The sequence below is a fragment of the Salmonella sp. GDC200615 genome (assembly GCF_050574145.1).
Lineage (GTDB): Bacteria > Pseudomonadota > Gammaproteobacteria > Enterobacterales > Enterobacteriaceae > Salmonella > Salmonella enterica.
Map to the genome: position 1 here is coordinate 230,686 of NZ_CP192247.1, position 228,231 is coordinate 458,916.

At 53.7% G+C, this 228,231-nt stretch carries 206 protein-coding genes and 11 pseudogenes (2 of these 217 cut by a window edge); 145 read left to right on the plus strand and 72 right to left on the minus strand.

Going from position 1 to position 228,231, the window contains the following annotated elements; translation table 11 throughout:
* The 7 genes from bcsA to ACQ29O_RS01130 all read left to right on the plus strand — a co-directional run.
* Positions 1-2,227, plus strand: the 3' portion of a protein-coding gene (bcsA, locus tag ACQ29O_RS01100) for a UDP-forming cellulose synthase catalytic subunit (protein ID WP_020937259.1). 398 nt of this gene lie to the left of the window's left edge; 2,227 of the gene's 2,625 nt are visible here — the last part of the coding sequence; its start codon lies beyond the left edge, outside the window; it ends in the stop codon at positions 2,225-2,227.
* Between the two features lie 10 nt (positions 2,228-2,237).
* The gene (bcsB, locus tag ACQ29O_RS01105) at positions 2,238-4,538 is read left to right on the plus strand and encodes a cellulose biosynthesis cyclic di-GMP-binding regulatory protein BcsB (RefSeq protein WP_000823812.1); all 2,301 of its coding nucleotides are present in this window, start codon (positions 2,238-2,240) and stop codon (positions 4,536-4,538) included.
* Positions 4,539-4,541: 3 nt separating this feature from the next.
* On the plus strand, positions 4,542-5,651 hold the full coding sequence (bcsZ, locus tag ACQ29O_RS01110) for a cellulose synthase complex periplasmic endoglucanase BcsZ (RefSeq protein WP_000988803.1): 1,110 nt from the start codon (positions 4,542-4,544) through the stop codon (positions 5,649-5,651).
* Entirely contained in the window at positions 5,633-9,175 is a 3,543-nt protein-coding gene (gene bcsC / locus ACQ29O_RS01115) for a cellulose synthase complex outer membrane protein BcsC (protein ID WP_001747190.1), read from the plus strand. The genes bcsZ and bcsC overlap by 19 nt, the downstream gene beginning before the upstream one ends.
* A 173-nt stretch (positions 9,176-9,348) precedes the next feature.
* Positions 9,349-11,355: a biofilm formation regulator HmsP gene (hmsP, locus tag ACQ29O_RS01120; protein ID WP_001266347.1), complete on the plus strand. Its 2,007-nt coding sequence runs from the start codon at positions 9,349-9,351 to the stop codon at positions 11,353-11,355.
* Positions 11,356-11,512: 157 nt separating this feature from the next.
* On the plus strand, positions 11,513-12,799 hold the full coding sequence (dctA, locus tag ACQ29O_RS01125) for a C4-dicarboxylate transporter DctC (protein ID WP_000858228.1): 1,287 nt from the start codon (positions 11,513-11,515) through the stop codon (positions 12,797-12,799).
* A 219-nt stretch (positions 12,800-13,018) separates the two neighbouring features.
* Positions 13,019-14,506 (plus strand): M16 family metallopeptidase, encoded by a 1,488-nt coding sequence (locus tag ACQ29O_RS01130; protein WP_001163182.1) that lies wholly within the window; start codon positions 13,019-13,021, stop codon positions 14,504-14,506.
* 53 nt (positions 14,507-14,559) lie between these two features.
* Here the strand turns inward: ACQ29O_RS01130 and ACQ29O_RS01135 are convergent, their stop codons facing one another.
* Positions 14,560-15,489 (minus strand): sugar kinase, encoded by a 930-nt coding sequence (locus tag ACQ29O_RS01135; RefSeq protein ID WP_000037586.1) that lies wholly within the window; start codon positions 15,487-15,489, stop codon positions 14,560-14,562.
* 228 nt (positions 15,490-15,717) lie between these two features.
* Between ACQ29O_RS01135 and pdeH the strand changes: the two are divergent.
* Together pdeH and ACQ29O_RS01145 are read left to right on the plus strand one after the other, a co-directional pair.
* Positions 15,718-16,485: pseudogene (gene pdeH / locus ACQ29O_RS01140) on the plus strand (cyclic-guanylate-specific phosphodiesterase).
* Positions 16,486-16,594: 109 nt separating this feature from the next.
* A complete protein-coding gene (locus ACQ29O_RS01145; protein ID WP_253336154.1) occupies positions 16,595-18,655 on the plus strand; it encodes an AsmA family protein in 2,061 nt (686 codons plus the stop codon).
* Positions 18,656-18,694: 39 nt separating this feature from the next.
* Here ACQ29O_RS01145 and ACQ29O_RS01150 read toward each other — a convergent pair whose 3' ends face one another.
* The 3 genes from ACQ29O_RS01150 to ACQ29O_RS01160 all read right to left on the minus strand — a co-directional run bounded on the left by ACQ29O_RS01150 (position 18,695) and on the right by ACQ29O_RS01160 (position 22,368).
* Complete coding sequence (locus ACQ29O_RS01150; protein ID WP_001148981.1) at positions 18,695-20,017, minus strand: MFS transporter; 1,323 nt, start codon at positions 20,015-20,017, stop codon at positions 18,695-18,697.
* Between the two features lie 350 nt (positions 20,018-20,367).
* Positions 20,368-21,396: an inner membrane protein YhjD gene (gene yhjD, locus ACQ29O_RS01155; RefSeq protein ID WP_000191231.1), complete on the minus strand. Its 1,029-nt coding sequence runs from the start codon at positions 21,394-21,396 to the stop codon at positions 20,368-20,370.
* A 72-nt stretch (positions 21,397-21,468) separates the two neighbouring features.
* Positions 21,469-22,368 carry a LysR family transcriptional regulator gene (locus ACQ29O_RS01160; protein WP_001675017.1) on the minus strand — a complete coding sequence of 300 codons (900 nt, stop codon included), beginning with the start codon at positions 22,366-22,368 and terminating at the stop codon, positions 21,469-21,471.
* A gap of 630 nt (positions 22,369-22,998) precedes the next feature.
* Here ACQ29O_RS01160 and ACQ29O_RS01165 point away from each other — a divergent pair.
* Positions 22,999-23,601, plus strand: coding sequence for a response regulator transcription factor (locus ACQ29O_RS01165; protein ID WP_001196089.1), 603 nt, complete (start codon positions 22,999-23,001; stop codon positions 23,599-23,601).
* Between the two features lie 5 nt (positions 23,602-23,606).
* Here ACQ29O_RS01165 and ACQ29O_RS01170 read toward each other — a convergent pair whose 3' ends face one another.
* Positions 23,607-23,963, minus strand: a complete 357-nt coding sequence (locus ACQ29O_RS01170) for a glycoside hydrolase family protein (protein ID WP_001120249.1) — start codon at positions 23,961-23,963, stop codon at positions 23,607-23,609.
* Positions 23,964-24,243: 280 nt separating this feature from the next.
* Here ACQ29O_RS01170 and ACQ29O_RS01175 point away from each other — a divergent pair, with 280 nt between their 5' ends.
* Complete coding sequence (locus ACQ29O_RS01175; protein ID WP_000184996.1) at positions 24,244-25,833, plus strand: STY4199 family HEPN domain-containing protein; 1,590 nt, start codon at positions 24,244-24,246, stop codon at positions 25,831-25,833.
* Positions 25,834-25,845: 12 nt separating this feature from the next.
* Here ACQ29O_RS01175 and ACQ29O_RS01180 read toward each other — a convergent pair whose 3' ends face one another.
* Positions 25,846-27,495 carry an alpha,alpha-trehalase gene (locus tag ACQ29O_RS01180; RefSeq protein ID WP_000934257.1) on the minus strand — a complete coding sequence of 550 codons (1,650 nt, stop codon included), beginning with the start codon at positions 27,493-27,495 and terminating at the stop codon, positions 25,846-25,848.
* 325 nt (positions 27,496-27,820) lie between these two features.
* Here ACQ29O_RS01180 and ACQ29O_RS01185 point away from each other — a divergent pair, with 325 nt between their 5' ends.
* The 5 genes from ACQ29O_RS01185 to fraE all read left to right on the plus strand — a co-directional run bounded on the left by ACQ29O_RS01185 (position 27,821) and on the right by fraE (position 33,077).
* A complete protein-coding gene (locus tag ACQ29O_RS01185; protein ID WP_000572566.1) occupies positions 27,821-28,540 on the plus strand; it encodes a GntR family transcriptional regulator in 720 nt (239 codons plus the stop codon).
* A gap of 175 nt (positions 28,541-28,715) precedes the next feature.
* Positions 28,716-29,693, plus strand: a complete 978-nt coding sequence (gene fraB, locus ACQ29O_RS01190; RefSeq protein WP_012539922.1) for a 6-phosphofructose-aspartate deglycase — start codon at positions 28,716-28,718, stop codon at positions 29,691-29,693.
* 63 nt (positions 29,694-29,756) lie between these two features.
* The gene (gene fraD, locus ACQ29O_RS01195) at positions 29,757-30,602 is read left to right on the plus strand and encodes a fructose-aspartate kinase (protein WP_000028433.1); all 846 of its coding nucleotides are present in this window, start codon (positions 29,757-29,759) and stop codon (positions 30,600-30,602) included.
* A gap of 53 nt (positions 30,603-30,655) precedes the next feature.
* Positions 30,656-31,975, plus strand: a complete 1,320-nt coding sequence (locus tag ACQ29O_RS01200) for an anaerobic C4-dicarboxylate transporter family protein (RefSeq protein WP_000498933.1) — start codon at positions 30,656-30,658, stop codon at positions 31,973-31,975.
* 58 nt (positions 31,976-32,033) lie between these two features.
* Entirely contained in the window at positions 32,034-33,077 is a 1,044-nt protein-coding gene (fraE, locus tag ACQ29O_RS01205; RefSeq protein ID WP_000702760.1) for a fructose-asparagine asparaginase, read from the plus strand.
* A 46-nt stretch (positions 33,078-33,123) separates the two neighbouring features.
* Here the strand turns inward: fraE and gorA are convergent, their stop codons facing one another.
* A complete protein-coding gene (gorA, locus tag ACQ29O_RS01210) occupies positions 33,124-34,476 on the minus strand; it encodes a glutathione-disulfide reductase (RefSeq protein WP_000160778.1) in 1,353 nt (450 codons plus the stop codon).
* A 104-nt stretch (positions 34,477-34,580) separates the two neighbouring features.
* Positions 34,581-35,423 carry a 23S rRNA (adenine(2030)-N(6))-methyltransferase RlmJ gene (locus ACQ29O_RS01215; RefSeq protein WP_000954238.1) on the minus strand — a complete coding sequence of 281 codons (843 nt, stop codon included), beginning with the start codon at positions 35,421-35,423 and terminating at the stop codon, positions 34,581-34,583.
* A 210-nt stretch (positions 35,424-35,633) separates the two neighbouring features.
* Here ACQ29O_RS01215 and ACQ29O_RS01220 point away from each other — a divergent pair, with 210 nt between their 5' ends.
* From ACQ29O_RS01220 to rsmJ, 3 genes are all read left to right on the plus strand, one after another.
* The gene (locus ACQ29O_RS01220) at positions 35,634-36,905 is read left to right on the plus strand and encodes an acid phosphatase (protein WP_020937263.1); all 1,272 of its coding nucleotides are present in this window, start codon (positions 35,634-35,636) and stop codon (positions 36,903-36,905) included.
* A gap of 181 nt (positions 36,906-37,086) precedes the next feature.
* On the plus strand, positions 37,087-39,129 hold the full coding sequence (prlC, locus tag ACQ29O_RS01225; RefSeq protein WP_000184178.1) for an oligopeptidase A: 2,043 nt from the start codon (positions 37,087-37,089) through the stop codon (positions 39,127-39,129).
* Positions 39,130-39,135: 6 nt separating this feature from the next.
* Entirely contained in the window at positions 39,136-39,894 is a 759-nt protein-coding gene (gene rsmJ, locus ACQ29O_RS01230) for a 16S rRNA (guanine(1516)-N(2))-methyltransferase RsmJ (RefSeq protein ID WP_001165127.1), read from the plus strand.
* 91 nt (positions 39,895-39,985) lie between these two features.
* On the opposite strand, the gene dtpB is transcribed toward rsmJ, so the two are convergent.
* Complete coding sequence (gene dtpB, locus ACQ29O_RS01235; RefSeq protein ID WP_001098273.1) at positions 39,986-41,458, minus strand: dipeptide/tripeptide permease DtpB; 1,473 nt, start codon at positions 41,456-41,458, stop codon at positions 39,986-39,988.
* Positions 41,459-41,782: 324 nt separating this feature from the next.
* Positions 41,783-42,217 (minus strand): universal stress protein UspA, encoded by a 435-nt coding sequence (gene uspA / locus ACQ29O_RS01240; RefSeq protein ID WP_000323565.1) that lies wholly within the window; start codon positions 42,215-42,217, stop codon positions 41,783-41,785.
* A 387-nt stretch (positions 42,218-42,604) separates the two neighbouring features.
* Between uspA and uspB the strand changes: the two genes are divergently transcribed.
* Entirely contained in the window at positions 42,605-42,940 is a 336-nt protein-coding gene (gene uspB, locus ACQ29O_RS01245; protein WP_000626193.1) for a universal stress protein UspB, read from the plus strand.
* A gap of 140 nt (positions 42,941-43,080) precedes the next feature.
* Here uspB and pitA read toward each other — a convergent pair whose 3' ends face one another.
* Positions 43,081-44,577: an inorganic phosphate transporter PitA gene (pitA, locus tag ACQ29O_RS01250; protein ID WP_253336155.1), complete on the minus strand. Its 1,497-nt coding sequence runs from the start codon at positions 44,575-44,577 to the stop codon at positions 43,081-43,083.
* A gap of 230 nt (positions 44,578-44,807) precedes the next feature.
* On the opposite strand from pitA, the gene ACQ29O_RS01255 reads away from it, so the two are divergent.
* The 4 genes and pseudogenes from ACQ29O_RS01255 (at position 44,808) to ACQ29O_RS01270 (ending at position 51,239) form a co-directional block, all read left to right on the plus strand.
* Positions 44,808-46,004, plus strand: a complete 1,197-nt coding sequence (locus ACQ29O_RS01255; RefSeq protein ID WP_000439239.1) for an NAD(P)/FAD-dependent oxidoreductase — start codon at positions 44,808-44,810, stop codon at positions 46,002-46,004.
* Between the two features lie 305 nt (positions 46,005-46,309).
* Complete coding sequence (locus tag ACQ29O_RS01260; RefSeq protein WP_045161957.1) at positions 46,310-47,377, plus strand: HlyD family secretion protein; 1,068 nt, start codon at positions 46,310-46,312, stop codon at positions 47,375-47,377.
* Positions 47,374-50,115: pseudogene (gene rbbA, locus ACQ29O_RS01265) on the plus strand (ribosome-associated ATPase/putative transporter RbbA). The gene ACQ29O_RS01260 and the pseudogene rbbA overlap by 4 nt, the downstream one beginning before the upstream one ends.
* The gene (locus tag ACQ29O_RS01270; RefSeq protein ID WP_001214764.1) at positions 50,115-51,239 is read left to right on the plus strand and encodes an ABC transporter permease; all 1,125 of its coding nucleotides are present in this window, start codon (positions 50,115-50,117) and stop codon (positions 51,237-51,239) included. The pseudogene rbbA and the gene ACQ29O_RS01270 overlap by 1 nt, the downstream one beginning before the upstream one ends.
* 88 nt (positions 51,240-51,327) lie before the next feature.
* Here ACQ29O_RS01270 and nikR read toward each other — a convergent pair whose 3' ends face one another.
* From nikR to ACQ29O_RS01285, 3 genes are all read right to left on the minus strand, one after another.
* Positions 51,328-51,729: a nickel-responsive transcriptional regulator NikR gene (nikR, locus tag ACQ29O_RS01275; RefSeq protein WP_001190057.1), complete on the minus strand. Its 402-nt coding sequence runs from the start codon at positions 51,727-51,729 to the stop codon at positions 51,328-51,330.
* Between the two features lie 91 nt (positions 51,730-51,820).
* Positions 51,821-52,399: a 4'-phosphopantetheinyl transferase AcpT gene (acpT, locus tag ACQ29O_RS01280; RefSeq protein ID WP_000284365.1), complete on the minus strand. Its 579-nt coding sequence runs from the start codon at positions 52,397-52,399 to the stop codon at positions 51,821-51,823.
* Between the two features lie 51 nt (positions 52,400-52,450).
* Positions 52,451-53,500, minus strand: coding sequence for an AI-2E family transporter (locus ACQ29O_RS01285; RefSeq protein WP_000179593.1), 1,050 nt, complete (start codon positions 53,498-53,500; stop codon positions 52,451-52,453).
* Between the two features lie 89 nt (positions 53,501-53,589).
* On the opposite strand from ACQ29O_RS01285, the gene ACQ29O_RS01290 reads away from it, so the two are divergent.
* Positions 53,590-54,849, plus strand: a complete 1,260-nt coding sequence (locus ACQ29O_RS01290; RefSeq protein WP_077909766.1) for an MFS transporter — start codon at positions 53,590-53,592, stop codon at positions 54,847-54,849.
* 3 nt (positions 54,850-54,852) lie between these two features.
* Here ACQ29O_RS01290 and ACQ29O_RS01295 read toward each other — a convergent pair whose 3' ends face one another.
* Together ACQ29O_RS01295 and ACQ29O_RS01300 are read right to left on the minus strand one after the other, a co-directional pair.
* On the minus strand, positions 54,853-55,410 hold the full coding sequence (locus ACQ29O_RS01295) for a DcrB family lipoprotein (RefSeq protein WP_001245277.1): 558 nt from the start codon (positions 55,408-55,410) through the stop codon (positions 54,853-54,855).
* Positions 55,411-55,482: 72 nt separating this feature from the next.
* The gene (locus ACQ29O_RS01300; protein ID WP_001746481.1) at positions 55,483-56,148 is read right to left on the minus strand and encodes a 7-cyano-7-deazaguanine/7-aminomethyl-7-deazaguanine transporter; all 666 of its coding nucleotides are present in this window, start codon (positions 56,146-56,148) and stop codon (positions 55,483-55,485) included.
* Positions 56,149-56,317: 169 nt separating this feature from the next.
* Here ACQ29O_RS01300 and tusA point away from each other — a divergent pair, with 169 nt between their 5' ends.
* Positions 56,318-56,563: a sulfurtransferase TusA gene (gene tusA / locus ACQ29O_RS01305; protein WP_001541054.1), complete on the plus strand. Its 246-nt coding sequence runs from the start codon at positions 56,318-56,320 to the stop codon at positions 56,561-56,563.
* A gap of 23 nt (positions 56,564-56,586) precedes the next feature.
* On the opposite strand, the gene tcp is transcribed toward tusA, so the two are convergent.
* The 3 genes from tcp to ACQ29O_RS01320 form a co-directional block, all read right to left on the minus strand.
* On the minus strand, positions 56,587-58,227 hold the full coding sequence (gene tcp, locus ACQ29O_RS01310) for a methyl-accepting chemotaxis citrate transducer (protein WP_020937266.1): 1,641 nt from the start codon (positions 58,225-58,227) through the stop codon (positions 56,587-56,589).
* A 199-nt stretch (positions 58,228-58,426) separates the two neighbouring features.
* Positions 58,427-60,625, minus strand: coding sequence for a Zn(II)/Cd(II)/Pb(II) translocating P-type ATPase ZntA (gene zntA / locus ACQ29O_RS01315; protein ID WP_253336156.1), 2,199 nt, complete (start codon positions 60,623-60,625; stop codon positions 58,427-58,429).
* 80 nt (positions 60,626-60,705) lie between these two features.
* Positions 60,706-61,332 carry a lysoplasmalogenase gene (locus tag ACQ29O_RS01320; protein WP_000964735.1) on the minus strand — a complete coding sequence of 209 codons (627 nt, stop codon included), beginning with the start codon at positions 61,330-61,332 and terminating at the stop codon, positions 60,706-60,708.
* 141 nt (positions 61,333-61,473) lie between these two features.
* Between ACQ29O_RS01320 and ACQ29O_RS01325 the strand changes: the two genes are divergently transcribed.
* Positions 61,474-61,845 carry a DUF2500 domain-containing protein gene (locus tag ACQ29O_RS01325; RefSeq protein WP_000042864.1) on the plus strand — a complete coding sequence of 124 codons (372 nt, stop codon included), beginning with the start codon at positions 61,474-61,476 and terminating at the stop codon, positions 61,843-61,845.
* A 21-nt stretch (positions 61,846-61,866) separates the two neighbouring features.
* Here the strand turns inward: ACQ29O_RS01325 and ACQ29O_RS01330 are convergent, their stop codons facing one another.
* A complete protein-coding gene (locus tag ACQ29O_RS01330; protein WP_000906759.1) occupies positions 61,867-62,136 on the minus strand; it encodes a DUF1145 family protein in 270 nt (89 codons plus the stop codon).
* Entirely contained in the window at positions 62,126-62,722 is a 597-nt protein-coding gene (rsmD, locus tag ACQ29O_RS01335) for a 16S rRNA (guanine(966)-N(2))-methyltransferase (RefSeq protein ID WP_000743277.1), read from the minus strand. The genes ACQ29O_RS01330 and rsmD overlap by 11 nt, the downstream gene beginning before the upstream one ends.
* A gap of 125 nt (positions 62,723-62,847) precedes the next feature.
* Between rsmD and ftsY the strand changes: the two genes are divergently transcribed.
* The 5 genes and pseudogenes from ftsY to livJ all read left to right on the plus strand — a co-directional run bounded on the left by ftsY (position 62,848) and on the right by livJ (position 68,568).
* Complete coding sequence (ftsY, locus tag ACQ29O_RS01340; RefSeq protein WP_001118683.1) at positions 62,848-64,323, plus strand: signal recognition particle-docking protein FtsY; 1,476 nt, start codon at positions 62,848-62,850, stop codon at positions 64,321-64,323.
* 2 nt (positions 64,324-64,325) lie between these two features.
* Entirely contained in the window at positions 64,326-64,994 is a 669-nt protein-coding gene (gene ftsE, locus ACQ29O_RS01345; protein ID WP_000617729.1) for a cell division ATP-binding protein FtsE, read from the plus strand.
* Positions 64,987-66,042, plus strand: a complete 1,056-nt coding sequence (gene ftsX / locus ACQ29O_RS01350) for a permease-like cell division protein FtsX (RefSeq protein ID WP_001081707.1) — start codon at positions 64,987-64,989, stop codon at positions 66,040-66,042. Before ftsE ends, ftsX begins: the two co-directional genes overlap by 8 nt.
* A 245-nt stretch (positions 66,043-66,287) precedes the next feature.
* Entirely contained in the window at positions 66,288-67,142 is an 855-nt protein-coding gene (rpoH, locus tag ACQ29O_RS01355) for an RNA polymerase sigma factor RpoH (protein ID WP_000159621.1), read from the plus strand.
* Between the two features lie 321 nt (positions 67,143-67,463).
* Positions 67,464-68,568: pseudogene (gene livJ, locus ACQ29O_RS01360) on the plus strand (branched chain amino acid ABC transporter substrate-binding protein LivJ).
* Between the two features lie 83 nt (positions 68,569-68,651).
* Here the strand turns inward: livJ and ACQ29O_RS01365 are convergent.
* A complete protein-coding gene (locus ACQ29O_RS01365) occupies positions 68,652-68,786 on the minus strand; it encodes a hypothetical protein (protein WP_001517957.1) in 135 nt (44 codons plus the stop codon).
* Positions 68,764-69,147: an aspartate 1-decarboxylase autocleavage activator PanM gene (panM, locus tag ACQ29O_RS01370; protein ID WP_000778868.1), complete on the minus strand. Its 384-nt coding sequence runs from the start codon at positions 69,145-69,147 to the stop codon at positions 68,764-68,766. Before panM ends, ACQ29O_RS01365 begins: the two co-directional genes overlap by 23 nt.
* A 420-nt stretch (positions 69,148-69,567) precedes the next feature.
* Here panM and livK point away from each other — a divergent pair, with 420 nt between their 5' ends.
* From livK to ugpQ, 12 genes are all read left to right on the plus strand, one after another.
* A complete protein-coding gene (livK, locus tag ACQ29O_RS01375; protein WP_000822976.1) occupies positions 69,568-70,677 on the plus strand; it encodes a high-affinity branched-chain amino acid ABC transporter substrate-binding protein LivK in 1,110 nt (369 codons plus the stop codon).
* A 59-nt stretch (positions 70,678-70,736) separates the two neighbouring features.
* Positions 70,737-71,663, plus strand: a complete 927-nt coding sequence (gene livH / locus ACQ29O_RS01380; RefSeq protein WP_045161962.1) for a high-affinity branched-chain amino acid ABC transporter permease LivH — start codon at positions 70,737-70,739, stop codon at positions 71,661-71,663.
* Positions 71,660-72,937 (plus strand): branched chain amino acid ABC transporter permease LivM, encoded by a 1,278-nt coding sequence (gene livM / locus ACQ29O_RS01385; protein ID WP_000803764.1) that lies wholly within the window; start codon positions 71,660-71,662, stop codon positions 72,935-72,937. Before livH ends, livM begins: the two co-directional genes overlap by 4 nt.
* Positions 72,934-73,701 carry a high-affinity branched-chain amino acid ABC transporter ATP-binding protein LivG gene (gene livG, locus ACQ29O_RS01390; RefSeq protein ID WP_000082080.1) on the plus strand — a complete coding sequence of 256 codons (768 nt, stop codon included), beginning with the start codon at positions 72,934-72,936 and terminating at the stop codon, positions 73,699-73,701. The genes livM and livG overlap by 4 nt, the downstream gene beginning before the upstream one ends.
* A 1-nt stretch (position 73,702) precedes the next feature.
* Positions 73,703-74,416 carry a high-affinity branched-chain amino acid ABC transporter ATP-binding protein LivF gene (gene livF, locus ACQ29O_RS01395; RefSeq protein WP_000416114.1) on the plus strand — a complete coding sequence of 238 codons (714 nt, stop codon included), beginning with the start codon at positions 73,703-73,705 and terminating at the stop codon, positions 74,414-74,416.
* A gap of 130 nt (positions 74,417-74,546) precedes the next feature.
* Positions 74,547-74,768, plus strand: coding sequence for a type II toxin-antitoxin system Phd/YefM family antitoxin (locus ACQ29O_RS01400; RefSeq protein ID WP_001522145.1), 222 nt, complete (start codon positions 74,547-74,549; stop codon positions 74,766-74,768).
* Positions 74,765-75,133 carry a type II toxin-antitoxin system death-on-curing family toxin gene (locus ACQ29O_RS01405; protein WP_000174964.1) on the plus strand — a complete coding sequence of 123 codons (369 nt, stop codon included), beginning with the start codon at positions 74,765-74,767 and terminating at the stop codon, positions 75,131-75,133. Before ACQ29O_RS01400 ends, ACQ29O_RS01405 begins: the two co-directional genes overlap by 4 nt.
* A 258-nt stretch (positions 75,134-75,391) precedes the next feature.
* Positions 75,392-76,708, plus strand: a complete 1,317-nt coding sequence (ugpB, locus tag ACQ29O_RS01410) for a sn-glycerol-3-phosphate ABC transporter substrate-binding protein UgpB (protein ID WP_000624755.1) — start codon at positions 75,392-75,394, stop codon at positions 76,706-76,708.
* 104 nt (positions 76,709-76,812) lie between these two features.
* Entirely contained in the window at positions 76,813-77,700 is an 888-nt protein-coding gene (gene ugpA, locus ACQ29O_RS01415) for a sn-glycerol-3-phosphate ABC transporter permease UgpA (RefSeq protein WP_000099303.1), read from the plus strand.
* Entirely contained in the window at positions 77,697-78,542 is an 846-nt protein-coding gene (ugpE, locus tag ACQ29O_RS01420) for a sn-glycerol-3-phosphate ABC transporter permease UgpE (protein WP_000572194.1), read from the plus strand. Before ugpA ends, ugpE begins: the two co-directional genes overlap by 4 nt.
* Before the next feature lies 1 nt (position 78,543).
* Entirely contained in the window at positions 78,544-79,614 is a 1,071-nt protein-coding gene (locus ACQ29O_RS01425) for a sn-glycerol-3-phosphate import ATP-binding protein UgpC (RefSeq protein ID WP_000907835.1), read from the plus strand.
* Positions 79,611-80,351, plus strand: a complete 741-nt coding sequence (ugpQ, locus tag ACQ29O_RS01430) for a glycerophosphodiester phosphodiesterase (protein WP_000073555.1) — start codon at positions 79,611-79,613, stop codon at positions 80,349-80,351. The genes ACQ29O_RS01425 and ugpQ overlap by 4 nt, the downstream gene beginning before the upstream one ends.
* A 12-nt stretch (positions 80,352-80,363) precedes the next feature.
* On the opposite strand, the gene ACQ29O_RS01435 is transcribed toward ugpQ, so the two are convergent.
* Complete coding sequence (locus tag ACQ29O_RS01435) at positions 80,364-80,780, minus strand: DUF2756 family protein (protein ID WP_000826040.1); 417 nt, start codon at positions 80,778-80,780, stop codon at positions 80,364-80,366.
* A 125-nt stretch (positions 80,781-80,905) separates the two neighbouring features.
* Between ACQ29O_RS01435 and ggt the strand changes: the two genes are divergently transcribed.
* Positions 80,906-82,648 carry a gamma-glutamyltransferase gene (ggt, locus tag ACQ29O_RS01440; RefSeq protein WP_000805107.1) on the plus strand — a complete coding sequence of 581 codons (1,743 nt, stop codon included), beginning with the start codon at positions 80,906-80,908 and terminating at the stop codon, positions 82,646-82,648.
* A gap of 44 nt (positions 82,649-82,692) precedes the next feature.
* Here ggt and ACQ29O_RS01445 read toward each other — a convergent pair.
* The 5 genes and pseudogenes from ACQ29O_RS01445 to yhhY all read right to left on the minus strand — a co-directional run bounded on the left by ACQ29O_RS01445 (position 82,693) and on the right by yhhY (position 87,487).
* A pseudogene (locus ACQ29O_RS01445) lies at positions 82,693-83,726 on the minus strand (phosphotriesterase family protein).
* Complete coding sequence (locus tag ACQ29O_RS01450; protein ID WP_020937268.1) at positions 83,723-84,694, minus strand: DMT family transporter; 972 nt, start codon at positions 84,692-84,694, stop codon at positions 83,723-83,725. Before ACQ29O_RS01450 ends, ACQ29O_RS01445 begins: the two are co-directional and overlap by 4 nt.
* A 53-nt stretch (positions 84,695-84,747) precedes the next feature.
* Entirely contained in the window at positions 84,748-85,509 is a 762-nt protein-coding gene (locus ACQ29O_RS01455; protein WP_001066509.1) for a glutamine amidotransferase, read from the minus strand.
* Complete coding sequence (locus ACQ29O_RS01460; protein ID WP_020937269.1) at positions 85,506-86,735, minus strand: PfkB family carbohydrate kinase; 1,230 nt, start codon at positions 86,733-86,735, stop codon at positions 85,506-85,508. The genes ACQ29O_RS01455 and ACQ29O_RS01460 overlap by 4 nt, the downstream gene beginning before the upstream one ends.
* Before the next feature lie 263 nt (positions 86,736-86,998).
* Positions 86,999-87,487, minus strand: a complete 489-nt coding sequence (gene yhhY, locus ACQ29O_RS01465; protein WP_001290277.1) for an N-acetyltransferase — start codon at positions 87,485-87,487, stop codon at positions 86,999-87,001.
* A gap of 466 nt (positions 87,488-87,953) precedes the next feature.
* Between yhhY and ACQ29O_RS01470 the strand changes: the two genes are divergently transcribed.
* From ACQ29O_RS01470 to gntU, 5 genes are all read left to right on the plus strand, one after another.
* Complete coding sequence (locus tag ACQ29O_RS01470; RefSeq protein WP_000172390.1) at positions 87,954-88,991, plus strand: oxidoreductase; 1,038 nt, start codon at positions 87,954-87,956, stop codon at positions 88,989-88,991.
* A 123-nt stretch (positions 88,992-89,114) separates the two neighbouring features.
* Positions 89,115-89,810: a pirin family protein gene (locus tag ACQ29O_RS01475; RefSeq protein ID WP_000639781.1), complete on the plus strand. Its 696-nt coding sequence runs from the start codon at positions 89,115-89,117 to the stop codon at positions 89,808-89,810.
* Positions 89,811-90,179: 369 nt separating this feature from the next.
* Positions 90,180-91,175: a gluconate operon transcriptional repressor GntR gene (gntR, locus tag ACQ29O_RS01480; protein ID WP_000730243.1), complete on the plus strand. Its 996-nt coding sequence runs from the start codon at positions 90,180-90,182 to the stop codon at positions 91,173-91,175.
* A gap of 138 nt (positions 91,176-91,313) precedes the next feature.
* A complete protein-coding gene (gntK, locus tag ACQ29O_RS01485; protein ID WP_000108340.1) occupies positions 91,314-91,847 on the plus strand; it encodes a gluconokinase in 534 nt (177 codons plus the stop codon).
* Complete coding sequence (gntU, locus tag ACQ29O_RS01490) at positions 91,844-93,184, plus strand: gluconate transporter (protein ID WP_000105950.1); 1,341 nt, start codon at positions 91,844-91,846, stop codon at positions 93,182-93,184. The genes gntK and gntU overlap by 4 nt, the downstream gene beginning before the upstream one ends.
* Here the strand turns inward: gntU and ACQ29O_RS01495 are convergent.
* Positions 93,107-93,481, minus strand: a pseudogene (locus tag ACQ29O_RS01495) (MarC family protein); the annotation flags it as partial. The gene gntU and the pseudogene ACQ29O_RS01495 overlap by 78 nt on opposite strands.
* A gap of 126 nt (positions 93,482-93,607) precedes the next feature.
* Between ACQ29O_RS01495 and asd the strand changes: the two are divergent.
* From asd to ACQ29O_RS01530, 7 genes and pseudogenes are all read left to right on the plus strand, one after another.
* Positions 93,608-94,714 (plus strand): aspartate-semialdehyde dehydrogenase, encoded by a 1,107-nt coding sequence (asd, locus tag ACQ29O_RS01500; protein ID WP_000799940.1) that lies wholly within the window; start codon positions 93,608-93,610, stop codon positions 94,712-94,714.
* Positions 94,715-95,060: 346 nt separating this feature from the next.
* Positions 95,061-97,246 (plus strand): annotated as a pseudogene (gene glgB / locus ACQ29O_RS01505) (1,4-alpha-glucan branching enzyme).
* A pseudogene (gene glgX, locus ACQ29O_RS01510) lies at positions 97,243-99,219 on the plus strand (glycogen debranching protein GlgX). The pseudogenes glgB and glgX overlap by 4 nt, the downstream one beginning before the upstream one ends.
* A gap of 14 nt (positions 99,220-99,233) precedes the next feature.
* Positions 99,234-100,529, plus strand: a complete 1,296-nt coding sequence (gene glgC, locus ACQ29O_RS01515; protein ID WP_000253995.1) for a glucose-1-phosphate adenylyltransferase — start codon at positions 99,234-99,236, stop codon at positions 100,527-100,529.
* Complete coding sequence (gene glgA / locus ACQ29O_RS01520; RefSeq protein ID WP_253336157.1) at positions 100,529-101,956, plus strand: glycogen synthase GlgA; 1,428 nt, start codon at positions 100,529-100,531, stop codon at positions 101,954-101,956. The genes glgC and glgA overlap by 1 nt, the downstream gene beginning before the upstream one ends.
* 19 nt (positions 101,957-101,975) lie before the next feature.
* Entirely contained in the window at positions 101,976-104,423 is a 2,448-nt protein-coding gene (gene glgP / locus ACQ29O_RS01525; protein WP_000993427.1) for a glycogen phosphorylase, read from the plus strand.
* A 177-nt stretch (positions 104,424-104,600) separates the two neighbouring features.
* A complete protein-coding gene (locus ACQ29O_RS01530) occupies positions 104,601-105,356 on the plus strand; it encodes an IclR family transcriptional regulator (RefSeq protein ID WP_000724553.1) in 756 nt (251 codons plus the stop codon).
* A gap of 43 nt (positions 105,357-105,399) precedes the next feature.
* Here the strand turns inward: ACQ29O_RS01530 and ACQ29O_RS01535 are convergent, their stop codons facing one another.
* From ACQ29O_RS01535 to ACQ29O_RS01545, 3 genes are read right to left on the minus strand one after another with little or no spacing between them, the layout of a single operon-like run.
* Positions 105,400-106,305, minus strand: coding sequence for a dihydrodipicolinate synthase family protein (locus ACQ29O_RS01535; RefSeq protein WP_000192193.1), 906 nt, complete (start codon positions 106,303-106,305; stop codon positions 105,400-105,402).
* Positions 106,306-106,348: 43 nt separating this feature from the next.
* Positions 106,349-108,064 (minus strand): dihydroxy-acid dehydratase, encoded by a 1,716-nt coding sequence (ilvD, locus tag ACQ29O_RS01540; protein WP_000078500.1) that lies wholly within the window; start codon positions 108,062-108,064, stop codon positions 106,349-106,351.
* A complete protein-coding gene (locus ACQ29O_RS01545; RefSeq protein WP_001518078.1) occupies positions 108,061-109,395 on the minus strand; it encodes an MFS transporter in 1,335 nt (444 codons plus the stop codon). Before ACQ29O_RS01545 ends, ilvD begins: the two co-directional genes overlap by 4 nt.
* Before the next feature lie 337 nt (positions 109,396-109,732).
* Here ACQ29O_RS01545 and ACQ29O_RS01550 point away from each other — a divergent pair, with 337 nt between their 5' ends.
* The 3 genes from ACQ29O_RS01550 (at position 109,733) to ACQ29O_RS01560 (ending at position 113,051) form a co-directional block, all read left to right on the plus strand.
* Positions 109,733-110,842, plus strand: coding sequence for a glycerol dehydrogenase (locus ACQ29O_RS01550; RefSeq protein WP_020937272.1), 1,110 nt, complete (start codon positions 109,733-109,735; stop codon positions 110,840-110,842).
* A gap of 157 nt (positions 110,843-110,999) precedes the next feature.
* Positions 111,000-112,496: a PstS family phosphate ABC transporter substrate-binding protein gene (locus tag ACQ29O_RS01555; protein WP_000786190.1), complete on the plus strand. Its 1,497-nt coding sequence runs from the start codon at positions 111,000-111,002 to the stop codon at positions 112,494-112,496.
* A gap of 9 nt (positions 112,497-112,505) precedes the next feature.
* Positions 112,506-113,051, plus strand: coding sequence for a hypothetical protein (locus ACQ29O_RS01560; protein WP_000393233.1), 546 nt, complete (start codon positions 112,506-112,508; stop codon positions 113,049-113,051).
* Between the two features lie 46 nt (positions 113,052-113,097).
* Here the strand turns inward: ACQ29O_RS01560 and glpD are convergent, their stop codons facing one another.
* Positions 113,098-114,606, minus strand: a complete 1,509-nt coding sequence (gene glpD, locus ACQ29O_RS01565; protein WP_000448179.1) for a glycerol-3-phosphate dehydrogenase — start codon at positions 114,604-114,606, stop codon at positions 113,098-113,100.
* 198 nt (positions 114,607-114,804) lie between these two features.
* Here glpD and glpE point away from each other — a divergent pair, with 198 nt between their 5' ends.
* From glpE to ACQ29O_RS01580, 3 genes are all read left to right on the plus strand, one after another.
* Positions 114,805-115,131: a thiosulfate sulfurtransferase GlpE gene (gene glpE, locus ACQ29O_RS01570; protein WP_000434523.1), complete on the plus strand. Its 327-nt coding sequence runs from the start codon at positions 114,805-114,807 to the stop codon at positions 115,129-115,131.
* Between the two features lie 75 nt (positions 115,132-115,206).
* The gene (gene glpG / locus ACQ29O_RS01575; protein ID WP_000928699.1) at positions 115,207-116,037 is read left to right on the plus strand and encodes a rhomboid family intramembrane serine protease GlpG; all 831 of its coding nucleotides are present in this window, start codon (positions 115,207-115,209) and stop codon (positions 116,035-116,037) included.
* A 93-nt stretch (positions 116,038-116,130) separates the two neighbouring features.
* Entirely contained in the window at positions 116,131-116,889 is a 759-nt protein-coding gene (locus ACQ29O_RS01580) for a DeoR/GlpR family transcriptional regulator (protein WP_000815085.1), read from the plus strand.
* On the opposite strand, the gene rtcR is transcribed toward ACQ29O_RS01580, so the two are convergent.
* Positions 116,886-118,469, minus strand: coding sequence for an RNA repair transcriptional activator RtcR (gene rtcR / locus ACQ29O_RS01585; RefSeq protein WP_001232863.1), 1,584 nt, complete (start codon positions 118,467-118,469; stop codon positions 116,886-116,888). The two genes, ACQ29O_RS01580 and rtcR, sit on opposite strands and share 4 nt — an antisense overlap.
* 189 nt (positions 118,470-118,658) lie before the next feature.
* On the opposite strand from rtcR, the gene ACQ29O_RS01590 reads away from it, so the two are divergent.
* From ACQ29O_RS01590 to ACQ29O_RS01610, 5 genes are all read left to right on the plus strand, one after another.
* Positions 118,659-120,212 carry a vWA domain-containing protein gene (locus ACQ29O_RS01590; RefSeq protein WP_045161971.1) on the plus strand — a complete coding sequence of 518 codons (1,554 nt, stop codon included), beginning with the start codon at positions 118,659-118,661 and terminating at the stop codon, positions 120,210-120,212.
* Between the two features lie 232 nt (positions 120,213-120,444).
* Positions 120,445-121,659 carry an RNA-splicing ligase RtcB gene (gene rtcB, locus ACQ29O_RS01595; RefSeq protein WP_001105533.1) on the plus strand — a complete coding sequence of 405 codons (1,215 nt, stop codon included), beginning with the start codon at positions 120,445-120,447 and terminating at the stop codon, positions 121,657-121,659.
* Positions 121,660-121,662: 3 nt separating this feature from the next.
* Positions 121,663-122,682 carry an RNA 3'-terminal phosphate cyclase gene (gene rtcA / locus ACQ29O_RS01600; RefSeq protein WP_000101024.1) on the plus strand — a complete coding sequence of 340 codons (1,020 nt, stop codon included), beginning with the start codon at positions 121,663-121,665 and terminating at the stop codon, positions 122,680-122,682.
* Between the two features lie 108 nt (positions 122,683-122,790).
* Positions 122,791-123,051 (plus strand): type II toxin-antitoxin system RelB/DinJ family antitoxin, encoded by a 261-nt coding sequence (locus tag ACQ29O_RS01605; protein WP_000729713.1) that lies wholly within the window; start codon positions 122,791-122,793, stop codon positions 123,049-123,051.
* Positions 123,052-123,053: 2 nt separating this feature from the next.
* Positions 123,054-123,329 carry a type II toxin-antitoxin system YafQ family toxin gene (locus ACQ29O_RS01610; RefSeq protein WP_001526148.1) on the plus strand — a complete coding sequence of 92 codons (276 nt, stop codon included), beginning with the start codon at positions 123,054-123,056 and terminating at the stop codon, positions 123,327-123,329.
* A gap of 87 nt (positions 123,330-123,416) precedes the next feature.
* Here ACQ29O_RS01610 and malT read toward each other — a convergent pair whose 3' ends face one another.
* Positions 123,417-126,122, minus strand: a complete 2,706-nt coding sequence (gene malT / locus ACQ29O_RS01615; protein WP_020937273.1) for an HTH-type transcriptional regulator MalT — start codon at positions 126,120-126,122, stop codon at positions 123,417-123,419.
* 593 nt (positions 126,123-126,715) lie between these two features.
* On the opposite strand from malT, the gene malP reads away from it, so the two are divergent.
* Both malP and malQ read left to right on the plus strand, forming a co-directional pair.
* Positions 126,716-129,109 carry a maltodextrin phosphorylase gene (malP, locus tag ACQ29O_RS01620; RefSeq protein ID WP_000082262.1) on the plus strand — a complete coding sequence of 798 codons (2,394 nt, stop codon included), beginning with the start codon at positions 126,716-126,718 and terminating at the stop codon, positions 129,107-129,109.
* A gap of 9 nt (positions 129,110-129,118) precedes the next feature.
* The gene (gene malQ, locus ACQ29O_RS01625; RefSeq protein ID WP_000428722.1) at positions 129,119-131,197 is read left to right on the plus strand and encodes a 4-alpha-glucanotransferase; all 2,079 of its coding nucleotides are present in this window, start codon (positions 129,119-129,121) and stop codon (positions 131,195-131,197) included.
* 118 nt (positions 131,198-131,315) lie between these two features.
* On the opposite strand, the gene gntT is transcribed toward malQ, so the two are convergent.
* The 3 genes from gntT to gntX form a co-directional block, all read right to left on the minus strand.
* On the minus strand, positions 131,316-132,632 hold the full coding sequence (gene gntT, locus ACQ29O_RS01630) for a gluconate transporter (RefSeq protein WP_020937274.1): 1,317 nt from the start codon (positions 132,630-132,632) through the stop codon (positions 131,316-131,318).
* 376 nt (positions 132,633-133,008) lie between these two features.
* Positions 133,009-133,584 carry a Fe-S biogenesis protein NfuA gene (gene nfuA, locus ACQ29O_RS01635; RefSeq protein WP_000619387.1) on the minus strand — a complete coding sequence of 192 codons (576 nt, stop codon included), beginning with the start codon at positions 133,582-133,584 and terminating at the stop codon, positions 133,009-133,011.
* A 58-nt stretch (positions 133,585-133,642) separates the two neighbouring features.
* A complete protein-coding gene (gntX, locus tag ACQ29O_RS01640; RefSeq protein WP_000958742.1) occupies positions 133,643-134,326 on the minus strand; it encodes a DNA utilization protein GntX in 684 nt (227 codons plus the stop codon).
* A gap of 37 nt (positions 134,327-134,363) precedes the next feature.
* Between gntX and bioH the strand changes: the two genes are divergently transcribed.
* The gene (bioH, locus tag ACQ29O_RS01645) at positions 134,364-135,134 is read left to right on the plus strand and encodes a pimeloyl-ACP methyl ester esterase BioH (protein ID WP_000998145.1); all 771 of its coding nucleotides are present in this window, start codon (positions 134,364-134,366) and stop codon (positions 135,132-135,134) included.
* Between the two features lie 35 nt (positions 135,135-135,169).
* Here the strand turns inward: bioH and ACQ29O_RS01650 are convergent, their stop codons facing one another.
* From ACQ29O_RS01650 to greB, 6 genes are all read right to left on the minus strand, one after another.
* Positions 135,170-136,096: an Rpn family recombination-promoting nuclease/putative transposase gene (locus ACQ29O_RS01650; protein ID WP_000235956.1), complete on the minus strand. Its 927-nt coding sequence runs from the start codon at positions 136,094-136,096 to the stop codon at positions 135,170-135,172.
* A gap of 234 nt (positions 136,097-136,330) precedes the next feature.
* A complete protein-coding gene (feoC, locus tag ACQ29O_RS01655; protein ID WP_000157587.1) occupies positions 136,331-136,567 on the minus strand; it encodes a [Fe-S]-dependent transcriptional repressor FeoC in 237 nt (78 codons plus the stop codon).
* A 12-nt stretch (positions 136,568-136,579) separates the two neighbouring features.
* Positions 136,580-138,898, minus strand: a complete 2,319-nt coding sequence (gene feoB, locus ACQ29O_RS01660; RefSeq protein ID WP_000736978.1) for a Fe(2+) transporter permease subunit FeoB — start codon at positions 138,896-138,898, stop codon at positions 136,580-136,582.
* Positions 138,899-138,916: 18 nt separating this feature from the next.
* Positions 138,917-139,144, minus strand: coding sequence for a ferrous iron transporter A (gene feoA / locus ACQ29O_RS01665; protein ID WP_001160955.1), 228 nt, complete (start codon positions 139,142-139,144; stop codon positions 138,917-138,919).
* Positions 139,145-139,580: 436 nt separating this feature from the next.
* Positions 139,581-141,911 (minus strand): Tex family protein, encoded by a 2,331-nt coding sequence (locus ACQ29O_RS01670; protein ID WP_000980659.1) that lies wholly within the window; start codon positions 141,909-141,911, stop codon positions 139,581-139,583.
* 98 nt (positions 141,912-142,009) lie between these two features.
* Entirely contained in the window at positions 142,010-142,483 is a 474-nt protein-coding gene (gene greB / locus ACQ29O_RS01675; RefSeq protein WP_000856691.1) for a transcription elongation factor GreB, read from the minus strand.
* Positions 142,484-142,708: 225 nt separating this feature from the next.
* Here greB and ompR point away from each other — a divergent pair, with 225 nt between their 5' ends.
* On the plus strand, positions 142,709-143,428 hold the full coding sequence (gene ompR, locus ACQ29O_RS01680; RefSeq protein WP_001157751.1) for an osmolarity response regulator transcription factor OmpR: 720 nt from the start codon (positions 142,709-142,711) through the stop codon (positions 143,426-143,428).
* Complete coding sequence (gene envZ, locus ACQ29O_RS01685) at positions 143,425-144,777, plus strand: two-component system sensor histidine kinase EnvZ (protein ID WP_001253820.1); 1,353 nt, start codon at positions 143,425-143,427, stop codon at positions 144,775-144,777. The genes ompR and envZ overlap by 4 nt, the downstream gene beginning before the upstream one ends.
* Before the next feature lie 74 nt (positions 144,778-144,851).
* Here envZ and pckA read toward each other — a convergent pair whose 3' ends face one another.
* Positions 144,852-146,471, minus strand: a complete 1,620-nt coding sequence (pckA, locus tag ACQ29O_RS01690; protein ID WP_001265689.1) for a phosphoenolpyruvate carboxykinase (ATP) — start codon at positions 146,469-146,471, stop codon at positions 144,852-144,854.
* A 379-nt stretch (positions 146,472-146,850) separates the two neighbouring features.
* Here pckA and ACQ29O_RS01695 point away from each other — a divergent pair, with 379 nt between their 5' ends.
* The gene (locus tag ACQ29O_RS01695; RefSeq protein ID WP_000446461.1) at positions 146,851-148,560 is read left to right on the plus strand and encodes a DUF4153 domain-containing protein; all 1,710 of its coding nucleotides are present in this window, start codon (positions 146,851-146,853) and stop codon (positions 148,558-148,560) included.
* A 108-nt stretch (positions 148,561-148,668) separates the two neighbouring features.
* On the opposite strand, the gene hslO is transcribed toward ACQ29O_RS01695, so the two are convergent.
* The 4 genes from hslO to igaA form a co-directional block, all read right to left on the minus strand.
* Complete coding sequence (gene hslO, locus ACQ29O_RS01700) at positions 148,669-149,547, minus strand: Hsp33 family molecular chaperone HslO (protein WP_024143631.1); 879 nt, start codon at positions 149,545-149,547, stop codon at positions 148,669-148,671.
* 24 nt (positions 149,548-149,571) lie between these two features.
* A complete protein-coding gene (gene hslR, locus ACQ29O_RS01705) occupies positions 149,572-149,973 on the minus strand; it encodes a ribosome-associated heat shock protein Hsp15 (protein ID WP_000660721.1) in 402 nt (133 codons plus the stop codon).
* A gap of 10 nt (positions 149,974-149,983) precedes the next feature.
* Positions 149,984-150,652, minus strand: a complete 669-nt coding sequence (gene yrfG, locus ACQ29O_RS01710) for a GMP/IMP nucleotidase (RefSeq protein WP_001747161.1) — start codon at positions 150,650-150,652, stop codon at positions 149,984-149,986.
* Between the two features lie 64 nt (positions 150,653-150,716).
* On the minus strand, positions 150,717-152,849 hold the full coding sequence (gene igaA, locus ACQ29O_RS01715; protein ID WP_001747162.1) for an intracellular growth attenuator protein IgaA: 2,133 nt from the start codon (positions 152,847-152,849) through the stop codon (positions 150,717-150,719).
* Positions 152,850-153,171: 322 nt separating this feature from the next.
* Here igaA and nudE point away from each other — a divergent pair, with 322 nt between their 5' ends.
* Entirely contained in the window at positions 153,172-153,735 is a 564-nt protein-coding gene (gene nudE, locus ACQ29O_RS01720) for an ADP compounds hydrolase NudE (protein WP_000045725.1), read from the plus strand.
* Positions 153,736-153,830: 95 nt separating this feature from the next.
* Here nudE and mrcA read toward each other — a convergent pair whose 3' ends face one another.
* Positions 153,831-156,383 (minus strand): peptidoglycan glycosyltransferase/peptidoglycan DD-transpeptidase MrcA, encoded by a 2,553-nt coding sequence (gene mrcA / locus ACQ29O_RS01725; RefSeq protein WP_000673828.1) that lies wholly within the window; start codon positions 156,381-156,383, stop codon positions 153,831-153,833.
* Positions 156,384-156,503: 120 nt separating this feature from the next.
* Here mrcA and ACQ29O_RS01730 point away from each other — a divergent pair, with 120 nt between their 5' ends.
* The 12 genes from ACQ29O_RS01730 to trpS all read left to right on the plus strand — a co-directional run bounded on the left by ACQ29O_RS01730 (position 156,504) and on the right by trpS (position 166,790).
* Positions 156,504-157,283, plus strand: coding sequence for a hypothetical protein (locus ACQ29O_RS01730; protein WP_000874739.1), 780 nt, complete (start codon positions 156,504-156,506; stop codon positions 157,281-157,283).
* Positions 157,283-157,822, plus strand: coding sequence for a PilN domain-containing protein (locus ACQ29O_RS01735; RefSeq protein WP_020937278.1), 540 nt, complete (start codon positions 157,283-157,285; stop codon positions 157,820-157,822). Before ACQ29O_RS01730 ends, ACQ29O_RS01735 begins: the two co-directional genes overlap by 1 nt.
* The gene (locus tag ACQ29O_RS01740; RefSeq protein ID WP_020937279.1) at positions 157,806-158,279 is read left to right on the plus strand and encodes a hypothetical protein; all 474 of its coding nucleotides are present in this window, start codon (positions 157,806-157,808) and stop codon (positions 158,277-158,279) included. The genes ACQ29O_RS01735 and ACQ29O_RS01740 overlap by 17 nt, the downstream gene beginning before the upstream one ends.
* Positions 158,269-158,670 (plus strand): DUF2531 family protein, encoded by a 402-nt coding sequence (locus ACQ29O_RS01745; protein ID WP_000648135.1) that lies wholly within the window; start codon positions 158,269-158,271, stop codon positions 158,668-158,670. The genes ACQ29O_RS01740 and ACQ29O_RS01745 overlap by 11 nt, the downstream gene beginning before the upstream one ends.
* A complete protein-coding gene (gene hofQ / locus ACQ29O_RS01750; protein ID WP_000832808.1) occupies positions 158,585-159,823 on the plus strand; it encodes a DNA uptake porin HofQ in 1,239 nt (412 codons plus the stop codon). Before ACQ29O_RS01745 ends, hofQ begins: the two co-directional genes overlap by 86 nt.
* Before the next feature lie 464 nt (positions 159,824-160,287).
* A complete protein-coding gene (gene aroK / locus ACQ29O_RS01755; RefSeq protein ID WP_000818621.1) occupies positions 160,288-160,809 on the plus strand; it encodes a shikimate kinase AroK in 522 nt (173 codons plus the stop codon).
* Positions 160,810-160,865: 56 nt separating this feature from the next.
* On the plus strand, positions 160,866-161,954 hold the full coding sequence (aroB, locus tag ACQ29O_RS01760) for a 3-dehydroquinate synthase (protein WP_253336158.1): 1,089 nt from the start codon (positions 160,866-160,868) through the stop codon (positions 161,952-161,954).
* 97 nt (positions 161,955-162,051) lie between these two features.
* A complete protein-coding gene (gene damX, locus ACQ29O_RS01765; RefSeq protein WP_000343147.1) occupies positions 162,052-163,329 on the plus strand; it encodes a cell division protein DamX in 1,278 nt (425 codons plus the stop codon).
* Positions 163,330-163,510: 181 nt separating this feature from the next.
* Positions 163,511-164,347, plus strand: coding sequence for an adenine-specific DNA-methyltransferase (gene dam, locus ACQ29O_RS01770; RefSeq protein ID WP_000742132.1), 837 nt, complete (start codon positions 163,511-163,513; stop codon positions 164,345-164,347).
* Between the two features lie 17 nt (positions 164,348-164,364).
* Positions 164,365-165,042, plus strand: coding sequence for a ribulose-phosphate 3-epimerase (gene rpe / locus ACQ29O_RS01775; RefSeq protein ID WP_000816284.1), 678 nt, complete (start codon positions 164,365-164,367; stop codon positions 165,040-165,042).
* Positions 165,035-165,793 (plus strand): phosphoglycolate phosphatase, encoded by a 759-nt coding sequence (gph, locus tag ACQ29O_RS01780; RefSeq protein WP_000359648.1) that lies wholly within the window; start codon positions 165,035-165,037, stop codon positions 165,791-165,793. The genes rpe and gph overlap by 8 nt, the downstream gene beginning before the upstream one ends.
* Complete coding sequence (gene trpS, locus ACQ29O_RS01785) at positions 165,786-166,790, plus strand: tryptophan--tRNA ligase (protein ID WP_000165562.1); 1,005 nt, start codon at positions 165,786-165,788, stop codon at positions 166,788-166,790. Before gph ends, trpS begins: the two co-directional genes overlap by 8 nt.
* Before the next feature lie 144 nt (positions 166,791-166,934).
* Here trpS and ACQ29O_RS01790 read toward each other — a convergent pair whose 3' ends face one another.
* From ACQ29O_RS01790 to tsgA, 7 genes are all read right to left on the minus strand, one after another.
* Positions 166,935-167,105 carry a YhfL family protein gene (locus ACQ29O_RS01790; protein WP_000472323.1) on the minus strand — a complete coding sequence of 57 codons (171 nt, stop codon included), beginning with the start codon at positions 167,103-167,105 and terminating at the stop codon, positions 166,935-166,937.
* A 192-nt stretch (positions 167,106-167,297) separates the two neighbouring features.
* On the minus strand, positions 167,298-173,078 hold the full coding sequence (gene bigA / locus ACQ29O_RS01795) for an autotransporter adhesin BigA (RefSeq protein WP_254486128.1): 5,781 nt from the start codon (positions 173,076-173,078) through the stop codon (positions 167,298-167,300).
* Between the two features lie 328 nt (positions 173,079-173,406).
* Positions 173,407-174,780, minus strand: a complete 1,374-nt coding sequence (cysG, locus tag ACQ29O_RS01800; RefSeq protein ID WP_000349897.1) for a siroheme synthase CysG — start codon at positions 174,778-174,780, stop codon at positions 173,407-173,409.
* An 11-nt stretch (positions 174,781-174,791) separates the two neighbouring features.
* A complete protein-coding gene (nirC, locus tag ACQ29O_RS01805) occupies positions 174,792-175,601 on the minus strand; it encodes a nitrite transporter NirC (protein WP_000493583.1) in 810 nt (269 codons plus the stop codon).
* Between the two features lie 195 nt (positions 175,602-175,796).
* Positions 175,797-176,123 (minus strand): nitrite reductase small subunit NirD, encoded by a 327-nt coding sequence (nirD, locus tag ACQ29O_RS01810; RefSeq protein ID WP_000084813.1) that lies wholly within the window; start codon positions 176,121-176,123, stop codon positions 175,797-175,799.
* The gene (nirB, locus tag ACQ29O_RS01815; RefSeq protein WP_020937285.1) at positions 176,120-178,663 is read right to left on the minus strand and encodes an NADPH-nitrite reductase large subunit; all 2,544 of its coding nucleotides are present in this window, start codon (positions 178,661-178,663) and stop codon (positions 176,120-176,122) included. The genes nirD and nirB overlap by 4 nt, the downstream gene beginning before the upstream one ends.
* Before the next feature lie 262 nt (positions 178,664-178,925).
* Positions 178,926-180,107: an MFS transporter TsgA gene (gene tsgA / locus ACQ29O_RS01820; protein ID WP_000185217.1), complete on the minus strand. Its 1,182-nt coding sequence runs from the start codon at positions 180,105-180,107 to the stop codon at positions 178,926-178,928.
* A gap of 276 nt (positions 180,108-180,383) precedes the next feature.
* Here tsgA and ppiA point away from each other — a divergent pair, with 276 nt between their 5' ends.
* From ppiA to argD, 5 genes are all read left to right on the plus strand, one after another.
* Positions 180,384-180,956: a peptidylprolyl isomerase A gene (gene ppiA / locus ACQ29O_RS01825; protein ID WP_000920481.1), complete on the plus strand. Its 573-nt coding sequence runs from the start codon at positions 180,384-180,386 to the stop codon at positions 180,954-180,956.
* Positions 180,957-181,064: 108 nt separating this feature from the next.
* Positions 181,065-181,232 carry a YhfG family protein gene (locus ACQ29O_RS01830; RefSeq protein ID WP_001519136.1) on the plus strand — a complete coding sequence of 56 codons (168 nt, stop codon included), beginning with the start codon at positions 181,065-181,067 and terminating at the stop codon, positions 181,230-181,232.
* Positions 181,222-181,824 (plus strand): putative adenosine monophosphate-protein transferase Fic, encoded by a 603-nt coding sequence (locus ACQ29O_RS01835; protein WP_001280665.1) that lies wholly within the window; start codon positions 181,222-181,224, stop codon positions 181,822-181,824. Before ACQ29O_RS01830 ends, ACQ29O_RS01835 begins: the two co-directional genes overlap by 11 nt.
* Before the next feature lie 31 nt (positions 181,825-181,855).
* Positions 181,856-182,419: an aminodeoxychorismate synthase component 2 gene (pabA, locus tag ACQ29O_RS01840; RefSeq protein WP_000601880.1), complete on the plus strand. Its 564-nt coding sequence runs from the start codon at positions 181,856-181,858 to the stop codon at positions 182,417-182,419.
* Between the two features lie 85 nt (positions 182,420-182,504).
* Positions 182,505-183,722 carry a bifunctional acetylornithine/succinyldiaminopimelate transaminase gene (gene argD / locus ACQ29O_RS01845; RefSeq protein ID WP_000190022.1) on the plus strand — a complete coding sequence of 406 codons (1,218 nt, stop codon included), beginning with the start codon at positions 182,505-182,507 and terminating at the stop codon, positions 183,720-183,722.
* A gap of 42 nt (positions 183,723-183,764) precedes the next feature.
* On the opposite strand, the gene ACQ29O_RS01850 is transcribed toward argD, so the two are convergent.
* The gene (locus tag ACQ29O_RS01850; RefSeq protein ID WP_000269312.1) at positions 183,765-185,852 is read right to left on the minus strand and encodes a YccS/YhfK family putative transporter; all 2,088 of its coding nucleotides are present in this window, start codon (positions 185,850-185,852) and stop codon (positions 183,765-183,767) included.
* A gap of 48 nt (positions 185,853-185,900) precedes the next feature.
* On the minus strand, positions 185,901-186,533 hold the full coding sequence (crp, locus tag ACQ29O_RS01855) for a cAMP-activated global transcriptional regulator CRP (protein WP_000242758.1): 633 nt from the start codon (positions 186,531-186,533) through the stop codon (positions 185,901-185,903).
* Positions 186,534-186,840: 307 nt separating this feature from the next.
* Here crp and ACQ29O_RS01860 point away from each other — a divergent pair, with 307 nt between their 5' ends.
* Positions 186,841-187,245, plus strand: a complete 405-nt coding sequence (locus tag ACQ29O_RS01860) for an OsmC family protein (protein ID WP_001148919.1) — start codon at positions 186,841-186,843, stop codon at positions 187,243-187,245.
* Positions 187,246-187,340: 95 nt separating this feature from the next.
* On the opposite strand, the gene ACQ29O_RS01865 is transcribed toward ACQ29O_RS01860, so the two are convergent.
* The 3 genes from ACQ29O_RS01865 to ACQ29O_RS01875 are packed head-to-tail and all read right to left on the minus strand — an operon-like array spanning position 187,341 to position 189,543.
* A complete protein-coding gene (locus ACQ29O_RS01865; RefSeq protein WP_001274690.1) occupies positions 187,341-188,210 on the minus strand; it encodes a phosphoribulokinase in 870 nt (289 codons plus the stop codon).
* Between the two features lie 50 nt (positions 188,211-188,260).
* Positions 188,261-188,479: a YheU family protein gene (locus ACQ29O_RS01870; RefSeq protein ID WP_000586567.1), complete on the minus strand. Its 219-nt coding sequence runs from the start codon at positions 188,477-188,479 to the stop codon at positions 188,261-188,263.
* The gene (locus tag ACQ29O_RS01875) at positions 188,476-189,543 is read right to left on the minus strand and encodes a hydrolase (protein WP_001214115.1); all 1,068 of its coding nucleotides are present in this window, start codon (positions 189,541-189,543) and stop codon (positions 188,476-188,478) included. The genes ACQ29O_RS01870 and ACQ29O_RS01875 overlap by 4 nt, the downstream gene beginning before the upstream one ends.
* Positions 189,544-189,740: 197 nt before the next feature.
* Between ACQ29O_RS01875 and ACQ29O_RS01880 the strand changes: the two genes are divergently transcribed.
* On the plus strand, positions 189,741-190,052 hold the full coding sequence (locus ACQ29O_RS01880) for a monooxygenase (RefSeq protein WP_000047691.1): 312 nt from the start codon (positions 189,741-189,743) through the stop codon (positions 190,050-190,052).
* 1 nt (position 190,053) lies between these two features.
* Here ACQ29O_RS01880 and ACQ29O_RS01885 read toward each other — a convergent pair whose 3' ends face one another.
* Positions 190,054-190,275, minus strand: a complete 222-nt coding sequence (locus ACQ29O_RS01885; protein ID WP_001054040.1) for a hypothetical protein — start codon at positions 190,273-190,275, stop codon at positions 190,054-190,056.
* A 162-nt stretch (positions 190,276-190,437) separates the two neighbouring features.
* Positions 190,438-192,345: an ABC transporter ATP-binding protein gene (locus ACQ29O_RS01890; protein WP_000634748.1), complete on the minus strand. Its 1,908-nt coding sequence runs from the start codon at positions 192,343-192,345 to the stop codon at positions 190,438-190,440.
* A 265-nt stretch (positions 192,346-192,610) separates the two neighbouring features.
* On the opposite strand from ACQ29O_RS01890, the gene kefG reads away from it, so the two are divergent.
* From kefG to slyD, 4 genes and pseudogenes are all read left to right on the plus strand, one after another.
* Positions 192,611-193,162 carry a glutathione-regulated potassium-efflux system ancillary protein KefG gene (gene kefG, locus ACQ29O_RS01895; RefSeq protein ID WP_000081820.1) on the plus strand — a complete coding sequence of 184 codons (552 nt, stop codon included), beginning with the start codon at positions 192,611-192,613 and terminating at the stop codon, positions 193,160-193,162.
* Positions 193,162-194,968: pseudogene (kefB, locus tag ACQ29O_RS01900) on the plus strand (glutathione-regulated potassium-efflux system protein KefB). Before kefG ends, kefB begins: the two are co-directional and overlap by 1 nt.
* A 9-nt stretch (positions 194,969-194,977) precedes the next feature.
* The gene (locus tag ACQ29O_RS01905) at positions 194,978-195,178 is read left to right on the plus strand and encodes a YheV family putative zinc ribbon protein (protein WP_001007735.1); all 201 of its coding nucleotides are present in this window, start codon (positions 194,978-194,980) and stop codon (positions 195,176-195,178) included.
* Positions 195,179-195,272: 94 nt separating this feature from the next.
* A complete protein-coding gene (slyD, locus tag ACQ29O_RS01910) occupies positions 195,273-195,863 on the plus strand; it encodes a peptidylprolyl isomerase (protein WP_000861341.1) in 591 nt (196 codons plus the stop codon).
* A gap of 188 nt (positions 195,864-196,051) precedes the next feature.
* On the opposite strand, the gene ACQ29O_RS01915 is transcribed toward slyD, so the two are convergent.
* Positions 196,052-196,270: a protein SlyX gene (locus tag ACQ29O_RS01915; protein ID WP_001152701.1), complete on the minus strand. Its 219-nt coding sequence runs from the start codon at positions 196,268-196,270 to the stop codon at positions 196,052-196,054.
* Between the two features lie 219 nt (positions 196,271-196,489).
* On the opposite strand from ACQ29O_RS01915, the gene fkpA reads away from it, so the two are divergent.
* The 11 genes from fkpA (at position 196,490) to bfr (ending at position 204,804) form a co-directional block, all read left to right on the plus strand.
* The gene (gene fkpA / locus ACQ29O_RS01920) at positions 196,490-197,308 is read left to right on the plus strand and encodes an FKBP-type peptidyl-prolyl cis-trans isomerase (protein ID WP_000838224.1); all 819 of its coding nucleotides are present in this window, start codon (positions 196,490-196,492) and stop codon (positions 197,306-197,308) included.
* A 275-nt stretch (positions 197,309-197,583) separates the two neighbouring features.
* The gene (locus ACQ29O_RS01925) at positions 197,584-198,306 is read left to right on the plus strand and encodes a helix-turn-helix transcriptional regulator (RefSeq protein WP_000091471.1); all 723 of its coding nucleotides are present in this window, start codon (positions 197,584-197,586) and stop codon (positions 198,304-198,306) included.
* Entirely contained in the window at positions 198,306-198,692 is a 387-nt protein-coding gene (tusD, locus tag ACQ29O_RS01930; protein ID WP_001268011.1) for a sulfurtransferase complex subunit TusD, read from the plus strand. The genes ACQ29O_RS01925 and tusD overlap by 1 nt, the downstream gene beginning before the upstream one ends.
* Positions 198,692-199,048: a sulfurtransferase complex subunit TusC gene (gene tusC / locus ACQ29O_RS01935; protein ID WP_000820705.1), complete on the plus strand. Its 357-nt coding sequence runs from the start codon at positions 198,692-198,694 to the stop codon at positions 199,046-199,048. The genes tusD and tusC overlap by 1 nt, the downstream gene beginning before the upstream one ends.
* 7 nt (positions 199,049-199,055) lie before the next feature.
* The gene (gene tusB, locus ACQ29O_RS01940) at positions 199,056-199,343 is read left to right on the plus strand and encodes a sulfurtransferase complex subunit TusB (protein ID WP_000903399.1); all 288 of its coding nucleotides are present in this window, start codon (positions 199,056-199,058) and stop codon (positions 199,341-199,343) included.
* 125 nt (positions 199,344-199,468) lie between these two features.
* A complete protein-coding gene (gene rpsL / locus ACQ29O_RS01945) occupies positions 199,469-199,843 on the plus strand; it encodes a 30S ribosomal protein S12 (protein WP_000246815.1) in 375 nt (124 codons plus the stop codon).
* 95 nt (positions 199,844-199,938) lie between these two features.
* On the plus strand, positions 199,939-200,409 hold the full coding sequence (gene rpsG, locus ACQ29O_RS01950) for a 30S ribosomal protein S7 (RefSeq protein ID WP_001138043.1): 471 nt from the start codon (positions 199,939-199,941) through the stop codon (positions 200,407-200,409).
* Between the two features lie 96 nt (positions 200,410-200,505).
* Positions 200,506-202,620, plus strand: coding sequence for an elongation factor G (gene fusA, locus ACQ29O_RS01955; RefSeq protein ID WP_000124693.1), 2,115 nt, complete (start codon positions 200,506-200,508; stop codon positions 202,618-202,620).
* 71 nt (positions 202,621-202,691) lie between these two features.
* On the plus strand, positions 202,692-203,876 hold the full coding sequence (gene tuf / locus ACQ29O_RS01960) for an elongation factor Tu (protein WP_000031748.1): 1,185 nt from the start codon (positions 202,692-202,694) through the stop codon (positions 203,874-203,876).
* A gap of 184 nt (positions 203,877-204,060) precedes the next feature.
* A complete protein-coding gene (gene bfd, locus ACQ29O_RS01965; protein WP_000289082.1) occupies positions 204,061-204,255 on the plus strand; it encodes a bacterioferritin-associated ferredoxin in 195 nt (64 codons plus the stop codon).
* Between the two features lie 72 nt (positions 204,256-204,327).
* Entirely contained in the window at positions 204,328-204,804 is a 477-nt protein-coding gene (gene bfr, locus ACQ29O_RS01970; protein ID WP_000675530.1) for a bacterioferritin, read from the plus strand.
* On the opposite strand, the gene hopD is transcribed toward bfr, so the two are convergent.
* Complete coding sequence (gene hopD, locus ACQ29O_RS01975; protein ID WP_000495848.1) at positions 204,801-205,268, minus strand: prepilin peptidase; 468 nt, start codon at positions 205,266-205,268, stop codon at positions 204,801-204,803. The two genes, bfr and hopD, sit on opposite strands and share 4 nt — an antisense overlap.
* A gap of 379 nt (positions 205,269-205,647) precedes the next feature.
* Between hopD and rpsJ the strand changes: the two genes are divergently transcribed.
* The 31 genes and pseudogenes from rpsJ to ACQ29O_RS02130 form a co-directional block, all read left to right on the plus strand.
* The gene (rpsJ, locus tag ACQ29O_RS01980) at positions 205,648-205,959 is read left to right on the plus strand and encodes a 30S ribosomal protein S10 (protein WP_001181005.1); all 312 of its coding nucleotides are present in this window, start codon (positions 205,648-205,650) and stop codon (positions 205,957-205,959) included.
* 32 nt (positions 205,960-205,991) lie between these two features.
* On the plus strand, positions 205,992-206,621 hold the full coding sequence (rplC, locus tag ACQ29O_RS01985) for a 50S ribosomal protein L3 (RefSeq protein WP_000579838.1): 630 nt from the start codon (positions 205,992-205,994) through the stop codon (positions 206,619-206,621).
* Between the two features lie 10 nt (positions 206,622-206,631).
* Positions 206,632-207,237 (plus strand): 50S ribosomal protein L4, encoded by a 606-nt coding sequence (gene rplD / locus ACQ29O_RS01990; protein ID WP_000424395.1) that lies wholly within the window; start codon positions 206,632-206,634, stop codon positions 207,235-207,237.
* On the plus strand, positions 207,234-207,536 hold the full coding sequence (rplW, locus tag ACQ29O_RS01995) for a 50S ribosomal protein L23 (RefSeq protein WP_000617546.1): 303 nt from the start codon (positions 207,234-207,236) through the stop codon (positions 207,534-207,536). The genes rplD and rplW overlap by 4 nt, the downstream gene beginning before the upstream one ends.
* A gap of 17 nt (positions 207,537-207,553) precedes the next feature.
* Positions 207,554-208,375 carry a 50S ribosomal protein L2 gene (rplB, locus tag ACQ29O_RS02000; protein WP_000301869.1) on the plus strand — a complete coding sequence of 274 codons (822 nt, stop codon included), beginning with the start codon at positions 207,554-207,556 and terminating at the stop codon, positions 208,373-208,375.
* 16 nt (positions 208,376-208,391) lie between these two features.
* Positions 208,392-208,670, plus strand: coding sequence for a 30S ribosomal protein S19 (rpsS, locus tag ACQ29O_RS02005; RefSeq protein ID WP_001138115.1), 279 nt, complete (start codon positions 208,392-208,394; stop codon positions 208,668-208,670).
* 14 nt (positions 208,671-208,684) lie between these two features.
* Positions 208,685-209,017, plus strand: a complete 333-nt coding sequence (rplV, locus tag ACQ29O_RS02010; protein WP_000447529.1) for a 50S ribosomal protein L22 — start codon at positions 208,685-208,687, stop codon at positions 209,015-209,017.
* Between the two features lie 17 nt (positions 209,018-209,034).
* Positions 209,035-209,736 carry a 30S ribosomal protein S3 gene (rpsC, locus tag ACQ29O_RS02015; RefSeq protein ID WP_000529945.1) on the plus strand — a complete coding sequence of 234 codons (702 nt, stop codon included), beginning with the start codon at positions 209,035-209,037 and terminating at the stop codon, positions 209,734-209,736.
* A gap of 12 nt (positions 209,737-209,748) precedes the next feature.
* Positions 209,749-210,159 (plus strand): 50S ribosomal protein L16, encoded by a 411-nt coding sequence (rplP, locus tag ACQ29O_RS02020; protein ID WP_000941209.1) that lies wholly within the window; start codon positions 209,749-209,751, stop codon positions 210,157-210,159.
* Positions 210,159-210,350, plus strand: a complete 192-nt coding sequence (rpmC, locus tag ACQ29O_RS02025) for a 50S ribosomal protein L29 (protein WP_000644742.1) — start codon at positions 210,159-210,161, stop codon at positions 210,348-210,350. The genes rplP and rpmC overlap by 1 nt, the downstream gene beginning before the upstream one ends.
* Complete coding sequence (gene rpsQ, locus ACQ29O_RS02030; protein ID WP_000130101.1) at positions 210,350-210,604, plus strand: 30S ribosomal protein S17; 255 nt, start codon at positions 210,350-210,352, stop codon at positions 210,602-210,604. The genes rpmC and rpsQ overlap by 1 nt, the downstream gene beginning before the upstream one ends.
* Positions 210,605-210,767: 163 nt before the next feature.
* A complete protein-coding gene (rplN, locus tag ACQ29O_RS02035; protein WP_000613954.1) occupies positions 210,768-211,139 on the plus strand; it encodes a 50S ribosomal protein L14 in 372 nt (123 codons plus the stop codon).
* Positions 211,140-211,149: 10 nt separating this feature from the next.
* Positions 211,150-211,464, plus strand: coding sequence for a 50S ribosomal protein L24 (gene rplX / locus ACQ29O_RS02040; RefSeq protein WP_000729185.1), 315 nt, complete (start codon positions 211,150-211,152; stop codon positions 211,462-211,464).
* A gap of 14 nt (positions 211,465-211,478) precedes the next feature.
* On the plus strand, positions 211,479-212,018 hold the full coding sequence (rplE, locus tag ACQ29O_RS02045; protein ID WP_001096206.1) for a 50S ribosomal protein L5: 540 nt from the start codon (positions 211,479-211,481) through the stop codon (positions 212,016-212,018).
* Between the two features lie 14 nt (positions 212,019-212,032).
* Entirely contained in the window at positions 212,033-212,338 is a 306-nt protein-coding gene (gene rpsN / locus ACQ29O_RS02050) for a 30S ribosomal protein S14 (RefSeq protein WP_001118932.1), read from the plus strand.
* A gap of 33 nt (positions 212,339-212,371) precedes the next feature.
* A complete protein-coding gene (rpsH, locus tag ACQ29O_RS02055) occupies positions 212,372-212,764 on the plus strand; it encodes a 30S ribosomal protein S8 (protein WP_000062611.1) in 393 nt (130 codons plus the stop codon).
* Between the two features lie 12 nt (positions 212,765-212,776).
* Positions 212,777-213,310 (plus strand): 50S ribosomal protein L6, encoded by a 534-nt coding sequence (rplF, locus tag ACQ29O_RS02060; protein WP_000091939.1) that lies wholly within the window; start codon positions 212,777-212,779, stop codon positions 213,308-213,310.
* A gap of 9 nt (positions 213,311-213,319) precedes the next feature.
* Positions 213,320-213,673, plus strand: a complete 354-nt coding sequence (rplR, locus tag ACQ29O_RS02065; RefSeq protein WP_000358956.1) for a 50S ribosomal protein L18 — start codon at positions 213,320-213,322, stop codon at positions 213,671-213,673.
* Positions 213,674-213,687: 14 nt separating this feature from the next.
* Complete coding sequence (rpsE, locus tag ACQ29O_RS02070) at positions 213,688-214,191, plus strand: 30S ribosomal protein S5 (protein ID WP_000940123.1); 504 nt, start codon at positions 213,688-213,690, stop codon at positions 214,189-214,191.
* A gap of 3 nt (positions 214,192-214,194) precedes the next feature.
* On the plus strand, positions 214,195-214,374 hold the full coding sequence (rpmD, locus tag ACQ29O_RS02075; protein WP_001140434.1) for a 50S ribosomal protein L30: 180 nt from the start codon (positions 214,195-214,197) through the stop codon (positions 214,372-214,374).
* 3 nt (positions 214,375-214,377) lie between these two features.
* Positions 214,378-214,812, plus strand: a complete 435-nt coding sequence (gene rplO, locus ACQ29O_RS02080) for a 50S ribosomal protein L15 (RefSeq protein ID WP_001238917.1) — start codon at positions 214,378-214,380, stop codon at positions 214,810-214,812.
* 7 nt (positions 214,813-214,819) lie between these two features.
* Positions 214,820-216,151 carry a preprotein translocase subunit SecY gene (secY, locus tag ACQ29O_RS02085; protein ID WP_001118864.1) on the plus strand — a complete coding sequence of 444 codons (1,332 nt, stop codon included), beginning with the start codon at positions 214,820-214,822 and terminating at the stop codon, positions 216,149-216,151.
* Between the two features lie 31 nt (positions 216,152-216,182).
* A complete protein-coding gene (gene rpmJ / locus ACQ29O_RS02090; RefSeq protein ID WP_000868187.1) occupies positions 216,183-216,299 on the plus strand; it encodes a 50S ribosomal protein L36 in 117 nt (38 codons plus the stop codon).
* A 146-nt stretch (positions 216,300-216,445) separates the two neighbouring features.
* On the plus strand, positions 216,446-216,802 hold the full coding sequence (rpsM, locus tag ACQ29O_RS02095) for a 30S ribosomal protein S13 (RefSeq protein ID WP_000090780.1): 357 nt from the start codon (positions 216,446-216,448) through the stop codon (positions 216,800-216,802).
* A 16-nt stretch (positions 216,803-216,818) separates the two neighbouring features.
* Positions 216,819-217,208: a 30S ribosomal protein S11 gene (gene rpsK, locus ACQ29O_RS02100; RefSeq protein WP_001029758.1), complete on the plus strand. Its 390-nt coding sequence runs from the start codon at positions 216,819-216,821 to the stop codon at positions 217,206-217,208.
* A gap of 33 nt (positions 217,209-217,241) precedes the next feature.
* A complete protein-coding gene (gene rpsD, locus ACQ29O_RS02105; RefSeq protein ID WP_000135226.1) occupies positions 217,242-217,862 on the plus strand; it encodes a 30S ribosomal protein S4 in 621 nt (206 codons plus the stop codon).
* Between the two features lie 25 nt (positions 217,863-217,887).
* Positions 217,888-218,877 carry a DNA-directed RNA polymerase subunit alpha gene (locus tag ACQ29O_RS02110; RefSeq protein ID WP_001747117.1) on the plus strand — a complete coding sequence of 330 codons (990 nt, stop codon included), beginning with the start codon at positions 217,888-217,890 and terminating at the stop codon, positions 218,875-218,877.
* A 40-nt stretch (positions 218,878-218,917) separates the two neighbouring features.
* Positions 218,918-219,301, plus strand: a complete 384-nt coding sequence (rplQ, locus tag ACQ29O_RS02115; RefSeq protein WP_001216362.1) for a 50S ribosomal protein L17 — start codon at positions 218,918-218,920, stop codon at positions 219,299-219,301.
* 107 nt (positions 219,302-219,408) lie between these two features.
* Positions 219,409-219,777 carry a DUF1992 domain-containing protein gene (locus tag ACQ29O_RS02120; RefSeq protein WP_000266515.1) on the plus strand — a complete coding sequence of 123 codons (369 nt, stop codon included), beginning with the start codon at positions 219,409-219,411 and terminating at the stop codon, positions 219,775-219,777.
* A gap of 10 nt (positions 219,778-219,787) precedes the next feature.
* A pseudogene (zntR, locus tag ACQ29O_RS02125) lies at positions 219,788-220,212 on the plus strand (Zn(2+)-responsive transcriptional regulator).
* 57 nt (positions 220,213-220,269) lie between these two features.
* Positions 220,270-220,473 (plus strand): annotated as a pseudogene (locus tag ACQ29O_RS02130) (alternative ribosome-rescue factor A); the annotation flags it as partial.
* Between the two features lies 1 nt (position 220,474).
* Here the strand turns inward: ACQ29O_RS02130 and mscL are convergent.
* From mscL to def, 5 genes are all read right to left on the minus strand, one after another.
* Positions 220,475-220,888 carry a large-conductance mechanosensitive channel protein MscL gene (gene mscL / locus ACQ29O_RS02135; protein WP_000008119.1) on the minus strand — a complete coding sequence of 138 codons (414 nt, stop codon included), beginning with the start codon at positions 220,886-220,888 and terminating at the stop codon, positions 220,475-220,477.
* A 141-nt stretch (positions 220,889-221,029) separates the two neighbouring features.
* Positions 221,030-222,406, minus strand: coding sequence for a Trk system potassium transporter TrkA (gene trkA, locus ACQ29O_RS02140; RefSeq protein WP_000691374.1), 1,377 nt, complete (start codon positions 222,404-222,406; stop codon positions 221,030-221,032).
* Positions 222,407-222,427: 21 nt separating this feature from the next.
* Positions 222,428-223,717 (minus strand): 16S rRNA (cytosine(967)-C(5))-methyltransferase RsmB, encoded by a 1,290-nt coding sequence (gene rsmB, locus ACQ29O_RS02145; protein ID WP_001747115.1) that lies wholly within the window; start codon positions 223,715-223,717, stop codon positions 222,428-222,430.
* Positions 223,718-223,768: 51 nt separating this feature from the next.
* Positions 223,769-224,716: a methionyl-tRNA formyltransferase gene (gene fmt / locus ACQ29O_RS02150; protein ID WP_001285173.1), complete on the minus strand. Its 948-nt coding sequence runs from the start codon at positions 224,714-224,716 to the stop codon at positions 223,769-223,771.
* Between the two features lie 15 nt (positions 224,717-224,731).
* Positions 224,732-225,241, minus strand: a complete 510-nt coding sequence (gene def / locus ACQ29O_RS02155) for a peptide deformylase (RefSeq protein WP_000114987.1) — start codon at positions 225,239-225,241, stop codon at positions 224,732-224,734.
* Positions 225,242-225,372: 131 nt separating this feature from the next.
* On the opposite strand from def, the pseudogene dprA reads away from it, so the two are divergent.
* From dprA to aroE, 5 genes and pseudogenes are all read left to right on the plus strand, one after another.
* Positions 225,373-226,496: pseudogene (gene dprA, locus ACQ29O_RS02160) on the plus strand (DNA-protecting protein DprA).
* The gene (smg, locus tag ACQ29O_RS02165) at positions 226,468-226,941 is read left to right on the plus strand and encodes a DUF494 family protein Smg (protein WP_000460663.1); all 474 of its coding nucleotides are present in this window, start codon (positions 226,468-226,470) and stop codon (positions 226,939-226,941) included. Before dprA ends, smg begins: the two are co-directional and overlap by 29 nt.
* 26 nt (positions 226,942-226,967) lie before the next feature.
* Positions 226,968-227,510, plus strand: coding sequence for a DNA topoisomerase family protein (locus ACQ29O_RS02170; protein ID WP_001129712.1), 543 nt, complete (start codon positions 226,968-226,970; stop codon positions 227,508-227,510).
* A 4-nt stretch (positions 227,511-227,514) separates the two neighbouring features.
* The gene (gene tsaC / locus ACQ29O_RS02175; RefSeq protein WP_001065809.1) at positions 227,515-228,087 is read left to right on the plus strand and encodes an L-threonylcarbamoyladenylate synthase type 1 TsaC; all 573 of its coding nucleotides are present in this window, start codon (positions 227,515-227,517) and stop codon (positions 228,085-228,087) included.
* Positions 228,088-228,091: 4 nt separating this feature from the next.
* Positions 228,092-228,231 carry the start of a shikimate dehydrogenase gene (gene aroE, locus ACQ29O_RS02180; protein WP_000451194.1) on the plus strand. 679 nt of this gene lie beyond the right edge of the window, so 140 of the gene's 819 nt are visible here — the first part of the coding sequence; the start codon lies at positions 228,092-228,094; the stop codon falls past the right edge of the window.

Genomic DNA, 228,231 nt, shown 5'->3' on the forward strand with positions numbered 1-228,231 from the left:
CCTGGAAAAGGAAAAAGAGCTGGGACATCTTAGCAACGGTGCCCGGCGTTTTATTCTGGGCGTTATCGTGACCTTTTCACTGATACTGGCGCTGATCTGTATTACGCAGCCATTTAACCCGCTATCGCAATTTATCTTTCTGCTGTTGCTGTGGGGCGTTGCGCTGTTGGTACGACGTATGCCGGGACGCTTTTCCGCGCTGATGCTCATCGTGCTGTCGCTAACGGTCTCCTGTCGTTATATCTGGTGGCGCTATACCTCGACGCTAAATTGGGACGACCCGGTCAGTCTGGTGTGCGGGCTGATTCTGCTGTTTGCGGAAACCTACGCCTGGATTGTGCTGGTGCTGGGGTACTTCCAGGTGGTGTGGCCGTTAAATCGTCAACCGGTGCCGTTGCCGAAAGAAATGTCGCAGTGGCCGACGGTGGATATTTTTGTACCGACCTATAACGAAGACCTTAATGTGGTCAAAAATACCATTTACGCTTCGCTTGGCATTGACTGGCCGAAGGACAAGCTGAATATCTGGATCCTTGATGACGGCGGGCGTGAATCATTTCGTCATTTTGCCCGACATGTTGGCGTGCATTACATTGCCCGCGCCACGCATGAACACGCCAAAGCCGGCAACATCAACAATGCGCTAAAACACGCGAAAGGCGAGTTTGTGGCGATCTTCGATTGCGACCATGTGCCGACACGCTCGTTTCTGCAAATGACAATGGGCTGGTTCCTGAAAGAAAAACAGCTGGCGATGATGCAGACGCCGCATCATTTCTTCTCCCCGGACCCGTTTGAGCGCAACCTGGGACGTTTTCGTAAAACGCCTAACGAAGGCACGCTGTTTTACGGACTGGTACAGGACGGTAACGATATGTGGGACGCCACTTTCTTTTGCGGATCGTGCGCGGTGATTCGCCGTAAGCCGCTGGATGAGATTGGCGGTATCGCCGTTGAGACGGTGACGGAAGATGCGCATACTTCGCTCCGGCTGCACCGGCGAGGTTATACCTCAGCGTATATGCGCATTCCGCAGGCGGTGGGGCTGGCGACGGAAAGCCTGTCGGCGCATATCGGGCAGCGTATTCGTTGGGCGCGGGGCATGGTGCAAATTTTCCGCCTCGATAACCCTCTGTTTGGTAAAGGCTTAAAACTGGCGCAGCGGCTGTGCTACCTCAACGCGATGTTCCATTTCTTGTCCGGCATTCCGCGCCTGATCTTTCTGACCGCGCCGCTGGCTTTTCTGCTGCTGCACGCCTATATCATTTATGCGCCTGCGTTGATGATTGCGCTATTTGTGATACCGCACATGGTCCACGCCAGCCTGACTAACTCGAAGATTCAGGGCAAGTATCGTCACTCTTTCTGGAGTGAAATCTATGAAACGGTACTGGCATGGTATATCGCACCGCCGACTCTGGTCGCGTTGATCAATCCGCACAAAGGGAAATTTAACGTCACGGCGAAAGGCGGGCTGGTGGAAGAGAAGTACGTCGACTGGGTAATCTCGCGTCCGTATATCTTCCTTGTCTTGCTTAACCTGCTCGGCGTGGCGGCGGGCGTATGGCGATACTATTACAGGCCGGAAAATGAAACGCTGACCGTCATCGTTAGCCTGGTGTGGGTCTTCTATAACCTGGTCATTCTCGGCGGCGCGGTTGCGGTTTCGGTAGAGAGTAAACAGGTCAGACGCGCGCATCGGGTCGAGATTGCCATGCCGGGGGCCATCGCCCGCGAAGATGGACATTTGTTCTCCTGTACCGTACATGACTTCTCCGACGGCGGGTTAGGCATCAAGATCAACGGTCAGGCGCAGGTGCTGGAAGGGCAGAAAGTGAATCTGTTGCTTAAACGCGGGCAGCAGGAATATGTCTTTCCAACGCAGGTGGTGCGCGTAACGGGCAATGAGGTCGGGCTGCAACTGATGCCGCTCACCACCAAACAACATATTGATTTTGTGCAGTGTACCTTCGCTCGCGCCGATACGTGGGCGCTTTGGCAAGATAGCTTCCCGGAAGATAAACCGCTGGAAAGCTTGCTGGATATTCTGAAGCTGGGCTTCCGCGGATATCGCCACCTCGCGGAATTCGCGCCGCCTTCAGTAAAAGTAATTTTCCGATCGTTGACGGCGTTAATTGCCTGGATTGTATCGTTTATTCCGCGTCGCCCGGAGCGGCAAGCGGCGATACAGCCGTCGGATCGGGTTATGGCTCAGGCTCAACAATGATGATAATGCGATGAAAAGAAAATTGTCCTGGATGTGTGCGGCGGTAATAGGATTAAGCGCGTTTCCTGCTTTCATGACGGCGGCGGCGCCTGCTACGCCGCCATTGATAAATGCTGAACCCACCGAGCCTGCGCCGTCGCCCGCAACTGAGGCGCCCGTCGTGGCACAGACCGCGCCTTCGCGCGAGGTCAAGCTGACCTTTGCGCAAATCGCGCCGCCGCCGGGTAGTATGGCGCTGCGTGGCGTTAACCCTAACGGCGGCATTGAATTTGGTATGCGCAGCGATGAAGTGGCGTCGAAAGCGGTGCTGAATCTGGAATATACGCCCTCGCCGTCGCTCCTGCCGGTTCAGTCGCAGCTCAAGGTTTATCTCAATGATGAACTGATGGGCGTACTGCCGGTGACAAAAGAGCAGTTGGGGAAAAAGACGCTGGCGCAGGTACCTATCAATCCGCTATTTATCACCGATTTTAACCGGGTGCGGCTGGAGTTTGTCGGCCACTATCGCGACGTGTGTGAAAATCCGGCCAGCAGTACTCTGTGGTTAGACATCGGGCGAAATAGCGCCCTGGATCTGACCTATAACATGCTGGCGGTGAATAACGATCTGTCCCACTTCCCGGTGCCGTTTTTCGATCCGCGGGATAACCGTCCGGTGACGTTGCCGATAGTGTTTGCTGACATGCCGGATCTGGCGCAGCAGCAGGCGGCTTCTATTGTCGCGTCCTGGTTTGGCTCGCGGGCGGGCTGGCGCGGTCAGCGCTTCCCGGTGTTGTATAATCACCTGCCGGATCGCAATGCGATCGTGTTCGCCACCAACGATCGACGCCCCGATTTCCTGCGCGATCATCCTGCGGTTAACGCGCCGGTTATCGAGATGATGAGCCATCCGGATAATCCGTATGTGAAGTTGCTGGTCGTGTTTGGCCGTGATGATAAAGACCTGTTGCAAGCGGCAAAAGGTATCGCGCAAGGGAATATTCTCTTCCGTGGTTCCAGCGTGGTGGTCAACGATGTAAAACCGCTGCTGGCGCGCAAACCGTATGATGCGCCGAACTGGGTGCGTACCGATCGCCCGGTCACTTTTGGCGAGCTGAAAACCTATGAAGAGCAGCTCCAGTCGAGTGGGCTGGAGCCGGCGCCCATCAATGTTTCTTTGAATCTGCCGCCGGACCTCTATTTGCTGCGTAGCAACGGTATTGATATGGATCTCAACTACCGTTATACCTCGCCGCCGACCAAAGACAGTTCACGACTGGACATCAGTCTGAATAACCAGTTCCTGCAAGCCTTTAGCCTTAACAGCACGCAGGAAACTAATCGACTCCTGTTGCGCTTGCCGGTACTTCAGGGACTGCTGGATGGTAAAACAGATGTGTCTATTCCGGCGCTCAAACTGGGGGCGATGAACCAACTACGTTTTGACTTCCGCTACATGAATCCGATGCCGGGCGGGTCGGTGGACAACTGTATTACCTTCCAGCCGGTACCGAATCATGTGGTGATAGGGGATGACTCCACTATCGATTTTTCGAAATATTACCACTTTATCGCGATGCCGGATTTACGCGCGTTCGCCAATGCGGGTTTCCCGTTCAGCCGGATGGCCGACTTGTCTGACACGCTGGCGGTGATGCCGAAGACCCCAACCGAAGCGCAAATGGAAACGCTGCTGAATACGGTCGGTGCCATTGGCGGGCAGACCGGTTTCCCGGCAATTAATCTGACCATCACCGATGATAGCGCTCAGATAGCCGACAAAGACGCCGATCTGCTGATTATTGGCGCTATTCCGGGCAAGCTAAAAGATGATAAGCGTATCGATCTGTTGGTGCAGGCGACACAAAGCTGGGTAAAAACCCCGATGCGGCAGACCGCTTTCCCGTCGATTATGCCGGATGAGGCCGATCGCGCGGCGGATGCGCAGTCCACCGTCACCGCCAGCGGCCCGATGGCGGCGGTGGTGGGCTTCCAGTCGCCGTTTAATGATCAGCGCAGCGTGATTGCTCTGCTGGCTGATAGCCCGCGCGGTTACCAGCTACTGAACGACGCTGTGAACGACAGCGGTAAACGCGCCGCGATGTTTGGTTCCGTGGCGGTGATCCGCGAGTCCGGCGTTCACAGTCTGCGCGTTGGCGATATCTATTACGTCGGACATCTGCCGTGGTTTGAGCGGCTGTGGTATGCGCTGGCGAATCACCCGGTGCTGCTGGCGGTACTGGCGGCCCTCAGTGTGGTATTACTGGCGTGGGTATTGTGGCGTCTGCTACGTATTCTCAGTCGCCGTCGTCTCGACCCTGACCATGAGTAACGCATGATGACTATGCTGCGCGGATGGATAACGATGATCGTCATGCTGACGGCAATAAATGCGCAGGCGGCCTGTAGCTGGCCTGCGTGGGAACAGTTCAAGAAAGATTACATTAGCCAGCAGGGACGCGTTATCGATCCGGGCGATGCGCGAAAAATTACCACCTCCGAAGGGCAAAGCTACGCCATGTTCTTTGCCCTGGCGGCGAACGATCGACCGGCGTTCGCGCAACTGTTTAACTGGACGCAAAACAATCTGGCGCAGGGATCGCTGCGTGAACATCTGCCCGCCTGGCTGTGGGGACAAAAAGATCCCGACACCTGGTCGGTGCTGGACAGCAACTCCGCGTCCGACGGCGATATCTGGATGGCATGGTCGCTGCTGGAGGCCGGTCGCCTGTGGAAAGAGACGCGTTATACCGAGGTGGGCACGGCGTTGCTAAAACGCATCGCCCGCGAAGAGGTCGTGAATGTGCCGGGGCTGGGCTCAATGCTGCTACCTGGCAAAATCGGCTTTGCCGAGGCGAATAGCTGGCGTTTTAACCCAAGCTATCTGCCGCCGCAGTTGGCGCAATACTTTAGCCGTTTTGGCGCGCCGTGGTCGACGCTACGGGAAACCAATTTACGGCTTTTGCTGGAAACCGCGCCGAAAGGTTTCTCGCCGGACTGGGTGCGTTATGAAAGCAAGCAAGGCTGGCAGTTGAAAGCGGAAAAGACGCTGATCAGTAGCTACGATGCGATTCGCGTCTATTTATGGACGGGAATGATGCATGATGGCGATCCGCAAAAAGCGCGTTTACTGGCGCGATTTAAACCGATGGCGACGTTAACGATGAAAAACGGCGTTCCACCGGAGAAAGTGGATGTCGTCAGCGGGAATGCGCAGGGGACGGGGCCGGTCGGGTTTTCCGCCGCTTTACTGCCTTTCCTGCAAAATCGCGACGCCCAGGCCGTGCAGCGACAGCGGGTCGCAGACCATTTTCCTGGCAGCGATGCCTATTACAACTATGTGCTGACTCTCTTTGGACAAGGCTGGGATCAGCACCGTTTTCGCTTCACCGTCAAAGGTGAATTATTACCTGACTGGGGCCAGGAATGCGTAAGTTCACGTTAAGTCTCATGCACGCTTTTTTGCCGGCTGGCGGTCGAAACGCCTTACCTGGCAAAAGGGGCGTTTCTCGGGCATTGTTGGGTTTATCGCTTGGTATGGCGCTAACACCGCTTGCCGGCGCAGCGACCTCCGCGCAGCAACAGTTGCTGGAGCAGGTTCGGCTGGGCGAGGCCACGCACCGTGAGGACTTAGTCCGTCAGTCGCTCTATCGCCTGGAGCTGATCGACCCCAATGATCCACAGGTTATCGCCGCCCGTTTCCGCTATCTGTTGCGCCAGGGGGATAGCGACGGGGCACAGAAGCTACTTGACCGGCTGGCGCAACTGGCGCCGGAGTCGACGGCGTATCAATCTTCCCGCACCGCGATGCTGCTCTCCACGCCACAAGGACGTCAGTCTTTGCAGGAGGCGCGTTTACTGGCGACGACCGGCCATACTGAACAAGCGATCGCCAGCTACGACAAGTTGTTTAAAGGTTATCCGCCGGAGGGCGAACTGGCGGTCGAATACTGGACGACCGTGGCGAAATTGCCCGCCCGCCGTCACGAAGCGATTAACCAGCTACAGAAAATCAATGCCGTCAGTCCGGGTAATAACGCTCTGCAAAATGCGCTGGCGCAACTGTTGTTCGCCAGCGGGCGGCGCGATGAGGGATTTGCGGTGCTAAAACAGATGGCGAAATCCAGTACGGGACGCAGCGCGGCCTCCGCCATCTGGTACCAGCAGATAAAAGATCTCCCGGTGAGCGACGCCAGCGTAAAAGCGTTGCAAGACTATCTGACGCAGTTTAGCGAAGGCGATAGCGTGTCTGCCGCCCGCGCCCAGCTTAGCGAGCAGCAAAAACAGTTAGCCGATCCGGCGTTCCGCGCGCGCTCGCAGGGCATCGCGGCGGTTAATGCCGGAGAAGGCGGTAAGGCCATTGCGCAATTGCAGCAGGCGGTGAGCGCCCGGCAGGACGACAGCGAGGCGGTCGGCGCGCTGGGGCAGGCATACTCACAGCGTGGCGATCGCGCCCGCGCCGTCGCGCAGTTTGAAAAAGCGCTGGCGATGGCGCCGCACAGCAGCAGCCGCGATAAGTGGGAGAGCCTGCTGAAGGTCAATCGCTACTGGCTGTTAATTCAGCAGGGCGACGCGGCCTTAAAAGCGAATAATCTGGCCCAGGCGGAGCGTTTCTATCAGCAGGCGCGAGCGGTGGATAACACCGACAGCTACGCGGTACTGGGGCTGGGGGATGTGGCGATGGCGCGCAAAGATAATGCCGCCGCCGAACGTTATTATCAGCAGACGCTGCGTATGGATAGCGGTAATACCAATGCTGTACGCGGGCTGGCGAATCTTTATCGCCAGCAGTCGCCGCAAAAAGCCGCCGCGTTTATCGCTTCTCTTTCCGCCAGCCAGCGGCGCAGTATCGACGATATCGAACGCAGTCTGGAAAATGACCGTCTGGCGCAGCAGGCGGAAACGCTGGAAAGCGAGGGCAAATGGGCGCAGGCCGCAGAACTGCACCGTCGCCGGCTGGCATTAGATCCGGGGAGCGTGTGGGTGACGTACCGACTGTCACGCGATCTGTGGCAGGCCGGGCAGCACGCCCAGGCCGATGCGCAAATGCGCTCTCTGGCGCAGCAGAAGCCAAACGATCCGGAACAGGTCTATGCTTATGGGCTTTATCTTTCCGGCAGCGATCGGGACCGGGCGGCGCTGGCGCATCTCAATACCCTACCGACCAGCCAGTGGAACAGCAATATTCAGGAACTGGCGGGCCGATTGCAAAGTAACCAGGTGCTGGAAAGCGCTAACCGCTTGCGCGATAGCGGCAAAGAACGCGAAGCGGAAGCGTTGTTACGTCAGCAGCCGCCCTCTACGCGCATTGCGTTAACGTTGGCGGACTGGGCGCAGCAGCGTGGCGATAATGCGGCGGCCCGCGCCGCTTATGACGCCGTTCTGGCGCGGGAACCGGGTAATGTCGATGCCATGCTGGGGCGGGTGGAAATCGACATCGCACAGGGCGATAACGCTGCGGCGCGCTCTCAGCTGGCGGCGCTGCCTGCGTCGCAAATCACCTCTATTAACATGCAGCGCCGCGTCGCGCTGGCGCAGCTCCAGCTTGGCGATATCACGGCGGCGGCGCGGACCTTCAACCGCATTACGCCGCAGGCAAAAGCACAGCCGCCATCAATGGAAAGCGCGATGGTATTGCGTGACGCCGCCGCTTTTCAGGCGCAAACGGGCGAGCCGCAGCGGGCGTTGGAAACCTACAAAGAGGCAATGGTCGCCGCGGCGATTACGCCGGTTCGTCCCCTGGATAACGATACCTTTACCCGCCTGACGCGCAATGATGAAAAAGATGACTGGCTAAAACGCGGCGTGCGTAGCGATGCGGCGGAGTTGTACCGTCAGCAGGATCTCAATGTCACGTTGGCGCACGATTATTGGGGGTCGAGCGGGACTGGCGGCTACTCCGATCTGAAGGCGCATACCACGATGCTTCAGGTGGATGCGCCCTGGTCGGACGGACGGGCGTTCTTTCGTACTGATATGGTGAATATGGATGTTGGCCGCTTCTCTACGGATGCGGATGGAAAATACGATAATAACTGGGGTACCTGTACGCTGGAGAAATGCAGCGGACATCGTAGCCAGGCCGATACGGGCGCGAGCGTGGCGGTCGGCTGGCAGAATGAGACCTGGCGCTGGGATATCGGCACGACGCCGATGGGCTTTAATGTCGTTGATGTGGTCGGCGGCGTCAGCTATAGCGACGATATCGGGCCGTTGGGTTATACCCTGAACGCGCATCGTCGCCCGATCTCCAGCTCGCTGCTGGCGTTTGGCGGGCAAAAGGACGCCAGCAGCAATACCGGCACCAAATGGGGCGGCGTGCGGGCCAACGGCGGCGGCGTCAGTCTCAGCTATGATAAAGGCGAAGCAAACGGTGTCTGGGCGTCGCTCAGCGGCGACCAGTTGAGCGGTAAAAATGTGGAAGATAACTGGCGCGTGCGCTGGATGACCGGTTATTACTATAAGGTGATTAACGAGAATAACCGCCGCGTTACCGTCGGGCTGAATAACATGATCTGGCATTACGACAAAGATTTGAGCGGTTATTCACTGGGTCAGGGCGGTTATTATAGCCCGCAGGAATACCTGTCGTTTGCGGTGCCGGTGATGTGGCGGCAGCGTACGGAAAACTGGTCGTGGGAGCTGGGCGGCTCGGTATCCTGGTCGCACTCCCGCAACCGTACCATGCCGCGTTATCCGCTGATGAATTTGATCCCGGCGGATTATCAGGAGGATGCGCGTGACCAGACCAACGGCGGCGGCAGCAGCCAGGGATTTGGCTATACCGCGCGGGCGCTCATTGAACGCCGGGTCACTGCCAACTGGTTTGTGGGTACGGCTGTCGATATTCAGCAGGCGAAAGATTATACCCCCAGTCATCTGCTGCTGTATGTCCGTTATTCCGCGGCGGGCTGGCAGGGGGATATGGATTTACCGCCGCAGCCTCTGGTGCCTTACGCTGACTGGTAATCATTGCGTCAGGCCTACGAATTGACAGGCGTCGTAGGCCTGAGAAGCGCAGCGCCATCAGACGCTATCATTAACCGTTATTCAGAAAAGTCCTTTTCAGATACAGCCTCTCTTAATGCCGCTGCAATCGGGTATACTCAGGCGGCAGTCCGGGATATCCAGGGAGAGTCAATTTGCGCGTCAGCCGCTCGTTAACAATTAAACAGATGGCAATGGTTGCGGCCGTTGTCATGGTGTTTGTTTTTGTCTTTTGCACCGTTTTGTTGTTCCATCTGGTACAGCAGAACCGCTACAACACGGCTACGCAACTGGAAAGCATCGCGCGATCTGTTCGGGAACCTCTTTCTTCCGCGATTTTAAAAGCGGATCTCCCCGGCGCGGAAACCATTCTGGAAAGTATTAAACCTGCGGGCGTGGTGAGTCGCGCCGATGTGGTATTGCCGAATCAGTTCCAGGCGTTGCGTAAGCGCTTCATTCCTGAACGCCCCGTCCCGGTTATGGTGACGCGTCTCTTCGAACTGCCGGTACAAATTTCTTTGCCGGTTTATTCGCTGGAGCGTCCCGCCAATCCGCAACCGCTGGCCTACCTTGTATTGCAGGCGGATTCGTACCGTATGTACAAGTTCGTCATGAGCGCGCTCTCTACGTTAGTGACCATTTACTTACTTTTATCGCTGATCCTGACGGTGGCCATCGCCTGGTGCGTAAACCGCCTGATTGTGCATCCGCTGCGCAAAATCGCCCGCGAGCTGAACGACATTCCGCAGCAGGAGCTGATCGGACATCAGCTGGCGTTGCCGCGTCTGCATCAGGATGATGAAATTGGAATGCTGGTGCGCAGCTATAACCTCAACCAGCAGCTTATGCAGCGTCAACGCGAGGAGCAAACGGACAACGCGATGCGTTTTCCGGTTTCCGAGCTGCCCAATAAAGCCTTTTTAATGGCATTGCTGGAACAGGTTATCGCCCGCCAACAGACCACCGCGCTTATCATCGTGACGTGCGAAACGTTGCGTGACACGGCAGGCGTGCTGCAAGAAACGCAGCGGGAGATTCTATTACTGACGCTGGTTGAGAAGCTGAAGTCGGTGCTGGCGCCGCGCATGGTGCTTACGCAGGTCAGCGGGTATGACTTCGCCATTATCGCCCACGGCGTTAAAGAGCCGTGGCACGCCATCACATTAGGTCAGCAAATACTCACTATCATTAATGAACGACTGCCCATCCAGGGTATTCAACTGCGCCCAAGCTGCAGTATTGGCATTGCGATGTATTATGGCGATCTGACCGCCGAAGCGCTCTATGGTCGCGCCGTTTCCGCCGCGTTTACCGCGCGCCGAAAAGGTAAAAATCAGATCCAGTTCTTTGACCCGGCGCAGATGGAGGCCGCTCAACAGCGCCTTACCGAAGAGAGCGATATCCTTACCGCGCTGGATAACCATCAGTTTGCCATTTGGTTGCAGCCGCAGGTCGAGATGCGCAGCGGCAACGTATTAAGCGCCGAAGCCTTGTTACGTATGCAACAGCCGGACGGTAGCTGGGAATTGCCGGAGGGGCTGATTGAGCGCATTGAATCCTGCGGCCTGATGGTCACGGTGGGCCATTGGGTGCTGGAAGAGTCCTGCCGCCAGCTTGCCGCCTGGCAGGAGCGCGGCGTGACATTGCCGCTCTCCGTCAATCTTTCCGCGTTACAGCTCATGCACCCTGGCATGGTGTCGGATCTGCTGGAATTGTTAAATCGCTATCGTATTCAACCGGGTACGCTGATTCTTGAGGTCACTGAAAGCCGCCGTATCGACGATCCGCACGCTGCCGTCGCTATCTTACGTCCGTTACGTAATGCTGGCGTGCGTATCGCACTGGATGATTTTGGCATGGGTTACGCGGGGCTGCGCCAGTTACAGCATATGAAGTCGCTACCGGTCGATATCCTTAAAATTGATAAAATGTTTGTCGATGGGTTACCGGATGATCACAGTATGGTGACGGCGATTATTCTGATGGCCCGCAGTCTTAATTTACAATTGATTGCCGAGGGCGTGGAGAACGAGGCGCAACGCGCGTGGCTGGAACAGGCGGGAGTCAACGTCGCGCAAGGCTTCCTGTTTGCTCGGCCCGTTCCCGCGGATATCTTTGAAGAACGGTATCTGTCGCACGAAAATTCTGATTACAAAAGTTAAAAAAGGTCGCGCTTGTGCGAGCCAGCTCAAACTTTTTAACATTTTTGTTTCAATTATGATCCTGGCGCATTTCTGTCATGTTGTGTGGGTGTTATTTTAAGGCCGCAGGTTACTCATAACCTTACAAGAGCTGTGGTTTTTACTTCAAGGACACCCTATGAAAACCTCTCTGTTCAAAAGTCTTTATTTTCAGGTCCTGACAGCAATCGCCATTGGTATTCTCCTTGGCCATTACTATCCTGAACTGGGCGCACAAATGAAACCGCTTGGCGACGCGTTCGTTAAGCTCATTAAGATGATCATCGCTCCTGTCATTTTCTGTACAGTCGTGACGGGCATCGCAGGCATGGAAAGCATGAAAGCGGTGGGGCGTACCGGCGCGGTCGCGCTGCTTTACTTTGAAATTGTCAGTACGATTGCGCTGATTATCGGTCTTATCATCGTCAACGTTGTGCAACCTGGCGCCGGGATGAACGTCGATCCGGCAACGCTGGATGCGCAGGCGGTGGCCGTTTATGCCGCACAAGCCAAGGAGCAGGGCATTATTGCCTTCCTGATGGATGTCATACCGGGCAGCGTGATCGGCGCGTTTGCCAGCGGCAACATTCTGCAGGTCTTACTGTTTGCGGTGTTGTTTGGTTTTGCGCTGCACCGTTTGGGCAGCAAAGGCCAGCTCATTTTCAATGTGATTGAGAGTTTTTCGCAGGTCATTTTCGGCATCATCAATATGATCATGCGCCTGGCGCCGATTGGCGCATTCGGCGCGATGGCCTTCACCATCGGTAAATACGGCGTCGGTTCTCTGGTGCAACTGGGGCAGCTCATTATCTGCTTCTATATCACCTGTATTCTCTTCGTGGTGGTGGTGCTGGGGACGATTGCACGGGTAACGGGCTTTAGCATTTTTAAATTTATTCGCTATATCCGGGAAGAATTACTCATTGTGCTCGGCACCTCCTCTTCCGAGTCAGCGTTGCCGCGTATGCTCGATAAGATGGAAAAACTGGGGTGCCGTAAATCGGTGGTGGGGCTGGTGATCCCGACGGGGTATTCGTTCAACCTTGATGGCACCTCTATTTACCTGACGATGGCGGCGGTGTTTATCGCCCAGGCGACCAACAGCCATATGGATATCTTCCACCAGATAACGCTGCTGGTCGTGCTGCTGCTCTCGTCAAAAGGCGCCGCGGGCGTGACCGGAAGCGGCTTTATTGTGCTGGCGGCCACTATCTCCGCCGTGGGCCATTTACCGGTTGCGGGACTGGCGTTAATCCTTGGTATCGACCGCTTTATGTCCGAAGCGCGCGCGCTGACTAACCTGGTGGGTAACGGCGTGGCGACGGTGGTGGTTGCCAAATGGGTGAAAGAGTTAGATCACCAAAAGCTAGACGATGTGCTTAATAATCGTGCGCCGGATGGCAAAACGCACGAAATTTCCTCCTAATCTCGCCACTTATGCCCGTAGTCCCTTCCAGGACTGCGGGTGTTTGCGCATAATTGACCCCTGCGCCCAAAGCATACAGCATGATGCTTCGGGATTATTTCACTTCTTCCGTGACATTTTTAGGTTCTCGCGGTCTAACACGAAGTGTTTTTACGTCATATTCAGGCATCCCTGCCGGGGCTGTCTTTTTATTACCAGGATTGTTGATCAGGGGTTCACATGCAGGGCACAAAAATTCGACTCTTAGCGGGCAGTCTGTTGATGTTGGCCTCTGCCGGCTATGTGCAGGCAGATGCGCTACAGCCCGATCCGGCATGGCAACAGGGGACGCTGGCTAATGGGTTACAGTGGCAAGTGTTGGCTACGCCTCAGCGCCCCAGCGATCGTATTGAAGTTCGTCTCCAGGTTAATACCGGTTCGCTCACCGAAAGTACGCAACAGAGCGGGTTCAGCCATGCGATTCCCCGTATCGCGCTGACGCAAAGCGGTGGTCTGGATGCCGCACAGGCACGTTCTTTATGGCAGCAAGGGTTTGATCCGAAACGTCCCATGCCGCCCGTTATTGTTTCTTATGATTCCACGCTCTATAACCTCAGTTTACCCAATAACCGTAACGATCTGCTGAAAGAAGCGCTGACCTATCTGGCTAACGTCTCCGGTAAATTAACCATTACGCCAGAGACGGTGAATCATGCGTTAAGCAGCGAAGATATGGTTGCGACGTGGCCAGCAGATACTAAAGAGGGCTGGTGGCGTTATCGGCTGAAAGGGTCGGCGTTATTGGGGCACGATCCCGCGGAACCGTTAAAGCAGCCGGTAGACGCAGCCAAAATTCAGGCTTTCTATGAAAAATGGTACACCCCGGATGCCATGACGCTGATTGTTGTCGGCAACATTGATGCGCGCTCCGTCGCCGAGCAGATCAACAAAACGTTCGGTACGCTGAAAGGTAAACGCGAAACGCCCGCCCCGGTGCCGACGCTTTCGCCGCTGCGGGCGGAATCAGTGAGCATTATGACCGATGCGGTGCGCCAGGATCGTCTCTCCATTATGTGGGATACGCCGTGGCAACCGATTCGCGAATCGGCGGCGCTGTTGCGCTACTGGCAGGCGGATCTGGCGCGCGAAGCGCTGTTCTGGCATATCCAGCAAGAGCTTACTAAAAATAACGCGAAAGATATTGGTCTGGGGTTTGACTGCCGGGTTCTGTTCCTGCGCGCGCAGTGCGCCATCAACATTGAATCACCTAATGATAAGCTCAATACCAATTTGAGCCTGGTGGCGAATGAACTGGCGAAAGTACGCGATAAAGGTTTGTCGGAAGAGGAGTTTACTGCGCTGGTGGCGCAGAAAAATCTCGAATTGCAAAAGCTGTTCGCGACCTACGCGCGTACCGATACTGACATTTTGACTGGACAGCGTATGCGCTCGCTGCAGAATCAAGTTGTGGATATCGCGCCGGAGCAGTATCAGAAGCTGCGTCAGAATTTCCTCAACAGCCTGACCGTTGATATGCTCAATCAGAATTTACGTCAGCAGCTATCGCAGGAGATGGCATTAATTTTGCTGCAACCGCAAGGCGAGCCGGAATTTAATATGAAGGCGTTAAAGGCGACGTGGGATGAAATCATGGTCCCGACAACTGCCGCCGCTGTTGAAGCAGATGAGGCGCATCCGGAAGTGACGGAGACACCGGCGGCACAGTAAGCTGCCGCCTGCCGGCCCGGTAAGCGCAGCGCCACCGGGCAAGAGCAAATGACTTACTGCGGCATCGCGTCGTGCGGAATAATGGCCCCACGGTACTGAATTACCGTGCTGGCCGTCAGGTGTCCGCGCTTCGCGGCATCCGTCGCGCTGCCGCCCGTCAAACGAACGGCCAGATAACCGGCGCTGAAGGAGTCGCCTGCGGCAGTGGTGTCGATCACTTTCTCTTTCGGCAGTTTTACTGCCGGAACGTCAATGAGCGCCTCGCCCTGAATTGAGACCAGGCAAGAGTCCGCCCCGCGTTTTACCACCACTTCCTGCACGCCTGCCGCATGGGTGCGGGCAATGACCTCTTCCACCGGTTGCTGACCCCATAGCGCGTCTTCATCGTCCAGTGTCAGGAAAGCGATATCAGTACATTCCAGCATCTTTTGATAGACCTGCTGCGTTTCTTCGCGACTTGTCCATAAACGCGGGCGATAGTTATTATCAAAAATGACTTTCCCGCCGTTGGCCCGGCATTCACGCAATAAAGACAGCAGCTTATCACGGCTGGTCGGGCTTAAAATCGCGAGGCTAATGCCGCTCAGGTAGAGATAATCGAAGGTCGCCAGCGCCTTGCAGATAGCCGCTGACTGCTCGCTCTCCAGCCAGAATTTCGCTGCCGCTTCGTTACGCCAGTAGTAGAAGGTACGCTCGCCAGTGTCATCGGTTTCGATGTAATAGAGGCCTGGTAGGCGATTTTCCATCCGCTGCGTTAGCGAGGTATCCACATTTTCATGCTGCCACGCCTCCAGCATCTGTTGGCTGAAACTGTCGGTACCCAGCGCCGTCACATAGTGAACGGCCAGAGCGGCAGAATCGACCTGACGGGCAATATAAACGGAGGTATTCAGCGTGTCGCCGCCGAAGCCGCGCTGAACATCAGCGCCTTTCTGCGACAGTTCAATCATGCATTCGCCAATCACGGCAATCTTTTTAGACATAGTCGTGAACCTGATCTGTAAAAATTAGCGTTAGTGTGCGCTGTGGATGTTTAGTGGTCAATAATATTAAAACATCGGTCCATTATTTTTTTGAGCAAGTGCGTATTTTTGACAAGTTTCGGGGGCTGTTTTTATTTTGCCAGGGACCGAGGGTAAAGTTCTCTGCCTGAACGCCGATAACCTTTGACGAGTCCGGACAGTCACATTCCCATTAACAGGACAACTGAGATGATAAAGCAGGTTATCCAGCAGCTACGCGTTCCTGATGCAGGTATAGAGAATTTGCAGGAACGGCGCTATTGGCTGCAATGCGAGCGTGCCTATACTTACCAGCCGATATACCAGACGGATGGCCGTCTGATGGCGGTTGAACTTCTCACTGTCGTCACCCATCCTGATAACCCTTCCAGACGTATTGCCCCGGATCGTTATTTCGCGGAGTTAGCGGTTCGACACCGCATTGACGTAGTGAAAGAGCAACTTCATCAGCTTGAACAAAAAGCGGATTTTTTCACTCGCCATCACTTATTGGCATCAGTCAATGTTGACGGCCCTACGCTGATTGCCATGCGACGACAGCCGGACATTCTGGCAGCGATGGAGCGTTTACCCTAGCTGCGTTTCGAATTGGTGGAACATATTCGTTTGCCGAAAGACTCCTCTTTCGCCTCGATGTGTGAGTTCGGCCCGCTGTGGCTGGATGATTTTGGTACTGGTATGGCCAATTTTTCAGCGCTGAGCGAAGTGCGTTATGACTACATTAAAGTGGCGCGCGAGCTGTTCGTCATGCTGCGTCAGTCCGCGGAGGGACGCAACCTGTTCACTCTGCTGCTGCAACTGATGAACCGCTACTGCCGCGGCGTTATTGTCGAGGGCGTGGAGACGCTGGAAGAGTGGCGTGATGTGCAGCGTTCGCCCGCCTTTGCCGCCCAGGGCTATTTTCTTTCTCGACCCGTGCCGCTGATATCGCTCGAAGAGGTGATTCTGACCCTGTAACGCCAGACTGTTCCCGTAATACGTGGTATTACGAGGCGCGGTCATCCTCCTTTTTCGTCTGGCTGAACTATCTTTAGGACAGGCAAGGGAAGAAGTGAGGAAATAACACATGACTAAAGCAGGCAAAATAACCGCCGCCATCACAGGGACTTTCTTGTTGTTGATCGCCATAGTGATTTTGTTGATCGCAACATTTGACTGGAACCTCCTCAAACCGACCATCAACCAGAAAGTCTCTACCGAATTGAACCGGCCTTTCGCTATTCGCGGCGATTTAGGCGTGGTGTGGGAACGCCAAAAACAGGAGACCGGCTGGCGAAGCTGGGTACCGTGGCCGCATGTTCACGCGGAAGACGTCATTCTCGGCAATCCGCCGGATATTCCGGAAGTTACGATGGTGCATCTGCCACGCGTTGAGGCGACGCTTGCCCCGCTGGCGCTCCTGACCAAAACCGTCTGGCTGCCGTGGATCAAACTGGTGAAACCCGACGCGCGTCTTATTCGTCTGTCCGAGAAAACCAATAACTGGACCTTTAACCTCACGCAAGACAAGAATACGGACCCCAATGCTAAACCTTCCGCCTGGTCCTTCCGGCTGGATAATATTCTCTTCGACCAGGGGCGAATCGCGATCGATGATAAGGTCAGTAAAGCGGATATCACTATTCTGGTCGATCCGTTAGGCAAACCGTTGCCGTTCAGCGAAGTGACGGGAACGAAAGGCAAAGCAGACAAATCCACCGTGGGCGACTATGTCTTCGGCCTGAAGGCGCAGGGGCGTTATAACGGGGAACCGTTGACCGGTACGGGAAAAATAGGCGGTATGCTGGCGCTACGCAGCGAAAGTACGCCTTTTCCTGTGCAGGCCGATTTCCGCTCTGGTAATACGCGGGTGGCTTTTAGCGGCGTGGTGAACGAACCGATGAAAATGGGCGGCGTCGATCTGCGGCTTAAATTCTCTGGCGATTCACTGGGCGATTTATATGATTTAACCGGCGTGCTGCTGCCGGATACGCCGCCGTTTGAGACCGATGGGCGATTGGTGGCGAAAATTGACGCCGAAAAGTCATCAGTATTTGATTATCGCGGTTTTAACGGGCGCATTGGCGACAGTGATATCCACGGCTCCCTCACTTATACCACCGGTAAACCGCGCCCTAAACTGGAAGGCGATGTCGAATCGCGCCAGTTACGCCTGGCCGATCTTGGGCCGCTGATTGGCGTGGATTCCGGGAAAGACGCTGAGCAGTCGAAACGGTCTGAACAGCGCAAAGGCGAGAAGAATGTTCAGCCGGCGGATAAAGTGTTGCCTTACGATCGCTTTGAAACCGACAAATGGGACGTTATGGACGCCGATGTCCGGTTTAAAGGCCGACGTATTGAACATGGCGGCAGTCTACCGATTAGCGATCTTTCGACCCATATCATCCTGAAAAACGCCGACTTACGTCTACAGCCGCTGAAGTTTGGTCTGGCAGGCGGCAGTATTGTCTCCAACATCCATTTGGAAGGGGATAAAAAGCCAATGCAGGGGCGGGCGGATATACAGGCGCGTCGGCTGAAGCTTAAAGAACTGATGCCGGATGTGGAGCTGATGCAGAAAACGCTGGGCGAGCTGAACGGCGATGCGGATATTCGCGGGACGGGCAACTCGGTCGCCGCGCTGCTTGGCAACAGTAACGGCAATCTCAAATTATTGATGAATGATGGATTGATTAGCCGCAACCTGATGGAAATCGTGGGGCTGAACGTCGGCAACTATATTGTCGGGCAGATTTTTGGCGATGACGAAGTGCGGGTTAACTGCGCGGCGGCGAATCTCAATATTGCGAACGGCGTGGCGCGACCGCAAATTTTTGCTTTTGATACAGAAAATGCGTTGATTAACGTGACCGGTACGGCGAGCTTCGCCTCTGAACAGCTCGATTTAACCATTGATCCGGAAAGTAAGGGGATTCGTATTATTACGCTACGATCGCCGCTGTACGTGCGTGGGACATTTAAAAATCCGCAGGCGGGCGTCAAGCCCGGCCCGCTGATTGCGCGCGGCGCGGTTGCGGCAGCGCTGGCGACGTTGGTAACGCCCGCCGCCGCGCTATTGGCGCTCATTTCGCCCTCTGAAGGCGAAGCCAATCAGTGCCGGACGATTTTAACGCAGATGAAGCAGTAACGTGAAACGTCGCGCCGGATGACGCCATCCGGCGCCCTATTACAACGCCTGATGACGCGTCTCATGGGTTAACAGCAGTGCAATCAGCGTCAGCGCCGCCATTGACGCCAGGTAAACCCCTACCGCCGCCAGCCCGTAGTGGCTTTGCAGCCATGCGGCAATATACGGCGCGACGGAAGCGCCCAGAATCGATGAGACATTGTAGGAAAACGATGCGCCGGTATAGCGCACTTCCGTCGGAAATAGCTCCGGCAGCAGCGCTCCCATTGGGCCGAAGGTCAGCCCCATCAGGCTCAGGCCTAACAACAGGAACACGAATACCAGCGCTGGATTGCCTGAACCCAGCAGCGGGGTAAAGGCGAACAACGCGAAGAGAATGATGAGCGTGGTAATGATGACCATGCTTTTCCGACGGCCAAATGCGTCCGCCAGCAGGCCGGCGACGGGCACCATCACGCCGAAACCAATCACCGCCATCATCAGCATCCACAGTATTTCATTGCGCGGCAAGCCAAGCCCCACCGGCGCGGCGGCAGTGCTGTAAGTCATGGAATAGACGGTCATGATATAGAACAGCGTGTAGGTCGCCAGCATGATAAACGTGCCGAGAATGGTTACGCGGACATGCTTCGTCAGCAACGTGCCCAGCGGTATTTTTACCTGCTTTTTCGCTGCGGCGACTTTCGCAAACACCGGCGTTTCATGCAGCGACACGCGCACATACAGGCCGATAATCACCAGCACCGCCGAGAAGATAAACGGCACGCGCCAGCCCCAGCTCATAAACTGCTCGTCGGTCAGCAGCCAGGAGAGCAACAGGAAGGTGCCATTGGCAAAAAAGAAGCCGATCGGCGCGCCCAACTGCGGGAAGGAGCCATATAGCGCGCGTTTGCGCGGCGGCGCATTCTCCGTCGCTAATAACGCCGCGCCGCCCCATTCGCCGCCCAGCCCCAGTCCCTGACCGAAACGCGCCAGCGCCAGCAGCAGCGGCGCGAAAATACCTATCGTCGCGTAGCCCGGTAACAGACCGATAATGACCGTGGAGATCCCCATCGTCAGCAGCGAAGCCACCAGCGTGACTTTGCGGCCTACCCGGTCGCCGAAGTGGCCGAATAGCGCAGAGCCAATCGGACGCGCCACAAACGCGATAGCGAAGGTGGCGAGCGATTGTAGCGTTGCCGCAGTGGGATCGCCCTGGGGGAAGAAGATAAGGGGGAACACGATCACCGCTGCGGTGGCGTAAATATAGAAGTCGAAGAACTCAATCGCGGTGCCGATAAGCGAGGCAATAACGACTTTATTGCGTGAGTTTACCGGAACATGTTCCTGTTCATGGTCGAGTGTTGTGGCGGTTGCTTGCATACTATTTTCTTATTTTTAGCGAACGAATAGCCATATTACGCACAGCAAAAGTTATATTTCAATGTGTAACAAAAGCCAAAGATGGTCAAAAAAAGCGCAAAAAGGGGATAATTTTTAAGCCTGCCATTTTGCGTCTATGAAATGCTTCACATAATTTTAGAATTGGTGGATAAAACTGGTTTCAGGTTAAATAAAAGTTAATTACTGGATTTATATGCTGAAACAATGAGATGAGGCGGAAGGACGTGCCTGATTGTACCGCCGGGTACGCTTTACATACCCGGCCTGGGTCCACACAGCAGTAGGCCGAATGACGCCGCCGTGCGTGCCATTCGGCAGCAAGCCGCAGACTAGCGTTGCGTTTTACCCGGCATTCGCGGGTCGTCCTTGTATTCGGCGGTGGCTATCCAGGCCGCGCAGAATAACGTCAGGCGGGCAAAAAAGTAGAAGAAGGCCATCAGACCGAGTACGGAGCCAAACGCCGCGCCGGAAGGCGATTTCACCAGTGACGGCAGCGTATAGGTCATAATGATTTTAATCACCTCAAAACCGATAGCGGCGATAAATGTCCCGCGAATCAACGCTTTTTTACGGGGACGATGGCGAGGCAGTCGCCAGAAAATCCAGAAAAAAAGTAGATAGTTGGCAAAAATAGAGATGGCCAGACCGATCAAATGCCAGGCCGGTTTTAACCATTCGATGCTGTCGAGATACAAGGCGGAGATGATCATCTGCTGGGCGGAACCGGCGATGGAAGTAATGGACAGCGTAATGATTAAAGCGATTAATAATCCAATCAGCGAGATAAAATCGCGCAGATATTTGAGCCAGATTTTCTCCTGATCCTGCGGCTTGCGCTCCCAGACGTCCCGTGACTGGGCGCGAATCGCTTCCCGCAGGTTGCCCATCCAGTTAACGCCGGAATAGAGCGCGATACCCAGTCCGACCAGCCCTACCGTGGTACGCTGTTGAACCGCCGTATTAATCGTATTTTTAAGCGTGGACGCCAGCGTAGGATCGCTCACATTCATCAATATCTTGCTGAAAATATCTTCCAGTAGATTAGGGTGCGAGGCGAGGATAAAACCTGCCGCGGCAAAGGACACCATCATTATCGGGATCATCGACAGAAACGAAAAGTAGGTGATAGCCGCGCCAAACTGATTACCCAGTCGATCGTTAAAACGTTCGGTCGCGCGAATGAGGTGGGCCACCATTGGTTGACGCTGAATTTTTTGCATCAGGGTGGTGACGGAATGCAACGCCTGATTTGCCTTTTCGTTTTTTTCCGGGGCGTCATGCGGCTGCGTTTCTATTTTTTGTATCGGGTCGTGCTCCAGTTCCTGAATAGGGCGTTTTACGTCATTTTCCTGCGTCATCAGGTCGGTAGTCCTTCATCATTAATAGAATATGTCAGTATAGCCTCTCCCCGGTGGATGCTGAAAATGCGGCTACTCTGCGGCCTCTTTAATGCTTTCCGTCAGCCATACCATAAACAGGTGTACCCGGCGGGAAAGATTACGGCGATGGGGATAATGCAGCGTCATCGGCAGTGGAGCGGCGCGATATTGCGGTAAAATTTCAATGAGCGTTCCGGCGCGTAACGCCTCCCGTACAGCAATGCGCGGCGTCTGAATGATTCCTAATCCTGCCAGACAGGCTGTATGCCAAGTCTCCGTACTGTTTACCGTTAGCATTCCGCCGGTTTTTACCCACTGCATACCGTAGGGAGTTTCAAAGGCAAAACCCGGTGAAGAAACTCCCGGGGTCAATGAATAATGCACCACCGCATGTGAGGCGAGATCGTCAAGGTTTTCTGGATACCCAAAGCGCGCCAGGTATTGTGGGCTGGCGCAGTTCACTCTTCTCAGTTTGCCAAGCGGGCGCGTCAGTATCCCTGGCGCATGTAGCGGCTCTGTGCGCACCACGCAGTCGAAATCTTCCCGTAGTAAATCGACCTGTCGATCGCTACTACAAAGTTCCAGCGCAATGCCGGGATACTGATGCAAAAAAGTGGGCAGGCGCGGCATGATGAGGCTGTTTGCGAGACATGGCGGTATATCTACCCGTATTTTGCCACTGATACTGGCGGGATCAGGCTGGAAAAGACCCTCCAGTTCATCCAGGTTACTCAACAGATCTTTTGCCCGTTCGTAGTAAACCATTCCGTCCTGAGTAAGTTGTACCCGCCGGGTGGTGCGGTGGAGCAGGCGGATGCCCAGTTGATGTTCTAACGCTTGTATTTGCCGTGAGACGCTGCCTTTGGGAAGGCCGATATCCTCTGCTGCGCGGGAAAAACTTTCCCGTTCCGCCACGCGTACAAACAATTTCATTGCATATATTTTATCCATCATCAGGCTCTATTATTGTTCTTATTGAAACAGTGACGCTGAAGCGGCTGGTTTTATTGATTTTCTAGCACCTAATAAGCCCTTTCGCAATCATTGCTCGCGTGACGAATACGTCTGATCGCGTTGCGCGGCGGATTTATCGCCTTCCGGCCAGGCATTTTAGCGCCAAAAAGCCGATAAACGGGACGAGAGCGGTAAAACACGCTGATAGCCGCGGGTGTAGTGGGAGAGAGAAATGCATGTACATATACGGTATTGTCATTGACCCATCGTCGCGGTTTTCAGGCGGATTGGCTATTTTTTAACAAAATGTGCTACTTTATTTTTTGTAACACATCAGGTGAAAAGCAGATATTTCCTTTGTGACGCGCCAGGCGTACTCTTCATTAAATTAATATTCAAATTAGCCTTGGCTGTTCGCGCTAATAAGATATTCCTTACTTTAAAAGGCTAATTTTAGCGAATTCTGTAATCCCGATGTTGAAGCTGTAAATATTCATAGCCTTTCCCTTCCTCAACCAATGACTATCGGTAAAATGGCCTATACCAAATGGCGACTTCTTATTTTACCCTACGGGTAATACCCTTCCTCATCTTGAGACTATTATCTTACCCAGGTGGAGAAAAGTAATGCAGGTAATCATGTTTGACAGGCAGTCAATATTTATTCATGGAATGAAAATCAGTTTGCAGCAGCACATTCCAGGAATAAGTATCCAGAGTGTCGGTCAGGCAGAAGAACTCTGGCAAAAAATAGAAAGCGCGCCGGATGCGCTGGTCATGCTGGATAGCGGCCTGGATGCTGAATTTTGCCGCGAGGTGTTACAAAGAACCGTGCAGCAATTTCCGGAGGTGAAGATTATTATCACGGCGATGGATGGCAGTCAAAAGTGGCTGCATGAAGTCATGCAATTTAACGTTCAGGCCGTGGTGCCACGCGATTCTGATGCCGAAACCTTTGTCCTTGCGCTCAATGCTGTCGCTCGCGGGATGATGTTTTTACCGGGGGATTGGTTAAATTCAACGGAGCTGGAGTCCCGTGATATAAAAGCGTTAAGCGCCCGCCAGCGGGAAATTTTGCAGATGCTTGCCGCAGGAGAATCAAATAAACAAATTGGGCGGGCGTTAAATATTAGTACCGGGACGGTTAAAGCGCATCTGGAGTCGCTTTACCGGCGGCTGGATGTAAAAAATCGTACCCAGGCCGCCATGATGTTAAATGAATCGAATTAACGACGTTAAATTCGCAGTCCGCTTATTTCTGGCTGTGAAATATCACCCGTATTGATTAATGATAAAAAACGCTGATGTCCGATGCTGAACATCAGCGCAATAAGCGTTTCGCGTTGAAACCGATCGTTAAGTTCCGGCAAACAATTCTGTAGCAGTATATCGCAGCTATTGAGGTCATCCAGCAAGAATGCCTCCGCCTGGTCGGGCGTAATGAACGTCAGCGTCTCATCCGGCGTCAACATATGCCCGTAACCAATCACCCAGTTACCCTGCCGATCGCGATACTTTTCCAGCGACAGACCCTGCCACTGTTTAATAAACGCGATGCAGGCGGAGCTAAAGCGAGATGAAATGTGCGGCATGGCATCTTTCTCATAAAAAGCGCGATTATAAAGTGTGCTGCATGCGTGGCTAGCGGTCAGACGGCCAAACGCAGGCAGGGAAAAGGTCTATGCCGTTCAGCGTCACGCCGCGTTGACAGAATGAAAAACTGATGTTTTTGGTTAGTAACCGATCTTCTTATAAATTTGCAATCATTAAGATTAAGTCACTGAAATGTGGCTAAATCTGTTATATCTATGAAAAAACATAATTAAAAGAAAACGAAGATCTCGTCGCGGGATCGTCTTTTTAGGGAAGATAATGACGAATAGCGCTTCGCAGGCGACACACGCGCCTTTTGAACATAGCCTGGGGATTATCCGCCAGGCATCAATAGAAATCCTGCTGCTGCTGGGTATTCATACCACCGAGGGAAAAGAGCCCCGGTGGTTCATGGAACAACTTGAGCAGGCGCGTCTTAACCTGGGCGGTTGGGGCGCGGTGGCGAAAAAATTGCGGATAAATGACGCGCAGTTGAGCCAGTTTATGCTGCAACTGCGTCACCTTCAGCAGCATGTTCCCCAGTATGACAGCGGGCAAGAGGTGAGCGAAAATCAACTCCTTGCCGCGTTGCGTTTTGTCACCTCGCTGGAACATCTACGTCAGCAGCAGCCGCTACTGACGTATCAAACTGAGCTGGAGGAACCCGACCAGGAGGCGCATCTTGAGGCGCAGCGTCAGCTTCGGGCGATAGAACTGACGTTAAAAGCGCTTATTGCGCGCGCATGGCCGGATCGGGCGTCCCTGAATCACTACCTCAAGCAACATTTCGGCCCGGACCGTTTGCGCCAGTGGTTAAAACAGGGAGAAGATCAACATGCGCTGGAGGGCATGTTGTTCAGCGAACTGGCGCTTATGGTGGTTGATAAAAAATTGTTTGCCCGTCATTACGTCAGAATTTTTAATGACGCCTCAGCGTTAACGCTGTTCGCCGAGTCGCGCACCACTCTGCGTATGTTTCTGGATGATTGTCGCCTCGCGCGAAACGAGGTTATCGCCAGGCAGCCGCTTACCTCAGCGCAGCTTATGCTGCTAAACGTTCAGTATCAGCAAATCGTTCGGCCCATCCAGCGCGCCTATGCCGAAAAACGTACCCGCGTGAATCCCGCTTCGTTTCTGCTGGCGGATGAACGTGAATTGCGCCAGTTCTGGGAAACCGCGCGGCTTAAAGATCGGCAGGCCGGGGGAGATAAGCATGAGATTAGCGAGAGCATAGAACCACCGCGTAAGCGGCCTCCGCGTACGCCTGAAGAGCGTGAGCAACTTATTTCCGGCGCTTTGTGGGGCGCGGTTGGCGTCATGACGCTGGCGATACTGGCGGGCGCGTTCTGGCTATTTAGTTCGTCGTCGCCAGGCTCCGATAACGGGCAAGCTCCCGCAATGGCGCAGGATGAACCGCCGCGCGAGGCGCCTTCCGCGCGGGAAACGCTCAATCATATGGGGATTACCTGGGATGCGTTTACCATGCGGGCGGCGATAGAGCGCAATGATACGCGGGTGACGGCGCTGTTCCTCCAGGGCGGAATGAACTGGCAGCTCGCGTGGACGGAGCAGGCGTTTGCGGCAGGACATACCGAGGTGCTGCAACTGTTGTTGCGTTATCCCGCGCTGATGGATGAGGTCAAACCCTGCCGACGATTTATCACAACGTTAAGTCATGACATGTCGAGCGGCGCGCCGCTGACCGCGATGCATAAAACCTATTTGCAAACGTTTTGTACCGTTCCGGCTGTTGTGACGCGCCAGCAGCACGATACGGAGCAGGCCCGACTGCGCGCTCAGGCCCGGCCCAGCGCAGACAATAAAAAATGGCTGAAAATTCAGTCAGCCATTTATGATGCGATTCACTGAGGTCGGAGCAGGTTAAGGCTCTCCGTAAAGGCCAATCAGGCGGCGCACCACGCCATTGGTCCAGCCGAACCCATCCTGTAGCGGATACTCGCCCCCGCCGCCTTCGCGGGGCGTACCGCCGGAAATATGGTATTTCTCGATCAGTTTGTGGTGCTCCTGATAAAAATGGTTCACTGTTTTTAACCAGTTATGGGCGATTTCATCGCCCAGCATATCGTCGCCATACCGTTTGAAGCCCTGGATCGCCATCCATTGCAGCGGTGCCCAGCCGTTCGGTTTATCCCACTGTTCGCCGGTTTCGTATTCGGTCGCCATAATCCCGCCGGGCGTTAACAGACGGCTACGTACCACATTTGCCAGGCGGTCGGCCTGCTCATGGTTCGCCATACCGACATACAGCGGCACGATACTGGCGGCGGAAAAGAGCGCCATTTCTTCGCGTCGCCAGTCATAGTCCCGATAACAGCCGTTTTCATCATCCCACAAATAATGGTTCACGGCGGCGCGTCGATCGCTGGCTTTCTGGCGAAATAGCGCCTCGGTGTCACGTTCGCCTTTCAGCGCTGAAATATTGGCGATAGCGCTCTCCAGTTTATACAGAAAAGCGTTCAAATCGATAGGGATAAACTGGGTCGTACGTATGCTGGCAAGCCGGCCCGCATCGCGTAGCCAGCGTGAAGAATAGTCCCAGCCGGACGCCGCCCCGGCGCGCAAATCCCGGTAGACTTCATTGGGCGGACGACCGGAGTGTTTTGCGGTTTCGACATCTTCCAGCCAGGACTCGTCGCGCGGCGTGTCGCGATCGTCCCAGTAGCGGTTCAGCAGGGAGCCGTCCGGCATCCGCACAACGTGGCGATAAGCCTGGTTGAGCGCCAGCGATTCGGCGCCGTCCATCCAGAAGGCGTATTCCATTTTGAGATGGTCGAGATAACGCCGCGCGCCGCGTACGCCATCTTCTTCGAACAGTTCAACCATCAGGGCGAAAACCGGCGGCTGCGAGCGGCTCAGATAATAGGTCCGGTTGCCGTTGGGAATATGGCCATAGTTTTCAATCATCCAGGCGAAATTATCCGCCATACATTTAAGTAAGTCTTCGCGCCCGCTTTCCGCCAGACCCAGCATGGTAAAATAAGAGTCCCAATAATAGGTTTCGCTAAAGCGGCCTCCCGGCACGATATAGGATTGCGGCAGCGCCAGCAGCGAAGACCACGGAATATGATCCTGCGGTTCGCGCGTCAGTATCGGCCAAAGCTGGTCAATATGTTCTTTGAGCGAGTTTTCGGGGTTAGAGACATACTCGCTGGATAAGGTTTCCGGTAGCCAGAAATGGTTCTCGACGAAGCGGCGTAAATCAAAATCACGGTGGCGTCTGACCTTACGGTAGCGGATCAGGATATCAAGCGGGTCCATCTTCGGCGCGCAGTCCGGGAACGTTTTACTGTCTGGAAACAGTTTTGTTGACTGTACATGCTCGAACAGTTCGAGATACCGATCGGCAGGGGTCAGGGCGTCAGAGGCGGGAAGCCCCTCGATCATCTCCGGCTCCGGTTCCGCCTCGATCATTTCATCCAGCTTTAACTCGCACGGGTCTGTTTCATAAAGCAGATCGACATCAATAGTCAGATCTTCAGAAGGCGTGGGGTTTAATTTCTGGTTGAGCATAATGACAAGGACCTCCGGCTTGCGTCGTAAAAGATACGGGTGTTGCCCGGCTGTCTATTAAGCGTAGACATTCGCTTCGATACCTGAGTGGCAAAGTGTGCGATAGATCACATTTTGCAATTTGTCTCTCAAGAAAAACACTTCATAACTTACTGAATAGTATTGCGAAAATCCTATTTTCATGACGCCCGCCCCAGACCTAAAATCAGAACATTCGTTTCATAGCGGTATCACTACGTCACCGCATGGCGTGGATTCACAAGCAAAGGTAACGTAAATAGTTATAATACAAGCTATGGCACCATGATAATACAAATGGATACAAATGATCGAGCAACCCGACAGTAAAAGCGCCAAACCGCTTTATAAGCAGCTTGAAGCCGCCTTAAAAGAGGCCATTGCGCGTGGAGAGTATAAACCAGGCCAGCAGATCCCGACGGAAAATGAACTGAGCGCGCGCTGGCAGGTGAGCAGGGTCACGGTCCGTAAGGCGTTGGATGCGCTGACGCGTGAAAATTTGCTGACCCGTGTCTCCGGCAAAGGCACCTTTGTCTCTGGTGAGAAATTTCAGCGTAGCATGACCGGCATCATGAGTTTCAGCGAGTTATGCCAGTCCCAGGGACGTCGCCCGGGGTCACGCACCATCAAATCCGTTTTTGAATCGGTAGACGATGAGACAAAAGCGTTACTGAATATGAACGATGGCGAAAAAGCGGTCGTCATTGAACGTATCCGCTATGCCGACGATGTGGCGGTATCGCTGGAAACCGTACATCTTCCCCCACGTTTTGCGTTTTTGCTGGACGAAGATCTTAATAATCACTCTTTGTATGAATGCTTACGCGAGAAATACCATTTATGGTTTACCCACTCCCGTAAGATGATCGAACTGGTTTATGCCAGCTTTGAAGTCGCCCATTATCTTGGCGTCAACGAGGGTTATCCGCTGATCCTGATAAAAAGTGAAATGATTGATAACAAAGGAGAACTCTCCTGCGTTTCGCAACAGTTGATTGTCGGCGATAAAATACGGTTTACCGTATGATGTCAGCATTACGCTAACGAAGAGCAGGCTGAATCTGGATCCAGATCGCGGATCCCGATTTTTTTTGGTTTCCATCTTGATCAAATGTCTTTAAATGTCATATAAAAATAATAATACATTATGAGTCATTTATGGCGAATCCTCGCCTGTATCATTGATGGAACCAGAGGAAAGCATGATGGGTATGAAAGAGACAGTTAGCAATATTGTGACCAGCCAGGCAGAGAAAGGAGGCATTAAACACGTCTATTATGTGGCGTGCGGCGGTTCTTATGCGGCGTTCTATCCGGCGAAAGCATTTTTAGAAAAAGAAGCGAAAGCGTTGACTGTCGGTCTGTATAACAGCGGAGAATTTATTAACAACCCGCCGGTAGCGCTGGGAGAAAATGCCGTTGTGGTTGTCGCCTCCCACAAAGGTAATACGCCAGAGACAATTAAAGCGGCTGAAATCGCCCGTCAGCACGGCGCGCCGGTCATTGGTTTAACCTGGGTAATGGATTCACCGTTGGTGGCGCATTGCGACTATGTGGAAACGTACACGTTTGGCGACGGTAAAGATATTGCCGGAGAGAAAACGATGAAAGGCCTGCTGAGTGCGGTCGAACTGCTCCAGCAGACGGAAGGGTATGCGCACTACGACGATTTTCAGGATGGCGTCAGCAAAATCAACCGTATCGTCTGGCGCGCTTGCGAGCAGGTAGCGGAGCGTGCGCAGGCGTTCGCGCAGGAATATAAAGACGATAAAGTCATTTACACCGTCGCCAGTGGCGCGGGCTATGGCGCAGCCTACCTACAGAGCATCTGTATCTTTATGGAAATGCAATGGATACATTCCGCCTGTATTCATAGCGGTGAGTTTTTCCACGGGCCGTTTGAAATTACCGATGCGAATACGCCTTTCTTATTCCAGTTTTCCGAGGGCAATACGCGGGCGGTGGATGAACGCGCGTTAAACTTCCTGAAAAAATATGGCCGCCGGATTGAAGTTGTCGATGCGAAAGAGCTGGGGCTATCGACCATTAAAACCACGGTTATTGATTACTTTAACCACTCTCTCTTTAATAACGTTTATCCCGTTTACAATCGGGCGTTAGCTGAGGCGCGTCAGCATCCGTTAACGACGCGCCGCTATATGTGGAAAGTGGAATATTAATTACATCAGGATGGATAAAAAAGCAGGGACGCTTTTTATTGTAAAGACAAACAAGGAATAATGATGAGCATCAGCGTATTGGGTATTGGCGACAACGTTGTCGATAAATACCTGCATTCCGGAATCATGTACCCCGGCGGTAATGCATTAAATTTTGCTGTCTATGCGAAATTAGCAGACATCCCCAGCGCGTTTATGGGGGCGTTTGGCAATGACGACGCCGCGCAGCACGTACAGGATGTATTACACCAGCTACAGATAGACATCTCTCACAGCCGCCATTATACCGGCGAAAATGGGTATGCCTGTATCCGTCTCTCGCATGGTGATCGACAATTTGTCGCCAGCAACAAAAACGGCGTATTGCGGGAACATCCTTTTAGTCTGTCTGACGACGATCTTCGCTATATATCACAATTTACCTTAGTCCATTCCAGTATTAACGGCCACCTGGAATCGGAACTGGAGAAAATTAAACAACAAACCGTCTTACTCTCTTTTGATTTTTCCGGGCGCGGTACAGACGACTATTTTAAAAAGGTATGCCCGTGGGTAGATTATGGATTTATCTCCTGTAGCGGGTTATCGCCAGATGAAATCAAAATAAAACTCAATAAACTTTATCGTTATGGCTGTCGGCATATTATTGCCACCTGCGGGCATGAAAAAGTTTATTATTTTTCCGGCGCGGATTATCTGGAGTGGCAACCTGCTTATATCGAACCTGTCGATACGCTGGGCGCAGGCGACGCCTTCTTAACCGGTTTTTTGCTTTCCATTTTGCAATCGGGTATGGCGGAACCCGATAAAGAAAGCGTGCTACGCGCCATGCGGCAGGGCGGGAAATCGGCGGCGCAGGTGTTATCTCATTACGGCGCATTTGGTTTTGGTAAACCGTTTGCACAATAGGTTACGTCCCTCAATGTAAAGCGACACTCACTCCAGATAACCCAGGAGGAAGTATGTTTTGGACGGAATTATGTTTTATCCTTGTGGCCCTGATGATAGGCGCCAGGATCGGCGGCGTATTTTTAGGGATGGTCGGCGGGTTAGGCGTCGGCGTGATGGTTTTTATTTTTGGCCTGACGCCTTCTACGCCACCGATTGATGTTATTCTGATTATTCTTTCTGTTGTCCTGGCGGCCGCTTCTTTACAGGCCTCCGGCGGGCTGGATTTACTGGTCAAACTGGCGGAAAAAATTCTGCGTCGCCACCCTCGTTACATTACGTTATTAGCGCCGTTTATCTGTTATATCTTCACTTTTATGTCAGGAACGGGGCATGTCGTTTATAGCTTGTTACCGGTTATTTCTGAAGTCGCACGGGATTCAGGTATTCGACCGGAACGTCCTTTATCTATTTCCGTTATCGCATCGCAGCAGGCGATCACCGCCAGTCCTATATCTGCCGCCATGGCGGCGATGATTGGTTTAATGGCGCCGTTGGGCGTCTCTATTTCAACCATTATGATGATTTGCGTGCCCGCCACGTTAATCGGCGTAGCGATGGGGGCAATAGCGACCTTTAATAAAGGAAAAGAGTTAAAAGACGATCCGGAATATCAACGTCGGCTTGCTGAAGGGTTAATTAAACCTGCGCAGAAAGAAAGTAAAAATACGGTAGTCACTTCGCGCGCCAAATTGTCGGTGGCGTTATTTCTGACCAGCGCGATCGTTATCGTTCTGTTAGGACTGATTCCGGCGCTGCGGCCCATGGTGGAAACAGCGAAAGGGCTACAACCGCTTTCGATGTCCGCCGCTATCCAGATTATGATGCTCTCTTTTGCCTGCCTGATTGTGTTGTTATGTCGGCCGCAGGTCGATCAGATTATCAGCGGTACGGTATTTCGGGCGGGCGCGCTGGCGATTGTCTGCGCCTTCGGCCTGGCCTGGATGAGTGAGACGTTCGTGAATGGTCATATCGCGTTGATTAAGGCAGAAGTGCAAACTCTATTGCAACAGCATACCTGGCTTATCGCCATTATGATGTTTTTTGTGTCCGCTATGGTCAGCAGCCAGGCGGCAACGACGTTAATTCTGTTGCCGCTGGGGCTGGCGTTAGGGGTGCCCGCTTATGCGTTAATCGGCTCCTGGCCTGCCGTTAACGGCTATTTCTTTATTCCGGTGGCGGGGCAGTGTCTGGCGGCGCTGGCGTTTGACGACACCGGTACGACGCGTATCGGCAAATATGTGCTTAACCATAGTTTTATGCGTCCGGGATTAGTTAACGTGATTGTCTCGGTCATTGTCGGGCTGTTAATAGGAAAAATGGTTCTGGCCTGATTGTTATTAAATTTTTTATAGCACACGTCACTTATTATTTTTAATTCAGAGGAAGAAAATGAAAATCAGAGTTTTCATGGCCACCGTGTTGCTGCTCATCAGCCACTGTGTATTTAGCACAACGTCACTACCGCATATTGTTATTCTCGCGACAGGCGGTACCATCGCCGGGACGGCAGCCAATAATACGCAAACCGCCGGATATAAATCCGGTGAACTTGGCGTGCAAACATTAATAAATGCCGTGCCGGAAATGAATAATATCGCTCGCGTTGACGGCGAGCAGGTGGCGAATATTGGTAGCGAAAATATGACCAGCGATATCATCCTGAAACCTTCACAGAAGGTGAATGCGTTATTGGCGCGGGACGATGTTGACGGTGTGGTTATTACTCATGGCACTGACACGCTCGATGAAACCGCCTACTTTCTTAATTTGACCGTGAAAAGCGACAAACCGGTGGTGTTTACCGCTGCAATGCGGCCCGCGTCGGCAATCAGCGCCGATGGCGCAATGAACCTGCTGGAAGCGGTCACGGTGGCTGCTGACCCGAATGCGAAGGGACGCGGTGTAATGGTCGTTTTAAACGATCGTATTGGTTCGGCGCGCTTTGTAACGAAAACCAATGCCACGACTCTGGATACCTTTAAAGCGCCGGAAGAGGGCTATCTGGGGGTCATCGTTAATGGTAAGCCACAGTTCGAAACGCGGGTGGAAAAAATTCATACCCTGCGATCTGTTTTTGACGTACGTAATATCAAAAAATTACCCAATGTGGTGATTATTTACGGCTATCAGGACGACCCGGAATATATGTATGATGCGGCGATCGCCCATCACGCGGACGGTATTATTTATGCCGGAACCGGCGCAGGTTCGGTCTCGGTACGCAGCGACGCGGGGATTAAAAAAGCGGAGAAAGCCGGGATTATCGTGGTGCGCGCTTCCCGCACCGGAAACGGCGTCGTACCGTTGGATAAAGGGCAGCCAGGGCTGGTGTCTGACTCGCTCAACCCGGCGAAGGCGCGAGTCTTGCTGATGACGGCATTAACTCAGACGCGTAATCCGGAACTGATCCAGAGTTATTTCAGTACGTATTAATCATGCAGGCTTGTGCGCCCACCCTTGAAGATGGGCGCACAAGATATTAACGCATGGTCACAAACTCTTCCGATGCGGTCGGGTGAATAGCGACGGTATTATCGAAGTCTTTCTTGGTAGCGCCCATCTTCAGCGCCACTGCGAAGCCCTGCAACATTTCATCCATGCCGAAGCCGATACCGTGGATACCCACAATTTTTTCTTCCGGCCCGACGCAGACCAGCTTCATACGGCACGGCTGGCGGTGCGTCGTCACCGCGGTATACATAGCGGTAAACGATGATTTATAGACTTTTACCTGCTCGTCGCCGTACTGCTCGCGCGCCTGCGGCTCGCTTAACCCGACGGTGCCGATAGGCGGATGGCTAAAGACCACGGTCGGGATGTTGCTGTAGTCCAGATGCTCGTCCGGCTTGTTGTTAAACAGGCGTTCGGAGAGACGGCGACCGGCGGCGACGGCGACTGGCGTTAACTCCACTGCGCCGGTGTTATCGCCAACGGCGTAAATGCCTTCAACGTTGGTATTCTGGAATTTATCGACAATGATGTAACCTTTTTCATTGGTTTTCACGCCCGCTGCCGCCAGATTAATATTGTCGGTCGACGGTTCGCGACCAATGGCCCAGATCAGGCAATCAACGGTTTCACTGCGGCCATCTTCCAGTTCCAGAGTCAGACTGCCGTCGGCGTTTTTTACCACCGCTTTCGGCACGGCGTGAGTATGCAGTTGCGGGCCTTCGGCGTTCATCACCTCAACCAGCGTTTCGCTAATCATCGGGTCAAAACTGCGCAGCGGCGCATGTTTACGGACAAACAGATGCGTTTTCGCCCCTAGCGCGTTGATAACGCCAGCCAGTTCAACAGCGATATAACCTGCGCCTACCACCGCGACGCGCTCCGGCAAGGCAGACAGCGCAAAGAAACCGTCGGAATCAATGCCGTATTCCACGCCTGGAATGCTCGGATGGCTCGGACGGCCGCCGGTAGCGATCAAAATATGGTCGGCGGTGATGGTTTCGCCGTTCACTTCAATGGTTTTGGCATCGACAAAGCGGGCAAAGCCTTTAATCACATCCACGTTATTTTTGCCCAGCACGTTGTCGTATGAAGTATGGATGCGGTCAATATACGCGGTACGGCTGGCAATCAGCTTGCTCCAGTCGAACTGATTAATCGTGGTGTCAAAACCGTAGTCCGGGCCATACAGATGAATCGCTTCACGAATCTGCGCGGCATGCCACATCACTTTCTTCGGCACGCAGCCCACGTTAACACAGGTACCGCCCAGCTCTTTGGCTTCGATGAGCGCGCATTTCTGGCCGTACATAGCGGCGCGGTTAATCGAGGCGATACCGCCGCTGCCGCCGCCGATAGCGATGTAATCATAGTGTTTGGTCATGACCGCTCCTTTATGTTCGTTGTCGGACGGATAGATTCTGCGCTACCCGCCAAAATATTCGCGATTGTATACCTGAAGGTGAAAGGTTCCACCGATGGCTGTGATTACTCCGGCACGATCCAGCTTACCGAAGTGTGTCCGTGACCGTTTGGCGCCAACCTGCTGTGCAGCCACGGTAGCACGTTGTTCATCTGCTGCTCCAGTTTCCACGGCGGGTTAACCACGATCATACCGGACGCCGTCATCCCGCGCTGATCGCTGTCCGGGCGGATCGCCAGCTCAATTTGCAGGATTTTACGGATGCCGGTGGCCTCCAGATCATGAACCATGCGCTTAATTTGCTGGCGGAGCACCACCGGATACCATAGCGCGTATGTCCCGGTGGCGAAACGTTTATAACCCTCGCTGATGCCGCTGACTACCGCCTGGTAGTCGGTTTTCATTTCATAAGGCGGGTCAATGAGGATCAGACCGCGGCGGGAAACCGGCGGTAATTTGGCTTTCAGTTGCTGATAGCCGTCAGCGCGTTCCACGCGGGCGCGGTTGTCTTTTTGAAACTCCGCGCGCAACAGTGGGAAGTCGCTGGGATGCAATTCCGTGAGTTGCAGACTGTCCTGCTCACGCAGCAACTGGCGGGCGATTAACGGGGAGCCCGGATAGTAGCGTAACTGCCCGCTGCGGTTGAAATGTTTTACGACGCTAATATACGGTTCCAGTTCGGCGGGCAGATCGTCCTGCTGCCAGATACGGGCGATGCCTTCCAGATACTCTCCGGTACGTTCAGCATGTTCGCTGCCCAATTGATAACGCCCCGCGCCCGCGTGCGTGTCCAGATAGAGAAACGGTTTTTCTTTCTCTTTTAGCGACTCGATGATCAGGCTCTGAACGGTATGTTTAAGGACGTCGGCGTGGTTGCCAGCGTGAAAGCTGTGACGATAACTGAGCATGGATGCAGATATTCCGGGAAGTAAACAAGTTAGCCGATAGTTTACCGCAGATCCGTAGAGATTACCCCAGTACCGCCATGTTGTTTCGCGCGTTGTGAAAGTATTGCAAGACGTGTTCGTATCATCAAACCGTCAACTGCGCAGGCCAGCATCGCCTGTGGGCAAGGTAGTGGTTTTGACCTGGCGTTATTTTTAATGAAAGGAACCATAATGAAACTACACATTACTGTACTGGCGTCATCTCTGGCGCTGGCGATGCCGGCACTGGCGAAAGATATTCCCCTGTCCCAGGCGGAGTCGATAGCGAAAAGCGTGACGCCCGACTCGGCGAGCGTCGCCTTTAATGACCTTGAGGCTCAATGGCTGACACAGTTGCGTAAGGCATTACAAGGCGATACCGCCGCGTTGACTCGCGACGCCATGGCTCAGATGCGACAGAATTCCATCCAGGCGGATAATGCCTGGTTACAGGCTAGCGGTTATGATTTTCATACTACTGAGAATCAACAGATGGGAATTACCCTACTTTCCGCCTTCAATACATTGCCGGAAGCAGTATTGAAAGACAATCTGGCGACGGTGACGGCGATTAATCACGATGCCGATGTTAATACCCGTCACCAGGCGCTGGCGGATGCGGAAAGCGTGGAGTATCTCTATTTCCTGAGCGACGCAATGGGGCCGCGGCTGGGGCGGGCATTTCTCGCCGCTTATGATAAAGGTGAGTTGGGCAAAGCGGCGGCGTTGATTAAAGCCTCGGAAGTCAGCACCGGCGCGGCGAAAAAATATTTTCATTACCCGCGTCCTTTCCAGGTGCCGGGTAATACTATCCATCTGACGCCGGATGATGTGGTGGTAAAAGATGGTCATCCTTATACCGCGGGTGGCGGTGCTTTCCCCAGCGGACACACGAATAGCGGTTATACGGATGCGCTGTTGATGGTGGAAATGATCCCGGAACGCTTTGATGCGCTGGTGATTCGTGGCGCGCGTTATGGCTATTCTCGCCTGGTCCTTGGCGTACACTATCCGCTGGATGTGATGGGCGCGCGGATGGTCGCGCAGCGTAATGTCGCGCATTATCTTAACGATCCGTATTACCGTACGTTATTCAACGAAGCTCGCGCTCAACTGCGTGAGGCGCTGGTGAAAGAGTGCGGTACGACGATTGTCGAATGCGCGGCATCGACCGGAAAAGACGATCCGTACCGCGATCCGGCCATGCATACCTTCTACCGCTTCACCATGACTTATAACCTGCCGCAACAGAAAGGCGAGCATCAGCCGTTGAAAATACCAAAAGGCGCCGATGTTCTGCTACAGACAGCGCTGCCGAACCTGTCGTCAGCGCAGTGTCAGGCGTTAATGGAAGAGACGGCGTTACCGGCAGGATATCCGTTGTCGGGCGAGACCGAGGATCAACAGTTCTGGCAGCGTCTGGATCTGTCCGCTGCTTACGAGATGGCGAGAAAAACGCGCTGACGTTGTCACCCGGCTTATAAAACGTAAGCCGGGATGATGTTAAAGGGGCGGCTTATTGCAGCGATACCCACGTCTGTACGCTGTCCATCATTGAAATTCCCCTTACTATCCCCCATTCTAGATCTCATCGCGAGAGCGCCAAAAGCGCGCTCCACTCACCTTCTTCTACAGGACTGCGCATATGACCAATCCATTACTAACGTCTTTTTCACTGCCGCCTTTTTCTGCAATTAAACCGGAGCATGTGGTGCCTGCGGTCACCAAAGCGTTGGCCGATTGCCGGGCGGCGGTAGAAGGCGTTGTGGCGCATGGCGCGCCGTATAGCTGGGAAAACCTCTGCCAGCCGTTGGCGGAAGCCGACGATGTTCTGGGGCGTATTTTCTCGCCAATTAGCCACTTAAACTCGGTGAAAAATAGTCCGGAGCTGCGTGAAGCCTACGAACAGACGCTGCCGCTGCTGTCGGAATACAGCACCTGGGTTGGCCAGCATGAAGGGTTGTACAACGCGTACCGCGACCTGCGCGACGGCGATCATTACGCCACTCTGAATACCGCGCAGAAGAAAGCGGTTGATAACGCGCTGCGTGATTTTGAACTGTCCGGCATCGGCCTGCCGAAAGAGAAACAGCAGCGTTACGGCGAAATCGCCACTCGCCTGTCTGAGCTGGGCAACCAGTACAGCAATAATGTGCTCGATGCCACTATGGGCTGGACGAAGCTCATCACCGATGAAGCCGAGCTGGCGGGAATGCCGGAAAGCGCTCTGGCGGCAGCTAAAGCCCAGGCGGAAGCCAAAGAGCAGGAAGGTTACCTGCTGACTCTGGATATCCCGAGCTATCTGCCAGTGATGACCTACTGCGACAACCAGGCGTTGCGTGAAGAGATGTATCGCGCCTATTCCACTCGCGCCTCCGACCAGGGGCCGAACGCCGGTAAGTGGGATAACAGCCCGGTGATGGAAGAAATTCTTGCGCTGCGCCATGAACTGGCGCAACTGCTGGGCTTCGAAAATTATGCCCATGAGTCACTGGCCACCAAGATGGCGGAAAATCCGCAGCAGGTGCTCGATTTCTTAACCGATCTGGCGAAACGCGCCCGTCCGCAGGGGGAAAAAGAGCTGGCCCAGCTGCGCGCCTTCGCCAAAGCCGAATTTGGCGTTGAGGAACTGCAACCGTGGGATATCGCGTACTACAGTGAAAAGCAAAAACAGCACCTGTACAGCATCAGCGATGAGCAGCTACGTCCGTACTTCCCGGAAAACAAAGCCGTGAATGGCCTGTTTGAAGTGGTGAAACGTATTTACGGCATCACTGCCAAAGAGCGTACTGACGTTGATGTCTGGCACCCGGAAGTGCGTTTCTTTGAACTGTATGACGAAAATAACGAGCTGCGCGGCAGCTTCTACCTTGACCTGTACGCGCGCGAACACAAACGCGGCGGGGCGTGGATGGACGACTGTGTCGGCCAGATGCGTAAGGCGGACGGCACATTGCAAAAGCCGGTCGCTTATCTGACCTGTAATTTCAACCGTCCGGTGAACGGTAAACCCGCTCTGTTTACCCATGACGAAGTGATCACCCTGTTCCACGAGTTTGGTCATGGCCTGCATCATATGCTGACCCGCATTGAGACCGCCGGGGTCTCCGGTATCAGCGGCGTGCCGTGGGACGCGGTCGAACTGCCAAGCCAGTTTATGGAAAACTGGTGCTGGGAGCCGGAAGCGCTGGCGTTTATCTCCGGCCACTATGAGACCGGCGAACCGCTGCCGAAGGAACTGCTGGATAAAATGCTGGCGGCGAAAAACTATCAGGCGGCGCTGTTTATTCTGCGTCAACTGGAGTTCGGTCTGTTTGATTTCCGTCTGCATGCGGAATTTAACCCGCAGCAAGGAGCGAAAATTCTTGAGACGCTCTTTGAAATTAAAAAACAGGTCGCCGTGGTGCCGTCACCGACATGGGGCCGCTTCCCACATGCATTCAGCCATATCTTTGCTGGCGGCTATGCGGCAGGCTACTACAGCTATCTGTGGGCCGACGTACTGGCGGCGGACGCTTATTCCCGCTTTGAGGAGGAAGGCATTTTCAACCGTGAGACCGGTCAGTCGTTCCTTGATAACATCCTGACTCGTGGTGGTTCTGAAGAGCCGATGGAACTCTTTAAACGCTTCCGTGGCCGTGAACCACAGCTGGACGCGATGCTGGAGCATTACGGGATTAAAGGCTGATTTTACGTGCAAATCTGCTTAATGGATGAAACGGGCGCCACAGACGGCGCCTTATCTGTTCTGGCTGCCCGCTGGGGACTGGAGCATGACGAAGACAACCCGATGGCGCTGGTATTGACGCCGCAACATCTGGAGCTGCGCAAGCGCGACGAACCGAAGCTCGGCGGCATTTTCGTCGATTTTGTCGGCGGGGCGATGGCGCACCGGCGTAAGTTCGGCGGCGGGCGCGGCGAAGCGGTGGCGAAGGCGGTCGGTATTAAGGGCGATTATCTGCCGGACGTGGTTGATGCCACGGCCGGACTGGGACGCGATGCGTTTGTGCTGGCGTCCGTCGGCTGCCGCGTGCGGATGCTGGAGCGTAACCCGGTGGTTGCCGCGTTGCTCGATGACGGTCTGACGCGCGGCTACGCCGATGCGGACATTGGCGGCTGGCTTCAGGAGCGTTTGCAGTTGATTCATGCTTCCAGCCTGACGGCGTTGACTGATATCACGCCGCGCCCGCAGGTGGTCTACCTCGATCCGATGTTTCCTCACCGGCAGAAAAGCGCGCTGGTGAAGAAAGAGATGCGGGTGTTTCAGTCGTTGGTGGGGCCGGATTTAGACGCCGACGGACTGCTGGAACCGGCGCGTCAGTTGGCGACCAAACGCGTGGTGGTCAAACGTCCCGATTATGCGCCGCCGCTGGCGGATGTCGCGACGCCCAACGCCATCGTCACCAAAGGGCATCGGTTTGATATTTATGCCGGAACCCCTCTGACGGAGTAACGGATTGCCCGATGGCGTTGCGCTTATCGGGCCTACGATTCTCAATTATTTGTAGGCCGGATAAGGCGTAAGCCGCATCCGGCACTGAGTATTACTGTTCGGTACCTGGCGTATTAATTATCCGGTTTAACCACGGCACCATAATGGCCATCACCACGGTGACCGCCAGTGTTACCAGACCAATTTTGCTAAAGACGCCGGTATAAATGGGCAGCGTCTGTAACGGATCGGTGATGTTTTCCGGTACGGCAGTGAAGGTCGCCACATAACCGCCGAGCAGGAAGGCGGCGGCCTGGGTCAGGAACCACATTCCCAGAATAAAGCCCATCAGATGCTGCGGCACCAGAGCGGCGACCATTGCCAGTCCCAGCGCGCTAATCAGCAACTCGCCCAGACTCTGGAACAGATACACCAGCACGATAAACCACGGCGACGTCAGTCCTTGCGCATCGGCAAACCACATCCCGGCGGCGGCGGCGGTCAGAAAACCCAGCGCGCAGAGGAACATACCGAGCGTAAACTTCATCGGCATAGTCAGATCTTTGCCTTTGCTACCCAGTCGGGTGTAAATCGCTGCCAGTACCGGACTGGCGACGACCACCCAGAATGGGTTCAGCGCCTGAAAACTCACCGGGTTAATGGCGAATCCAAGAATTTCATGATGCACGTTATTAATCGCAAAGAAGTTCAGCGAGGTAGGCATCTGCGCATACAGAATGTAAAACAGCACGGCTTCAATCATCAGAATAAACGCCACGAACATTTTATTGCGGCCGGTTTTATCCAGACGAAACGCTTCGCGAAAGAAGAAAATAGTGACGACGATAGAAAGGACGATGAGCACCAGATTGGCAATCTTAACGTTGTGCATCAGCCAGGCGCAGAGGAAAATCATGACGACGGTGCCGAGTAGTACCAGCAGCAAATTGCGAAAACGTAGCGGTTTATGATCCGGTTCAGAACCGATATTTTTCACCATGCCACGGCAGGCGAAGTACACCAGAAGCGCAACAATTAAACCAGCGCCGCACAGATTATAGGTCACCGCATAGCCAAATTTATCGGCAATCACCGGCGCCAGCGATAGCGATAACAAAGAACCGATGTTAATCGACATATAAAACAGGGTGAAAGCGCCATCCAGCCGGGGATCTTTAGGCTGATAGCATTTAGAGAGCAGGCTGGCGGGATTGGCTTTAAATAACCCGTTGCCCACGGCAATCGTACCCAGTGCGATAAAAATCAGATCGGGATTTAATAACGACATGCCGGTCATAAAATAGCCAATCGCCAGCACAATCGCGCCCAGGACCAGGGTGCGTTTAGTCCCTAACAGATGGTCGCCAACATAGCCGCCGATGGAGATCAGGCCATAAACCAGCGCCGCAAAAGCGCCAAAGGTAATAAAGGCCTGTTCCTGAGAAAAACCCAATTGTTTAACGAAAAAGACCGCCAGGATGCCCTGGACGCCGTAATAGCCAAATCGTTCCCATAATTCTACAAAAAAGATCATGAAAAATGGACGAGGTTGCTGCAGCAAGCCCGTAGGTGCAGTTGTATTCATATTCCTTCGCCTTTTAATGCCATCCCGAAACGTATGAGCGCGTATATCAAAACGCGCCGAAAAGACTTACCCTGATATAGACTGCGGTTATTAGCCTGATCAATAGGTTATTATACAAATGATACGCAAACTAATTAGTGGATCACACTAATTATGTTTGGTGTGATGGAATGATGTACTGAGTACTGCGAAGAAGGGGGGATAAACAAAACGCCCACAGAAGCGGGCGTTGTTGTTGATAACCAGAATTTGCCAGATGGTTCAGGCCAACCTGATTGACTATAGACCAGACGCGGTCTTAGCCGCCAGCCGGCACGGCAAGTATTACTCTTCTTCGTCGCGCAGCGGCACAATCAGCATGTCAACGTGAACGGTGTTGATCAGCTGGCGCGCAGAAGACATCAGTTTGCTCCAGAAGTCCTGGTGATGACCGCAAACGACCAGATCCATATCGTATTTCTTGATGGCATCAACCAGCACCTGGCCCAAATCGCCGCTACCGCTCAGGGTTTCAGTGATAGGGTAGCCAGCGTTGGTAGACAGCTCGGTCAGCGCGTGGTGGGTTTCTTCGGAGATACGTTTCTGCATATCGCCCAGATTGACGTCAATCAGACCGGTGTACAGGTCAGAATAGTTCACATCAACGTGGATGAGGGAGATTTTCGCGTTGTAGGGGCGCGCCATAGAGACCGCTTTTTCAACCAGAACTTTACTTTCCGGGGAGAGATCAACTGCGATAAGAATGTGTTTATAAGCCATAGTGTTACTCCTTCCATAAGTTGTCGATGACCACTGAGCTACTGGCGTTTCTTATGCCGCCGCGTCACCCGCGTCCTGCGAACTCTATGAGCGGGGCTAGCTCAGCCGTTTACCATAACTATCCTTACATTATAGCGACCAGGATAATCCGTCAATCTGCCTTGCTTGCCAGTTAGTTAAACAAAATTTTCAGGGAATTGCATTGATAGTGATTAACCTTCTGGTAAAAAAATTAACTGATCTCCTACAATGTGTATAAGAGCCGTTCGAATGCGGAGCGCTAATATGGACGGCTTTCGTAGTACTCTTTCACTGATTGTCTGGCAGGGTATCGGGGAGCGGTAGTCCCGGAGAGGAACTCCGTGGGCGGGTCGCCGGGGAGGAGATATGATAAGCACCGTCTCACTATTCTGGGCTTTATGTGTCGTTTGCATTGTTAATATGGCGCGCTATTTCTCATCGCTACGCGCACTGTTAGTGGTACTTCGTGGTTGCGATCCTTTGCTCTATCAATATGTCGATGGCGGCGGCTTCTTTACCACGCATGGTCAGCCCAACAAACAGGTGCGCCTGGTATGGTATATCTACGCTCAGCGCTATCGCGATCATCATGATGAAGAATTTATTCGCCGTTGTGAACGCGTGCGCCGCCAGTTTCTGCTGACCAGCGCGTTATGCGGTTTGGTGGTGGTGAGCTTGATTGCGCTCATGATTTGGCACTGAATGAAAAAAGCGGGCCAGTTTCCTGACCCGCTTGTGTTAGATAAGCCTCCCGGATGACGCCGCTTGTAGCGGCCTGTCAGGCCTGTGTCGTTTCATCCTGACAGGCCGGATTAGCGACAGCGTCCTCTGGCCCATTTGGCTTAAATAATCTCCAGGGAAAGCCAGTACAGCACGCCGGAAAGAATAATCGCCGCCGGTAACGTAAATACCCAGGCCATCAGAATGCTGGTCACGGTTTTACGCTGCAACCCGCCGCCATCAACGACCATGGTTCCCGCCACTGAAGAGGAGAGTACGTGAGTGGTAGAAACTGGCATACCGGTGTAGCTGGCAAGACCGATAGAGACTGCCGCCGTCATCTGCGCCGACATTCCCTGCGCATACGTCATGCCTTTTTTACCAATTTTCTCGCCGATAGTGGTCGCCACGCGACGCCAGCCGATCATCGTACCAATACCCAGCGCCAACGCCACTGCCATAATGATCCACACCGGCGCATACTCAATGGTGCTTAACATATCGGTCTTCAGCTTTTTCAGCAGGCGCTGGTCATCGCTGCTTACGCCAGGCAATTTCACGACTTTGTCGGTCGTGTCGGAAATGCACAGCATAATGCGACGCAACTGACTACGCTGTTCAACGCTTAACTTGTCGTAGCTTTCCACGTTTGCCAGCATCCCTTTCGCACGGTTAAGCGCGTTAATGGTGTTAGCCGGATGGCAGTGGAATTCAGTCGGTTCAGTCGCGCCCGGTTCCGGAGACGGAATCAGTTGGTCAACGCCGGTGACGGCTTTCAGCAGGTCAGGACGCTGCTCAAAGTACGTTTCGACATTGTTGATAACATCGCGCGTACGGGTGATTTCGTAGCTGGAGGCATTCATATTGACCACGAAACCCGCAGGCGCGACGCCAATCAGCACCAGCATGACCAGGCCAATGCCTTTCTGACCATCGTTCGCGCCATGCGAAAACGCCACGCCGATAGCTGAGAGGATTAGCGCGATACGCGTCCAGAACGGCGGCTTTTTCTTGCCGTCTTTCTTTTCACGTTCGGCTGGCGTCAGGTGGATACGGGCGCGTTTCTTAGTACCGCTCCAGTAGCGGCGCAGCAAGAAAATCAGACCGCCGGCGAATACCAGACCGACAATAGGGGAGATAATGAGTGAACCGAAAATATTGATAACTTTCGGGATGTTAAGCGCATCCACCACTGACGTGCCGGTCATCATCGCATTGGTTAAACCGATGCCGATAATGGCGCCAATCAGCGTGTGGGAACTGGACGCCGGCAACCCGAAATACCAGGTACCGAGGTTCCAGATAATCGCCGCCAGCAACATGGAAAAGACCATAGCGAGGCCGTGCGCGGAACCCATGTTGAGCAGGAGATCCGTCGGTAGCATATGCACAATGGCATACGCCACGCTGAGACCCCCCAGCAAAACGCCAAAAAAGTTAAACACCGCCGCCATGACAACCGCCAGCTGCGAACGCATCGCACGGGTGTAAATCACGGTTGCGACTGCATTGGCTGTGTCATGGAAGCCGTTAATCGCTTCGTAGAACAGCACAAAAGCCAGAGCAAGCAATAATAAAAGCCCGGTATGTAAATCCAGGCCAGCAAACAAATGTAGCATAGGACGTTACGCCATTTTGAGGACATGAACGCGGCGCATTATCAGTGACTTTGGCGGCGCGGGCAAAGTGAAATATAGACTTTTTTTGATGTACTTCGTGCTTTGTTTGATATCACTAAAGAATTATCTTATATATTTCAGATAAATACCATTTTCAGGCGCTTTTCGCGCTGGTGCGACCACTGAGGAAACTTTACAATTCCCGCCCGAATTTGAGAGAGGAAGGCGACGTGGAAAGGTTTGATGCCGTTATTATAGGCGCTGGCGCAGCGGGCATGTTTTGCGCCGCGCAGGCAGGACAGGCGGGTAGCCGCGTGCTGCTCATCGATAATGGCAAGAAGCCAGGACGTAAAATCCTCATGTCCGGTGGTGGACGCTGCAACTTTACTAATCTTTATGTTGAGCCTGCTGCGTATTTGAGCCAGAACCCCCATTTTTGCAAATCAGCATTAGCCCGCTATACCCAGTGGGACTTTATCGATCTGGTCGGCAGGTATGGGATAGCCTGGTATGAGAAAACGCTGGGACAGCTTTTTTGCGATGATTCCGCCCAACGCATTGTCGATATGCTGGTTGCCGAGTGCGGCAAAGGCGGCGTAACGATGCGCCTGCGTAGCGAGGTATTGAGCGTCGAGCGTGATGAGTCGGGTTTCATACTGGCGTTGAACGGCGAGACGGTGACTACGCAAAAGTTGGTGATTGCCAGCGGCGGCCTGTCGATGCCGGGGCTTGGCGCATCACCGTTTGGCTATAAAATCGCCGAACAGTTTGGTCTCAAGGTGTTGCCGACGCGCGCCGGGCTGGTGCCCTTTACGCTACATAAGCCGCTGTTAGAACAGCTCCAGACGCTGTCTGGCGTCTCTGTGCCCTGCGTGATTACCGCCCGCAATGGCACGGTATTTCGGGAAAACCTACTTTTTACCCATCGTGGGCTGTCCGGCCCCGCCGTTTTACAGATTTCCAGCTACTGGCAACCGGGCGAGTTAGTGAGCATTAACTTATTGCCGGACCTCTCGCTGGAAGATGTTCTCAATGAACAGCGTAACGCGCACCCGAACCAGAGTCTGAAGAACACGCTGGCGATGCATTTGCCGAAACGGTTGGTGGAGTGTTTACAACAGTTGGGGCAGATCCCGGATGTATCGCTCAGACAGTTGAACGTTCGTGACCAGCAGGCGTTGGTTGACACGCTTACGGCCTGGCAAGTGCAGCCTAACGGCACCGAAGGCTATCGGACAGCGGAAGTGACGCTGGGCGGCGTGGATACAAACGAACTATCATCGCGGACTATGGAAGCGCGCCGCGTGCCGGGTCTCTATTTTATCGGCGAAGTGATGGACGTCACCGGCTGGTTGGGCGGCTATAACTTCCAGTGGGCGTGGTCGAGCGCCTGGGCCTGCGCGCAGGATTTGGCGGCAAAACGCTAAGTACCATTACAAACAATAAGCGAATAGACATCCCGGACAGAGGTGTTAGTATCGATTTATAGCAGTTATGAGTATGCGTGTTTCATTTACGGCCAGGAACGCTGATGATGACAACATTACTCCCTCTTTTCCGGGTACCTACATCATTCACTCCCTTTGACGGCGAGCGCTTCATCGGCGTCTGTTCGTCGTCTGGCCCCTTTTCTTTTTTCATTCTTATCCCGAATGGAAACCCCCGCTGAGCGCACGCCCGGCGGATTTTGTGACACGCATGGTTAGACAACAGGGATTACGGCGGGTCGATTATGGACAAAATGAAGCGTCATCTGGTGTGGTGGGGAGCGGGGATTCTTGTAGCGGTGGCCGCGATAGCCTGGTGGATGCTGCGCCCTGCGGGAATACCGGAGGGATTTGCCGCCAGCAACGGCAGAATTGAAGCCACCGAAGTGGATATTGCCACTAAGATTGCCGGGCGTATTGATACCATCCTCGTTTCGGAAGGGCAGTTCGTTCGTCAGGGCGAGGTGCTGGCGAAAATGGATACCCGCGTGCTGCAGGAGCTGCGGCTGGAGGCGATTGCGCAGATTAAAGAGGCCGAGAGCGCGGTTGCCGCCGCCCGTGCTTTGCTGGAGCAACGCCAGAGTGAAATGCGCGCCGCGCAGTCGGTCGTCAAACAGCGGGAAGCTGAGCTGGACTCCGTCTCTAAACGTCACGTGCGTTCTCGTTCGCTGTCGCAGCGTGGCGCGGTATCTGTACAACAGTTAGATGACGATCGCGCGGCGGCGGAAAGCGCGCGCGCCGCCCTGGAGACCGCCAAAGCGCAGGTATCTGCGGCAAAAGCGGCGATTGAAGCGGCGCGTACCAGTATTATCCAGGCGCAAACGCGCGTGGAAGCGGCGCAGGCGACCGAGCGGCGTATTGTCGCCGACATCGACGACAGCGAATTAAAAGCGCCGCGCGATGGACGCGTGCAGTACCGCGTTGCGGAGCCGGGCGAAGTGTTATCGGCTGGCGGCCGGGTGTTGAACATGGTCGATCTCAGCGATGTTTATATGACATTTTTCCTGCCGACCGAACAGGCGGGGTTGTTGAAGATCGGCGGCGAAGCGCGACTGGTGCTGGACGCCGCGCCGGATCTGCGTATTCCGGCGACGATCAGTTTTGTCGCCAGCGTGGCGCAGTTCACGCCCAAAACCGTGGAAACCCACGATGAACGACTGAAGCTGATGTTCCGCGTCAAAGCGCGTATTCCGCCAGAGCTACTGCGACAGCATCTGGAATATGTCAAAACCGGTTTGCCGGGAATGGCCTGGGTTCGTCTGGATGAGCGCGTGCCCTGGCCTGACGCTCTAAGCGTGAGGCTGTCGCAATGACGTCGCTGAAGCTGGTGCCTGTTCCTCCCGTGGCGCAGCTTGAGGGGGTGAGCCAGCATTACGGAAAAACAGCCGCGCTGAACAATATCACGCTGGACATTCCCGCCCGTAGTATGGTCGGGCTGATTGGTCCGGACGGGGTGGGTAAGTCGAGCCTGCTGTCGCTGATTTCTGGCGCGCGGGTGATTGAGCAAGGGAACGTTATCGTCCTGGGCGGGGATATGCGCGATGCGAAACATCGCCGCGACGTCTGTCCGCGCATCGCCTGGATGCCGCAGGGGCTGGGGAAAAACCTTTATCACACGTTATCGGTTTATGAGAACGTCGATTTTTTTGCTCGTCTCTTTGGTCATGACAAAGCTGAACGTGAAGCGCGTATTACCGAGCTGCTGAACAGCACGGGCCTGGCACCGTTTCGTGACCGTCCTGCCGGGAAGCTGTCCGGTGGGATGAAACAAAAGCTGGGGCTGTGCTGTGCGCTGATTCATGACCCGGAATTGCTGATTCTTGATGAGCCTACCACCGGCGTGGACCCGCTCTCCCGCGCTCAGTTCTGGGACTTAATCGACAGTATCCGCCAGCGCCAGACCAATATGAGCGTGTTGGTCGCAACGGCCTATATGGAAGAGGCGGAGCGTTTTGACTGGCTGGTGGCGATGAATGCGGGCGAGATACTGGCAACCGGCAGCGCGCAGCAACTGCGGGCAAAAACCCATAGCGCGACGCTGGAACAGGCGTTTATCGCCCTGTTGCCAGAAGCGCAGCGCCAGGCGCATAAGCCAGTGGTGATCCCGCCGTATCACGCTGAGCAGGAAGAGATTGCCATTGAGGCGAAAGATCTGACCATGCGCTTCGGTAAGTTCGTCGCGGTTGACCATGTTAATTTCCGCATTCCGCGCGGCGAGATTTTTGGCTTCCTCGGTTCAAACGGTTGCGGCAAATCGACCACCATGAAAATGCTGACCGGTCTGCTTCCCGCCAGCGAAGGTCAGGCCTGGCTATTTGGCCAGCCGGTGGACCCGAACGACATCGATACCCGTCGCCGGGTCGGGTATATGTCGCAGGCTTTTTCGCTCTATAACGAACTCACCGTGCGGCAGAATCTGGAACTTCATGCCCGCCTGTTTCATATTCCGCCAGCGGAGATCCCGGCGCGCGTCGCGCAGATGATCGAACGCTTTATGCTAACGGAGGTGGAAGATACGCTCCCTGCTTCATTGCCGCTCGGTATCCGCCAGCGTTTATCGCTGGCGGTAGCGGTGATCCATCGCCCGGAAATGCTGATTCTTGATGAGCCAACGTCCGGCGTTGATCCGGTCGCCAGGGATATGTTCTGGCAGCTTATGGTCGATCTTTCGCGTCAGGATAAGGTGACGATTTTTATCTCGACCCATTTTATGAACGAAGCGGAACGTTGCGACCGAATGTCATTGATGCACGCCGGTAAAGTGCTCGCCAGCGGTACGCCGCAGGAATTGGTGCAACAGCGGGGCGCGGCCAATCTGGAAGCGGCGTTTATTTCCTGGCTACAGGAAGCTGCGGGAGCGGCGCCTGAAACCCCAATACCGCCATCCCAGACGCCCGCCGCGTCAGGTAAACCGTCGCGGCAGGGATTGAGCTTCCGGCGTTTGTTCAGCTACAGTCGCCGCGAAGCGCTGGAGCTACGCCGCGATCCGGTACGCTCGACGCTGGCGCTGCTGGGAACGGTAATTCTGATGCTGATTATGGGCTATGGCATCAGTATGGACGTGGAGAACCTGCGTTTTGCCGTACTCGATCGCGATCAAACCGTCAGCAGCTAGGCATGGTCGCTCAATCTGGCGGGATCGCGCTATTTTATCGAACAGCCGCCGCTCGCCAGCTATGACGAGCTTGACCGGCGGATGCGTTCGGGAGAGTTGGCGGTTGCCATTGAGATCCCGCCTAATTTTGGCCGCGATATTGCTCGCGGTACGCCAGCGCAGATTGGCGTCTGGGTGGATGGCGCCATGCCCAGCCGCGCCGAGACGGTGAAGGGGTACGTTCAGGCGATGCACCAAAGCTGGCTGCAGGAGGCGGCAAGTCGTCAGCCGAACCCGGTTAAACAGACCGGGCTGCTCAACATTGAAACGCGCTATCGCTATAACCCGGATGTGAAAAGTCTGCCCGCTATCGTTCCGGCGGTCATTCCGCTGCTGCTCATGATGATCCCGTCAATGCTTAGCGCCCTGAGCGTGGTGCGGGAGAAAGAGCTGGGGTCGATAATTAATCTGTACGTAACGCCGACGACGCGCAGCGAATTTTTGCTGGGTAAACAACTGCCGTATATCGCGCTGGGTATGCTGAACTTCTTGCTACTGTGCGCGCTGTCGGTCTTTGTGTTCGGCGTGCCGCTGAAAGGCAGCTTTCTCACGCTTACCCTCGCGGCGCTACTTTACGTCATCATCGCCACCGGTCTGGGGCTGCTGATCTCCACGTTTATGAAGAGCCAAATCGCCGCTATTTTTGGGACGTCGATTATTACCCTCATTCCGGCAACACAATTTTCCGGCATGATCGATCCGGTGGCTTCGCTGGAAGGACCGGGAAGATGGATCGGCGAGATCTACCCGACCAGCCATTTTCTGACGATCGCGCGCGGGACGTTTTCCAAAGCGTTGGATCTGTCCGATCTCTGGCCGTTATTTATGCCGTTACTGATTGCCGTCCCGGTGGTGATGGGTCTGAGCATTCTGCTGCTGAAAAAACAGGAGGGGTAATGCGCGGATTACGTAATATTTATAATCTCGGCGTTAAAGAACTGCGCAGTCTGCTGGGCGACAAAGCGATGCTGTCGCTGATCGTCTTCGCCTTTACGATTTCGGTTTACTCCTCCGCTACCGTCCTGCCCGGTTCGTTGCATCTTGCCCCTATCGCCATCGCCGATATGGATCAGTCACAGTTGTCGAACCGTATTGTGAATAGTTTTTACCGCCCGTGGTTTCTGCCGCCGGAGATGATTACGGCAACGGAAATGGATGCCGGACTGGATGCCGGACGCTATACCTTTGCGGTCAATATTCCGCCGAATTTCCAGCGTGATGTGCTGGCCGGACGTCAGCCTGATATTCAGGTTAACGTCGATGCGACGCGCATGAGCCAGGCGTTTACCGGCAACAGTTATATCCAGAATATTATTAGCGGCGAGGTCAACAGCTTTGTGGCGCGCGCGCGGGGAGATAACGTTCAGCCGGTGTCGCTGGAGATTCGGATGCGCTTTAACCCGAATCTGGACCCGGCGTGGTTTGGCGGCGTGATGGCGATTATCAACAACATTACCATGCTGGCGATAGTGCTGACCGGATCGGCGCTGATCCGCGAGCGAGAACACGGCACGGTAGAGCATCTGTTGGTGATGCCGGTCACGCCCTTTGAGATCATGATGGCGAAAGTGTGGTCGATGGGGCTGGTCGTGCTGGTGGTTTCCGGTTTGTCTTTGATGCTGATGGTGAAAGGCGTGCTTGGCGTGCCGATTGAAGGATCGATCCCATTGTTTATGTTGGGCGTGGCGCTGAGCCTGTTCGCCACCACTTCAATTGGGATCTTTATGGGCACCATCGCCCGTTCGATGCCGCAACTGGGGTTATTAATGATTCTGGTACTGTTACCGCTACAAATGCTTTCCGGCGGTTCCACGCCGCGCGAAAGTATGCCGCAGGCGGTGCAGGATATTATGCTGACCATGCCGACGACGCATTTTGTCAGCCTTGCCCAGGCTATTCTTTATCGCGGCGCAGGTTTGAGTATCGTCTGGCCGCAGTTCCTGACCCTGCTGGCGATAGGCGGCGTGTTCTTCCTGATAGCGCTGTTACGCTTCAGAAAAACGATTGGCACAATGGCGTAAACATTATTGCCGGATGGCGGCTGCGCCTCATCCGGCCTACAAACGACGACGTGCGAACGTAGGCCGGGCAAGCGAAGCGCCCCCGGCGTTAGTCTTCTTTCGGCAAACACTGCAAGTGGCCGTGGCGCACGCCGCGCTGGGCGATAACATCATCGGCAAAATGCTGTACGTCGCCCATATCGCCCTTCAGAACGGCGATCTCCAGACAGTCATCGTGGTTGATATGGACGTGCAGCGTGGCGACGGATAAATCATGATGATGATGCTGGGTGGAGACGATGCGGCTGGCTAAATCCCGTTTCTCATGTTCATAAACATATGAAAGTACCGCGAAACCCTGTGTGCCGTGTTCCTGAGTGGCCTCCTGCGCCAGAGCGCCGCGCAGAATATCACGGATCGCTTCGGAGCGATTGTTATAGCCGCGTCGCTGGCTCAGGCTGTCCAGCGTTTCCAGTAAATCGTCATCGAGGGTGATGGTGACACGTTGCATCTGACTTAAACCTTTTGGTATGGCGCGTCGGCGCATGGGAAGCTCCGCATTTTGTAACACACGTCCGCCGCCAGAGGGAAAAATTAATGTGTCATAGCGCTTTCGTTATCGTCTGCGGCGTCAGCGTAAACGGTGTGGGGGTACAGACTGCCAGACTGAGCGTATCGAGCTGACACTGGCTGACCGACAAGGCAGAGGGCAACGTGCTGTCCACGCTGACGATTTGCCAGGCGCTGCCGCCGCGTTGTTTTACGATGGCTTCTTTACGCGTCCAGATACGCCAGAATGCCGCCAGTTGTTGCTCCGGACGTTCCGCTTCCATTTCAGCATGTTCGCCGAGGCTGAATACCGCATTTGCCAGCGAACGCCAGTTATCGCGCGGGCGGATCACTTCAATATCGCAGCCGACTTCACCTTCGTCGCTAAGCAACAGAGCAATAGTGTCGCCGCTATGGCTGAGGTTAAACCACAGCGGCGTTCCGGCGGAAAAAGCCGGTTTACCCTGTTCGCCATACACCATCTCCGGTAGCGGCGAGAGCGCACGGGAAAGCAGCACGCGCCCGGCCAGCCAGCTTGCCCGGCGAACGCCCTGCGGCGCCTGAGCGATTAACGCGTCGGGCAATTGACCTGCGCTTAATGTTGACACTTTTCCCAGAACGATCTGGTACATATCAGGACCAACGTTGCCTATGAAGAAGAGGAGATTGTAGCATCTGTCGCCTCATCCCGGTAAACGGCTTTTCGGTCGGCCTGGCCCCAGTAAGATCGCCAGTTTGCTGCCGCCTTTAGTGGTTTCCATCCAGATTTTGCAGACGCTGGTCAAAGGAACGGACAAGAGCATCCCGACCGGGCCTAATAGCCATCCCCAGACCAATAACGAAAGAAATACCACCAGCGTGGACATTCCCAGACGATGGCCCATCATGCGTGGCTCCATAATGTTGCCAATCACCATATGGACCAGCAAAAAGAGCGCTCCGACCAGTACGCACTCGTAAAAACCGTTAAATAACAGCGCCTGAATCATGGGGGGAACGGCGGAAATCACCGAGCCGATATTAGGAACGTAATTGAGCAAAAAGGCCAGTACGCCCCACATTAGCGCAAACTGAATATCCATTAACGCCAGCCCCAGCCAGATAATCGCGCCCGTCCATAGACTGAGCAGCGTTTTCAGCGCCAGATAATGCGAGACGCCTTTCAGGGCGCGGTGCAGGCCGGCAATATGAATTTGTGGATTGTTTAGCGCGAAACGTAATTTATAAGGCACGTGACGCACTTCAAACAGCATAAAAACCACGGTCATTACCAGCAGCACAATGCTTGCCATCGCGCCCGATACGCCGGTCATTAATGTTGTGGTGAAGAGCATGATTTTATCGGAATCCATCCCGCGGAGCATACGTTCCGGCGACATATGTAAATTCAGGAAGGGCATTAACTCCTGAAGGTGTAAGACCTTACGCGTCAGCTCCTTGCTGTATTTAGGCAGCATAGCGATAAATTCATTAAGCGATGCGGCAAGCACACCCACCAGCGCGGTAAGCACGATCAGCATGACAACCACCACGATAGTAATCGCCAGCGGTCGCTTCACGCCCCGACGAATAAACCAGGTCACTAATGGGTTAAGAACGATGGCGAAAAAGAGCGCCAGCAAGAGTTGTACAATAATACCCGCCGCGGCATGAATCCCGGCGAGAATAATAACCAGGGAGGCCAGTTTCAGCAGAATATGCATACCCGTTTTGTCGGGTTGAGCGGTTGCCATGAAGTTTTCCTTGTTGTGTTTTTTTCTAAGTGTAGCGGCTGCCCTGATACCGATAATCTGAATCTCACTACTGATTTTCACCGCGCGCCATGATAGAAAAGAAAACATGTTGTAAAAATGCGGTGATACTCATGCCCGAACCCGTCGCTGAACCGGCGCTAAACGGATTGCGCCTCAATCTGCGTATTGTCTCCATTGTGATGTTTAACTTTGCCAGCTACCTGACCATCGGCCTGCCGCTCGCCGTCTTGCCCGGCTATGTGCATGATGCGATGGGATTCAGCGCGTTCTGGGCGGGGCTTATTATCAGCCTGCAATACTTCGCCACTCTGTTAAGCCGTCCCCATGCCGGGCGGTATGCGGATGTATTAGGGCCGAAAAAAATCGTTGTCTTTGGCTTATGCGGCTGTTTTTTAAGCGGACTCGGCTACCTGCTGGCGGATATCGCCAGCGCCTGGCCGATGATCAGTTTGTTGCTACTGGGGCTGGGTCGCGTGATTTTGGGGATTGGGCAAAGTTTTGCCGGCACCGGTTCGACACTATGGGGCGTCGGCGTCGTCGGGTCGTTGCATATTGGTCGGGTCATCTCCTGGAACGGTATCGTCACCTACGGCGCAATGGCGATGGGCGCGCCGCTGGGCGTGCTGTGTTATGCCTGGGGCGGGTTACAGGGACTGGCGCTAACGGTGATGGGCGTGGCGCTGTTGGCGGTACTGTTAGCCCTTCCACGTCCGTCGGTGAAGGCGAACAAAGGCAAGCCGCTGCCGTTTCGCGCGGTGCTGGGGCGTGTCTGGCTGTATGGTATGGCGTTGGCGCTGGCCTCGGCAGGGTTTGGCGTCATCGCGACGTTTATTACCTTATTTTATGATGCTAAAGGTTGGGATGGCGCCGCCTTTGCGCTTACGTTATTTAGCGTCGCGTTTGTCGGCACGCGTTTGCTGTTCCCTAACGGCATCAATCGTTTAGGCGGGTTGAATGTCGCCATGATCTGCTTTGGCGTGAAGATTATTGGTCTGTTACTGGTGGGGACGGCAGCCATGCCGTGGATGGCAAAAATCGGCGTTTTACTCACGGGGATGGGGTTTTCGCTGGTCTTTCCGGCGCTGGGCGTGGTGGCCGTCAAAGCCGTGCCGCCGCAGAACCAGGGCGCGGCGCTGGCGACCTATACCGTCTTTATGGATATGTCTTTGGGGGTTACCGGGCCGCTGGCGGGGCTGGTGATGACCTGGGCGGGCGTGCCGGTGATTTATCTGGCGGCGGCCGGGCTGGTAGCGATGGCGCTATTGCTGACCTGGCGCTTAAAAAAACGGCCTCCGTCTGCACTGCCGGAGGCCGCATCATCGTCGTAAAGGTTACTTAATAACCAACGTATTGATGATGTTTTCAGCCGTGGTTTGCGCTTTTTGCTGATTGTCCGCAGGCAGCGTGACCTGAATCGTCAGCAATTGGTTATCCACTTTGCCCAGCACGATGGAAGAATACGCCGTCTGGCCCTTCGCGGAGATAATGCTGTCCAGTTGTTGCAACGTATGGCCTTTGAGCTCAATAGACTTATTGGTGACCACCTGAAGCTGCGGGTCGCGGCTACGCTGTTGCTCAAGCAGGCGGTTTGCCAGCACCGGCAACGCTTCATCGGTATTATCGCCGACGATAACAATCACCGCTTTCTGGCCCGTCGGGTCAGAATAAACGTGCATATTATTCGCCTGGGTGCCCAGCTTACCGCTTTGATCGGTCATATCCGCCGGCAGCGAGAAACTGAGTTTGCCATCCATCAGGCTGATGGGCTGGCCGGAGGCCTGGCTTTCTGCGGCGGCGCTTTCTGCCGACGCTTTTGTATCGTTGTTATCACAGGCCGCAAGCCCCATAACCAGCAGGCCAATACCGGCATATTTAACCAAATTGCGCATTGACTTCTTCCTTTCGATAAACGGCCATAACGGCTCATTCGCTCATCTTATCACAACTCGGAAAACGAACCTTTAACTTGCCGGTAATGGGGAAATTTCAGATTTATCTGCCAGCTTTTTCAGCAACATATTCAGTAGAACGCCGTACATCGGCAGGAAGAAAATAATGCTGATGAGCACCTTAAAGCAATAATCCACCAGCGCAATTTCCATCCAGTGTTCGGCCATAAAGGCATCGGGGCTTCGCCAGAACGCAATGAAGAAAAAGGCAAGGGTATCGCTGATATTGCCAAACAGCGTTGAAGCGGTCGGCGCCAGCCACCAGCGACGATTTTGGCGCAGGCGGTTAAACACATGGACATCAAGGATCTGTCCCAGCGCGTAGGCCATAAAGCTGGCGGCGGCGATACGGGAGACAAACAGATTAAAGTTCGCCAACGCGGCGAAACCTTGCCAGGCGCCCATATAGAACAGCGATGACACCACATACGACACCAGCAGCGCAGGGATCATGACGGCGAAGATAATGCGGCGCGCCAGCGGTGCGCCAAAAATACGCACGGTAAGATCGGTGGCAAGAAAAATAAAAGGAAAACTAAACGCGCCCCAGGTCGTGTGGAAACCAAAAATAGTGATGGGGAGCTGCACCAGATAGTTACTGGAAATGATCACCAGTAAATGGAATAGCGATAGCCAGAACAACGCTTTTACGCGCTGTGATTGTGTAAACGGAGTCATATTGTGACCTTTTTGTTGGATGGGGTGAGGGAACCCAATAAAGAACCGCCGCATAATACTGTTTTGCGCTGGCATTGCAATGGCTAATTTTCACGCAATCGTTAACCTGCCTGGCTTACTGACGAAGATGGGCGTAAAATATCGCCGTTTTTCTACCATTGAGACGAAGATGAGCGATCTGTTTTCCTCCCCTGACCATACGCTCGACGCCCTGGGGCTGCGTTGCCCTGAACCAGTAATGATGGTGCGCAAAACGGTGCGCAACATGCAAACTGGCGAAACATTGCTGATTATCGCCGACGATCCGGCGACGACGCGTGATATTCCGGGGTTCTGTACCTTTATGGAACACGATTTGCTGGCGCAAGAGACGGAGGGTCTGCCGTACCGCTATTTATTGCGTAAAGCGCATTAACCGCACGGCAGATAGCATTCTGATTAGAAGCTTTCCCAGTTCGCCTGTTCTGCGGCGAGCTGTGGCGTTAAGCCTTTGCTTAACGGCGTCGGCGACGCCTCCCGACGAGGTTGTTTCTGGATGCGGAACGCGGCGACCGCCTGACGAAGTTCGTTAGCCTGATCTTCCAGCGCCGCTGCTGCTGCGGATTCCTCTACCAGCGAGGCGTTTTGCTGCGTCACGCTGTCCATTTCCGATACCGCCTGCGCCACCTGCTCAATGCCTTTGCTTTGCTCATCGGAGGCAGAGGCGATTTCGCCCATAATATCGGTCACGCGGGTCACGGCGTTAACGATCTCTTTCATGGTTTCTCCCGCTTCGCGTACCTGCGTAGAGCCGGTATCAATGCGCGACACGGAGTTTTCAATCAGTACTTTGATCTCTTTGGCGGCCTGCGCGCTACGGCTGGCCAACGTGCGTACCTCTCCGGCCACGACCGCGAATCCTCGCCCCTGTTCGCCGGCGCGGGCGGCCTCTACCGCGGCGTTCAGCGCCAGGATATTAGTCTGGAAGGCGATACCGTCAATCACGCTGGTGATGTCCACGATTTTTTCCGAGCTTTCGGCGATATCGTTCATGGTGTTCACTACGTTATCCACCACGCGTCCTCCTTTACGCGCGGTTTCTGATGCGGTTTTCGCCAGACCCGTCGCCTGGCGTGCGTTATCGGTGTTTTGCCGTACCGTGGCGGTTAACTGTTCCATGCTGGCGGCGGTCTCCTCCAGCGCCGAGGCCTGTTGTTCGGTACGGGAAGAGAGGTCGCTGCTGCCGGCGGAAATTTCGCCTGCGCCAGTATAGATAGAGTCCGCGTTATCGCGCACCGCGCTGACGGTACGGATTAACGACTGCTGCATCGTTTTAAGACCGGCGGCCAGTTGGCCCATTTCACTGCGTCCTTCGGCCTCTATCTCATGGGTAAGATCGCCGTCGGCGATCGTTTGAATGTGCGCCATAATCCGTTGCAGCGGGCGGAGTAGAACGCGTTGCAGCCCCAGCCAGATAAACGCCAGCACGATGAGTACGATAAGTAGAATTATCCCCAGCGTCCATTGCATCTGGGTAAAGCTGCTCTGATTCTGATCGCTGGCTAATTTTATTAATTGCGCATTTTGAGAGAGCCACTGGTCATATACCTGCTCCATGTCATCCTGCGCTTTTTGCGCGTCAAGGTTGCCATAGGCGGCGTAATTATCGGCTTTAAGATAGTGGATAGACTGCTGCAAAACGTCATACATCTGCTTAAAGCTGGCTTCGGCCTGGGCATCCAACGCCGGATCTTTGCCCGCGATCGCTTCGGAGTTCACGTAGTTGTTGAAATGTTTTTCCGCTTCGTTGAGCGACGCGCCAGCATTGGTTAACAGCGTGTTCATGGCGTCCAGCGAGGCGGGATCGCGCTGATTTTTTAACATGCGTATCGCCACGCGGTTAATGGTAACGCGGGTTTCGATCAATGTCTGAAAACTGCCGCCCAGTTCCTGTTGTTGGTAACTCAGTGCGCTCGCATTCTGGAAATTCAGCCGATCGCTGCTGACGGCGGAATAAAACAGTATTCCTGTCACCAGCAATAAGGCGCTAAATATGCCCAGCGTCGCGATAACGCCGGTGATGACTTTGATATTTTTCATAGTGCCTAACATTCCTTATTTTGTAGACGGTATGATCAATATCGGTTGGATAAAAATTAACCTTACATCAAATCACGCTATTTCTGATTAATGGTTTGATAAGTAATAGAAAATAAATAATTTTCGCGTGAATAATATGTACAAAGAAAGGAATACCGCGGGATAACCCGGCGACACGACGCCGCCGGGCGGGAGAAGATTAGTTTTTACGCAGCAAACGTAGCGCGTTGGCGGTCACCAATACCGTGGCTCCCGTATCCGCCAGGATTGCCAGCCATAGCCCGGTAAAACCAAGTAGCGTCGTCACCAGGAAAATGGCTTTCAGCCCCAGCGCAATGGTGATGTTCTGCCGGATATTCGCGTGGGTAGCGCGCGCCAGCGTAATCATCTGCGCTAACCCGCGCAGACGGTTATGAGTAAGGGCGGCGTCAGCCGTTTCAAGCGCGACGTCAGTACCGCTGCCCATCGCAATTCCGATACTGGCGGCTTTCATCGCGGGCGCATCGTTAATGCCGTCGCCCACCATCGCTAGCGGCGCTTGTTGGTTAAGGGCGGTGACTGCCCGCACCTTGTCTTCCGGCAGTAGCCCGGCTTTAAACGCCAGATCCAGCTCGCCGGCAATCGCTGCCGCCGCCCGTGGGTTATCGCCGGTCAGAATCACGCCGTTAACGCCTAACTGATGCAGGTCGCGGATGGCGTCGCGCGCATCGTCACGCAATGTATCCTGGAGGGCGAGGACGCCAAGTACGGTCTCGTTACGCAGCACCAGAACCACCGTCTGCCCGGCGTTTTCCAGTTCGCTAATTTGCCCGGCAAACGCCGCCGCAGGCTGTTTCCCCGCCGCGCAAATCAGAATACGTTCGCCGTTAACCTGCGCTTCAATTCCGGTGCCGGCCAGCGTTCGCTGCGATTCCGCCGTTGGGATCGCCAGATCGCGTGTCTGCGCTTCGCGGATAATAGCCTGTGCCAGCGGGTGCGTAGCGCCTTGTTCTACGGTTGCCGCCAGCGCCAACAGTTCAGCCTCGCTGATACCGCTTGCCGGATGAATCGCCGTCACCCGTGGTTTACCAATGGTCAACGTACCGGTTTTATCAAAGGCGACCTGCGTGATACGGCCCAGTTGCTCCAGCGCTGCGCCGCCTTTAATCAATGCGCCGCGCCGTGCCGCCGCCGCCAGCCCGGAGGTAATGGCCGCGGGCGTGGAGATCACCAGCGCGCACGGGCAACCGATTAATAGCAGCGTCAGCCCTTTATAAATCCACTCCTGCCAGCCGCCATCGAACATCAGCGGCGGAATAAGCGTCACCAGCAGCGCGATGACCATAATGACTGGCGTATAGATGCGGCTGAAACGGTCAATAAACCGCTCAATAGGCGCACGGCGCTCTTCCGCCTCTTCAATCAGCGTCAGGATACGGTCAATCGCGCTGGCGCCAGGTTCAGATAACACCTCCAGGGTGACGAGACGGTCAACGCTGGTCGCGCCTGCCGGGACTTTGTCGCCCGTTGCGCGCTCCACCGGGATAGACTCGCCGGTGAGCGCGCTTTCATCAAAGCTGGCGAAACCGGAAACCAGTTTACCGTCGGCGGGTAAACGCCCCCCGGCGGCGACTTCGATAATATCGCCCGGTCGCAGGGTATTAATCGCGACCTCTTCCCGTACGCCGTCGCGCAGACGGGTCGCCGTTTCCGGTTTAAGCGCCATTAACGCGCTGACGCCTTTACGGGCGCGGCTGGCGGCCCATCCTTCCAGGCGCTCGCCGATGAGAAACAGCAGCAATACCATTGCTGCCTCCGCCGTCGCGCCTATAAACAGCGCGCCAATGGCGGCGACGCTCATCAGCGTTTCAATAGCGAACCAACTGCCGCTTTTCATCAGCCGCAGCGCCTGGCGGGCAATAGGATACAGACCGACCAGAGTGGTGACGATAAAGGCCAGTTGGCCGAACGGGTGGTTAAATTGCTCCAGCCCCCAGCTTATCGCCATCATAATGATCAGCGTAATAAGCGGCAGGTTCTCTTTAAGACGAGATTCAGGCGCGGCGTCGCGCGAATCTTCGCTACGCAAGGTATAACCCGCCTTCTGTACGGCGCGTTCAATTTGCGCGCGGAGGTCGGCGTCGGCATCGACCACTAACTTTTCGGTGGCGAACAGCACTTGCGCCTGGTTGACGCCGCGAATTTGGCGGACCGCATTCTCCACTTTTCGGGCGCAGGCGGCGCAGTCCATGCCGGAGATTTTCCAGGTATAGCGCGTGCCTGCCACGGCAGTAGAAACAGGCGCGCTGGACGCGCAATGTTCTTCGCAGCAGCAGCTATCGGCCTTCTGTATTGCCGGGGCTAATCTGAAGGAGGTAAAGGGCGGGACTTTTTTGCCATCGGTATCAGGGGTCGACATAACGTCCTCCGGTTGATGATAATTTTCTCATTAACCGGAGGATACACTCTGGAGTCGACTCCAGAGTCAAGCGCTATTATTTACAGGTACAGCGAGCGAACAATCAGGAAGTGTCCTGCAAAGTAGCAGGCGGCGGCAATCGCGTTATCCGCCCGGAAACGGCGGCGGTAATGGCTACCCAGCCAGACGATATTGCCGATGAACAGCAGCGTCGCGCCGGTAAAGGCCGAAAGGGCTGGCGCCGTTGGGCGGAAGAACCACAGTTCGCCCGCCAGCCAGACCATGACCAGCGTCATGGCGATAAAAGTACATACCGGCCAGCGTAGCTCCTCCAGTCGCGTCCAGATAACGGCGATAAGCAACGCGCCGACTATCAGTAACGCCAGCGGCAGCGGCCAGAAGAACGACAACGTCATTTGGCTGGCAAAGTAAATGGTGTAGAGCAGATGCGATAAGAAAAATGCCCCGACGGCGTACAGCAGGCGTTGACGCGGTAAGAGCGTTAACGCATCGCCGACCAGCGAGGCGCACAGTCCGGCCAACACAAGATAACTGATGGCGTCAAACATCGGCGCTTGCCAGGCCAGTAACAGCAATAGTAATAACGTGACGGGCTTAAAAACCCAGCGTTGCCAGGCTGGCCCGCGATAGGAGGCGTCCACATACAGCCATGCGGACAGGCAGACAGCGATAAACGACCAAAGCATCTTAATTCCTTGAATTCGTTATTTTTTCGCAAACGGTATGCTTGCGGCTCTATTATTCAGTGTAGAGGCCGTGACGGTCAGATGACAACACTATAACGGGCAGGGTATGCTTATTTCCGCATTTTCTGACAGGTTAACAGTATGAGTAAGCCACCGCTTTTCTTCATTATAATCATCGCATTAATCGTAGTTGCCGCGTCGTTCCGCTTCGTTCAGCAACGGCGGGAAAAAGACGCTAATGAGGCGGCGCCGTTACAGCAAAAGCTGGTCGTGGTCAGCAGTAAACGGGAGAAGCCGGTTAACGACCGACGCTCTCGCCAGCAGGAAGTGAGCCCGGCGGGAACCAGTATGCGCTATGAGGCCAGTTTTAAGCCGCTCAATGGCGGTCTCGAAAAAACGTTCCGTTTACAAGCGCAGCAGTACCACGCTTTGACGGTGGGCGATCAAGGTACGCTGAGCTATAAGGGAACGCGGTTCGTCGGGTTTGTTAGCCGTACCCCGGATAACGAATAAACCGTCATCCGGCAGCAAACATTATTTTTTGTTCTTAAACTTCTTCTGCCAGACCAGCAGCTCAAACACGCCGAACAGGAAAATGCGGATTTTCTCTCCCGTCGTCATCTGCGGACCCTCTTTCGGTATCGTTGATTTCAGCAGCGCCAGTTGCATACCGTGCATCAGCGCCATGAACACCAACGCCACGTTGACGAAGATATTGAGCGGGCGCGGGAAGGGATGCACCAGATTAAGAATCAAAAATGCCCACACGAAGAGCATTAATAAGCGGCCCAGATTAATCAACATCATTTTCTCCTTGCGCGTCACGCTGATACAGACGATAAGCGACCTGTCCGGCCACCTTTTCTCGATACAATGCCCAGTTCGCCGGAACGGGCGGCAGACCGTTTTCCACCTCGCTTTCTACGTAGATTAGCGCGTCGTCGGCCAGCCATCCCTGGGTTTCCAGCAATTGTAACGTCTCTTCCAGCAGCCCTTTACGAAACGGCGGGTCGACAAAGACGACGTGATGCGGCGTCCCCGGCTGGCTGAGGAAGGTCAGAGTATTGGTATTGACGACGCGAGCATTGTTGGCTTTCAGCGTCGCCAGATTTTTTTGCAACTGCTGCGATACGGCGCGATCCATTTCCAGTAACGTTGCCTGGGCCGCATAACGTGATAGCGCTTCCAGACCCAGCGCGCCGCTGCCGGCAAAGCAATCCAGACAATGGGCGTCTACCATTACCGGAGCCAGCCAGTTAAATAACGTTTCGCGCACGCGATCGGTGGTGGGACGCAGACCCGGGCTGTCCGGAACCGGTAATTTACGGCCACGCCATTGCCCGCCAATAATGCGGATTTGGCCGCTGCCAGAGTGAGTCGGTTTTTTCATTTCTCTTGCTCGAACCGCCTGTTGCAAGTTATTCCAGGCGGTGATGTGAATTAAGTTAAGTGATAGACTATTTCATCATTTTTTTAGCTTCCATGTATATAGCGCCGCGAGGGGTGTAGTCGCAGATGGCAAAACAGAAAAAACGTGGCTTCTTTTCCTGGTTGGGCTTCGGTGATAAAGAGCAGAAGCAGGAACAGACCGAAGAACAGCAGATTGTTGAGGAACAACGACCGGTTGAGCCCCCTGTTGAAACGGCGGCAGACGTAGACGCGCAAACGCCCGCGCACAGCAAAGCAGAAACCGAAGCCTTTGCGGAAGAGGTGGTGGACGTTACTGAGAAAGTTCAGGAGAGCGAAAAACCGCAGCCGGTAGAGCCGGAGCCCGCGGCGGCCATTGAGATGGCAGCGCCGCAGATCGCGGTGGAACGCGAGGAATTGCCGCTGCCGGAAGAGGTCAAAGACGAGGCTATCTCGCCGGAAGAGTGGCAGGCCGAAGCGGAAACCGTAGAGGTCATTGCCGCGGTAGAAGAAGAGGGCGAAAACGCGGCGAAATTCACCGACGAAGAGCTGGAAGCGCAGGCGCTGGCCGCTCAGGCGGCGGAAGAGGCGGTGATGGTTGTTCCGCCGGCGGAAGAAGACGAGCCGGTGGAAGCGATCGTTCAGGAGCAGGAAAAACCGACTAAAGAAGGTTTCTTTGCCCGCCTGAAACGCAGTCTGCTGAAAACCAAAGAAAATCTCGGTTCCGGATTTATCAGTCTGTTCCGCGGCAAGAAAATCGACGATGATTTGTTCGAGGAGCTGGAAGAGCAGTTGCTCATCGCTGATGTCGGGGTGGAAACCACGCGTAAGATTATCGCTAATCTGACGGAAGGCGCCAGCCGCAAACAGCTTAAAGATGCCGAGGCGCTGTATGGTCTGTTGAAAGACGAGATGGGCGAGATTCTGGCGAAGGTAGACGAACCGCTTAATATTGAAGGTAAAACGCCTTTTGTTATTCTGATGGTTGGCGTGAACGGCGTGGGTAAAACCACTACTATCGGTAAACTGGCACGCCAGTTTGAGCAGCAGGGTAAATCAGTGATGCTGGCGGCGGGGGATACTTTCCGCGCGGCGGCGGTCGAACAGCTACAGGTCTGGGGACAGCGTAACAACATTCCGGTTATCGCCCAGCATACCGGCGCGGACTCCGCCTCGGTGATTTTTGACGCTATCCAGGCCGCGAAGGCGCGTAATGTGGATGTGTTAATTGCCGATACGGCAGGGCGTCTGCAGAACAAGTCGCACCTGATGGAAGAGCTGAAAAAAATCGTTCGCGTCATGAAAAAGCTGGACGAAGAAGCGCCACATGAAGTTATGCTGACCATTGACGCCAGCACCGGACAGAACGCGGTAAGCCAGGCCAAACTGTTCCATGAAGCGGTAGGCTTAACCGGTATTACCCTGACCAAGCTGGACGGTACGGCGAAAGGCGGGGTGATTTTCTCGGTAGCTGACCAGTTTGGCATTCCTATCCGTTACATTGGCGTGGGCGAACGTATCGAGGATTTGCGTCCGTTTAAGGCGGACGATTTTATTGAGGCACTTTTTGCCCGAGAGGATTAACAATGATTCGCTTTGAACATGTCAGCAAGGCCTATCTCGGCGGGAGACAAGCGCTGCAGGGAGTGACATTCCATATGCGGCCAGGCGAGATGGCGTTTCTGACCGGCCACTCCGGCGCGGGGAAAAGTACCCTGCTGAAGCTAATCTGTGGGATTGAGCGGCCCAGCGCCGGCAAAATCTTCTTCAGCGGGCATGATATTACGCGCCTGAAAAACCGCGAAGTGCCGTTTTTGCGCCGCCAGATTGGGATGATTTTCCAGGATCACCATCTGCTGATGGATCGCACGGTCTATGACAATGTGGCGATACCGTTAATCATTGCCGGCGCCAGCGGCGATGATATCCGTCGTCGTGTGTCGGCGGCGCTGGATAAGGTTGGACTACTGGACAAAGCGAGAAACTTCCCGATTCAACTCTCCGGAGGCGAACAACAGCGCGTGGGCATCGCCCGCGCGGTGGTCAATAAGCCAGCGGTATTGCTGGCGGATGAACCGACCGGGAACCTGGACGACGCGTTGTCGGAAGGGATTTTACGTCTGTTTGAAGAGTTTAACCGCGTAGGGGTGACGGTACTGATGGCGACGCACGATATTGGACTTATCTCCCGTCGTTCCTATAGGCAGCTCGTCCTGAGCGATGGACATCTGCATGGAGGCCTGGCCAATGAATAGGCGCGACGCGATTAACCAAATCAGGCAGTTCGGCGGACGGCTGGATCGACTGCGTAAGTCTCGCGGCGGAACAGGCGGCGGGCGCAACGCGCCAGGACGCCAGAAGCCGACACCGAAACCGAACTCACGTAAAACGAATGTCTTTAATGAACAGGTGCGCTATGCCTGGCACGGCGCGCTGCAAGATCTGAAAAGCAAACCGCTGGCGACGTTTCTGACGGTGATGGTGATCGCCATCTCCCTGACGCTGCCCAGCGTCTGTTACATGGTCTATAAGAACGTCAACCAGGCGGCGACTCAGTATTATCCGTCGCCGCAGATCACCGTTTATCTGCAAAAAACGCTGGATGATGACGCGGCGGCGCGGGTTGTTGGACAGCTTCAGGCCGAGCAGGGCGTTGAGAAGGTCAACTACCTGTCCCGTGAGGACGCGCTGGGAGAATTCCGCAACTGGTCGGGTTTTGGCGGCGCGCTGGACATGCTGGAAGAGAACCCGCTACCGGCGGTGGCAGTGGTGATCCCCAAGCTGGACTTCCAGAGTACCGCCTCGCTTAATACGCTGCGCGACCGTATCTCGCAGATTAACGGCATTGACGAAGTCCGCATGGATGATAGCTGGTTTGCGCGCCTGGCGGCGCTCACCGGGCTGGTGGGCCGCGTGTCGGCGATGATCGGCGTGCTGATGGTCGCGGCGGTCTTCCTCGTTATCGGCAACAGCGTGCGCCTGAGCATTTTTGCCCGTCGCGACACCATTAACGTGCAAAAGCTGATTGGCGCGACCGATGGCTTTATCCTGCGTCCGTTCCTCTACGGCGGCGCGTTGCTCGGTTTTTCCGGCGCGTTTCTTTCACTGATATTGTCTGAAATTTTGGTGATGCGTTTATCATCGGCGGTGACTGAAGTGGCGCAGGTCTTCGGCACGAAGTTTGATCTCAATGGCTTATCGTTCGATGAGTGCCTGTTGCTGCTGCTGGTCTGTTCCATGATTGGCTGGATCGCCGCCTGGTTGGCTACGGTGCAACATTTACGTCACTTTACTCCCGATTGATAAAATCGTGGTATAATCTTTCCCTGCAATGGGCTTCCGTTCGCAGGGAAAGAGTCCCTGTTGTCTCTTCCCCGCGTTTCATCTTCATGTCACATTATGTGTGTAAATTATGCACAGTGTTACATTGAACTTGTGGATAAAATCACTGTCTGATAAAAGAGTGGATGATATTCTCGTTGCTCATCGGCTTTGGCACGGTTGTTGCTCGCTGACGGTGCCAGGCAATACTGATTGAGAGGATTTGAATGACCAAAGAAATGCAAAATTTAGCTTTAGCCCCTGTTGGCAACCTGGAATCTTATATCCGGGCGGCGAACGCGTGGCCGATGTTATCGGCTGACGAGGAGCGGGCATTGGCTGAAAGGCTGCATTACCAGGGCGATCTGGAAGCAGCTAAAACGCTGATCCTGTCTCACCTGCGCTTTGTTGTTCATATTGCTCGTAACTATGCGGGCTATGGTCTGCCGCAGGCGGATTTGATCCAGGAAGGCAACATCGGCCTGATGAAAGCCGTACGTCGTTTTAACCCGGAAGTAGGCGTGCGCCTGGTTTCCTTCGCCGTACACTGGATTAAAGCAGAAATTCACGAATACGTGCTGCGTAACTGGCGTATCGTTAAAGTCGCAACCACGAAAGCGCAGCGTAAGCTGTTCTTTAATCTGCGTAAAACCAAGCAGCGTCTGGGCTGGTTTAATCAGGATGAGGTTGAAATGGTGGCGCGCGAACTGGGTGTTTCCAGTAAAGACGTGCGTGAGATGGAGTCGCGTATGGCGGCGCAGGACATGACGTTTGACATGTCTTCGGACGATGAGTCCGACAGCCAGCCAATGGCGCCGGTGCTGTATCTGCAGGATAAATCGTCTAACTTTGCCGACGGCATTGAAGACGATAACTGGGAAGAGCAGGCCGCCAACCGACTGACCGACGCGATGCAGGGGCTCGACGAGCGTAGCCAGGATATTATCCGCGCTCGCTGGCTGGACGAAGACAATAAGTCTACGTTGCAGGAGCTGGCCGATCGTTACGGCGTCTCCGCTGAGCGTGTGCGCCAGCTTGAAAAGAACGCCATGAAAAAGCTTCGCGCTGCGATCGAAGCGTAATCTTCGCGAATTGCCAATGAACCCTCGAATGTGAATTCGGGGGTTTTGTTTTTTGTAGGCCGGATAAGGCGTTTACCCTGCCATCCGGCAACACGTTTGCCCGATGGCGCTTCGCTTATCGGGCCTACGGACCCTTCCTCTCCCCCACCGACACAAATCTGTTATCTGAATGTAAATTTAGCTATTCCAAAATAATAAAAATCGGGTATGTTTTAGCGGAGTATGCTGCTAAAGCACGGGTAGCTAGCCAATAATCGAAATAAAGTGCTGAACAATAACACCACAACACACGTAACAACCAGAATAATGGGGATTATCAGGATGAATATGAAGGGTAAAACGTTATTGGCAGGATGTATCGCCCTGTCATTAAGCCATATGGCATTCGCAGAGGACATTAAAGTCGCGGTTGTCGGCGCGATGTCCGGTCCGGTGGCGCAGTATGGCGACCAGGAGTTTACCGGTGCGGAGCAGGCAATTGCCGATATCAATGCGAAAGGCGGTATTAAAGGCGATAAGCTCGTCGCGGTGAAATATGACGACGCCTGCGACCCGAAACAGGCGGTAGCTGTCGCTAACAAAGTGGTGAACGACGGCATCAGGTATGTTATCGGACACTTATGCTCCTCTTCCACACAGCCAGCCTCTGATATCTACGAAGACGAAGGCATCCTGATGATAACCCCGGCGGCGACCGCGCCGGAGCTGACCGCACGCGGCTATAAGCTGGTTTTGCGCACCACCGGTCTGGACTCTGACCAGGGGCCAACGGCGGCAAAGTATATTCTGGAGAAGGTAAAACCGCAGCGCATCGCGATTATCCACGATAAGCAGCAGTACGGCGAAGGGCTGGCGCGCGCGGTGCAGGACGGTCTGAAGAAAGGCGGCGTTAACGTCGTATTCTTTGACGGCATCACCGCCGGCGAAAAAGATTTCTCCACTCTGGTAGCGCGTCTGAAAAAAAGAGAATATCGACTTTGTCTACTACGGCGGTTATCACCCGGAAATGGGGCAGATCCTGCGCCAGTCCCGCGCCGCAGGGCTGAAAACCCAGTTTATGGGGCCGGAAGGGGTGGCGAACGTGTCGCTGTCTAACATCGCCGGAGAGTCAGCGGAAGGCTTACTGGTCACCAAACCGAAGAACTACGACCAGGTCCCGGCGAACAAACCGATTGTGGATGCTATCAAAGCCAAGAAACAAGATCCTAGCGGCGCGTTTGTCTGGACCACCTACGCCGCGCTGCAATCGTTGCAGGCGGGTCTGAACCAGTCTGACGATCCGGCGGAAATTGCCAAATACCTGAAAGGCGCCACGGTCGACACCGTAATGGGACCGCTGTCGTGGGATGAGAAAGGCGATCTGAAAGGATTTGAGTTCGGCGTGTTTGACTGGCATGCGAATGGTACGGCGACAGACGCCAAGTGATTTTCCTGGCGCCTTTCGCGCTGCAGGTGCGTTGGCTACGTTATTCAACCCCGGTCACTTACTTATGTAAGCTCCCGGGGATTTCATAACTTGCCGCCTGCCTGCAACGCGAAATTCTTGGAAAATTGCGAGGTGGTTTTTATCTTTTCTCCCGGCATGTAGGCCGGATAAGCGTCAGCGCCATCCGGCTTTCTTTTAGCGCTTCTCCCAGCCGTCATGCTGGGCGGTAAAACCTAACGCCTGCATAAACGCGGCCATCACGCTGCGGTCTTCAACACCGACATCCGCCATCCACCACGACGAGACGTTGGGATTATCGCGGATGACTTCTTCTACCAGGTATTGCCCGACGCCGCGACGACGGGTGATTTCAAGCACGCGTAAGGAATCCAGCGCGCCCTGCGTTCCGCTCAGCGTCACTCTTACGGCGCCCAACAAACGCTCGTTAAACCGCGCGGCATAAATCCGGTGCGTTTCATCTACGCTTAATGAGGAGGCGGAATATTCCGGCCAGATTTTGCCCAGATCGATCTGATCCTGAGCGCTAAAGTGTTCTAAACGAAGAATAGTCAGCTTCATCGACGGCTTGTCCCGATTTCAAAAGATGCGATCAGTGTACCGAAACAGGCAGGCCAGATGCTTTCTCTTTTTTGTGTCATTTACCAGGTTATTAATTTTTTAACAACGATAATTACAGTTTGAAGCATTAGAGAATGGAAAACAGGCAGCATAATTCCCTGAATGCTAGTGAATTATTCCACTTAATATGCCGTTATTTTATGCTGACAAGCGTGCTTTTTTTTGTTTATCTATAGCGAAAAGCAGAATATTATCTTTTCTTAATAGACTGAAAAATAGAGATTTTAATCTTATTATGCTTTAAATGCTGCGCTAACTCATTAATGAGTCAGTAAAAAGCGCACCATTTATAAAAAGTACAGTCTGCTTTTTAACCAGCAAAAACAAAACATATAACATCACGAATGGGGATACAGGCACATGAAACGGAAAGCGAAAACAATAATCGCAGGGATTGTTGCATTAGCAGTCTCGCAGGGGGCAATGGCAGATGATATTAAAGTCGCCATAGTCGGGGCGATGTCCGGCCCGGTAGCGCAATGGGGCGATATGGAATTTAACGGCGCGCGCCAGGCCATTAAAGACATCAACGCTAAAGGCGGTATTAAAGGCGATAAGCTGGTCGGCGTAGAGTACGATGATGCCTGCGATCCAAAACAGGCGGTGGCGGTGGCCAACAAAATCGTTAACGACGGTATTCAGTACGTTATTGGTCACTTGTGTTCTTCTTCTACTCAGCCAGCATCCGATATCTATGAAGATGAAGGTATTCTGATGATCTCTCCGGGGGCGACTAACCCGGAGCTGACCCAGCGCGGCTATCAGTACATTATGCGTACCGCCGGCCTGGACTCCTCCCAGGGGCCAACGGCCGCGAAATACATCCTGGAAACGGTGAAGCCGCAGCGCATCGCTATCATTCACGATAAACAGCAATACGGCGAAGGACTGGCGCGCTCCGTGCAGGATGGCCTGAAGCAGGGCAATGCCAATATTGTCTTTTTTGATGGTATTACCGCCGGTGAAAAAGATTTCTCCGCCCTGATTGCCCGCTTGCAAAAAGAGAATATCGACTTTGTGTATTACGGCGGCTACTACCCGGAAATGGGGCAGATGCTGCGCCAGGCGCGGGCTAATGGCCTGAAAACGCAATTTATGGGGCCGGAAGGCGTAGGTAACGCGTCGCTGTCCAATATTGCGGGCGGTGCGGCGGAAGGCATGTTGGTGACGATGCCAAAACGTTATGACCAGGACCCGGCGAATAAAGCGATTGTCGAAGCGCTGAAAGCCGACAAGAAAGATCCCAGCGGTCCGTACGTCTGGATCACCTACGCCGCCGTCCAGTCACTGGCGACCGCAATGACGCGTAGCGCCAGCCATGCTCCGCTGGATCTGGTGAAAGATCTTAAAGCTAACGGGGCTGATACCGTTATTGGGCCGCTGAAATGGGATGAAAAAGGCGATCTTAAGGGATTTGAATTTGGCGTCTTCCAGTGGCACGCCGACGGCTCGTCAACCGTCGCGAAGTAATGCCAGAAGATAAGTTATCCCACCGCCCGCACGCCGGGCGGGTTTAAAAAGGTTACCTTATGTCCGAGCAGTTTCTCTATTTCTTGCAGCAGATGTTTAACGGCGTCACGCTGGGGAGCACCTACGCGCTGATTGCTATCGGTTATACGATGGTGTACGGCATTATCGGCATGATCAACTTCGCTCATGGCGAGGTGTATATGATCGGCAGCTACGTCTCTTTTATGATCATCGCCGCGCTAATGATGATGGGAATAGACACCAGTTGGCTCCTGGTGGCCGCCGGATTTATCGGCGCGATTATTATTGCCAGCGCCTACGGCTGGAGTATCGAGCGAGTCGCTTACCGGCCCGTGCGCAACTCCAAGCGCCTGATTGCCCTGATTTCCGCCATCGGGATGTCCATCTTCCTGCAAAACTACGTCAGCCTGACGGAAGGTTCGCGCGACGTGGCGTTACCCAGCCTGTTTAACGACCAGTGGATTGTGGGCAGCAGCGAAAACTTTTCCGCGTCCATCACCACCATGCAGGCGGTTATCTGGATAGTCACCTTTCTGGCTATGCTGGCGCTCACCATTTTCATTCGCTACTCCCGGATGGGCCGCGCCTGCCGCGCCCGCGCGGAGGATCTAAAAATGGCCAGCCTGCTCGGCATTAATACCGACCGCGTCATTGCGCTAACGTTTGTTATCGGCGCGGCAATGGCGGCGGTGGCGGGCGTGCTACTCGGTCAGTTCTATGGCGTAATTAACCCCTACATCGGTTTTATGGCCGGGATGAAAGCGTTCACCGCGGCGGTGCTGGGCGGTATTGGCAGCATTCCGGGCGCGATGATCGGCGGTCTGATTTTGGGCGTCGCCGAAGCGCTCTCGTCTGCATATTTAAGTACCGAATATAAAGATGTCGTATCGTTCGCTCTGCTGATTCTGGTACTGCTGGTGATGCCGACCGGTATCCTGGGGCGTCCGGAGGTAGAGAAAGTATGAAACCGATGCATATTGCGATGGCTCTGTTCTCTGCGGCGATGTTCTTCGTTCTGGCTGGCGTCTTCATGGGCGTACAACTGGAGCTGGACGGCACCAAACTGGTGGTGGATACCGCCGCCGACATCCGCTGGCAGTGGATCTTTATCGGTACGGCAGTGGTTTTTTTCTTTCAGTTGCTGCGTCCGATGTTCCAGAAAGCGGTGAAGCACGTCTCCGGACCGAAGTTTATTCTGCCGGCGATCGATGGCTCTACCGTTAAGCAAAAGCTGTTTCTGATGGCGCTGTTGGTTATCGCCGTGGCGTGGCCGTTTATGGTGTCGCGCGGTAGCGTGGATATCGCCACTATGACCATGATTTATATCATCCTCGGTCTGGGGCTGAACGTGGTGGTGGGGCTGTCCGGCCTGCTGGTATTGGGCTACGGCGGCTTTTACGCCATCGGCGCTTATACCTTTGCGCTGCTCAACCACTATTATGGTTTGGGTTTCTGGACCTGCCTGCCGCTGGCGGGACTGGTCTCCGCCGCTGCTGGTTTCCTGCTCGGCTTCCCGGTACTGCGTCTGCGCGGCGACTATCTGGCGATTGTGACGCTCGGCTTCGGCGAAATCGTCCGTATCCTGCTGCTCAACAACACGGAAATTACCGGCGGCCCGAACGGTATCAGCCAGATCCCCAAACCGACGCTATTTGGTCTGGAGTTTAGCCGCAACACCCGAGAAGGCGGCTGGGATACCTTCAGCAATTTCTTTGGCGTGAAGTACGACCCATCCGACCGGGTCATTTTCCTCTATCTGGTGGCCCTGTTGCTGGTGGTCCTGTCGCTGTTTGTCATTAACCGCCTGCTGCGTATGCCGCTGGGCCGGGCGTGGGAAGCGTTGCGTGAGGATGAGATCGCCTGTCGCTCATTAGGTTTAAGCCCGACGCGCATCAAGCTGACCGCTTTTACTATCAGCGCCGCGTTTGCCGGTTTCGCCGGGACGTTGTTTGCCGCCCGCCAGGGCTTTGTCAGCCCGGAATCTTTCACCTTCGCCGAATCCGCCTTCGTGCTGGCGATTGTGGTGCTGGGCGGAATGGGCTCGCAGTTTGCGGTGATCCTGGCGGCGGTTCTGTTGGTGGTGTCGCGCGAGTTGATGCGCGATTTCAACGAATACAGCATGTTGATGCTCGGCGGTTTGATGGTGTTGATGATGATCTGGCGCCCGCAGGGATTGCTGCCGATGACGCGTCCGCAGTTGAAGCTGAAAAGTGGTCAGGCGAAAGGAGAGCAGGCATGAGTCAGCCATTATTAGCGGTTAACGGCCTGATGATGCGCTTTGGCGGTTTGCTGGCGGTCAACAATGTATCGCTGGAATTGCGTGAGCGGGAAATTGTGTCGCTGATTGGCCCTAACGGCGCGGGTAAAACGACGGTGTTTAACTGCCTGACCGGTTTTTATAAGCCGACAGGCGGTACGATCATGTTGCGCGAGCGGCATCTGGAAGGATTGCCGGGCCAGCAGATCGCCCGCATGGGCGTGGTACGTACTTTCCAGCATGTGCGTCTGTTCCGTGAAATGACGGTGATTGAAAACCTGCTGGTGGCGCAGCACCAGCAATTGAAAACGGGCCTCTTTTCCGGCCTGTTGAAAACGCCCGCTTTCCGCCGCGCGCAAAGTGAAGCGCTGGACCGCGCGGCGACTTGGCTTGAGCGTATTGGCCTGCTGGAACATGCCAATCGCCAGGCCAGTAATCTGGCCTACGGCGACCAGCGCCGGCTGGAGATTGCCCGCTGCATGGTGACGCAGCCAGAAATTCTGATGCTCGACGAACCGGCGGCCGGCCTTAACCCGAAAGAGACCAAAGAGCTGGATGAGCTGATTGCCGAACTACGTAACCATCACAACACCACTATCTTGCTGATTGAACACGATATGAAGCTGGTGATGGGCATTTCCGATCGCATTTACGTGGTGAACCAGGGCACGCCGCTGGCGAACGGCACGCCGGAAGAGATCCGCAACAACCCGGACGTCATCCGCGCTTATCTGGGTGAGGCATAAGATGGAAAAAACGATGTTAACGTTTGAAAAAGTCAGCGCCCACTACGGCAAGATTCAGGCGCTGCACGACGTCAGTCTGCACATCAACCAGGGGGAAATCGTTACCCTGATTGGCGCTAACGGCGCGGGGAAAACGACGCTGCTTGGCACCTTGTGCGGCGATCCGCGCGCCTCCAGCGGACGGGTGGTGTTTGACGGTAAAGACATAACCGACTGGCAGACGGCGAAAATCATGCGTGAAGCGGTGGCGATAGTGCCGGAAGGGCGGCGCGTCTTCTCGCGGATGACGGTAGAAGAGAACCTGGCGATGGGCGGTTTTTTTGCCGAGCGCGATCGGTTTCAGGAGCGTATCAAATGGGTGTACGAGCTGTTTCCGCGCCTGCATGAACGCCGTATCCAGCGAGCGGGCACCATGTCCGGCGGCGAACAGCAGATGCTGGCGATTGGCCGCGCGCTGATGAGCCAGCCGAGGCTATTGCTGCTGGATGAACCGTCGCTGGGGCTGGCGCCGATCATCATCCAGCAGATCTTCGACACCATTGAGCAGTTGCGCGAGCAGGGTATGACCATCTTCCTTGTCGAGCAAAACGCTAACCAGGCGCTGAAGCTCGCCGACCGCGGTTATGTGCTGGAAAACGGCCACGTGGTGCTATCCGATACCGGTGATGCACTGCTGGCGAACGAAGCGGTGCGCAGCGCCTATCTGGGCGGTTAGACTGTGCCAGGGGGAAGCGCGTGCGCCGCGCCCGGTAACGGCAAGCGGTAAAATTTTTCAAAAGAGCCTGATGGCTCTTTTTTTGTACGTGTTTGTTGTACAATAAACATGTACAACTGGGGAGATGTTTATGCGTACGGTTAACTATAGCGAAGCGCGGCAAAATCTGGCCGAAGTCCTGGAAAGCGCGGTGACGGCGGGCCCTGTCACCATCACGCGTCGTGGGCATAAGTCCGCAGTGATCATCAGCGCCGAGGAGTTTGAGCGTTATCAGACGGCGCGAATGGATGATGAGTTTGCTGCCATTATGGCGGTTCATGGCAATGAGCTCAGGGAGCTGGCGGATAAATGACCCTACAACTTATCTCAGCGGAAGAGATAATTCAGTTTCACGACAGGCTTCTCCGCGTTACGCCTGGTGTAACAGGCATGCCTGATCCTGGCCGCGCGGAAGCGCTAATGTACCGGGTACTCAATCAAATCGAATATGAAGGGGTGACCGACGTGTGGCTGCTGGCGGCAATGCATTTGCTCGCTATATCCCGTGGGCATATCTTCAATGATGGTAACAAACGTACCGCCTTATTTATTACGCTGCTGTTTTTAAAGCGTAACGGGATCTCACTCGCTGCGAATCCGGATTTTGTCGATATGACAGTCGATGCGGCGGCAGGGCGGCTTACGCTGGAGCAAATTGTCGTTCGCTTACGCGCCTGAGACGTTAATCCCGGCGACGCTCCGCCTGGTTGAGTTACGGCATGTGCGCCGCCCCCGGGAATAATGTCGTACCTATCCGTGCCGTAGCTCCCACTTTTCTTTTCCGGCGCTTTCACTGCCTTGCCATCTCTCTGTCGCCTTACTATCTTTTTTTTGTAATAAAAAAGTTATTTTTCTGTCATTCGAGCATGTCATGTTACCCCCGCGAACATAAAACGCGTGATATCGCGCATCCCGGCACAAAAAGAGAGATAACCGATGATATCGTTACGACATACAGCTTTAGGACTGGCGCTGAGTCTGGCATTTACGGGTCAGACGTTGGCCGTCACCACTATTCCATTCTGGCATTCAATGGAAGGGGAGTTAGGCAAAGAAGTTGATTCACTGGCGCAACGTTTCAACCAGGCCAATCCGGATTACAAAATCGTTCCGGTCTATAAGGGGAACTATGAACAGAACCTGAGCGCCGGGATCGCGGCATTCCGTACCGGCAACGCGCCGGCAATATTGCAGGTTTATGAGGTTGGGACAGCGACCATGATGGCCTCGAAAGCCATTAAGCCGGTTTATGAAGTGTTTAAAGACGCCGGTATTAACTTTGACGAGTCCCAGTTTGTACCGACCGTTGCAGGCTACTACACCGATGCTAAAAGCGGGCATCTGCTCTCCCAGCCCTTTAACAGCTCCACGCCGGTACTGTACTACAACAAAGACGCCTTTAAGAAAGCCGGTTTAGATCCGGAACAGCCGCCGAAAACCTGGCAGGAGCTGGCTGACTATACCGCGAAACTGAGAGCGGCAGGCATGAAATGCGGTTACGCCAGCGGCTGGCAAGGCTGGATCCAACTGGAAAACTTCAGCGCCTGGAACGGTCTCCCCTTCGCCAGTAAAAACAATGGTTTTGACGGTACAGATGCGGTGCTGGAGTTTAATAAGCCAGAGCAGGTGAAACATATCGCGCTGCTGGAAGAGATGAATAAAAAAGGCGATTTTAGCTATGTTGGGCGTAAGGACGAGTCTACCGAGAAGTTTTATAACGGTGACTGCGCGATGACAACCGCGTCCTCCGGCTCGCTCGCCAATATCCGCCAGTATGCCAAATTTAACTATGGCGTGGGTATGATGCCGTACGACGCGGATATCAAGGGCGCGCCGCAAAACGCTATTATCGGCGGAGCCAGCCTATGGGTCATGCAGGGTAAAGATAAAGAAACCTATACCGGCGTCGCCAAATTCCTCGACTTCCTGGCAAAACCGGAAAACGCTGCTGAATGGCATCAAAAAACCGGCTACCTGCCGATTACCACCGCCGCCTACGAGCTGACCCGCGAGCAGGGTTATTACGATAAAAACCCCGGTGCGGATATCGCCACTCGCCAGATGTTGAATAAGCCGCCGTTACCCTTCACCAAAGGCTTGCGTCTGGGCAATATGCCGCAGATTCGTACCATCGTGGACGAAGAGCTGGAAAGCGTCTGGACCGGGAAGAAAACCCCACAACAGGCGTTGGATACCGCGGTGGATCGCGGGAATCAGTTACTGCGTCGTTTTGAGAAAGCGAGCAAATCTTAAGTGTATAAGTGCCTGATGGCGCTGCGCTTATCAGGCCTACAGCGTTTGTAGGCCGGATAAGGTGCTTGCACCGCCATCCGGCACCTTCCAGGAAAAGAATCTTCATGTCATCATCCCGTCCGGTGTTCCGCTCGCGCTGGCTGCCGTATTTACTGGTTGCTCCGCAGTTGGTTATCACCGTTATTTTCTTTATCTGGCCTGCGGGCGAAGCGCTGTGGTATTCGCTGCAAAGCGTCGATCCGTTTGGTTTTTCCAGCCAATTTGTCGGGCTGGAGAATTTCGTCGCGCTTTTTCACGACAGTTATTATCTCGATGCCTTCTGGACGACGATTAAATTCAGCGCGCTGGTCACGTTTAGCGGCCTGCTGGTCTCGTTGTTTTTCGCCGCCCTGGTGGATTACGTGGTGCGCGGCAGCCGTTTTTATCAGACGCTGATGCTGCTGCCTTATGCCGTCGCGCCCGCCGTCGCCGCCGTATTGTGGATTTTCCTGTTTAACCCGGGGCGGGGATTAATCACCCATTTCCTCGGCGAATTCGGCTATGACTGGAACCACGCGCAAAACAGCGGTCAGGCGATGTTCCTGGTGGTATTTGCGTCAGTCTGGAAGCAGATTAGTTACAACTTTTTATTCTTCTTTGCCGCGCTGCAATCCATTCCCCGCTCGCTGGTGGAAGCGGCGGCCATTGACGGCGCCGGGCCGATTCGTCGTTTCTTCCGGCTTTCTTTGCCGCTTATTGCGCCGGTCAGTTTCTTCCTGCTGGTGGTCAACCTGGTGTACGCCTTTTTCGACACCTTCCCGGTGATTGACGCCGCGACCGCCGGCGGGCCGGTACAAGCCACCACGACGCTGATTTATAAGATCTATCGCGAAGGGTTTACCGGCCTGGATCTCTCGGCGTCCGCCGCGCAGTCGGTGGTGTTGATGTTCCTCGTCATCATTCTGACGGTGGTGCAGTTCCGCTATGTGGAAAGTAAGGTGCGTTACCAATGATAGAGAATCGTCGCGGGCTGACAATATTCAGCCATACCATGCTGATTCTGGGGATCGCGGTCATTTTGTTTCCGCTGTATGTCGCGTTTGTCGCGGCGACGCTGGACGACCGCGCGGTGTTTGAGACGCCGATGACGCTGCTTCCCGGCACGCAGTTACTGGAGAATATCAAAACTATTTGGGTCAACGGCGTCGGTGTTAATAGCGCGCCATTCTGGCTGATGATGCTTAACAGTTTCATTATGGCGTTCAGCATTACGGTAGGCAAAATCACGGTATCTATGATTTCCGCATTCGCCATCGTCTGGTTTCGTTTTCCCCTGCGTAACCTGTTCTTCTGGATGATTTTTATCACCCTGATGTTGCCGGTTGAAGTGCGTATCTTCCCGACGGTGGAAGTGATCGCCAACCTGAAAATGCTCGACAGCTATGCCGGTCTGACGCTACCGCTGATGGCGTCCGCTACCGCCACTTTCCTGTTTCGTCAGTTCGTTATGACGCTTCCGGATGAACTAGTGGAGGCGGCCCGTATTGACGGCGCGTCGCCGATGCGCTTTTTCCGCGACATCGTGTTGCCGCTGTCAAAAACCAACCTGGCGGCGTTATTCGTCATCACCTTTATCTACGGCTGGAACCAGTATCTGTGGCCGCTGTTGATTATCACCGACGTGAATCTTGGCACTGCCGTAGCGGGTATCAAAGGGATGATCGCCACCGGCGAAGGTACCACGCAATGGAACCAGGTGATGGCCGCGATGCTGCTGACTCTGATTCCCCCGGTCGTAATTGTGTTAGCCATGCAGCGCGCGTTTGTGCGTGGCTTGGTCGATAGTGAGAAATAAAATGGCTGGTTTAAAACTACAGGCAGTAACCAAAAGCTGGGACGGCAAAACCCAGGTCATTCAACCGTTAACGCTGGACGTGGCGGATGGCGAATTTATCGTGATGGTCGGGCCGTCCGGCTGCGGCAAATCAACGTTGTTGCGGATGGTGGCCGGTCTGGAACGCGTGACCAGCGGCGATATCTGGATTGATCGCAAACGTGTCACCGAGATGGAGCCCAAAGATCGCGGCATCGCGATGGTATTTCAGAACTATGCTCTCTATCCCCATATGAGCGTAGAGGAGAACATGGCGTGGGGGCTGAAAATTCGCGGTATGAGCAAAGCGCATATTGAAGAACGCGTGCGGGAGGCGGCGCGCATTCTGGAGCTGGACGGCCTGCTTAAACGCCGTCCACGCGAGCTTTCCGGCGGTCAACGGCAGCGCGTGGCAATGGGGCGCGCGATCGTCCGCGAACCGGCAGTCTTCTTATTCGACGAACCGCTCTCTAACCTCGACGCCAAGCTGCGTGTGCAGATGCGTCTGGAGTTACAACATCTGCATCGTCGTCTTCGTACCACCTCGCTCTATGTTACTCACGATCAGGTAGAGGCGATGACGCTGGCCCAGCGGGTGATGGTGATGAATAAAGGCGTCGCAGAACAGATTGGCACGCCGGTAGAGGTGTATGAAAAACTGGCCAGTCGCTTCGTGGCGAGCTTTATTGGCAGCCCGGCGATGAATCTGTTGGATGGTGTTATCAGCGCTTCCGGCGACCGTTTCGAATTGCCTGGCGGTCTGGCGTTGCCGATTGGTGCGGGCTATCGGGGTCATGCCGGACGTAAAATGACGCTGGGTATCCGCCCGGAGCATATTGCGTTAAGCTCGCAGGCGGAAGGCGGCGTGCCGCTAACGGTAGATACGCTGGAGATTCTGGGCGCGGATAATCTGGCGCATGGGCGCTGGGGCGATCAGAAACTGGTGGTGCGGTTGGCGCATCAGCAACGCCCGGCGGCGGGCAGTATGCTATGGCTGCATCTGCCGGAACATCAGCGGCATCTTTTTGATGGCGAAACAGGACAACGTGTATGAGTAACTGGCCTTATCCCCACATTGTCGCCCATCGCGGCGGCGGTAAACTGGCGCCGGAAAACACTCTGGCGGCGATTGACGTGGGCGCGCGATACGGGCACACCATGATTGAGTTTGATGCCAAGCTGTCGAAAGACGGCGAAATTTTCCTGCTGCATGACGATAACCTGGAGCGCACCAGCAACGGTTGGGGCGTGGCGGGCGAGTTGAACTGGCAGGATTTATTGCGTGTGGACGCTGGCGGTTGGTTTAGCGGCGAATTTAAAGGCGAGCCGCTGCCGTTGCTCTCGCAGGTGGCGGAGCGCTGCCGTAAACACGGCATGATGGCGAATATTGAGATCAAACCGACAACGGGGAGCGGAAGGCTAACAGGACGCGTCGTGGCGTCGGCCGCCCGCGAACTGTGGGCCGGGATGACGCCGCCGCTGCTTTCTTCCTTTGAGATAGAGGCGCTGGAAGCGGCGCAGGCGGCAGCACCTGAACTGCCGCGCGGGTTACTGCTGGATAAATGGCGTGAAGACTGGCGTGAACTGACGACCCGTCTGGGCTGTGTTTCCCTCCATCTCAACCATAAATTACTCGATGAGACGCGAGTGCAAGAGATTAAGGCCGCGGGTCTGCGGATTCTGGTGTATACCGTCAATCAGTCCCAGCGGGCGGCAGAGCTGCTGCGCTGGGGCGTGGATTGTATCTGCACCGATCGCATTGATGACATCGGCCCTCACTTTCAGTTTTAAGGGCCGTCAGTTTTAAGGGCTGATGGTTTTCAGCGGGATGTCAGGCTGCGGAGTCCCGCTGTCCTGCTGCAACATTGGCTGGGAATGGTTTAGCATCTGGTCCGGATTTCCGCTGCCGCTGAGCATTCCGCCCTGCGTATTGGGCAGCGTTTGCTGACCGAGCATACCGTTGCCCGGCTGTCCCTGCTGAACCCGCTGCGTATTGGCATTCAACTGCGACTGTAGATTTTGCTGCTGGCTGCGCGCCTGCGTTTGCATCTGTTGTTTCAACATACCCTGCTGCTGAATCTGCTGCGTTTGCATCTGCGTCTGCATACGCTGCTGGCTGGGGATCTGATAACCTGGCTGATTAGGATTATTCATAGTGTTAATTGGCTGGGCCAATACAGCAAAGGGTAACAAAGCCGTAATAAGTAGTAAGCGTTTCATTGTCGTCTCCTCCCGATGAGGCCTCTTTTTAAGTGTACCTCTATTTCGCCATGATGATGATTTTTTAAGCGTTGTGGACCAGGATTAAACGGGACATACACCCATTTATCTGGAGAAAAACAACGATGAAACCAACGTTTATGCGCTGGGTGGCGATCGCCGCTCTGCTGGCCGGGGGGACGTTTAGCGCGGTGGCCAATCCTCCCGTCGCGCCGCCAGTCTCCTATGGTGTTGAAGAAGATGTCTTTCATCCTGTGCGGGCGACGCAAGGGATGGTGGCCTCGGTGGATGCAATGGCGACGCAGGTTGGCGTGGATATCTTAAAGCAGGGCGGTAATGCCGTGGATGCCGCCGTCGCCGTGGGCTATGCGCTGGCTGTCACGCATCCGCAAGCCGGGAATCTGGGCGGCGGGGGATTTATGCTGCTGCGCACCAAAGACGGTAACACTACGGCGATTGATTTTCGTGAAATGGCGCCGGCTGGCGCGACCCGTGATATGTTCCTCGACGATCAGGGTAACGCCGATGCGAAAAAGTCGCTGACGTCGCATCTGGCATCCGGTACGCCGGGTACCGTGGCGGGGTTCTCGCTGGCGCTGGAGAAATACGGCACGATGCCGCTGAATAAAGTGGTGCGTCCGGCGATGAAGCTGGCGGAAGAGGGTTTTGTGGTTAACGATGCGCTGGCCGACGACTTAAAAACTTACGGCAGCGAAGTGATCCCCAACCATGAGAACAGCAAAGCCATTTTCTGGAAAGACGGCGAGCCGCTGAAAAAAGGCGATAAGCTGATCCAGAAGAATCTGGCGAAAAGCCTGGAAATGATTGCCGAAAACGGCCCGGATGCGTTTTATAAAGGGGCGATTGCTGACCAGATAGCCGGAGAAATGCAGAAGAACGGCGGTCTGATGACCAAAGAGGATTTAGCCAACTATAAAGCCGTTGAGCGTACGCCAATCAGCGGTGACTATCGCGGGTATCAGGTCTTCTCCATGCCGCCGCCATCCTCGGGCGGTATTCACATCGTACAGATCCTTAATATTCTTGAAAATTTCGACATGAAGAAGTACGGCTTTGGCAGCGCCGATGCCATGCAAATCATGGCGGAAGCGGAAAAATACGCCTACGCTGACCGCTCAGAGTATCTGGGCGATCCGGACTTTGTGAAAGTGCCGTGGCAGGCGCTGACCCACAAAGCCTATGCGAAAACGCTGGCCGATCAAATTGATATCAACAAGGCCAAACCTTCCAGCCAGATAAAACCGGGCAAGCTCGCCCCGTATGAAAGCAACCAGACCACCCACTTCTCGGTGGTGGATAAAGACGGCAATGCTGTGGCGGTGACCTATACCCTGAACACCACCTTCGGCACAGGAATTGTGGCGGGAAATACCGGTATTCTGCTGAATAATCAAATGGATGATTTTTCTGCTAAACCCGGTGTACCTAATGTTTATGGCCTGGTGGGCGGCGATGCTAACGCGGTCGGTCCGAAGAAGCGTCCGCTGTCGTCGATGTCGCCCACTATCGTGGTAAAAGACGGCAAAACCTGGCTGGTGACCGGCAGCCCTGGCGGGAGTCGAATCATCACTACCGTACTGCAAATGGTAGTGAACAGCATTGATTTCGGCATGAACGTCGCCGAAGCGACCAACGCGCCGCGTTTCCATCATCAATGGTTGCCGGACGAACTGCGGGTAGAAAAGGGCTTCAGTCCCGATACGCTGAAGTTGCTGGAACAGAAAGGGCAGAAAGTCGCGCTGAAAGAAGCGATGGGCAGTACCCAAAGTATTATGGTTGGCCCGGATGGCGAACTGTACGGTGCGTCTGACCCGCGTTCGGTGGATGATTTAACGGCGGGATACTGATTTTTAATTCCAGGCCCGGTGTCAGACACCGGGCTATTTGCAGATTATGCCGTGAGTAATCGGGCTGGATTATCAATACAAAGCTTGCGCAGAGTATCGTTGTCTACTCCGCGAGCAGCCAGATAGGCGAGGAAGACATTCGGGACAAACCCCCAGCCATTTCCGCCATTTTTCGCCCACATCTGTTTGAGAAAACATCATGGCTTAAAACGATTTGGTCGGCGTAACCCAGTACAATCAGATTCGCTACTGCATCTGCGGTCTCCTGAACGCCCGGCGCGACACCTTCTTTTGGGAAGGTGATGTCCAGACCAATCATGTCAAATTCAAGCCATACGCCACGGTCGAGCATTTTACGTTGATAGACGACATCTTTTCCTGAAGGGTCCGAATGCGCCAGCGAGACTTTTGCCGGAGAGACGTTCATTTCTTCCAGCACGATATCCAGCACCTCATCCCCCAGCCGCAGCCACCCCGGCATATGGATATTCATCGCCGTATGGGGGTTGTTACATTGTGCCAGAGACGCTGCCCGCAGGCTGTTACGCTCCGCTTGGGTAAACGCGGGGGATACGCCGATTTCACCGATCATGCCAGCGCGAATATCCGTCTCGCCAATACCCTGATTCAGTTCTTTATCAATGAGTGAGGCTAACAGCTCAACAGGTTTATGGATCCGGGTACTTTCAAATTTCTCCAGATAAGGTCCGGATGACGCAACGATATTCAAACCCGTTTTTAAGGCAACTTCTCGCAGCGCTGAGGCATCCCGTCCAATGGATTCTGATCCGGTGGCGTCGACAATCGTCCTGCCGCCTAAAGACATAAAATTATTGATTTCGAAGATAACATCATCAATCTCTTTGCGGTCCATGTTATCGGCGCAGCAGTATGGGTCGTGTTTCAGCCCCCACTGCAGGTCAGCACTGACTTTCTTTCCCACCAGTTGCTGTGAAAAAGCATAATGTGGCTCGTCTACGACCGAAGACAGATCGTTAAACAGATGTTCATGCGGTAGCGTCAGCCCCATATCCGTATGCGCCACCGGGCCTGTTACGGTTTGCAGGAAACCTTTCATTCTGACACCTCTATTCTTTGCGCCATTTTGGATGCTCTGTATTCAGGGATGGTGGTCACAATCGCACCGACTAACGCGAACAGCGTACCGATGATGGTGACCAGGTAGACCGTATTGCCTAATGAAGGGATCAATTCATCAATTAGCACTGAGCCAAGCAGTTGGCCTGCTGTTGACGCTACGCCCAGCATCAATAGCCCTAAGCCTCTCACCAGAATCGCCATTAGCCCGATGGACAGCAGACCCAGCGGACCACCGAGATACATCCACCATGTATCGGGTAACTGAATGGTGACATGGCCTAATGCGATACGTATCGCCAGCGCCGCGCCCAGGACACAAAAGCCGACGATGAAGTTCCATGTAATGGACACCAGCATGGAGCCCGTTGTCTCGGCGACTTTCGCATTTCCCGCAGGCTGCCAGCCAGCGAGTAACCCTGCCAAAAAGGGGAGGATAGCGAGCAGGATAAACGAGGTTGAGTGCCACTGTGGCGACACGACAAAAATGGTGGCGATAACGGCGAATAATGCGCCAGTAATGCGCCATGGCGTAAAATATTTCTTCTCCTCCACACCGATGCCAAAACGGTCGCACAGCAGGCCGGAAAGAAGCAGAGCGGAAATTAATGCCGTTTGAAAGGTGGCAACGCCCAGCGCGCTGGCGGATGCGCCTTCAGAAAATACGACCATCGCCCCGCATAATCCTGCAAACCAATTCCATAGCGGGATTTTTCTCTTTTTAATCAGAGTAGGGATTGAGGCGAATTGCTGGCGTGTTTCTTTGCGCGCAATAATAATAAAAAACATGACGACCAGACCGCTGGCAAACGAGATTACTGCGCAAGCATTACCGTCTTGTAACCAATGTCCTAACTGCCCATTAACGGCAGACTGCATCGGGGAAAGCATACCGGCTAAGATGGTGGCAAGCATCAGTAAGGGGGTTGAGTACTTATTCTTGTTCATACATCAATCCTTATATTTTATAAAAGGAGTAACTTTCGTTACTCCATTGTTTTTTATTTTCTGGCGATGAATTGAAGCGTGTTGACCCACAGGTCGGTATAAAACGGCCATGACATAAACTGCTGGGTTCCCCAGTGTGGGGAGCAGTCACTCATAAAGCAGGCGGTTTTACCCTGCTGGTATTCACCGAACACTAACAATGGGTCATTATTTATTGTTAATACGACATCGGCATCGTCTCTGGCGACGGCCTGGTTATATCCAAGAAATACCGGATAATCTGAGAACCCGTTAACAACAGGATGTTCAGGTGAGACAGCCTCAGCACAGATACCCTCGGGCTTTTCTACCCGGTCATCGCCATCAAGCATAATAACTGGCAGAACCTCAGCAAGAACGGTGTTCTTATAATTGGCTTTTGCCTCAATACCCATGAACGACAGATAGCCACCAATCATGAGTAGTCCACCGCCATTTTTGACGTACTCTTTAATGGACTCCAGAGCGTTTGGTTTTATTTTTAGCTGATAAAATGTCTCGTTTTGCAACAGGAAGGTATTACTACCAATGTCGCTAATAACAATCACATCGTAACGGTTTAATTCGTCAATACTCTCTGGAAAGGCAATTTGTACCGTGTGGGCAGGCATGTAATCAATATCAACGCCGCCTTTCCTCAAGCATTCCAGTAACCATGTAGCGCCTTCTTCATATTTACTGGAGGTGAAACTGTCATAACCTTTTGAATGAATCATATGAATATGCCAGGATTCTCCAATAAAGAGCACCTTTAGTTTTTTCTGCGTATTGTTCATAGTCTGCTCCTTGATTTAGTGAGTAGAGATAGTTTGTAATGTGAACCCTGAATACGATGAAGAACGGAGTCGTTTTCCGGCATATCAGAGGCATTAGGCGTTTCAACCGCAAGTGAGGCAAATGCGCTGGCGTAGCACAATGCGGATGCCAGTGACTTTCCTTTTGCAAGACCAGATGCGAGTGCGCCATTGAAAGCGTCACCCGCTCCCGCAGTATTTTTTACAACCGCCGGAAATGCCGGGGAATAGATGAATTGTGTGCCATCATAAGCAAGCGAACCTTTGCTACCTAACGTAATAATGGTATTTTTGACGCCTTTCTGGTGAATAATTTTGGCCGCGCATTTGGCTGATTCGATATCATTAACCGCCATATTGGCCAGCAGGCCTGCTTCCGTTTCATTTGGCGTAATATAGTCAATGTTATCAATGATGGTGTTAACCATGTCATTGTACGGCGCTGGATTGATGATGACCGGTATGTCATTTTTTTGTGCGAGACGAATTGTTTGCTGCAGCGCTTCGTAATTCGTCTCCAGTTGGACAAGAACAATATCTGAATGAACAATGGCTTCTTTCTGAATGGTGATTTCATCAGGGGAAATTGTCATGTTGGCGCCAGGGTAGATAGCGATGACGTTATCTCCGGTATCTCCATTCACCATGATGGTTGCTGTACCTGTTTGTGTTTCTTTGGTCTGGTAGATAACACTTTTATGGATTTTTGATGAGTTTATAAAATTAATGGCGTAATCACTAAAATGATCTGAGCCGACTTTAGTAATAAAATGCACATCAGAGTCGGCATAGCTTGCTGCTAATGCCTGATTACATCCCTTACCGCCGGGTGAAAAAATAAATTTATCGGCCAGCAATGATTCTCCCGTTGAGGGTAATCTCGGTAGATAACTGATGATATCAACATTGAACGAGCCAATAACACATACATTATTTTTCATGGCAGAGAGACCTTTTTTTATTTTCTGCGCTGATTCATATTTTTCCAGCACATAAGCAATTTCATTTTTTGCGACGTTATCAAGAGAATCAAGGGTAATAAATGCACCACCATGACAGCGAGTAAGATATCCCTGTCCGGCAAGTTCATTGAGATCTGAACGAATAGTTTCCTTTGTTACCTTGAGACTTTTCGCCAGATTTGAAACTTTTACAACTCCCGAAATACTGAGTTCCTTCAATATTCTATGATGGCGTTCAAATTTCATTTTTTACCTCACCGTGGTTAAATTAGTCCCGGGAGGAGTATATTGTTGTGATTGTCACCATAAAGTGATGGCAGAAACCAAAAAAAACAAAAATGTAATATTAATATTGCTAAAATTACGGAAAAAACGGTGATAAAGCTTAAAGCGGTAATAACCATGAAATTCAGGTGGTTATTGTTTTGATATAGGGGAAGTAGGTTGCAATAACTGGGATGTTGTGAAGGTTTGTGACGTTTCGCCCCACAGGGTGGGGCGGGGAAGCGCTATTTCACGCGCGCCATAAAGTACGCATCAACGTACTCACCGTTGCGCAGGCCGTATTTCTTACCGGTGCCTTCGATTTCAAAGCCGTACTTCTTATACACCGCCACCGCGGGCTCGTTATCAACAAACACCGTTAACTCAATACGCTCGACGCGCAGCCAGTTGTCGCACATGTCGATCATGGTGTGGATCAGCGCGCTGGCAATGCCACGATTGTGCCACCGGGCATCCACGCAGATACCAAAATCGGCCACGTGGCTGCGACGGGGACGTTGGGTGACCTGAATAGAAAGATGGCCAACGACAATATCGTCAATGCAGGCAACCAGTTGTTTAACCCCGGCTTGCTCGGTTAGCCGCGCCTGCCACATTTCGAGGGAAGGATGAGGAACCTGTAGCGTGTTGTGGTACACCTCCGGCTGGGCGTGGATCTGACGAATGGCGTCGTAATCTTTCGGTTCAGCGTGGCGTATCACTATTTCACTCATTCCTTATCTCCTGCAGGGGGAATTGTGTATTTACACTCGCTGAGAAAGAAAATTCCGTCAACTGCATTTTTTTGCAAAAAGAAGTAGACAAGTGCGAATGAGAATGATTATTATTGCCTTGCATTCAGGGGAACCCCTACGGAGAACCTGAAAGCACGACATTGCTCACATTGCTTCCAGTATTATTTTGGCCAGCTTTTGCTGGCTTTTTTTTGGGTTTTGTTTCAGCCTGGCTTACTTGTCATTTTGTCCCCGGGAAGTGCTCGTGCTCCTCACGTACATTTAGTACGCTCCGGGCCCTGCGCGCTTGCCGTGAACAATCTGCCTGCGCCACTTACGCCCGATCTTGAGGCATCTGCTTTTGTAGGCCCAAAAAGGCAACGCCGCATCCGGCAAAGAATCCAACATTCAGTCTCCTCACGCTTTGCGCTATGGTGTAAACAATCATCTTCAAAAGGATCGTCTCATGACCTTACACTGCGCATTTATTGGATTCGGCAAAAGTACCACCCGTTACCATCTCCCCTATGTTCTGAATCGTAAAGATACCTGGCATGTCGCGCATATTTTCCGTCGTCACGCTAAACCGGAAGAGCAGGCGCCACAGTATTCACATATTCACTTCACCAACGATCTGGATGAGGTGTTGGGCGATCCGCAGGTAAAGCTGGTGATCGTCTGTACGCATGCTGACAGCCATTTCGAATACGCCAAACGCGCGCTGGAAGCGGGTAAAAATGTGCCGGTTGAGAAACCTTTCACGCCGAAGCTGGCGGAGGCAAAAGTGTTGTTCGACCTGGCGCGAAGCAAAGGACTGACCGTTACGCCGTATCAGAATCGTCGTTTTGATTCCTGTTTTCTCACGGCTAAAAAAGCGATAGAGAGCGGCAAACTGGGCAAGATTGTCGAAATTGAAAGCCATTTCGATTATTACCGCCCGGTAGCAGAAACCAAACCGGGCCTGCCGCAGGACGGCGCATTCTATGGACTTGGCGTCCACACCATGGATCAAATTATTTCGCTATTTGGCCGCCCGGATCATGTCGCGTATGACATTCGTAGCCTGCGTAATAAAGCGAATCCGGATGACACCTTTGAAGCGCAACTGTTTTATGGCGATTTGAAGGCTATCGTTAAAACCAGCCATCTGGTGAAAATCGACTATCCGAAGTTTATTGTTCACGGCACCAAAGGTTCGTTTGTGAAATACGGTATCGATCAACAAGAAACCAGCCTGAAAGCGAACATTATGCCCGGTGAACCCGGTTTCGCCGCTGACGAATCCGTCGGCGTGCTGGAATATGTTAACGATGACGGCGTGACCGTGAAAGAAGAGGTGAAACCGGAAACGGGTGACTATGGTCGCGTCTATGATGCGCTGTACCAGACGTTGACCGTCGGTACGCCTAATTACGTCAAGGAATCTGAAGTTCTTACCAACCTGGAAATCCTCGAGCGTGCTTTCGAACAGGCATCGCCTGCGACGATAACCCTCGCTAAATAGCCCTTACAGACTCCTCTGCGCTTATTCATATTTTTTGAACAGAGGAGTCAATTTTCACCCTCTATGATCCCGGACGGAATGAGTCCACACTTATTCCATCGAAAACATCTGGGGATGAACACAATGATCTACTTACGCAAAGCAAACGACCGCGGTCATGCGAATCATGGCTGGCTTGACTCCTGGCATACTTTTTCTTTTGCCGATTATTACGATCCGAACTTTATGGGGTTCTCGGCGCTGCGTGTGATTAACGACGATGTGATCGACGCAGGCCAGGGGTTCGGCACGCATCCGCATAAAGACATGGAAATTTTGACCTATGTGCTGGAAGGTGCCGTAGAACACCAGGACAGTATGGGCAATAAAGAACAGGTTCCGGCCGGTGAATTCCAGATTATGAGCGCCGGGACCGGCGTTCGCCACTCCGAGTACAACCCGAGCAAAACGGATCGTCTGCGGCTGTACCAGATCTGGATCATTCCGCAAGAAACAGGCATCATGCCGCGCTACGAACAGCGCCGCTTCGACGCCGCGCAGGGCAAGCAACTGGTGCTTTCGCCAGATGCTCGCGATGGTTCGCTGAAGGTCCACCAGGATATGGAGCTGTACCGCTGGGCGCTGCTCAAAGATGAGCAGTCGGTGCATCAGATTGCCGCTGAGCGCCGCGTCTGGATCCAGGTGGTAAAAGGTAACGTGACCATTAACGGTACTAAAGCCACCACCAGCGACGGCCTGGCGATTTGGGATGAGCAGGCAATCTCGATTCATGCCGATAGCGACAGTGAAGTGTTGTTGTTTGACTTGCCGCCAGTCTAAAAATACACGTCATCCTTCAAGCCGCATCTGTGTTGGCTTTATTACTCGGCCCATCCATAGGCCTCGCCCCTTCGGGGCCGCTGCGAGCAGCGTTCAAATCTGCTCCCGGCAGATTTGTCGCTCACCCCGGTCGCATACTTAATGTACGCTCCCGGGGATTTACTGAGGGACATCCTTGTCCCTCACCAGAGGCAACCTTCGGTTGTTCAAATTCGTTCCTGACGAATTTGTCACTGCGTCGCCGCCTTGATGCAACTCGAATGATTTTGTGTATTTCTCACAATAAAAAAACGACTTTTTTCTCTGCGAAGGTTCACGCACGTCCGTGGTAAACTGGGCAAATCTATCCCTTTTATACCTTTCAGGACGATGAAAAAGAAAAGACCCGTACTTCAGGATGTAGCCGACCGCGTGGGCGTGACCAAAATGACGGTCAGCCGTTTTTTGCGTAATCCGGAGCAGGTCTCCGTCGCGCTGCGGGGTAAAATTGCGGCTGCGCTTGATGAGCTCGGGTACATTCCTAATCGCGCGCCTGACATTCTTTCCAACGCCACCAGCCGCGCCATTGGCGTTCTGCTGCCGTCTTTAACCAACCAGGTCTTTGCGGAAGTGTTACGCGGCATTGAGGCTGTCACCGACGCGCATGGTTATCAAACCATGCTGGCGCACTACGGCTATAAACCGGAGATGGAGCAGGAGCGCCTGGAATCGATGCTCTCCTGGAATATCGACGGCCTGATCCTCACTGAGCGTACCCATACGCCGCGCACCTTAAAAATGATCGAAGTCGCCGGGATTCCGGTGGTGGAACTGATGGACAGCCAGTCGCCGTGTCTCGATATTGCCGTCGGTTTTGACAACTTCGAGGCCGCCCGTCAGATGACCGCCGCGATTATCGCGCGTGGTCATCGTCATATCGCCTATCTGGGGGCGCGCCTCGACGAACGTACTATCATCAAGCAGAAGGGCTATGAACAGGCGATGCGGGACTCAGGCCTGGTTCCTTACAGTGTGATGATGGAGCAATCTTCATCCTACTCTTCCGGTATCGAACTCATGCGCCAGGCGCGACGCGAATACCCACAGCTTGACGGTATTTTTTGCACCAACGATGACCTGGCGGTGGGGGCGGCCTTCGAATGCCAGCGCCTGGGGCTAAAAATCCCGGACGACATGGCGATCGCCGGGTTCCACGGTCATGACATCGGCCAGGTGATGGAACCGCGTCTGGCAAGCGTCCTGACGCCGCGCGAGCGAATGGGCAGCATTGGCGCGGAACGTTTGTTAGCCCGCATTCGCGGCGAAACGGTCACGCCGAAAATGTTAGATTTAGGTTTCACCTTGTCACCGGGCGGATCTATTTAGTCTGACAACTTTGAAGTAGCTCACACTTATTCACTTTTGGCACGAATGGTCATTGCGTCGTGAATGGTGCGGTTGGACAATGTTACCGATAACAGTTACCCGTAACAAATTTTGCAACTTGTAGAGTGGGGGCCCGCTTTGAGCACGACTAATCATGATCACCACGTTTACGTTCTGATGGGCGTATCAGGCAGCGGTAAATCCGCTGTCGCAAGCGCCGTGGCGCATCAGCTTCATGCCGCGTTTCTGGACGGCGATTTTCTGCATCCGCGCTGCAATATTGAAAAAATGGCTTCCGGCGAGCCGTTGAATGATGATGACCGCAAACCGTGGTTACAGGCGCTGAACGACGCCGCTTTCGCGATGCAGCGAACCAATAAAATCTCGCTGATCGTCTGTTCCGCACTGAAAAAACATTATCGTGACCTGCTGCGCGAGGGAAACCCGAACCTCTCCTTTATCTACCTGAAAGGTGATTTCGACGTCATTGAAAGCCGTCTGAAAGCGCGCAAAGGTCATTTCTTCAAAACCCAGATGCTGGTGACGCAGTTTGAAACGCTGCAAGAGCCGGGTGCCGACGAACGCGATGTTCTGGTGGTGGATATCGACCAGCCGCTGGAAGACGTCGTGGCGAGCACCATTGAGGTCATCAATAAAGGCAGTACGCTGTGAGTACATTAACACTGGTTTTAACCGCCGTCGGTTCCGTCTTACTGCTGCTGTTTCTCGTGATGAAGGCGCGTATGCACGCCTTCGTCGCGTTAATGGTCGTCTCAATGGGCGCGGGGCTTTTTTCAGGGATGCCGCTTGATAAAATCGCCGCGACCATGGAAAAAGGGATGGGCGGCACGCTGGGCTTCCTGGCGATTGTGGTCGCGCTGGGGGCGATGTTCGGCAAGATTCTGCATGAAACCGGCGCGGTCGATCAGATAGCCGTGAAAATGCTTAAATCCTTTGGTCATAACCGCGCGCACTATGCGATTGGCCTGGCCGGGCTGATTTGTGCGCTTCCGCTGTTCTTTGAAGTGGCGATTGTGCTGCTGATAAGTGTGGCATTCTCTATGGCGCGTCATACCGGCACAAACCTGGTGAAGCTGGTCATTCCGCTGTTTGCGGGCGTGGCGGCAGCCGCGGCGTTTTTGTTGCCTGGGCCTGCGCCGATGCTGCTGGCTTCCCAGATGCATGCTGATTTCGGCTGGATGATCCTGATTGGGCTGTGCGCCGCCATTCCTGGCATGATTATCGCCGGGCCGCTGTGGGGGAATTTTATCAGCCGTTATGTTGAGCTGCGTATTCCTGACGACATTACCGAGCCGCATCTGGGTGAAGGTAAAATGCCTTCTTTCGGCTTCAGCCTGTCGCTGATTCTGCTGCCGTTGGTGCTGGTAGGGCTGAAAACGATCGCCGCGCGTTTTGTGCCGGAAGGTTCCACCGCTTACGAATGGTTTGAGTTTATCGGTCACCCCTTCACTGCGATTCTGGTCGCTTGTCTGGTAGCGATTTACGGCCTGGCGATGCGCCAGGGGATGCCGAAAGACAAAGTGATGGAAATCTGCGGCCACGCGCTACAACCGGCGGGCATTATTCTGCTGGTGATTGGCGCAGGCGGGGTATTTAAACAGGTACTGGTTGACTCCGGCGTCGGCCCGGCGCTGGGCGAAGCGTTAACCGGCATGGGACTGCCGATTGCCATTACCTGCTTTGTGCTGGCGGCGGCGGTGCGCATCATTCAGGGTTCCGCGACCGTGGCGTGTTTAACCGCGGTCGGTCTGGTGATGCCGGTCATTGAGCAACTGAATTTCTCCGGCGCGCAGATGGCGGCGCTCTCTATCTGTATCGCCGGCGGTTCAATTGTGGTTTCTCATGTTAACGACGCCGGCTTCTGGCTGTTCGGTAAATTTACCGGCGCGACCGAAGCGCAGACGCTGAAGACCTGGACGATGATGGAAACTATCCTCGGCACGGTCGGCGCGATTGTCGGGATGATTGCTTTCCAACTGCTGAGCTGAGTCTTGTTGCCCGGTGGCGCTGTGCTTACCGGGCCTGGAAACGGGCACATATCGATACCGTAAGCCGGGTAAGGCGTAATCGCTACCCGGTTTTTTTATTGAGGTGTGCATGGCAATCGCCCAACGACATTTTGCCTCGCCATGTTTCAGTACGCGCATAAAAGCAGGCAAATTTCTACGCTGATCCATAATTAGGATCAATAAAACAGCGACGGAAATGATTCCCTTCCTAACGCAAATTCCCTGATAATCGCCACTGGACTTTCTGCTTGCGCGGTAAGGCAGGATAAGTCGCATTACTGATGGCTTCGCTATCATTGATTAATTTCACTTGCGACTTTGGCTGCTTTTTGTATGGTGAAGGATGCGCCACAGGATACTGGCGCGCATACACAGCACATCTCTTTGCAGGAAAAAAACGCTATGAAAAATGTTGGTTTTATCGGCTGGCGCGGAATGGTCGGCTCTGTTCTCATGCAACGCATGGTAGAGGAGCGCGATTTCGACGCTATTCGCCCTGTTTTCTTTTCTACCTCCCAGTTTGGACAGGCGGCGCCCACCTTCGGCGACACCTCCACCGGCACGCTACAGGACGCTTTTGATCTGGATGCGCTAAAAGCGCTCGATATCATCGTGACCTGCCAGGGCGGCGATTATACCAACGAAATTTATCCAAAGCTGCGCGAAAGCGGATGGCAGGGTTACTGGATTGACGCGGCTTCTACGCTGCGCATGAAAGATGATGCCATTATTATTCTCGACCCGGTTAACCAGGACGTGATTACCGACGGCCTGAACAATGGCGTGAAGACCTTTGTGGGCGGTAACTGTACCGTTAGCCTGATGTTGATGTCGCTGGGCGGTCTCTTTGCCCATAATCTCGTTGACTGGGTATCCGTCGCGACCTATCAGGCCGCCTCCGGCGGCGGCGCGCGCCATATGCGCGAGCTGTTAACCCAGATGGGTCAGTTGTATGGCCATGTCGCCGATGAACTGGCGACGCCGTCTTCCGCAATTCTTGATATTGAACGCAAAGTTACGGCATTGACCCGCAGCGGCGAGCTGCCGGTTGATAACTTTGGCGTACCGCTGGCGGGAAGCCTGATCCCCTGGATCGACAAACAGCTCGATAACGGCCAGAGCCGCGAAGAGTGGAAAGGCCAGGCGGAAACCAACAAGATTCTCAATACTGCCTCTGTGATTCCGGTTGATGGTTTGTGCGTGCGCGTCGGCGCGCTGCGCTGTCACAGCCAGGCGTTCACCATCAAGCTGAAAAAAGAGGTATCCATTCCGACGGTGGAAGAACTGCTGGCGGCACATAATCCGTGGGCGAAAGTGGTGCCGAACGATCGTGATATCACTATGCGCGAATTAACCCCGGCGGCGGTGACCGGCACGTTGACTACGCCGGTTGGTCGTCTGCGTAAGCTGAACATGGGGCCAGAGTTCTTGTCGGCGTTTACCGTAGGCGACCAGTTGTTATGGGGCGCCGCCGAGCCGCTGCGTCGAATGCTGCGCCAGTTGGCGTAGTAGCTATTGCAGCGCTTATCGGGCCTGCGTGTGGTTCTGTAGGCCGGATAAGGCGCGTCAGCGCCGCCATCCGGCGGGGAAATTTGTGTTAAACCAGGGGTGCATCGTCACCCTTTTTTTGCGTAATACAGGAGTAAACGCAGATGTTTCATTTTTATCAGGAGTTAAGCAGAGCATTGGCTATTCTTTAAGGGTAGCTTAATCCCACGGGTATTAAGCCTAACCTGAAGGTAGGACGACGCAGATAGGATGCACAGTGTGCTGCGCCGTTCAGGTCAAAGAAGTGTCACTACCTGATGTTGAATTCAGTGAGATGGAGTGACGCCACAAAACAGGATGACAAACCATGTCCAGTCGTATCGATAGAGACGTGATTAATGCGCTAATTGCAGGACATTTTGCGGACCCTTTCTCCGTACTCGGAATGCACCAGACCCAAGCCGGACTAGAAGTCCGCGCCCTATTACCTGACGCCACCGACGTATGGGTGATTGAACCCAAAACCGGACGTAAAGTCGGCAAACTGGAATGTCTCGACGCTCGCGGTTTTTTCTGCGGCGTTTTACCCCGACGTAAAAATTTCTTTCGCTATCAGCTCGCCGTGACCTGGCACGGACAGCAGAACCTCATCGACGATCCTTACCGTTTTGGTCCATTAATACAGGAAATGGATGCCTGGCTATTGTCGGAAGGCACCCACCTGCGTCCTTATGAAACGCTGGGCGCGCACGCCGATACGATGGATGGCGTCACCGGCACCCGTTTCTCCGTTTGGGCGCCTAATGCTCGTCGCGTTTCGGTTGTCGGGCAATTCAACTATTGGGATGGGCGTCGCCACCCGATGCGTCTGCGCAAAGAGAGCGGTATTTGGGAGCTGTTTATCCCCGGCGCGCATAATGGACAACTGTATAAATTCGAGCTGCTTGATGCGAACGGTAATCTGCGCATTAAAGCCGATCCCTATGCTTTTGAGGCGCAGATGCGTCCGGAAACGGCGTCGATGATTTGCGGACTGCCGGAGAAAGTGACGCCAAGCGAAGAACGACAAAAAGCCAATCAGTTTGATGCGCCGATCTCGATTTATGAGGTGCATTTAGGTTCATGGCGCCGCCATACGGATAACAATTTCTGGCTGAGCTATCGTGAGCTGGCGGATCAGCTTGTGCCTTACGCCAAATGGATGGGCTTTACGCACCTTGAACTCTTGCCGGTCAACGAACATCCGTTTGACGGCAGTTGGGGCTACCAGCCGACCGGCCTCTACGCGCCGACCCGCCGCTTTGGTACGCGGGACGACTTCCGCTATTTCATCAATGCGGCCCATGCGGCGGGCCTTAACGTCATTCTCGACTGGGTGCCGGGCCATTTCCCGTCCGATGAATTTAGCCTCGCGGAGTTTGACGGCACCCACCTCTATGAGCACAGCGACCCGCGCGAGGGCTATCACCAGGACTGGAATACGCTGATCTACAACTATGGTCGTCGTGAAGTCAGTAATTATCTGGTGGGTAACGCCCTGTACTGGATGGAGCGTTTTGGGATTGATGCGCTGCGTGTCGATGCGGTGGCCTCTATGATCTACCGCGACTACAGCCGCAAAGAGGGCGAGTGGATACCGAACGAGTTCGGCGGTCGTGAAAACCTGGAAGCCATTGAGTTTCTGCGCAATACCAACCGCATTATTGGCGAGCAGGTGCCCGGCGCGGTCAGCATGGCGGAAGAGTCGACAGACTTCTCTGGCGTGACGCGTCCACCGGAAACGGGCGGCCTGGGGTTCTGGTACAAGTGGAACCTGGGCTGGATGCACGACACGCTGGACTACATGAAGCTGGACCCGGTGTACCGCCAGTATCATCACGACAAGCTGACCTTTGGTATGTTGTACAACCATACCGAAAACTTTGTTCTGCCGCTGTCGCACGATGAGGTGGTTCACGGCAAGAAATCCATTCTCGATCGTATGCCGGGCGATGCGTGGCAAAAATTCGCCAACCTGCGCGCCTATTATGGCTGGATGTGGGCCTTCCCCGGCAAGAAACTGCTGTTTATGGGGAATGAGTTTGCCCAGGGACGCGAGTGGAACCATGACGCCAGCCTCGACTGGCACCTGCTGGAGGGGGCGATAACTGGCACCACGGGGTTCAGCGTCTGGTGCGCGATCTCAACCACACCTATCGCCACCATAAAGCGTTGCATGAGCTGGATTTTGATGCTTACGGCTTTGAGTGGCTGGTGGTCGATGACAATGAACGCTCGGTACTGATTTTTGTACGCCGTGATAAAGCCGGTAACGAGATCATCGTCGCCAGCAACTTTACGCCCGTTCCTCGCCACGACTACCGCTTTGGCATCAACCAGCCGGGACGCTGGCGTGAAATTCTCAATACTGATTCGATGCATTATCACGGTAGCAACACCGGCAATGGCGGCGTGGTGCACAGCGATGAGATCGAAAGCCATGGCCGTCAGCACTCTCTTAACCTGACGTTACCGCCGTTGGCGACGATCTGGCTGATGCGGGAGGGGGAATGACGCAGCTTGCGATCGGCGAAGCAACGCCGCATGGCGCAACGTATGACGGTCATGGCGTGAATTTCACGCTCTTTTCCGCCCATGCGGAGCGCGTAGAGCTGTGCGTTTTTGATTCCCGAGGGAATGAGCGTCGCTATGACCTGCCAGGACGTCGCGGCGATGTCTGGCATGGTTATCTGGCCGGCGCCAGGCCAGGTTTGCGCTATGGCTATCGCGTACATGGCCCGTGGCAGCCAGCGCAGGGGCATCGGTTTAATCCGGCGAAGTTACTGCTTGATCCTTATGCGCGCCGGGTCGAGGGCGAACTAAAAGATCATCCGCTGTTGCACGGCGGACACGATGAACCGGACTACCGCGATAACGCGGCGGTGGCGCCGAAAAGTGTGGTAATCAGCGACCATTATGACTGGGAAGATGACGCCGCGCCGCGCACGCCGTGGGGAAAAACGGTCATCTATGAAGCGCATGTCAAAGGGCTTACCTATCTGCATCCGGAACTCCCCCAGGAGATACGCGGCACCTATAAAGCGCTCGGTCATCCGGTCATAGTGGCGTACTTCAAACAGCTTGGCATTACGGCGCTGGAACTGTTGCCGGTGGCGCAGTTTGCCAGCGAGCCGCGCCTGCAACGTATGGGGCTGACCAATTATTGGGGTTATAACCCGATGGCGATGTTCGCGCTGCATCCCGCCTGGGCCAGTTCGCCCGAGATGGCGCTGGACGAGTTTCGCGATGCGGTGAAAGCGCTGCATCGCGCGGGGATTGAGGTCATTCTGGACATCGTATTAAACCATAGCGCCGAGCTGGATCTGGACGGTCCAACCTTCTCCCTGCGCGGAATTGATAACCGTAGCTATTATTGGATAAGGGACGATGGCGATTATCACAACTGGACGGGGTGCGGCAACACGCTCAATTTAAGCCATCCCGGCGTGGTGGAATACGCGTGCGAGTGTTTGCGCTATTGGGTGGAAACCTGTCATGTCGATGGTTTTCGTTTTGATTTGGCGTCCGTCATGGGGCGCACGCCGACGTTTCGCCAGGATGCGCCGCTGTTTGCCGCGATTAAAGCGTGTCCTGTGTTATCAACGGTCAAGCTGATTGCTGAACCGTGGGATATTGGCGAGGGCGGCTATCAGGTCGGGAATTTTCCGCCACCGTTTGCCGAGTGGAACGATCATTTTCGCGATGCGGCCCGCCGATTCTGGTTGCCGCGTAACCTGACGACCGGGGAGTTTGCCTGTCGTTTCGCCGCTTCCAGCGATGTGTTTAAACGCAATGGCCGCGCGCCCGGCGCCTCTGTCAATCTGCTCACGGCGCATGACGGTTTTACGCTCCGGGACTGCGTCTGTTTCAATCAGAAACACAATGAGGCGAACGGTGAGGAAAATCGCGACGGCACCAACAGCAATTACAGCGACAATCATGGTAAAGAAGGATTAGGCGGTCCGCTTGATTTAATGGAGCGGCGGCGCGACAGCATTCATGCCCTGCTGGCGACGCTACTGCTCTCTCAGGGAACGCCGATGCTGCTGGCAGGCGATGAACACGGCCATAGCCAGCACGGCAACAATAACGCCTACTGTCAGGATAATGCCTTAACCTGGCTGGACTGGCAGCAGGCAAATCGTGGGTTAACCACGTTTACCGCCGCGCTGATTCGTTTGCGTCAGCAGATACCGGCTTTAACCGGCAATAGCTGGTGGGAAGAGGGCGATGGCAACGTGCGTTGGCTGAATAAAAACGCGTAACCCTTGAGTGCGGATGAGTGGCAAAACGGGCCTAAGCTGATGCAAATTCTGTTGTCGGACCGTTTTCTGATTGCGATAAATGCCACGCTTGAGGTGACAGATATAGTTTTACCCGAAGGGGAATGGCGCGCCGTTCCCCCATTCGCTGGAGAGGATAATCCGGTGATAACGGCGGTCTGGCAGGGACCTGCGCATGGACTGTGTGTGTTCCAGAGAGGATAAAAAAGGAGTTAATCATGGTGAGTTTAGAGAAGAACGATCGTGTAATGTTGGCGCGCCAGCTGCCATTGAAATCTGTTGCCCTAATCCTGGCCGGCGGCCGTGGCACGCGTCTAAAAGATTTAACGAACAAACGCGCCAAACCAGCCGTCCACTTTGGTGGGAAGTTCCGCATCATCGATTTCGCCTTATCTAATTGTCTGAACTCCGGGATTCGCCGTATCGGCGTGATCACTCAGTATCAGTCCCATACGCTGGTGCAGCATATTCAGCGCGGCTGGTCACTGTTTAGCGAAGAGATGAACGAATTTGTCGATCTGCTGCCAGCTCAACAGCGTATGAAGGGCGAAAACTGGTATCGCGGCACGGCAGACGCGGTGACCCAGAACCTGGATATTATTCGTCGCTATAAAGCGGAATATGTCGTCATCCTGGCAGGCGATCATATCTACAAGCAGGACTACTCGCGTATGTTGATCGATCACGTTGAAAAGGGCGCGCGTTGCACGGTGGCCTGTATGCCGGTGCCGATCAAAGAGGCGACGGCGTTCGGCGTGATGGCGGTCGATGAAAGCGACAAGATTATTGATTTTGTCGAAAAACCGGCGAATCCCCCCGCAATGCCTGGTGACGCCAGCAAATCGCTGGCCAGTATGGGCATTTACGTTTTTGACGCCGATTACCTGTATGAATTGCTGGCGGCAGACGATAAAGATGACGCTTCCAGCCACGATTTCGGTAAAGACATTATCCCCAAAATCACCCGCGAAGGTATGGCTTACGCGCATCCTTTCCCGCTCTCCTGCGTGCAGTCCGATCCGCAAGCCGAACCGTACTGGCGCGATGTAGGTACGCTGGAAGCTTACTGGAAGGCGAACCTGGATTTAGCCTCGGTGACGCCGGAGCTGGATATGTATGACCAGAACTGGCCTATCCGTACGCATATGGAATCGCTACCGCCTGCGAAATTCGTGCAGGACCGCTCCGGTAGCCACGGTATGACGCTGAACTCGCTGGTCTCCGGCGGCTGCATTATCTCCGGTTCGGTGGTGGTGCAATCTGTGCTCTTCCCACGGGTGAGAATAAATTCTTTTTGTAATATTGATTCGGCAGTGTTGTTACCTGAGGTTTGGGTAGGGCGCTCCTGCCGTTTACGTCGCTGTGTTATTGACCGTGCCTGTATTATCCCGGAAGGCATGGTGATTGGTGAAAATGCGGAAGAGGACGCTCGTCGTTTCTACCGTTCAGAAGAAGGTATTGTACTGGTCACGCGTGAAATGCTGCGCAAACTGCAGGTCAAACAGGAGCGATAATGCAGGTTTTACATGTATGTTCAGAGATGTTCCCCCTGCTGAAGACTGGGGGGCTGGCGGATGTGATAGGCGCGTTGCCTGCGGCACAAATTGCGGATGGTGTTGATGTTCGCGTTCTGCTTCCAGGGTTTCCCGATATCCGTCGGGGGATACCCGACGCGCATGTGGTGAGCCGCCGCGATACTTTCGCAGGTAAGATATCGCTGCTGTTCGGGCATTATAACGGCGTGGGCATTTATCTGATCGACGCGCCGCATCTGTACGAGCGTCTAGGCAGTCCCTATCACGATACGAATTTATATGCCTATACCGATAACGTGCTGCGCTTTGCCCTGTTAGGGTGGGTCGGCTGTGAAATGGCCTGCGGACTTGATCCATTCTGGCGCCCCGACGTGGTGCACGCCCATGACTGGCACGCCGGGCTGGCGCCCGCCTATCTGGCGGCGCGCGGGCGGCCGGCGAAATCGGTCTTTACCGTACACAACCTGGCCTATCAAGGCATGTTTTATGCAAAGCATATGGATGACATCGAACTGCCGTGGTCATTCTTTAATATGCATGGGCTGGAGTTCAACGGACAACTCTCCTTTTTGAAGGCCGGTTTGTACTATGCCGACCATATTACGGCGGTGAGCCCGACCTATGCGCGTGAAATTACCGAACCGCAGTTTGCTTATGGTATGGAAGGCCTGCTGCGTCAGCGTCATCTGGAAGGGCGCTTGTCCGGCATACTGAACGGCGTGGATGAGAAGATCTGGAACCCGGAATCCGATCTGCTGCTGGCGTCGCGCTACACGCGCGATACCCTGGAAGAGAAGGCGGAAAACAAACGTCAGCTACAAATTGCGATGGGGTTGAAGGTTAACGACAAAGTGCCGCTGTTCGCCGTGGTAAGCCGTCTGACCAACCAGAAAGGTCTGGATCTGGTGCTGGAGGCGTTACCGGGGCTGCTGGAGCAGGGCGGGCAGTTGGCGCTACTCGGCGCGGGCGATCCGGTGCTTCAGGAAGGGTTCCTCGCGGCGGCGGCGGAACACCCAGGGCAGGTTGGCGTACAGATCGGCTATCACGAAGCTTTCTCGCATCGCATTATGGGCGGCGCGGACGTTATTCTGGTGCCCAGTCGTTTCGAACCGTGCGGCTTAACGCAGTTATATGGCTTAAAGTATGGCACGCTGCCTCTGGTGCGGCGTACCGGGGGGTTGGCCGATACGGTCTCCGACAGTTCGTTGGAAAATCTGGCGGACGGTATCGCCAGCGGTTTTGTCTTCGAAGACAGTAATGCCTGGTCGTTGCTACGCGCGATTCGGCGTGCTTTTGTGTTGTGGTCACGGCCTTCGCTTTGGCGGTTTGTACAACGGCAGGCGATGGATTTTAGCTGGCAAGTTGCCGCGAAATCATACCGCGAGCTGTACTATCGCTTGAAATAGTCATCCAGGAATCATTTATATGAATGCTCCGTTTACTTATGCATCGCCCACACTCAGCGTTGAGGCGCTTAAGCATTCTATTGCCTATAAGCTGATGTTTACGATTGGTAAAGACCCGGTCATTGCCAATAAACACGAATGGCTGAACGCCACGTTGTTCGCGGTGCGCGATCGTCTGGTGGAGCGCTGGCTGCGTTCTAATCGAGCCCAATTATCGCAGGAAACCCGGCAGGTTTATTACCTGTCGATGGAGTTTTTGATTGGTCGTACTCTCTCTAACGCGCTGCTCTCGTTGGGCATTTATGACGACGTTAAAGGCGCGCTGGAGGCCATGGGCTTAGATCTCGAAGAGCTGATCGATGAAGAGAATGACCCAGGGCTTGGCAACGGCGGCTTAGGACGGCTGGCGGCTTGCTTCCTGGACTCGCTGGCGACGCTAGGATTACCGGGCCGCGGGTACGGCATTCGCTACGATTACGGCATGTTTAAGCAGAATATTGTCGACGGGCGGCAAAAAGAGTCTCCGGATTACTGGCTGGAATATGGCAACCCGTGGGAGTTCAAGCGCCACAATACACGCTATAAGGTGCTTTTTGGCGGGCGCATTCAGCAGGAAGGTAAAAAAGCGCGCTGGATTGAGACGGAAGAGATTCTGGCCGTCGCGTATGATCAGATCATCCCCGGTTACGACACCGACGCCACTAACACACTGCGGCTGTGGAATGCGCAGGCCAGTAGTGAAATCAACCTCGGTAAATTCAACCAGGGCGACTACTTTGCGGCGGTGGAAGATAAAAACCACTCTGAGAACGTTTCACGGGTGCTCTACCCGGACGATTCCACCTATTCCGGACGAGAGCTACGCCTGCGCCAGGAGTATTTTCTGGTCTCGGCGACGGTGCAGGATATCCTGCACCGTCATTATCAACTGCATAAAACCTATGAGAATCTGGCGGATAAAATCGCCATTCACCTCAATGATACGCATCCGGTGCTGTCAATTCCTGAGCTGATGCGCCTGCTGATTGATGAACATAAATTTAGCTGGGACGACGCGTTTGAGGTGTGCTGTCAGGTCTTCTCTTACACCAACCATACGTTGATGAGCGAGGCGCTGGAAACCTGGCCCGTCGATATGCTGGGGAAAATTCTGCCCCGTCACCTGCAGATTATCTTCGAGATTAACGACTATTTCCTTAAAACGTTGCAGGAGCAATATCCCAACGATACCAGCCTGCTTGGACGCGCGTCGATTATTGATGAGTCGAACGGCCGCCGGGTACGGATGGCCTGGCTGGCGGTGGTGGTCAGCCATAAAGTCAACGGCGTTTCTGAACTCCATTCCAACCTGATGGTGCAGTCGCTGTTCGCGGATTTTGCGAAGATTTTTCCGACCCGTTTTTGTAACGTCACTAACGGCGTTACGCCGCGCCGCTGGCTGGCGCTGGCAAACCCGTCGCTTTCTGACGTGCTGGATGAGAATATTGGTCGTACCTGGCGTACCGATCTTAGTCAGCTCAGCGAGCTGAAGCAGCATTGTGATTATCCGCTGGTCAATCATGCGGTGCGTCAGGCGAAGCTGGAAAATAAAAAACGGCTGGCGGTAGTGATAGCGCAACAACTGAATGTGGTGGTGAACCCTAAAGCGTTATTCGACGTGCAGATTAAGCGTATTCACGAATACAAGCGGCAGTTGATGAACGTACTGCATGTCATTACCCGCTATAACCGCATTAAAGAAAATCCGGAGGCCGACTGGGTGCCGCGGGTGAATATTTTTGCCGGTAAGGCGGCTTCCGCCTATTACATGGCAAAACACATTATTCATCTGATCAACGACGTGGCGAAAGTGATTAACAACGATCCGCAGATTGGCGACAAGCTGAAAGTAGTGTTTATCCCGAACTACAGCGTCAGCCTGGCGCAGGTGATCATTCCCGCTGCCGACCTGTCTGAGCAGATTTCGCTGGCAGGGACAGAAGCTTCCGGCACCAGTAATATGAAATTTGCCCTGAACGGCGCGCTCACCATTGGCACGCTGGATGGCGCGAACGTAGAGATGCAGGAGCATGTCGGCGAGGAGAATATCTTTATCTTCGGTAATACTGCAGAAGAGGTGGAAGCGTTGCGCAGGCAGGGTTATAAGCCTCGCGACTATTATGAAAAAGATGAAGAGCTACATCAGGTACTGACGCAGATTGGTAGCGGCGTCTTTAATCCGGAAGAGCCAGGCCGTTACCGCGATCTGGTAGATTCGCTGATTAACTTTGGCGATCACTATCAGGTGCTGGCGGACTACCGCAGCTACGTGGACTGCCAGGATAAGGTGGATGAGTTGTATCGTCGCCCGGAAGAATGGACGACGAAAGCGATGCTCAACATTGCCAATATGGGCTACTTCTCATCGGACAGAACCATCAAAGAGTATGCCGAAAATATCTGGCATATTGATCCGGTGCGGTTGTAGCGGTTTAACGCTTGAGAACGGGGCCAAACGGCCCCGTTTTTTATCGTGGTATATTCGGGGGGTATGCCGATATTCGTCTGCTGAATCTGTTAGCGGCACTTGGTCTCTGTCATGGAAAAAGGGTTGAGTACTGGTGTATAGTATTAGCAGAAAAATCCATAATTAATTGATAATAATATGAAAAAGATTACGACATCTATTCCGGCTCTCGATAAAATTATGCGCGTATTTGCTTACCTTCTGGAGTGCGATGGCGCAACGTTTACCCAGATCCATCAAAATTCAGGGATTGCGAAAAGCAGTACCTCATCTTTGCTCAACGGCATGGTGGAGCATGGGTTATTACGCCAGGAAAAAGACAAGTATTATCTGGGGCTACGCCTGTATGAATTAGGTAATAAAGCGGCGGAACAGTATGACATTAAAAAAATCGCGTTACCGATTCTTGAAGAGATTCGCGATAACACCGGCCTGACCTGCCATCTTGGCGTTCTGGAGGGCGATGCCCCCATTTATCTTCTGAAAGTCGAAAGCCCACAGGCTATTGTGATTCGAAGCTGGGAGGGCAAGCGCCTCTCATTACATAGCTCAGGGCTGGGGAAGGTGCTGATTGCATGGCTTAGCGGGGAAGAGCTGGAGGAGTTGCTGCCTCCAGATCAGATATTAACGCGTTTTACGGATACGACGATCACAGATGTGAATATCCTTAAGCAGGAGTTAGCAGGAATTCGCCGTCGCGGCTGGGGTTATGATAACGAAGAAGACTCCCTTGGCGTGCGCTGCATTGCGGTGCCGGTATTCAATACGCAGGGGAAAGTGATCGCCGCCCTGAGCGTATCCGGCGTTACGTTCCAGATCCCCGATGATAAACGCGAGTCGCTTGCTACGCTGATGATGGATGCCAGCCGTAGCCTGACGCGTCTGATGTGCTGAAATAAAAAGACACAGCGGGCAAGAAGCCCGCTTTCGTCATAGCTTAAAGTCCCGCACGCTGTAAGATCTGCTTCAAATTCGAAATATGTTCTTCATTTGCCGGCAAAACGGGGGGCATTACATGAGTTGAAATATCGACTCCGCTAAGCTGAATTGCCTTTTTGATTATCCCGAAGAAAGGTGAATCCAGGCTGTAAATAGTGGAAAGCGCGGACAGCCGGCGCTGTAATCCGAACATTGTCTCATACTCTTTTTCACACCACGCGCGGTAGATCCCGCAGGTTAGCTGCGGCGCAAAGTTCGCTGTCGCTGGGATCCCGCCGTTGCCGCCTAAGATAAGTGTATCCATCATATATTCATCATAGCCGGAGAAAATAACGAAGTCCGGACGCACTGGCCTGACATTATTGATGATTTCACGAATATGGCTGATATTATCAACGGTATCCTTAATGCCGATAATATTGGGGTGATCCTGCGCCAGCCGGGTAATTAAATCAACGCTAAGGTCCTGTCCCGTCAATGCTGGAAAGTTGTAGAGAATGACCGGGCTTTTTATGTTATTAGCCACGGTTTTGAAATGATGATAAATATACTCATCGGTCAATCTGGCATAGTAGGGATTGAGTACCAGCACGGCATCGACTTCGAGTCGGTCGGCATGCTGACCATACTCAATCACTTCCTGCGTGCTGGTGCTGCTAATACCTAATAGTACTGGAATACGGCGGTTAATATGACGGACGCAAAACTCTGCGGTTTCCAGACGCAGCGCATTGGTCATATGGCAAAATTCCCCCCCGCTGCCCAGCAGTAATACGCCATTGACCTTGCTTGCAATAAGATGATCCAGCAAGGTTGCCATGCCGACTTTATCTAACTCTCCCTGCGCATTAACAATGGTCGGAACTGGCGGAAATACGCCGTGAAATTTCGTAATCTGAGTCATGTATTGATCCTTAAAACAGGCGAGCCGTAGCCCGCCAGGGATATTATTTAAGCCAGGCTCCGGCCATTAATGATGTTGCATTAGCGGTGAACTGTTTAGAGACGCCGTGACGGTTTGAATAATCAGGTTTCTTCCAGCTTGCTCGACGCTCTTCAAGGCAGCGGCGTATTTCCTCTTCTGTTTTAAACACCCCGTCGATCCCTACAATATTGAGCTTGCGGCCTTTCACATCCATTTCGATTAAATCACCATCTTCCACCAGGGCAATCGGCCCGCCATCAGCGGCTTCTGGCGAGACGTGTCCGACACATGGCCCGCTGGTCGCTCCAGAGAAACGACCGTCGGTAATCAATGCGACTTTTCCGTCGAGGCGTTTGTCATACACGATGGCATCGGTGGTCATCAGCATTTCCGGTGCGCCAGAGCCTTTTGCGCCTTCGTAGCGAATGAAAATGACGTCGCCGGGTTCGATATGGTTATGGATGATGGCCTGCTGAGCGTCTTCTTCGGAGTTAAAGACCCGAGCAGGACCGGTATGGTGGTGCATATCCGGCGCACAGGCCGCGTATTTAATGACCGCTCCTTCAGGCGCGATGTTGCCTTTCAGTACCGCAATCGACCCTTTTTTGGTGGCATTTTCTGGTTTACGGATCACCTCCTCCGGACTGACTTTGTAATTGTTGAGGTAACCGTGGTTACGGGTAAAGAAGCCAGATTGATGGAGCATTTCCAGGTTGTCGCCGAGCGTACGGCCAGTCACGGTAAGAACATCAAGATCCAGATAATCGCGCAGATACCATTGCACCATTGGCACGCCGCCAGCGAACCACATCATTTCGGTAACGTATTCACCGCTGGGCTGAATATTGGTCAGATAAGGGATTTCGTTATTGATCCGATCAAACAGTTCGGGCTTCAGCTCCCATCCAAGTTCATGAGCGATGGCCGGAAGGTGGATCATCGCATTGGTGCTGCCACCAATAGCAGCATGGACTTTGATAGCATTTTCAAACGCCGCAGGAGTCAGGATCTTATGGGTGGTGATATTTTTCTCCGCCAGATACAGCGCCTGGTGGCCTGCGGTTCTGGCAACGCGGCGAATTTCCGCCAGGGTCGATGGCAGCAAAGCGCTGCCTGGCAGGGTCAGCCCCAAGGCCTCTGACATGCACTGCATGGTACTGGCCGTTCCCATAAACTGGCAGGCTCCGGCGGTGGGGCAACCGCATTGCTGCATGGCTTCTACTTGCTGAATGCCGATTTCGCCTTTCTTCAACTTAGCAGTGATCCCGCCGAGGTCAGAAGTACTCATATTCGGTGCCGGACGCATAGAACCGCCGGGAATATGCAGCAGCGGCAGGTTCAGGCGTGCGGCGGCAATCAGATGCGCCGGGATAGATTTATCGCAGCTTGAGATCAGAATACCGGCATCATAAGGCACCACTGAGGCATGAATTTCGACCATGTTGGCAATGGCTTCGCGAGATGCCAGGATGTAGTTCATCCCATCGTGGCCCTGACCCCAGCCGTCGCAGATATCCGTCACATGGTGACGGACCGCGCGCCCGCCGCTTTCATGAACACCCAGCACGGCTTCATCGCCCAGTTGGTTAAGATGGAAACTGCCCGGATGACTTTCGCCATAGCAATCATCCACCAGGACCTGCAGTTTATTGACATCTTCTTTGCTGTAATTCATTCCAAGACGCAGGGCGTCGAGCTGCGACCACAGGTCGCGAGCATGTTGACATTTTTGGCTCATTTGGCGATTCCTTCCTGTTTAAGTGACGCACCCGGCGTCGAGGTGTTAGGTGTGTTACTGCTACCTGCAGGACGAGCGGTAACAGAAGGTAAGCTGAAAAGCAGTCCAACGGCGATAAGCAGGGCGGCAACCAGTACGGTCATTCCTGCTGTTTGCGAGAACGTCACCGTTAACAGCCCGACGAGGTACGGACCGATAAAGCCGCCAATGTTGCCCAGGGCGTTGATCGTGCCGCGCACGCCGCCCAGAACGTTGGGGGCGAAGAGTAATGGCGGCAGCGTCCAGAATGGACCGGCATAGGCTTGCAGGAAGAACCCGCAAATAACCATCATGCCGTAGGCGAGCCAGACGTTATCTTTCAGTAATAAGGAGAGGGCGAGGCAGACCGCGAAACCCAGCAGAGGAATAGCCGTGTAAAGGCGGCGATTCATCGTCTTATCACACCATTTGGCGATGTAATACTGACCGATAATGCACAGAACGTAAGGCGCCGCAGTGAGTACCCCAACGATGGTCATGCCGCTGCCGGTCAGGTGTTTAATCAGATTTGGCATCCATAGCGCGAAGCCATAGAAGCCGACCTGTACGAAGAAATAGATACCGACAAGCTTCCACAGGTTGATGCTTTTTAATACGCCGCGAATGCTGCTTTGCTCTCCGCCAATACTCAACGCGCGATCGGCCAGCAATTTTTGTTCGATCCAGGCGCGCTCTTTCGGATCCAGCCACTTTGCCTGATGCGGGTGATCGGAAACCAAAGGTAGCCAGACAAAGAGCAGTCCCAGAGAGAGCAAGCCTTCGATGATAAACATCTCCCGCCAGCCGTAGGTTTCAATAAGCCAGCCGGAAAGCGGCCCGGTAATAATAGAAGCGACGGCCAGGTTCATCTGGAAATAGGCGATAGCCCTAGCGCGCTCCTCATTTGGGAACCAGTGGCCAATCAGCGCCAGAATGGCGGGATACACAGCACCTTCCGCCACGCCGAGCACAAAGCGGATAATCAACAACTGCGTCGGTGTCTGAACAAAACCGGTCAGCAGGGCAAAGCCCCCCCAGGCGACGATTGTCCAGGCAATTAACTTTTTGGCGCTTAGCCGCTCGGCTATCTGACCGCCGGGAATTTGCAGGAAGATATAACCAATAAAGAAGATCCCGGCGACCAGACCGGCAAAAGAAGCCGTCATGCCTAAATCTTCATCCATGCCGCCTGCGATCCCAATGGCGATATTGGTCCTGTCCATATAGGCCACGATATAAACGAGGATCGTGGCTGGAATAATATGCAGCCAGCGCCCTCGTGTGGTCGGTTTCTCTATTTCAATGCTCATCATTGCATCCCTTTAGTATCAAAAATGTGTTCTGTATATGGAACTACTGTTCTGTATATTGACACTATGCCGACGTATTCATACAGCGTCAATTCCATACTCTAAGGAAGGTTATATTTTGTGATTTGCTTCAAAAATGAACGGAGATAAGGTGAGAAAGAGCGGATAACCCAATGGAAACTGCTCATCGGTCTAATACATAGCCAAAATTGTGCGCTGCCTCACAGGATAAGATTATGCTCTCACCTGGTCATTGTGCGTTCAGAGTAAACAGCATTAAATTCTTTATGTGGAATTTGTGTTCTTTATATTGAACTTTAATGCTTTTTAAGGAGAAACAATGGTTACTACCGCGATCTTTCCGTCACGATATGTTCAGGGTAAAGGAGCGTTGACAACGCATCTCCCGCAGGAATTGGCCGCACTCGGTCATAAGACGCTGATTTTGCAGGATCCTGTTGTTCACAACACCTACCGGGATACAGTTGCAACAGCACTGCACGGGGTGATTGAATTTGATATCGAAGTGTTCAGTAGCGAGTGCAGTGATGAGGAAATTGCTCTCATCTCCGCACGCGCGCAGGAAATTGGCGCCGATGTGATTGTTGGTATGGGGGGCGGGAAAACCCTGGATACGGCAAAAGCAACCGGCGCCAGCCTGCGGCTGCCTATTGCCGTGGTTCCTACTCTGGCCTCAACGGATGCGCCGTGCAGTTCACTGGTTGTTATCTATACGCCAGAAGGGAAATTCAAACGCTACCTGATGATTCCACGTAACCCGACGCTTGTGCTGGTGGACAGCAGTATTATTGCTGCCGCGCCGGTACGCTTTTTGGTTTCCGGGATAGGCGATGCGCTGGCAACCTGGTTTGAAGCGGAAGATTGCCGCATCAAAGGGGCAGGCAATATGACCACTAGGCCAGGACCGATGACCGCATTTGAGCTGGCGCGCTTTTGCTACACCACCTTAATGCGCTATGGGCGCCTGGCGAAGCTTGCTTGTGAACAACATCAGGTTACTCCGGCGCTCGAACATGTTATCGAAGCGAATACGCTATTATCCGGGCTCGGTTTTGAAAGCGGTGGGCTGGCGGCGGCGCACGCCATTCATAACGGTCTGACGGTACTGCCCGCCACGCACAAATACTGGCATGGGGAAAAGGTTGCGTTTGGCACGCTGGCAATGCTTATGCTCACCGATAGAGCGCCTGAGCTTATCGAGGAGGTTTATCAATTTTGTGAAGATATAGGCTTGCCCACCACGCTGGCGGATATTGGTCTGGCTGGCGTTAGCGATGATGAACTGCTGGCCGTTGCCAGGGCGTCTTGTCAAACCGGGGAAACGATGCACAACGAGCCGTTTACCATTACGCCGGAGGCTGTGCAGGCGGCATTGCGGGCCGCCGATGCTGTTGGGCAGGCGCGGAAAAAGATCGATCTTGCAGGTTAATGTGAGCCTGTAAATAAAAAACGGCAGCCGGAACTTTCAACTTCTGTCTGCCGCTATCGTGAATGTTTTAACGTCGCTATTTCAGAAAAATGCATGGGGGGTGCTCAGGACTACCGGGTTTATACTTCCGCTATCGCAGGGATTAGCGGATAGAAAAATGAAAAATGCTAAGTGGCTTTTTTTGTCAATCATGATGGCGTTTATCGGCGTGCCGCTGCTGGTGAACATTATTACGATTATCGTGGGGGGAATGTGGGCGTACATTAGCGTTCTTGAAAATAGTATCCCCGTCGCGCAATCTATTGAGAAGGCGACCATTATCCCGGTAGCGCTTCTGGGCGCGGGGTTAATTTTTCTCTGTGGCCGAATATGGGGAAAGGGAAATGCATCAGAGGTAAATCCAGAATGGCGTGATTGCTGCCTGCTTATGCCCGCTCTGGTGGTGCTGATGGGGTGGGTCATCCTGATGTTTCTCACCGATCTTAATATTCGCGCGATAGGGCGTAAACCCATCGCCCAGGTGGTGCAAACGCTTTGGTTAGTACCCAGCGTAATATCCTTTTTCAACGGCTGGGTATGGGCAGTGTTGCTCATCCCGGTTGGCTCGCAGCTCTGTTTTGCATTGGGGTATGGCGGTGCGCGTTGGGGAGTGCTACGCGGCGGTGCGGGCTACTCTTGTCGTAATCTGCTGGTGATTTGCCTGCTGTTTTTCGGGAGCTGTGCCGTATACCAGTCACATCTTTATGCCGTGAAGTATCCCGCTCCCGAGAGCAGTGAATATCTTTATTTCCGCGATTATCAGGCGCACACATGGGGCAACAAGCTAACCGGGCTGCGCGATGAACCGACACTTTTGCTCACCCAAAATTGGCCGCGGCTCGATGGCGCAACGGCTGGCTTGCCGTTATACGCCTCGGCTTTTTATGCGCTTACGCGCTTTCCGGATGATATCTGCCCTGAAGACTACCTTGAAAACCAGGGAACCATTGAAGCCTATCAAAATATCCTTAACGGTAATGCCGATCTTATTTTTGTCGCCCAGCCTTCCACTGCTCAAAAGCAATTGGCCGAGGCCAGTGGCGTAAAACTGGTTTACACCCCCTTTGCACGTGAAGCGTTTGTGTTTATCGTCAACCAAAACAATCCCGTGTCATCGTTGAGTGATGTACAAATTCGCGGCATTTTTAGCGGAAGAATCACCCACTGGAATGAGGTGGGCGGAGAGGCAATCGACATTAAGCCCTGGCAGCGACCGGAAAACTCTGGCAGCCAAACGGCGATGCTGGCGAAGGTAATGAAAGAAACGAAGCTGATGCCAGCGCAAACAACATCAGTGGCAACCGCGATGGGGGATATGGTGGATATCGTGGCTGAGTATCGCAATACGCACAACGCCATTGGCTATACCTTTCGTTATTACGCTACGCAGATGCACAGCAATAAAGAGATTAAATTACTGGCGATAAACGATGTTGCGCCGACGGTTGAAAATATTCGTAACGGCAGTTACCCGTACACGGTTGATGTTTATATGGTCACCCGTGAACACCCCACAGCGGAAACACAAAAGCTGGTGGACTGGTTTCTAAGCCCGCAGGGACAACAGTTGGTGCAGGATGTGGGATATGTGCCGCTGTATCCGGCCGCGAAATAAAGGGACTAAATGGAAGAGGTTAAATTATATGTGGAACGGGTTGGCATAGACCCGGCCAGCGGCGCTGATATTCGTATTGCACGGCGTGAATCCACTTCGTGGCATAAAGATATTGTTGCTGAGCTGATTAATCAGGTCCTCCGGTGTGGTGCAGCATTAATCATCATCGCTGTGCTGACCGCCTGCGATGATCGCCAGGTAAGCTATTTTCCTGATTATGCCGCCATACCCGAGCAATCCGGTATCTGGACCTGGCTGCCTGTGTTCTTTCCATCGTCCGCCAGTGAAATAGAGATGACGTTTAACCTGGACAGCAATCTTTTTTATGCTGACTTTAGCGTGGCCGACGGTGATAAACGCGCGCATTTTGAAAGCGTGCTGGGGGAGGAGAGTGTGGTTCATTATGCCAACTTTTCTCATAAAAGCTGGTGTAAAACGGGGAAAACTCTCTGGAATAGCGAAGCGCGGGCAAAACCCTTCTTTATTACCCAAATAAGTGTCGATCGCTACCGTATCACTAATCATATGCCCGGCTGTACAAAACCCGGCGAGTGAATGCGGTATGTGGCGAAAAGGGCGGTATAAACCGCCCCGGATTTTATTACGACGCCATTGAAAGTTGGTGTTTCTCAACATACGCCGCCAGCCACTGGGTGATGCGGGACTGCTGTTCGGCGGTCAGCCACATGCCTTCTTTGGTGCGACGCCAGATAGCGTCTTCAGTACGGCGCACCCATTCGTGATCCACCAGGTACTTGAGTTCCGCCTCGTAAAACTCATGACCGAAATCTTCGCCTAAATCAAGCAGCGACGTGGCTTCGCCGAGAATCCACTCCGTGTTGCTGCCGTAAGTGCGCGAATAGTGGCGCGCCAGCGATTCCGTCAGGAACGGATAACGACGACGCAGCTTCGCCGCGTAATCTTCGCGGCTGCCGTCGATGTCGCCGCCGGGCAGTACGCACGTTTTGGTCCATGCCGGGCCGATGCCTGGATAATAAGACGCCAGTTTTTCCATCGCGTGTTCAGCCAGCTTACGGTAGGTCGTGAGCTTACCGCCAAACACGGAAAGCAGCGGCGCTTTGCCGTTTTCATCATGAATATCAAGGGTATAATCGCGAGTGATCGCCTGCGGTGAGTCGGACTCATCATCGCACAGCGGACGGACGCCGGAGTACGTCCAGACGATGTCATCGCGCCCCAGTTGTTTCTGGAAGTGCGCGTTATAAACCTTCAACAGGTAATTAATTTCGCTCTCTTCAATTTTTACCGCTTTCGGATCGCCTTTATATTCGACATCGGTCGTGCCAATGATCGAAAACTCTTCCATCCACGGAATGACAAAGACGATACGCTTATCTTCGTTTTGCAGAATATACGCCTGCTTCTGATTATGGACGCGCGGCACGACGATATGGCTGCCTTTGATCAGGCGGATGCCATATGGTGACGGCAGGTGCATCCCTTCGTCGAAGAACTGTTTGACCCACGGTCCGGTGGCGTTAACCAGTCCGCGCGCCTGCCAGACATATTTTTTACCGGTGTCGATATCTTCCGCTTCGACAATCCACAGGCCATTCTCCCGACGAGCGGCGGTTGCGCGAGTACGGGTAAGGACTTCGCCGCCTTTACGCACCACCATCTGTGCGTTAGCCAGCACCAGACGCGCATCGTCTACCCAGCAGTCGGAATATTCGAATCCGCGCACGATTTCCGGTTTGAGCACCGAATCTGCGCCAAACCGCACACCGGTGGAACCGGGTAAACTGGTACGTTTGCCGAGGTGATCGTACATAAACAGACCGATACGGATCATCCAGGCCGGACGTAAATGCGGGCGGTGCGGCAGACGAAAACGCATCGGGAAGGCGATGTGCGGCGCCATTTTCAACAGCACTTCACGTTCTGCCAGCGCTTCGCTGACCAGACGGAACTCGTAGTGCTCAAGGTAGCGTAAGCCGCCGTGGATAAGTTTCGAACTGGCGGAAGAGGTTGCGCAGGCCAAATCCTGCGCTTCCAGCATGAGTACGGACAAACCGCGCCCGGCGGCATCAGCCGCGATGCCTGCACCGTTAATGCCCCCGCCTATCACGATCAGATCTTTGGTTTCCATGCTGCCCTCTTGCACTTTCGTTAAAGTTCAAAAATGTTCGTTATCGAACATAATAGCAAAGAAACGCGCTATTGGTAACATCGAAAAAACATTTTAGAGTGATATGTATAACATTATGGCGCTAAGCTACTCCGTCAACGTACACTGGGCGATAAAATGCCTTAATTGGCTTCACCGGCAATAATGAAAGAGCGATTCATGGAACAATTTGAATGTATCACTGTAGAAGAGGCGTATCAGAAACTGCACCAGGGCGCGGCGGTGCTGGTCGATATTCGCGATCCGCAAAGTTATGCCATGGGTCATGCGCCGCAGGCGTTTCACTTGACTAACGATACGCTGGGCGCGTTTATGCGTGAGCATGGTTTCGATACCGCCGTGATGGTAATGTGCTATCACGGCAACAGTAGTAAAGGCGCCGCGCAGTATCTGCTCCAGCAAGGCTATGATGCGGTTTACAGCATTGACGGCGGGTTTGAGGCCTGGCATCGCCGTTTCCCTGCCGATGTCGCGAATGGCGCGTAATCCCATAAAGATGCAGCCTCCGACGAGAAGGGTATATATACTGTCTTCTTTTGTATGGACTAAGCGACAGCAATAATGTTGATGATTACTTCCTTTGCGAATCCTCGCGTGGCGCAGGCATTTGTTGATTACATGGCCACCCAGGGCGTCATTCTTACTATTCAGCAACATAATCAAAGCGATATCTGGTTGGCAGATGAATCGCAGGCCGAACGTGTGCGGGGCGAGCTGGCGCGGTTTATAGAAAATCCCGGCGATCCGCGTTATCTGGCGGCTAGCTGGCAGTCCGGGCAGACTAACAGCGGGCTACGCTATCGCCGTTTTCCCTTTCTCGCCACGCTGCGTGAACGAGCCGGCCCTGTTACCTGGATCGTGATGCTCGCCTGCGTGCTGGTCTATATCGCGATGAGTCTCATCGGCGATCAGACGGTGATGGTGTGGCTGGCGTGGCCGTTCGATCCGGTTTTAAAATTTGAAGTCTGGCGCTACTTCACCCATATCTTTATGCACTTCTCACTGATGCATATTCTTTTTAACCTGCTGTGGTGGTGGTATCTCGGCGGGGCGGTAGAGAAGCGCCTGGGCAGCGGTAAATTAATCGTCATTACGGTGATAAGCGCGCTGCTAAGCGGCTATGTACAGCAGAAATTTAGCGGCCCGTGGTTTGGCGGACTGTCTGGCGTCGTCTATGCGCTGATGGGTTACGTGTGGCTGCGTGGAGAGCGCGATCCGCAAAGCGGAATTTACCTCCAGCGCGGCTTAATTATTTTTGCATTATTGTGGATAGTCGCTGGTTGGTTTGACTGGTTTGGCATGTCTATGGCGAACGGCGCGCACATCGCCGGGCTTATCGTCGGTTTAGCGATGGCCTTTGTTGATACGCTGAATGCGCGAAAACGAACGTGAGGCGTATCCGGCCTGTGGTCGAGATATTTTTCCAGGCCGGGTAGGGCGAATGCCGCTATCCGGCGCAAGGTTGGTTACTTTCAGAGATTATTCATGAAACAAACACAACGGCATGACGCGATCATTGAACTGGTAAAAAAACAGGGGTACGTCAGTACGGAAGAGCTGGTGGAGCATTTTTCTGTCAGCCCGCAAACCATTCGTCGGGATCTTAACGATCTGGCGGAACAGAATATGATTTTGCGCCACCACGGCGGCGCGGCGTTGCCCTCCAGCTCGGTGAACACGCCGTGGCACGATCGTAAGGCGACGCAAACGGAAGAAAAAGAGCGCATCGCTCGCAAAGTCGCGGCCCAGATCCCCAATGGTTCAACGCTGTTTATTGATATCGGCACGACGCCGGAAGCCGTAGCGCACGCCCTGTTAGGGCACAGTAATTTGCGGATCGTGACCAACAATTTGAACGTAGCGAACACGCTAATGGCGAAAGAGGATTTTCGTATTATCCTCGCCGGCGGTGAACTCCGTAGCCGCGACGGCGGCATTATTGGCGAAGCGACGCAGGACTTTATCGCCCAGTTCCGTCTCGATTTCGGCATTCTCGGTATTAGCGGTATTGATAGCGACGGCTCGTTGCTGGAATTTGACTACCATGAGGTACGCACCAAGCGCGCGATTATCGAAAATTCGCGCCACGTGATGCTGGTGGTGGATCACTCTAAATTTGGCCGTAACGCGATGGTAAACATGGGCAGCATTAGTATGGTCGATGCGGTCTACACCGATACCCTGCCGCCGCCGGGCGTGATGCAGGTGTTGACGGAGAACCATATTCAACTGGAGCTGTGTTAATTCTGTAAAACGTCCCACGTCAGCCCAAAACGCGCCAGGTACTTACGCAGCCGGTCAGCGTCATTCACCGTGGCTTTCCCCTGACGGGAAACGTTGAATAGCTGCCGCCCGGCGTCGGAAAGGGTTTTCGCCTGGCGGCAGATGGCAACGACGTTTTCCAGTTGCATACGGTCAAACAGATCCAGCGCCGTTGCGTCAATGCCCGGCAATCCGTCGAGCGCGGAGGGGCGATGGTCATTCCAGCTATAGCGCAAACGCGCGATTTCATCGTCTACCGTTTCGACCGTGATTCGCCCGTTGTCCGCTAGCGTCGCCATGCGGGTGACGCTGGCGGAGAGTTCGCGGAAGTTACCGCGCCAGGCGGCCTGCGGCGAGGTGGCGAAGCTCAGCCAGGCGCGGCGCGCTTCGGTATTAAAACGCACGCTGTCGCCGGTTAGCGCCGCGTGGCGTTCCAGTTCGTAGTCAAGGTTTGGTTCAATATCTTCCTGGCGCTGACGCAGGCCCGGTAGTTCGAAGGTCCAGAGATTAATGCGCGCGTACAGGTCTTCGCGGAATGTCCCCTCCGCCACTCGCTGGCGCAGGTCGCGCACCGTGCCGGCAATCAACTGGAAATCGCTGCTGACCTGCTGGTCGCTGCCGAAAGGGTAAAAGCGTTTCTCTTCAATGGTTTTCAGCAACATGGCCTGTTCATCCGCGCCCAGTTCTCCCACTTCGTCAAGAAACAGCATGCCGCCGTCGGCGCTGCGCAGCAGTCCTGCACGCTCCTCTCTCGCACCGGTAAACGCCCCCTTAACGTGGCCGAACAGCGCCGACATCGCCGTGTCGCCGCGCAGGGTGGCGCAGTTCACTTCGACAAACGGGCCGCTGAACTGGTGGCGGGCCAGTTTTAGTTCATAGATGCGACGGGCGAGAAACGACTTGCCCGCGCCGGTCGGGCCGTTGAGCAGGATTGGCGAACGGGAGCGTATCGCGACGCGCTCAATTTGCTCAATCATCCGGTTGAAACACGGGTTGCGGGTTGCAATGCCGGACTTCAGGAAGTTGAGCGTCTCCTCCCGCTCCTGGGCGAAGCGGGTGGCGATGTCATTGTAGCGGCTGAGGTCGAGGTCAATAATCGTCACGTCGCCCGTGCTATGCGGTTTATCTTTTTTGCGCGGCGGCGAGGTCTGCGCTAATCGCGCCGGTAGATAGCGCGCCTCCGCCAGCAGGAACCAGCAGATCTGCGCGACGTGGGTGCCGGTGGTGATATGAATCAGATAGTCTTCATCTTCGGGATGAAAGGTATGGCTGCGGGCGAAATCGTGCAGGCAGGCGTAAACCTCTTCGAAGTCCCACGGGTTGCGGATCGCGATTTCTACGCCGACGACTTCCGTTTCCGGCGAGACGCTGGCGATATCCTTCTTTAATCCTTCAAACAGCGAGCGAGAGCGGGCATCGTACAGCAGTTCCAGGCGGTGAACGACCAGCGTATCCTGCTGACACAGACACAAAGTAGGGCGCCATTTTTCCCAACGCTGACTGCCGCGTCCTGCATAGTCGAGCACCGTGCCGACAAAACCAAAGGCCACCGTTTTTCGCATCTTAGATTTCCTTCTAAAAGACGAGATAATTTTATCGCTTTTTAATGGCTGCCGTGCAGGCATTTTTCTTTCACCTGAACGCTAAGGAAATAAATAACTTAAAAATCAATAGACTATAAAATAATTTATTTTCTGGCACGCTGGTTGCAATAACTCTGGCATGGAGAATAACGGAAATGGGAAAAACAAATGGCTAATCCACTTTTGTTCCGTTCGCTGTTAAGGGACGCGCCGCTGGCCAACGCCAGCAATCAGCAAGGCGCAGCGGCCTTCGCCTTCACCCCACGCCATACACTGGCGCAAATGGTGATGACCGGCTGCATGAACGAGACTTTTTATGTCAGCGGCCAGGCGCAGCTAAATGATGTTCTGGCGACAGCGAAAGATCTCGACGATCTGTTTTTAGCGCAACTGGCGATTTATGGCCGCGAACGCGGGATGATGAAGGATATGCCCGCGCTGTTGACCGCCATTCTGGCGGCGCGTGGCTCGGCGCTGCTGCCGGTAGTATTTGCGCGGGTGATCAATAATGGCCGGATGCTGCGTAACTTTGTGCAAATGTTGCGCAGCGGCGTGACCGGGCGGCGCTCGCTGGGGACGCGGCCAAAGAAGCTGGTGCAGCGTTGGTTGCAGAACGCCAGCGAAGAGCGCTTATTGCAGGCATCGGTGGGCAATATGCCGTCGCTGGCGGATATCGTCAAAATGGTGCACCCACGGCCGCAGGCGGCGTGGCAGGAAGCCTTCTTTGCCTGGCTGATTGGTAAGCCGTGCGATAAGGCGCAACTGCCGGAAAAAACGCGCGCGCTGCTGGCGTTTCGTGAAGGCAATATGGGCGCGGCCTTACCCGATGTGCCGTTTTTACTGCTGACCAACGCGCCGCTGAGTCGCGAACAATGGGCGCAACTGGCGCAGCGGATGAGCTGGCAAACGTTGCGCATGAATTTGAATACGCTGGCGCGTCATGACGTGTTTGAGAATGCAACGCTTGCCGCCAGCGTGGCGCAGCGGCTGGCGGACAGGGCGCAGGTGCGCCAGTCCTGGGTTTATCCTTATCAGCTGCTGTCGGCGTGGAGCAATCTGCAATGCAGCGTGCCGCAGGTTATTCGCGAGGCTTTAGCGCAGGCGATGGAGTACGCGCTGGAGAACATTCCGCCGTTTCGCGGCAACGTGGTGGTCTGCCCGGATGTGTCGGGGTCGATGAAGTCGTCGATAACCGGCTATCGCAAGGGGGCGACCAGTAAGATCCGCTGCGTGGACGTTGCCGGGATGATCGCCGCCGCCGTGCTGCGTAATCATCCGCAGGCCCGCGTGCTGCCGTTTGAATGCGATGTGGTCGACGTGCAGCTTGATGCGCGCCAGTCGGTTATGCACAACGCGCAAAAGCTGGCGGCGGTTGGCGGCGGCAGCACCAACTGCTCCGCGCCGCTGCGTAGGTTGTTGAACGAGCGGGCGCGGGTGGATCTGGTGATTATGGTGTCGGATAACGAATCGTGGGTTGATAAGTCGCGCCATGGCTCAACGGCCACCATGGAATGCTGGATCGAACTGAAAAAGCGCAACCCGCAGGCGCGCCTGGTGTGTATCGATCTGCTGCCTTACGGTACCACCCAGGCGGCGGAACGAAGCGATATTTTGAACGTCGGCGGCTTCAGCGACGAGGTGTTTACGGTGATAGATAACTTTGTTAACGGTCGCTATGGCAGCGCGCACTGGCTGGAAGAGATTGAAGCCGTGACGCTGTAAAGAGTATTCAGCGCGGCGCGAATGCTGGCCGGGATTACATCTTTCCCGATGCGTATCATCCCGGCTATGAATTTGTCGCGCAACGCTGAAGGCACGAATGCTGGTGGATCTACACCTTGTATGGCCAGACGCAGGTTCGAACCCTGCCGGGGCTTAGCCCTGTAGCTCAACGGTAGAGCGGTGTATTCACATAAACTTGTCGCCACCCTAATGATTAAAACGAGAAAAAATGATGAATTACGAATTGATGACCACCCAGAACGCACCGGTAAAAATGTGGACCAAAGGCGTACCGGTAGAAGACGATGCCCGTCAGCAACTGATTAATACGGCGAAAATGCCGTTTATTTTCAAACATATTGCCGTTATGCCGGATGTGCATTTGGGGAAAGGATCGACCATCGGTAGCGTGATCCCGACGAAAGGGGCGATTATTCCGGCGGCGGTGGGCGTGGATATCGGTTGTGGAATGAACGCGCTGCGTACCAGCTTAACGGCGGCCGATCTGCCGGAAAATCTGGCGGAGCTGCGTAGCGCCATAGAGGCCGCTGTGCCTCACGGGCGTACCACCGGACGCGGGCGTCGCGATGTGGGCGCATGGGGAAACCCGCCCGCCAACGTTGATGAAAAATGGGCGCAGCTGGAAGCGGGATATCAGTGGTTAACGCAAAAATATCCGCGCTTTTTGAATACCAATAGCTATAAGCACCTGGGAACATTGGGAACCGGTAACCACTTTATTGAGATCTGTCTGGATGAAACCGATCGGGTATGGATCATGCTGCACTCCGGTTCGCGCGGGATCGGTAACGCCATCGGCACCTATTTTATCGGCCTGGCGCAGCAAGAAATGCAGGAGCAGTTAGAAACGCTGCCGTCCCGCGATCTGGCGTATTTTAATGAAGGAAGCGAATATTTTGATGATTACCTGAAAGCGGTACACTGGGCGCAGCAATTCGCCAGCCTGAACCGCGAGGCGATGATGGAAAACGCGCTGGCGGCGCTCCAGCGCTGCGTGGAAAAATCGATCGTCCTCGATATGGACGAGATCAACTGCCACCATAACTATGTGCAAAAAGAACAGCACTTTGGCGAAGAGATTTATGTGACGCGTAAAGGAGCGGTTTCGGCGCGGCGCGGTGAGTTCGGTATCATTCCCGGTTCGATGGGGGCGAAAAGCTTTATCGTGCGCGGGCTGGGTAACGAAGAGTCGTTCTGTTCGTGCAGCCACGGCGCCGGGCGTGTGATGAGCCGAACGAAAGCGAAGAAACTGTTTAGCGTTGACGATCAGATTCGCGCCACCGCGCATGTCGAATGCCGTAAAGATGCGGACGTGATCGACGAGATCCCAATGGCGTATAAAGACATTGATGCGGTGATGGCGGCGCAGTCTGACCTGGTGGAAATCATGTACACCCTGCGGCAGGTGGTGTGCGTTAAAGGATAGAAAATGGCAAGGATCATCGCGCTGGATGGCGCACAGGGAGAGGGCGGCGGGCAGATTTTGCGCTCGGCGCTGAGTTTATCAATGATAACCGGCCAGCCGTTTGAAATGAGCGACATCCGCGCCGGGCGCGCCAAACCGGGGCTGCTACGCCAGCATTTAACGGCGGTGCGGGCGGCAACGGAAATCTGCGGCGCGCAGGTGAACGGCGACGAGCTGGGCTCGCAGCAGTTGCGTTTTACGCCGGGGCCGATTCGCGGCGGCGAGTACCGTTTCGCGATTGGCAGCGCGGGCAGTTGTATGCTGGTGCTGCAAACCGTCCTGCCCGCGCTGTGGTTTGCCGATGGTTCATCCCGCGTGGAGGTTCACGGCGGGACGCATAATCAGGCCGCGCCCAGCGCCGATTTTATCTGCCGCGTCTGGGAGCCGCTGTTGGCGAGGATGGGCATCAGCCAGCGCACCACGCTGATAAAACACGGCTTTTATCCGGCAGGCGGCGGCGCGGCGGCGACGGTCGTCGAACCGGCAACGTCTTTACGCGGGCTAACGCTGATATCGCGCGGCGAGACGCTGCGCACCACCGCTGAAGCTTTGCTGGCGGCGGTTCCTTACCACGTTGGCGAACGTGAAGTCGCAACGCTGGAAGCCCATTTCCCGCTGGCGGAGAAAAATGTCGTTGCGCTGGAAGGCGGCTGCGGGCCGGGCAATGCGCTGTTGCTGATGATCCAAAGCGAACAGTTGACCGAACTGTTCGCCGCGTTCGGCGTAAAAGGCACCAGCGCGGAAGCGGTAGCTAATCAGGTTGCGCATGAAGCGCGGCGCTATCTCGCAAGCCCGGCGGCGGTGGGAGAGCATCTGGCCGACCAGCTGATTTTACCGCTGGCGCTGGCGGGCGAAGGCGCGTTTACCGTGGCACGGGCTTCCGCTCACTTGCTTACCAATATTGCGGTGGTGGAACGGTTTTTGCCGGTCAGATTTTCCTGTGAAGCAACCGAAAGTGGCTATCTTGTCCGGGTAAGCGACTAAGTCATCTTTACGAGCATTGCAAGGCAAACATCCGGGCCCGGTTTGTATGTGTGTCTCAGTTGAGCTACAATTTGAACTGTATAGAGACACAGTACAGGAGACTAATCGATGGCTGCAAATGCGCTTGTTCGTGCCCGTATCGACGAAACGCTGAAGGACCAGGCGGCAGATGTCCTGGCTGAAATGGGGTTAACCATTTCTGATTTGATACGGATTACACTGACTAAAGTTGCGCGTGAAAAGGCATTGCCTTTTGATTTGCGCATACCCAATGAGTTAACGTCACGAACGATAGAAAATAGCGAAGCTGGCGTTGATATTCATAAAGCCAAAGATGCTGATGATTTGTTTGACCAGTTAGGGATCTGACTATGGGGCAAAGGGAAATTGAATATTCGGGACAGTTCCAGAAAGATGTAAAACGGGCACAAAAGCGTCATAAGGATGTCGGCAAACTTAAAACACTTATGACGCTTCTGATTCACCACCCTTTTCCCCTTCCTGCCATTTATAAAGATCACCCGTTACAAGGTTCATATAGCGGATACCGGGATGCCCATATTGAGCCTGACTGGATTCTTATTTATAAGATAACGGATGAATGCCTGCGATTTGAACGAACAGGAACGCATGCCGATTTATTTTAAAAGCGCCGTTTTTGCCCATATGTTAACCGGTGCTTTCAGGTTTTATGATTAAACAAATTTACACACCAGGACGTTGCCTGTTTTGCCTCAAACCCCGTACCCCATCATCTTCAGCAACTGTTGTGCGTGCTGTACCGCGTCCTGACGGTGCGCGACGCCGAGTTTCTGGTAGAGGTTGCGGATATGCGTCTTAATGGTGGTTGCGGCCACCGCCAGTTCGCCGGCAATCTGTTCGTTGCTGTAACCGGAATAGATAAGCCCTAACACCTGCCATTCACGCTGGGTGAGCGGGCTGGTGCGAATAAGCTCCGGGACATCCGGATGGTTAAGCAGGCGCTCGACGAAGCCTTCGTCAAAATGGGCGAATTTATGCCGGTGATGTTGGTTAATCTCTCGCAGGATGCGCTGCGCGCGATGCTGCTCCATCTCCGGCAGCGTATTGAGCTGGATAAGCTGACGCAATTGTTGCGCCATGGCTTCGCCTTCAATCACAAAATGGCTGATAAATCCGGTGCGGTTGGCGAGCTGTAAGGCATCAAGCAATACGCGCTGGGCGTCGTTTTTCCGCCCGGATTGCCAGTAAAGCTGATTGAGTAACAGCAGATTGCGGTTTAAATCGCTCATTAAGCGCAGGCTACGGGCATTCTCATTTAACTCTTCCAGCACGATTTCCGCAGGCTCGAATTCGCCCAGCAGGATCTGCGCGCGGGCGATATTCCGCCATTGCCCTTGCAGAAAATGGTTATTGGCAAACGCCGGTTTGGGCGTATGACGTAACCAGTTGGCGGCGGATTTCTTGTCGCCGGTTAACTGCCAGTAAATGACACGCACTTTATCGGCGTTAGAGATCCAGTCGCAGTGATAACGACCATTGCCTAATAAATTTTCCGGTCGGTTAAGCTGACTACGGGCATTATCCAGATCGCCGCGCGCCAGCGAGCACTGCACCAGTAACGTCAGGCACTGCAACTGTTGTTGCGGCTGGAAGGTGGACAGCACAGCGATACCGCTGCGCGCCGAGGCCTCCGCTTCGTCAAGGCGCGCCCACGCCCACAGCAATTGCGCGCGGATACGTACCAGAAACTCATGCATCGGCAGTTGTTCCAGATGTTGCTCTTTGATCAACTGGAAGGCTCTCTCCTGCGTTTCCCATGCGGCCTGCAGGAATCCCTGGGCGAACTGAATTTCACTTTGTTGAATTAAGCTCCACAGCGCGTAATGCCAGACGTCATGATGGCGCGCCATTTGTTCGGTTTGCTGCATCAGCGATAAAGACTGGCTGAGATCGCCTTTACAGTGCAGCACTTCGCCGTGAACGGAGGTCGCGACAATACGGCTATAAAACCAGGCGAGAGGAAGCTCATCCAGCGCCAGTTTCGCCAGCCGCTCAGCCTCTTCCGGATTGCCGTCGTTGATGGCGACCTGGGCGCGCAGCGCGTTAAATTCAGCATGTAGCGTGCCGTCCATGACCCCTTTGATCTCTTGCTCGGCGCGCGCCAGCAGCGTATTCACTTCGCTGTAGCGGTGTTGGCTTTGCATCAGCCAGGCCTGTAACAACACCAGCCGCGGATTTTCCAGCAGGCTTTCCCACGGCAGCGCTTTTAATGACTCTTCCAGCAGCGCCAGTTCACTGTGATTAAACAGCCCCCACGCATGGTTAAGCAGGATATCGCGCAGCATTTGCGCGTCACCCGCCGCCAGCGCATGATGAATAGCTTCGCCGGGAAAACCCTGTTCCATCCAGCTTTCCGCGGCCGCACGGTGGATCTCCGGCAGTTCCGCCGCCAGTTCCCACTGGCAACGCTGGCGCAGAAAGCTACCAAACAACGGGTGATAGCTAAACCACTCGCCCGTGTCGTCCATGCGTTGCAGGAATAACCCCTGGCGCTCAATCTCCTCCAGCCGCATCTGGCCGTTTTCTTCGCCGGTCACGCGCACAATCAACGCGTCATTCATTGAGCGTAAGATCGCGCTTTTAAGTAAAAAATGTCGGGTGCTGACATCCACGTTATCCAGTACTTCGTCCACCAGATAATCAGAAAGGTGGCTGGCATTAATCCCGGCAAGACGGCGGGCGGAGTGATGCGCAGAGGTATGGTTCTGGCGCGCGGAGAGGGCGATCAACTGTAGCGCAGTGGCCCAACCGGCCACATCGTCGCACATACGACTGCTCTCAGCGGCTTCAATGGGCGACGAAAGGCGACGGTCAAAAAATTGCTTTGCTTCCTGATGGTTAAAAGCTAACTGCTGGCTGCCGATTTCCAACAGCTGATCGCGCACGCGCAGATTAGCGATGCCCAGTTGCGGAAAATTACGCGATAACACCACCAGGGTGAAATTTTCCGGCTGATGCCGTAAGAAAAAGCGCATCGCGTCGTGAATCACCGGATTGGTAATCAAATGGTAGTCGTCAATCACCAGATAAAGCGGGCGATGCCACTGCGCCAGTTCAATAAAGAGCTGCGCGAAGAGGGACGTCAGGCTGGCGTACTGACGTTTTTGCGCCATCGCTTCGCTGGTAGAGCAGTGTCCGCCGGTGGCCTGTTGGATAGCGGCAATTAAGTAACTGGCGAATCGCTCTTGCTGGTTATCGCCTTCGTCGAGAGAGTACCAGCCTAATTCATTTTTGCCCGCCGCCCACTGTGAGACAAGCGTGGTTTTCCCATAGCCAGCAGGACTGGTTACCAGGGCGAGCCTGAAATTGTTCGCGCCGGAAAGTTTAGCCAACAGCCGCTCACGAACCACGGTATGGTCGAGACGAACCGGACGACTTAATTTAGACGGAATCAACATAGCAATCACTTCACTGTGGGAAATGGGGGGAACTGCGATTTTTTTTGCGCTTCGTAATTAATAGATATAAGGTCGGCCAGAAAGCATTTTAATGCAAGCTAAGCAGACTTTTTATGTGTCTGAATTTGCACTCTGTCACAATTCTAAATAACGGTATTAAAAAAGTATTCGGCGCGGTTGAAACGAGCGTCAGAGCTGGGCTGAGGTCATATTTCCGTTATTGTAAATAATGTCCTGGACAGGATGCGGATTTAACACAATGGCGATACCAGGCGTTTAATTAATTATGTTAAGTTAGTGAACCTCCCGCTGCTGAATATTTCAGGTAAGAAACTATTTCGGCGTTCATATAATCTTCGAAAATACCCCTTCGCGATTTACTGTTATTTCTGTTTATTCATTTGATTATGCGTAACACTGGGTGTCGTTGACAGGAATCGGCGCGTTTATACAGGGGTAAGTGGCGGCGATCACACTTTTATGCTCATCCCCGCTCCTCCTCCCTCCCTAATCATTGCCGGGAGGAGGAAGGTCAACATCGAGCCTGGCAAACTAGCGATAACGTTGTTTTATTACCCGAGGACGGATTTCCTATGTCACAGCCAACCTTCAATAAAGATCAATTCCAGGCCGCCCTGACGCGTCAGTGGCAGCGTTTCGGTTTACTGTCGGCGTCCGACATGACGCCTCGTCAGTGGTGGCAGGCCGTTAGCGGCGCGCTGGCGGAATTACTGAGCGCGCAACCGGTAGCGCAGCCGACGAAAGGCCAGCGTCATGTGAACTACATTTCGATGGAATTTTTGATTGGCCGCCTGACGGGAAATAACCTGTTAAATCTGGGGTGGTACCAGGACGTTAGCGATGTGCTGAAAGCGCACGATATTAATCTGACCAATCTGCTGGAAGAGGAAGTCGATCCGGCGCTCGGCAACGGTGGTCTGGGACGTCTGGCCGCCTGCTTCCTCGATTCGATGGCCACTGTCGGGCAGTCCGCTACCGGCTATGGTCTGAACTACCAGTATGGGCTGTTCCGTCAGTCATTTGTTGAGGGCAAGCAGGTGGAAGCGCCGGATGACTGGCATCGCGGCAGCTATCCGTGGTTCCGCCACAACGAGGCGCTGGACGTCCAGGTTGGGATCGGCGGTAAAGTCACCAAAGAAGGGCGCTGGGAGCCAGGTTTTGTGATTACAGGCCAGGCCTGGGATCTGCCGGTGTTAGGCTATCGTAACGGTGTCGCGCAACCGCTGCGTTTGTGGCAGGCGACCCACGCCCATCCGTTTGATCTGACCAAATTCAACGACGGCGCTTTCCTGCGGGCGGAACAGCAGGGTATCGATGCGGAAAAACTGACGAAGGTGCTTTATCCCAACGATAACCACACGGCGGGCAAAAAACTGCGCCTGATGCAGCAATACTTCCAGTGCGCCTGCTCGGTAGCGGATATTCTGCGTCGCCATCATCTGGCCGGACGCAAGCTGCATGAGCTGGCGGATTATGAGGTCATTCAGCTAAATGATACCCACCCGACTATTGCCATCCCTGAACTGCTGCGCGTATTGCTGGATGAACACCAGATGAGCTGGGATGACGCCTGGGCTATCACCAGCAAAACCTTCGCCTACACCAACCACACCCTGATGCCGGAAGCGCTGGAGTGCTGGGACGAGAGGTTAATCAAAGCGCTGTTGCCGCGTCATATGCAGATTATCAAGCAGATTAACGATCGCTTTAAGACGCTGGTCGATAAGACCTGGCCTGGCGATAAGCAGGTATGGGCAAAACTGGCGGTGGTGCACGACCGTCAGGTACGCATGGCCAATATGTGCGTGGTCAGCGGCTTTGCGGTCAACGGTGTGGCGGCGCTGCACTCCGATCTGGTGGTGAAAGATCTGTTCCCGGAATATCACCAGCTTTGGCCGAACAAATTCCACAATGTCACCAACGGCATTACGCCGCGTCGCTGGATCAAACAGTGCAATCCGCAGCTTGCGGCGTTGCTGGATAAAACGCTGAAAAAAGAGTGGGCTAACGATCTCGACCAGTTGATCAACCTCGAAAAATACGCTGACGATGCGAAGTTCCGTCAGCAATATCGCGACATCAAGCGGGCGAACAAAGAGCGGCTGGTGAAATTCATCAAGGCCCGTACCGGGATTGAGATTTCAAGCAACGCGATTTTTGATATTCAAATCAAACGTCTGCACGAGTACAAACGTCAGCACCTGAACCTACTGCACATTCTGGCACTGTACAAAGAGATCCGCGAAAACCCGCAGGCCGACCGCGTACCGCGCGTATTCCTGTTTGGCGCGAAGGCGGCGCCGGGCTATTACCTGGCGAAGAACATCATTTTTGCTATCAATAAGGTTGCGGAAGCCATTAATAACGACCCGGCGGTGGGTGATAAGCTGAAGGTGGTTTTCCTGCCGGATTACTGCGTCTCGGCGGCGGAAATGCTCATTCCGGCGGCGGATATTTCCGAGCAAATTTCTACCGCCGGGAAAGAGGCGTCCGGCACCGGCAACATGAAACTGGCGCTGAACGGGGCGTTGACTGTGGGAACGCTGGACGGCGCTAACGTTGAAATCGCTGAGAAGGTGGGTGAAGAGAATATCTTTATCTTTGGCCATACTGTGGAAGAGGTCAAGGCGCTCAAAGCCAAAGGCTACGATCCGGTGAAATGGCGTAAAAAAGACAAAGTGCTGGATGCGGTGCTAAAAGAGCTGGAAAGCGGTCAATACAGCGATGGCGATAAACATGCCTTTGACCAGATGCTGCATAGCCTCGGCAAACAGGGGGGCGATCCGTACCTGGTCATGGCGGACTTCGCCGCTTATGTCGAGGCGCAAAAGCAGGTGGATGCGCTGTATCGTGACCAGGAAGCGTGGACGCGCGCCGCGATCCTCAATACCGCGCGCTGCGGTATGTTCAGTTCCGATCGCTCTATTCGCGATTATCAAGCCCGTATCTGGCAGGCAAAACGCTAAGGGAGCGCGATGGAAAATAAACGTCTCGATAGTGCCGCGCTGGCGGCGGGGATCAGCCCCAGTTACATCAATGCTCATGGCAAACCGCAGTCTATTGGCGCTGAAACCAAGAGACGTTTGCTGGCGGCGATGCACGGCACGACAACAGGACCACAGGCGGTCGTGCCGAATGTGAAGGTTTATACCGCGGGTAAAAAAATGGCGTTGCCGGTAGAGGGGCGCGGTGAGTTTGCCTGGCTGCTGACTACGGAAGAGGGCGTGCATTACAAAGGGCGCGTGACGGGCGGTAAAAAACTTAACCTTCCGGCTACATTGCCGGAGGGCTACCACACCCTGACGTTGACCCAGGATGAACAGCGTACGCACTGCCGGATTATCGTCGCCCCGCCGCGATGCTATGAGCCGCAGGCGCTGCTGGAGGGGAAAAAACTGTGGGGGGCCTGCGTCCAGCTTTATACTCTGCGTTCAGAAAAAAACTGGGGTATTGGCGATTTCGGCGATTTGAAGTCGATGCTGGTCGACGTGGCGACACGCGGCGGCGCGTTTATCGGCCTGAACCCGATCCACGCGCTTTATCCGGCGAATCCGGAGAGCGCCAGTCCCTACAGCCCCTCGTCTCGTCGCTGGCTGAACGTGATATATATCGACGTCAACGCCGTCGAAGATTTCCGCCTGAGCGAAGAGGCGCAGGCATGGTGGCAAATGCCCGCCACACAGCAACAGCTGCGACAGGCGCGCGATGCGCAATGGGTCGATTACGCTACCGTTACCGCGCTGAAAATCACGGCGCTGCGGATGGCGTGGACGCGCTTTGCCGCTCGCGACGATGCGCAAATGGCGGAGTTTCGTCACTTTATCGCCCGCGAAGGCGAAAGCCTTTACTGGCAGGCGGCATTCGACGCGCTGCATGCGTATCAGGTGAAAGAGGATGAGCAGCGCTGGGGCTGGCCAGCCTGGCCGGAGGCGTACCAGTCGGTAGAGTCTCCCGCTGTAAAACAATTCTGTGAAGCGCACCGCGAAGAGGTGGAGTTTTATCTCTGGCTTCAGTGGCTGGCCTGGCGCCAATTCGCCGCCTGCTGGGATACCTGCCAGAGTTTTAAACTACCGATTGGTCTGTACCGCGATCTGGCGGTTGGCGTAGCGGAAGGCGGCGCGGAAACCTGGTGCGACCGGGAGCTGTACTGCCTGAAAGCATCTGTCGGCGCGCCGCCGGATATCCTCGGCCCGCTCGGTCAGAACTGGGGGCTGCCGCCAATGGACCCGCATATCATTGTCGCCCGGGCGTATGAGCCCTTTATCGACCTGCTGCGCGCCAATATGCAAAACTGCGGCGCGTTGCGCATTGACCATGTCATGTCGTTGCTGCGTCTGTGGTGGATACCGTATGGCGAAACAGCGGATCAGGGGGCTTACGTCCATTATCCGGTAGATGATTTGCTTTCTATTCTGGCGCTGGAGAGCCAACTTCACCGCTGTATGGTGATAGGCGAAGATCTGGGGACGGTGCCAGTTGAGATTGTCGGCAAGCTGCGCGATAGCGGGGTCTATTCTTATAAAGTGCTGTGGTTTGAAAATGACCTTGAGAAAAACTTCCGCGCGCCAGGTGCGTATCCGCAACAATCGATGGCTGTCGCCTCGACGCACGATCTCCCCACGCTGCGCGGCTATTGGGAATGCGGTGACCTGACGTTGGGTAAAGCTCTGGGGCTTTATCCGGATGAAGTGATTCTGCGCGGGCTGTATGAGGATCGCGAGCGGGCGAAACAGGGGCTATTGGACGCGCTGCATAAATATGGATGTCTGCCAAAACGCGCCGGGCATAAGGCATCGTTAATGTCGATGACGCCAACGCTAAATCGCGGACTTCAGCGCTATATCGCCGACAGTAACAGCGGTCTATTGGGGCTTCAGCCGGAGGACTGGCTGGATATGGCCGATCCGGTTAACGTACCGGGCACCAGCGATCAGTATAAAAACTGGCGGCGGAAGCTCACCGCCACGCTGGAGCAGATGTTTGCCGATGAGGGCGTAAACAAGCTGATTAAGGATTTGGATAAGCGCCGAAAAGCGGCCGCGAAGAAGAAGTAATAAAGCCGGGGATTTCCCCGGCTTTATTATGGTGAGAGCACGTAGGTCTGATAAGCGCAGCGCCATCAGGCAATCCTGGCGCACATTGCTGCCTTATCCGGCCTACAAGCTGTCTCGCTTAAACCACCATACCCAACAGCAGACAGCCGATCAGGCCGCAGACGGAGATGATCGTTTCCAGCATCGACCAGGATTTAATGGTCTCGCCGATAGTCAAATTGAAATACTCTTTGAACAGCCAGAGGCCCGGGTCGTTGACGTGAGAGAAAATCACGCTCCCGGAACCGACTGCGATAACCATCAGTTCAGGGCTAACGCCGGTAGTGGCGATCAGCGGCGCCGCAATGCCGCCTGCGGTAATCGCCGCGACAGTCGCGGAGCCCAGCGCGATACGCAGCACCGCCGCGATAGACCACGCCATTAACAGCGGAGAGACATTGGTTTCATGCATCATTGAAGCGATGTATTTATCCACGCCGCTATCTACCAGCACCTGCTTGAATGCGCCGCCGCCGCCGATGATCAGCAGCATCATGGCGATAATTTTGATGGAAGAGACCAGCGTATCGTTAATCTGATCCATGGAACGCCCGCGGTTCAGGCCAAAGGTGAACATCGCAATCAGTACGGCAATTAACGTAGCCATTACCGGGTCGCCCAGGAACTCGGCAACGGGCAGGAAAGCGTGGCCTTTTGGCAGAATCATCTCGGCAATCGCACGCATCGCCATCAGAATCACCGGAACCAGCGACGTCCAGACGCTGACGCCAAAGCCCGGCATCTCTTCTTCCGTAAAAGTTTTCGCGCTGTACAGGCCTTCCGGGATCGGCTTATCGATACCTTTCAGGAAACGGGCGTAAACCGGTCCGGCAAGGATCACGGTCGGGATTGCCAGAATCGTACCAAACAGCAGCGTCTTACCCATATCGGCATGGAAAATCGTGGCGATTGCGGTTGGGCCCGGGTGCGGCGGCAGGAAGCCGTGTGTGACGGAAAGCGCCGCGGCCATCGGCACGCCGACGTACAGTAACGGGATATTCGCTGCTGCGGCAATGGTGAATACCAGCGGCAGCATCAGAACGAAGCCCACTTCATAGAACAGAGCGAAGCCGACGGTAAAGCCGGTTAACACTACGGCCCACTGAATATGCTTTTTACCAAATTTCGCGATCAGGGTAGTGGCGATACGTTGAGCGCCGCCGCAGTCGGCAAGCATTTTGCCCAGCATGGCGCCGAACCCCATAATCAGGGCCAGACTGCCAAGCGTACCGCCGACACCGGCTTTGATGGAGCCGATGACTTTATCCAGCGGCATTCCCTGCATCAACCCGACAGCGAGCGCTACCAGGACAAGGGCGATAAATCCGTTCATTTTGAAGCGGATCATCAGAAGAAGTAACAAGATAACACCGATAGCAACGATGACTAATGGCATGATTTACCTGGCCTTTACTTTGTTATGGGTAACGTCATTGTTTCGACGACAAATTCCTGTTGTTCCCGACGGGAACAGAGTCGCAATAGCACCAATACTGATTACCGTTGAAACGAATGAGCGTAGTCAGATGTTATATGGATGTTAGGTGCCCATAAGAATGATACGGGTAACATGTGGGTGTTGAAAATGACCCTGGCAGGCAAAATTTAAATTATGAGACACAGGTCATGTTATCGGTGAAAGGAGAAGGACCATCGTTCTGAGTTGTGGCTGATAGCGCAGGATGGCGGCGTAAACGCCTTATTCGGCCTACGGTGGGGCAGACAAGGCCCGACAGGCGCAAGCGCCATCGGGCATGGATGCGGGGAAAATCTTAGTAGTAGGAGTGCTCGCCGCGCTGGTGTTCGGTCAGATCGCGAACCCCTTTCAGTTCCGGGAATTCATTCAGCAACTGTTTCTCGATCCCTTCTTTCAGCGTGACGTCAACCATCGAGCAACCGTTACAACCGCCGCCAAACTGCAGAATTGCATAGCCTTCATCGGTAATTTCCATCAGCGAGACGCGACCGCCGTGGCCCGCCAACTGCGGGTTAATCTGCGATTGCAGAGCATATTCCACGCGCTCCATCAGCGGCGCGTCATCGGCCACTTTGCGCATCTTCGCGTTTGGCGCTTTCAATGTAAGTTGAGAACCTAGCTGGTCGGTCACGAAATCAATTTCCGCGTCTTCCAGATAGGGCGCGCTCAGCTCGTCGACATAAGCGGTCAACAGGTCAAATTTCAGTGCAGTATCGGTGGCTTCTACGGCGTCGGGCGGACAATAAGAAACGCCGCACTCTGCGTTAGGAGTGCCGGGATTAATGACAAATACGCGGATTTGCGTCCCTTCTTCCTGATTTGCCAGCAGTTTGGCAAAGTGCGCTTGTGCAGCATCGGAAATACGGATCATAGTAATGGCCTAATAGTTGACTATTTTAGTTGGTTATAATACGCCCATCATCGAGGCTCTACAAGGTTCGACACAGGCACCATACCTGGACAGTCGCTGCGCCGTTGCGCAAAAGCAGTTGCGCGATTTCCGCGACGGTACTTCCGGTAGTGACGACATCATCCACAATAACCATATGGAGACCCTGTACCGGCAATTCAAGGCGAAACGCGTTTTTCAAATTGCGTTTCCGTAACCTGGCGCTGAGATGATGTTGTGTTGCGGTCGCCCGTACCCGCGTGATGGTCTGGCTGTCCCACGCGCAGCCCAGCCAGTGCGCTAACGGTTGGCATAACAGATCGCTTTGGTTAAATCCCCGCCGCCAGTGTCGGCGCGACCAGAGCGGAACGCTGACGATTCTGTCGGGAAGCTGCAAGCCAGTGCTGCGGCGCGCCATGAGGACCTCCTGCAACAGTAGACGCGCCAGAGCGGCGGCAATTTCGTTACGGCGGGTAAATTTAAGCTGATGCACCAGTAAACTCAAGGGCGGCGTATAGTTACTGACGCTCACCAGACGCTGCCAGGGCGGCGGTTTTTGCAGGCAGCGACCGCAGGGGAGCGAAGGATGCCTGGCGGGTAATCCACATTGCGGACACACGCTGACGCGCTGGCGGACGGCGCGCGCGCATACGGAACAAATCCCCCAGTGGCTTAACGCCAGCGGCATTCGGCATAGCCAGCATAATCCCGGTACTGTTAGCATAGGTGCATCCTTGTTAGACAAAAGAGAACAGTAACTGATGAATGACATCTGGTGGCAGACCTACGGCGAGGGAAATTGTCATCTTGTGCTGCTGCACGGATGGGGATTGAACGCGGAGGTATGGCATTGCATTCGCGAGGAACTCGGCTCGCATTTTACGCTGCATCTGGTCGACTTGCCGGGCTATGGTCGCAGCTCGGGGTTTGGCGCCATGACGCTTGAAGAGATGACGGCGCAGGTAGCGAAAAACGCGCCGGACCAGGCTATCTGGCTTGGCTGGAGCCTGGGCGGCCTGGTGGCGAGTCAGATGGCGCTCACCCACCCTGAACGCGTTCAGGCGCTGGTGACAGTCGCCTCTTCGCCATGCTTTAGCGCGCGTGAGGGGTGGCCGGGAATAAAACCAGAAATCCTCGGCGGATTCCAGCAGCAGCTTAGCGACGATTTTCAGCGCACGGTGGAGCGTTTTCTGGCGCTGCAAACGTTAGGGACGGAGACGGCGCGTCAGGATGCCCGCACCTTAAAAAGCGTAGTGCTGGCGCAGCCTATGCCGGATGTAGAGGTGCTCAATGGCGGACTGGAAATCTTAAAAACGGTCGATCTACGAGAAGCGCTTAAAAATGTGAACATGCCGTTTTTGCGTTTGTATGGTTATCTGGACGGTCTGGTGCCGCGTAAAATCGCGCCTTTGCTCGATACGTTATGGCCGCACAGTACATCACAGATAATGGCGAAGGCGGCCCATGCGCCGTTTATCTCGCATCCGGCGGCGTTTTGTCAGGCGCTGATGACGCTAAAATCATCGCTGTAACCAGGGCGTTGCCGGGCCCGGACCATTCTGCCAGATTAATGGTTTTCAGACGCCAGATCGGCAGGCGCCAGCCCGGTAACCCTAAGCACGGTATCGCGATCGAAACCATCGTTTAGCATCGAGCGGGCAATGCGCAATGCGGCGAGCCGTTGGCCTTCCTGCTTGCCTTGCTGTAGCCCTTTCTGTAACCCGTTACGATGTCCTTCCTGACGTAATCTTTCTGCGATAGTCATGATCTTCTCCTTATGCTGTGGGATACGCATAGCCACCTGGCGGATAAACGTATTGAAGCGCGCGGCGTCGCCAGTGTGCATCATGTAATTAAACAAACTTTGAAGCTGGGTGTCATTAGCGTATCCCTTAACCAGCAGGGCGACCAGCTGTTCGACAAGCCCCATCAGATCACGCTGGCGGATGTGTTTTTGTATGAGTTCCAGCAGCGCGACCCGTCGGTGCCGCATAATCTCGTCGTCCGGCACGACCGTAATATCGACCAGAGGAAAGGCGGTGGCGTATAGCTTACGCGCCATCACCGGGTCGGCAAATTCATCCAGCCAGCATAATGAAAACGGATACGGGCTGCGGTTTCCGTGATAAAACAGCATTGGCACCACTAACGGCAACGTCTTATGCCCGGCCTCCAGGTGCCGTTGCATTGCAGCCATTGCGTAACGCATCAGCCGAAATGCCATATGCGCGTCCGGCGTACTCTGATGTTCAATAACCACGTAAATGTAACCTTCACCTTCACTTGTTTCCAGCGACCAAAGAATATCGGAATAATGGGGGCGTAAATCCTCTTCAATAAAGCTACCGGACTCCAGCCGTAACGTATTCAGATTACAGATTTGACGTAATGTCGTCGGGAGATGAATTTCCAAAAAATCCCGTGCAGTATCGGGGTGGCATAGAAACTGTTTGAATACCGCGTCATGCGGCGTGGATGTTGTTGAGGTCGCCATATCGATCCGTCATCGGTGAAGTTCAATGGCGTGACACTACGCGCAGACCGGGCTGATTGCAGTAGAGGATTAGCGCGCTTGCGAGGCGCGTGGGGAGATAAATGCGCACGGCGGTAACGCTTTCATCTTTGTGGAAGGCATGACGCAAAATTGCCCGGCAGCGTGACGCGTACCGGGCAACATAACGCGGGATAAAGGCCGGATAAGACGCGTTACGTCGCTACCCGGCGAAGGCTAACGCAAGGCCCACCATTCGCGCAGGCAGGCTTTACCTTCTGGACAACTTTTACAGCTGCCTGAAAGGCAGCCGTCCGCTTCTTCCGGGATACGTACCGCTTTACCCATGATCTCCAGTTGATTCAGCATGGCGTCGATCATGGGCTGCGGAGCGTGCAGCGTATGGCTGATCTGCGTTGCCTCCATACGCCCCCGTAGCGCCAGTAGATCGCGAACCTGTATCAATGAAGCCATTTTTTACATCCCTTAGTGACAATTGCCCGCAGTGCCCGAACAACAGGAACTGACGTTTTTGCGGGTTGCCAGCAGTTCAATGTCTACACGGCTGCGGGCGCGGCGCAACAGGCTTAACACCACAACGTTAAAGACGATCACTGCCAGAATACAGATCAGGCTGTATGTCGGGTGTTGACTGAAGCTGGTAACCTGGTAGAACAGCGTGGCGAGCGAATAGGCGATATTCAGCCCCCACAGGATGGAGAAGCCCATCCAGCCGCGGCTGGACTCGCGGGCGATAGCGCCCATTACCGAGATACACGGTACGTAAAGCAGGACGAAAATCAGGTAACTGTACGCCGCCGCGGCGCTGCCGAATTTTTGATCCATCACGCCCATCGCGCCGGTTGCCATTTCGCCGTCGCCTTTACTCGCTTCGATCGGGTTAGCCAGTACGCTCAGGCTAAAGGTGTCTTTCAGGCTTTGCCAGGTATCGTCAACCGCGCCCAGCAGTTCATCGCCGAGGTGAAAATCGGCAGGATTAAACGCTTCGTCCTGAATATTTTCGGCGGTATAGAGTGTGTTCAGCGTACCGACGACAACTTCTTTCGCCATGGCGCCTGTAAACAGACCCACGGTCGCTTGCCAGTTATCTTCATGGACGCCGATCGGTTTAAAGACTGGCGTGATGACCCGGCTTACGGAGGCGAGGGCGGAGTCATTAATGTTATCGACGATTTTGCCGCTCAGCGAGAAACTGTTAAACGCGCTCAGGAAAATACTCACGATGATAATGACTTTACCGGCGCGTAGTACAAAACCTTTCAGGCGTTGCCAGGTCTGGATGATCAGGCTCTTGATATGCGGTACGTGGTAAACCGGTAGCTCCATCACAAACGGAGAGGCTTCGCCGCGCATAATGGTATGCTTCAGCATCAGGCCGGTTAATACCGCCATGACAATACCCAGCACGTACAGCGAGAAGACCGCCAGCGCGCCGTTTTGCCCGAAGAAGGCGGCGGCAAAGACGGCGAAAATCGCCAGGCGCGCGCCACAGGACATAAACGGCGCCATCATGATGGTCATCAGGCGTTCGCGCGGAGCGTCAAGCGTGCGGGCGCCCATCACGGAAGGTACGTTACAGCCGAAGCCGACAATCAGCGGCACGAAGGATTTACCCGGTAGTCCCAGCGCCTGCATCAGGCGATCCATGACGAAGGCCGCGCGCGCCATATAACCGGAGTCTTCAAGGAAGGAGAGGAATAGGTACATCATCCCGATTTGCGGCACCAGCGGCAGGACGGTATTGATCCCGCCGCCAAGACCTTGCGCCAGGAAGATGGTTAACCAATCCGGGAAGTGCAGCGTGTAGCCAATCCATTGAATGCCATGAATAAAGATGGCGACGGAACCGGCATCAAACAGGGGTTGCAACGCGCCGCCGATGTTAATGGCGAGCAGGAACATCAGGTACATCACGAACAAAAAAATCGGTAAGCCGAGGAAGCGGTTCAGGATAATTTTATCGACCGCCCTGGTGAAGCGGCTGGGTTCGGCTGTCAGGGTATTGCTGACCACGTCGCAAATAGCGGCGATACACTGATAACGGGCGTCGGCGATATGCAGCGCCGGGTCGTCCATTTCGTCCTTCAGACGGGCAAGGGAGGTGTCCAGGTTTTGCGCCGCCTCGTCTGCGTAAGCCCGGCTGTAGATATCGCCCTCCAGCATTTGCAGACCCAGCCAGCGGCGCTGTTGTAAAGGCATCTCCTGGGCCATCGCGTCAGCCAGGAAACCTGCTTCGCGCAGCAGCGGCTGGGCATAATGCACCAGTTCGACGTTGTCGTTAGCGTTGTGACGGTCAATGGCCAGTTTCAGCGCCTCGATACCGCGGCCGCGAGTCGATACCAGCGGTACGACAGGGCAACCCAGACGCGTGGACAGAGCGTCGACATCAATACGAACCTGCTGTTTTTCGGCGATATCCAGCATGTTGAGCGCGACAATACAGGGGATACCCAGCTCCAGCAGCTGCAGCGTCAAATAGAGGTTGCGCTCCAGATTGGAGGCGTCCACAACGTTTATCAACAGGTCGGCGTCGCCGCTCAGGATGTAGTGGCAGGCGATCTGTTCGTCGAGAGAGGTTTGTGACGAGATGGTCGTCAGAGAATAGGTGCCGGGTAAATCTACCAGCGTGACCTGGTGGTCAGTTGTCGCGAACTGGCCCTCTTTACGCTCGACGGTGACGCCCGCCCAGTTCCCCACGCGCTGACGCGCGCCGGTGAGTTGGTTAAATAAGGTGGTCTTGCCGGAATTAGGATTACCAATTAAACCAATGGTTAATTTTTTCATTTTTATAGACTCACTGTATTAACAGGAAACCGCTTCCACTTCTATTAACGCCAAATCCTTTTTACGCAAAACCAGACTCACGCGTCGTGTTTCGATATGGATCGGATCGCCTAAGGGCGCGACGCGGACAACATTAAATGAAGAGCCGGGCAACATGCCGAGCGAAAGCAGTTTTTGACGATACGCCGGGCTGATTTCACGCGCAAAGCCGGTGATTTTCCACGCAGTGTCAGGAGTGAATTGCATACGACCTACTTGTTTCTTACTAACTGGATGTATACCTCATGCGGCGCTCAGGGGGGCGGCAGGAGACCCGATGTTTAGCCAACGAAGGAAAGAGTAAATAATCAACAACACAATGATAATGAGAATGGTTTCTATCTTCAACGATTAAAATGTGACGGAATGTACAAATAAGCGATAATTTGCGCCGATGTTGATATGGCTCAACATTTATTTGTCTTTTTGCAAATACCCCTAATGTGCAAATATTCACCGTTTTTAATGTTTAATTAAGGTTTCATCTGTTAATAAAGTGATAATTAATAGTGCGGATAGCAGAAGGAAATTAATTAACAGATTCTAATGGGTAAGATTTAATTGTTAATTAAAAAAGAAAGGGTTGGACGTATTGCAAAATCGCAGGCCGGATAAGAAGTAACCCGGCCTGCGTATTACCCGATTAGCGTTTTTTTCCCATTGCCGCTGCCAGCGCGTCCATCATGGCGCTGTTACCGGCTGGCTGGGCGTCACGACCGCGCGGTTTCGCCGCTTTAGATGCAGGGCGGTTGCCCTGAGCGCGATCGGCGCCGCCGCCGCGGCGAGCGGCGGTTTCGCCGGGCTGTTCGTCCAGACGCATCGTCAGCGCAATACGCTTACGTTGCAGATCCACTTCCAGCACTTTCACCTTCACGATGTCGCCCGCTTTCACCACGGTGTGCGGATCGTCGACGAACTTATTCGAGAGCGAGGAGATATGCACCAGGCCATCCTGATGAACGCCGATATCGACAAACGCGCCGAAGTTAGTGACGTTAGTGACCGCCCCTTCCAGAATCATCCCCGGCAGCAGGTCGTTCATGGTTTCGACGCCATCGGCGAATTGCGCGGTTTTAAATTCAGGACGCGGGTCGCGGCCCGGTTTTTCCAGCTCTTTGATGATATCGCTCACGGTCGGCACGCCGAATTTATCGTCGGTAAAATCAGCGGCCTTGAGGTGACGCAATTCGTTGCTGTTGCCCATCAGATCTTTTAGCGCTTGCTGCGTCGCCGCCAGAATGCGTTCGACAACCGGATAGGCTTCCGGGTGGACGGTGGAGGCATCCAGCGGGTTATCGCCGTGGTTAATACGCAGGAAGCCCGCGCACTGCTCAAACGCTTTCGGCCCCAGACGGCTCACCTTCAACAGTTGCTGGCGGTTCTGGAACTGACCGTTCTCATCGCGCCAGGCGACGATGTTTTGCGCCATCATGCGCGTTAAGCCCGCGACGCGGGTCAGCAGCGGCACGGAGGCGGTATTCAAATCGACGCCGACGGCGTTTACGCAGTCTTCGACCACCGCATCCAGCTTACGCGCCAGCTGCGTCTGGCTGACATCGTGTTGATATTGGCCGACGCCGATCGATTTCGGATCGATTTTCACCAGTTCCGCCAGCGGATCCTGCAGACGACGCGCGATAGAGACCGCGCCACGCAGGGAGACGTCGAGATCCGGAAACTCCTGCGCCGCCAGCTCAGAAGCGGAATACACGGACGCCCCCGCTTCGCTGACGATCACTTTCTGCGCCGTCACGTTCGGGAACTGTTTCTGTACGTCGAGATAGAAGCGTTCGGTTTCACGCGAGGCCGTACCGTTGCCAATCGCGACCAGTTCGACGTGGTATTTTTCGCACAGCGCGGCGATCACGGTAGCCGCTTTGGCCGCCTGACCGGTATGCGGATAAATGGTATCCGTCGCCACCAGCTTGCCGGTGCCGTCAACGACAGCGACTTTTACGCCGGTACGCAGGCCAGGATCAAGGCCCATCGTGGCGCGCAGGCCTGCGGGGGCTGCCATCAGCAGGTCGTGCAGGTTACGCGCAAACACGTTAATCGCTTCGTCTTCCGCACGTTCGCGCACGGTGCCCATCAGTTCGGTTTCGAGGTGCATTAAGACTTTGATACGCCACGTCCAGCTCACTACGCCTTTGCGCCAGCTATCCGCCGGGGCGTTATTCAGCCGCAGGCCGAGATGGTCCATGATGATCTGCTCGCAGTAGCTCTCTTTCGGCGGCTCATCAAACTGTGGGTCGGCATTGAGCGAAAGTTGCAGAATGCCTTCGTTACGACCACGGAACATGGCCAGCGCACGGTGAGACGGGACGTTAGCAATGGGCTCATGATGGTCGAAATAGTCGCGGAATTTTGCCCCTTCTTCCTCTTTGCCGCTCACGACTGTGGCGACCAGATGGGCGTTCTTCCACAGGTAATCACGCACTTTCGCCAGCAATGCGGCGTCTTCGGCAAAGCGCTCCATCAGAATGTAGCGTGCGCCGTCGAGCGCGGCTTTCGTGTCCGCCACGCCTTTGTCGCCATCAATGTACTTTGCCGCTTCCACGTCAGGATCGTGGGACGGCTCGTTCCAGAGCAGATCGGCCAGCGGCTCAAGGCCGGCTTCAATGGCGATTTGTCCACGGGTGCGGCGTTTAGGTTTATAGGGCAGGTAGAGGTCTTCGAGCTCGGTCTTACTTAACGTAGCGTTGATGGCGCCAGCCAGCTCATCGGTCAGTTTGCCTTGTTCGGAAATGGACTTGAGGATAGCCTGACGCCTGTCTTCCAGCTCACGCAGATAGCCCAGACGCGTTTCCAGGTTACGCAACTGCGTGTCATCCAGACCGCCGGTGATTTCTTTACGATAACGTGCGATAAACGGCACGGTGTTCCCTTCGTCAAGCAGGCGAACGGCAGCTTCAACCTGCCCGGCATTTGCCTGGATTTCACCCGCAATAATGCGGCAGAAAGAATCATTCATCATGGGTTAGCTTCGTCTTCAGGATAAAAATCAGGGGATAGTTATACGGATTGGCTGGCAAAAATGCCAGCCATCAGCGGGGGCTTAGGATTCTTCTTGTCTTATTTGACGTATTCGATCGCATTGACGTACCAGTTTGCTTCGCCGACAGGGGTGTTGACCACCGCCAGATCGCCCACTTCTTTTTTCAGTAGCGCCCGCGCCATCGGCGAGTCGATAGAGATGTAATCCTTACGTCCGAAAATTTCATCGTAGCCGACAATGCGGAACTTCAGCGTATCGCCGTCATCATTTTCAATTTCCACCCAGGCGCCGAAGAAGACTTTGCCCTCCTGCTGCGGGGAATAATCCACGATTTTGAGATTTTCCATGCATTTGGTCAGATATCTGACGCGTCTGTCGATCTCACGCAGGCGCTTTTTATTATACTGATAGTCGGCATTCTCGCTGCAGTCGCCCAGACTCGCAGCCCAGGTCACTTTTTTGGTGACCTCCGGGCGCTCTTCACGCCAGAGATAATTGAGCTCTTGTTTGAGTGTTTCGTACCCTTCGCGGGTGATCAGGGGCGTTTTCATCTCGTTGATTTACCTTTGCTGTCGATATTGCGCACACGGGGTATAACGTGATCGTCCCGACAGAATAAATAATGGGGTTGCCGATTAATTGTATATTTAAGCTGCTGTTAAATATGCTTTGTAACAATTTAGCCTGAAATTCATACCAGAATTTGCTGGTGACTCACGTGAGCTTTTTTAAGAATACACACTTACATTTGTTGCGAACCTTTGGGAGTACAGACAATGCAAGAGAATTATAAGATTCTGGTGGTTGATGACGATATGCGTCTGCGGGCGCTACTGGAACGTTATCTGACCGAGCAGGGCTTCCAGGTTCGAAGCGTCGCTAACGCTGAGCAGATGGATCGTCTGCTGACCCGTGAATCTTTCCATCTCATGGTACTGGATTTAATGCTGCCAGGTGAAGATGGTCTGTCGATTTGTCGTCGCCTGCGTAGTCAAAGTAATCCAATGCCGATCATTATGGTCACGGCGAAGGGTGAAGAGGTTGACCGTATCGTCGGGCTGGAAATCGGCGCCGATGACTACATTCCTAAACCGTTTAACCCGCGCGAGCTGTTGGCGCGTATTCGCGCCGTGTTACGTCGTCAGGCAAACGAACTGCCCGGCGCGCCGTCGCAGGAAGAGGCCGTTATCGCGTTCGGTAAGTTTAAACTGAACCTCGGTACGCGCGAGATGTTCCGTGAAGATGAACCGATGCCGCTGACCAGCGGGGAGTTTGCGGTACTGAAAGCGTTAGTCAGCCATCCGCGCGAGCCGCTCTCTCGCGATAAGCTGATGAATCTGGCCCGTGGCCGCGAGTATTCCGCGATGGAACGCTCCATCGACGTCCAGATCTCCCGCCTGCGCCGTATGGTGGAAGAAGATCCGGCACATCCGCGTTATATTCAGACCGTCTGGGGCCTGGGCTACGTCTTCGTACCGGACGGTTCTAAAGCATGAGGCGAATGCGCTTCTCGCCGCGAAGTTCATTTGCCCGCACGCTGTTGCTCATCGTCACCTTGCTGTTCGTCAGCCTGGTGACGACCTACCTGGTGGTGCTGAACTTCGCGATTTTGCCGAGCCTCCAGCAGTTTAATAAGGTTCTGGCTTACGAAGTCCGTATGCTGATGACCGATAAGCTGCAACTGGAGGACGGCACGCAGTTAGTCGTGCCGCCTGCGTTTCGTCGGGAAATCTATCGCGAGCTGGGGATCTCTCTCTACACCAACGAAGCCGCTGAAGAGGCCGGGCTGCGTTGGGCGCAACACTACGAATTCTTAAGCCACCAGATGGCGCAGCAATTAGGCGGCCCGACGGAAGTGCGCGTTGAGGTCAACAAAAGCTCGCCCGTCGTGTGGCTCAAAACCTGGCTGTCGCCCAATATCTGGGTGCGCGTGCCGCTGACCGAGATTCATCAGGGCGATTTTTCTCCGCTTTTCCGTTACACGCTGGCGATCATGCTCCTGGCGATAGGCGGCGTGTGGCTGTTTATTCGTATACAGAATCGACCGTTAGTGGATCTTGAACATGCCGCCTTGCAGGTAGGGAAGGGAATTATTCCGCCGCCGCTGCGTGAATATGGCGCCTCTGAAGTGCGCTCTGTGACCCGGGCGTTTAACCATATGGCAGCCAGCGTGAAGCAATTGGCCGATGACCGTACGCTATTGATGGCGGGCGTCAGCCACGACTTGCGCACGCCGTTGACCCGTATTCGTCTGGCGACGGAGATGATGGGCGAGGAAGACGGTTATCTCGCGGAGTCGATCAATAAAGACATCGAAGAGTGTAACGCCATTATCGAACAGTTTATTGACTATCTGCGTACCGGTCAGGAAATGCCAATGGAGATGGCGGATCTCAATTCCGTGCTGGGCGAGGTGATTGCGGCGGAAAGCGGCTATGAGCGTGAGATTAACACTGCGCTTCAGGCAGGCAGCATCCAGGTGAAAATGCACCCGCTCTCGATTAAGCGCGCGGTGGCGAATATGGTGGTCAATGCTGCCCGCTATGGCAACGGCTGGATTAAGGTCAGCAGCGGCACCGAGTCGCATCGCGCCTGGTTTCAGGTAGAAGATGACGGGCCGGGCATTAAGCCGGAGCAGCGTAAACATCTGTTCCAGCCTTTTGTGCGTGGCGACAGCGCCCGTAGCACCAGCGGCACAGGGCTGGGGCTGGCGATTGTGCAGCGCATTATCGATAACCATAACGGGATGCTGGAGATTGGCACCAGCGAGCGTGGCGGATTGTCAATTCGCGCCTGGCTACCGGTTCCTGTGGCTCGCGTCCAGGGGACGACAAAAGAGGCATAAGAAAGGGAGGTATTACCCTCCCTTTCTTCTCAACGCCGGATGACGCCGTTCAAAGCCGCCATCCGGCCTGTTCCTTACAGCTTCGGTCCGGCGCTAACCAGCGCTTCGCCTGCCGGGGTATCCGTATACTTCTCGAAGTTCTCAATGAACAGTTTCGCCAGCGCGGTGGCTTTTTCCTGCCATTGTTCCGGCGACGCGTAGGTGTTACGCGGGTCGAGAATGTGGGTATCCACGCCTGGCAGTTCAGTCGGGATCGCCAGATCGAACAGCGGCAGACGGAAGGTTTCCGCGTTATCAAGAGAACCGTTCAGAATGGCGTCGATAATTGCGCGCGTATCTTTGATGGAGATACGTTTGCCGGTGCCATTCCAGCCGGTGTTAACCAGATAAGCCTGCGCGCCCGCTGCTTGCATACGTTTCACCAGCACTTCAGCATACTGCGTCGGGTGCAGCGTCAGGAACGCGGCGCCGAAGCAGGCGGAGAAGGTGGGGGTCGGTTCGGTGACGCCGCGTTCGGTGCCGGCCAGTTTAGCGGTGAAGCCTGACAGGAAGTGGTACTGCGTCTGGTTAGCGGTTAAACGGGAAACCGGCGGCAACACGCCGAAGGCGTCCGCCGTCAGGAAGATAACCTTCGTGGCGTGACCTGCTTTGGATACGGGCTTAACGATGTTATCGATATGATAGATCGGGTAAGAGACGCGGGTGTTTTCGGTTTTGGAACCATCGTCGAAATCAACGGTGCCGTCTTCGCGCACGGTGACGTTTTCCAGCAACGCATCACGGCGAATCGCATGATAAATTTCTGGCTCCGCTTCTTTCGACAGTTTGATGGTTTTGGCGTAGCAGCCGCCTTCAAAGTTGAACACGCCGTCGTCATCCCAACCGTGCTCATCATCGCCAATCAGACGACGTTTCGGGTCGGTGGACAGAGTGGTTTTTCCGGTACCGGAAAGGCCGAAGAAGACCGCGACATCGCCTTTTTCACCCACGTTGGCGGAACAGTGCATTGAGGCGATACCTTTGAGCGGCAGCAGGTAGTTCATTACCGAGAACATCCCTTTTTTCATTTCGCCGCCGTACCAGGTGCCGCCAATAAGCTGAATACGTTCAGTCAGGTTGAACGCCACGAAGTTTTCCGAGTTCAGTCCTTGCTCTTTCCACTGCGGGTTGGTGCACTTCGCGCCGTTCATGACAATAAAGTCAGGTTTGAAGCCTACCAGCTCTTCGTCCGTTGGGCGAATGAACATATTTTTAACGAAGTGGGCCTGCCAGGCGACTTCCGTAATAAAGCGCACGGAAAGACGCGTATCGGCATTTGCGCCGCAGAACGCATCAACAATGAATAAGCGTTTACCAGAAAGCTGATGCGTCACCAGACCTTTCAGGTGTTGCCAGGTTTCCTGGGAAAGCGGCTTATTATCGTTTTTACCTTTACCCTTATCGGACCACCACAGCGTATCACGCGTGGTGTCGTCGCGAACAATATACTTATCCTTAGGCGAACGACCGGTAAAAATACCGGTATCAACGGCAACAGCGCCCAGGTTAGTTAACACGCCACGCTCATAGCCTTCCAGACCAGGATTAAGTTCTTCCTGATAAAGGGTGTCGTAGCTGGGATTGTAAACGATATCCTGGACGTCGTTGATACCATAAGCCTTGAGATCTTGCGGGGTTAAATTGTTAACGCGCATATCACTGCTCCTTAGCCAATATATATTACCGAAAATAGTAAGGTTTTTTGAGGTTGGTTAACCGCGACAAGGCTCATAGATTTACGTATCTGGACAAAATCACGATTGACGAAAAACACTGTGACTCCTGTCACGCAGCGGCGGTTATTATGGCAGGAAACCTACTTTTGTTGTGGAAAATGTTCTGAAAACGTTAAAAGGAAGTGTTTTTGACCGACATAATGTGACTGTAATCGCATTCATGTAAGAAAGTTACGTAACACCAACATTAACAATATCGATTCACCTCTCTGCGTTTTTTTCTGAATTATGCATGACGACGCCTGGCGGTGAACAGATGATGCAATAATGCGACTTTCTCATCATTCTGGATAACGACATGGAAAGTGTAGCGCTTTCACGTACTACTCGCTGGGGTATGTTGCTCACCGGTTTGCTGCAGGGCGTCTTGTGCTACCTGCTGATGGCCTGGCTGGTACCACAAAATAGCGACTGGCTGTTCTATGGTATGCCTGCGACGATAGCGTTGTCGTCAATGCTATTGCTTACCGTGGTTTCTTTTAAACAGCGCGCGCTGTGGGGCTGGCTGGGGCTGACCTTTGTGGTCGTGCTGGCAATGAGCGGCTGGCTGAAATGGCAGGTTGAGACGGTGGAGAAATGGCGCCTGGCCGAGCTCCTCTGGCTGTATGGTCTCCGGCTTGTGTTGATGGCGATGCTGGTCTTACCCTGGATGCAATATCAGTTACATTCGCAAACCGGTTCGGCGCGTTATCCCCAGTTTTATATGCGGTTATGGCATAACGTACTGACATTGTTTATCGTCCTGGTCGCCAACGGACTGTTCTGGCTGGTTCTCCTGCTCTGGAGCGCGCTATTCAGGCTGGTGGGCATCCGCTTTTTCAGCACCCTTTTCTTTGAAACTGAAGCCTTTATTTATGTGACCATCGGCTTGATTACGGCGCTGGCGGTCATTCTCGCCCGCACGCAGTCACGCCTTGTGGCGGCGGTGCAAAAGCTGCTGACGCTGATCGCGACGGGTTTACTGCCGGTGGTGTCGCTGCTGGCATTGCTGTTTATTGTGACGTTACCCTTTACCGGACTGGAGGCGATTTCTGCGCGTGTTTCCGCTGCGGGGCTGCTATCCACGCTGACGCTGATGCTGCTGCTCCTAGTGGCGATTGTCAATGAACCGCAAAAGTGCGTATTACCCTATCCGCGCGTACTACGCGGCATGATTAGCGCCTCGCTGTGCGTTGCCCCGATATATATGCTGCTGGCGGGCTGGGCGTTATGGGTACGTATTCAGCAATACGGCTGGACGCCGGATCGTCTGTATGGCGCGCTGACGGCGTCTGTCTTGCTGGTATGGTCCTTCGGTTATCTGATCGGTCTGTTACGCCGCGGACGCGACCCTGGTGAGTGGCAAGGCAAGGTGATACTGAGCGTCTCTTTGTTGACGCTGGTGATATTGCTGTTGCTGGCCTCGCCTGTACTTGATGTCTGGCGTATTAGCGTCAACAGCCATATGGCGCGTTACCATAGCGGTAAAATTACTGCGGATCAGATCAGCCTGTATATGCTGGATCACAGCGGCAAACCTGGCCAGGAAGCGTTGAAATCGTTGCGGGATGACGAGGCGTTTACGCAGAACAGAAAGCGCAATCGTGAACTGATGACGTTTTTGCAGAGAAATAAGGTCTCTCCGACGGCGGACGATTTAGCGCGGGTGGTGATGATTGCGCCCGGTAGCCAGAAGCCGGATGCTGCATTTTGGGCGTTTGTCAAAGAGCAGAGTTATTCGGACGATTCCTGCCTTGAACCGGATGCCTGCGTTCTGGTGAGTCAGGATCTTAACGGCGACGGTCAGCCTGAGCAGGTGCTGTATAACTTTATTGTTGCCGAGAGCCAGGTCTACGGCTTAAAAGAGGGGAAATGGACGCAGAAAGCGTTCGCCCGATTGCCGGACGGGTTTTCTAAGACGCAACTGTTACACGCGATTGCCGGGCATCGGTTAGACTCAGCCCCCAAAGCCTGGCGCGATATCATTGTTGATGGTCAGCGGTTGGATGTGGATTACTACAACGAGTAAGCTTTTTGCCGGATGGCGGCATAAATGCCTTATCCGGCCTACGGAGCGGGATGCTGTAGGCCAGATAAGCGCCGCCATCAGGCAATGACGTTGCTGACTACGAGGCGATTAGTGAACCTGTGGATCGGCAGGAGAGGCGTTGTTACGGATCTCCGCGATATCCATCGCATTGAACAGGTAATGATTGCCGCAGTAATCGCAGTGCATATCGATTTCGCCTTCTTCCGCCAGAATGCTGTCCACTTCTTCATCCGGCAATGTTTTCAGCGCGCCCGCGCAACGTTCGCGTGAACAGGTGCATTTGAACTCAACATCTTGCGGATCGTAGAGTGTGACTTCTTCTTCGTGATACAAACGCCACAGCACGTTATTTGCCGGTAACGTCAGCAGCTCTTCGCTTTTAATGGTTTCCGTCAACATAGCCAGATGGTCGAAATCCTCCGCCTGCGCGTTCTGTGCCGGCATCACCTGAAGCAACATTCCACCTGCCGCCGGTTTACCGTCGACATCGCCGGTACGGATAAACAGGCGCGTCGGCAACTGCTCGGAGCGCAGGAAGTAATCTTCCAGGCACGCCGCCAGAGTATCGCCTTCCAGACCCACCACGCCCTGATAGCGTTCACCCTCTTCCGGCGTAATGGTGATCACCAGATAGCCGTTGCCAACCAGCGTTTTGAGATCCGCATTGTCAGGGATGTCGCCCTGAACGCGAGCCACGCCGCGCATCTGCTGCTGATTATTGCCATTGATCACCGCCAGGCTTAACGGCCCGTCGCCCTGGAGCTGTACCGTAATGTCGCCGGCAAACTTCAGCGTCGCGGTCAGCAGGCTAGTGGCGACCAGCAGTTCGGCCAGTACGGTTTTCACCGGCTGCGGGTAGGTATGATTGTCGAGGATCTGTTGCAAGGTTTCCGAAACGGTCACCAGCTCGCCGCGAACGGCAAAGTTTTCAAACAGATAACGATGTAATTGGTCATGTTGCGGCATAATCATCTCTCTTGCGGGTGACAGTTATTCGCTGTCGCCGTGTTTAAATCGTAACAGGTCGCGGCGCTCTTTCTTGTCCGGTCGCCTGTCCGGATGCGGCATGGTCAGGGCGTTAAGCTTGCGCGCCTGCGCCATTTTTTCGCGTTTTTCCACGCTTTCCGCCGTCTCTTCATACAGAGCGACGGCTTCGCTGGCCGGACGGCGCTGTTCGGTGATGGCTTTAACGATCACCGTCCGTTCGTCATTTCCCTGACGCAGGGTAAGGGTTGCGTTCAGCTCGACGATTTTGCTCGGCTTACTGCGCTGGCCGTTGTAATGCACCTTACCGCCTTCAATCATCTCGCGGGCCAGCGCGCGGGTTTTATAAAAACGCGCGGCCCACAGCCATTTATCCAGTCTGACCTCAACGGAGGACTTTTCTTTCATGGCGTCTCCTTCACATCAGCGAGGGGATCAGACGGCGGTAGTCGTTCAGGGACGGATGGCGCGTATAGTGCTTTTCCGCCAGGCCGGAATCAGGATTCGTCACGCCAAGACAGTAGCGAATACCAAACCGGGCGGCGGCGTCGAGAATCGGTTCGCTGTCATCGATAAACAGCGTTTTCTCTGCGCTTATTCCCGTTTCCTTAGTGACAGCGCGCCATAACCGCTGATCCTCTTTGGGATAACCAAATGTGTGGGTGGAAAGTAATAAATCAAGGTGTGAGGCCAGACCGGTATGCTCCAGCTTCACCGCCAGGTTATGTGGATGCGCATTGGTGAGCAGAATCCGACGTTTTCCGCTGGCTTTTAACGCATTCAGAAACGGTACGGTATCGTCGCGCAAAACGGCGCGCGGCCCTTGCGCCGTCGTCATGGCGCAAATATCCAGACCCAGACGCTCGCTCCAGTAATCCAGACAGTACCAGTTTAGCGTATGCTGTACGGCATGATACTGCTGGCGAATATATTCCTGCGCGTCCTGCGGCGAAATACCCTGCTGCGCGCCGTAGGTTTCCGGTACCAGCTTTTGCCAGAAATAGTTATCGAACGCGAGATCGAGCAGCGTGCCGTCCATATCCAGCAAAACGGTATCCACGTTTTGCCAGTCAATATCAATATGCATGGGGAACTCCAGGGTAACGCAATTTGCGCGACAGGGTAGCATACCCTGTCGCACGGCGGCGCTATCAGATGAGATTTTCCGGAGAGACGGTTAACCTGGGATTGAGACAGCTTTCATAGTATTCCTGGATGTCCGCCATACGGGTACGGTGGCGTTGATAACGTCTGAACGCCTGAATGCCGTTGTAGACCGCGCTCACTATCATTGCCAGCATCAGCAGCGTGGTGCCGAGGTAACGCCACCAGCCGGATTTATCGGGGATACGATGCAGGCTGATATGCTGCGTGCCGTTGGCATCGGTATACACGCTGGTGACAATGCCCTCGGCGCTAAATGGCGTCTGCATAAGCGTTTGCGCCAGACGCTGGAAGGCGCTCCACTGTTCCTGCGCGGGATAGTCATACAGCGGCGTTGACGGCCAGGCCTGATCAACCAGTTCGCTGCCTTCATCGCTGGCGATCAGGAATCCGCCGGGAGCGGGGCTATTCAGCGACTGGGCGGCACGCGCGGTCTCGCGAGAAATAAACGGCGCCGTTGAGGTCGTGACCAGATTTTCCAGCGACTCTGCGCTTACGGGGCGTAGCAGCACGTTGACGCCGTCCAGTTTGCCGGCGTTCGCGCGTTTCACCAGCGCGTTCCAGTCCTTACTGTTACCGAGATTAACCAGCGCATTTTTCAGGCGCACGCACTCGTCTTCCGCCGCGCACAAATCAGCGGTTTTCAGAACAATATCGCCAAAGTCATCTAATAATACCATGCCCGATTTTTGTATCGCGGAGCGTAAAGATGCGCTTACGCGCGAGTCGTCTTCGGGTTTTGGATGGAGCTGACGATTTACCGCCTGGCTTAGCGCCATCGCTTTATTCACCAGGTCTGATTCCGGCAGCGGTAGCGCAGGCGCGTCATTCCAGATGATTTGCGAGCAATCGAACGGCATAAACGGTGAGTTAGACTGGCCGCTCCAGGTCGCGCCGGAATGAATATTACACATTCCTTTACCGCTCAGGTGCAGCGTATCGCCCACTCGTACGCCAGCCTTTTCAAGCTGTTTTACCGTTGTCGCTTCAATGGTTTGCGCGCCTTTCATCCACGATAGCGTGAACTTGATTGGCATATCCAGCGGGATCCAGAACAGCAGCATAAACAACACCAGCAGCGAACCGATAGCAATAACAGTGCTGCGTAACCAGTGCTGCAACGGGAAGTTTTTCACTTCATCATGCAGGGATAAAAACCGGCCCTGGCGCGCGACATGGCGATCAAGGTAAATATCAATATCCGTTTGTTGCCCAAGATCTTGCGTAATGTAGGGTTGCCAGTGGGCAGGGTAAATAAGGTCGATGATGCCCAGCGAAATATTGTTAATCTGCTCCTGATTATTCTCCCCAAACAGTCCCCAGCGGCGGGGCGTTCCCCGCAAACAGTGAATTTCCCGCAGCGCGCTTTTCGACGGCGGCGCAAAAAGTCCCCAAAGTCCGGCTGCCAGCAGCAGGATAGCGCCGCCTATCATCCACGGTACAAAAACGTCTGGCGTTATCAGACAGAAAAAGAATAACAAAAAGGAGGCGACTATTAACAACGCTTCGCGCAAGCCAGCCGGGCGGCTGAGCGCATATTCTTCGTGGGTCTCCTGACGGATATTCAACAGCTCAATCTGCTCGCTCTCTTCGCCGCGAATCGACGCCTGCGTAGAGGCCGTATTCTGTAGCGCGTAGCCGCGCGACTCCTGCATATACTCTTGCAGCGTGTGGCCGTTTAAAGAGATCACCAGCGGCAGCGTATCCGTGAGGATCAGCTCAACGTTGTTTTCATCATTGATGTACTGTTCCCAGAAAGGCGGCAGATGGACTTCGACGGAGTCGAGATAGTAGCGCCATTTATTAGGATCGTCAGTGGTAATGCCGTAGCGGGTGATGGAGTGGGTCAGTATCACGACACTGTTGCTTTCCGCGTTCAGCGTCAGCGAGATGGGCGCAGCACTGTCGCCTGTCGGCCCCGGAACTTGCTGGATCTGGCTAAGGTTATCGAGATAGTTTTCTACCGCGCTGCGCTCTTCGGGCAACAGTTTACGCGTTTGCGCGTCCTGAAAGGCGCTGATCCACGGTAAACTCCCTCGTCTGGACTTTACCCGGAACCGCCATATTGCCAGTAGAGAGCAGGCCAGCAAAGCAGCTATAAAAATCAGAATGGTGCTCATGCTTTCCCCATCTTACTAAGTCTGTCAGGCGTGGTCAGTCGCACCCTGTCCAATAAACATTTTTCTGTGGTTGGCTATCGGCAAGCGTGGAGTTGAACTTGAGCATTGTAAAGCGCATCCCAGTGAAGGCAAATCATAGCAATACCACCAAAAACGGAATATCAGCAAATTCCTGGAGTTATTTCAACCTATTGACTTTTAATTTGAAATAAGAATTAATTTTTATTACGTTACATAAATGTAAATAAACGGCAATTCGCATTGCCGAAACCGTGCGGTATGTCGCACAATGACCACAGATTACACTGCAAAGATTCTCACAATGAGCAAATCATTACAAAAACCCACCATTCTGAAAGTGGAAACCGTCGCACAATCCCGACTGTTTAACGTAGAAAGCGTGGATCTGGAGTTCAGCAACGGCGTGCGTCGCGTGTATGAACGTATGCGACCATCAACCCGTGAGGCGGTAATGATTGTGCCGATCGTTGATGAGCATCTGATTCTTATTCGTGAGTATGCGGTGGGAACCGAATCCTATGAGCTGGGCTTCTCGAAAGGATTGATCGACCCGGGCGAGACCGTTTTTGAAGCGGCGAACCGGGAGCTCAAAGAAGAGGTCGGGTTTGGCGCGCATAACCTGACCTTCTTAAAAAAACTCAGCATGGCGCCCTCTTATTTTTCCAGCAAAATGAATATCGTGGTGGCGGAAGATCTCTATCCGGAGTCGCTGGAAGGCGACGAGCCTGAGCCATTGCCGCAGGTACGCTGGCCGCTGGCGCATTTAATGGATCTGCTGGAAGACCCCGATTTTAACGAGGCCCGCAACGTCAGCGCGCTGTTTCTGGTACGCGAGTGGTTGAAAGCGCAGGGCCGAATTGCCTGATGGCGCGGCGTTGATCAAGCCAACGGAAAGTTCGTCTCCCCGTTCGCCGTCATCCGCTAAACACAATAAAAAAGGCGCCGGAGCGCCTTTTTTGATCAGAACAGTTCGTGTGTTTCACCATTATCAATAATGGTAGTTCCCACCTCGTGTACCGCCTGTTGTGTCGGCTGCGTGCCTTCGATGAAATACTCTTCACGGCTGTTACCGCCGCTCGCCAGTTGTCCGGTACTGCGGTCGATATTCACCGTGACGATGCCCGGCGGCGGCGTTAGCGGCTGTTCCGGCACGCCTTCCAGCACGGCTTTCATATAGGCGTCCCATGCAGGTTGCGCGCTCTTCGCGCCGCCCTCATAGCCGGAGATTTGATCTTTGATCGCGCCGGAAGCGGTAGTGCGGCCTAAATCACGGCGGTGATCGTCAAAGCCGATCCATACGGAAGTGACGACGCCAGGACCATAGCCGGAGAACCATGCGTCTTTCGAGCTGTTGGTCGTACCGGTTTTGCCGCCGATATCGCGACGTTTAAGGTCACGCGCCGCACGCCAGCCGGTACCCATCCAGCCGGGTTCGCCGAAGATATTGGTGTTCAGCGCGCTTTTAATCAGAAACGCCAGCGGCGTATTGATCACATGCGGCGCGTACTCCTGCGTGCCGTTTTGCGCGACCAGCGCCTGGTTTGCCTGTTCCAGCTCAGGCATCGGTACGGCGCTGTTTTGCTGCTCTTGCGAAACCGCGACCTCTTCCACATTGGTGTTTTCCAGCACGTCGGATTTCTGCGTATTGCCGTAAATGACCGGGATATCGCACTCCGGGCAGGCGATTTTCGGTTTCGCTTCGAAGATCACGCCGCCCTGATCGTTCTCAATCTTGCTGATGAAATACGGGTCGATCAGGAAACCGCCGTTCGCCATCACCGCATAACCGCGCGCAACCTGCATCGGCGTGAAGGAGGCGGAGCCCAGCGCCAGCGATTCGGTATGCACGATATTCTGCGCCGGGAAGCCGAAGCGTTGCAGATACTCCGCCGCATAGTCGACGCCCATGGCGCGCATGGCGCGTACCATCACCACGTTTTTCGACTGCCCCAGCCCCTGGCGTAAACGAATCGGTCCGGCGTACTGCGGCGGGGAGTTTTTCGGACGCCAGTCTGAACCTGCCCCGGCGTCCCAGCGGGAAATCGGCACATCGTTGAGCATACTGGCGAGCGTTAGCCCTTTATCCATTGCGGCGGTGTAGAGGAACGGTTTGATGTTCGACCCCACCTGACGCAAAGCTTGCGTCGCGCGGTTAAATTTACTCTGATTAAAATCGAAACCGCCGACCAGCGCCAGTACCGCGCCTGTTTGCGGGTTAAGCGAAACCAGCGCGGAGTTCACTTCCGGTACCTGCGCCAGCCACCAGTCGTTATCCACCTGACGAACCCAGATTTGCTGACCTGTCTGGACGACATCGGTAACTTTACGCGGCGTCGGCCCCTGCTGCGTATCCGAGCGGTAAGGCCGCGCCCAACGCATTCCTTCCATATGTAGCGAAACGGACGTACCGTCGGCAAGCGCAGCGGTCGCCTCTTGCGGATTCGCGCTGGTGACCACGGCGGGAAGCAGCGGTCCGTAGGTCGGCAACGCTTTCAACGTATCGGTAATTTTTTTATTGTCCCACGCTGTTTCGCCCACTTTCCATAGCACATTCGCCGGGCCGCGATAACCGTGGCGCATGTCATAGTCCAGCACGTTATTACGCACCGCCTGTTGCGCGGCCTGCTGCACTTTGCGGGTGATGGTCGTGTAAATACGATAACCATCTTCGTAAGCGCTTTCGCCATAACGGTTATACATTTCCTGGCGCACCATTTCCGACAGATAAGGCGCGGAGAAGGCGATTTCCGGCGCGTGATAATTTGCGTCGATAGGTTCGCTACGGGCCTGATCGTACTGCGCCTGAGTGATATATCCCTCGCTTAACATTCGCGAAAGCACTACGTTACGGCGCGCTATCGCCCGATCCATCGAGTAGAGCGGGTTAAAGGTAGAAGGCGCTTTCGGTAGCCCGGCGATAACCGCCATTTCGCTTAGACTAAGCTGGTCGACCGTCTTACCAAAGTAGACCTGTGCCGCCGCGCCAACGCCATAGGCGCGGTAGCCGAGATAGATCTTGTTCAGATAGAGTTCGAGGATCTCATTTTTATTCAGCAACTGCTCAATACGAATCGCCAGAAACGCTTCCTTGATCTTGCGCATCAGCGTGCGTTCGGGGCTAAGGAAGAAGTTTCGCGCCAGTTGCTGGGTAATGGTACTTGCTCCCTGCGATGCGTGACCGGAGAAGAGCGCGACGCTGGCCGCACGGAAAATACCTACCGGGTCAATGCCGTGATGCTCATAAAAGCGGCTATCTTCGGTGGCGATAAAGGCGTTGATCATTTCCGGCGGAATTTGATCGAGCGTAACGGGAATACGACGTTTTTCGCCATATTGCGCGATAAGTTCGCCATCCGCGCTGTAAACCTGCATCGGAATTTGCAAACGCACATCTTTCAATGTCGCGACGTCAGGTAGCTGCGGCTCAATATAGCGATAAAGGCCATAAATCGAGCCTGCTCCCAGCAGGATGCAACATACTGCAAGGACCAATAAATACTTTACGAACTTCACTGGAGATTTCCCATTTAGTGTCATTTGGGCAGTTTATAAACAAACGCGCGGTAGTATAAAGGCAAGCCAGACGCATTGATATACCCGTTAACGCGACGGGTGATAAGGAGATCGACCGTTATGGCTTTTAAAACCTGGCAAATAGGATTGCATATTCAGCAGCATGAAGCGCTGGCCATCGCCGTTATTCGCGGCGCATCGGGCTGGTCTCTGCAACGTTGGTGGCGACTGCCGCTGATGAACGCCTCCACGGCAGAGGGTACGATTCCTGACCCGCAATCGCTGGCTCACGTACTGCGACCCTGGAGCCGTGAGCTGCCGCTACGTCACCGTATTTATCTCTCTTTTCCCGCAAATCGGACATTGCAACGCGCTTTTCCACATCCGCCGATGCGTCTGCGGGAACGTGAGCAAGTCGCATGGCTTTCACAAACGATGGCGCGTGAGCTGGATATGGATCCGGACTTATTGCGTTTCGACTTTCAGGACGATGCGCTGAGCCCCGCGTTCAACGTTACCGCCGTGCAAAGCAAAGAAATTTCAGCGCTGTTAACGCTGGCGCAAACGCTCAATGTGCGCATCGCTGCTGTAACGCCCGATGCCTGCGCGTTACAGCGTTTGCTGCCGTTTATACCTTCGGGGCGGCAATGTCTGGTCTGGCGCGATGAGAGCCAGTGGCTGTGGGCGACGCGCTATGCGTGGGGGCGTAAATCGGCGCGCGAGGCGACGACGCTGCATGACCTTGCCGCAACATTATCCGTCGTGCCGGAACATATTTCGTTATGCGCCGAGGGCGAATTCGACCCCTGGCGCGCCGTAACCGTCCGCCAACCGCCGGTTCCGCCGGACGGTTATCGCTTTGCGATTGCGCTGGGTTTAGCCATAGGGGAGATACGCTGATGGCGCATTCTGTCAATTTGCTCCCCTGGCGGCGCCAACATTACGTAGCGCGTCTGCGGCTGTGGTGCGTGGTATGGGGCGCGTCCCTGCTGCTGATAGCAAGCCTCGCGACGATCGCCCGGTTGGTTTTTTGGCAGGAGGGGAGGATTAATGAACTGCTACTGACGGCGGAAAACGGACACACGACGGCGCTTGCGGCGAACATACCGCAGTTGCAGCAGCGTCAGCGGCAGCAACAGGCGCGATTACAACGTCAGGCGCAGCGTGAACTGACGCAAGCCTGGCAATCTATCTTGACTGACCTTGCCAACCTGTTGCCAGAGCAGGCATGGCTGATAAGCCTCAATTATCAGCAAGAGACGCTAGAGCTGGAAGGGCTGGCGAGAACGTTTGACGCCCTGCTCACGCTTGAGACATCGCTTCGTCACTATGTCAGTTTTCCGCTAAACCGCACGGGCGCCACGCAGCAGGATGCGCAAGGGCGCTGGCAGTTCCATTATCAGTTAACGAGGAGCGCCGCCCGTGAACGCGCTCTTTGATATCTGGTACGGGATGTCGCGCCGTGGTCGGGTTTTTGGTTGGTGTGCAGGCGTGCTGTGCCTGACGCTGACGGTCACGTTATCTGTGGGCTATCCCGGCTGGAAGACGCTGCGTACGCAACAAACGCGGTTAAGCCAGCAGCGCGAGGCCGCCCGGCAACAGTGGCGTCATCTGCGCCGTCTGAGCGTCGCGGCTGAACCGCTGTTCGGGCGCACCGTGGAAAATCCGCGTCCTTTTTCGCCGTTAGATTTCCAGGCGCCTCCCCTGCGTTTGCTGCACTGGCAGCCATCGGCGCAGGGGGGAGAAATGGCGCTGAAAACGTCCTGGGATGCGGTGCCGTCGCTGTTTGTCCGGTTGGCCGAAAGCGAGGTGAGCGTAAGTCGGTTTTCATTGCGTAAAGAGGGGGCGGAATTATTGATGACGCTGCAACTGGAGCGCCTGGCGAATGAAGGCTAGCCGCAGTGTATTGCTCTGTTTTTGTTTGCTGATGTTGACAGGAATGCGCGATCCCTTCCGCCCGCCGGAAGATCGCTGCCGGATAGCGGAACTCTCGCAGTGGCGGTATCAGGGCGCGGTGCGTAAAGGCGAGCGATGGACAGGCATTCTTAAAGATAGTCAGCAAAAATGGCGACGAGTGGAAGAAGGGCAGACGCTGGAAAACGGTTGGACGATTGTCCGCCTGACGGCGGAAGCCTTAACGTTAACGACCGGTAAAAATTGTGCGCCGCCGCAGTGGCGGTGGCTACGTCAGGGAGCGGACAATGAAGCGATGGATAGCCATAATACTGATAGCCTTGATGCCCGCCGCGCAGGCGGGAAAAGCGGCGAAAGTGACGCTGGTGGTTGACGACGTCCCTGTGGTGCAGGTTTTGCAGACTTTAGCCGAACAGGAGCGGCAGAATCTGGTGGTGTCGCCGGACGTCAGCGGGACATTATCGCTACATCTGACGGATGTGCCGTGGAAACAGGCGCTACAGACGGTGGTCAATAGCGCTGGGCTGGTGCTGCGTCAGGAGGGGAATATTCTCCATGTTCATTCACAGGCCTGGCAGAAAGAACACAGTGCGCGGCAGGATGCCGAGCGGTTAAGGCTTCAGGCTAATTTACCGCTGGAAAACCGCAGCATTAGCCTGCAATACGCCGATGCCGCCGAACTGGCGAAAGCGGGCGAGAAACTCCTGAGCGCGAAGGGAACCATCATGGTAGATAAGCGCACCAACCGCATGCTGTTGCGCGATAACCGCGCGGCCCTTGCGGAGCTGGAAAAATGGGTATCGCAAATGGATCTGCCGGTGGCGCAGGTGGAGCTGGCGGCGCATATCGTTACCATTAACGAAAAGAGTCTACGGGAACTGGGCGTAAAGTGGACGCTGGCTGACGCGACGCAAGCGGGCTCGGTGGGTGACGTGACGACGCTTTCCAGTGATTTATCTGTCGCCGCCGCCACCTCACGCGTCGGGTTTAACATCGGGCGCATTAACGGACGCTTGCTGGATCTGGAGCTGTCAGCGCTGGAGCAAAAGCAGCAGTTGGATATTATCGCCAGCCCCCGGCTGCTGGCTTCCCATCTGCAGCCAGCCAGTATCAAGCAAGGCAGCGAAATTCCTTATCAGGTTTCCAGCGGCGAAAGCGGCGCGACCTCCGTGGAATTTAAAGAAGCGGTGCTGGGGATGGAGGTGACGCCCACCGTTTTGCAAAAAGGGCGCATCCGCCTGAAGTTACATATCAGCCAGAATGTTCCCGGTCAGGTACTACAACAGGCTGACGGCGAAGTGCTGGCGATAGATAAACAGGAAATTGAAACGCAGGTAGAGGTAAAAAGCGGCGAGACGCTGGCGCTGGGCGGTATTTTTTCGCGAAAAAATAAATCGGGTAGCGATAGCGTGCCGCTGTTGGGGGATATTCCCTGGCTTGGTCAGCTCTTCCGCCATGACGGCAAAGAGGACGAGCGACGCGAATTAGTGGTGTTTATCACCCCCAGACTGGTGGCGACAGAATAATTTATGCATAAAAAAGCGCTGTTTTTGCACTGAACGCATCTGCGGGATTTGACGTGCGGATGTATTTAGCATACAAGGAGTACCGATTTGAGAGTCGTGCTTTTCGTTGCTTACGCATTGATTAATGCGCTTTGCCTTGCCGAAGGTGTGCATAAGACCGATGATAAACGGCTGAATGTCCGCTGATGCAGACGTATTGGTTCTGCGGATTGCGCACAATTGTTTGAAAGTAGAGCAATTTGTAGGCCGGATATGTTGTTCTGGTCGCCATTCGGCAACGCTAACTCGGGTTTTGCAACAATCAGGCTTGGTGATTTATTCAGTTGCCAAACCCGCTTGAGTATTGAGATAATTTTCAGTCTGACTCTCGCAATATCTTATGAGGTTTCAGTTCATGTCCTGCTGCGCTGGGTGTCTGTGAAGCGGGTTTACCATTAACGAATAGTCTTAGTAGTACCGAAAAAATGGCAGAGAAACGCAATATCTTTCTGGTTGGGCCTATGGGTGCCGGAAAAAGCACTATTGGGCGCCAGTTAGCTCAACAACTCAATATGGAATTTTACGATTCTGATCAAGAGATTGAGAAACGAACCGGAGCTGATGTGGGCTGGGTCTTCGATGTTGAAGGTGAAGACGGCTTCCGTAATCGTGAAGAAAAAGTTATCAACGAATTGACGGAAAAACAGGGTATTGTGCTGGCAACCGGCGGTGGCTCTGTAAAATCGCGTGAAACGCGTAACCGTCTCTCCGCGCGTGGCGTCGTGGTCTACCTTGAAACGACCATCGAAAAACAACTGGCGCGCACGCAGCGTGATAAAAAACGCCCGCTGTTGCAGGTTGAAGCACCGCCTCGCGAAGTTCTGGAAGCGCTGGCTAACGAACGCAATCCGCTGTACGAAGAGATTGCCGACGTCACCATTCGCACCGACGATCAAAGCGCTAAGGTTGTGGCAAACCAGATTATTCATATGCTGGAAAGCAACTAATTCAAGCAGAATACGCTGGGTAAGCGGGCACAAGTAACTAAGGTGGATGTCGCGTCATGGAGAGGATTACAGTCACTCTCGGGGAACGTAGTTACCCGATCACCATCGCGGCTGGTTTGTTTAACGAACCAGCTTCATTCTTGCCGCTGAAATCAGGCGATCAGGTCATGTTAGTGACCAACGAAACCCTGGCGCCGCTTTATCTGGACAAGGTTCGCGGCGTACTCGAACGGGCGGGCGTTAACGTAGACAGCGTGATTCTTCCTGACGGCGAGCAGTATAAGAGCCTGACGGTGCTGGATACGGTGTTTACGGCGTTACTGAAAAAACCGCATGGTCGTGATACCACTCTGGTCGCGCTTGGCGGCGGCGTGATTGGCGATCTCACCGGTTTTGCGGCGGCCAGCTACCAGCGAGGCGTACGTTTCATCCAGGTACCAACTACCTTACTGTCGCAGGTTGATTCTTCCGTGGGCGGGAAAACCGCCGTCAACCATCCCCTTGGCAAAAACATGATTGGCGCGTTTTACCAACCCGCTTCTGTGGTTGTCGATCTTGATTGCCTGAAAACGCTTCCCGCACGCGAACTGGCATCGGGGCTGGCAGAGGTGATCAAATACGGCATTATACTCGACGCAGACTTCTTCACCTGGCTTGAGGGTAATCTGGATGCGCTATTGCGTCTGGACGGCCCGGCGATGGCGTACTGTATTCGCCGTTGTTGCGAGCTGAAAGCCGAAGTTGTTGCCGCCGACGAGCGTGAAGCGGGCTTACGTGCTTTACTGAATCTTGGACATACCTTTGGCCACGCCATTGAAGCGGAAATGGGATATGGCAATTGGTTACATGGTGAAGCCGTTGCCGCAGGTATAGTGATGGCTGCGTGCGCATCCGAGCGTTTGGGGCAGTTCAGTTCTACTGATACGCAGCGCATCATCGCTCTACTCGAACGGGCCGGGCTGCCAGTCAATGGCCCTTGCGAGATGTCCGCGCAGGACTATTTGCCGCACATGCTGCGAGATAAAAAAGTGTTAGCGGGGGAGCTGCGTTTAGTGCTTCCGCTGGCCATAGGGAAAAGTGAAGTGCGCGGTGGAGTGTCGCACGAAGTCGTTCTTAGCGCGATTGCTGACTGTCAGCAGGCGTAACAACAAGAAAGGTCAGACTGATATTGCGTAGATGTCAGTCTTTTAGCTTCAGGTTATGTGCAATGTCGTAAGCATTAACCTTTGAGTGGGGTGTTAAATGGATGAATTCAAACCAGAAGACGAGCTGAAACCCGATCCCAGCGATCGTCGTACTGGTCGTTCTCGTCAATCTTCAGAACGCGATAATGAGCCGCAGATCAACTTTGATGACGTTGATCTGGATGCCGACGATCGCCGTCCGACGCGTACGCGTAAAGCGCGTAGTGAAGAACCTGAAGTTGAAGAAGAGTACGAATCCGATGAAGACGATACGGTGGACGAAGAGCGTGTTGAACGCCGTCCACGTAAGCGTAAAAAAGCGGCCCATAAGCCAGCCTCTCGTCAATACATGATGATGGGCGTTGGCGTACTGGTGCTGCTGCTGTTGATTATCGGTATCGGCTCCGCGCTGAAAGCCCCCTCAACGTCTTCCAGCGAGCCGTCGGCCTCTGGCGAAAAGAGTATCGATCTTTCCGGTAACGCCGCCGATCAGGCGAATGCGACCCAGCCTGCGCCGGGCGCCACCTCCGCAGAACAAACCGCGGGCAATACGTCGCAGGATATTTCGTTGCCGCCGATTTCTTCAACGCCGACGCAGGGACAGTCACCTGTGGTCGCTGACGGTCAGCAGCGCGTGGAAGTACAGGGCGATCTGAATAATGCGCTGACGCAGAATCCAGAGCAGATGAACAATGTTGCGGTGAACTCTACGTTGCCGACAGAGCCTGCAACCGTCGCGCCAGTTCGCAATGGCAGCACGACGCGTCAGGCGGCGGTTAGCGAACCTACCGAGCGTCATACCACGCGTCCGGAACGTAAACAGGCCGTCATTGAACCTAAGAAACCGCAGACCACGGCGAAAACCACGACTGCGGAACCGAAGAAACCGGTCGCGCCAGTGAAACGTACGGAACCGGCAGCGCCAGCCGCGACGCCGAAAGCGACCACCACGACGGCTGCGCCGACAGCGACGGCAAGCGCTGCGCCGGTACAAACCGCGAAGCCAGCGCAAGCCTCGACGACGCCTGTCGCAGGCGGCGGGAAAAGCGCCGGCAACGTTGGCGCGTTAAAGAGCGCGCCATCCAGCCACTACACATTGCAGCTCAGTAGTTCTTCAAATTACGACAACCTGAACGGTTGGGCGAAGAAAGAGAACCTGAAAAATTATGTGGTATACGAGACGACGCGTAATGGACAACCGTGGTATGTGCTGGTAACGGGGATGTATGCTTCGAAAGAAGATGCTAAACGTGCGGTGTCCACCTTACCTGCCGATGTGCAGGCGAAAAACCCGTGGGCAAAACCGTTGCATCAGGTTCAGGCCGATCTGAAATAATCCAGGCTGTGTCCTGCAATTGCCTGTGAGTGTCGCTGACAGCTATTTTTTGTTCAGGACAGGCGCGAGGGGCGCATTTGCTACCGTCAAATGCGCCGTAAAGCAACGCGGCACAGCCTAAAGCGCAGGATGCTGTCGGAGCTTTCTCCACAGCCGGAGAAGGTGTAATTAGTTAGTCAGCATGAAAAAAAATCGCGCTTTTTTGAAGTGGGCAGGGGGAAAATACCCTCTGCTTGATGATATCAAACGACATTTGCCAAAAGGCGAGTGCCTTGTCGAACCTTTTGTGGGTGCCGGATCGGTGTTTCTTAACACCGACTTTTCTCGTTATATCCTCGCCGATATCAACAGCGACCTTATTAGCCTCTATAACATCGTGAAGTTACGTACTGACGAGTATGTACAGGCTTCGCGCGAGCTGTTTATGCCTGAAACTAACCAGGCTGAGGTCTATTACCAACTCCGCGAGGAGTTCAACACCTGCCAGGACCCCTTTCGTCGGGCGGTACTGTTTTTATATCTGAACCGCTACGGTTATAACGGACTCTGTCGCTATAACTTACGCGGGGAATTTAATGTACCGTTTGGTCGTTATAAAAGACCTTACTTCCCGGAAGCGGAGTTGTACCACTTTGCAGAAAAAGCGCAGAATGCGTTCTTTTACTGTGAGTCATACGCAGACAGTATGGCGCGTGCGGACAAGTCGTCGGTGGTCTATTGCGATCCGCCTTATGCGCCGTTGTCCGCCACGGCTAACTTCACAGCGTATCACACCAATAGTTTTAGCCTGACGCAACAAGCGCATCTGGCGGAGATCGCTGAGAATCTGGTCAGTAACCGGATACCGGTGCTCATTTCCAACCATGATACGGCGCTCACACGCGAGTGGTATCAACTCGCAAAATTGCATGTCGTCAAAGTTAGACGCAGTATAAGCAGCAACGGCGGCACACGTAAAAAGGTGGACGAACTGCTGGCTCTGTACCAACCAGGAGTTGCAACGCCTGCAAGAAAATAATTCTCAAGGAGAAGCGGATGAAACAGTATTTGATTGCCCCCTCAATTCTGTCGGCTGATTTTGCTCGCCTGGGTGAAGACACCGCCAAAGCGCTGGCTGCCGGTGCTGATGTTGTACACTTTGACGTCATGGATAATCACTATGTGCCGAACCTGACTATCGGCCCGATGGTGCTGAAATCCCTGCGTCAGTACGGTATTACCGCGCCTATTGATGTCCACCTGATGGTCAAGCCAGTCGACCGTATCGTGCCCGACTTTGCCGCCGCTGGCGCGAGCATCATTACCTTTCACCCGGAAGCCTCCGAACATGTTGACCGCACGCTACAGCTGATTAAAGAACACGGCTGTAAAGCGGGGCTGGTATTCAACCCGGCAACGCCGCTCAGTTATCTCGATTACGTCATGGACAAACTGGATGTGATCCTGCTGATGTCCGTGAACCCAGGCTTCGGCGGCCAGTCTTTTATTCCGCAGACGCTGGATAAACTGCGCGAAGTGCGTCGCCGCATTGATGCGTCCGGTTACGACATTCGCCTGGAAGTGGACGGCGGCGTGAAGGTGAACAATATCGGCGAGATCGCCGCAGCAGGTGCGGACATGTTTGTTGCGGGGTCGGCAATTTTCGATAAACCCGACTACAAAAAAGTAATTGATGAAATGCGCAGTGAGCTGGCAAAGGTAACTCATGGATAAGTTACAGAATATTCGGGGCGTCGCCTTTGATCTTGACGGTACGCTGGTGGATAGCGCGCCGGGTCTTGCCGCGGCGGTGGATATGGCGCTGTATGCGCTGGAACTGCCGGTCGCGGGCGAGGAGCGCGTGATTACCTGGATTGGTAACGGCGCAGACGTATTGATGGAACGCGCGCTGGCCTGGGCTCGCGAGGAGCGCGCCACGCTGCGTAAGACGATGGGGAAACCGCCCGTTGATGAAGATATTCCTGCCGAGGAGCAGGTACGCATTCTGCGTAAACTGTTCGACAGGTATTATGGCGAAGTGGCGGAAGAGGGCACTTTTTTATTTCCGCATGTCGCCGACACGCTGGGCGCGCTGCACGCCAGCGGATTGTCATTAGGTCTGGTGACGAATAAGCCGACGCCGTTCGTCGCGCCGTTGCTGGAATCGCTTGATATCGCCAAATACTTCAGTGTGGTTATCGGCGGCGATGATGTGCAAAATAAGAAGCCGCATCCGGAGCCGCTGTTGCTGGTGGCAAGCCGGCTGGGCATGCTGCCGGAGCAGATGCTTTTTGTCGGCGATTCGCGTAATGATATTCAGGCTGCAAAAGCGGCGGGCTGCCCTTCGGTTGGCCTGACATACGGCTACAATTATGGCGAAGCGATCGCTCTTAGCGAGCCGGACGTCATTTATGACAGTTTTAACGATCTTTTGCCCGCACTTGGGCTTCCGCATAGCGATAACCAGGAAATAAAAAATGACTAAGCCCATCGTTTTTAGTGGCGCACAGCCCTCAGGTGAATTGACCATTGGCAACTATATGGGGGCATTGCGTCAGTGGGTAAACATGCAGGATGACTATCATTGCATCTACTGCATCGTAGACCAACATGCTATTACCGTGCGTCAGGACGCGCAGCAGCTACGTAAAGCGACGCTGGATACGCTGGCGCTGTACCTGGCATGTGGTATTGATCCTGAAAAGAGCACTATTTTCGTTCAGTCCCATGTGCCGGAACATGCGCAGCTTGGCTGGGCGCTGAACTGCTATACCTATTTCGGCGAGCTGAGCCGTATGACGCAGTTTAAAGATAAATCTGCGCGCTATGCGGAAAACATTAACGCCGGCCTGTTTGATTACCCGGTGTTGATGGCGGCAGACATCCTGTTGTACCAAACCAATCTGGTGCCGGTAGGCGAAGATCAGAAGCAGCATCTGGAACTGAGCCGCGATATCGCCCAGCGTTTTAACGGGCTGTATGGCGATATTTTCAAAGTACCGGAACCGTTTATTCCAAAATCCGGCGCGCGAGTGATGTCGCTGCTGGAGCCGACAAAGAAAATGTCCAAATCGGACGATAACCGTAATAACGTGATCGGCCTGCTGGAAGATCCGAAATCGGTAGTGAAGAAAATCAAACGTGCGGTCACTGACTCCGACGAGCCGCCGGTAGTGCGTTATGATGTGAAAGAGAAAGCGGGTGTCTCTAACCTGCTGGATATCCTTTCCGCCGTGACCGGTCAGAGCATTCCTGAACTGGAAAAACAGTTTGAAGGTAAAATGTATGGCCATTTGAAAGGCGAAGTGGCGGAGGCGGTTTCCGGAATGCTGTCTGAGTTGCAGGAGCGCTATCACCGTTTCCGCAACGACGAAGCGTTCTTACAGAAGGTGATGAAAGACGGGGCGGAAAAAGCCAGCGCACGTGCGGCCGAAACGCTGAAAGCCGTTTACGAAGCCATTGGCTTTGTGGCGAAACCGTAACGGTAATTTCTTGCCCGATGGCGCTGGCTTATCGGGCCTACCAACGAGCGTAAGTTGGACAAGGCATCTGCGCAGTACCGTTTATCAGACCTGTAAAAAAACCGGGAAAATCCCGGTTTTTTTGTATCTGCGCAGTCGTTTCTATTATTGATCGGCAGCCGGGCCGCAACCGCCAATAATTTTAGAAATAGAAATTGCAGGGTGCAGCAAATAATCGTAGCTGCAGTTATTTTTTTTGTTTTCGATATGACCAGTACAAGCAGTGAGCGTCGCCAGAACCCCTGCCACAACGGCAATTTTTACAAATTTAAACATTTCAAAACCCTTGTTGATAAAACGAGCACTACTGATGGAATAAATATAAGATCTATTTAGCGTATAGTACGATAGCAATTATTAAACTATACAGGTAGTCCAAATAAGGACTTTATCTTTACCAGATGATATGATTTAAAAAGGCCGATTAATAATAAGCGGCCTTTATTAGTGTTATATAATGTCGTTTATTTAACGAAATGTTTTCTTAACGTTAAGCATAAAGCCTTTATCGCTGATACCGTCTTCCTTCCACTGGTAGGCATCCAGATGTAGCGCGGTATCATTGCTGCTGTATTTCACGCCGATGGTTGCCAGGCCATTAATGCCGCCGCCTTTTTGACCGTCATCCACGCCGAACGATTGACCCGCCGCACCCTGTAATGACGCTGTACGCTGGCTCTTGCTGTAGCTCAGGTTCGGGCCGCCTTCCAGGGTAGCTGTGGCGCTCCAGCCGTCTTTCCCGGCGTAATCCAGCTTCAGGCCGACAATAGAGTCTACCGCCGTTTCGTTGCCAGAGTTCATGGACAGGTTAAAATCTCCGGCGCTGCGCTCTTTGTAGCCATCTTCCATGGTGTGACGGAATTTCACTCCGGCATACGGCGTGACTTTCAGCGTATCACTCATCATGGTGAAAGTTTTCGCCCCTTCACTGCGAAACTCAAGGTACTGCTGACGCATGTCGGAATCGGCAATTTTATTGACATCGCCATAGGCGACAGAACGGCTGCTGTCGAGGTTATGTACGTCATAGCGCAGGCTGTTGCTCCACGCCAGACCTTCATCAAACGCCATGCTGTGCTTCAGACCAAAGAACTGACTGTAGCCGCCGGTCAGGCCGTTATCGCCCGCGGTTTTCGAACCGTCGCCATCCAGACGCGCAATACCATACTCCAGCGTCAGATTCTGGCTGGCGGTGAGATCCAACGTCTGGCGTAATGCCAGCATGTCGTACTGGGTGTCGTTGCCCAGCTCCGCGCGCGGGTCGCCTTTCGCTACGACGTTAAACGCCAGGCCATCTTTGATCTGCGGCGCGGCGTCGGCCAGCATGGTAAAGCGGTTGCTTAACACCCGGGCTTCACGGAATACCGTGGTGGCTTGAGCACCGCTCACCTGCTTCAGTGCGCTGTTCAGCTCGGCGGTAGTCCCCACATTAAGGCTGGTGTACAGCTCGTTGTTGGTGTAACCGGCGTCCAGCGCACTCGCCACGTCGCTTACCGAGCTGTCGGTGGCCACATCGGCATAGGCGTTTTTGGTCATGGTGACGTCAACGTTGCCGTCGGCATCCTGGCTACCCTGGGCGTTCCACACCACGCTGGTGGAAGTGATGTTGTCCGCGCCCTGGATATTGCTGCCGGTGAAGGCGTTATCCACCACCACGGTGGTATCCGCCGTACCGCTGGTAAAGCCGGTATCCACCTTCACGTTGTCGCCAATCACCAGGTTATTGGCTTTCAGCGTACCGGAGCTACCGTCGGCGTTGGTGCCAACAATATAGTTGGAGAGCTGCTGCGGCGCGTTGGGATCCGCTGGCGGCGTCGGGATGCTGCCCTCGGTCGGGGCGGTAGTCGCATCCGGGATGACGATGTCCGCTGTCCCGTTATGGTCGTTCTGCGTGCCCGTAGTACCCGGCGCGTAGATGTCGCAGCCGCTGTCGCACAGCAGGTTGATTTCGCCGTTGTTGATGATGGCTTTGGTCTTGCCGCCAAACGCATACGAGTCATCCGCGTAAACGTTGATCACGCCGTCTGCGGTGTTGTTTATGGTGGTGGCATTACCGTTGCCCTTGATGCCGATAAGCCCGGTGCCGTTGGTGCCGTCCTCCTTGCCCTGCTCGGTACCGACGTTGATGGTGCCGCTATTGACCAGGTTAATGACATAACTGCTGGTGCCGCCGCTAATCGCCACGGCGTTATCGCCCTGCACGTTGATAGTGCCCTGGTTGCCGAAGTTATAGCCGCGGCCCAAATTGATTAGCGGCGCATCCGGGTTAATACCGTTAATCACGCCGGTTGCGGTGTTCCAGATCCATTTGGGGTCATTGCTGCCGTTGGCCGTGGTGATGGCGCTGTAACCGTTAGTGGCGGTGATGGTGCCGCTGTTCACCTGGGTCAGCGAATCGTTGGCGCGCGTCAGATTGATGATGGTGTTCTCGCCGCCTTCCACCGCGCTGCCGCTGTTGGTAAGCGTTGCGTCCTCTTCGTTATAGAAATAGAAGCTGCCGCTGACCAGCGATTTGCCATCTTCCGCCACCGTCATATCGCCAGTATTGACGATTTCCTGCTGGTAGCTGGTGCCCGCTATGGAGCCGGTGAAATCGCCGTTATTGTAAAAAGTAACGTCGCCATTAAGGGTTAACAGATCGGTGGTGATGCTGCCGTCCGCTTCATTAAAGAGGCTGTGCCAGGTGGAAATAGCGTCCGCGTCCAGCGTCCCGTAGTTAGCCAGCGCGTTAGCCCCGCCGTTAATCGTCACGGTGCCGTTGACGGTGAGCGAGGCGCCCGCTTCGTTGTACAGCCAGCCCCCGTTAACGTCCACATCGCCGTTCAGGGTTTCAGTACCGTAGTTGGCCAGCGTACCGGCGGTGAAGAAACCTGTGTCGGAGGTCCTGGTGTCGCTGTCGCCGCTGCCGGGCAGAGACTGAATCCAGATTTTGTCCGTTGGCGTGCCGCCCATGTGTGAATCAGTATCATCCATCGGGCTGCCGTTAAGGTTGATAGAGCCGTTATTGATGATGTAGCTGGAACTGTCGCTCAGAAACGCCTGGCCGTAATCGGCGTCGATGTTAATCACGCCGCTGGTGTCGTTGATGACGACGCCGCCGTTGAGCGCCGCCATCCCGACCAGCTCGTCTGCCTGACCGGTCACGCCGTCATCGGCGGTCAGGGTGATCACGCCCTGGTTAATGGCGGTGCCGCCATTAAGCGCCATCATGCCGAACCCGGCGTTGTTGACGGTAATGTTGCCGGTGTTGATGGCGGTGGCGTCGCCATCGGCATCGGTGGAACCCGCCACCATTCCTGAGCTGGTGAGATAGAGCGATGATGGCTGCCAGTAGCTGGTGCTGGTGATGTTATTTTCATCGTCCAGCGTCGGGACAAGGCCATCCAGATAGATATCGCCTTCGTTTAGTGCTTTACCTCGGCTGGCGGTAACGCCATATACACCTGCCCCCTGCAAATGGATCGTGGCGCCCTCATCGTTAACGACATCGCCATAATCCGAAGCCATCATGGCGTAAAAGGTGTGGGTGTACCATTTCAATGGGTATACTTCAATACCGCCACTGCCCTGCGGCGTCTGATCAGAAATGAGGGTGATATCGCCGCCGGCTTTGTTATGAACAGCCGATCCCTCGCCACTAGCCCTTGTGATGGCTGCACGATCCTCACTACTGTTGCTACTGGTCGCGTAGACCAGAATATCTCCGCTGTTGCTGACTTCCGAGCCGTTATCTGCGCGAATGACGGAATACACGCCATGGCTTGTAATATCGCCTTTATTTTCAATTGATGTGCCTTCGCCATCAGCCATCAGCAACGCGTTGTAGGTGTAATAGCCTGTGGGTATATAACTGACATTAACGTCAACAACTGAGTCATCACCCAGAATCAGGGAGCCGCCGTTGTTGACCCGCGCCAGTACAACGTGCCCCCCCACTACCGTGTTGGTATCAATGGTAGAATGACCGTTTAGCGTAACGGTACTGTTACCGCTGACGCTGATGCCGGTAATGTCTGCAGAGGTTCCATCAAGTGGATCCTCGCTGTGGGTGATATTAATACCGCCGTCAATCTCAACGTCGTTATCATCACCTGTTACGCTCAGGCCAACAACGTCCAGGTATTGTCCGCTGGCGGCGGACAGATCGTTGTCATCAATATTCAGCGCGCCATTAAGGGTAACGGTATTGCCGTTGCCGCCGACGACAACGCCAGTTAACGGGGGAGCCCCGGCAGCCAGGTCATCCTGCCCGTAGTCGGCGCTGATATTTACGTTGCCGGTGATATCAACGGCGTTGCTGTCGCCGCTCACGCTCACCCCTGTCGCTGAGCTAAACACGCCTTCGCTGTCCTGGACTGAGACAACGTTAATATCGCCATCCAGCGTAACCTGCGACATATCGCCGCTCACCAGCGCGCCGGTGCCGTTAAGGCTGACGTCAATATCCCCTTTGTTTTTGAAGGTATTTTTTTCGCCTGCAACCACAAAACCCACCGAGTCCGCATCACGCACGGTGGCGTTGCCGGTATTTTTTGCTTCATTTCCGGTGCCGTAGGTGATGATGCCCATCGCGCCGTCTGTGACCAGCAGATCGCCCGCCAGGGTCAGGCTGCCGTTGTCGCCGTTGATAATCACGGCGGCAGAGCCCGCGCCATCCACCGCGATATCACCGGTATTGGTGGTATGGGCGTCGTCGCCGTCAATGCGCGTACCGACGGCGCCGCCGGAGATAGTCTGATTACCTTCGTTGATAACGAGCGCGTTGTCGCCTTCGATATACAGCGCCGTGGCGTCTGCGCCGCTGACGGTAGTGCTCCCGGCGTTATCGATAACCACGTTGTCGCCGGTAATGTGGCCGCCGGTGCCGCCGTCGGTGATGGTCATATCACCGTCATTGTTGACGCGGGCGTTATTGCCGTCAATGACGGTGCCGGTGGAGCCTGCGCCGCTGATGTTAGAGGTACCGGTATTCTTAATCGTGGCGTTGTCGCCGTCGATGATGATGGCGGTACCGCCGCCGCTCACGGCAATGTCACCGGCGAAATTGGTGGTGGTGCCGTTGCCGGAAATCAGCGCGCCGGTGGCGTTGTCCACCGTGGAGTGGCCCGAAATGGTGTTGGTGGTGCCGTCACCGGAGATAACCATGCCGGTGGCACCGTCGGTCACACTGGAGTCCCCGGTGAGCGTGTTGACGGTTCTATCGCCGGAAATAATCACGCCGGTGCGATCCTGGCCGCTGATATCCATGCCGCGATCGGAATTATGCGCCTGGTCATCGCCGCTGATAACGGTGGTGTTATCGTCGGCAATAATCAGATAGCCCCGGCTGTCGTACTTCCAGTAGAGACCGTTTTCCTGGGTGCCTTCAATCACGGCGGCATTGGCGTCGGTCACGTCCCAGCCGGTGACGTTCAGCGTTTTACCGTCCGCGGTGGTGAGCTGCCACTGGTTGTCCTGTTCTGAATAATTCCACACGGCACCCTCAAGAACGCTGCCGTTATCCAGTTTGAAGCTGTCGAAGGTCAGGGTGTCTTTGCCTTTATCGATGGTGACGCCGTTGCTGAAGGTAATAACAGAGTCATCTGGGGGCGTGTCGTCGTCATCGCCGCTATCATCGGGCGGGGTTACATCGTCATCGCCGCTATCATCGGGCGGGGTCACATCGTCATCGCCGCTATCGTCGGGCGGGGTTACATCGTCATCGCCGCTATCGTCAGGCGGGGTCACATCGTCATCGCCGCTATCGTCGGGCGGGGTCACATCGTCATCGCCGCTATCGTCGGGCGGGGTTACATCGTCATCGCCGCTATCATCAGGCGGGGTTACATCGTCATCGCCGCTATCGTCGGGCGGGGTTACATCGTCATCGCCGCTATCGTCGGGTGGGGTTACATCGTCATCGCCGCTATCGTCGAGCGGGATCACATTGTCATCGCCGCCATTATCGGGCGTAGGGGGGGTATAAGAATGATTAGAATCTCCGCCACCGTTATTTTCAACGCCAATAGCCACACCTGCGACCAGCGCAGCAACGCCGCCAGCAACCCAGCCCCAGTGATTATCATTTTCAGGTGTGGCAAGGCAGGTCGGTGAAAGTTTTGCGCGTTTTTCTTTAGGCAGGGAGGAGATATTACTGGGACATTCTTTTTCATCATCGTTATTTTCTGCGGCGATGGCCGGAATGTAATAACTTTGTAGCGTTAAAGCGATAGCGATAGAAATAAGTTTTTTCTTTTGCATAGGGTTCATCCTTAATTAATATTTTCCTTGCGTACTAAACATATGCAGAGAGCGGTACAGGCAATGATGAAATGGCCAGAAGAAAAATTATGCTTTAGTGTTTATTTTATCACCCGATAACCAGGTCAGGTCAAATTGAGTGCTTAACGGTGTTATTTATTGTATGAATGAATAAGGGGTGAATTTGACGAGTAAAAGGGTTTTTAGGCAGAATTATTACTATTTAAATTTTTCTGGTGTATTTAAAGTTGATTTCTTAATTCACTTTTAAGTAAAAATAATTTGAGATTACGAGTAGTTGTAAAATAAAGCCCTGTTATTCAGGGCGTTATTTTAATTAATAATTAGAGAACCAATTTAATTTATCGCGTAAGCCAACGACCCGGCCAACGATAATCAGCGCCGGGCTTTCAACCTGTTGCGCTAATTCACCAAGCTGCGTCAGCACACCGTGGACGACGCGTTGCTTCACGGAGGTACCGTTTTCTACCAGCGCAACCGGCATATCGGCCTGCATACCGAATGCGATCAGTTTTTCCTGGATAGTCGCTGCCTGATTCAGCCCCATGTAGAACACCAGCGTCTGTTTTTCTGCCGCCAGGTTTTCCCAGTCCAGCTCGCCGCCGGTTTTCAGGTGACCGGTGACCAGACGTACGCTCTGGGCGTAATCGCGATGGGTTAGCGGAATACCGGAGTAGGCGGAGCAGCCGGAAGCCGCGGTAATCCCTGGCACTACCGAGAAAGGAATACCGGCATGACACAGCGTTTCCAGCTCTTCGCCGCCGCGACCAAAGATAAAGGGATCGCCGCCTTTCAGGCGTACCACGCGTTTACCTTTTTGCGCTTCACGCAGCAGGATCTGGTTGATTTCTTCCTGTGGGACGCAGTGGTAACCCGCGCGTTTCCCCACAAAGACCCGATCGGCATCGCGGCGTACCAGGTTCATAATGTCGTCGGAGACGAGGCGATCGTAAACCACGATATCCGCCTGTTGGATTTGTTGTAACCCTTTCAGCGTCAGCAGTCCGGCATCGCCCGGCCCGGCGCCGACCAGCACGACTTCGCCACGGTGATCCAGCGGTTCGCTAAACAGGCGTTCGGTTGTCGCGTTAACCGCTTTCTCATCGGCATTCGCCAGCGACTGCGCCAGCCGGTCATTGACGAAAAATTTTTCCCAGAAGCGACGACGCTCGCCCATCGTGGCAAACTGCTTTTTCACCCGGGCGCGGAGTTGCCCGGCATAGCGCGCGACCTGCCCCAGATGCTGCGGCAGCAGCGATTCCAGTTTCTCGCGCAGCAGACGCGCCAGTACCGGGGAAGTGCCGCCCGAGGAGACGGCGACCATCAGCGGCGAGCGGTCAATAATGGAGGGCATGATAAAGCTGGCGGCTTTCGGCGCATCCACCACGTTGCAGAAGATACGGCGTGACTCCGCCGCGTCGCTGACGCGCTGGTTGACGGTATCGTCATCAGTGGCCGCGATCGCCAGCCAACACGAGTCGAGAAGCGTTTCGTCGAACGGACCCTCAACCAGAGTCAACATGCCTTCATTTGCCCATACGGTGAACTGTGGAATGAAGGTTAGCGCATTGACCGTTAAACGTGCGCCTGCTTCCAGCAGTAACCGTGCTTTGCGTTCTGCGACATCGCCACCGCCGACGATCAGACAGTCGCGGTCGCGTAATTGACAAAATATAGGCAAATGGTCCACGACATTACCCCTTAATGGTTGGCTGTAACCTTAATTTGGTTGGTTTTTTGCGGAACAGGACGCTCCGATTTCGGCGTAGCATACCAATAACCCAATCCCATGAACACGACGCCGGACAAAGTATTGCCCAGAGTGACCCATAACAGATTGTGTCCGATTCCGGACAGGGTATAGGCGTCGCTGTGATAACCAAACCAGGAGAGGGCAAACAGCGTCATATTCGCGACGGAGTGCTCGTAGCCGGAAGCGATAAACGCCAGCAGACACCACCAGATAGCAAGAAATTTTGCCGTGCCTTCGGTGCGAATCGCCATCCAGATTGCCAGACAAACCAGCCAGTTACACAGCGCGCCTTTGAAGAACAGTACCGTGGCGGGCGCGGTGGTTTTCGCCAGCGCGACTGAGTGAACGATACTGGTATCGACCGGCAACAAACTGCCGCCGCCCCAGCTGTAAAGCAGGGCGACAAACACGGAACCGACCAGGTTGCCGAGCCAGGTTTGCGGCAGGATAGCCCACATTTGACCGTGGCTGATGGTGCCTGCTTTGACGCCCAGCGTCAGGAACATGGTGTGGCCGGTAAACAGTTCGGAACCTGCGATGATGACCAGCGTTAAGGCGATACCGAAGGTCGCTCCCATCACCAAAGGACGCACGGACGGGTCGAGCAGATTGCCGAGGGTGAAAATAAGAATGATGCCGAGACCGACATAAGCCCCGGCCATTGCCGAACTGACCCAGAAGCCGAGCGGATTATTCGCCGACAGGCGTGCGATGCGCGCAGCGTTAGTCGCACACTTATTGATAGTGTCTGTAAACATTTGATTATCCTTTTCTCACTTCATCCTTTGCACTGCCTCTTTGTTGGCTGCCCTCGCTCACCCCAGTCACATAGTGAACTATGTTCCTGGGGATTTGCTCAGTTGCCGCCGCGATGCAGTACAAATGATTTTGTGATAACAATTAAAATGAAAAAAAATACAAAAAAGGGGAGGCGTTGCGCCTCCCAAAAATAATTAACCGCGCAACTGCACCACGCCGTCTTTTACCCGCGCGTCGTACTGTTTCACAGAGAACTGCTCATCTTCCATGCACAAACCATCGCTCAGGCGGAAGCGCTGTTTCTTCAGCGGGCTGGCGACCCACAGTTCGCCCTGGTGTTCCGCAATCAGTCCACGAGACAGCACGCTGGCCTCAAAGAACGGGTCGATGTTGCTGATCGCGAACACCTGATCGCTATGGTAAGGACGGAAAATCGCGACTTGTTCAGTACCTAACAGCGCGCAGACGCCGGTTCCCGGCAGGATGTCATCGATTTTGCAGATGTTTTGCCACTGGCTCATGCGTTTTCCTCCACCAGAGTGACCGGGATACGTTCATACGGCGTGGCCGGACGATGCTGTTCACGTTCAGGCACAACCTGGACGTTCGGGTCGCGTTTGTCGCTGTTGATAAAGTGCTTAAAGCGAACCTGTGCGGATGGGGTGTTAACGGTTTCTGTCCACTCGCAGACCACCGCTGCGCGCAGGCGCGCCATCTCTTCTTCCAGATGTTCGTTCAGGCCCAGCTTATCGTCGATGATGACCGATTTCAGGTACTCGATGCCGCCTTCCAGATTATCCAGCCACGGCGCGGTACGGGTCAGTTTGTCGGCAGTACGGATGTAGAACATCATAAAGCGGTCGAGGTACTTGATCAGCGTGTCGCGATCGAGATCGGCTGCCAGCAGATCCGCATGACGCGGTTTCATCCCGCCGTTACCGCAGACGTGCAGGTTCCAGCCTTTCTCTGTGGCGATGATACCCACATCTTTGCCCTGCGCTTCCGCACATTCACGGGTACAGCCGGAGACGCCGAATTTCATTTTGTGCGGGGTACGAATGCCTTTGTAGCGGTTTTCCAGCTCCACGCCGAAACCGACGCTGTCGCCCACGCCGTAGCGGCACCAGGTGCTGCCGACGCAGGTTTTCGCCATCCGCAGCGCTTTGGCGTACGCGTGACCGGTTTCGAAACCGGCTTCAATCAACTGACGCCAGATTTCCGGCAGATCGTCTTTTTGCGCGCCAAACAGACCGATACGCTGAGAACCGGTAATTTTGGTATAGAGGTTAAACTCGCGGGCGATACGCCCCACGGCCACCAGACCTTCCGGGGTGATTTCGCCGCCCGCCGAGCGCGGGATCACCGAGTAAGTACCGTCTTTCTGGATATTTGCCAGGAAGTTATCGTTAGTATCCTGTAGCGGCGTGTGCTGCGGCTTGAGGATGTATTCGTTCCAGCACGACGCCAGCAGCGAACCGACGGTCGGCTTACACACTTCGCAGCCGTAGCCTTTACCGTGTTTCGCCAGCAGTTCTTCAAAGGTTTTGATACCTTCCACGCGGATTAAGTGGAACAGTTCCTGACGAGAATAAGCAAAGTGCTCGCACAGGTTGTTGTTGACTTCAATACCCTGTTTCGCCAGTTCGGCGTTCAGTACCTGCGTCACCAGCGGGATGCAGCCGCCGCAGCCGGTTCCGGCTTTGGTTTCCGCTTTCAGCGCCGCCACGGTATGGCAGCCTTTATTGATAGCGGCGATCAGATCGCCTTTAGTCACATCGAAGCAGGAGCAGATCTGCGCGCTGTCCGGCAGTTTATCCACGCCGATAGCGGGTTTACCACTGCCCGCGTGCGACGGCAGGATCAGCGAATCCAGGTTTTCCGGCAGTTCGATGGCGTTCAGTACCAGTTGCAGCAAATTGCCGTAATCGCTGGTGTCGCCGACCAGTACTGCGCCGAGCAGCGTTTTGTTATCTTCGCTGACAATTAGACGTTTGTAGACTTCTTTGCTTTCATCGAGGTAAACGTAACTACGCGCGCCCGGCGTGCGGCCATGCGCGTCGCCGATGCCGCCGACGTCCACGCCCAGCAGCTTCAGCTTGGCGCTGAGATCCGCCCCTTCAAAGGCGTTTTCACTGCCGAGGATATGGTCAACGGCGACCTGGGCCATTTTATAGCCTGGTGCGACCAGACCGTAAACGCGGTTGTTCCAACTGGCGCACTCGCCGATAGCGTAGATATCTGGGTCAGACGTCTGGCAGGTGTCGTTAATCACGATCCCGCCGCGCTGCGCGACGGCCAGACCGCACTGGGTAGCCAGCTTGTCGCGGGGGCGAATACCGGTAGAGAAGACGATGAAATCGACTTCCAGCTCGCTGCCGTCGGCAAAACGCATAGTCTTACGCGCTTCGTTACCCTGCTGAACAATCTCTTGCGTGTTTTTACTGGTGTGTACACGCACGCCCATGCTTTCGATCTTGCGACGTAGCTGCTCGCCGCCCATTTGATCGAGTTGTTCCGCCATCAGCATTGGCGCAAATTCAATGACGTGCGTTTCCACGCCGAGGTTTTTCAGCGCGCCAGCGGCTTCCAGCCCCAGCAGACCGCCGCCGACCACCGCCCCGCGCTTGCTGCGACGGGCGCAGGCTTCGATAGCGTTGAGGTCTTCAATGGTACGGTAAACGAAGCAATCCTGGGTTTCGGAGCCTTTAATCGGCGGGATCCACGGATAGGAACCGGTCGCCATGATCAGCTTGTCATAATAAACGGTACGACCCGCGCTGGAGTGAATCACTTTCTCCTGACGGTTAATGGTAATTGCGCGTTCGCCAACCAGTACCTTTACGCCGTGCTTCTCGTAAAATCCTTCACGCACCAGAGAGAGCTCTTCCGCGGTGTGGTGAGAGAAGTAGGATGACAGGTGGACACGGTCATAGGCTTTACGGGGTTCTTCACAGAACACGGTAATGTCGAACAGGCTAGCGTCGGATTTATCAAGGAGATCCTCAATAAAGCGGTGGCCGACCATACCATTACCGATAATAGCGAGTCTGACTTTGCTCATTTTTGCCTCGATTTCTTTTCTATTACCGCCTACCTTAACGATTCAGCAACCCCGCTTATTGATGTAAATCAAATTCACCTTTATATACCTCTTAATGGGTATGTGGCTGATTTGTCTGGATTTTTATAAGTGGCGGAATTGTCAGGCTTTTCAGGTTTGTACAAATGACATACAAAATGAGGGGTTTTTAGGCCAACAGGCCTACCCCGTCAGGAGGGGGGATAGAGTGCCGGAGGGCGATGTCGCCATCCGGCAAGGATTATCAATGCGTAGCCGGCGCGCTATGCTGACGATGACGGGAGACAAAGCCGAGCGCAAAGCACATCACAAAGACCACTGCATACAGACCATTCGCGGTGAGTAACGCCGCCTGTGGGCCGCTGTGCGCTACAATCGGGCCGGTGACGACGAAGGTCAGCATCGTTCCGATAGTGCCGCAGGTCAGAATAAAGTTAACCAGCTTAGGCGAGGCCACTTTCGTTTGCTGCGATCCCAGCGTAATGATGGAGGTATAAATGGCGCTGGAGAAGAAGCCCAGCGTCAGAATAAACCACGGCATATGCGCCTGCGTGCCGGTAATAAACAGATACATCAGTACCGCCGCCATACCCGCCAGTACGGTCAGAATGCGTTGCAGATCGAAAAAGCGCAGGATAAAGCTGAACGCCCACATGCCAAACATATAGGACATCCAGAAATCACTCACCAGCGCCCCGGCGTCATTCAGGCTCATGCCGAGGCCTTTGGCGTATTCCGGCACCCAGGAGATAAAGCCTAATTGACCGAGGATATAGCACAGCGCGGCGACGGCCAGAAACAGTACGCCAATGCCCCATTTTTCTTTGGCGACAGGCGCCTGAGAGTGCTGCGCATGTTTACCCAGCGCCGGAAATTCACAGCCGAAGGTCAGGATGAAAATCGCCAGGTAGACCAGGCCGATGCAGGCGTAGACCCAGTACCACTCAATACTACGCGCCAGCAGGAAGGCGGCGACCATAGGAAAAATCATCCCCGCCATGCTGAAGAAGGAGTCGGTAAACAGCAGTCGGGAACCGCGCTGACGCCCTTCATACAGTTGCGTAATCAGGAAGGTGCCAATCGACATGGTGATCCCGCTGACCAGCCCCAGCACAAACATCGCCGCTGAGAACAACGCCAGGCTATGGCTGAACATCAGCCCGGCCACCGCCAGCACCATCAGGATAAAACCAAAGCGTAGCTGTGTTTTCAGCGGGACGATTTCCATCAGCCACGCGTTGAGGAAGATCGAGATCAAAATCCCGGCGTTCAGAAAAGTAAAGGTGTTACTCATGCTGGAAACGGGCAGATGAAAATAGTCTGCGATATTTCCCATCACCATCCCGGTGACAATCACCAGCGCCCCGGTCAGGGCGTAGGAAAGAAAGCTGATCCATGTGAGCTTGATGCGGTTGCTGTTAGTCATGTCTGGCCTTGAAGAGAAGTGAAGCGCGTGGAGGGCGCGTTAAGCGGGCAGATTTTAGGCGTTTTTGTGATGTATTTAAATAATTATTAGTGATAGTAATGTTCATTACATTTTTTAATGTGATGTTTGTCACATCATATTGCAAGGACAAGGCGTTGCGTCGTAACGTTACATTTGTTTCATGTACGTAAAATTAGGTAAAGGGCTGGCCTGGCCCTGGAAGGCTCTTTAGAATCATTCCACTTGCTTTATTTCTGCTCTCTTTAAGGAAATCTCATGCTCAAATCGACTCTGGCGGCTGTCGCAGCTGTTTTCGCTCTTTCTGCTCTTTCTCCCGTAGCGTTGGCAGCAAAAGGTGATCCTCATGTGCTGTTAACCACCTCCGCCGGGAATATTGAGCTGGAGCTGAACAGCCAGAAAGCGCCGATTTCTGTGAAAAACTTTGTCGATTACGTCAACAGTGGTTTCTATAACAACACTACGTTTCACCGAGTTATTCCTGGCTTTATGATTCAGGGCGGTGGTTTTAACGAGCAGATGCAGCAGAAGAAACCGAATCCGCCGATTAAGAATGAAGCCGACAACGGTCTGCGTAATACTCGCGGCACGATCGCGATGGCGCGCACCGCAGATAAAGACAGCGCCACCAGCCAGTTCTTTATTAACGTCGCGGATAACGCTTTTCTCGACCACGGCCAGCGCGACTTTGGCTATGCGGTATTTGGTAAAGTGGTAAAAGGTATGGATGTCGCCGATAAAATCTCACAGGTACCGACGCACGATGTCGGGCCTTATCAGAATGTGCCGACAAAACCAGTCGTTATCCTTTCCGCGAAAGTCCTGCCATAAAACATGCCTGCGCGGGCGCGAGCCGCCCGCGTTTTCTCCCTGTCTCAGCGTAACCTGAAATTGCTGCTTATACTTGTGGTCAAGCACAGACATATTCAGGGAGGCCCGGTGAAGAAACTTACCGATAAACAAAAGTCACGCTTTTGGGAACAGCGGCGCAACGTTAACTTCCAGCAAAGCCGCCGTCTCGAAGGTATTGAGATCCCCTTAGTAACCCTGACCGCCGATGAAGCGCTGGCACGTCTTGACGAGCTTCGGAGGCACTATGAGCGATAAATTTGGCGAAGGGCGCGATCCGTACCTCTATCCGGGGCTGAACGTGATGCGTAATCGGCTGGGGATTCATCAGGCCCAGCGACTGGCGCAAGCGGCATACGAAATGACCGCGCTCCGCGCCGCCACGATTGAACTGGGGCCGCTGATACGCGGCTTGCCTCATCTGTGCGCGATTCATCGCCAGCTCTATCAGGATATTTTCGACTGGGCAGGGCAACTGCGGGAGGTCGATATTTACCAGGGCGATACCCGTTTCTGCCACTTTGCCTATATCGAAAAAGAGGGCAATGCTCTGATGCAGGATCTGGAAGAGGAGGGCTATCTGGTCGGTCTGGCGCACGAGAAGTTTGTCGAGCGGCTGGCGCATTACTACTGTGAAATTAACGTGCTTCATCCGTTTCGTTTGGGGAGCGGGCTGGCGCAGCGCATCTTCTTTGAACAGCTGGCGTTACATGCAGGCTATGCGCTGAGTTGGCAAGGTATTGCGGTTGAAACATGGAAGCAGGCGAACCAGAGCGGCGCGATGGGCGATCTCTCCGCTTTGCAGGCGATTTTTCAGAAAGCGATAAGCGAAGCTCGCGAAACTGAGTAAAATAGTGCGGTTCTACTCACCCGGAGCCGCCATGATCCTGCTTATCGATAACTATGATTCCTTTACCTGGAACCTCTACCAGTATTTTTGTGAACTGGGCGCGGAAGTGCAGGTCCGGCGCAATGATGCGCTGACGCTGGCGCACATTGACGCTTTGAACCCGCAAAAAATCGTTATCTCTCCTGGCCCCTGTACGCCGAATGACGCTGGCATTTCACTGGCGGTCATCCGCCATTATGCCGGACGTATTCCGATGCTGGGCGTTTGCCTGGGTCATCAGGCGATGGCGCAGGCCTTTGGCGCGTCGGTGGTGCGGGCAGCGAAAGTGATGCACGGTAAAACGTCACCTGTTACGCATAATGGACAGGGCGTGTTTCGGGGATTGCCCAGCCCGTTAACCGTGACACGTTACCACTCGCTGATTGTCGACCCTGCCACGTTGCCTGAGTGTTTTGAGATCACCGCCTGGAGCGAAACGCAGGAGATTATGGGCATTCGCCACCGCGAGTGGGATCTGGAAGGCGTGCAGTTCCACCCGGAAAGTATTCTCAGCGAACAAGGACACGCTCTGCTGAAAAATTTCCTCCGGCGTTGATTTGTGGTTGCTATTGAGTGATTTTTTATTCATATTTTGTGATTATAATTTCACTGGCATTTCTACTTAACCGGGTGGTAATGATATGGCAACTGAACAAACGGCTATTACGCGCGCAACTTTTGATGAGGTGATTCTGCCTGTTTATGCACCGGCGGACTTTATTCCGGTCAAAGGTAAAGGCAGCCGCGTATGGGATCAGCAGGGCAAAGAGTATATCGATTTCGCCGGCGGGATTGCAGTGACTGCGCTGGGCCATTGCCATCCGGCACTGGTCGAGGCGCTGAAATCCCAGGGGGAAACCTTGTGGCATACCAGTAACGTTTTTACCAATGAACCGGCGTTGCGTCTGGGACGTAAACTGATCGACGCCACGTTTGCCGAGCGCGTGCTGTTTATGAATTCTGGCACCGAAGCGAACGAAACCGCTTTTAAACTGGCGCGTCATTATGCCTGCGTGCGCCATAGCCCGTTCAAAACGAAAATCATTGCCTTCCATAACGCCTTTCATGGCCGTTCCTTGTTTACCGTCTCTGTAGGCGGGCAGCCGAAATATTCCGACGGCTTTGGGCCGAAACCCGCCGATATTATTCACGTTCCCTTCAATGATCTTCATGCGGTGAAAGCGGTAATGGATGACCACACCTGCGCGGTGGTGGTCGAGCCGATTCAGGGTGAAGGCGGCGTGCAGGCGGCTACACCGGAATTCCTCAAAGGGTTACGCGACCTGTGTGACGAGCATCAGGCGTTGCTGGTGTTTGATGAAGTGCAGTGCGGGATGGGGCGCACCGGAGACCTGTTTGCCTATATGCACTACGGCGTCACGCCGGATATCCTCACCAGCGCCAAAGCGTTAGGCGGCGGTTTTCCGGTGAGCGCCATGCTGACCACGCAGGAAATAGCCTCGGCCTTCCATGTCGGTTCGCATGGTTCAACCTATGGCGGTAATCCGCTGGCCTGTGCGGTGGCTGGCGCGGCATTCGATATTATTAATACGCCAGAAGTACTACAAGGCATTCACACTAAGCGGCAACAGTTTGTGCAACATTTGCAGGCGATTGACGAGCAATTTGACATTTTCAGCGATATTCGCGGCATGGGGCTGCTGATTGGCGCGGAACTGAAGCCGAAGTACAAAGATCGGGCGCGCGATTTTCTGTACGCAGGCGCGGAGGCCGGCGTGATGGTGCTCAATGCCGGAGCCGACGTGATGCGTTTTGCCCCGTCGCTGGTGGTGGAAGATGCGGATATCAATGAAGGAATGCAGCGCTTTGCGCAGGCGGTAGGGAAGGTGGTTGCCTGATGGTAGATTGCCGGATAAGCGTAGCGCATCCGGCAGTCGGTCTTAACTTTTTGTATCCCGTAGCCGCTTACTCAGCCAGATACCGTGATGCGGACGCTGACGCCAGGCCATCGACGAAATGGTGTGCATGGTGTTCAGATGGCCAATGATGCGCTGTAAATGTTGTTCCAGAGTGCTCAATAAGCCATGTGACGGCATGTCCGGCGACTCCAGAATATTGACATCGCCGGAGCCGCCTGGCCTGTCGTACTCCAGGCGCTGCTGGCAGCGCTGAATCGCAATCTCGCAAGATTCCAGATAGCGCTGCGCCAGATCAGGCGTCAGCATGGTGTGTTCCCGCGCCAGCGTCGTCATAGCGTTGATATGCTCGACAATAAACTGGCTGTGCGTGACCCACAGTTTCATATCCGACAGATAGTGGGTATTGAATCCGGGTTCCTGCATTGCCTGATTTAACGAGTTGAATAACGTGTTATGCGCCTGGTTGACCCGCATTCTTTGATAAGCGAGCGGGGTGGCCTGCGGATCGTTACTGAGGATCAGTCGGATAGCTTCTTGATCGGCTTCCAGCGCATCATGGGCGTTTTTACGTAATAGCCCGCTTTGCCATTGCGGCCACAGCCAGACCATGCCGCCAAAGGCAATTAAACAGCCAATCAGCGTATCGATCAGCCTCGGCACAATAAACTGCTCTCCGTTTAACGTCAGTAACTGGATGGTGTATACCGCCGTCACCGTAAAGCCGACCGTCGCCCAGCCGTAGTTTTTACGAATAATCAGATAACTTGCCAGCGTTAGTACCAGCATGACCGCCAGCGTAATGCTTTCGGGAATATGTAAGTGCAGCGTGACGCCGGCAATCACCAGGCCGACCAGCGTTCCGACTGAACGGTGCAGAATACGTACGCGCGTCGCGCCATAGCCGTTTTGGGTGACAAACAGCACCGTCATGAGTATCCAGTACGGTTTAGGCAGGTGCAACGCACTGCCCATCAGACTGGCGATGCTCATCATCACGCTGATGCGTCCGGCGTTGCGTAGCGCCGGTGATTTAAGAGACATATAATTTTTCAGCGCCGGAAGTAGCGGCAAACGACGCTGTTTATCGGCCATCAGGTCGCGGGCGTACAGCGGCCGCTGAGTACGCAGCACACGGGCGATTCGACTGAAGTGCCAATAGCAGAACTGGCCTACCGGATTTTCAGGATGCTGATTGGCGATTTTCTCCAGAGCGCCAATCTGTTTTTCCATGGAGAAGCGCGTCGGCAGACGATGATAAAGAATGTCATCCGCCAGCACGCGCAGACGGGCGGCGACCGTTTGCGCATTCCAGCGAATCACCTCTTCCGCATGGCTGCGTTCTACCAGTTTCTGTACCTCTTCCGGCTGATGCAAGCTGACGGAGATGTGCTCCTGCAAATCCATCGCTTCCTGAAAAGCCCGTAACAGGCGCTTGTAATCATTATTGTTGTGCGCCGAAAGCATATGCATCTGTTGGTAACACTGGGTAATGAGATCGACCGCTTTTTGCTGGCGTATCAGCAGGGGAGGCAGCGCTTTTTCCGGATCGATATGTTGGGTGAGCAGGCTGTATTTCGCTTCGCAATAATCGGCCAGTTCACGGTATAACAAACTCAATGACTCGCGCAGCGGCTGTTCGCGCCATAGCCAGAACCAAAACCAGTTAAACACGCCGTACCATAGCGTGCCCAGCGCATAAATGAGCAGCGGCTCCCAGACGGGCATGTATCCTGCAAGACTCAGGGTAAAGATGGCGGCAATCAGCGACGCTGGCAGTAACCGCGCGTGAAGCGGGCTAATTTCCGCCGTCACGCCAAGCACCAGCGTGAGCCCGGTCAGGATCAACGGCAGGGGGATGGATTCCGCCAGCAGAAGTTGCGTTACCAGACTGCATCCGGCGAACAGCGACGCGCCGATGATCAGGCGTTTAAAAAAACGTTTGTGCGGGGTATCCAGACCTGCAATGTTGCAGCAGGCGGGAACGAGAGAGAAAAGCAAGCCCAGGTGTAGCTGGCCTATCAATAAACCGACAGCCACAGGCAGACACAGCACCAGCGTTTGCCGTAGTGCGTAATTAATCTCTGGGTGATAAATCAGTCTTCGCCACATCGATGCAAACAAAAATGGCGCATGATAAAACGCGCCATTCTGACGGAATTAACGGGTGCCGTAGACGACGATGGTCTTGCCATGCGCGGAGATCAGGTTTTGATCTTCCAGCATTTTCAAAATACGACCAACGGTTTCGCGGGAGCAGCCGACGATCTGGCCGATTTCCTGACGGGTGATTTTGATCTGCATCCCATCCGGGTGCGTCATGGCATCGGGCTGTTTCGCCAGATTCAGCAGCGTCTGAGCGATACGCCCGGTGACGTCAAGGAAGGCGAGGTTACCTACTTTTTCAGAGGTGACTTGTAAGCGACGAGCCATCTGGGAAGAGAGGCGCATCAGAATATCCGGGTTGACCTGGATTAATTGGCGAAATTTTTTGTAGGAAATTTCAGCGACCTCACATGCGGTTTTCGCACGTACCCAGGCGCTGCGTTCCTGGCCTTCTTCAAACAGGCCCAGTTCACCAATAAAATCACCCTGATTCAGATAAGAAAGGATCATTTCTTTCCCTTCTTCATCTTTGATCAGCACTGCCACGGAGCCTTTAACGATGTAGTACAGCGTTTCTGCTTTTTCACCCTGGTGAATCAGCGTGCTCTTTGACGGGTACTTATGAATGTGGCAATGAGACAAGAACCATTCAAGAGTCGGGTCTGTTTGCGGTTTGCCAAGCACCATGCGCGGTTATCCTCTGTTATAAGCTGTCTCCAGAGCCAGAAAACGGCACTGTCTCTGGGGTTGCAAAAATATACTTCCCGCTACCTGGGAAGGGGGCTACGAAAATAGATTGTAGCCTGTAATGTGATGTCCTCTGCATACATGCAGTACGTCAATGTATTACTGTAGCATCTTGTCTGTTTTAGCATAGCTTTCGCCGTGTGTCTCTTGGTGTCTCGCTTCAGCATGACCCAGGTCGCCTTCCATTGCGACTTTTGTTGTATGCGCGTAATCTTTCAGGAAAATTGAAACATTGGAGTTACGAAATATGCAAGCGCGTGTAAAGTGGGTTGAAGGGCTCACGTTCCTCGGAGAGTCCTCCTCCGGCCACCAGATTTTAATGGATGGTAACTCCGGTGACAAAGCGCCGAGTCCGATGGAGATGGTATTAATGGCGGCTGGCGGATGTAGCGCTATTGATGTGGTATCAATCCTGCAAAAGGGCCGTCAGAATGTCACCAACTGCGAAGTGAAGCTGACATCCGAGCGCCGGGAAGACGCGCCGCGCCTGTTTACGCACATTAATCTGCATTTTATCGTTACCGGCAGCGATCTGAAAGAGGCTGCCGTCGCGCGCGCTGTCGATCTCTCCGCGGAAAAATATTGCTCGGTGGCGCTAATGCTGGAAAAAGCGGTCAATATTACCCATTCGTATGAAGTGATTGCGGCGTAACATGTGATGCCGGATGGCGGCGTGGCTTTATCCGGCCTACCCGTTTTTATCTCGTAGGCCCGATAAGCGTAGCGCCATCGGGCATTTCACCACGGTTATTCGATTTTTTTGCCTTCCATTAATCGCTGCACCAGCGGCAACATAATCAGCTCCATCGCCAGCCCCATTTTGCCGCCCGGCACCACTAATGTATTAATGTGAGAAATGAACGAGCCCTGGAGCATCGCTAGGAGCCAGGGAAAATCGATCCCTTCCAGATTGCGGAAATGGATCACCACAAAACTCTCATCCAGCGAGGGAATACCCTTTGCGGCGAACGGATTGGACGTGTCGACGGTCGGTACGCGCTGGAAGTTGATATGGGTACGCGAGAACTGCGGCGTAATGTAATTGATGTAGTCGTCCATGGAACGCACCACGGAATCCATCACCGCTTCACGGGAGTGTCCGCGCTCGCTGGTGTCGCGAATCAGTTTCTGAATCCACTCGAGGTTGACGATAGGCACCACGCCAACCAACAGATCAACATGACGCGCGACATCATGTTGCGGGGTGACGACGCCGCCGTGCAGTCCTTCATAAAACAGCACATCGGTCGGTTCGGGAAGCGGCTGCCAGGGGGTAAACGTGCCGGGAACCTGATTCCACGGTACGGCTTCATCATAGGTATGCAGATATTTACGCGACTGGCCTTTACCCGTCTGCCCGTACTCAATAAAGGTATGTTCCAGTAGGCTGAAGTCATTGGCTTCAGGCCCGAAATAGCTGATATGCCGCCCGGCGTCACGCGCTTTGCGGATCGCCATATCCATTTCCGGGCGGGTGTAACGATGAAAACTGTCGCCTTCCACCTCGGCGGCGTGCAGATTTAACTGCGCGAAAATTTTACGAAACGCGAGGCTGGTGGTGGTGGTCCCCGCGCCGCTTGACCCTGTTACTGCTATCACCGGATGTTTGGCTGACATGGCAACTCCATGATTGAGCTTTAGAATAATGTATTGTCGGCAAAGGCGTTTTATTCGCGAAACTGCTTTTTCGGCATAATATTGACCGTTTCATGTAATTCAGACCATACCAGCACGGCCTCGCCGGATTGCAGTTGGAGTTTTACGTCAGCGACTTTTTGTTCAAGCGAACGTTCATGTTCACCATAATCGGTGCCTTCGCGCAACACAAAGCTTTCGATCAGGTTGTCCAGCGTGTCGGGGGCGAGCCCCTGCCAGGGAATGATCATGATGACGCCTCCAGGTACGTTGTCAGCCAGTCAGGAATTCGGCGTTCCAGCCACATTTCAGGGCGCAGCGGCGTACCGCCGATAAATCCTACGTGTCCGCCATGCTCAGTTAGCTGATACTCCACCTGCGGGGGCAGATCTTCCGCTTTAGGGATCACATGATGATCCATAAACGGATCGTCTTTAGCGTGAATAATCAGCGTCGGTTTAGCAATCTGGTTAAGCAACGGCATGGCGCTACACTGACGATAGTAGTCGATGGCGTCGGCAAAGCCGTGAATTTTCGCGGTGATCAGGTCGTCAAACTCGCGAATACGGCGCATTGATTTCAGTTGCGCCAGATTCACCGGCAGCGACCCGGGGTACGCCGCCAGCTTGCGTGACGCATTCGCTTTTAACAGATTAAGCAAATAACGCTGATAGACGCGGGAAAACCCTTTGTCCATGTGGTAGCTACAGGCTTCGAGAACGAAAGGTGCAGAAACAATTACCGCCGCCTCGATGGGAATATCGCGGCCTTCTTTCGCCAGCAGGCACGCCAGCATATTACCGCCGAGCGAATAGCCCACGGCGGCTGTCGGAACGGCGCCGAACTCCCGCTGTAGCCAGCGTAAAAACCAGGCTCCGTCCTCCGTTTCACCGGAGTGGTAAATACGATTCAGACGGTTGGGTTCGCCGCTACAGCCGCGAAAGTGCATCACCACGCCCAGCCAGCCGCGCTTTTGCGCCGCCTCAATCAGCCCGTGGGCATAGGGGCTGTTCAGGCTGCCTTCCAGACCGTGAAAGACCACCAGCCGCGGTTTATGCTTTGCCTGTTGCGGTTCTTCGCTCCATGCCAGATCGACAAAATCGCCGTCTGGTAGCTCCAGCCGCTGCCAGTGGGCGTTGAACTTCACTTTGCGGCGGATTAAGCGCGGCAGCATAGTTTGTAAATGGCGATTACGAATGCCACGCATGGGAATAAATTCATGCGAGTCATTGACAGGCGGGGTCATTTCTGTGGACGTGATCTCAACCATAGCACCAGAACAATTGATAATTGGAAACAATACTATACCGCGCATAAGGTTCACAGATTAGTCAATATGTGATTTTACGTTCAATTGGTCGTCTGGCGAAATAAAATTGCGCCTCATTTCACCAGAGGGGGCGGTATGCAAGGCGCGCGCAATACCCCACAGAAATCGCGTGAACCTCTGCATCAGCCGAATTAATCGTGGTAGTGTGGCAACACGATAGTTATGTGACTCAAGGAGAAGGCATGTCGAAGACACTTTTACAGATCCATTTTAACTTTAGCGGCCCTTTTGGCGAGGAGATGACTCAGCAACTGGTCGGGCTGGCGGAGTCTATCAATGAGGAGCCGGGCTTCATCTGGAAAATCTGGACAGAAAGCGAGAAAAACCAGCAAGCTGGCGGCATTTACTTGTTTGAATCCGAAGAAACGGCGCGGGCTTATATTAAAAAACACACTGCGCGTCTGAAAAATCTTGGCGTTGATGAGGTGACGTTTAAATTATTTGGCGTGAACGACGCGCTGACGAAAATAAATCACGGCAACCTTTGCCGCTAAATCACATAACGCAGCCTTCTGTTCCGGTGCTGCCGACCGCAACGGTAACCTTTATATCGGGACGAGTACCGAAGAGGCCTTTATGGACGAACAGCGGACAACGAACGTTCTCTTTCAGCGTGTGCAGCGCCTCGGCGGTGCGGGCGATGTTACCCTTCTCCACAAGCATCATTAAGATGGTGAGCTTGCGGAAGGTAATGTCATCGGTAATTGACAGGTTCATCGTCCGCCCCGTGCGTTAGAGCCTATCCCAGTAGGCGTAATTGTTGAAGCCAGTTTGGGGCCGGACAGCGCGCAGAAACCGGAGCGTACACATAGTACGTGAGGATTTCGAGCACTGCCCGGCCCTAAAATGGCGAATAAAATAGCCTAATGGGATAGGCTCTTAGTCGTTCTGCATCATCTGCTCAAGCTGCTCCTGCGCCTCAAGCCATGCCATTTCACACGCTTCCAGCCCGGATTTGGCGCTGGCCTGCAGTTGCAGACACTCGGTCATCTCCGCTTTACGGCTGGGGTCATACAGGCTGCTGTCGCCGAGCTTCTCTTCCGCCTGCGCTAATTGGGCGTTGAGCTTTTCCATCTCTTTTTCCAGACGGGTAATCTCTTTACGCAGCGGTTGCGTCAGAGTGCGTAGCTCGGCTTCGCGACGCTTCTGATCTTTGCGTGACTGAGCGCTGTTGGCGTTGTTTTCCTTCGGCGCGTTGTCGGCCTGGTTTTCCTGTTTCTGCACGTCGCTCAGCCATTGCTGATAATCTTCCAGGTCTCCGTCGAACGGTTCGACCTTTTTGTCGTGAACCAGATAGAGGTCGTCAGTGGTGGAGCGAATCAGGTGGCGGTCGTGCGACACGACGACCAATGCGCCTTCGAAATCAATCAGCGCTTCGGTGAGCGCCTGACGCATGTCGAGATCCAGGTGGTTGGTCGGTTCATCGAGCAACAGCAGATTTGGACGCTGCCAGACGATCAGCGCCAGTACCAGGCGCGCTTTCTCGCCGCCGGAGAAACGTTGCGTCTCTTCCGTTACTTTGTCGCCCTGGAAACCGAAGCCGCCGAGATAGTCGCGCAGCTTCTGCTCCAGTTCCTGCGGCGCCAGACGCGCCATATGCTGCAACGGGGATTCATCGGCGCGCAGGAACTCCAGTTGGTGCTGGGCGAAGTAGCCGAGCTTAATGCCTTTGGCGAGGCCGATTTCACCGTGCAACGGTTCCAGTTCGCCCGCCAGCAGCTTGATCAGCGTCGATTTCCCCGCGCCGTTGCGGCCCAGCAGGCCGATACGCGAGCCGGGCACCAGGTTCAGCTTGATGGATTCCAGAATGATGCGATCGCCATAACCTGCGCTGACTTTTTCCATTTTCAGCAGCGGGTTCGGCAGGCTTTCCGGCGCGCGGAAGCTGAAATGGAACGGGTTGTCGACATGAGCCGGCGCAATCAACTCCATACGCTCCAGCATCTTGATACGGCTTTGCGCCTGCTTGGCCTTGGTGGCCTTGGCGCGGAAACGGTCGATGTAGCTTTGCAGATGCGCCACACGCTCCTGCTGACTCTCATACATCGCCTGCTGCTGCGCCAGGCGCGTGGCGCGCTGAACTTCAAACGCGCTGTAGTTGCCGGTATACTCGAACAGAGTCTGTTGTTCGATATGGATAATTTTATCCACTATCGGGTCAAGAAAATCGCGATCGTGGGAGATCAGAATCAGGGTGCCCGGATAGCTCTTCAGCCATTTTTCCAGCCAGATAACGGCATCCAGATCGAGGTGGTTGGTCGGTTCGTCGAGCAGCAGTAAATCGGAACGGCAAATCAGCGCCTGGGCCAGGTTAAGGCGCATCCGCCAGCCGCCGGAAAAGTCGCTGACCGGACGTTCCAGCTGATCGTTAGAGAAGCCGAGACCGTGTAGCAGGCTGGCGGCGCGCGAACGAACGGTCCATGCGTCGATGGCGTCCAGCTTGCCATGTATGGAGGCGATAGCATGTCCGTCGTTATGTTCGTTGGCGTCGTTAAGCTGCGCCTCCAGCTGCCGGTATTCACGGTCGCCGTCAATGACATACTCAATCGCTGGCTGAGGCAACGCAGGTGTTTCCTGATTCACCCACGCTAATTGCCAGGTTCCGGGCAGGGTAAAACTCCCGGCATCGGCGCTGATTTCATTTTTTAGCAATGCCAGCAGGGTAGATTTACCGCAGCCGTTTTTACCCACCAGGCCGACTTTCTGGCCTGGATTAATGATAGCCGAGGCATTGTCCAGTAGGACGCGCACGCCGCGACGAATTTGTAACGAGGAGAAAACAATCATAAGGCGCCGTATGTTCAGACTATGTTAATTTATCATTATGATAATGTAATATTCGGGCGTACCGCCGCGCTGGAGCGCAATGGTAGCTCAAAACAACAACGATACACAAAATCATTCAGGCCGCCTTTGGTGAGGGACAAGAATATCTCTCATTAATCCCCAGCGGCGGACATAGAGTACGTTCCTGAGTTGAACAAACGCTGTCAACGTAGAAGCGGCCTGAAGAATGGCATGTATCGACCCAAAACAACCGGGAGGGGGATTGATGTCTCAGCCAGCGAAAGTCTTGCTGTTGTATGCCCATCCGGAATCTCAGGACTCGGTTGCTAACCGGGTACTGCTTAAACCGGCCATACAGCACAATAACGTAACCGTGCACGATCTTTATGCGCGCTATCCTGATTTTTTTATCGACACGCCCTATGAACAAGCCCTGTTACGTGAGCACGACGTCATTGTTTTTCAGCATCCCCTTTACACCTATAGCTGTCCGGCTTTACTGAAAGAATGGCTTGATCGCGTTTTGAGTCGGGGGTTCGCCAGCGGACCAGGGGGAAACCAACTGGTGGGAAAGTACTGGCGTAGCGTGATTACGACCGGCGAGCCGGAGAGCGCTTACCGGTATGACGCGCTAAACCGCTATCCAATGAGCGATGTACTCCGCCCCTTTGAACTGACCGCGGCCATGTGTCGGATGCACTGGATGCCGCCCATTATTGTGTACTGGGCGCGCCGCCAGTCGCCGCAGACGCTGGCCAGTCATGCGAAAGCCTATGGCGAGTGGCTGGCGAATCCTGTGAGCGCGGGAGGCTATTGATGGAAGGTGCTGATTTATTGACCGCGGGAGTGTTGTTCCTCTTCGCGGCGGTGGCGGCGGTGCCGTTAGCCGCCAGGCTGGGCATCGGCGCGGTGCTAGGGTATTTGCTGGCGGGAATCGCGATTGGTCCGTGGGGACTGGGCTTCATCAGCGACGTCGACGAAATTCTTCACTTCTCCGAACTGGGCGTCGTGTTTCTGATGTTTATCATTGGTCTCGAACTCAATCCGTCCCGGCTTTGGCAACTGCGGCGCTCTATCTTCGGCGTCGGCGCTGCTCAGGTGCTGTTAAGCGCGGCGGTGCTGGCGGGATTATTGATGCTTGCTGATTTCTTATGGCAGGCGGCGGTCGTCGGCGGGATTGGCCTGGCGATGTCTTCGACGGCGATGGCGCTACAACTGATGCGCGAGAAAGGCATGAATCGTAGCGAGTCCGGGCAGTTAGGGTTTTCCGTCTTACTGTTTCAGGATTTAGCGGTGATCCCCGCGCTGGCGTTGGTGCCTTTATTGGCGGGATCGGCCGACGAGCATTTCGACTGGTTTAAAGTGGCAATGAAGGTACTGGCTTTCGCGGTAATGCTGATTGGCGGTCGTTACCTGCTGCGCCCGGTATTTCGTTTTATTGCTGCGTCTGGCGTGCGGGAGGTCTTCACTGCCGCGACGCTGTTGCTGGTGTTGAGCGCCGCCTTATTTATGGATGCGCTGGGACTGTCGATGGCCCTGGGAACCTTCATTGCCGGCGTTTTACTGGCAGAGAGTGAATACCGGCATGAGCTGGAAAACGCTATCGATCCCTTTAAAGGTTTACTGCTTGGGCTGTTCTTTATCTCCGTCGGTATGTCGCTAAATCTCGGCGTACTTTCATACCCATTTACTGTGGGTGGCGGCGAGCGTTGTTATTCTGGTCGTCATAAAAATGTTGACGCTGTATCTGCTGGCGCGGCTATATGGAATAAGAAGTTCTGAACGGATGCAGTTTGCCAGCGTGCTGAGTCAGGGGGGCGAGTTCGCTTTTGTGCTCTTTTCTACCGCCTCTTCTCAGCGCCTGTTTCAGGGCGATCAGATGGCGTTATTATTGGTGACTGTCACGTTATCAATGATGACCACGCCGCTACTGATGAAAGGGATTGATAAGTGGTTATCGCGCCGCCTTAATGGCCCGGAAGAGAATGATGAAAAGCCGTGGGTTGAGGATGATAAGCCCCAGGTAATTGTCGTCGGCTTTGGCCGTTTTGGTCAGGTGATCGCTCGCTTATTGATGGCGAATAAGATGCGTATCACCGTGCTGGAACGCGATATCGGCGCCGTTAATCTGATGCGCAAATATGGTTATAAAGTGTATTACGGCGACGCTACACAAGTCGAGCTGCTGCGTTCTGCGGGCGCGGAAGCGGCGGAGTCGATAGTCATCACGTGTAATGAACCGGAAGACACGATGAAGCTGGTGGAGTTGTGTCAGCAGCATTTTCCTCATCTGCATATTCTTGCGCGAGCGCGTGGACGTGTGGAGGCCCATGAGTTATTACAGGCTGGCGTCACGCAGTTTTCCCGTGAAACGTTTTCCAGCGCGCTGGAACTGGGACGTAAAACTCTGGTGTCGTTAGGTATGCATCCGCATCAGGCGCAACGCGCGCAGTTGCATTTTCGTCGGCTGGATATGCGAATGCTGCGGGAGCTGATCCCGGAGCATAGCGACATGGTACAGATTTCGCGCGCCAGAGAGGCCCGACGCGAGCTGGAGGAGATTTTTCAGCGCGAAATGCAACAGGAGCGTCGCCAGCTGGATGGCTGGGATGAATTTGAGTAGAGGTGAACAATGGCAATCCGTAAACGTTTTATTGCAGGCGCGAAATGTCCAGCCTGTCAGGCGCAGGACACAATGGCGATGTGGCGTGAAAATAATGTCGATATTGTTGAATGCGTTAAGTGCGGGCATCAAATGCGGGAGGCGGATAAAGACGTTCGCGAGCATGTTCGCAAAGAAGAGCAAGTGATTGGGATTTTTCATCCGGACTAGCGATATGCCGCAGGTTTTTTTAAGCTAAGGGGTACACGGCTGCAGAATTCCGCTACAATCTGCGCCACTATTCTTCCCATGCTCAGGAGATATCATGAAAGTAGCAAAAGACCTGGTGGTCAGCCTGGCCTATCAGGTACGTACAGAAGACGGTGTGTTGGTTGATGAGTCTCCGGTGAGTGCGCCGCTGGATTACCTGCACGGCCACGGCTCTCTGATCTCTGGCCTGGAAACGGCGCTGGAAGGCCATGAAGTTGGCGACAAATTTGATGTCGCTGTTGGTGCGAACGACGCTTACGGCCAGTATGACGAAAATCTGGTGCAGCGTGTGCCTAAAGACGTCTTTATGGGCGTTGATGAACTGCAGGTAGGGATGCGTTTCCTGGCGGAAACCGACCAGGGCCCGGTACCGGTAGAGATTACCGAAGTGGAAGACGATCACGTTGTGGTTGATGGTAACCACATGCTGGCGGGCCAGAATCTGAAATTTAACGTAGAAGTTGTTGCGATTCGTGAAGCGACTGAAGAAGAACTGGCTCACGGTCATGTTCACGGCGCGCACGATCACCACCACGATCACGGTGAAGACGGTTGCTGTGGCGGTCATGGTCATGACCATGGTCACGAGCACGGCGGCGAAGGCTGCTGCGGCGGTGGTGGTAAAGGCGGTTGCGGTTGCCATTAATCCCTGTCGTCTTTCAAGCCACCGCGGTGTTGGCTACGCTTTCAAACCCCGGTCACATAGTTATCTATGCTCCCGGGGAATTTTCAAGCTTGCCGCCTTGCTGTGACTCGAAATCCTTAGGGTATTATCATTGGTTCGATAAATCATCGGGCACAAAAAAAGCGGGTTAACCCCGCTTTTTTTTCGTCTCAATAATGCGGCGGCGGCGTTTCTTCTGCCTGAGAGGCGATATTTGACGGCTGACTGGCTTTTAACTTTTCCGTGAGCAAACGCAGATGATCGCGCAGCTTCGCCATCTCCATTTCATGTGCGGTTACCGTCAGGTTTAGTTCTTCTATGGTAATCTCCTGGAACGCCAGACGGCTTTCCAGTTCAGCCAGACGAGCTTCCATCGTGATATCCTGCATGATGTACCTCTTTATGTTGTCTCCGTCGGCGGATTCTACTTAACTTTACCGGCTTTCACAGCAACCATTACGCGCCCTACGAAACTAATTTAAACAAAAAGAGTCTGAAAAGAAGTGATAATAGGGCGTGTTCGTATGTTGATTTGTTCTGCAACGATTTATAGTACGCTTCTTACGTAAGTTAACATGGGGCGAGATGCCCCGGCCCTGGAGATATGGATGAAATCACTGTTTAAAGCCACGCTGCTGGCAACGACGATGGCCGTTGCTATGCACGCACCGATCACTTTTGCTGCTGATGCGGCGAAACCGGCAGCTACCGCTGATAGCAAAGCAGCATTTAAAAACGACGATCAAAAAGCGGCTTATGCGCTGGGCGCCTCGCTGGGTCGTTACATGGAAAATTCGCTTAAAGAGCAGGAAAAGTTGGGCATCAAACTGGATAAAGATCAGTTGATTGCCGGCGTTCAGGATGCCTTTGCCGATAAGAGCAAACTGTCCGATCAGGAAATTGAGCAAACGCTGCAGACGTTTGAAGCACGTGTGAAGAGCGCTGCTCAGGCGAAGATGGAAAAAGACGCTGCCGATAACGAAGCAAAAGGTAAAATGTTCCGTGACGCTTTTGCTAAAGAGAAAGGCGTGAAAACCTCCTCTACCGGTCTGCTTTACAAAGTAGAGAAAGAAGGCACAGGCGAGGCGCCGAAAGATAGCGATACCGTTGTGGTGAACTACAAAGGTACGCTGATCGACGGTAAAGAGTTTGATAACTCTTACACGCGCGGCGAACCGCTCTCCTTCCGTCTGGACGGCGTTATCCCTGGCTGGACTGAAGGCCTGAAAAATATTAAGAAAGGCGGCAAGATCAAGCTGGTTATCCCACCGGCGCTGGCCTACGGTAAAACGGGCGTCCCGGGTATCCCGGCGAACTCCACCCTGGTATTCGACGTAGAGCTGCTGGATATCAAACCAGCGCCGAAAGCGGATGCTAAACCTGCCGATGCGGCTGACGCTAAAGCCGCAGATGCTGCTAAAAAATAAAAACTGAGAGCCGCCGCTTGTAATAGCGGCGGTTTTTTTATTCAGGCCGGATATATTACTCACCATAATTTGATTTGCGGATAACGGCGCTTGCGCTGGTCGTTAAGGGCGAGACCGTAGGCTGAATGACCGCCAACGCACACGTAGTCTGAAATAGACGAGCAAATTAGTACTGGAAAGATGAACCCTCACTGTATTAATTTAATCATCCGCGTAAATAATGAGCCTGCCCTGAAAACATAACGACAGGCTCCTGAAAAGGAGTGTTTTTTTTCATGTCCAGGTCGCTTTTAACCAACGAAACCAGTGAACTTGATTTGCTGGATCAGCGTCCCTTCGAGCAAACCGACTTCGATATTCTGAAATCCTACGAAGCGGTAGTGGACGGGTTAGCGATGCTTATAGGTTCCCATTGTGAAATCGTATTGCACTCTTTGCAGGATCTAAAATGTTCAGCCATTCGTATTGCCAATGGCGAACATACGGGCCGTAAAATTGGCTCGCCGATTACCGACCTGGCGTTGCGTATGTTGCACGACATGACAGGGGCGGACAGTAGCGTGTCGAAATGCTATTTCACGCGCGCGAAAAGCGGTGTCTTGATGAAGTCGTTGACGATTGCCATTCGCAACCGCGAGCAGCGCGTCATTGGTCTACTGTGCATCAACATGAATCTTGATGTGCCATTTTCACAGATTATGAATACCTTTATTCCGCCGGAAACGCCGGAAGTCGGCTCAGCGGTTAATTTTGCCTCCTCAGTCGAAGATTTAGTCACCCAGACGCTGGAGTTCACGATCGAAGAAGTGAATGCCGATCGTAATGTCTCTAACAATGCGAAAAATCGTCAGATCGTCCTTAACTTGTACGAAAAAGGCATTTTCGATATTAAAGACGCCATTAACCAGGTAGCCGATCGTCTGAATATCTCAAAACACACGGTTTACCTCTATATTCGCCAGTTCAAAAGCGGCGATTTTCAGGGGCAGGATAAATAATGCGTTATGCCATTATGGTCACCGGGCCGGCATATGGCACCCAGCAGGCCAGCAGCGCATTGCAGTTCGCCCACGCGCTGCTCAATGAGGGGCATGAGTTAGCCAGCGTCTTTTTCTATCGGGAAGGTGTCTATAACGCCAATCTCCTGACCTCGCCGGCGAGCGATGAATATGATCTGGTACGCGCCTGGCAGAAATTGAATACGCAGCATGGCGTAGCGCTGAACATCTGTGTCGCGGCGGCGCTTCGTCGCGGTATTATTGATGAAACTGAAGCCGGCAGACTGGAGTTGCCGTCCGCCAATCTTCAGCCGGGCTTTACGCTAAGCGGGCTGGGCGCGCTGGCGGAGGCATCTCTCACCTGCGATCGGGTGGTGCAGTTTTAATGAAACGTATTGCATTTGTCTTTTCCACCGCGCCGCACGGCAGCGCCTCAGGCCGTGAAGGACTGGATGCGCTGCTGGCGACGTCAGCGCTAACGGAAGCGCTGGGCGTCTTTTTTATCAGCGACGGCGTCTTTCAGTTATTACCGGGACAAAAACCAGACGCTGTGCTGGCGCGTGACTATATTGCTACTTTCAAGCTCTTTGATTTGTACGATATTGATCAATGCTGGATCTGCGCGGCATCGCTGCGCGAGCGTGGTCTGGAGAACGTTAATTTTGTGGTAGACGCCACGCCGCTGGAACCCGTGGCGTTACGCCGCGAGCTTGGCAACTATGATGTCATCCTGAGATTCTGAGGCGTTTATGCTGCATACCTTACCTCATTGCGCTTCGAGCGTTGATTTTCCCGCTTTGCTGCGCCTGCTAAAAGAGGGCGATGCGCTTTTGTTGCTCCAGGATGGCGTTACCGTCGCGATTGAAGGTAACCGCTTCCTTGAAAGTCTGCGCGATGCCCCCATAACGGTCTATGCCTTGAAAGAAGACATTGACGCCCGCGGCCTGGGTGGTCAAATTTCAGACAGTGTCGTCAGGGTTGACTATACTGATTTTGTCAGACTCACGGTTAAGTATGCCAACCAGATGGCCTGGTGATGGCGGGATCGTTGTATATTTCTTGACACCTTTTCGACACCGCCCTAAAATTCGGCGTCCTCATATTGTGTGAGGGCGTTTTATTACGTGTTTACGAAGCAAAAGCTAAAACCAGGAGCTATTTAATGGCAACAGTTAACCAGCTGGTACGCAAACCACGTGCTCGCAAAGTTGCGAAAAGCAACGTGCCTGCGCTGGAAGCATGCCCGCAAAAACGTGGCGTATGTACTCGTGTATATACTACCACTCCTAAAAAACCGAACTCCGCACTGCGTAAAGTTTGCCGTGTTCGTCTGACTAACGGTTTTGAAGTGACTTCCTACATCGGTGGTGAAGGTCACAACCTGCAGGAGCACTCCGTGATCCTGATCCGTGGCGGTCGTGTTAAAGACCTCCCGGGTGTTCGTTACCACACCGTTCGTGGCGCGCTTGACTGCTCCGGCGTTAAAGACCGTAAGCAAGCTCGTTCTAAGTACGGCGTGAAGCGTCCTAAGGCTTAATGGTTCTCCGTTAAGTAAGGCCAAACGTTTTAAATTAATGTCAAACTAAACTCGTAGAGTTTTGGACAATCCTGAATTAACAACGGAGTATTTCCATGCCACGTCGTCGCGTCATTGGTCAGCGTAAAATTCTGCCGGATCCGAAGTTCGGATCAGAACTGCTGGCTAAATTTGTCAATATCCTGATGGTAGATGGTAAAAAATCTACTGCAGAATCAATCGTATACAGCGCGCTGGAGACCCTGGCTCAGCGTTCTGGTAAATCTGAACTGGAAGCTTTCGAAGTCGCTCTCGAAAACGTTCGCCCGACTGTAGAAGTTAAATCCCGCCGTGTAGGTGGTTCTACTTATCAGGTACCAGTTGAAGTCCGTCCGGTCCGTCGTAATGCTCTGGCAATGCGTTGGATCGTAGAAGCTGCTCGTAAGCGCGGTGATAAATCCATGGCTCTGCGTCTGGCGAACGAACTTTCTGACGCTGCAGAAAACAAAGGTACTGCAGTTAAGAAACGTGAAGACGTTCACCGTATGGCAGAAGCCAACAAGGCGTTCGCACACTACCGTTGGTAATCCCTTCGGAGTCATAGTCACCAGGCGGGCGCTTCAGGTAAGTCGCCCGTTTTGGATAACTTAACTGAACGCCTAAAGATATCAACGAGGAATCAAATGGCTCGTACAACACCCATCGCACGCTACCGTAATATCGGTATCAGTGCGCACATCGACGCCGGTAAAACCACTACTACCGAACGTATTCTGTTCTACACCGGTGTAAACCACAAAATCGGTGAAGTTCATGACGGCGCAGCTACCATGGACTGGATGGAGCAGGAGCAGGAGCGTGGTATTACTATCACCTCCGCAGCGACTACTGCATTCTGGTCTGGTATGGCTAAGCAGTATGAACCGCATCGCATCAACATCATCGACACCCCGGGGCACGTTGACTTCACTATCGAAGTAGAACGTTCCATGCGTGTTCTCGATGGTGCGGTAATGGTTTACTGCGCAGTTGGTGGTGTTCAGCCGCAGTCTGAAACCGTATGGCGTCAGGCAAACAAATACAAAGTTCCGCGCATTGCGTTCGTTAACAAAATGGACCGCATGGGCGCGAACTTCCTGAAAGTTGTTGGTCAGATCAAAACCCGTCTGGGCGCGAACCCGGTTCCGCTGCAGCTGGCAATTGGTGCTGAAGAAGGTTTCACCGGCGTTGTTGACCTGGTGAAAATGAAAGCCATCAACTGGAACGATGCCGACCAGGGCGTTACCTTCGAATACGAAGATATCCCGGCTGACATGCAGGACCTGGCTAACGAATGGCACCAGAACCTGATCGAGTCCGCCGCAGAAGCTTCTGAAGAGCTGATGGAAAAATACCTGGGTGGTGAAGAACTGACTGAAGAAGAGATCAAACAAGCTCTGCGTCAGCGCGTTCTGAACAACGAAATCATCCTGGTAACCTGTGGTTCTGCATTCAAGAACAAAGGTGTTCAGGCGATGCTGGATGCGGTAATTGATTACCTGCCATCCCCGGTAGACGTACCTGCGATCAACGGTATTCTGGACGACGGTAAAGATACTCCGGCTGAGCGTCACGCAAGCGACGACGAGCCGTTCTCTGCGCTGGCGTTCAAAATCGCTACCGACCCGTTTGTGGGTAACCTGACCTTCTTCCGTGTGTACTCCGGTGTGGTTAACTCTGGTGATACCGTACTGAACTCCGTGAAAACCGCACGTGAGCGTTTCGGTCGTATCGTTCAGATGCACGCCAACAAACGTGAAGAGATCAAAGAAGTTCGCGCGGGCGACATCGCGGCTGCTATCGGCCTGAAAGACGTGACTACCGGTGACACCCTGTGTGATCCGGAAAACCCGATTATTCTGGAACGTATGGAATTCCCTGAGCCGGTAATCTCCATCGCGGTAGAACCGAAAACCAAAGCTGACCAGGAAAAAATGGGGCTGGCTCTGGGCCGTCTGGCGAAAGAAGACCCGTCATTCCGCGTATGGACTGATGAAGAATCTAACCAGACCATCATCGCTGGTATGGGTGAACTTCACCTGGATATCATCGTTGACCGTATGAAGCGTGAATTCAACGTTGAAGCTAACGTGGGTAAACCTCAGGTTGCTTACCGCGAAGCGATTCGCGCGAAAGTTACCGACATCGAAGGTAAACACGCGAAACAGTCTGGTGGTCGCGGTCAGTATGGTCATGTTGTTATCGACATGTACCCGCTGGAGCCGGGCTCTAACCCGAAAGGTTACGAGTTCATCAACGACATCAAAGGTGGTGTAATTCCTGGCGAATACATCCCGGCCGTTGATAAAGGCATCCAGGAGCAGCTGAAATCTGGCCCGCTGGCGGGTTATCCGGTAGTTGATCTCGGTGTGCGTCTGCACTTCGGTTCTTACCATGACGTTGACTCCTCTGAGCTGGCGTTTAAACTGGCTGCGTCTATCGCCTTTAAAGAAGGCTTTAAGAAAGCAAAACCAGTTCTGCTTGAGCCGATCATGAAGGTTGAAGTAGAAACACCTGAAGAGAATACCGGTGACGTTATCGGCGACCTTAGCCGCCGTCGTGGTATGCTCAAAGGTCAGGAATCTGAAGTTACAGGCGTTAAGATCCACGCTGAAGTACCGCTGTCTGAAATGTTCGGATATGCAACTCAGCTGCGTTCTCTGACCAAAGGTCGCGCATCGTACACTATGGAATTCCTGAAGTATGATGATGCGCCGAACAACGTTGCTCAGGCCGTAATCGAAGCCCGTGGTAAATAAGCCGCAGGGTTAAAAACCAAAATCCCGTGCTCTCTCCTGAAGGGGAGAGCGCTATAGTAAGGAATATAGCCGTGTCTAAAGAAAAATTTGAACGTACAAAACCGCACGTTAACGTCGGCACCATCGGCCACGTTGACCACGGTAAAACTACCCTGACCGCTGCAATCACCACCGTACTGGCTAAAACCTACGGCGGTGCTGCTCGTGCATTCGACCAGATCGATAACGCGCCGGAAGAAAAAGCGCGTGGTATCACCATCAACACTTCTCACGTTGAATACGATACCCCGACCCGCCACTACGCACACGTAGACTGCCCGGGGCACGCCGACTATGTTAAAAACATGATCACCGGTGCTGCTCAGATGGACGGCGCGATCCTGGTTGTTGCTGCGACTGACGGCCCGATGCCGCAGACCCGTGAGCACATCCTGCTGGGTCGTCAGGTAGGCGTTCCGTACATCATCGTGTTCCTGAACAAATGCGACATGGTTGATGACGAAGAGCTGCTGGAACTGGTTGAGATGGAAGTTCGCGAACTGCTGTCTCAGTACGACTTCCCGGGCGACGACACTCCGATCGTTCGTGGTTCTGCTCTGAAAGCGCTGGAAGGCGACGCAGAGTGGGAAGCGAAAATCATCGAACTGGCTGGCTTCCTGGATTCTTACATCCCGGAGCCAGAGCGTGCGATTGACAAGCCGTTCCTGCTGCCGATCGAAGACGTATTCTCCATCTCCGGTCGTGGTACCGTTGTTACCGGTCGTGTAGAACGCGGTATCATCAAAGTGGGCGAAGAAGTTGAAATCGTTGGTATCAAAGAGACTCAGAAGTCTACCTGTACTGGCGTTGAAATGTTCCGCAAACTGCTGGACGAAGGCCGTGCCGGTGAGAACGTAGGTGTTCTGCTGCGTGGTATCAAACGTGAAGAAATCGAACGTGGTCAGGTACTGGCTAAGCCGGGCACCATCAAGCCGCACACCAAGTTCGAATCTGAAGTGTACATTCTGTCCAAAGATGAAGGCGGCCGTCATACTCCGTTCTTCAAAGGCTACCGTCCGCAGTTCTACTTCCGTACTACTGACGTGACTGGCACCATCGAACTGCCGGAAGGCGTAGAGATGGTAATGCCGGGCGACAACATCAAAATGGTTGTTACCCTGATCCACCCGATCGCGATGGACGACGGTCTGCGTTTCGCAATCCGTGAAGGCGGCCGTACCGTTGGCGCGGGCGTTGTTGCTAAAGTTCTGGGCTAATTACTCGTTAATTAGTTTTGAATTGAAGAGGGCGCTTCGGCGCCCTTTTTGTTGCCTGCTATTTAGCCGCTGTTATATTTATTCACCCTTTTTAACGCTTCTCCCGTGGCGTAAATCGCTTTGTGATATTGTAATCATAACCATTCTTATTTACACTTTGTGCGGAAATTGAACGGGAGCGATCATGTACGTTTGTTTGTGTAATGGTATAAGCGATAAAAAAATCCGCCAGGCTGTACGACAATTTCATCCACAGTCATTTCAACAGTTGCGTAAATTTATTCCTGTGGGAAATCAATGTGGTAAGTGTATTCGCGCCGCGCGAGAAGTGATGCAGGATGAGTTAACGCAAATGCCGGAATTTAAAGAGATCGCCTGAGTCACACTCTTTTTTTTGACATCCCTGTAGCCCCATCTACGCTCTAGAGAGTGGAAGCGGAGGGACTATAAAATGAAAGGTGATGTTAAAATCATAAATTATCTCAATAAACTATTGGGAAATGAGCTTGTCGCAATTAATCAGTATTTTCTTCATGCCCGTATGTTCAAAAACTGGGGGCTGACCCGGCTTAATGATGTTGAGTACCATGAATCCATTGATGAGATGAAACACGCCGATAAGTATATTGAGCGTATTTTATTTCTGGAAGGCATACCGAACCTACAGGATCTGGGCAAGCTGGGCATCGGTGAAGATGTCGAAGAGATGCTACGATCGGATCTCCGGCTCGAACTGGAAGGCGCAAAAGATCTACGTGAGGCAATAGCCTATGCCGATAGCGTTCATGACTATGTTAGCCGGGATATGATGATTGAAATTCTTGCCGACGAGGAAGGCCACATCGACTGGCTGGAAACTGAGCTGGATTTGATTGCCAAACTTGGTATGCAAAATTATCTGCAATCACAAATTAAGGTTACCGATTAACCGTCTGGAAAGAAAACTTTCCAACCTGTTATGAAACCCGCCACCGCCAGCCATGGCCCAAAAGGTAGCGGGTTTATTAATGCCGATTTACCTCTCACCAGTAGCGCGACGCCAAACCCGCCACAGGCCAACATAGCGGCAAGGAAAACCAGTAACGGCAGTGTTTCCCAACAATGCCATGCCCCTAAGGCAGCGAGGTACTTGACGTCGCCATATCCAAGCCCCTCTTTCTGATAACGCAGGCGATAGCCCCAGTAAATTAACGCGAATCCGCCATAGCCGGCGATAGCACCCCAAAGCGCATCCGGTAAACGCTCCGGCAGGCAAATCTGGTGATAAAGCAGACCACCCCACAGTAATGGACAGGTAAACCGGTCAGGCAGCAGACCGGTACGCGCGTCGTATATGCCAAGTAATAAAGAGAACGACGCATAAAAAATGAGAAAGGGGAGGGCAACAAACATAAGCAAATCCTCGTCAAGGCTTGTGCTCACCTTTATAGATTTATGCGACAGCGACAACGACGTATTGCCAGGTTTGCCTGATGCCTTCCAAAGAAAAGGTGCGCGTTGCCATCCCATGCGTACCATCTGGAATCATGCTCGCATAAGAATAAAGCGCTTAATTTCTATCCGACACTTGCGTCAGGCTGAGATTTACGTATAATGCGCGGGCTTGTCGTAATTGACGGCAGGTTCGATTTGAACCTCGAATAGCCGATTTGGCTATTTAACAATGCTCCCAATCGGGGAGCTACGTAAGAACGGTTACACTCTCCCATCAATCGTAATGGGTGTGAGGAGTAATCATTTTCGTTTATAAAATAATTGGAGCTCTGGTCTCATGCAGAACCAAAGAATCCGTATCCGCCTGAAAGCGTTTGATCATCGTCTGATCGATCAATCAACCGCGGAAATCGTCGAGACTGCCAAGCGCACTGGTGCGCAGGTTCGCGGTCCGATCCCGCTGCCGACCCGCAAAGAGCGCTTTACCGTTCTGATCTCTCCGCACGTTAACAAAGATGCGCGCGATCAGTACGAAATTCGCACTCACAAGCGTCTGGTTGACATCGTTGAGCCAACCGAGAAAACCGTTGATGCTCTGATGCGTCTGGACCTGGCTGCCGGTGTAGACGTGCAGATCAGCCTGGGTTAATCAGGTCATCGAGCGATTGAGAGGTTGATACAATGATTGGTTTAGTCGGTAAAAAAGTGGGTATGACCCGCATCTTCACTGAAGATGGCGTCTCTATCCCAGTAACCGTAATCGAAGTTGAAGCAAACCGTGTTACTCAGGTTAAAGACCTGGCTAACGATGGCTACCGCGCTGTTCAGGTTACTACGGGTGCTAAAAAAGCTAACCGTGTCACCAAGCCGGAAGCGGGTCACTTTGCTAAAGCTGGCGTAGAAGCTGGCCGTGGTCTGTGGGAATTCCGTCTGGCTGAAGGCGAAGAATACACCGTAGGTCAGAGCATCAGCGTTGAACTGTTTGCTGACGTTAAAAAAGTTGACGTAACCGGTACCTCTAAAGGTAAAGGTTTCGCTGGTACCGTTAAGCGCTGGAACTTCCGTACCCAGGACGCTACTCACGGTAACTCCTTGTCTCACCGCGTTCCGGGTTCTATCGGTCAGAACCAGACTCCGGGCAAAGTGTTCAAAGGCAAGAAAATGGCAGGTCAGATGGGTAATGAGCGCGTAACCGTTCAGAGCCTTGACGTAGTACGCGTTGACGCTGAGCGCAACCTGCTGCTGGTTAAGGGGGGTGTTCCGGGTGCAACCGGTTGCGACCTGATCGTTAAACCAGCTGTGAAGGCGTAAGGGGATAGCAATGGAATTAGTATTGAAAGACGCGCAGAGCGCGCTGACTGTTTCCGAAACTACCTTCGGTCGTGATTTCAACGAAGCGCTGGTTCACCAGGTTGTTGTTGCTTATGCAGCTGGTGCTCGTCAGGGTACTCGTGCTCAGAAGACTCGTGCTGAAGTAACTGGTTCCGGTAAAAAACCGTGGCGCCAGAAAGGCACTGGCCGTGCGCGTTCAGGTTCTATCAAGAGCCCGATCTGGCGTTCCGGTGGCGTGACCTTCGCTGCTCGTCCGCAGGACCACAGTCAAAAAGTTAACAAGAAGATGTACCGCGGCGCGCTGAAAAGCATCCTGTCCGAACTGGTACGTCAGGATCGTCTGATCGTTGTCGAGAAGTTTTCTGTAGAAGCGCCGAAAACTAAGCTGCTGGCACAGAAACTGAAAGACATGGCTCTGGAAGATGTGCTGATCATCACCGGTGAGCTGGACGAGAACCTGTTCCTGGCCGCACGTAACCTGCACAAGGTTGACGTACGCGATGCGACTGGTATCGACCCGGTTAGCCTGATCGCCTTCGACAAAGTCGTAATGACTGCTGATGCTGTTAAGCAAGTTGAGGAGATGCTGGCATGATTCGTGAAGAACGTCTGCTGAAGGTGCTGCGCGCACCGCACGTTTCTGAAAAAGCGTCTACTGCGATGGAAAAAACTAACACCATCGTTCTCAAAGTTGCTAAAGACGCGACCAAAGCAGAAATCAAAGCTGCTGTGCAGAAACTGTTTGAAGTCGAAGTCGAAGTCGTTAACACCCTGGTCGTTAAAGGGAAAGTTAAACGTCACGGACAGCGTATCGGTCGTCGTAGCGACTGGAAAAAAGCTTACGTCACCCTGAAAGAAGGCCAGAATCTGGACTTCGTCGGCGGCGCTGAGTAAGTCGGAGGAGTAATACAATGGCAGTTGTTAAATGTAAACCGACATCTCCGGGTCGTCGCCACGTCGTTAAAGTGGTCAACCCAGAGCTGCACAAGGGCAAACCTTTTGCTCCGCTGGTTGAAAAAAACAGCAAATCCGGTGGTCGTAACAACAATGGCCGTATCACCACTCGTCATATCGGTGGTGGTCACAAACAGGCTTATCGTATTGTTGACTTCAAACGCAACAAAGACGGTATTCCGGCAGTTGTTGAACGTCTTGAGTACGATCCGAACCGTTCCGCGAACATCGCGCTGGTTCTGTACAAAGACGGCGAACGCCGTTACATCCTGGCCCCGAAAGGCCTGAAAGCTGGCGACCAGATTCAGTCTGGCGTTGATGCTGCAATCAAAGCAGGCAACACCCTGCCGATGCGCAATATCCCGGTTGGTTCTACCGTTCATAACGTAGAAATGAAACCAGGTAAAGGCGGTCAGCTGGCGCGTTCCGCTGGTACTTACGTTCAGATCGTTGCTCGCGATGGCGCTTATGTCACCCTGCGTCTGCGTTCTGGTGAAATGCGTAAAGTCGAAGCAGACTGCCGTGCAACCCTGGGCGAAGTTGGCAATGCTGAGCATATGCTGCGCGTTCTGGGTAAAGCAGGTGCTGCACGCTGGCGTGGCGTTCGTCCTACCGTTCGCGGTACTGCGATGAACCCAGTAGACCACCCACATGGTGGTGGTGAAGGTCGTAACTTTGGTAAGCACCCGGTAACTCCGTGGGGCGTTCAGACCAAAGGTAAGAAGACCCGCAGCAACAAGCGTACTGATAAATTCATCGTACGTCGCCGTAGCAAATAATTTTAGAGGATAAGCCATGCCACGTTCTCTCAAGAAAGGTCCTTTTATTGACCTGCACTTGCTGAAGAAGGTAGAGAAAGCGGTGGAAAGCGGAGACAAGAAGCCCCTGCGCACCTGGTCCCGTCGTTCAACGATCTTTCCTAACATGATCGGTTTGACCATCGCTGTCCATAATGGTCGTCAGCACGTTCCGGTATTTGTTTCCGACGAAATGGTCGGTCACAAACTGGGTGAATTCGCACCGACTCGTACTTATCGCGGCCACGCTGCTGATAAAAAAGCGAAGAAGAAATAAGGTAGGAGGAAGAGATGGAAACTATCGCTAAACATCGCCATGCTCGTTCTTCTGCTCAGAAGGTTCGCCTTGTTGCTGACCTGATTCGCGGTAAGAAAGTGTCGCAGGCTCTGGACATTCTGACCTACACCAACAAGAAAGCGGCTGTACTGGTCAAGAAAGTTCTGGAATCTGCCATTGCTAACGCTGAACACAACGATGGCGCTGACATTGACGATCTGAAAGTTACGAAAATTTTCGTAGACGAAGGCCCGAGCATGAAGCGCATTATGCCGCGTGCAAAAGGTCGTGCAGATCGCATCCTGAAGCGCACCAGCCACATCACTGTGGTTGTGTCCGATCGCTGAGACTCTGGAGACTAGCAATGGGTCAGAAAGTACATCCTAATGGTATTCGCCTGGGTATTGTAAAACCATGGAACTCTACCTGGTTTGCGAACACCAAAGAATTCGCTGACAACCTGGACAGCGATTTTAAAGTACGTCAGTACCTGACGAAGGAACTGGCTAAAGCGTCTGTATCTCGTATCGTTATCGAGCGTCCGGCTAAGAGCATCCGTGTGACTATTCACACCGCTCGCCCGGGTATCGTTATCGGTAAAAAAGGTGAAGACGTAGAAAAACTGCGTAAGGTCGTAGCGGATATCGCTGGCGTTCCTGCACAGATCAATATCGCCGAAGTTCGTAAACCTGAACTGGACGCTAAACTGGTTGCTGACAGCATCACTTCTCAGCTGGAACGTCGCGTGATGTTCCGTCGTGCGATGAAGCGTGCTGTACAGAACGCCATGCGTCTGGGCGCTAAAGGTATCAAAGTTGAAGTTAGCGGCCGTCTGGGTGGCGCGGAAATCGCACGTACCGAATGGTACCGCGAAGGTCGCGTACCTCTGCACACTCTGCGTGCTGACATCGACTACAACACCTCTGAAGCGCACACCACTTATGGTGTAATCGGCGTTAAAGTGTGGATCTTCAAAGGCGAGATCCTGGGTGGTATGGCTGCTGTTGAACAACCGGAAAAACCGGCTGCTCAACCGAAAAAGCAGCAGCGTAAAGGCCGTAAATAAGGAGCGTCGCTGATGTTACAACCAAAGCGTACAAAATTCCGTAAAATGCACAAAGGCCGCAACCGTGGTCTGGCTGCAGGCGCGGATGTTAGCTTCGGCAGCTTCGGCCTGAAAGCTGTTGGCCGTGGTCGTCTGACTGCCCGTCAGATCGAAGCAGCACGTCGTGCTATGACCCGTGCAGTTAAGCGTCAAGGTAAGATCTGGATCCGTGTATTCCCGGACAAACCGATCACTGAAAAGCCGCTGGCAGTGCGTATGGGTAAAGGTAAAGGTAACGTGGAGTATTGGGTTGCCTTGATTCAGCCGGGTAAAGTCCTGTATGAAATGGACGGCGTATCGGAAGAGCTGGCCCGTGAAGCATTCAAGCTGGCAGCAGCGAAACTGCCGATTAAAACCACCTTTGTAACTAAGACGGTGATGTAATGAAAGCAAAAGAGCTGCGTGAGAAGAGCGTTGAAGAGCTGAACACCGAGCTACTGAACCTGCTGCGTGAGCAGTTCAACCTGCGTATGCAGGCTGCAAGTGGCCAGCTGCAACAGTCTCACCTGTTGAAGCAAGTGCGTCGTGATGTCGCACGCGTTAAGACTTTACTGACTGAGAAGGCGGGTGCGTAATGACCGATAAAATCCGTACTCTGCAAGGTCGCGTGGTTAGCGACAAAATGGAGAAATCCATTGTTGTTGCTATCGAACGTTTTGTGAAACACCCGATCTACGGTAAATTCATCAAGCGTACGACCAAAATGCACGTACATGACGAGAACAACGAATGCGGTATCGGCGACGTGGTTGAAATCCGCGAATGCCGTCCGCTGTCCAAGACTAAATCCTGGACTCTGGTTCGCGTTGTAGAGAAAGCGGTTCTGTAATACAGTACGCATTCTCAACGAATAAACGGCTCAGCGATGGGCCGTTTATTTTTTCTACCCATATCTGATTTGCGGTGTTATAATGCCGCGCCCTCGATATGGGGTTTTTTTAACGACCTGATTTTCGGGTCTCAGTAGTAGTTGACATTAGCGGAGCACTAAAATGATCCAAGAACAGACTATGCTGAACGTCGCCGACAACTCCGGTGCACGTCGCGTAATGTGTATCAAGGTTCTGGGTGGCTCGCACCGTCGCTACGCAGGCGTAGGCGACATCATTAAGATCACCATCAAAGAAGCGATTCCGCGTGGTAAGGTCAAAAAAGGTGATGTGCTGAAGGCGGTAGTGGTGCGCACCAAGAAGGGTGTTCGTCGCCCGGACGGTTCTGTCATTCGCTTCGATGGTAATGCATGCGTTATTTTAAACAATAACAGCGAGCAGCCTATCGGTACGCGTATTTTTGGGCCGGTAACTCGTGAACTTCGTAACGAGAAGTTCATGAAAATTATCTCTCTGGCACCAGAAGTACTCTAAGGAGCGAATCATGGCAGCGAAAATCCGTCGTGATGACGAAGTTATCGTGTTAACCGGTAAAGATAAAGGTAAACGCGGTAAAGTTAAGAATGTCCTGTCTTCCGGCAAGGTCATTGTTGAAGGTATCAACCTGGTTAAGAAACACCAGAAGCCGGTTCCGGCTCTGAACCAACCGGGCGGCATCGTTGAAAAAGAAGCTGCAATTCAGGTTTCTAACGTTGCAATCTTCAATGCGGCAACCGGCAAGGCTGACCGTGTAGGCTTTAGATTCGAAGACGGCAAAAAAGTCCGTTTCTTCAAGTCTAACAGCGAAACTATCAAGTAATTTGGAGTAGTACGATGGCGAAACTGCATGATTACTACAAAGACGAAGTAGTTAACAAACTCATGACTGAGTTTAACTACAATTCTGTCATGCAAGTCCCTCGGGTCGAGAAGATCACCCTGAACATGGGTGTTGGTGAAGCGATCGCTGACAAGAAACTGCTGGATAACGCAGCAGCAGACCTGACAGCAATCTCCGGTCAAAAACCGTTGATCACCAAAGCACGCAAATCTGTTGCAGGCTTCAAAATCCGTCAGGGCTATCCGATCGGCTGTAAAGTAACTCTGCGTGGCGAACGCATGTGGGAGTTCTTTGAGCGCCTGATCACTATTGCTGTTCCTCGTATCCGTGACTTCCGTGGCTTGTCCGCTAAGTCATTCGACGGTCGTGGTAACTACAGCATGGGTGTCCGTGAGCAGATCATCTTCCCAGAAATCGACTACGATAAAGTCGACCGCGTTCGTGGTTTGGATATTACCATTACCACTACTGCGAAATCTGACGAAGAAGGCCGTGCTCTGCTGGCTGCCTTTGACTTCCCGTTCCGCAAGTAAGGTAGGGTTACTAAATGGCTAAGCAATCAATGAAAGCACGCGAAGTAAAACGCGTAGCTTTAGCTGATAAATACTTCGCGAAACGCGCTGAACTGAAAGCGATCATCTCTGATGTGAACGCAACCGACGAAGATCGTTGGAATGCGGTTCTTAAGCTGCAGACTCTGCCGCGTGATTCCAGCCCGTCACGTCAGCGTAACCGCTGCCGTCAAACTGGTCGTCCGCACGCTTTCCTGCGGAAGTTCGGGTTGAGCCGTATTAAGGTCCGTGAAGCCGCTATGCGCGGTGAAATTCCGGGTCTGAAAAAGGCTAGCTGGTAATTGTCACCAATTGAATCACGGGAGTAAAGACAGATGAGCATGCAAGATCCGATCGCGGATATGCTGACCCGTATCCGTAACGGTCAGGCCGCGAACAAAGCTGCGGTCACCATGCCTTCCTCCAAGCTGAAAGTGGCAATTGCCAACGTGCTGAAGGAAGAAGGTTTTATTGAAGATTTTAAAGTTGAAGGCGACACCAAGCCGGAACTGGAACTGACTCTTAAGTATTTCCAGGGTAAAGCTGTTGTAGAAAGCATTCAGCGTGTCAGCCGCCCAGGTCTGCGCATCTACAAACGTAAAGATGAGCTGCCGAAAGTTATGGCCGGTCTGGGTATCGCAGTTGTTTCTACCTCTAAAGGTGTTATGACTGATCGTGCAGCGCGCCAGGCTGGTCTTGGTGGCGAAATTATCTGCTACGTAGCCTAATCGGAGGAAAAAATGTCTCGTGTTGCTAAAGCACCGGTCGTTGTTCCTGCCGGCGTTGATGTCAAAATCAACGGTCAGGTTATTACGATCAAAGGTAAAAACGGCGAGCTGACTCGTACTCTCAACGATGCTGTTGAAGTTAAACATGCAGATAATGCACTGACCTTCGGTCCGCGTGATGGTTACGCAGACGGTTGGGCACAGGCTGGTACCGCGCGTGCCCTGCTGAACTCAATGGTTATCGGTGTTACCGAAGGCTTCACTAAGAAGCTGCAGCTGGTTGGTGTAGGTTATCGTGCAGCGGTTAAGGGGAATGTAGTAAACCTGTCTTTAGGTTTCTCTCACCCGGTTGACCATCAGCTGCCGGCAGGTATTACTGCTGAATGTCCGACTCAAACTGAAATCGTGCTGAAAGGCGCTGATAAGCAGGTGATCGGCCAGGTTGCAGCAGATCTGCGCGCCTACCGTCGTCCTGAGCCTTACAAAGGCAAGGGTGTTCGTTACGCCGACGAAGTCGTGCGTACCAAAGAGGCTAAGAAGAAGTAAGGTAACACTATGGATAAGAAATCTGCTCGTATCCGTCGTGCGACCCGCGCACGCCGCAAGCTCAAAGAGCTGGGCGCAACTCGCCTGGTGGTACATCGTACCCCGCGTCATATTTACGCACAGGTAATTGCACCGAACGGTTCTGAAGTTCTGGTAGCTGCTTCTACTGTAGAAAAAGCTATCGCTGAACAACTGAAGTACACCGGTAACAAAGACGCGGCTGCAGCTGTGGGTAAAGCTGTCGCTGAACGCGCTCTGGAAAAAGGCATCAAAGATGTGTCCTTTGACCGTTCCGGGTTCCAATATCATGGTCGTGTCCAGGCACTGGCAGATGCTGCCCGTGAAGCTGGCCTTCAGTTCTAAGGTAGAGGTGTAAGATGGCTCACATCGAAAAACAAGCTGGCGAACTGCAGGAAAAGCTGATCGCGGTAAACCGCGTATCTAAAACCGTTAAAGGTGGTCGTATTTTCTCCTTCACAGCTCTGACTGTAGTAGGCGATGGTAGCGGTCGCGTAGGTTTTGGTTACGGTAAAGCGCGTGAAGTTCCAGCAGCGATCCAGAAAGCGATGGAAAAAGCCCGTCGCAATATGATTAACGTCGCGCTGAACAACGGCACCCTGCAGCACCCGGTTAAAGGTGTTCACACGGGGTCTCGTGTATTCATGCAGCCAGCTTCCGAAGGTACCGGTATCATCGCCGGTGGTGCAATGCGCGCCGTTCTGGAAGTTGCTGGGGTTCATAACGTTCTGGCTAAAGCATACGGTTCCACCAACCCGATCAACGTGGTTCGTGCAACTATTGATGGCCTGGAAAATATGAATTCTCCAGAAATGGTCGCTGCCAAGCGTGGTAAATCCGTTGAAGAAATTCTGGGGAAATAAACCATGGCAAAGACTATTAAAATTACTCAAACCCGCAGTGCAATCGGTCGTCTGCCGAAACACAAGGCAACGCTGCTTGGCCTGGGTCTGCGTCGTATTGGTCACACCGTAGAGCGCGAGGATACTCCTGCTGTTCGTGGTATGGTCAACGCGGTTTCCTTCATGGTTAAAGTTGAGGAGTAAGAGATGCGTTTAAATACTCTGTCTCCGGCCGAAGGCTCCAAAAAGGCGGGTAAACGCCTGGGTCGTGGTATCGGTTCTGGCCTCGGTAAAACCGGTGGTCGTGGTCACAAAGGTCAGAAGTCTCGTTCTGGCGGTGGCGTACGTCGCGGTTTCGAGGGTGGTCAGATGCCTCTGTACCGTCGTCTGCCGAAATTCGGCTTCACTTCTCGCAAAGCAGCGATTACAGCCGAAGTTCGTCTGTCTGACTTGGCGAAAGTAGAAGGCGGCGTTGTAGACCTGAACACGCTGAAAGCGGCAAACATTATCGGTATCCAGATCGAGTTCGCGAAAGTGATCCTGGCTGGCGAAGTCACTACTCCGGTAACTGTTCGTGGCCTGCGTGTTACTAAAGGCGCTCGTGCTGCTATCGAAGCTGCTGGCGGTAAAATCGAGGAATAAGTAGCAGATGGCTAAACAACCGGGATTAGATTTTCAAAGTGCCAAAGGTGGCTTAGGTGAGCTGAAACGCAGACTGCTGTTTGTTATCGGCGCGCTGATTGTGTTCCGTATTGGCTCTTTTATTCCGATCCCTGGTATTGATGCCGCTGTACTTGCCAAACTGCTTGAGCAACAGCGAGGCACCATCATTGAAATGTTTAACATGTTCTCTGGTGGTGCTCTCAGCCGTGCTTCTATCTTTGCCCTGGGGATCATGCCGTATATTTCGGCGTCGATCATTATCCAGCTGTTGACGGTGGTTCATCCAACGCTGGCAGAAATTAAGAAAGAAGGGGAGTCTGGTCGTCGTAAGATCAGCCAGTACACCCGTTACGGTACTCTGGTGCTGGCGATATTCCAGTCGATCGGTATTGCTACCGGTTTGCCGAATATGCCTGGTATGCAGGGCCTGGTGATGAATCCAGGCTTTGCATTCTATTTCACCGCTGTTGTAAGTCTGGTTACAGGGACGATGTTCCTGATGTGGCTCGGCGAACAGATTACTGAGCGCGGTATCGGTAACGGTATCTCAATCATCATCTTCGCTGGTATCGTTGCGGGACTCCCGCCAGCCATTGCCCATACTATCGAGCAAGCGCGTCAAGGCGACCTGCACTTCCTCGTGTTGCTGTTGGTTGCAGTATTAGTATTTGCAGTGACGTTCTTTGTAGTATTCGTTGAACGTGGTCAACGCCGTATTGTGGTAAACTACGCCAAACGTCAGCAAGGTCGTCGTGTCTATGCTGCACAGAGCACACATTTACCGCTGAAAGTGAATATGGCGGGGGTAATCCCGGCAATCTTCGCTTCCAGTATTATTCTGTTCCCGGCGACCATCGCGTCATGGTTCGGGGGCGGTACTGGTTGGAACTGGCTGACAACAATTTCGCTGTATTTGCAGCCTGGGCAACCGCTTTATGTGTTACTCTATGCGTCTGCAATCATCTTCTTCTGTTTCTTCTACACGGCGTTGGTTTTCAACCCGCGTGAAACAGCAGATAACCTGAAGAAGTCCGGTGCATTTGTACCAGGAATCCGTCCGGGAGAGCAAACGGCGAAGTATATCGATAAAGTAATGACCCGCCTGACCTTGGTTGGTGCGCTGTATATTACCTTTATTTGCCTGATCCCGGAGTTCATGCGTGATGCAATGAAAGTGCCGTTCTACTTCGGTGGGACCTCACTGCTTATCGTTGTTGTCGTGATTATGGACTTTATGGCTCAAGTGCAAACTCTGATGATGTCCAGTCAGTATGAGTCTGCATTGAAGAAGGCGAACCTGAAAGGCTACGGCCGTTAATTGGTCGCCTGAGAAGTTACGGAGAGTAAAAATGAAAGTTCGTGCTTCCGTCAAGAAATTATGCCGTAACTGCAAAATCGTTAAGCGTGATGGTGTCATCCGTGTGATTTGCAGTGCCGAGCCGAAGCATAAACAGCGCCAAGGCTGATTTTTTCGCATATTTTTCTTGCAAAGTTGGGTTGAGCTGGCTAGATTAGCCAGCCAATCTTTTGTATGTCTGTACGTTTCCATTTGAGTATCCTGAAAACGGGCTTTTCAGCATGGTACGTACATATTAAATAGTAGGAGTGCATAGTGGCCCGTATAGCAGGCATTAACATTCCTGATCAGAAACACGCCGTGATCGCGTTAACTTCGATCTACGGTGTCGGCAAGACCCGTTCTAAAGCCATCCTGGCTGCAGCGGGTATCGCTGAAAATGTTAAGATCAGTGAGCTGTCTGAAGAACAAATCGACACGCTGCGTGACGAAGTTGCCAAATTTGTCGTTGAAGGTGATCTGCGCCGTGAAATCAGCATGAGCATCAAGCGCCTGATGGATCTTGGTTGCTATCGCGGTTTGCGTCATCGTCGTGGTCTCCCGGTTCGCGGTCAGCGTACCAAGACCAACGCTCGTACCCGTAAGGGTCCGCGCAAACCGATCAAGAAATAATCGGGGTGATTGAATAATGGCAAAGGCACCAGTTCGCGCACGTAAACGTGTAAGAAAACAAGTCTCTGACGGCGTGGCTCATATCCATGCTTCTTTCAACAACACCATCGTGACTATTACCGATCGTCAGGGTAATGCGCTGGGTTGGGCAACAGCCGGTGGTTCCGGTTTCCGTGGTTCTCGCAAATCCACTCCGTTTGCAGCTCAGGTTGCAGCAGAGCGTTGCGCTGACGCCGTGAAAGAATACGGTATCAAGAATCTGGAAGTTATGGTTAAAGGTCCGGGTCCAGGCCGCGAATCTACTATTCGTGCTCTGAACGCCGCTGGTTTCCGCATCACTAATATTACTGATGTGACTCCGATCCCTCATAACGGTTGTCGTCCGCCGAAAAAACGTCGCGTATAACGCTTCGTTTTCCAGGTTAGTTGGAGAAAGAAAATGGCAAGATATTTGGGTCCTAAGCTCAAGCTGAGCCGTCGTGAGGGCACCGACTTATTCCTTAAGTCTGGCGTTCGCGCGATCGATACCAAGTGTAAAATTGAACAAGCTCCTGGCCAGCACGGTGCGCGTAAGCCGCGTCTGTCTGACTATGGTGTGCAGTTGCGTGAAAAGCAAAAAGTTCGCCGCATTTACGGTGTGCTGGAGCGTCAGTTCCGTAACTACTACAAAGAAGCAGCACGTCTGAAAGGCAACACCGGTGAAAACCTGTTGGCTCTGCTGGAAGGTCGTCTGGACAACGTTGTATACCGTATGGGCTTCGGCGCCACTCGTGCAGAAGCACGTCAGCTGGTTAGCCATAAAGCAATTATGGTAAACGGTCGTGTTGTTAACATCGCTTCTTATCAGGTTAGTCCGAATGACGTTGTTAGCATTCGTGAGAAAGCGAAGAAGCAGTCTCGCGTGAAAGCCGCTCTGGAGCTGGCTGAGCAGCGTGAAAAGCCAACCTGGCTGGAAGTTGATGCTGGCAAGATGGAAGGTACGTACAAGCGTAAGCCTGAGCGTTCTGATCTGTCTGCGGACATTAACGAACACCTGATCGTCGAGCTTTACTCCAAGTAAAGCTTAGTACCAAAGAGAGGACACAATGCAGGGTTCTGTGACAGAGTTTCTAAAACCGCGCCTGGTAGATATCGAGCAAGTGAGTTCGACGCACGCCAAGGTGACCCTTGAGCCTTTAGAGCGTGGCTTCGGCCATACTCTGGGTAACGCACTGCGCCGTATTCTGCTCTCATCGATGCCGGGTTGCGCGGTGACCGAGGTTGAGATTGATGGTGTACTACATGAGTACAGCACCAAAGAAGGCGTTCAGGAAGACATCCTGGAAATCCTGCTCAACCTGAAAGGGCTGGCGGTGAGAGTTCAGGGTAAAGATGAAGTTATTCTTACCTTGAATAAATCTGGCATTGGCCCTGTGACTGCAGCCGATATCACCCATGATGGGGATGTCGAAATCGTCAAGCCGCAGCACGTGATCTGCCACCTGACCGATGAAAACGCGTCTATTAGTATGCGTATCAAAGTTCAGCGCGGTCGTGGTTATGTGCCGGCTTCTACCCGAATTCATTCGGAAGAAGATGAGCGCCCAATCGGCCGTCTGCTGGTCGACGCCTGCTACAGCCCTGTAGAGCGTATTGCCTACAATGTTGAAGCAGCGCGTGTAGAACAGCGTACCGACCTGGACAAGCTGGTCATCGAAATGGAAACCAACGGCACAATCGATCCTGAAGAGGCGATTCGTCGTGCGGCAACCATCCTGGCTGAACAACTGGAAGCTTTCGTTGATTTACGTGATGTACGTCAACCGGAAGTGAAAGAAGAGAAACCAGAATTCGATCCGATCCTGCTGCGCCCTGTTGACGATCTGGAATTGACTGTCCGCTCTGCTAACTGCCTCAAGGCAGAAGCTATCCACTATATCGGTGATCTGGTACAGCGTACCGAGGTTGAGCTTCTTAAGACGCCTAACCTGGGTAAAAAATCTCTTACCGAGATTAAAGACGTGCTGGCTTCCCGTGGACTGTCTCTGGGTATGCGCCTAGAAAACTGGCCACCGGCAAGCATCGTTGACGAGTAACCGGATCACAGGTTAAGGTTTTACTGAGAAGGATAAGGTCATGCGCCATCGTAAGAGTGGTCGTCAACTGAACCGCAACAGCAGCCATCGCCAGGCTATGTTCCGCAACATGGCAGGTTCACTGGTTCGTCATGAAATCATCAAGACGACCCTGCCTAAAGCGAAAGAGCTGCGTCGCGTAGTTGAGCCGCTGATTACTCTTGCCAAGACTGATAGCGTTGCTAATCGTCGTCTGGCATTCGCCCGTACTCGTGATAACGAGATCGTGGCAAAACTGTTTAACGATCTGGGCCCGCGTTTCGCGAGCCGCGCCGGTGGTTACACTCGCATTCTGAAGTGTGGCTTCCGTGCAGGCGACAACGCGCCGATGGCATACATCGAGCTGGTTGATCGCTCAGAGAAAACAGAAGCTGCTGCAGAGTAATCTGTAGTAACGTAAAAAAACCCGCTTCGGCGGGTTTTTTTATATCCTCCTGAACCCCACATATCTACAATAATTGTATTCTTTTCGTTCAATCCCTGGAGCGACGTATGTGGTTACTTGACCAGTGGGCAGAGCGTCATATTATCGAGGCACAGCGTAAAGGCGAGTTTGATAATTTGCCTGGCCGTGGCGAGCCGCTTATTCTGGATGATGATTCTCATGTGCCGGCGGAACTTCGTGCGGGTTATCGCTTACTCAAGAATGCGGGCTGTCTTCCCCCTGAACTGGAGCAGCGCAGAGACGCTATTCAGTTACTTGATATCCTCAACAGTATCCGGGAAGATGACCCTCGATACCATCAGGTTAGTCGCCAGCTCTCCCTGCTTGAACTAAAACTTCGGCAGGCTGGGTTGAGTACCGACTTTTTACACGGTGAGTATGCAGAAAAACTGCTGCATAAAATCAACGATAATTAACGGAGCTTGTATGTATCGCATTGGTGAGCTGGCAAAGCTGGCAGACGTAACGCCTGATACCATTCGCTACTATGAAAAACAGCAGATGATGGATCATGAGGTACGTACTGAAGGCGGGTTTCGTCTGTATACCGAAACCGATCTGCAGCGTCTCAAGTTTATTCGTTATGCGCGACAGTTGGGTTTCACGCTCGACTCGATCCGCGAGCTTTTATCGATCCGAATTGATCCTGAGCACCATACCTGTCAGGAGTCAAAAAGTATTGTGCAAGAGCGATTGCAGGAGGTTGAAGCCAGGATTGCGGAACTGCAAACGATGCAGCGTTCGTTACAAAGGCTTAATGATGCTTGTTGCGGAACGGCCCACAGTAGCGTCTATTGCTCCATTCTGGAAGCCCTGGAACAGGGGCCAGTGGAGCGAAATCAGGATGTTGATTTATTGAACCGGCGGGGCTACACTCGAGCCGTTAATTTATACAATCGGGAGACATTATGAGTCGTTATCAACATAAGAAAGGGCAGATAAAGGACAATGCCATTGAGGCATTACTGCACGATCCCCTTTTCAGGCAACGCGTTGAAAAAAATAAGAAAGGCAAAGGAAGCTATCTGCGCAAAGGTAAACACGGTAATCGAGGGAACTGGGAGGCCAGTGGCAAGAAAGTAAGTAACTTTTTTACCACTGGCCTTCTGCTTATTAAGAACGGTTATTTTGTTCTTTCAGCAGATCGCGGATTTCGCCCAATAGCACTTCCTCTTTAGAAGGCGCTGGCGGAGCTGCCGGCTCTTCTGCTTTTTTACGGTTGAGTCTGTTGATAAGCTTAATGGCAACAAAGATAGCAAAGGCCACAATCACAAAATCAAATACGTTCTGGATAAACACGCCGTAATGCATGACGACCGCCGGAATATCTCCCTGCGCTTCGCGTAACGTAAAAGCAAATTGTTTAAAGTCGATCCCGCCGATTAACAATCCCAACGGCGGCATAATGATATCGGCAACCAGTGAAGAAACAATCTTACCGAATGCCGCGCCAATAATGACACCCACTGCCAAATCCACAACATTCCCGCGCATCGCGAATTCGCGAAATTCTTTAATAAAACTCATTTTTATTCTCCCTATGCAGCTGACGTTATAAGTTTAACAAATGCTAAGGCATTTTCCATTTACGGCTTCTGTTTAGCGAAATAAATTAAACCTTGATAAATAAAGGGAATTAAAAAGGGCGCTGAATGAGCGCCCCTTAAATTAGAGGAAGAAAGGACTTGGCTGGAACAGACGTTCGACGTCGGTAATAAACTTTTTATCGGTCAAAAACATAATGACGTGATCGCCTTGTTCAATGCGCAAATTGTCATTAGCAATCATGACATCATTACCACGAACGACCGCGCCAATAATGGTGCCTGGCGGCAGTTTTATTTCGTCAATGACGCGGCCAACCACGCGGGAAGTGCTTTCATCGCCGTGCGCGACGGCTTCGATGGCTTCGGCAACTCCGCGACGTAGTGAGGAAACGCCGACGATATCCGCTTTACGCACATGGCTCAGTAATGCAGAGATGGTGGCCTGCTGCGGAGAAATCGCAATATCTATAACGCTACCCTGCACAAGATCGACATAAGCTCGACGCTGAATCAACACCATCACTTTTTTGGCGCCCATCCGCTTGGCCAACATCGCGGACATGATATTGGCTTCATCATCGTTAGTGACCGCGATAAAGAGATCGACCTGATCAATATGCTCCTCCGCCAGCAATTCCTGATCGGAGGCGTCGCCAAAAAAGACGATCGTGTTTTGCAGTTTCTCAGCCAGTTCTGCGGCGCGTTGTTGATCGCGTTCGATCAATTTAACGCTATAGTCTTTTTCCAGACGCCTTGCCAGCCCGGCGCCGATATTGCCGCCGCCCACCAGCATGATGCGCTTGTAGGGTTTTTCCAGACGCTGTAATTCGCTCATTACTGCACGGATATGCTGTGAAGCCGCAATAAAGAAGACTTCATCCCCTGCTTCCACGATAGTCGAGCCCTGAGGACGGATTGGTCTGTCATGGCGGAAAATTGCGGCAACGCGAGTATCGATATGCGGCATATGTTCTCGCATTGTCGAGAGCGCGTTACCTATTAGTGGACCGCCATAGTAGGCTTTTACTACTGCCAGACTGACTTTCCCTTCAGCAAAGTTTACAACCTGTAATGCTCCCGGATACTCGATCAGACGATAAATATTATCGATAACCAACTGCTCCGGCGCGATCAGATGATCAATCGGAACCGCTTCAGAATGAAAGAGTTTATCCGCATCGCGAACATAGTCCGGGGAGCGAATGCGGGCGATACGGTTTGGAGTGTTGAAGAGTGAATAGGCTACCTGACAGGCAACCATATTAGTTTCATCTGAACTGGTGACAGCGACCAGCATATCCGCATCGTCAGCGCCCGCTTCGCGCAACACGCGGGGATGCGAACCATGCCCCTGAACTACGCGTAGATCGAACTTATCTTGCAAACTGCGTAACCGTTCGCCGTTGGTATCAACCACCGTGATGTCGTTGTTTTCGCCGACCAGGTTTTCCGCCAGTGTTCCGCCAACTTGCCCTGCGCCCAGTATGATAATTTTCATCAGTCGTGGCCCGTTATCTCATCACTTCTTGATTAGCTTAGCGTAAAAGAACCCATCACCTTCTTCGCCGCCCGGCAGATTTTGCTGTCCTGGCTGATCAGGTGTTCCCGTTTCGCTGAGCGCGGCATCGGGAGTGCGTTGCAAAAAGGTTTTGATCTGATCGCGGTTTTCTTCCGGCAGTACGGAACAGGTGGCGTAAACCAGCGTCCCGCTAGGCTTCAGGCGCGGCCAGACGGCATCAAGAATTTCCGCCTGTAATTGCGCCAGTTCCGCGATATCGCGATCGCGACGCAGCCATTTGATATCTGGATGACGGCGAATGACGCCGGTTGCGGAGCAGGGCGCATCCAGCAGAATACGGTCAAACTGCTGCTCGCCGCACCATTGGGCGGGATAACGTCCATCCCCTTGTTTAACTGTCGCTTTCATCCCAAGACGCTTTAGGTTGTCGTAAACGCGGGAGAGTCGTTGTTCATCAATATCAACCGCCAACACGTCTGCTTCGGGGGCCACTTCGAGAATATGCGTGGTTTTACCGCCGGGCGCGGCGCACAAGTCTAAAATGTGCTCACCGTTCTGAGGAGCGAGAAAAACCGCACATCCCTGCGCAGAGGCATCCTGGACAGTTACCCAACCCTCAGCAAAACCGGGTAAAGCATGTACCGGAGCTGGCGTTTCCAGACGTACAGCGTCGGGATAATCGGGATGGGGATATCCCTTCATGCCTGCGTCTTCAAGTAAGCCAAGCCAACCGTCGCGGGTGTGGTGTGTACGATTTACACGTAGCCACATCGGTGGACGCTGGTTATTCGCTTCAATAATGTGTTGCCACTGTGTGGGGTAAGCATTTTGCAAACGCTTTACCAGCCAACCTGGATGTAAAAAGCGCGCATCGCTGGTCGCAAACTCATTAAGCAACGTTTCCTGCTGGCGCTGAAACTGGCGCAGGACGCCGTTAATTAACCCTTTCAACTGCGGACGTTTGATGGCGACCGCGCCTTCAACGGTTTCAGCCAGCGCCGCATGGGGAGGAACGCGGGTGTACAGCAACTGATAAAAGCCGACCATAATTAAGTAATGCACTGTACGCTGCTTGCCGGTCATTGGACGAGACATCAGCTTATTGATCAGCCATTCCAGCTGTGAAAGGGTGCGCAGGACGCCAAAGCACAGCTCTTGAAGTAGCGCTTTGTCTTTATCGGCGACTTTTTGTTGCAGCGGCGGGAGCACATTACTTAATGATTGTCCCTGTTCGACGACCAGTTCAACGGCCTGTGCTGCCAGACTACGTAAATTGTTTTGTTTTTTCATATGTATAAAATAAAAATGCCCGGTAACACCGGGCTTATAAAGACGTGACCGTCAGGCAAGACGGTTACCAGGAATAAACCATTCCCGGCGTGAATTTAACAGATCCTGGGCGCTCATTGCTTTTTTGCCGGCAGGCTGAAGCGAAAGCAAATTTAATATCCCCTTGCCTGTTGCAACCTGAATGCCCTGTTTCGTCGCGGCCAGAATGGTTCCCGGCAGCGACTGCGTGGCGTCCTCAATGACGGACGCCTGCCAGACTTTTACCGGCTGGCCGTCGATTTCCAGCCAGCTCATTGGCCACGGATTAAAGGCGCGAATGCAACGCTCCAGCTGTACTGCGGAGAGAGACCAGTCGATACGCGCTTCTTCTTTACTGAGCTTTTCCGCATGAGTGACCAGCGCTTCATTCTGCGCTTCAGGCGCCGCTGTGCCGTCCGCCAGTTGTTTTAGTGTGGTAATTAACCCCTGCGGGCCAAGCTCAGCCAACTTATTATACAGTGAGCCACTGGTATCTTCTGCGGTAATCGGGCACGCAAGTTTATACAGCATGTCGCCGGTATCCAGCCCTACATCCATCTGCATAATTGTGACGCCGGTTTCCGCATCGCCTGCCCAGAGTGAGCGCTGAATAGGCGCCGCGCCGCGCCAGCGTGGAAGCAGCGAACCGTGAACGTTGATACATCCGAGACGGGGCATATCCAGCACTGCCTTTGGGAGAATCAGACCATATGCTACGACAACCATGACGTCGGCATGTAAGTCAGCAACCAGTTGCTGGTTTTCCTGAGGACGAAGCGACACGGGCTGGAAAACGGGCAGGCCTTTTTCTTCCGCCAGCACTTTTACCGGGCTGGGCATCAACTTTTTGCCGCGACCTGCTGGACGATCGGGTTGGGTAAATACGCCGACAACGTTATGTCCAGAAGTTAACAGCGCGTCGAGATGACGCGCTGCAAAGTCAGGCGTACCCGCAAAAATAATACGTAGTGAATCTGACACGTTGGTTCTTGTCCTTTAAGCCCGGGCGTTCAGGCGGTCGAGTTTTTCTACTTTCTGACGAATACGTTGTTGCTTCAGCGGCGACAAATAATCGATAAACAGTTTACCGACCAGATGATCCATCTCATGCTGAATGCAAATTGCCAGCAAACCATCCGCTTCAAGCTCAAACGGGTTGCCGTCGCGATCCAGCGCGCGGATTTTCACTTTCTCGGCGCGCGGCACTAAAGCGCGCTGTTCCGGAATCGACAGACAGCCTTCTTCTATACCCGTTTCGCCACTTTTCTCCAGCAATTCCGGGTTAATGAGTACCAGGCGCTCGTCGCGGTTTTCCGAAACGTCAATCACGATGATCCGCTGGTGGATATCGACCTGCGTTGCGGCCAGACCGATACCTTCTTCCGCGTACATCGTTTCGAACATATCATCGACGATACGCTGAATTTCTGCATTCACTTCTTCAACCGGCTTTGCGACTTTGCGAAGGCGCTCGTCCGGAATATGTAACACTTGCAAAACTGACATAATTATCCAGAGTTGTGTTCAGAAGTTGAAAAGATTATTACCTCTATTCTAGACAAATCCCCACCTGATTGACAGCATCAGTGACCAATCGCAAAGATTGTTCAGACTGCTTGTGGCAGGGGAGGGAAAGGATGGCCCGTACCGAAATTTGGTTACGTTTAATGTACGTCGGCGACCTTTATGGCGAGGCGATGTTGAACATGGCGAACTCGCTTATTCGTCAGCCTCAGATAAATCGCACGCACCTTCAGGAGGCTGGTCTTACCGCGCGGCAAGCTGAACGTTTTTTACAGCTTCCAGCAGGTGTGCTTGATGAGACGTTACGCTGGCTTGAACTACCGCAGCATCATTTTCTGTGTGCGGATAGTGAGATTTATCCTCCCCAACTGCGTGCTATTGATGATTATCCCGGCGCTATTTTTATTGACGGCGATCCTGCCTGTCTGCATACCTGCCAACTTGCCGTCGTAGGGAGCCGGAGGCACTCCTGGTATGGAGAACGCTGGGGACGTCTGCTTTGCGAAAGCCTTGCGAAAAGCGGTTTGACGATCACCAGCGGCCTTGCCCGGGGAATTGATGGCGTAGCACACAACGCCGCGGTGAGTATGGGGGAAAAAGTGTAGCGGTGTTAGGGAATGGCTTGGCAAAGATTTATCCTCGCCGACATGCCATGCTGGCTGAAAACTTGATTGCTACCGGCGGCGCAGTGGTCTCAGAATTTCCGCTTTCAACGCCTCCGCTACCGCAAAATTTTCCTCGCAGAAACCGTATCATCCGCGGACTGAGCAAAGGCGTGCTGGTGATTGAGGCGGCGTTGCGCAGCGGTTCGTTGGTGACGGCGCGCTGCGCGCTTGAACAGGGGCGGGACGTTTTTGCATTACCAGGTCCTATCGGTAGTCCGGGAAGCGAAGGCACGCACTGGTTAATTAAACAAGGGGCCACGCTTGTGACGACGCCGGAGGATATTCTGGAAAATTTGCAATACGGCTTACACTGGTTGCCAACTACGGCGGAAAATTCACTTTATTCACTAAATCAGGATGAGGCGGCATTGCCATTTCCTGAGCTCCTGGCTAACGTAGGAGATGAGGTAACACCTGTTGACGTCGTCGCTGAACGTGCCGGCCAACCTGTGCCAGCGGTAGTGGCTCAGCTACTCGAACTGGAGTTAGCAGGATGGATCGCAGCTGTACCCGGCGGCTATGTCCGATTAAGGAGGGCAAGCCATGTTCGACGTACTAATGTATTTGTTTGAAACATACATCCATAACGAAGCCGAGCTGCGCGTGGATCAGGACAGACTGGAGCGTGATCTCACCGACGCTGGGTTTGATCGCGAAGACATCTACAATGCGCTGCTGTGGCTGGAAAAACTCGCTGACTATCAGGATGGCCTCGCGGAACCCATGCAACTTGCTTCCGATCCTCTTTCAATGCGCATTTATACGGTTGAAGAGTGTGAAAGGCTTGATGCCAGTTGCCGGGGGTTCCTGTTATTCCTTGAGCAGATTCAGGTGCTAAACCTCGAAACACGAGAAATGGTGATTGAGCGTGTGCTGGCGCTGGATACCGCAGAGTTTGACCTGGAAGACTTGAAATGGGTTATTTTGATGGTGTTATTCAACATTCCGGGCTGTGAAAACGCCTATCAGCAAATGGAAGAATTACTCTTTGAGGTAAATGAAGGTATGCTGCATTGATAGGTGTTAATGCTGCATGAGTGAATATGGCTAAATCAGCACTGTTTTCGGTGCGTAAAAATGAGCCCTGCCCGCAGTGCGGGGCCGAACTGGTAATTCGCTCCGGGAAACATGGTCCGTTTCTCGGCTGTTCTCGCTATCCGGAATGCGATTACGTTCGTCCGCTGAAAAGTCAGGCGGACGGACATATCGTTAAAATTCTGGAGGGGCAACCGTGCCCTGAGTGTGGCGCCGTGCTGGTGCTGCGTCAGGGGCGCTTTGGCATGTTCATCGGATGCAGTCAGTATCCGCAATGTGAACATACAGTGGTTATTGATAAACCGGATGAAACGGCGATTGCCTGTCCAGCCTGCCAGCAAGGACATTTGGTCCAGCGCCGTTCTCGTTACGGTAAAATCTTTCATTCCTGCGATCGCTACCCGGAATGTCAGTTCGTCATTAACTTCACACCGGTTGCGGGGGAATGCCCCGAGTGCCATTATCCGCTACTCATCGAAAAGAAAACCGCGCAGGGCGTGAAGCGCTTTTGCGCCAGTAAACAATGTGGAAAGCCGGTTCCGGTGGAATAAACAAGTGAATAATAGCCTGCCAACAGGATCTATCGCCGCAGCGGTAGATCTCCTGAATAAAGAAAATGTCATCGCTTATCCAACAGAAGCCGTTTTCGGCGTCGGCTGCGATCCCGATAGTGAAACAGCCGTTACGCGCCTGCTGGCGTTAAAACAACGGCCCGTCGATAAGGGACTCATTTTGATTGCCGCCAGCTTTGAGCAGTTAAAACCTTATATTGATGACAGCATACTTACCGCCGCACAGCGTAAAGCGGTATTTGATTGCTGGCCCGGGCCGGTAACGTTTGTTTTTCCTGCGCCCGCGACAACGCCGCGGTGGCTCACGGGACGTTTTGATTCCCTGGCCGTTCGTATTACCAACCACCCGCTGGTGGTCGCGCTATGCAATGCGTATGGCAAACCGCTGGTTTCCACCAGCGCCAATCTGAGCGGATTACCGCCATGTCGTACCATTGAAGAGGTGCGTGCGCAATTTGGCGATGATTTTCCGGTGGTTGAAGGCGCAACGGGTGGGCGTTTAAATCCTTCAGAAATTCGCGATGCTCTGACGGGCGAACTGTTTCGACAGGGGTAATATGATGGAAACCTATGCTGTTTTTGGAAATCCGATTGCGCACAGCAAATCGCCATTTATTCATCAGCAATTTGCTCAGCAGCTAGATATTGTTCACCCCTATGGTCGCGTGCTGGCCCCTATTAATAATTTCATTAATACGCT

What these genes read in the sequence shown, in the direction of transcription:
- ACQ29O_RS01835 (WP_001280665.1), top strand. Translation starts at nt 181,222, where the DNA reads ATGAGCGATAAATTTGGCGAAGGGCGCGATCCGTACCTCTATCCGGGG.
- ACQ29O_RS01295 (WP_001245277.1), bottom strand. Translation starts at nt 55,410, where the DNA reads ATGCGCAATTTGGTTAAATATGCCGGTATTGGCCTGCTGGTTATGGGG.
- ACQ29O_RS01535 (WP_000192193.1), bottom strand. Translation starts at nt 106,305, where the DNA reads ATGACTCAGATTACGAAATTTCACGGCGTATTTCCGCCAGTTCCGACC.
- ACQ29O_RS02110 (WP_001747117.1), top strand. Translation starts at nt 217,888, where the DNA reads ATGCAGGGTTCTGTGACAGAGTTTCTAAAACCGCGCCTGGTAGATATC.
- rpmC (WP_000644742.1), top strand. Translation starts at nt 210,159, where the DNA reads ATGAAAGCAAAAGAGCTGCGTGAGAAGAGCGTTGAAGAGCTGAACACC.
- bcsZ (WP_000988803.1), top strand. Translation starts at nt 4,542, where the DNA reads ATGATGACTATGCTGCGCGGATGGATAACGATGATCGTCATGCTGACG.
- ACQ29O_RS02170 (WP_001129712.1), top strand. Translation starts at nt 226,968, where the DNA reads ATGGCTAAATCAGCACTGTTTTCGGTGCGTAAAAATGAGCCCTGCCCG.
- bcsB (WP_000823812.1), top strand. Translation starts at nt 2,238, where the DNA reads ATGAAAAGAAAATTGTCCTGGATGTGTGCGGCGGTAATAGGATTAAGC.
- ACQ29O_RS01290 (WP_077909766.1), top strand. Translation starts at nt 53,590, where the DNA reads ATGATAGAAAAGAAAACATGTTGTAAAAATGCGGTGATACTCATGCCC.
- ugpE (WP_000572194.1), top strand. Translation starts at nt 77,697, where the DNA reads ATGATAGAGAATCGTCGCGGGCTGACAATATTCAGCCATACCATGCTG.
- ACQ29O_RS01260 (WP_045161957.1), top strand. Translation starts at nt 46,310, where the DNA reads ATGGACAAAATGAAGCGTCATCTGGTGTGGTGGGGAGCGGGGATTCTT.
- glpE (WP_000434523.1), top strand. Translation starts at nt 114,805, where the DNA reads ATGGAACAATTTGAATGTATCACTGTAGAAGAGGCGTATCAGAAACTG.
- ACQ29O_RS01610 (WP_001526148.1), top strand. Translation starts at nt 123,054, where the DNA reads ATGGGGCAAAGGGAAATTGAATATTCGGGACAGTTCCAGAAAGATGTA.
- envZ (WP_001253820.1), top strand. Translation starts at nt 143,425, where the DNA reads ATGAGGCGAATGCGCTTCTCGCCGCGAAGTTCATTTGCCCGCACGCTG.
- nikR (WP_001190057.1), bottom strand. Translation starts at nt 51,729, where the DNA reads ATGCAACGTGTCACCATCACCCTCGATGACGATTTACTGGAAACGCTG.
- ACQ29O_RS01470 (WP_000172390.1), top strand. Translation starts at nt 87,954, where the DNA reads ATGACCTTACACTGCGCATTTATTGGATTCGGCAAAAGTACCACCCGT.
- ACQ29O_RS01215 (WP_000954238.1), bottom strand. Translation starts at nt 35,423, where the DNA reads ATGCTCAGTTATCGTCACAGCTTTCACGCTGGCAACCACGCCGACGTC.
- rpsL (WP_000246815.1), top strand. Translation starts at nt 199,469, where the DNA reads ATGGCAACAGTTAACCAGCTGGTACGCAAACCACGTGCTCGCAAAGTT.
- mscL (WP_000008119.1), bottom strand. Translation starts at nt 220,888, where the DNA reads ATGAGTTTTATTAAAGAATTTCGCGAATTCGCGATGCGCGGGAATGTT.
- fusA (WP_000124693.1), top strand. Translation starts at nt 200,506, where the DNA reads ATGGCTCGTACAACACCCATCGCACGCTACCGTAATATCGGTATCAGT.
- ACQ29O_RS01695 (WP_000446461.1), top strand. Translation starts at nt 146,851, where the DNA reads ATGGAAAGTGTAGCGCTTTCACGTACTACTCGCTGGGGTATGTTGCTC.
- smg (WP_000460663.1), top strand. Translation starts at nt 226,468, where the DNA reads ATGTTCGACGTACTAATGTATTTGTTTGAAACATACATCCATAACGAA.
- rplB (WP_000301869.1), top strand. Translation starts at nt 207,554, where the DNA reads ATGGCAGTTGTTAAATGTAAACCGACATCTCCGGGTCGTCGCCACGTC.
- ACQ29O_RS01915 (WP_001152701.1), bottom strand. Translation starts at nt 196,270, where the DNA reads ATGCAGGATATCACGATGGAAGCTCGTCTGGCTGAACTGGAAAGCCGT.
- yrfG (WP_001747161.1), bottom strand. Translation starts at nt 150,652, where the DNA reads ATGCATATTGATATTGACTGGCAAAACGTGGATACCGTTTTGCTGGAT.
- fraE (WP_000702760.1), top strand. Translation starts at nt 32,034, where the DNA reads ATGAAAATCAGAGTTTTCATGGCCACCGTGTTGCTGCTCATCAGCCAC.
- yhjD (WP_000191231.1), bottom strand. Translation starts at nt 21,396, where the DNA reads ATGACGCAGGAAAATGACGTAAAACGCCCTATTCAGGAACTGGAGCAC.
- rpmJ (WP_000868187.1), top strand. Translation starts at nt 216,183, where the DNA reads ATGAAAGTTCGTGCTTCCGTCAAGAAATTATGCCGTAACTGCAAAATC.
- bfd (WP_000289082.1), top strand. Translation starts at nt 204,061, where the DNA reads ATGTACGTTTGTTTGTGTAATGGTATAAGCGATAAAAAAATCCGCCAG.
- rplE (WP_001096206.1), top strand. Translation starts at nt 211,479, where the DNA reads ATGGCGAAACTGCATGATTACTACAAAGACGAAGTAGTTAACAAACTC.
- ACQ29O_RS01425 (WP_000907835.1), top strand. Translation starts at nt 78,544, where the DNA reads ATGGCTGGTTTAAAACTACAGGCAGTAACCAAAAGCTGGGACGGCAAA.
- livF (WP_000416114.1), top strand. Translation starts at nt 73,703, where the DNA reads ATGGAAAAAACGATGTTAACGTTTGAAAAAGTCAGCGCCCACTACGGC.
- ACQ29O_RS01200 (WP_000498933.1), top strand. Translation starts at nt 30,656, where the DNA reads ATGTTTTGGACGGAATTATGTTTTATCCTTGTGGCCCTGATGATAGGC.
- dtpB (WP_001098273.1), bottom strand. Translation starts at nt 41,458, where the DNA reads ATGAATACAACTGCACCTACGGGCTTGCTGCAGCAACCTCGTCCATTT.
- tusB (WP_000903399.1), top strand. Translation starts at nt 199,056, where the DNA reads ATGCTGCATACCTTACCTCATTGCGCTTCGAGCGTTGATTTTCCCGCT.
- ACQ29O_RS01400 (WP_001522145.1), top strand. Translation starts at nt 74,547, where the DNA reads ATGCGTACGGTTAACTATAGCGAAGCGCGGCAAAATCTGGCCGAAGTC.
- ACQ29O_RS01450 (WP_020937268.1), bottom strand. Translation starts at nt 84,694, where the DNA reads ATGAACAAGAATAAGTACTCAACCCCCTTACTGATGCTTGCCACCATC.
- rpsE (WP_000940123.1), top strand. Translation starts at nt 213,688, where the DNA reads ATGGCTCACATCGAAAAACAAGCTGGCGAACTGCAGGAAAAGCTGATC.
- ACQ29O_RS01435 (WP_000826040.1), bottom strand. Translation starts at nt 80,780, where the DNA reads ATGAAACGCTTACTACTTATTACGGCTTTGTTACCCTTTGCTGTATTG.
- ACQ29O_RS01130 (WP_001163182.1), top strand. Translation starts at nt 13,019, where the DNA reads ATGCAGGGCACAAAAATTCGACTCTTAGCGGGCAGTCTGTTGATGTTG.
- hslR (WP_000660721.1), bottom strand. Translation starts at nt 149,973, where the DNA reads ATGAAAGAAAAGTCCTCCGTTGAGGTCAGACTGGATAAATGGCTGTGG.
- greB (WP_000856691.1), bottom strand. Translation starts at nt 142,483, where the DNA reads ATGAAAACGCCCCTGATCACCCGCGAAGGGTACGAAACACTCAAACAA.
- ACQ29O_RS01460 (WP_020937269.1), bottom strand. Translation starts at nt 86,735, where the DNA reads ATGAAATTTGAACGCCATCATAGAATATTGAAGGAACTCAGTATTTCG.
- aroB (WP_253336158.1), top strand. Translation starts at nt 160,866, where the DNA reads ATGGAGAGGATTACAGTCACTCTCGGGGAACGTAGTTACCCGATCACC.
- def (WP_000114987.1), bottom strand. Translation starts at nt 225,241, where the DNA reads ATGTCAGTTTTGCAAGTGTTACATATTCCGGACGAGCGCCTTCGCAAA.
- rplO (WP_001238917.1), top strand. Translation starts at nt 214,378, where the DNA reads ATGCGTTTAAATACTCTGTCTCCGGCCGAAGGCTCCAAAAAGGCGGGT.
- ACQ29O_RS01300 (WP_001746481.1), bottom strand. Translation starts at nt 56,148, where the DNA reads ATGACTCCGTTTACACAATCACAGCGCGTAAAAGCGTTGTTCTGGCTA.
- ACQ29O_RS01325 (WP_000042864.1), top strand. Translation starts at nt 61,474, where the DNA reads ATGAGTAAGCCACCGCTTTTCTTCATTATAATCATCGCATTAATCGTA.
- gntT (WP_020937274.1), bottom strand. Translation starts at nt 132,632, where the DNA reads ATGCCATTAGTCATCGTTGCTATCGGTGTTATCTTGTTACTTCTTCTG.
- ACQ29O_RS01890 (WP_000634748.1), bottom strand. Translation starts at nt 192,345, where the DNA reads ATGATTGTTTTCTCCTCGTTACAAATTCGTCGCGGCGTGCGCGTCCTA.
- ACQ29O_RS01320 (WP_000964735.1), bottom strand. Translation starts at nt 61,332, where the DNA reads ATGCTTTGGTCGTTTATCGCTGTCTGCCTGTCCGCATGGCTGTATGTG.
- rtcB (WP_001105533.1), top strand. Translation starts at nt 120,445, where the DNA reads ATGAATTACGAATTGATGACCACCCAGAACGCACCGGTAAAAATGTGG.
- livG (WP_000082080.1), top strand. Translation starts at nt 72,934, where the DNA reads ATGAGTCAGCCATTATTAGCGGTTAACGGCCTGATGATGCGCTTTGGC.
- ACQ29O_RS01160 (WP_001675017.1), bottom strand. Translation starts at nt 22,368, where the DNA reads ATGGATAAAATATATGCAATGAAATTGTTTGTACGCGTGGCGGAACGG.
- ACQ29O_RS01850 (WP_000269312.1), bottom strand. Translation starts at nt 185,852, where the DNA reads ATGTGGCGAAGACTGATTTATCACCCAGAGATTAATTACGCACTACGG.
- rplF (WP_000091939.1), top strand. Translation starts at nt 212,777, where the DNA reads ATGTCTCGTGTTGCTAAAGCACCGGTCGTTGTTCCTGCCGGCGTTGAT.
- ACQ29O_RS01165 (WP_001196089.1), top strand. Translation starts at nt 22,999, where the DNA reads ATGCAGGTAATCATGTTTGACAGGCAGTCAATATTTATTCATGGAATG.
- fkpA (WP_000838224.1), top strand. Translation starts at nt 196,490, where the DNA reads ATGAAATCACTGTTTAAAGCCACGCTGCTGGCAACGACGATGGCCGTT.
- ACQ29O_RS01270 (WP_001214764.1), top strand. Translation starts at nt 50,115, where the DNA reads ATGCGCGGATTACGTAATATTTATAATCTCGGCGTTAAAGAACTGCGC.
- ACQ29O_RS01405 (WP_000174964.1), top strand. Translation starts at nt 74,765, where the DNA reads ATGACCCTACAACTTATCTCAGCGGAAGAGATAATTCAGTTTCACGAC.
- livH (WP_045161962.1), top strand. Translation starts at nt 70,737, where the DNA reads ATGTCCGAGCAGTTTCTCTATTTCTTGCAGCAGATGTTTAACGGCGTC.
- tusA (WP_001541054.1), top strand. Translation starts at nt 56,318, where the DNA reads ATGAGCGATCTGTTTTCCTCCCCTGACCATACGCTCGACGCCCTGGGG.
- feoC (WP_000157587.1), bottom strand. Translation starts at nt 136,567, where the DNA reads ATGGCTTCATTGATACAGGTTCGCGATCTACTGGCGCTACGGGGGCGT.
- rtcA (WP_000101024.1), top strand. Translation starts at nt 121,663, where the DNA reads ATGGCAAGGATCATCGCGCTGGATGGCGCACAGGGAGAGGGCGGCGGG.
- rpsK (WP_001029758.1), top strand. Translation starts at nt 216,819, where the DNA reads ATGGCAAAGGCACCAGTTCGCGCACGTAAACGTGTAAGAAAACAAGTC.
- ACQ29O_RS01650 (WP_000235956.1), bottom strand. Translation starts at nt 136,096, where the DNA reads ATGGCGACCTCAACAACATCCACGCCGCATGACGCGGTATTCAAACAG.
- prlC (WP_000184178.1), top strand. Translation starts at nt 37,087, where the DNA reads ATGACCAATCCATTACTAACGTCTTTTTCACTGCCGCCTTTTTCTGCA.
- nudE (WP_000045725.1), top strand. Translation starts at nt 153,172, where the DNA reads ATGAGCAAATCATTACAAAAACCCACCATTCTGAAAGTGGAAACCGTC.
- rplR (WP_000358956.1), top strand. Translation starts at nt 213,320, where the DNA reads ATGGATAAGAAATCTGCTCGTATCCGTCGTGCGACCCGCGCACGCCGC.
- nirD (WP_000084813.1), bottom strand. Translation starts at nt 176,123, where the DNA reads ATGAGCCAGTGGCAAAACATCTGCAAAATCGATGACATCCTGCCGGGA.
- ACQ29O_RS01555 (WP_000786190.1), top strand. Translation starts at nt 111,000, where the DNA reads ATGAAAAATGCTAAGTGGCTTTTTTTGTCAATCATGATGGCGTTTATC.
- uspA (WP_000323565.1), bottom strand. Translation starts at nt 42,217, where the DNA reads ATGGCTTATAAACACATTCTTATCGCAGTTGATCTCTCCCCGGAAAGT.
- ftsE (WP_000617729.1), top strand. Translation starts at nt 64,326, where the DNA reads ATGATTCGCTTTGAACATGTCAGCAAGGCCTATCTCGGCGGGAGACAA.
- hofQ (WP_000832808.1), top strand. Translation starts at nt 158,585, where the DNA reads ATGAAGCGATGGATAGCCATAATACTGATAGCCTTGATGCCCGCCGCG.
- gntR (WP_000730243.1), top strand. Translation starts at nt 90,180, where the DNA reads ATGAAAAAGAAAAGACCCGTACTTCAGGATGTAGCCGACCGCGTGGGC.
- tsgA (WP_000185217.1), bottom strand. Translation starts at nt 180,107, where the DNA reads ATGACTAACAGCAACCGCATCAAGCTCACATGGATCAGCTTTCTTTCC.
- rplX (WP_000729185.1), top strand. Translation starts at nt 211,150, where the DNA reads ATGGCAGCGAAAATCCGTCGTGATGACGAAGTTATCGTGTTAACCGGT.
- ACQ29O_RS01185 (WP_000572566.1), top strand. Translation starts at nt 27,821, where the DNA reads ATGATCGAGCAACCCGACAGTAAAAGCGCCAAACCGCTTTATAAGCAG.
- ACQ29O_RS01670 (WP_000980659.1), bottom strand. Translation starts at nt 141,911, where the DNA reads ATGATGAATGATTCTTTCTGCCGCATTATTGCGGGTGAAATCCAGGCA.
- trpS (WP_000165562.1), top strand. Translation starts at nt 165,786, where the DNA reads ATGACTAAGCCCATCGTTTTTAGTGGCGCACAGCCCTCAGGTGAATTG.
- ACQ29O_RS01135 (WP_000037586.1), bottom strand. Translation starts at nt 15,489, where the DNA reads ATGTCTAAAAAGATTGCCGTGATTGGCGAATGCATGATTGAACTGTCG.
- fraB (WP_012539922.1), top strand. Translation starts at nt 28,716, where the DNA reads ATGATGGGTATGAAAGAGACAGTTAGCAATATTGTGACCAGCCAGGCA.
- hopD (WP_000495848.1), bottom strand. Translation starts at nt 205,268, where the DNA reads ATGTTTGTTGCCCTCCCCTTTCTCATTTTTTATGCGTCGTTCTCTTTA.
- rpoH (WP_000159621.1), top strand. Translation starts at nt 66,288, where the DNA reads ATGACCAAAGAAATGCAAAATTTAGCTTTAGCCCCTGTTGGCAACCTG.
- ACQ29O_RS01865 (WP_001274690.1), bottom strand. Translation starts at nt 188,210, where the DNA reads ATGTCAGCCAAACATCCGGTGATAGCAGTAACAGGGTCAAGCGGCGCG.
- bcsC (WP_001747190.1), top strand. Translation starts at nt 5,633, where the DNA reads ATGCGTAAGTTCACGTTAAGTCTCATGCACGCTTTTTTGCCGGCTGGC.
- bigA (WP_254486128.1), bottom strand. Translation starts at nt 173,078, where the DNA reads ATGAACCCTATGCAAAAGAAAAAACTTATTTCTATCGCTATCGCTTTA.
- rpsC (WP_000529945.1), top strand. Translation starts at nt 209,035, where the DNA reads ATGGGTCAGAAAGTACATCCTAATGGTATTCGCCTGGGTATTGTAAAA.
- trkA (WP_000691374.1), bottom strand. Translation starts at nt 222,406, where the DNA reads ATGAAAATTATCATACTGGGCGCAGGGCAAGTTGGCGGAACACTGGCG.
- kefG (WP_000081820.1), top strand. Translation starts at nt 192,611, where the DNA reads ATGTCTCAGCCAGCGAAAGTCTTGCTGTTGTATGCCCATCCGGAATCT.
- rplP (WP_000941209.1), top strand. Translation starts at nt 209,749, where the DNA reads ATGTTACAACCAAAGCGTACAAAATTCCGTAAAATGCACAAAGGCCGC.
- rplV (WP_000447529.1), top strand. Translation starts at nt 208,685, where the DNA reads ATGGAAACTATCGCTAAACATCGCCATGCTCGTTCTTCTGCTCAGAAG.
- rtcR (WP_001232863.1), bottom strand. Translation starts at nt 118,469, where the DNA reads ATGCGAAAAACGGTGGCCTTTGGTTTTGTCGGCACGGTGCTCGACTAT.
- dctA (WP_000858228.1), top strand. Translation starts at nt 11,513, where the DNA reads ATGAAAACCTCTCTGTTCAAAAGTCTTTATTTTCAGGTCCTGACAGCA.
- ugpB (WP_000624755.1), top strand. Translation starts at nt 75,392, where the DNA reads ATGATATCGTTACGACATACAGCTTTAGGACTGGCGCTGAGTCTGGCA.
- damX (WP_000343147.1), top strand. Translation starts at nt 162,052, where the DNA reads ATGGATGAATTCAAACCAGAAGACGAGCTGAAACCCGATCCCAGCGAT.
- rpsQ (WP_000130101.1), top strand. Translation starts at nt 210,350, where the DNA reads ATGACCGATAAAATCCGTACTCTGCAAGGTCGCGTGGTTAGCGACAAA.
- rpsS (WP_001138115.1), top strand. Translation starts at nt 208,392, where the DNA reads ATGCCACGTTCTCTCAAGAAAGGTCCTTTTATTGACCTGCACTTGCTG.
- nirC (WP_000493583.1), bottom strand. Translation starts at nt 175,601, where the DNA reads ATGTTTACAGACACTATCAATAAGTGTGCGACTAACGCTGCGCGCATC.
- ACQ29O_RS01605 (WP_000729713.1), top strand. Translation starts at nt 122,791, where the DNA reads ATGGCTGCAAATGCGCTTGTTCGTGCCCGTATCGACGAAACGCTGAAG.
- ACQ29O_RS01580 (WP_000815085.1), top strand. Translation starts at nt 116,131, where the DNA reads ATGAAACAAACACAACGGCATGACGCGATCATTGAACTGGTAAAAAAA.
- pabA (WP_000601880.1), top strand. Translation starts at nt 181,856, where the DNA reads ATGATCCTGCTTATCGATAACTATGATTCCTTTACCTGGAACCTCTAC.
- malT (WP_020937273.1), bottom strand. Translation starts at nt 126,122, where the DNA reads ATGTTGATTCCGTCTAAATTAAGTCGTCCGGTTCGTCTCGACCATACC.
- bioH (WP_000998145.1), top strand. Translation starts at nt 134,364, where the DNA reads ATGAATGACATCTGGTGGCAGACCTACGGCGAGGGAAATTGTCATCTT.
- nfuA (WP_000619387.1), bottom strand. Translation starts at nt 133,584, where the DNA reads ATGATCCGTATTTCCGATGCTGCACAAGCGCACTTTGCCAAACTGCTG.
- rpsN (WP_001118932.1), top strand. Translation starts at nt 212,033, where the DNA reads ATGGCTAAGCAATCAATGAAAGCACGCGAAGTAAAACGCGTAGCTTTA.
- ugpA (WP_000099303.1), top strand. Translation starts at nt 76,813, where the DNA reads ATGTCATCATCCCGTCCGGTGTTCCGCTCGCGCTGGCTGCCGTATTTA.
- zntA (WP_253336156.1), bottom strand. Translation starts at nt 60,625, where the DNA reads ATGTCGACCCCTGATACCGATGGCAAAAAAGTCCCGCCCTTTACCTCC.
- slyD (WP_000861341.1), top strand. Translation starts at nt 195,273, where the DNA reads ATGAAAGTAGCAAAAGACCTGGTGGTCAGCCTGGCCTATCAGGTACGT.
- igaA (WP_001747162.1), bottom strand. Translation starts at nt 152,849, where the DNA reads ATGAGCACCATTCTGATTTTTATAGCTGCTTTGCTGGCCTGCTCTCTA.
- ACQ29O_RS01745 (WP_000648135.1), top strand. Translation starts at nt 158,269, where the DNA reads ATGAAGGCTAGCCGCAGTGTATTGCTCTGTTTTTGTTTGCTGATGTTG.
- ACQ29O_RS01145 (WP_253336154.1), top strand. Translation starts at nt 16,595, where the DNA reads ATGACTAAAGCAGGCAAAATAACCGCCGCCATCACAGGGACTTTCTTG.
- ACQ29O_RS01860 (WP_001148919.1), top strand. Translation starts at nt 186,841, where the DNA reads ATGCAAGCGCGTGTAAAGTGGGTTGAAGGGCTCACGTTCCTCGGAGAG.
- ompR (WP_001157751.1), top strand. Translation starts at nt 142,709, where the DNA reads ATGCAAGAGAATTATAAGATTCTGGTGGTTGATGACGATATGCGTCTG.
- ACQ29O_RS01880 (WP_000047691.1), top strand. Translation starts at nt 189,741, where the DNA reads ATGTCGAAGACACTTTTACAGATCCATTTTAACTTTAGCGGCCCTTTT.
- ACQ29O_RS01530 (WP_000724553.1), top strand. Translation starts at nt 104,601, where the DNA reads ATGAAAAAGATTACGACATCTATTCCGGCTCTCGATAAAATTATGCGC.
- aroK (WP_000818621.1), top strand. Translation starts at nt 160,288, where the DNA reads ATGGCAGAGAAACGCAATATCTTTCTGGTTGGGCCTATGGGTGCCGGA.
- ACQ29O_RS01790 (WP_000472323.1), bottom strand. Translation starts at nt 167,105, where the DNA reads ATGTTTAAATTTGTAAAAATTGCCGTTGTGGCAGGGGTTCTGGCGACG.
- gntX (WP_000958742.1), bottom strand. Translation starts at nt 134,326, where the DNA reads ATGCTAACAGTACCGGGATTATGCTGGCTATGCCGAATGCCGCTGGCG.
- ACQ29O_RS01735 (WP_020937278.1), top strand. Translation starts at nt 157,283, where the DNA reads ATGGCGCATTCTGTCAATTTGCTCCCCTGGCGGCGCCAACATTACGTA.
- ACQ29O_RS01905 (WP_001007735.1), top strand. Translation starts at nt 194,978, where the DNA reads ATGGCAATCCGTAAACGTTTTATTGCAGGCGCGAAATGTCCAGCCTGT.
- ilvD (WP_000078500.1), bottom strand. Translation starts at nt 108,064, where the DNA reads ATGAGCCAAAAATGTCAACATGCTCGCGACCTGTGGTCGCAGCTCGAC.
- glgA (WP_253336157.1), top strand. Translation starts at nt 100,529, where the DNA reads ATGCAGGTTTTACATGTATGTTCAGAGATGTTCCCCCTGCTGAAGACT.
- crp (WP_000242758.1), bottom strand. Translation starts at nt 186,533, where the DNA reads ATGGTGCTTGGCAAACCGCAAACAGACCCGACTCTTGAATGGTTCTTG.
- rpsG (WP_001138043.1), top strand. Translation starts at nt 199,939, where the DNA reads ATGCCACGTCGTCGCGTCATTGGTCAGCGTAAAATTCTGCCGGATCCG.
- livM (WP_000803764.1), top strand. Translation starts at nt 71,660, where the DNA reads ATGAAACCGATGCATATTGCGATGGCTCTGTTCTCTGCGGCGATGTTC.
- ACQ29O_RS01455 (WP_001066509.1), bottom strand. Translation starts at nt 85,509, where the DNA reads ATGAACAATACGCAGAAAAAACTAAAGGTGCTCTTTATTGGAGAATCC.
- bfr (WP_000675530.1), top strand. Translation starts at nt 204,328, where the DNA reads ATGAAAGGTGATGTTAAAATCATAAATTATCTCAATAAACTATTGGGA.
- ACQ29O_RS01170 (WP_001120249.1), bottom strand. Translation starts at nt 23,963, where the DNA reads ATGCCGCACATTTCATCTCGCTTTAGCTCCGCCTGCATCGCGTTTATT.
- glgP (WP_000993427.1), top strand. Translation starts at nt 101,976, where the DNA reads ATGAATGCTCCGTTTACTTATGCATCGCCCACACTCAGCGTTGAGGCG.
- rpe (WP_000816284.1), top strand. Translation starts at nt 164,365, where the DNA reads ATGAAACAGTATTTGATTGCCCCCTCAATTCTGTCGGCTGATTTTGCT.
- rpsD (WP_000135226.1), top strand. Translation starts at nt 217,242, where the DNA reads ATGGCAAGATATTTGGGTCCTAAGCTCAAGCTGAGCCGTCGTGAGGGC.
- rplW (WP_000617546.1), top strand. Translation starts at nt 207,234, where the DNA reads ATGATTCGTGAAGAACGTCTGCTGAAGGTGCTGCGCGCACCGCACGTT.
- ugpQ (WP_000073555.1), top strand. Translation starts at nt 79,611, where the DNA reads ATGAGTAACTGGCCTTATCCCCACATTGTCGCCCATCGCGGCGGCGGT.
- ACQ29O_RS01180 (WP_000934257.1), bottom strand. Translation starts at nt 27,495, where the DNA reads ATGCTCAACCAGAAATTAAACCCCACGCCTTCTGAAGATCTGACTATT.
- glgC (WP_000253995.1), top strand. Translation starts at nt 99,234, where the DNA reads ATGGTGAGTTTAGAGAAGAACGATCGTGTAATGTTGGCGCGCCAGCTG.
- gph (WP_000359648.1), top strand. Translation starts at nt 165,035, where the DNA reads ATGGATAAGTTACAGAATATTCGGGGCGTCGCCTTTGATCTTGACGGT.
- ACQ29O_RS01885 (WP_001054040.1), bottom strand. Translation starts at nt 190,275, where the DNA reads ATGAACCTGTCAATTACCGATGACATTACCTTCCGCAAGCTCACCATC.
- tcp (WP_020937266.1), bottom strand. Translation starts at nt 58,227, where the DNA reads ATGAAAAATATCAAAGTCATCACCGGCGTTATCGCGACGCTGGGCATA.
- dam (WP_000742132.1), top strand. Translation starts at nt 163,511, where the DNA reads ATGAAAAAAAATCGCGCTTTTTTGAAGTGGGCAGGGGGAAAATACCCT.
- pckA (WP_001265689.1), bottom strand. Translation starts at nt 146,471, where the DNA reads ATGCGCGTTAACAATTTAACCCCGCAAGATCTCAAGGCTTATGGTATC.
- glpG (WP_000928699.1), top strand. Translation starts at nt 115,207, where the DNA reads ATGTTGATGATTACTTCCTTTGCGAATCCTCGCGTGGCGCAGGCATTT.
- ACQ29O_RS01365 (WP_001517957.1), bottom strand. Translation starts at nt 68,786, where the DNA reads ATGACGGCTGGGAGAAGCGCTAAAAGAAAGCCGGATGGCGCTGACGCT.
- rsmB (WP_001747115.1), bottom strand. Translation starts at nt 223,717, where the DNA reads ATGAAAAAACAAAACAATTTACGTAGTCTGGCAGCACAGGCCGTTGAA.
- ftsX (WP_001081707.1), top strand. Translation starts at nt 64,987, where the DNA reads ATGAATAGGCGCGACGCGATTAACCAAATCAGGCAGTTCGGCGGACGG.
- rpmD (WP_001140434.1), top strand. Translation starts at nt 214,195, where the DNA reads ATGGCAAAGACTATTAAAATTACTCAAACCCGCAGTGCAATCGGTCGT.
- yhhY (WP_001290277.1), bottom strand. Translation starts at nt 87,487, where the DNA reads ATGAGTGAAATAGTGATACGCCACGCTGAACCGAAAGATTACGACGCC.
- ACQ29O_RS01590 (WP_045161971.1), top strand. Translation starts at nt 118,659, where the DNA reads ATGGCTAATCCACTTTTGTTCCGTTCGCTGTTAAGGGACGCGCCGCTG.
- ACQ29O_RS01870 (WP_000586567.1), bottom strand. Translation starts at nt 188,479, where the DNA reads ATGATCATTCCCTGGCAGGGGCTCGCCCCCGACACGCTGGACAACCTG.
- ACQ29O_RS01925 (WP_000091471.1), top strand. Translation starts at nt 197,584, where the DNA reads ATGTCCAGGTCGCTTTTAACCAACGAAACCAGTGAACTTGATTTGCTG.
- ACQ29O_RS01560 (WP_000393233.1), top strand. Translation starts at nt 112,506, where the DNA reads ATGGAAGAGGTTAAATTATATGTGGAACGGGTTGGCATAGACCCGGCC.
- ACQ29O_RS01475 (WP_000639781.1), top strand. Translation starts at nt 89,115, where the DNA reads ATGATCTACTTACGCAAAGCAAACGACCGCGGTCATGCGAATCATGGC.
- panM (WP_000778868.1), bottom strand. Translation starts at nt 69,147, where the DNA reads ATGAAGCTGACTATTCTTCGTTTAGAACACTTTAGCGCTCAGGATCAG.
- livK (WP_000822976.1), top strand. Translation starts at nt 69,568, where the DNA reads ATGAAACGGAAAGCGAAAACAATAATCGCAGGGATTGTTGCATTAGCA.
- rsmD (WP_000743277.1), bottom strand. Translation starts at nt 62,722, where the DNA reads ATGAAAAAACCGACTCACTCTGGCAGCGGCCAAATCCGCATTATTGGC.
- glpD (WP_000448179.1), bottom strand. Translation starts at nt 114,606, where the DNA reads ATGGAAACCAAAGATCTGATCGTGATAGGCGGGGGCATTAACGGTGCA.
- rplD (WP_000424395.1), top strand. Translation starts at nt 206,632, where the DNA reads ATGGAATTAGTATTGAAAGACGCGCAGAGCGCGCTGACTGTTTCCGAA.
- ACQ29O_RS01730 (WP_000874739.1), top strand. Translation starts at nt 156,504, where the DNA reads ATGGCTTTTAAAACCTGGCAAATAGGATTGCATATTCAGCAGCATGAA.
- asd (WP_000799940.1), top strand. Translation starts at nt 93,608, where the DNA reads ATGAAAAATGTTGGTTTTATCGGCTGGCGCGGAATGGTCGGCTCTGTT.
- gorA (WP_000160778.1), bottom strand. Translation starts at nt 34,476, where the DNA reads ATGACCAAACACTATGATTACATCGCTATCGGCGGCGGCAGCGGCGGT.
- ACQ29O_RS01150 (WP_001148981.1), bottom strand. Translation starts at nt 20,017, where the DNA reads ATGCAAGCAACCGCCACAACACTCGACCATGAACAGGAACATGTTCCG.
- hslO (WP_024143631.1), bottom strand. Translation starts at nt 149,547, where the DNA reads ATGCCGCAACATGACCAATTACATCGTTATCTGTTTGAAAACTTTGCC.
- ACQ29O_RS01285 (WP_000179593.1), bottom strand. Translation starts at nt 53,500, where the DNA reads ATGGCAACCGCTCAACCCGACAAAACGGGTATGCATATTCTGCTGAAA.
- malP (WP_000082262.1), top strand. Translation starts at nt 126,716, where the DNA reads ATGTCACAGCCAACCTTCAATAAAGATCAATTCCAGGCCGCCCTGACG.
- fraD (WP_000028433.1), top strand. Translation starts at nt 29,757, where the DNA reads ATGAGCATCAGCGTATTGGGTATTGGCGACAACGTTGTCGATAAATAC.
- uspB (WP_000626193.1), top strand. Translation starts at nt 42,605, where the DNA reads ATGATAAGCACCGTCTCACTATTCTGGGCTTTATGTGTCGTTTGCATT.
- acpT (WP_000284365.1), bottom strand. Translation starts at nt 52,399, where the DNA reads ATGTACCAGATCGTTCTGGGAAAAGTGTCAACATTAAGCGCAGGTCAA.
- feoA (WP_001160955.1), bottom strand. Translation starts at nt 139,144, where the DNA reads ATGCAATTCACTCCTGACACTGCGTGGAAAATCACCGGCTTTGCGCGT.
- ACQ29O_RS01545 (WP_001518078.1), bottom strand. Translation starts at nt 109,395, where the DNA reads ATGATGAGCATTGAAATAGAGAAACCGACCACACGAGGGCGCTGGCTG.
- ACQ29O_RS02120 (WP_000266515.1), top strand. Translation starts at nt 219,409, where the DNA reads ATGTGGTTACTTGACCAGTGGGCAGAGCGTCATATTATCGAGGCACAG.
- ACQ29O_RS01330 (WP_000906759.1), bottom strand. Translation starts at nt 62,136, where the DNA reads ATGTTGATTAATCTGGGCCGCTTATTAATGCTCTTCGTGTGGGCATTT.
- rpsJ (WP_001181005.1), top strand. Translation starts at nt 205,648, where the DNA reads ATGCAGAACCAAAGAATCCGTATCCGCCTGAAAGCGTTTGATCATCGT.
- ACQ29O_RS01220 (WP_020937263.1), top strand. Translation starts at nt 35,634, where the DNA reads ATGAAACTACACATTACTGTACTGGCGTCATCTCTGGCGCTGGCGATG.
- rplQ (WP_001216362.1), top strand. Translation starts at nt 218,918, where the DNA reads ATGCGCCATCGTAAGAGTGGTCGTCAACTGAACCGCAACAGCAGCCAT.
- argD (WP_000190022.1), top strand. Translation starts at nt 182,505, where the DNA reads ATGGCAACTGAACAAACGGCTATTACGCGCGCAACTTTTGATGAGGTG.
- ACQ29O_RS01175 (WP_000184996.1), top strand. Translation starts at nt 24,244, where the DNA reads ATGACGAATAGCGCTTCGCAGGCGACACACGCGCCTTTTGAACATAGC.
- ppiA (WP_000920481.1), top strand. Translation starts at nt 180,384, where the DNA reads ATGCTCAAATCGACTCTGGCGGCTGTCGCAGCTGTTTTCGCTCTTTCT.
- ACQ29O_RS01875 (WP_001214115.1), bottom strand. Translation starts at nt 189,543, where the DNA reads ATGCGCGGTATAGTATTGTTTCCAATTATCAATTGTTCTGGTGCTATG.
- nirB (WP_020937285.1), bottom strand. Translation starts at nt 178,663, where the DNA reads ATGAGCAAAGTCAGACTCGCTATTATCGGTAATGGTATGGTCGGCCAC.
- ftsY (WP_001118683.1), top strand. Translation starts at nt 62,848, where the DNA reads ATGGCAAAACAGAAAAAACGTGGCTTCTTTTCCTGGTTGGGCTTCGGT.
- rpsH (WP_000062611.1), top strand. Translation starts at nt 212,372, where the DNA reads ATGAGCATGCAAGATCCGATCGCGGATATGCTGACCCGTATCCGTAAC.
- pitA (WP_253336155.1), bottom strand. Translation starts at nt 44,577, where the DNA reads ATGCTACATTTGTTTGCTGGCCTGGATTTACATACCGGGCTTTTATTA.
- rplC (WP_000579838.1), top strand. Translation starts at nt 205,992, where the DNA reads ATGATTGGTTTAGTCGGTAAAAAAGTGGGTATGACCCGCATCTTCACT.
- tusD (WP_001268011.1), top strand. Translation starts at nt 198,306, where the DNA reads ATGCGTTATGCCATTATGGTCACCGGGCCGGCATATGGCACCCAGCAG.
- ACQ29O_RS01550 (WP_020937272.1), top strand. Translation starts at nt 109,733, where the DNA reads ATGGTTACTACCGCGATCTTTCCGTCACGATATGTTCAGGGTAAAGGA.
- secY (WP_001118864.1), top strand. Translation starts at nt 214,820, where the DNA reads ATGGCTAAACAACCGGGATTAGATTTTCAAAGTGCCAAAGGTGGCTTA.
- feoB (WP_000736978.1), bottom strand. Translation starts at nt 138,898, where the DNA reads ATGAAAAAATTAACCATTGGTTTAATTGGTAATCCTAATTCCGGCAAG.
- tusC (WP_000820705.1), top strand. Translation starts at nt 198,692, where the DNA reads ATGAAACGTATTGCATTTGTCTTTTCCACCGCGCCGCACGGCAGCGCC.
- rplN (WP_000613954.1), top strand. Translation starts at nt 210,768, where the DNA reads ATGATCCAAGAACAGACTATGCTGAACGTCGCCGACAACTCCGGTGCA.
- ggt (WP_000805107.1), top strand. Translation starts at nt 80,906, where the DNA reads ATGAAACCAACGTTTATGCGCTGGGTGGCGATCGCCGCTCTGCTGGCC.
- malQ (WP_000428722.1), top strand. Translation starts at nt 129,119, where the DNA reads ATGGAAAATAAACGTCTCGATAGTGCCGCGCTGGCGGCGGGGATCAGC.